Here is a 226,767-nt window from a genome sequence, read left to right as displayed (position 1 = left end):
CACCTGGCGCACCCTCATCCGGGATGCCGGGCTGGAAGTGCAAGCCGCTGTCGAGTTGATGGTGGGGACCGTCGTCAACGCCGGCCGATAGAAAAGCAGAAGGGCCCCGCAGGGCCCTTCGCAAACTCGTTTGTGACGGAAACTTAGTTCTTCGCCTTGTCGACCAGCGCGCCGGCCTTGATCCACGGCATCATGCCGCGAAGCTTCTCGCCGACTTCCTCGATCTGGTGTTCGTCGGCGAGGCGGCGGGTCGCCTTGAAGCGCGAAGCGCCGCCCTTGTATTCCTGCATCCACTCGGAGGTGAACTTGCCCGACTGGATGTCCTTGAGCACGCGCTTCATCTCGGCCTTGGTCTCCGAGGTGATGATGCGCGGACCCGAGACATACTCGCCCCACTCGGCGGTGTTCGAGATCGAGTAGTTCATGTTGGCGATGCCGCCCTGGTAGATCAGGTCGACGATCAGCTTCACTTCGTGCAGGCACTCGAAATAGGCCATTTCCGGAGCGTAGCCGGCTTCCACCAGCGTCTCGAAGCCGGCGCGGATCAGCTCGACGAGGCCGCCGCAGAGCACGACCTGCTCACCGAACAGGTCCGTTTCGCATTCCTCGCGGAAATTGGTCTCGATGATGCCCGAACGGCCGCCGCCGACGCCCGAGGCGTAGGCCAGCGCGATGTCCTGGGCATTGCCCGAGGCGTCCTGGTGCACGGCGATCAGGCACGGCACGCCGCCACCCTTCTGGTATTCGCCACGCACGGTATGGCCCGGACCCTTCGGCGCGATCATGATCACGTCGACGGTCTTCTTGGGCTCGATCAGGTTGAAGTGAACGTTGAGCCCGTGCGCGAAAGCGATTGCAGCGCCATCACGAATGTTAGCCTCGATCTCGTTCTTGTAGATGTCGGCCTGCAGCTCGTCCGGGGTCAGCATCATGATCACGTCGGCCCATGCGGCGGCATCGGCCACCGACATGACCTTGAGGCCCTCGCCTTCGGCCTTCTTGGCCGACGGCGAACCCGGGCGCAGGGCGACGACGATGTTCTGCACGCCCGAGTCACGCAGGTTCAGAGTATGTGCATGGCCCTGCGAACCGTAGCCGACGATCGCGACCTTCTTGGACTTGATGATGTTGAGATCGGCATCCCGATCGTAATAGACGCGCATGGTGGTCTCCCTTTTGTGCGTTTGGCCGCCTGGGCCGATTTCCAATTCGATTTGGCGCTCGACGCGCCGTTACTTGCCCCCGATGCGGCACCCGGTCAGCCCGGCTGCCCCACCCCGTAGATCTTCAAAAACTGTTCCGTCGCACGCGCCGCATCGCGCGACACCTCGGCCTCGCTCGGATTGTACGATTCGCCCAAGAGCAGCCGGATCTGCGCGTCGCGCACCACCAGCCCGAAGAAGCTCCGATAGGCCTCTTCGGAACTGTCGAAGCGCAGCAGCCGCGCTTCCCGCCCGGCTTCCAGCACCGGCTTCAGGCGTTTGCGGATGGCGAGCGGCCCGTTCTCGAGCACGATCTGCCCGAGCCCGTGTTTCTCCGCCCCGGCGTGCCCGATGGCCAGCCGGTTGAGCGTCACCGACACCTGCCCGACGATGGTGCCAAGGAGGTCATGCGCGAACTGCTCGATGCTCTGGCGCAGCGACTCGGTGTCGAGCCGCCAGCGGTCGACATGCGGCGCTTTCACCTTCGCGGCCTGCCATTGCACGGTCGCCGTCAGCAGCCCGTCACGGTCGCCAAACCATTTGTAGAGCGTCTCTTTTGAGCACGAGGCGCGGCGGGCCACCGACGTCATTGTGAGCCTGTCGCCCTGTTCGACGAGCAGGTCCAGCGCCGCCGTCAGCACCTGCTGCTGGCGTGGCGTGAACGTCTCTTCACCATGGCCAACCGTGACGGCCACTTGCATCCCCTGAATGAGTTGGCGAAGCCGTACCGTAACGTACGGTTCGGATCAAGAGGAATGTGTGGCAGCGTCATTGCCCTAGTTTTGCCCCCGGCTGCCGCACGATCGCCGTGCCGATGAACGGCTCCTGAACGTTACTGAACCATTGCCGCATGCGCCCAAAGGCGGGTTGCCGGAACTGTCACGCAATGCTGGTATGGCAGTTCACGAGCATCGGAGGAAGAAGATGAAGACGTCGCTGCCCACCCGCGCCTTTGGCAAGACCGGCATGCAGATCACTCGCCTCGGCGTCGGCGCCTGGGCCATGGGCGGCAACATGTGGGGTCCGCAGGACGACGCCGAGTCCGACGCCGCCATCCGTCATGCCATCGACCTCGGCATCAACTGGATCGACACCGCCGCGGCCTATGGCGTCGGCCACTCCGAGGAGGTTATTGGCCAGACGCTGAAGTCGCTCCCGGCCGACCAACGCCCCTACGTCTTCACCAAGGGTGGCGTGATCCGCGATGCGGACGGTTCGAACCCGCGACGGCTCGCCAACCGCGAAAGCCTCCGCAACGAACTCGAGAACTCGCTTCGCCGCCTGCAGGTCGATACCATTGATCTCTACCAGGTCCATTGGCCGGCGACCGATGCGCCGCTCGAAGACTATTGGGCGACGATGCTGGAGCTGAAATCGGAGGGCAAGGTCAAGCACATCGGGCTCTCCAACCACAATGCCGAGCAGCTCGGCCGCGCCGAAGCCATGGGCCATGTCGAAACCCTGCAGCCGCCTTTCTCGATGATCAAGCGCGAGACGGCCCAGGAGATCCTGCCCTGGTGCGCCGCGCACGGCACCGGCGTCATCTGCTACAGCCCGATGCAGGCCGGCCTTCTCACCGGCAGCTTCACCAGGGAGCGCGCCGCCACACTCGCCGACAACGATTGGCGCAAGACCAACGAGGAATTCATTGGCGACCGTCTCGACCGCAACCTGGCTCTGGCGGCAGCCCTGAAACCGGTCGCCGACAAGCACGGCACTTCGATTTCCACGGTCTCCCTGACCTGGGCGCTCGCTTGGCCTGGCCTTACCGCCACCATCGTCGGCGCCCGCTCTCCGGCGCAGGTGGATGGCTGGATCGACGCCGCGACGATCGAGCTCGATGCCGCCGATCTCGACACCATCGCCAAGGCGATTGCAACCACGGGCGCCGGCCAGGGTCCGACGCGGCCGTAGTCGAGTAGAGCATCCACCCACGATGTCACCCCGGCGAAGGCCGGGGTCCATCATGAGATGCCGCAACCCACTGTGAACGCTGAGATATCTCACGATGGATGCCGGCCTGCACCGGTATACATCGGGTGTTTTGCGAAACTAGTCCCCCCGCCCCTACCCCGCCGTACAATGCCCGCACCTCATCGATGCGAGGCGCTACGCGGCGTCGCGGTGGGGGTTCGGGCTGGCGGGGAGGCGTCCTCGCCAGGGTCTGGTGGAAGCGTACGCTTTGCGCACCATCGGGCCAAAAGACCGTTCGCAATGGGCGGGGCGAGAGTCCCAACCTTTGTACAGTTTGGCGGACGACCGCCACAGGTACGAAGTCCCGCCCATGCCGCATCCTCCGGAAGCGGCGAGCCTGCAGTAAACCCTGATGGCGAAAGCCAGTCGGGTATTCGGCACGTCCGCTATATCGCCCGCGCCGCCCCGTCCGCCGTGCGGAACGCCAGCGCCATGATGGTCAGCACCGGGTTGAAGCCACCATTGGTGGGATGCACCGAGCCATCGCAGACGAACAGAGTGTCGTGACCCCAAACGCGCCCGGTCGTGTCGGTGACCGACCGCGAAGGGTCCGTCCCCATCCGGCACGTCCCGGCTTGATGCTGGCCGCCAGATAGCCCCGGATTGGGCGCTTCGCCCCAGGTCCGCGATGCGCCGGACGCTTGCAGCCAGTCGTGTGCCTTGCCATGCACGTGATGCGCCGTCCGCACCGTCTCTGGATGCACCGCACCGGAGAGCATCGCCACCGGCAGGCCCCATCTGTCGCGAACGCCGGCTGACACCTGTACCCGCGCCTCTGGATTCGGGATCTCATGAATCGGCCCGGCGATGCGGAGCACATGCTCGAAGTGATCGCGCATGAAATCCTTGGCGCCCTGCCCCCAGCGTCGCTGGTCCGGCGGCAACACGTTCTTCCAGAAGATGATCGGCGGCTGCACGAAGTCGTCGGCCAGCATGCCACCGCCAATGACACCCGGATTGCCGTGGCTGTACTGGGTTGTCGCGATACTGACACCCGGCCCGACCGAGCCATGCACCGGCTCGTCGAACATGCCGTAGGCCACGGCATAGACATGCCCCTGCAGGTTCCGGCCGACCTGATCGTGATTGTTCCCGAGCCCATCTGGCTCACGCGAGGACGGCGAGTTCAGCAGCAACCGGGCCGTCTCGATCGCGCCGCCCGCCAGCGCCACAGCCTTGGCTCGCACGGTGTGCCGCCTGCCTTCGCAATCGGTGAACACCACGCCCTCGACCCTGCCGGCCGCGTCGGTCGCGATCCGCTCGACCATCGCCCCCGTGACCATATGGCAGCGCCCCGTGGCGAGTGCCCGCTTGATCATGGTGTTCTGCGTGCCGTTCTTGGCATCGCTCGGGCACGGAAATCCGACGCAGCTGCCGCAGCCGATGCAGGCTTCGCGCCCATCGCGCCGCTGGCTGTTGATCGCGAGGGGCGGGCGCGTTGTGGAAATCCCCAACGCTGCCGCCCCGCGCCTCAGCACCGAAGTCGCCGGCTGCTCGGGCAGCGGCGGCATCGGATAGTCGCGGGCTCGCGACGCTTCATGGCCATGTGCCGCGCCGCTGCCGGAAACCCCGATCTCCCACTCAGCCCGTTCATACCAGGGCGCCAGCTCGTCGTAGCTGATCGGCCAGTCGACCAGCGATGAGCCCTCCGGCACGCCATAGAGGCTGGCCATGCGGAAGTCATCGCGGTGGAACCGCCAGGCCTGCGCACCATAGACCAGCGTGCCGCTTCCCACCGCGGCCGCGAGGTTCTGATAGCCGTTCTGATGCGGTTGCAGCACGTGCCTGGTACCGTCGCGATCGACCACCACGCGCGGATTGCCGTCGAGATCGGGACCCGTGTTGTGGCCGTAGAGCGCCAGCCGGTGATTGCGCAGATGATCGCGGTGGCCGCTATCGACATAGTCGCGCTCGAGCCCGCGCTCCAGCAGCAACACATGCTTGCCGGCCTCGGCCAGCGCCCCCGCAGCGACGCCGCCGCCGGCCCCTGCGCCGACGATGATTACGTCGTAGTCGAGCGAGCCCGAATATCCCGCGGCCGGCTTGCCGTCGCGAGCGTTCGGACCACTTGGTCCCTCCGGCAATCGGGCGTCGTAGCCCACCATCCGCCACGCCGCAGCATCCGTATTCCCGCAATTCCCCGGGTCGGCGTAGACCCCCTCAGCAACTAGCTCAACCAGCCGCTGGAACCAGGGCGAAGTCTCGATCTGGATCAGCAGGGCGTCGCGAACGAGCGCTGATAGGTCACTGAAGTCTGCCGGCAGCGTGGCCAGTCCGGCCTCGGTCGCCATCGCATCAGCCGAATGCTCGGCAAAATGCCGGTCGAGATACGCCATCGCACCGAACGCGATGGCACCACCGTCGCGATCGGCCGGCATGATCCGGTCGACCACCGCTGCGAGCAGCGTCCTGTCCATTTGTCCCTCCTCACCGACCCCTCAGTCAGTGAAACGCACGGCCCCGATGTGGTCGAGATTGCGGTTGCGCTGTGCGTAGTCGATGCCGTAGCCGACGACGAAACGGTCCGGGATTTCGAAGCCGATCCAGCGCGCCTTCACTTCGACTTCGCGCCGCGACGGCTTGTCGAGCAGGGCGCAGACTTCGATCCGCTTGGGGTGGCGCGTGTTGAGGATTTCGAGCACGTGCTTCAGCGTGTAGCCGGTGTCGACGATGTCCTCGACCAGCAGCACGTCGCGCCCCTCGATCTCGCCGCGCAGGTCCTTGAGGATGCGCACTTCGCGGCTCGATTCCGTCGAATTGCCGTAGCTCGACACTTCGAGGAAATCGACTTCCACCGGCAAGTCGAGCTCACGGACGAGATCGGCGATGAAGATGAATGAGCCGCGCAGCAGCCCGACGACCACCAGCTTGTCGGTGCCGGCATAGTGGGTCGAAATCTCCTTGGCGAGTGCCTCGACCCGGGCCGCGATGGCCTTGGCCGAGATCATCTCGTCGATCACGTAGTTGCGCGTCGTCATGCCTACTTCACTGCCCCCAGGGTGAGTCCGCGCACAAAATACTTGCCACCGATCAGATACACCAGCAGCGGTGGAATGATCGCCATCATCACCGTCGCAGCCGAGCCGCCGGCGCGAACGCCCATGATTGCCACGGTGATCGGCTGCTGGTCGCCCGAGGTGAACACCATGCCGTAGAGGTACTCGTTCCAGATCGAGGTGAACTGCCAGATCACCGTCACGGCGAGGATCGGCCCCGACAGCGGCAGGACGATGCGGAGGAAGATGCGCCAGAACCCGGCGCCGTCGACCTGCGCCGCCTTGATGATCTCGTCGGGAAGCGAGGCATAAAAGTTCCGGCAGAACAGAGTGGAGAACGAGATGCCCATCACGGTGTGGATCAGCAGCAGCCCCAGCACATTGTTCTGCAACCCGAGCTGCCCGATGATCCAGGCCCAGGGCAGCAGCGCGATCTGGCTGGGCAGAAAAATGCCAAGGAAGATCATCACGAAGATGAACTCCGAGCCGGGAAACCTCCACTTGCTCAGCACATAGCCGTTCAGCGCCCCAAGGATCGTCGTCATGACGGTGGCCGGCACCGTGATGATCAGCGAGTTGACGAAATTGGCGCCGAGCCCCCGGCACATGCCGCTCACGCAGGCGTCGTTCCAGGCCCTGAGGTAGTTGTTGAACGAAAAGCTCTCCGGAATGGCGATCAGGCCGTTGCGGAACACCTCCTCGCCGTCGCGGAAGGAATTGAAGAACACCAGCAGCGCCGGCACGGCATAGACCAGTGCGAACAGCCCCAGTAGCGCGTAGATCACGATGCGTGACATAGCCCACCGGCGACGGGCACTGGCCCCGTCGCGGTCGGCATAGCCAAGGGTGAGCGTGGTCACGCCATCGTCCTGTCGAGCCAGGCGACCTGCGCCTTCTCCTGCCAGGTACCGCCACCTTCGTGATTGTTGAAGTTGTACTGCTCGATGGTCTTGGGGCCGGCCCAGGCATTGAACGACGCATAGACCGTCGACGGCGGGCAAACGTCGTCCATCAGTGCCACCGAGTAGAGCGTCGCCGCCTTGCAGCGCGCCGCAAAGTGCACGCCATCGAAGTAGTTGATGGTGTTGTAGGCCATCGCCGCCTTTTCGCGATGCACTCCGAGATAGCGCACGATCTCGCCATAGGGGTCACGGGTCGTGAGGCCCACCGCCCGCGGAAAATCCTGGAGGAACGGCACGTCCGGCATCGCCGCCTTCACGCCCGGATGGAGACCTGCCACGGCAATCGCTATGCCGCCGCCCTGGCTGCCGCCGACGACCGCGAGCTTGTTCGGATCGGTCTCAGGCCGGCTCAGCGCCACATCCACCGCGCGCACGCCGTCAGTGTAGACGCGGCGATAGTAATAGTCGTGCGGATCGTTGATGCCGCGCGTCATGAACCCGGGATGCGCCGGGAACGAGCCGGCCGGATCAGGCGTATCACCGCGCGACCAGCTGCTGCCCTGGCCGCGCGTATCCATCACCAGCAGCGCTCGGCCGGTCGCCGGCCACAGCAGGTGCTCGTGCGGCAACGCCCGTCCGCCGCCATAGCCGATGAACTTCACCACCGTGCCACGCGGCGCGACGCCTGCAGGCTTGATGTACCAGCCCTTGATCTTGTCCCCGTTGAACCCGGAGAAGGTAACATCGAACACGTCGAACAGTTTAAGCCCGACATCGACCGGTTCGAACACCGCATCGAGCGGTTTCGCGCGCGAAGTGCTGAGGGTTTCGGCCCAGAAGCTGTCGAAGTCGGCAGGGGCGACGGCGCTCGAACGATAGGTTTCGAGCTGGGACTGCGGCAGGTCGAAAAAGGGCATGGCTCAAGTCTTTGTGGTTGGGGTGGCAATCAATGGCTGGAATGGTAGTCGCTGGAAAGTCCTACGAAGGGCGAGGGCGCGAACTCCCGCGCACCACGAGACGCGGCGTCACGACGAAGTGCTCCCCCTTCTCGCGCCCGTTGATCCGCTCCACCAGCAGCCGCGCCGCCTGCAGCCCGAGCGCCTGCCCGGACTGATCGACGCTGGTGAGCGAGTTCTGCGTAAGGTCGCAATAGGTCGTGTTGTCGTAGCCGACGATGGCGAGGTCGTTCGGTACGGCTAGGCCCACGTCGCGCGCCACGCTGAGGGCATGGAGCGCCACCATGTCCGTCCAGCAGAACAGCGCCTCCGGGGGGTGCCGCGACTGCAGCAGGTGACGCAGGATCGTCTGCGTCTCACGCGCCGTCTGCGGCGTCGGCACCACGTTGATGTGCTGGCCGAGGCCGCTGGCCTGCATGGCCTGCCGGTAGCCCTGCTCGCGGGGCACGGTCACGACGTCATAGTTCGCTGTCGCCATGAGCGACACCATGGTGACGCGGCGATAGCCGGCTTCGACCAGGTGCCGCACCACGAGTTCGGCGCCCGCAACGTCGTCATTGTTGGCGGTATCGAGATAGTCCGCGCTGGGCTGGTGGAGCCCAACCACGGCGGTCGGGATCCGGCGCGCCACGGCCTCCACCGCTTCGCGCTGCATGCGCGGGCCGATCATCAGCAGGCCGTCCATCTGCCGATCCATCATCGCATCGATGAGGGCCTGCTCCATCGGCTCGTCCGACTGGCTCACCCCGAGCAGCGGCTGGTACTGGGTGCGCTCGAGCGCCTGGTTCACCCCGTCGAGGATGTCGGCAAAGAACGGGTTCCTCATGTCGGGCAGCAGCACGCCCAGCGTGTAGGTCTGCCCCCGCATTCCTCGCGCCGCCGCGTGCGGGCGATAGTTTAGCTTCTCCATCGAGGCCTGGACTTTGGCCCGCAGCGCTTCGCTGACGCCATAGGCATCGCGCAGCACTTTCGACACGGCAGCCGTCGACACCCCCGCATCGGCCGCCACCGTGCGGATGGTGACCCGTCCCGTTCCCGATTTCACACCGTCGGCCATCGTCCCCCCAAGCCGTTCACACCGCTTCTAGCAGAGGCTTAGCGCCCTGCACAACTTGAGCGATTTTGGCGGTTTCTGCGGATTGATGCATGCATGTGCAAAAATTTGGTTGATCCTGCGCGGAATCTGCTTGAACACGGCGCGTAGAACGGTTTACGTAGAACGTGACACAGCGGGCGGCGACAACCAGCCGCTACGGGCCGCAACAGGGCCGACGGGAGGATTTGCAGTGAACGAGACCATGCTCATTCGGGCAGGTGAAGCCGTATCCGGCCAGGACGCCTGGATCGCCGAGATGATCCATCCCAGCGTCGATCAGGGCGTCGGCACGCAATCATCCTTCCTGCGCAAGACTTTCAACCTCTCCTCCCGCGGTGGGGCCGGGACGCTGCGGATCAGTGCTCTCGGCCTCTACCGTGCCTTCATCAACGGCCAGCACGTCGGCGACGACGTCCTGACGCCCGGCTGGACCAGCTACTGGGACCGCCTCAGCTACCAGACCTACGATGTCTCCGGATTGCTCAAGGATGGCGAGAACACCGTCGACATCTGGCTGGGCGACGGCTGGTACCGCTCGCGGATGATGTGGCCGCGCAACCAGCTCATCAACACCTGGGGCGACAAGGTAGGCGCCATCGCCGAACTGCGCGGCGCCAATGGCGAGCTGATTGTTGGGACGGACAGCACTTGGCAGAGCGGCCTCGCCCCAATCCTCAAGTCCGGCATCTACTACGGCGAAAACTACGACGCCCGCGCCGAGAACGCGCCGGTGAGCGGTGGAACCAGCGTCCTGTCGAGCTTCGACAAGTCGACATTGCTGCCGGCCGAAACCGCCGGGGTCCATGAACTACCGGCGCTACAGGTGGTCAACTCCTTCACCGACGCCGAAGGCCGCACGATCTATGACTTCGGCCAGAATGCCGGCGGCTACGTCGCCTTCACGGTTCAGGGTGAGGCCGGCGCCAAGATCACCATCGAGCACGCCGAACTGACCAACCACCTCGGCCAGTTCGACCGCGAGAGCATGCGCTCGGCCGAGTCCCGCGTCGAATACGTGCTCAAGGGCGGCGCGCCCGAAAGCTATCGTCCAACCTTCACCTTCTTCGGCTTCCGCTTCGCCCGCGTCGCCATCGAGGGCAAGGCGACGATCACCAAGATCGAGATGGTTCCGATCAGCTCGGCCATCACCCGAACAGCGACCTTCAGTTCCGCCAATGCCCTGGTGAACCGGCTGGTCGAGAACACGGTGTGGTCCCAGCGCTCCAATTTCATCGACGTGCCGACCGACTGCCCGCAGCGCGACGAGCGGCTGGGCTGGACGGGCGACGCGCAGGTCTTCGCGCCCACCGCCTGCTACCTGCACGAGAGCCACGGCATGCTGGTGAAGTACGTTCGCGAGCTCATCGCCGACCAGCGCCCCGATGGCGCCATCCCGCACGTGGTGCCCGATCCGACGCGCAACCACGAAGACGAAGTGCCGGGCTTTTATGGCTCGACCGGCTGGGGCGATGCGATCTGCGTGATCCCGTGGACGCTCTACACCCACTACGGCGACCGCGCGATCCTCGAGGAAGCGCTGCCGGCCATGATCCGGTGGAACGACTTCGTCTGGTCGATCAGCGACGGCCCGATCGTCCGCCCACCCTCGGGCTGGGGCGGACGTGGCTTCACCTTCGGCGACTGGCTGCAGCCGCAGGGCGATTTCGCCAAGCCCTATCCGACCATCGGCGACGACGCCGCGGCGACGATCTACCTCTACATCTCCTCGCACCTTGCCGCCAAAGCCGCCGAAGCCGTCGGCGATCAGGCGCAGGCCAAGCGCCTCAACGAGCGCGCCGAGATCGTCAAGAAGGCCTATCAGCGCGAGTTCATTACGGCGTCCGGCCGCACTGGCTACAACGACCAGACATCCTATGCGCTGGGCTTCCTCTGGGACCTGATCCCGCCCGAACACTACGAAGCCGCCAAGGGCTACTTCAAGGAGACGGTGGCGCGCGCTCATGGCCGCATCGGCACCGGTTTCATCGGCACCCCCGCGCTGCTGCCGGCGCTGGTCAAGATCGGCGAAGCCGACCTCGCCGGCGCGGTCTTCCTCCAGGAAGGGCTGCCCGGCTGGCTGTTCCAGGTGAAGATGGGCGCCACGACGATCTGGGAGCGCTGGAACGCCCTCAACGAGGACGGCGTGGCGTTCGACCCGCAGATGAACTCGTACAACCATTATGCCTACGGCGCCGTATGCCAGTGGCTGCTCGAAGGCGTCGCGGGCTTCCGCCCCGACCCCGCCCTGCCCGGCTTCAAGCACATCTTCTTCGAACCCACGATCGTCCCGGCCCTGTCGCCGGTCTCGGCCGCCCATGACTCGCTGGCCGGCCGCATCGAGGCGAGCTGGACCGTCGACGGCGACAAGGTGACCTACGACATCACCGTGCCGGATGGCGCGAGCGGCACCCTTGTGCTGGCCGCGAACTACACCGACGCAAAGGTCGACGGCATGCCCGTCGCCGAACGCGGCACGGACGGAAAAGCGCGCAGCCTGCTCGCGCCCGGAAAGCACAAGGTGACGTTCCGGATCAGCAAGCCCTGACGGCGGAGGAGCCCGAAGGAAAAGCATCAATTGCCGCCCGGCTGGTCGGGCGGCCCAAGGGAGGACTATCCATGCACAGGCGCACCGCGCTGCGAGCCACGCTCGCCATCCTGCTCACCACTGTGGCGAGCTCCGCGCTCGCCCAGGACAAGGTCAAGCTGACCTTCCTGTTCGACAACGCGCCCTCGACTGTCGCCATGGCGGAAGCCCTGGCTGCCGCCTTCGAGGCCAAGCACCCCAATATCGATGTCGAGACCGAAAGCCGCCCGGGCGGCGGCGAGGGCGACAACATCATCAAGACCCGTCTAGCGACCGGCGAGATGACCGACGTGTTCCTGTACAACTCGGGTTCGCTGTTCCAGGCGATGAACCCGACGCAGAACCTTGTCGACCTGACGGGCGAAGCGTTCCAGGCCAACGTGATCGACAGCTTCAAGACCGTCGTCACCGGTACTGACGGCAAGGTCTACGGCGCGCCGATCGGCACTGCCATGGGCGGCGGCATCCTCTACAACATCCCGATCTACAAGGAACTCGGGCTGACCCCGCCGAAATCCTGGGCCGAGTTCATGGCCAACAACGAAAAGATCAAGGCCGCCGGCAAGACCGCTGTGATCCAGACGTTCGGTGCCACCTGGACCAGCCAGCTCTTCGTGCTCGGTGACTTCTACAACGTGCTCGCCGCCGAGCCGAACTTTGCCGCCGACTATACCGCCGGCAAGGCCAAGTACGCCTCGACGCCCGCTGCCATGAAGGGCTTCGAGCGCCAGGAAGAAGTGTTCAAGGCCGGCTACCTCAATGAGGACTTTGCGGCGGCGACCTTCGAGGACGGCGTGACCAAGGTCGCGACCGGTGAAGGCGCGCATTACCCGATGCTGTCGTTCGCAGTTGCCAACATCAAGGAACTGGCGCCTGAGAACGTCAATGATGTCGGCTTCTTCGCCATCCCTGGCGACGACGCGGCATCGAACGGCCTCACCACCTGGATGCCCGCCGGCCTCTATATCCCCAAGACCACCAAGCACGAGGCCGAAGCGAAGGAATTTGTCGCCTTCGTCGCCAGCATCGAAGGCTGCGACATCCAGACCCAGTCGGCCGGCGCCACCGGTCCGTACCTGGTGAAGGACTGCACGCTGCCGGCCGACGTACCGCCGGTCGTCGCCGACCTGTTGCCGTACTTCCAGGAAGGTGGCCGCTCCGCCCCTGCCCTTGAGTTCCTCTCCCCGATCAAGGGCCCGGCACTCGAGCAGATCACCGTCGAAGTCGGCTCGGGCATCCGCTCGGCCGCCGATGGCGCCGCCCTCTACGACGAGGACGTCAAGAAGCAGGCCCAGCAGCTCGGTCTGCCCGGCTGGTAATCGGCCAGACCACATGCGAAGACTGGCGCCCGGCCCAAGGTCGGGCGCCAAATCCGAAGGAGGGACGGGTATGGCAGTAGCGGTTGCTGAGGGCTCGGTGCCCGTCGACAAGCCGGGGCGCAGGTCGCGCACGGCAGGGCTCTATCCGAGCTGGTTCTACATCCCGGCGGCCGTCATCTTTGCCGTATTGTTCATGCTGCCCACTTTCGCGTCGCTGTTCTTCAGCCTGACGCGCTGGACGCTGCAGAAGGCCGACTTCATCGGGCTGGACAATTTCGTCCAGTTCTTCCGCGAGCCGTTCCTGTTCCAGGGCCTCGTCAACACGCTGATCTACGGCGTGGTCACCTCGAGCCTCAAGGTCGTGCTCGGCCTGCTGCTGGCACTGCTGCTCACCTCCGATATCTTCGGCCGCGGCTACCTGCGCGCCGTGGTTTTCTTCCCGGTCCTAGTATCGACCGTCGGCGTCGGCATCACCTTCACCGCGATGATGCACCCCACCCAGGGCCTCCTCAACGAAAGCCTCGCCGCCATCGGCATCAAGGGTCCAGGCTGGCTGACCGATCCGCGTTTCGCGCTCTACTCGGTGGCGCTGGTCGATGTGTGGAAGGGCGTCGGCCTTGCAACGGTGATCTATATCGCCGGCATCGTCTCGATCCCGACCGAGTATTACGAGGCCGCCCGCATCGACGGCGCCACATCATGGCAGCGCTTCTGGGGCGTCACTCTGCCGCTCGTCCACCCGGCCACTGCGACGGTCATCATCCTCAGCTTCATCGGCGGCCTGCGTTCGTTCGACATGATCTGGTCGATGACCAAGGGCGGTCCCGGCTTCACCTCCGATGTCATCGCCTCGGTGATCTACAAGCAGTACCAGGCGGGCTTCTACGGCCTCTCCACCGCCGGCAACGTCGTGCTGTTCGCCATGGTGGCGCTCATCATCGTGCCGCTCTCGATGTTCCTCAATCGCCAGGAGGTCGACCGGTGAGGCACGCCCAGCGCTATATCTATGGCTCGATCGCCATCGCGGCTTCGGTCGTGGTGTTCCTGATCCCCTTCGCCTTCATCATCCTGACCGCCGTCAAGGACCGGCGTGCGGCCGCAACGCGGTCGTTCGACTGGCCGACCAGCTGGCACTTCTGGGACAACCTCATGGAGGTCCTGAGGACGCAGGACTACATGCTGGTCACTGCTTTCATCAATTCGATCATCCTAACCGTCGCCAGCGTCACCCTGCTGGTGGTGTTCGGCGCCATGGTCGGGTTCGTGGCGCAGCGCCGGCTGTCGCGGTGGACGCCGATCGTCAACTTCCTCGTCCTCGCCGGCCTGATCATCCCCCCCGCGGTCGTGCCCACCATCTGGGTCATGCAGTCGGTCGGCCTGTTCAAGACCATGCACGGCATGATCCTGATCGAGGTCGCCTACGGGTTGAGCTTCACGATCCTCCTCTTCCGCGCCTTCGTCTCTACGATCCCGCGCGAGCTGGACGAGGCCGCCATCATCGACGGTGCCGGGCCGCTCCGCCTGTTCTTCCAGGTCGTGCTGCCGCTGCTTAAGCCCGTAGTGGTGACGGTGATCGTCGTGCAGTCGGTGGCGATCTTCAACGATTTCACCAACCCGCTCTACTACCTGCCCGGCAAGCAGAATGTAACGGTGCAGTTGACCCTGTTCAACTTTCAGGGGCAGTTCAACACCTCGCTGCACCTGCTGTTCATGAACATCCTGCTGATCACCATCCCGCCGCTGCTGGTCTACATGTTCTTCAACCGGCAGATCGTGGCGGGGATGACTGCAGGCGCGGTGAAGGGGTAAGTGCCGCCTTGAAGCTGGGGTTGCCCCACAACATCCGGCTGTCATCCCTGCGTAGGCAGGGATCCAACTCGCAGCTGGCGCCGGCGGTGAAATGGATCCCTGCCTGCGCAGGGATGACACCGAGTGCTTGGCACGATCATGTGCACTCACAAGGTCACCCCGGCGAAAGCCGGGGTCCATCATGAGCTCTCTCTACCCGCTGTGAGAGTGGAAGCATCTCATGATGGATGCCGGCCTTCGCCGGCATGACATCGCGCGGGCTGCACGCTTAGCGCTCCCCCAGCACCTCCAGATAATGCGGGTTGTGCATGAACCCGATCACGTTCCCGAACGGGTCGATCACGCTGCCGCCGACGAAATCGCTGTCCGGCTGGAATTGCCGCACCAGGTGGTGAACCTTGGCGCCGAGTGACACGGCGTGATCCACCATCCCCCGCACGTCGTCGACGTGCCAGTAGACGATCGCTCCTGCCCGCCCATCCGGCGGCACGACTTCGCCGCCGAGATAGCCGGCGAACTTGCCGTCCATCAGCCCCAGTTCATGCTGGTAGTCGCCGATGCGGAACTCGGCATAGCCGGGCCGGTCGAAATACGGCGCGACGCCGAGCAGCCTGGTGAACCAGGCCTTGGCGGCTTCATGATCGTTCGATGTGTAGGCGACGGTGCAAAGGCCACGCGGGTGAGGGTGGGTCATTTCTTGTCTCCTCTTCGTTGATGTGAGGAGCTTACGCGACACCCCGACCGGATTTTGTCAGCATCATCCCAATCGCTGATATCCCCGGGGCGTCGGGCCGGTATATATAGGTACCATACTAGCTATTCCTTCCGCCCGAACCGACGATGTCCACGCCCCTCAGCCCGCACGCCCGTAACGTCGCCCTCGTCGTCGCCGCCGCCCTGTTCATGCAGTTTCTCGATGGCGTGATCATCGTCACGGCCCTCCCGCGCATGGCGCTCGATTTCCACGTCGGCACGCTGGAGATGAGCCTCGGCGTCACGATCTATATGCTGGCGGTTGCCGTCTGCATCCCCGCCGCCGCGTGGCTCTCCGATCGCTTCGGCGCCCGCCGCGTCTTTCTCGTCGCCATTGCCCTCTTCATCCTGACCTCGATCGCCTGCGGCCTCGCGCAGGATCTCGGGCAGTTCGCCATCGCCCGTGCGCTGCAGGGTGCCGGCAGTTCCGTGCTCTTCCCGGTCGGCCGCATCATCGTGCTGCGCACCGCCAAGAAATCCGAGATCGTACCAGCGATCGGCCTCACCATCTGGCCGGCCCTGTTCGCACCGGTGCTCGGCCCGGCACTCGGCGGCTTCATCACCGAGTTCGTCTCCTGGCACTGGAACTTCTGGATCAACATCCCGCTCGGTATCGTCGGCCTGGTGCTCGTCGCCGCGATCGTCCCCAAGGACACCGAGTTCAAGGATCGCCCCTTCGATGCGCCCGGCTTCGTGCTCACGGGCGTCACGCTCGGCTTCCTCCTCTACGGCTTCGACTCGCTGGTCCAGGGCGCGCTGCCCGGCTGGATCGCCATCGCCCTGATCATCGTCGGCTTCATCGTCGGCGCGGGGGCGGTGACCTGGCTACTGCGCGTCGAACATCCACTGATCGACCTGCGCACCCTCCGTATCCGCACCTTCGCGGCCACCGACGCCAAGGCCGGCGCGGTTCTCCGCATCGCCATCAATGCCACGCCTTTCCTGTTGCCGCTGATGTTCCAGGTCGCCTATGGCATGGATGCGCTCAGCGCAGGTGGGCTGGTCGTCATCTACTTCCTTGGCAACCTGCTGATCAAATCGATCACCACGCCGACCCTTCGCCGCTTCGGTTTCCGCAACGTGCTGACCATCAACGGCGTCATCGCCGGCCTCTCGGTCGCCGCCTGTGCTGTCCTCAGCCCGACCCTGCCCTACGCGCTGACCGCCGCGATCCTCTTCATCGCCGGCGCCACCCGCTCGATGCAGTTCACTGCCCTCGCGACCCTTGCTTTCGCGGACGTGGACGCCAACCAGCGCAGTTCGGCGACCACGATTTCCAGCATGTCGCAGCAGCTCTCGATGGTGTTCGGCGTCGCCGTCGCCGCGGGTTGCCTCAACCTCAGCCAGATGTGGCGCGGCGCTCCTGCGCTCGGCGTCGTCGACTTCCAGCTCGCCTACGTGGTGATGGGCGCGATCGTGATCATCTGCTCGCTGCAGCTTCTGACGCTCGAGCGAAACGCCGGCTCCGAAGTCTCCGGCCATCGCCGCCCGCAAGCGGCCTGAGCAAGACAACTCCATCAGCCTTCCGATCGTGATTGAAAAAGCGGCGCGCGATGATTGACCTCGTGCGGTGCTCTGTTAGCAATTGCTCTGGGGATGACGACGCGTCACGTCGCCTCGTCATTGGGGGAGCACATGAATTCTGTATTTCGCGCCGCCGCGACAGCGGCATGCTTGACTGCGCTTGCCGCCTGTAGCGGCGACGCCTGGATCACCGGCGGAGAACTGATCCGCCCCGGCGAGCCGACGGGCACGCTCACAGTCATCAACCAGACCAGCCGGGTGGTCGACGTGATCCTTGTGTCGGAATGCGGTGCCTCGACCTATGGGCTCGACCGCCTGCCCGAAGGCGTCGCGCTCGGCACCGGCGACAGCTACAGCTTCACCGTCTCGGCCGGCTGCTGGGACGTCGATGCTGGCTCGGTCGGTTATGGTGAGGCACGCCAGCGCCTCAACGTCGCCGCTGGCGGCATCACCGAATACACCGTTCACGACTGAGGACGCCCGGTCCTCGCAAGCATGGCCCATCGACGCGGCACAGGAATGTGCCTAGTGCTGCTTGACGACTAACGCTGGAGAGGGTGGGCATGCGGTCGAAATCGGGTTTGGCTGGAGCGCTCGTGCTGATTGCCGGGGTGCCGGCGGCTCTCGGGTCGGCGATCGCCTTCAATGGCGCCGGCGCCAGCGAGATCATCCATGTCGCGCTGGCGGTGAGCTTCCTCCTGTTCGCCGTTGCGGTCTTTGACTTCCAACTGGCCTTATGGCTTCGCTGGATCTTCGTGGTAGGGATCAGTGTGCTGGCGGCGATTTTCCTGGTGCAGGCGGTGGCCGACCTCGCCCGCTCCACTGAAATCAAGGGCATAGCCTACGGCGTGCTGGGGCAAGTGCTGGAGAAGTGGCTTGGCTACCTGTTCATCGCCTGGTGCGCGGTAATCTGTTTCATCCGCAGCGTAGGAATACTGCGGATTGTCGGACTGTTGGCGCTCGCCCTGGTCGTCGGCACCGAGATCTATGGGTTCACCGTTCGGGCCTCAGGCGAAGCGCCGCCGCAGGCGTTGAAATTCCTTTATCTGCCGCTCATTGCCTGGCTTGGGGTGCTATCCCTATCGCGTCCACCGACGGAGTGACGGGCGCATTCGATCTCAATTTCGCTCGCGGCGTAGCACAGCCGTCTACCATCGGTACTTGCCGATGGATGGCGATGGGTGCATGGTTCGGTCTTCCGTTGACCTGCAGCAGACTCCTCATATGTCCCAGCTTTTTTCGCCGTACACATTGCGCGGCCTCACTCTCCGCAATCGCACGGTCGTGGCGCCGATGTGCCAGTACACGGCCCGGCACGGCTACGCCAACGACTGGCACCTGGTGCATCTCGGTCGCTTCGCCATCGGTGGCTTCGGCCTCGTTATCCTCGAGGCCACCGGCGTCAATCCCGAGGGGCGCATCTCCTATGGCGACCTCGGCCTTTGGGAAGACGGCCAGATCGAGCCGCTGAAGCGCATCGTCGATTTCCTCAAAGCCGAAGGTTCCGCCGCTGGCATCCAGCTGGCGCATGCCGGCCGCAAGGCGGCGACGCCGATCGCCTGGCGCCACGGCTTCGATGAGACCGAGGCCGACAAGATCGAGTACGCCTACGAGACCTGGGTGCCGGTCGCGCCGAGCGCCGAGGCGCATTCCTCCAATCCGAACTTCCAGACTCCTCACGCGCTCGACAAGGCCGGCATCGCGGCCCTGATCGCCGACTTCGTCTCCGCCACGCGCCGGGCCGAAACGGCGGGGTTCGACCTGATCGAGATCCACGCCGCGCACGGCTATCTCATCAACCAGTTCCTCTCGCCGCTCGCCAACCACCGCACCGACGAGTACGGCGGCAGCCGCGAGAACCGGATGCGCCTGCTGCTCGAGATCACCGACGCAGTGCGGGCCGCGTGGCCCGAGGACAAGCCGCTCGTCGTCCGCATTTCGGCCACTGACGGCCGTCCCGACGGCTGGTCGATCGAGGATTCCGTCGCGCTCGCCGGCGAGTTGAAGGCACGCGGCGTCGACGTGGTGCATGTGTCGTCCGGCGGCTTCGACGGCGCCAGCATCAAGCCCGGCCCGCTCTATCAGGTCCCGTTCGCGAGGGCGGTGCGCCAAGCCGGCCTTCCGACCATTGCCGTCGGACTCATCGACGCGCCCGAGGATGCCGAGCGGATCATTGCCGACGGCGACGCCGATTTCGTAGCCTTCGCCCGCACGGCGCTCGACGATCCCAACTGGCCCATCCACGCCCTTCATGCGCTCGAGGGCGGCACTTACGACCTTTGGCCGAAGCAGGCGCGCAACCGCATACGCGACAGGGACCGCGCCCTCGGCCGCCACCAGCCGGCCTGAGCACTCATCTTCGGTTCATCTCCCGAACCTATGACTGCCACCGAGGGTTTTCGGCGGCAGTCATCATTGCGCCCGAGACACCGCGCACCCATTTGAGGGTTGAACAGGGAGATCGACACCAATGACCAGCAAAGCCGCTGTCTTTGCCTTGCTAGCCATGTGGGGCGTCGGCTCCACCGCCTGCCTTCCCGCCTTCGCCGAGGACTCCGTCACAGAATCGGCCACCGAGTCGAAGACCAGCAAGCCCGGTCTCGTCGATCGCGTCTGGACCAAAGCCGACGGCGACCTGCCCGGCGTCATGAAGATCTTCCTCTCGGACGGCACGCTCGTCCAGGACTCGTGCTGGGAGACCCACCGCCTGAGCCCTTGGGAGCTGACCTCCGAGACCGCGCTCAAGTGGAACGAGGACGGCATGGACATCGCCGCCGATATCGTCTCGCTGAGCGATGGCGAGTTGGTGCTGAACCTCAAGCTCGGCAGCGACACGGTCGAGGAAAAGTATGTCTCGGCGAGTGTGCCGTACCTCTGCCCGGATATTCCGAAGAGCTGATCCGGCCCGGCTGGACAGAAAAAGAAAGGCGCGGACGTTTCCTTCCGCGCCCAATCCCTGCATGGGATAGCTTTATTCCGCCGGCGCCCCAACCACCGGGGTGACCGTGGTGCGGATCGTGACCTGCGTCAGCAGGAACGCCAGTACGGCACAGATCGCGAAGCCGAGCACCATGGGGACGGCGGTGCCGTCGTGGAAGGCCCCGACGATACCCATCACCACGGCGCCCAGAACCATCTGTAGCGTCCCCATCAGGGCCGAAGCAGTGCCCGCGAACTCGCCGTGCTCTTCCATCGCCAGCACACCGGTGGTCGGCAGAACGAGGCCGAGGAAGCCGAAGGCGACGAACATCAGGCCGCTGAGGATCCACATGCTGTCAATGCCGGCAAGGAAGATGCCAGCCAGCAGCGCCATCGAGATGGCGAACCCGGCGACCGCTACCCGCACCACGCGCTGCAGACCGAAGCGCTTCACCATGAAGCCGGTCGACTGCGACACTGCGAAGAACGAGATCGCGTTGACCGCAAAAGCGAGGCTGTATTCGGTCGGCGTAAGCCCATAATGCTCGATGAAGACGAAGCTCGAGTTGCCGATGAAGGCCATGAAGGCAGACATACCGAAGGCGCCGATAAAGGTCAGGCCCATGAAGCTCCAGTCCGTGAGCAGCGAGCCGTAGCCGCGAATGGCGCCGCCGATGCTCGACTCGGTCCGCATATGCTTCGGCCGCGTCTCCCTGAGCGCCACGATCGCGAGAATGAGCCCTAGCACGCCCACGGTGCCCATCACCCAGAACAGCAGCCGCCAGTCGCCGAAGGCGATAACGACGCTGCCCGCCAGCGGGGCGAGGATCGGCGAGACCGAGAACACCAGCATGATGAGGCTGAACAGCTGCGCCGCTTCCGCCCCGGTGTATTCGTCGCGCACGATGGCGCGCGGCAACGACATGGCCGCACAGCCGCCGATCCCCTGGACGAAGCGGGCGACGATCAGCCACTCGACCGAAGGCGCCACCGCGCAGCCGATCGAACCGGCAATGAACAGCGCAATGCCGAAATACAGCGGCGGCTTTCGCCCCACCATGTCGCTGATCGGACCGTAGATCAGCTGACCGACCGCGAATGCGGCCATGAAGGACATGAGGCTCAGCTGTACCGATGCAGTGCTGGCGCCGAGCTGTCCCCCGATTTCCGGCAAAGCCGGCAGATACATGTCGATGGCGACAGGGCCGATCACCGACAACAGGCCAAGCACGATGGCCATGCGGATGAGTTTTGCGTTCATAGCAGTGATTCCCGAACTGCAAGTATTTAACTGATAGGTAAAACTGACCGGCTTCCGCCTGCGTCAGTCGTCGGTCACAGGCCTGCCGCGCGCGTGTCACCCCCGCGCGTCCTAGAGCCTCCCATGACCGGTTTACCCGGCTTAGCTGCCGATTGTGCGACGCGAGCGTCTACAAATTTGGACACTCATGTCTAACACACTTTTGGACACTCTTGTCCAAATCGTCAAGTCGAATTATGTTGCCTGCCATGGAGATTGTCGCCGACCTCATTCGCAGCCCCGCTATGCAGCGGGGGAACTACAACAAGCGGTGCGCCATCATCGCAGCCGCGACCGCCGTATTCGTGCGGGATGGGTTCATGGGGGCCAGCATCGATGCGATCGCCGAGGAGGCGAGCGTTTCGCGGCAGACGATCTACAACCAGATCGGCGACAAGGAGAAGCTGTTCGCAGAAGTCGTGCGCGGCATCACCGAGGAAGGCAGCGTCCGCATGGTGGCGACGCTGGCGACCTTTCCCGATCATCCGGCAGATATCACCGAGGACCTCGTGGCCTTCGCCATGCGCCTCACCCGCAACTGCCTCTGCGACGGCAATTCGCGCGCCTTGCGCAAGCTGATCGAGAACGAAGGCGGCCGCTATCCCGAACTGTTCGAAACCTGGAAGGATTACGGTCCGGGCAGGAACTGGCCGGCCATCTCCGCGCGCTTCGCGCGGCTTGCGAGGTCCGGCGACATCGAAGCCGACGACCCCGATCTCGCCGCCCGCCAGTTCATGGCGCTGATCGGCGCCGACCTGCCCAACGAGCCCGGCTCGATGGTGGACGACGAGCAGCTCGAACGGGCGGCGCGCAATGGCGTCAAGACATTCCTGCGCGCTTACGGCAAGCGCAGCGCACCGGTGGCTCCCTAGCCGCGCCCGGTCAGACGACGAGGTAGCCCCGATACGCCACCAGGCGGCCGAACAGCGGCAGGCCGATATCTACCTCGAAGCGGTGGCGGCCGCCCTCGTCGATGCGCTCCTCAGCCTTGATCGTCGGCAGCAGGAAGCCCGGCAGCGGTACGCCCCATAGCCGGCCTGATACGCGCACCATGTCCAATCCGTCCCCGCGCGGCACAAGCTGCATCCGGATGGCGACGGCACCGAAGCGTTCCTCGATCAGCCCGTCTGGTGCCGCGCTCATCACCGACCGCATCGGGTGATCGGCAAAGAACCGCGTCCAGTGCTCTCGCCCGTCGCGGCTCTCGATCACCACCCGCAGCGGTTGGCGCCCCTCTGTCGCGGGCACCCCGATCAGCCGCGCCACCAGCCGGCCCACCGCATTGTCCGCCGGTGCAACGACCGCCTCGCCCTCGGCTATGATCGCAGGGCGACCTCGGTGGATCTGTCGGGTCGCCTCGGGCAGGCGATCGAACGCTTCGCCCATGACCCGGCGGTAGAGCGGCTTCTCGCCGCGAAACGCCATCTGCTTGGTCTCGATCGCCAGCCCGTCGAACCACGGCCGGATCTGTTCCAGCGTCAGCAGCCCCGCCGCCGATCGCGCGCCGCCTCGGATGCGATGGTCGATCAACAGTGCCCAGATCGTCGCAGCCGCCGGAACCACGGGAACGTACGGACCGTCGCCATCGGCGGCCTTGAGCGACCAGCGCACCACCCGCGTCTCGCCGCGAGCATCCTGCCCGGACGCCTCGATCAGCATGCCGCCCTCGCTCGTGCCGAAGCGATCCAGCCAGTTGGCGATCATCGTTCCAATACCGGAGAACGACTTGGCCGACTTCATCACCCCCCACTTCACCGGCAGGGCGGCGAGCCCGATCAGCCAGTTGAGGATCGGCAGCTCCATCCCGGCATCGAATCCGGCGCGCACTCGCGGCGCAAATCGCGCCGGGAGCAGGTCGAGGTCCGGCACATCGGCCAGCATGGCGCGCCGCCTCGGCAGCCCCTCGATCGTCACCCAGCGCGGATCGCCCCAGCCGCGGTGGTGCTCCCAGCCGGCCTCGCGAAACACACGCACCCGCTGCCCGACCCAGCTCAGGATCGCCTCGATCACCGAGCGCCCCTTCGGCGTCCGGTTGCCCGGCACGATCGCCACATCGATGCTGTCGACACTGAGCCAGGCGCTGGTCACCCCGTCGAGAACCGCGTGCGACAATGCCGGCGTCGAGCTGGCACCCGAAATGACGCTGATCCCCACCGCTCGCGCCGCACTATCGAACCGGTTGATCGCGGCGACGAACGCTCGGCTGTCGGCGATATCGACATAGTGGCAACGCGCACCGATCGCCGCCTCGATCAACTGGGTTCCGCTGGATTGAAACGGCCCAGAACAATCGACCACGACCTCGCAATCGATCTCCCTGAGCCGTTCGACGCCGATGCTGTCGCGATCGAGATGCACGAACGCGAACTCGGCCTGTTCGTCGATGACGCGCAACTCGCGCTGCAGCGCCGCCGCCCGGCTTTCGTTGCGCCCGCCGAGGCTGATGCGAAAAGCATGCCGTCGCGCCAGCAATCGCGCCAGACGCGAGCCGAACACGCCGCAGCCGCCCACGATCAGCACATGTGGGCGGCTCACGCGGTCACCTCGCGCAACACTGACGTTTCCAGTCCCAACGCCTTCAGCGGACTCAGCAATTGCCCCGAAACCATCGCCGCCAGCAGCCACGGCATCGGCGGCACCCGCGCGAGGCCGGAGACCAGCAAGTCGCGCACCAGCGGCAGCGCGGGGCTGTTCGATTGGTAGAACGGGGTCAGGGTCAACGACAGGAACTGATAGAGCCGCACGTGCCAGCGCCGCAGTTGGGCGTAGAGCTCCAGGGCGTCGGCAAGGCTCTCCGTACGATCGAGCGCGGCAGCGAGGGCCGCGGCATCAAGCAGCGCCATGTTGGCGCCCTGCCCCAGTTGCGGGCTGGTTGCGTGTGCACTGTCGCCGATGAAGGCGATACCATTGCCAACCGGCATGCGCAGGGTGTGGTGGGCATATCGGGCCAGCGTCAGATCGTCGAAGCTGCCGATCGCGTCGAGATGTGGCGCCGTCTCGGGCCAATGACCCCTGACCGTATCCTTCCAGCTCTCGATGCCCTGCTGCCTGAGCTCCCCAAACTGGTCCGGCCTGAGGCTCCAGAAGAACGCCGCAAGGTCCGGTCCGCCCTGGCGCTGCCGGCCGATCGGCAGCACGCCGATCATCACGCTGGCCCTGCGGTAGCGCTGCATTAGCGCGCGCCGGTCGAAGCCCTGATCAACCCACGGCACGGTGCCCCAGATCGCCCCATATGGCAGCTGCCGCACGGATGCGGGATGCGAAGTCGCGACCCGAAGCGGCGACCCGGCGCCAAGTGCGTCGACGACGAGGTCGAACGGCCCCTCGAGGCCCCGCGGCCCGCGCAGCCAGCTTGTCTCCTCACGCTCCATGGTCGCGACGGTAAATCCTGTGCGGATCGGCAGCTTCTCGGCCACTACCGCATCGTGCAGCACATGGAACAGCGCCGCGCGGTGCACCGCCAAGGCATGGCTACCGGCGCCCAGCGGCCGATAGCCGACATCGAGCACAACACGGCCGGAGCGGGCGTCCGTCCCCACCAGCCGGTCGACACGCGCCCCGAGGGCCGAGATGGCGCCGGATAGCCCAAGCGCGCCGAGCGCGGCGAGGCCGGTCGGCTGCAGCATCAGGCCAGATCCGACCGGCTGCGGCACCTCGAAGCGCTCGAACAGGCGCACGCGATGCCCCGCCCGGTGCAGGAACAGGGCTGCGGCAAGCCCGCCCGGACCGGCGCCGGCGATGGCAATGTCGAGTGATTTCGGCAGTCTTTGCGTCCCCGGCATCCCGAGAACGAACTAGATCACCACCTGCGTACCGATTTCAACCACACGACCGGTCGGAATGTGGAAGTACTCGGTGGCATCGGTGGCGTTTCGGGCCAGCGCGATGAAGATGCGATCGACGACTAACGGCATTCCACCCTTCGGCGATGGCTTCAGCGACCGGCGCGACAGGAAGAACGACGTGCTCATGATGTCGAACTTCCAGCCGAGCTTGCGGGCCAGCGCCAGGGCCTTTGGGATGTTCGGCGTTTCCATGTAACCGAAGGTCACGACCACCCGGTAGAACAGGTCGTTATAGGCATCGATAGTCACCTTCTCGTCGTCGGCGACACGAGGCGCCGAAGAGGTGACGACGGTCAGGATCACGTTGTGCTCGTGCAGCACCTTGTAGTGCTTGAGGCTGTGTAGCAGCGCCGTCGGCGCGCCCTCGATATCGGAGGTGAGGAACACCGCGGTGCCCGGCACGATAGCGGGCTTCTTCTTGCTGAGGTTTTCAACGAGGAACTGCAGCGGCACCTCGTCCCGCCGCGTCTTCTCGGCAAGCCGCGTCCGGCCGACGATCCAGATCGCAATGGTCGCCGCGATCGTCAGCGCCACCAGCACCGGCACCCAGCCGCCCTGGAAGAACTTGGCGGCGTTCGACGAGAAGAAGATGAGCTCGATGATCCCGATCGGCACTACCACGAGTGCGATCATCCACGGCTGCCAGCGCCAGATGCGGATCATCACGATCACCAGCAGCGCCACCGTCACCAGCATCTCGCCCGTCACCGCGATGCCATAGGCTGCGCCGAGATGGCTCGAACTGCCGAAGCCGAGCACCAGCAGCACCACCGCGATCATCAGCAGGCCGTTGACCAGCGGCATGTAGATTTGCCCGTGCTGGGTCGCCGAGGTGTGCAGCACCGTCATACGCGGCAGGATGTTGAGCGACACCGCCTGCCGGGTGAGCGAGAACGCACCGGTGATTACCGCCTGGCTGGCGATGACTGTCGCAGCTGTCGCGAGCAGCACCATCGGCACCTGCGACCAGTCGGGCAGCATCTGGTAGAATGGGTTTTCCACCGCCTCGCCGTGTTCGAGCACGTAGGCCGCCTGGCCGAAATAGTTGAGCAGCAGGCACGGGAACACCAGCGCGAACCAGGCAATGATGATCGGCCGCCGGCCGAAATGACCGAGGTCGGCATAAAGCGCCTCGGCGCCGGTCACCGCGAGGAACACCGCGCCGAACGTTGCCGCCGCGATGCCGGTGTGGGTACCGATGAAATTGACGCCGTAGAGTGGATTAAGCGCGGCGAGGACGGCCGGGTCCTCGACAATTCGCATCAGCCCGAAGCCACCCATGGCGAGGAACCAGATCACCGTGATAGGCCCGAACACCGCTGCGACGCCACTAGTGCCAAACCGTTGGACCGCGAACAACCCGATGATCACGACGATGGTCGCCGGGATGATGAACTGGTCGAGATTGGGCGCGACGACGCGCACGCCCTCGATGGCGGAAAGCACCGAGATCGCCGGCGTGATCATGGCGTCGCCGTAGAACAGGGCCGCTCCGACTACACCCAGGGTCAGCACCCACGTCGGCCGGCTCTTGAAGCTCGCCTGCGCCAGCGCCATCAGCGACAGCGTACCGCCCTCGCCCTTGTTGTCGGCCCTCAGCACGATGCCGATGTATTTGCCGGTGACGAGGATGATCAGCGTCCACACGATCAGCGACAGGATGCCGAGTACGGTGGCGCTATCGACGCCCCCGCCGGCGCCGCCCGACACATGCATGGCTTCACGGAACGCGTAGAGCGGGCTGGTGCCGATATCGCCGTACACCACACCGATTGCCCCCATGACAAGGACCGGCAGGCCTCTGTTCAGTTCGTCGTTTTCGGGAAGGACGGCGCCGGCCTGGGCGGAAGTATTATTCACGGGGGCCATAAAGAGCTCCGGTTACGGGCGGGCGCTGTCTACACCTATCAGCGCCCACACTCAACTCGAAGCCCTTTTACCCCTTGCATGCCTGCCCCGGACGAATCGAAAGGGCGGCGCCATGGGAAGCGCCGCCCTGCCGGGGTGCGAAAGGAGGAGAACCCCGGGAACTCTACCGAGTCGCTTACGCGGCCTTGGTCGCGGCGGCGGCCGCATCGGCCTCGCGGGCGGTCTTGGTGGCGTTGGTCCACCAGACCAGGTTGTCGAGCAGCTCCGGCACGAAGAAGTCGAAATTGCCCTTGGTGTCGTCCCAGCTCTTCTGGCCCATCATGATGGGGATGAAGTCCGAGCCGCCGATGTGGACGGCGTGACGGACCGGAACGGCCTGCAGCTCGACCATGATGTTGCGCAGGTGCTCGACCGCACGGGCGCCGCCCACCGAACCGTAACCGACGAAGGCCACGGCCTTCTTGATGAACGGCTTGTAGGCCCAGTCGATGGCGTTCTTCAGCGCGCCGGTGATCGAGCGGTTGTACTCGGCGGTGACGATGATGTAGCCGTCGAACTCATTGAGCTTGGCTTGCCACTTGGCGGCGACCTCGTTCGGGGTCGGCATCCAGAAGTCCGACGCAGCGGCGTCGAACAGCGGGAGCGGATAGTCCTTCAGGTCTACGATCTCGACGTCGACGTCGCCACGGGCGGCTGCGTGATCTGCGATCCACTTGGCCGGCTTGTCGCCGAAACGGGTGGGACGGATCGAGCTGATAATCACGCCAATCTTGGGTTTGGTCATTCTGCTGCACTCCAGTATCAAAATGTGACTAGCTGCAGATAAGTGACCAAGGTGTCCCGCTACAAGCAGGCACCCGGAGGCAACGGGGGCACATCCGGCTACCCCGGTGACAGACCTGTAACCCAGGTTACGTCGGTGTTAGCAAAGCTCGGACCGGCACCTTGAGCTGCTTCCGGGCGATAGCGCCCTCTCGGCCGCTCCGAATTGCACAGAAGCGCCGGATGCAGCGTTCGCTATCAATGAACGGTGATAAGCCCGGCGCGTCAGCGCAGGCCGAACGAATAGGTCCAGGCAAGGGCCTTCAGCCCGGAATCATCGAGTTCGGGGTGCCTGGGCTGCAGTTGCTCGATGGCCCGCTCGGTGAGGCTCTTTCTGGAGCGCTTCTCGAGCCCATCGACGGGCTGCTGAAGCTCCTCGAGGAGAGCCAGGATGCGCTGCTTGAGCTCGGCGCCATCGGCCTCGCCGAAGCGCTGTGTCAGGTGCGGGGTCTTGGCGCGCGGAAAAGGCGACGTGCCGAAGCCCGTGTAAAGCACCAGTGCCTCGTTGATCGGATCGCTCATCGCCTGTTCGTAAGCCAACGCTTTCAAACCCATATGCAACCCGCCCTTTGTCTGGAAGGCCTCACCTTGGTCCATCCACGGTTGAAGCGGAATAATCGCCGTCGACGGTAGTTAAACGGCTTTTGCAGGTGACCCACGCGTTGACCGTTAACGACTTGCGGGAGATGCGGAGGACGGTGGCCACGGCTTCCGCCGCTGCGCGCAGCGCACCCTTCCGACCTGCGCTAGTTCGCTGCGCTCACAAGCTTCGGGTTGCCTCCCCCGTTAAGGGGGAGGTGGGTATCGAGTTTGTGGCACAATGCAACTAGAGCCACCGGCCGGCACCTCCCGCTTGACGGGGGAGGTTGGGAGTGTGTGTGGGGGGGGCACGAAGTTGGCCAGGAGCAAAGAGCTGTGCTCACATGCGCCAACTACCGGCAACCCGCCCCTAGTTGAACCAGAACGCATAGCCCCAGAGCGCATCGCCGAACACGCGATTGGCTTCGGCGAAGGAGTCGGCGCTGGCGATCGGGCCGTCCTTGAGGAACGGCAGCGCGTCGTGACCGGTGATCAGCATGACGAAATCGGTACGCGTGGCGTTCTCGAAATAGGCCTTGAGGTCGAAGCCCTTTTGGAAGCGCCAGTGCGGGATCAGCAGTTCGCCGTCGAGCACCTGCTCGGTGGTGTCGAGCGTGGCGCGCCAGGCGGCGACGGTTTCATCGGTCACCGGCGCATCCTGCATCAGGGGCGTCTGGCGCGGATTGGGCACCAGTTCGCGATTGTCGTCGGTCTCGGCGAGGATCGCCTGCCAGTTGCGGCGGGATAGCGCGAGGATCTCGTGCAGGCGCGCCAGCACGCCTTTGAGCCGCTGCGGCTCGACCACCGGGAAGTTGAGCGTGTGGATCGCCGCCAGTGCGTCGGCGATGGCGTTGTCGGACTCCGGATCGAGCATCAGCGTCGAAGTCGAATGGGTGAAATTCTGCATCGGCAGCCCGGCGCGCGGAAACAGCCGGTGGAACGACGCCTCGACCAGCTCGTGGAAATCGTGGGCCAGCAGGAAATCGGCCTGCGCCGCGACGACCTGGCTGTAGCCGGCGAGCCAGATCGCATCGGCTCGGTCGAAGCCGATGGTCGTATCGGGCGGCGTGGAACCCATCTCGGCGCCGAACATCCCCACCAGCACGCCGCCGACACTCTCGTTGTCGCTGGCCGTTCCGTCGCCGTCCACATCGATGCGGATCTTCAAGATGTCGACGGGGACGACGTAGTCGCCAGACTCGCCGGCCGAGAGCAGCGCCGCTTTGGCAGCATCCATATCGGTGACCAGTGTGCCGAGCAGATCGCGAAGCTTGTCGTAGGTCAGTGGCTCGGGGCTGGGATTGACCGGCACGGGCATCGCCATGGCCGGCCCCATCGGTCCTACATCCGGTGAGGCGAAGCCGTGTCGAAAGAGCCCCTGCGCGAAATGCTCGATGGCGGTCACGAAGCCGATGAGCCCGATGCCGAACCGACCCTCCTGGTCATTGCGTTCGTCGAGGGGGCGCAGTGCCTCCACGCCGGTTTTGAGCGTACCGGCATAGAGGTGCTCGCGGGCGAGATCGCCGCCCTCCCCGGCCAGCGCGGGCATTGTGATAAGTGCGATGACTGCGGCAAGTAGCGGTTTCAACATCGGCACGTTCCTCCAACGACGGCGCTACTTGGCGGCCATCTCAAGCCACTGGTCCTCGTCGACCACCAGGATGCCCAGCGCCTGCGCATCCTTGAGTTTGGAACCGGCGCCTGGCCCCGCGACGAGAATATCGGTGTTCTTGCTCACCGACCCCGCCACCTTGGCGCCGAGCCGCTCGGCCATGGCCTTGGCCTCGCCGCGCGTCAGCTTTTCAAGCGAGCCGGTGAACACCACGGTCTTACCGGCCACCTCGCTGGTGGCCGAAACGGTGACGACATAGTCCTTGGGCTTCACCTGCTCGAGCAGGCTGTCGAGCACGGCGACATTGCGCTCGTTCTCGAAGAAATCGCGCAGCGCTTCCCAGACCGTGTCGCCGAGGCCGTTGACCGACGGGAACACTTCGTGGAGCTCGCCGCCGGCCGCAGCCGCCTCGAGGCCCCTCTCGCGCAGCGCGGCCATGCTGGAAAAGGTCTTGGCCAGCACCGCTCCGGTGGTCTCCCCGATATGGCGGATGCCGAGCGCGAAGATGAACCGGTCGAGCTCGGGCTCGCGCCGGGCGTCGATGGCGGCGAATAGCTTGTCGAGCCCCTCGAAGCTCCGCTCCTCGACCGAGCGTGTCGCCTTGCGCGTCTTGCCCGATGCCGCCTCGCGCTGGCGCGACTGCTCCTCGCGCCGCGCCGCGAAGGCGGCCTGCACCTCGGTGCGGCGGTCGCGTAGCGTGAAGATGTCGGCGGCTGTCTTGACGAGGCCGGAGTTGAACAGCAGCTCGATATTCTCCTGCCCCAACCCTTCGATATCCATCGCGCCGCGCGAGACAAAATGCTTGAGCTGCTCGACCGCCTGCGCGGCGCAAATCAGCTCGCCGGTGCAGCGGCGGCGCGAATCTTCCTTGCCGGTCTTCTCGTTGATCTCGCGCGTCGCCGGCGAGCCGCAGACCGGGCAGACATGCGGAAACTGATAGGGGACGGCGTCGGCCGGGCGTTTTTCCAGCACGACGCGCACGATTTGCGGGATCACGTCCCCGGCCCGCTGGATCACCACCGTATCGCCGATGCGCACGTCGATCGGTTCGTCGCCGCGGATCGGCAGCCCGTTGCTGTCGATGCCGGCGATATAGTCCTCGTTGTGGAGCGTCACGTTCTCCACCACGACGCCGCCGACGCCGACCGGCGCCAGCCGCGCCACCGGTGCCAACGTGCCGGTGCGGCCGACTTGGATGTCGATGGCACGCACCGTAGTGAAGGCCTGTTCGGCCGGGAACTTGTGCGCCACGGCCCAGCGCGGCTCGCCGCTAGAAAAGCCCCAGCGCCGCTGCAATTCGAGATTGTCGAGCTTGTAGACGACGCCGTCGATGTCGTAGCCGAGCGAGGAGCGCAGTTCCTCGATCTTCTTGTATTGCGCGATCAGTTCGTCCGCTGAGCTGGCGCGCACCATCAGCGGGCTGATGGCAAAACCCCACTCGCCGAATTTCTGCACAGCCTCATATTGCGTCGGCGCCGGATCGGCAGTGGTCGCGCCCCAGGCGTAGGCGAAGAACTTGAGGTTCCGGCTGGCGGTGACGGACGGATCCTTCTGGCGCAGCGAACCTGCGGCTGTGTTGCGCGGGTTGACGTATTCCTGCCCGCCGACCGCTGCCGAGCGCGCCTTCAGCGCCTCGAACTCGGCCATGGTCATATAGACCTCGCCGCGAATCTCGATACTCGCCGGCCAGCCGGAGCCCCAGAGCTTGTGCGGGATGTCCGAGATGGTCCTGAGATTGGCGGTGATGTCTTCGCCCACCGTGCCATCGCCGCGCGTCGCGCCCTGTACGAAGACGCCGTTCTCATAGCGCAGCGAGGCCGAGAGGCCATCGATCTTGGGCTCGGCGGTGAAGGCGAGCTTCAGGTCCTTGTCGCGCTCGAAGAAGCGGCGGCCCCGCTCGATGAAATCGGCCACATCCTCGTCGCTATAGGCCTTGGCGAGGCTGAGCATAGGCACCGCATGGCGCACCTTGTTGAAGCCTTCGACGGGCGCACCCGCGACTTTGTCGGAGAGGCTGTCATCGCGCTTCAACGCCGGAAATGCGATCTCGAACGCCTGGTAGCGGCGCTTCATCGCGTCGTATTCGGCGTCGGTGATATCGGGCGCATCCTGCTCGAAATAGGCGCGATCGGCTGCGCTCAGAAGCCCATGCAGCCGGTCGATCTCCGCCCTCGCCTCACGTTCCGAGAAGCTCTCGATCTCCCGTTCGTCGCCGCTCACGATACCTCCGAAATCAGTTTACCCGCCGCTGCACGCGCCTCGTCCGTCACCTTGGCGCCGGCGAGCATGCGGGCAACTTCCTCCTGCCGCGCCTTGCCGTCGAGACGGCGCACATGCGTCCGCACGAACGCACCTTCCTCGATTGCCTGCTTCTCGATCAAGAGGTGGCTTTGCGCTCGTGCCGCAACCTGCGGAGCATGGGTGACGGTGAGCACCTGCACCTTGCCGGCGAGCCGGCCGAGCCGCCGCCCGATCGCATCGGCAACTGCGCCACCGACGCCGGTGTCGATTTCATCGAAGATCAGCACGGGGGCCGAACCACGGTCGGCCAGCACTACCTTCAGCGCCAGCATGAAGCGGCTGAGTTCGCCGCCCGACGCAACCTTGAGGATCGGGCCGGCCTGCGTGCCGGGATTGGTCTGCACATGGAAGGCGATCTGGTCGTAGCCGGAACCGGCGACGCGTGCCTCATCCACCTGGCGATCGACGATGAACTTGGCAGAGCCGAGCTTCAGGTCCGGCAGCTCGGCCCCGACAGCTTTCTCGAGGGCCGTAGCGGCCGCCTCGCGCGCCTTGCTCAGTGCGGCCGCAGCGGCCGAGTAGGCGGCGCGCGCGGCGACTGCGGCACTCTCGAGCGCTTTGAGCGATTCCTCGCCGCTCTGCAGCATCTCGAGGTCCTTCGCGTACCTGGCGAGGATGTCGCCCAGCCCATCGACAGTGGTCTGGTGCTTGCGGGCTGCGGCGCGAAGGGCGAAGAGCCGCTCCTCGACCTTTTCGAGATCGGCCGGGTCGAAGGCCATGTCGCGCTTCAGTCCCTCGAGCGCGTCGGAGGTGGCATCGAGCGACACCAGTGCCGTATCGAGCGCCTCGACGATCGGCTGGAACACGGCAGCGCCGGCATCGGCCTTGCGCATCAACCGCCGCATCAGGCCGGCGAGCACGGGGCCGGGAGCCATCGGACCGTTAAGGATTTCATCGGCATCGCGGACTTCCTCCGCCGCCTTCTCGAGCGTCATCAGGCGCTGCCGGCGCTCGGCCAGCACCTCCTCCTCGCCCGCTTCGAGGTGGAGCTCGCCCAGTTCCTCGACCACATGCCGCGCGTAGTCCTCGCGCGCCTGAGCCTCGGCGATGATCGAGCGCTGCCCGGCCACAGCCGCCTCGGCCTCGACCAGCGCGTCGTGCGTGCTCCACACCGCGCCGGCAAGCGACTCGTGCCCACCGAAAGCATCGAGCGCCGCGCGGTGCGTGGCGGCGTCGACCAGTGCCCGATCATCGTGCTGGCCGTGGATTTCGACGATCAGCCGGCCCACTGCCTGTAACAGGCCCGCCGATACCGGCTGGTCGTTGATGAAGGCGCGCGTCCGGCCGTCGGAAAACTGCACGCGGCGGAGGATGATGTCCTCGTCGTCGGCAATGGCGTTCTCGCGCAGGGCCTCGCGCGCCGGGTGCGTACGCGGCAGCTGCAGCACCGCCACCACCTGCCCGCTTTCGGCGCCCGTGCGCACCAGCGATGCGTCGCCACGGCCGCCCAGCGCCAGCGTGAGCGCGTCGAGCAGGATGGATTTGCCCGCGCCGGTCTCGCCGGTGAGCGCCGTCAGGCCCTCTTCCAGCGTCAGGTCGAGCTGATCGATAAGGACGATGTTGCGGACCGAAAGCGCGTTGAGCATTCGGGATGGCCCCTCTTCTCGACCGGCCGGAAGGGCCGAACAATCTCGCGCGCAGAAAATACCACACAAGAACAAACAGGCAACGGATTTGTTGCCTGCTGTGCTTTAGTAAACAGAGATTCCCGCTTTCGCGGGAATGACATTGCGGCGGAGCGCTTAGCCCTGCTTGAGCTCAGCCAGCTTGCTGCCTTCGTTCAACTGCGGGCTGATGCCCTGCTTGGCGAGCAGGTCAAAGGCCTGCTTGTACCAGCTGGACTGCGGATAGTTGTGCCCCAGCACCGCCGCAGCAGTCTGTGCCTCGGAAATGAGGCCGAGCGCCAGGTTCGCCTCGGCGAGGCGATAGAGCGCCTCTTCGATGTGAGTCGAAGTCTGGAACTGCGTCGCCACCACGGTGAAGCGGTTGATGGCGGCCGGGTAATTGCCGTTGCCGAGATAGTAGCGGCCGACGGACATTTCCTTGCCCGCGAGCTGATCGACCGCGATCACCATCTTGTCCTTGGCGTCCTTGGCGTACTCGCTCTCGGGGTAGTTCGAGACGATGAGGCTATAGGTGTCGATCGCGTCCCGGCTGATCTGCTGGTCGCGCGTGATGTCCTTGATCTGCCCGAAGTAGGCGTTGCCCTTGAGATACATGACGTAGGGCACTTCCTTGGACGACGGGTAAAGCGCCAGGTACCGGTCGGCCGCGAGAATCGCTTCCTCAAACTTGCCGATGCGGTAGTTGGCGTAGGTCTCCATCAGCTTGGCCTTCTCGTTGAATTCCGAGAACGGGTGCTGGCGCTCGAGCTTTTCGAGGGTGGCGACAGCAGTCACGTAGCGCTGCTTGTCCATCTCGCCGAGCGCCTGCTGATACAGGGTGTCGGGCGGGATGATCTCTTCTTCCTTGAGCTTGGGCTGGCCGAACAGGTTACAGCCGGCGAGCATCACAACGACGGCGCCCAGCGCGACGAAGCGCGCCAACCGGACCGAAAAACCTGCATGCTGAGAGATCGTCACGACCTGCCCCATCCCTTATCGCCCAACCAATTACTCGGCTGGCGGCCTACTGACAAAAAAGATCAAAACTGTGGCCGGCTTAGCCGACCGAGCGCAGGTAGGACCTTACGTTGAGCCCCTCGGGCACGTCATCGAGTGCATCGAAGGCCGCCGGCAGCTGGTCGGCGGTGACAATCTCGTAATTCGCCTCGCTGGCGAACAGCCCGTGGAGAACCAAGGCGTTGAGCGCGTGGCCACCCTTGTACGACCGGAATCGGCCATAGATCGGAAGGCCACAGAGGGCCAGGTCGCCGACGGCGTCGAGCAGCTTGTGGCGGACGAACTCGTCCTCGTAGCGCAGGCCGCCCGGATTGAGGATCCGATCCTCGTGGACCGTGATCGAATTCTCCATCGAGGAGCCGAGCGCATAACCGGCCTGGCGCAGAATCTTGGCATCGCGCACGAAACCGAAGGTGCGGGCGCGGGAGACGTCCTCGTAATACTTGCGCGGCGTCCAGTCGAAGATCATCCGCTGACGGCCGATGACGCGGCTGTCGAAATCGATCTCGAGGTCAAGCATGCGGCCGTTATACGGCTCGAGCGCCGCCGAGGCTTCGTTATTGCGCACCAGCACCTGGCGCATGATCTTGATGTACCGGCGCGGCGCCGGCTGCACGACGAGGCCAACAGCCACGATAGCGTCGGAGAACGGCGAAGCGCTGCCATCCAGAATGGGGCATTCGGCGCCGGTCAGTACGAGGTGAGCGTTGTCGACGCCCATGCCGGAAAGCGCTGAAATCACATGCTCGACGGTCGCAACGGAGACGCTGTCGCCCAGGTCGATCGTGGTGCAGAGCGTCGTACGAGTAACGCGCGAGAAATGCACGGGAACCGGGCCAACCCGGCGCCCGTCATCGAGCAGACGGGTGATGGTGTAACCACTGTCGGGCGCAGCAGGCTCGAGGGTCAGGGTAACGGGGGCGCCGGAATGAACTCCGAACCCGCTGAATTCGAGCGCATCGGCCAAAGTCCGCTGCCGCGCCGAAAGTTTCTGCATGCTTTATAGACTCCAGCCCCGTAAGCCGCCCGGTGCAGTCATAGACAATAAAATCCCGGCGCGGAAGCCGCGCCGGGGGTGTGGAAAGTAACGGATCGCCGCGGCTCTTAGCCGTGCTTACGCAGGAATGCGGGGATCTCGATATGCTCTTTCTGGGCCGGCTGCGGCTGGGCCCGACCGTACTGATCGGAGTTGCCACGGGCGCCGTCGGTACCGGCCGAAACCCGCGCATTCCGGGCGCCTCCAGCTTCGATCGCGCTACGGGCAGCAGCGTCATCGGCGCTCGGCTCGACCGCAGGCTCGGCCCGAACAGGCTCATTCGACTTTAGGTTTAGGCCCACATTCGAGGCGAGACGCTTGAACAGCGCACGTGCATTCCGGGGCTCGGCCTCGTGCTTTTCTTGGCCCGTGAGTGACTGCCTTGCAACAGCAGGGAACTCCTCGGTCCGCGGCATGCGGCGCTGGCCATCCGGACGCTCGGCGCTGGAGGGCACATAAGCACTCGGGATCGGCGCATCGATGAGTCGCGGCGGCTCTTCCAGCTGCGTGTGAGTCGCATGCGGAATGTAGGGCTCCACGGTGATGCCGTCGTCTTCCTGGTAGTCGGTGTAAGCCGGCTCCGGATGCGAAATGGCCTCGGCCACCGCTTCCTGCATGTGCGCCTCGAACTCGGGCTCAGACTCTTGCTGGGTAATCTGCGGCTGACGCTCCGGCATCGCCTGGCGCATCACGGCGGCCTGCAGCGGCACGCGCGCCGGATTGGCCTTCATCGGCTCCAGCGCCTGGACCATCGTGGCATCGGTACCGGTCGCGACGACCGAGACACGGATCGTGCCGGTCATGTCCGGATCGAATGTGGCGCCGAGGATGATGTTGGCATCCGAGTCGACTTCCTCGCGGATGCGGCTGGCCGCCTCGTCGACTTCGTAGAGGGTCAGGTCCGGACCGCCGGTGATCGAGATCAGCAGACCGCGGGCACCCTGCATCGACACATCGTCGAGCAGCGGGTTGGCAATGGCAGCCTCGGCGGCGTGACGCGCACGATCCTCGCCGGATGCCTCGCCCGTACCCATCATCGCCTTGCCCATGCCGCGCATCACGGCGCGCACGTCGGCGAAATCGAGGTTGATCAGGCCTTCCTTGACCATCAGGTCGGTGATGCAGGCAACGCCTGAGTAGAGCACCTGGTCGGCCATCTTGAAGGCGTCCGCAAAGGTCGTCTTCTCGTTGGCAACGCGGAACAGGTTCTGGTTCGGGATGACAATCAGCGTATCGACATGCCGATGCAGCTCGTCGATGCCGTCTTCGGCGAGACGCGAGCGGCGGTTGCCTTCGAATTGGAACGGCTTGGTGACGACGCCGACGGTCAGGATGCCCTGCTCGCGGGCCGCGCGTGCCACGACGGGCGCTGCACCGGTACCGGTACCGCCACCCATGCCGGCGGTGATGAACACCATGTGCGCGCCGGAGAGGTGATCGTTGATCTCGTCGTAGCTCTCTTCAGCCGCCGCACGGCCAACTTCCGGGTGCGAACCGGCGCCGAGGCCTTCGGTGACCGAAACACCGAGCTGAATGATCCGCTGCGCGCTCGAGAGCGCCAGGGCCTGCGCGTCGGTATTGGCGCAGACGAAGTCCACCCCGCTGAGACCGGACGCGATCATGTTGTTGACTGCGTTGCCGCCCGCTCCGCCCACACCGAAAACGGTGATGCGCGGCTTCAATTCTTGAATGTCCGGGATGGTGAGGTTGATCGTCATCGATGGCCCCATGAGGTGCGTGTGGGACCAGTATTAGTCGCCAATTCGTTAACCAGACCCTAACAATGCACCCAAATCCGTTAACGTGATGGCAATTTGCAAGCGCTCGTAAAGGCTTGGTTACGTTACGTTAAGCATGAGGATGAGGGCAGTTTTGCGCCGCCCTGCCCGGATGACCTGCGACTCGCACCGACCAAGCAACCAGCCACCGTCATCCCCGGGCTCCCAGCCGGACTCACGCCGAACTCGATGCGAGCCGCACTACGCATGGGTCCCCGGGTCAAGCCCGGGGATGACGGCGAGCAGCGGCTAGTCCGGTAGCGCTGCGCGAGTGAACTTCCGGCTAGAAGCTGGTGCGAAGCCAGTTGCCGACTCGGGCGAAGTAGCCGTCAGTGCCGGTGAGACGGACCGAGCGATGCGGCTCGACATATTCGCCGCCGCAGATCTGCGGATAGATCAGCATGCCGGCGACGGTCGCGAAGGCCGGGCCCTTGGCCATGTCGGGCAAGCCCGAGATACCCATCGGGCGGCCGTTGCGGACGTTGCGGGCGAGCACGCGCCGCGCCACTTCCGGCAGGCCGGTCAGCTCGCTGGCGCCGCCCGTCAGCACGAACCGGCGGCCACAGACATCCATCATGCCGGTGGCCTGCATGCGGTCCTTGATCGCGGTGAGGACTTCCTCGACGCGCGGCCGGATGATGCGGGTGATGTGCGAGCGCGGAATCTGCCCCGGCGCCTCGTCGCGCGTGGCGCCGACCGGGGTGATCGAGATCATCTCGCGCTCATCGGCCTGGCCGGGCAGCACTGAGCCGAACATCGTCTTCAGCCGCTCGGCGTCGGCAATGCCGACCGAAAGCGAACGGGCGATATCGAGCGTCAGGTGGTGTCCGCCGATGGCGATGGCATCGGTATAGACCAGGTGGCCGTCGGCGAAGACGGAAACCGTGGTCGTCGCGCCCCCGAAGTCGATGCAGGCGACACCAAGCGAGCTTTCATCATCGACGAGCGTCGAGAGGCCCGAGGCATACGGCGTCGCCATCAGCGACTCGATCTGCAGGTGGCAGCGGTGCAGCACCAGCTCGATATTGCGCATGGCGAGCGTCTCGGCCGAGACCACCGCCACATCGATGGAAAGCTTCTCGCCCACCATGTTCTTGGGATCCTTGATCCCGCGCTGGCCATCGAGGGCGTAGCCGATCGGCAGCGCATGGATGATCGAGCGCTCCGGGCGCACCGAGCGCTCGTTGACCGCGCGCAGCACGCGCTGGATGTCGGCGCGCTCCACTTCCTGACCGCCGAGGTTCACGCCGGCGGAGAAGGTCTCGGAACCAAGCCGTCCAGCCGTCACGTTGACGATGACGGATTCAACCGTGAGCCCCGCGGCGCGCTCGGCGATGCCGACCACGGTACGGACGGCCTGCTCGGCCTTGTCGAGATCTGTGATGACCCCTGATTTGATGCCCGAGGACGGGCCATAGCCGAAGCCGATGACTTCGACATTGTGGGTGCGGCCTTTGAGCGACTTGCCCTCGGGACGCGGCACGAGGCGGGCGATGACGCAGCAGATCTTGGTCGAGCCGATATCGAGGACAGTCACCAGCGAGGTGCGCCCCGGCTGCACCGGCTTGAGCCGCGCGGTCATGGCATCGGTCATCATGGTCTACTGGTTCCGTGTTACAGGCGCGACAGGGACGGGAGCGCTGGCAGCAGCCGGCGCCGCCGAGCTTTCGGCCTTCTTCTCGGCCGCGGTCTCGTATTCCGACGAGCCCTTGACCTGATGCTTGCTCTTCTTCTTGCCTTCGGCGATCTGGGCCGCAGCGATCTCGCCGGGCTTCAGCGTGACGATACCCTGGACCCGCAGGTCGACCAGCGTCACATCGCGCTCGAGCAGCTGGTAGTCGGCCTGGTACATCTCGAGCCGGTCCAGCGCCTGGGCGACGCCGCTCTCCGGCAACTGCACGCGCAGGCCATTGCGATAGATCAGGTCCCAGCGGCGATCGCCGATCCGGCTCAGCGCCGCGATATCCGTCTTGAGGCCTTCGTGACGATCGAGGATGCGGACCATGACGACGGCATCGTCCGCCGCGCCCTCGCCGATTACCAGCGGAAGGTCGGTGTAGGACGCGATGTCGGTGCCGATCTTCTTGCCGGCGTCGTCGATCAGCCAAGTGGTGTCGCCGACGCGCCAGCGCGCTATCGGCACTTTCTCGACGATCGAGACGATGACCTTGTTCGGGTAGACTTTGCGGACGGTCGCCGACTTCACGGCGCGCAGCCACTCGAGCCGCGCCTGGGCTTTCTGGGCGTCGAAGGTGAGCGTTGAATTGCCGGTGCCGACTGTCAGCAGCGTGATGATGTCGCGATCGGCCGTCAGCGTCTGGCCAGTGATCTCGATGCCGTCGATGCCGAAGCCGACCTCGGCGAACTCGCCCTGCACGAAGCGAAAGGCCGTGACACCGGCCGAGCCGATCAGATCCTTGCCCTGAAAGAGGCCGACGATAACGAGCAGCGCGAGGATCGCACCAGCGATACGGACGATCAGCTGCTTATGCAGGACCCACAGGTGCGTCGCGCGAACGACGGCAGTGCGGCTACCGGGGATGACGACGGGAAACTGGCGAGGATCGACAGGCTGGGCGTTGGCGAAACTCTTGGCCCCTACCTGTTGCAACTCGCATCCTCCACCATCCAGGAAACCAGCTCCTCGAAGCTGTGACCTGCATGGCGGGCCTGCTCGGGAACCAGTGACGTCTCGGTCATGCCCGGCTGGGTGTTGATTTCGAGACAGACGAGTTCACCGTCCGGCCCTGCCTGATCGTTGTAGCGGAAGTCGCTCCGCGTCACGCCCCGGCACCCAAGCGCAGCATGCGCCTTAAGGGCCATCTTCTGCACTTTGTCGTAAATTTTCGGTTGAATTTCAGCAGGTATGACGTGACGTGATCCGCCGATGGCGTATTTCGCCTCGTAATTGTAGAAGGCGAGGTCGGTGACGATCTCGGTCACGCCGAGCGCCACGTCCCCCATCACGGCGCAGGTCAGCTCCCGGCCCGGGATGTAGCGTTCGACCATCACCTCCTCGCCCGAGTTCCAGTCCTCGCGCAGCAGTTCCTGCGGCGGGTGCGACTGGTCGGCCTTGACGATAAAGATGCCGAAGCTCGAGCCATCGGCTATCGGCTTCACCACATAGGGCGGCGGCATGATATGGGCTCGGGCCACTTCGGCGCGGTTGGCAATCGTGTGGTCGGTGACCGGAACGCCGGCCGCCTTGAACATGATCTTGGCCTGGTGCTTGTTCATCGCCAGCGCCGAAGCGAGTACGCCCGAATGGGTGTAGGGGATGCGCAGAAACTCGAGCACGCCCTGGATCGTCCCGTCTTCACCGTAGGGGCCATGCAGCGCGTTGAAGGCGACCTCGGGATTCAGCTCGCGCAGCTTCTCGGCGATGTCGTAGCCGACATCGACCTCGGTCACGTTGTAGCCGGCGTTGCGCAAGGCGCGCGAACACTCGGCGCCGGACTTGAGCGAGACGGGACGCTCATTGGCGACCCCGCCCATGAGTACGGCGACGTGTTTGGTCATCAGACGGCTCCGGTGAACGGCTGGCCGTCCATGAATTCCTTGACCTCGCGGCCGGGAAGGAAGTGGCCCATGCGGCGGACTTCCCATTTGAGCTCGATGCCGTGCTTGTCGCGGACCTTCTGGCGGATGGACTCGCCGACGGTCTCGACCTCGAAGGCGTCGGCATCGCCCATATTGATGAGGAAGTTCGAATGCATCTCGCTCATCTGGGCCCGGCCGAAGGTGAAGCCGCGGCCGCCGGCCTCGTCGATCACCTTCCAGCTCGAATGGCCTTCGGGATTCTTGAAGGTCGAACCGGCGGTCTTGGCGCGGGTCGGCTGCGAACTCTCGCGCCGCTCGGTGACGGTGCGCATCTCGGTGAGGATCTTCTCGGGATCGCCGGCAAAGCCCTGGTACGTGCCGGAGACGAACACGGCGCCGCGCGGGCCGTTCGACTTGCGATAGAGGTAGCCCATCTGCTCGTTGGTGAGCGTGATGATCTCGCCCTGGCGGGTCACGGCGCGCAACTCGACCATGCGGTTGCGCGTCTCGGTGCCGTAGCACCCTGCATTCATGTAGAGCGCCCCGCCGATGCCGCCGGGAATGCCGCGGTAGAACCAAAGCCCATCGATCCCGGCTTCGGCCGTGGCCGTGGCGACCTTCACGTCCGGCACGGCGGCGCCGGCGCGGACGCGGTGGCCGTCGAGAATGGCGATCTCGCCAAAGCCCTTTGCAGGCAGGCGGATCACGACGCCATCGAGGCCGCCATCGCGTATCAGGAGGTTAGAGCCGAGCCCGATCACAGTGACGCGGATATGCGCGGGCAGATACTTGAGGAAGAAGGCAAGGTCATCCTCGTCGACCGGGCGGAAGAACAGCTGGGCCGGTCCGCCTACCCGCAGCGTCGTCATTTCGGCGAGCGGCTGGTTCGGGACGAGCTGGCCGCGCACCTCGGAAATCCACGGCTGCAGCGTCGGGATCAGGTCGGGCCACTGAGGGACATGCGCGTTCATGGCTGGTCGACCTCCTTGCCCAGCAGCGCGCCGAGTTCGCCCGGCAGCGCGGCGGCCCATTGGGTGATGTTACCGGCACCGAGCATGACGACGTAGTCGCCCTCTGCGGCGCGGCTGGCGATCAGCGGCGCCAGCGCTTCCGGCCGGTCAATAACCCGCGCGTCGCGATGACCGCGGGCCCGGATGCGGCTGACCAGCTCCTCATGCGTCACGCCATCGATCGGCGTCTCGCCCGCGGCATAGATCGGGGCGACGATGACCGTGTCGGCATCGTTGAAGCAGGTGGCGAACTCGTTGAAGAGATCGTGCACGCGGGTGTAGCGGTGCGGCTGCACCACGGCGATAACGTCGCGGCGGGTCGACTGCCGGGCCGCCTTGAGCACGGCCGAAATCTCCACCGGATGGTGCCCGTAGTCGTCGATGACGGTGATGCCGGCGACCGACCCCGTCTTGGTAAAGCGCCGCTTGACGCCCGAGAAGCTCTTGAGACCCTTCCGGATCGCTTCGGCCGGCACCTTCAGCTGGTCAGCGACCGCGATGGCCGCCGTGGCGTTGAGCGCATTGTGCTCGCCAGGCATGGGCAGTTCGAGCCCGTCGATGCGCAGGTGCGTCATGCGGATGCGGTCGCGGATCTCGACCGAGAAATGCTGGATGCCGTCGCGGTTCTCCAGATCGACGAGGCGCACATCAGCCTGCGGGTTGCGGCCGTAGGTGATGACGCGACGATCGCGGATCTGGCCGACTAGCGCCTGCACTTCGGGATGATCGAGGCACATGACGGCAAAGCCATAGAACGGCACGTTCTCGACGAAGTTGATGAAGGCCTGCTTCACCTTCTCGAAGTCGCCGTAGTAGTCGAGATGCTCGGGGTCGACATTGGTGACGATGGCGACGTCGGCCGGCAGCTTCACGAAGGTGCCGTCGGACTCATCGGCCTCGACCACCATCCATTCGCCGTCCCCGAGGCGGGCGTTGGTGCCGTAGGCATTGATGATGCCGCCGTTGATGACGGTCGGGTCGTAGTTCGCCGCATCGAGCAGCGTCGCCACCAGCGTCGTGGTCGTCGTCTTGCCGTGCGTGCCACCGATGGCGATGGCGTTCTTGAACCGCATGATCTCGGCGAGCATTTCGGCACGACGCACCACCGGCAGACCGCGCGAACGGGCGGCAGCCAGTTCCGGGTTGCCTTTCTTGATCGCGGACGAGATGACGACGACGGCCGCATCCTTGAGATTGTCGGCCGATTGCCCGATGGCGACCTCGATGCCCATGGCGCGCAGGCGCTGCACATTGGGGTTCTCGGAGCTGTCGGAACCACGGACCTTGTAGCCCTGGTTGTGCAGGATTTCGGCGATGCCGCTCATGCCGATGCCGCCGATGCCGACGAAATGCACCGGGCCGATATTGCGCGGCATCTTCATGAGGCTTTTCCCTTCTGGGCGAGACGTTCCGCAACGTCCGCGAGTTTGACGACAGCGTCCGGCTGTCCGAGTGATTTTGCGGCCGCTGCCGCCTTCTGCAATTCCGCCGGATCACTCAGAAGTGAGGCCAGTCGAGTGCCAAGTGATTGGGGCGTAAGCGTGGCCTGCTCAGCGATCCAGCCGCCACCGGCAGCCTCCATCACCAGCGCATTGTTCTTCTGGTCGGCATCGATCGCACCGGGTAACGGCACAAGGATGGCCGGCCGGCCGATGGCCGTGAGTTCCGCGATGGTAGAAGCGCCCGAGCGCGAGACGATCAGGTTCGAGGCGGCCATGCGCTCTGGCAGGTCGTCGAAGAACGCCGCCAGCTCTACGTTGACCTTGGCCTGCCGGTAGATCTCGGCGACGCGATCGAGGTCCTCGGGCCGGCACTGCTGGGTGATCAGCAGGCGCGAGCGCAGTTCGGCCGGCAGTTCGGCGATGGCCGGTGGCACGAGATCGGCAAAGACCCGTGCGCCCTGGCTGCCGCCGAAGACCAGCATGCGGACGAAACCGCCGTCGAGCGCCGGATACGGCACGCGCGCCACGCCACGGGCCCTATCGCGAATCGGGTTGCCGACGACTTCGTTCTTGCCGGCAAACACCTCGGCCTTGGCGGTCTTGGCAAAGCTCAGCGCGATCACCTCGGCCATCCTGCCGAGCGCCCGGTTGGCCCGCCCCATCACGGCATTCTGCTCATGCAGGATACCGGGGATGCCGCGGAGGTTGGCCGCGACAAAGGGTGGGAACACCGGATAGCCGCCGAAGCCGACGACGGCGTCCGGCTTGATGCTGCCGAGCTTGCCCCAGGCGACGCCGATGCCCAAGACGATCTTGATGCCGGCAAGGACGAACTTGAGCGGGTTGCTCACCGACGGCGTCGCCGACGGCACGATATGGGTCGCGCTGGCCGGGAACTTGTCGCCATAGGCGGCAACGCGGTGGTCCGTCATGAGTTGGATGTCATGGCCCCGCCGCCGCAATTCCTGCGCCAGCGCCATGGCCGGGAAGAGATGGCCTCCCGTGCCGCCTGCCATAAGGACGAATCTGCTCATTCGGCGGGGGATAGCACCCCGCTACGATAGACGGGAAGCCCGGTCGCGAGGCGCTCCTCCGGCTTCTTGCGGGTAAAGGCCAGCATCAACCCCATGGCGAAGGCGATGGCGAACATCGACGTACCACCATAGGAGACGAACGGCAGCGTCATGCCCTTGGGCGGAATGAGGCTCAGGTTCACCGCCAGGTTGATGGCGCATTGCAGTCCGAACTGGATGGCCAGCGTCGAAGCCGCGAGACGAGAAAACAGGCTCGACTGCTGCTGCGCGCCGATCAGCGCCTTGATCACGATGAAGGCGATCAACGCAACGAGGCAGAGGCAGAAGAGGATGCCGAACTCACCCGCCGCAGCCGAAAACACATAGTCGGCATGAGCGTCAGGGATCAGCTTGTTGGCAAGCGATTCACCCGGACCGCGCCCGAACCAGCCGCCCTCGAGCAGCGAGCTCAGCGCCTTGTCGATCTGGTAGGTGTTGCCACCTTCGGGGTTGATAAAGCTGTCGATGCGCTTGGCGAAGTGCGGGAAGAACATGTAGGCGCCGAACAACAGCGCCACCGCGACACCACCCAGCGCGATGATCACCAGCCACGAGATGCCGGAGAGGAATAGCAGCGCGCCCCAGGTGGCCAGCACCAGTGCCGTCTGCCCGATATCAGGCTGCAGCAGCAGGCCGGCGACGATCACTAGCATGATGCCGGTGGCGATGATCCGCGCCGGAATGCCGGGCCGCTTCATGCTCTCGGAGAACAGCCAAGCACCGATGATGGCATAGGCCGGCTTTACGAACTCGGATGGCTGCACCGTGTTGCCGGCAATCGAGATCCAGCGCTTGGCGCCCTTTACCTCGACACCGAACCGCAAGGTCAGCCACAGCATGACAATGGAGACGACAAGCACCGCAAGCGCCGCGATACGGGCGGGACGCTGAGCAAGGAACGAGGTCGCCAACATCACCGGCAAGGCCAGCGCCGCGAACATGGCCTGACGCACGATGAAGTGCCAAGGGCCGAGCCCGAGACGTTCTGCCACCGGGGGGCTCGCCGCGAAACTCAGCAGGATACCGACCAGCAGCAGCAGGATGAGGGCGCCGAGAAGCGACTTGTCGATCGTCCACCACCACTCGGCAATGGGGGTCTTCCGCTCGCGTGAAAACATGCAATCGACGCCGCCCTACTCCGGACAGCCTCCCGTACGCACAACTTGAGCCAAATTGTACGGCGCCGTTGGTTACCAATGTCGGAACGGATTCGCGTTTTGCGAATTTTGGGGGAGCGATTGCCGCCCACTCAACAGCTGTCGTGTATGTGGAACCTACGCGGGTGGCGAACTTACCGCAGCTTCAGCGAGCTCAGGCCGATCAGCGCCAGCACGAAGCTGATGATCCAGAAGCGGATTACGACCTGGCTTTCCGTCCAGCCCAGCATCTCGAAGTGATGGTGGATCGGCGCCATCTTGAACACGCGCTTGCCGGTCAGCTTGAAAGACGCGACCTGCACGATCACCGACACCGCTTCGAGCACGAAGAGGCCGCCCACGATGGCGAGGACGATCTCGTGCTTGGTGGCCACGGCGATAGCGCCGAGAGCGCCGCCCAAGGCCAGCGAGCCGGTATCGCCCATGAAGATCTGAGCCGGCGGCGCGTTGAACCACAGGAAACCCAATCCGGCCCCGATGAGCGCACCGCACACCACCGAAAGCTCGGCCGTGCCGGGCACGTAGTTCAGCAGCAGATACTCGGAGAAGTTCGACGAGCCGACGAGGTATGCAATGAGCCCGAAGCAGGCCGCCGCCACCATCACCGGCACGATGGCAAGGCCGTCGAGCCCGTCGGTCAGGTTCACGGAATTGCCAGCGGCCACGATGACGAAGGCCGCGAAGAAGTAGAAGAAGTACCACAGAGGCAGGCCGGACCCCTTCACGAAGGGGAACATCAACTGCGTCGCAATCGCCGGGTCGGTCACCGAGGCCATGACATAAGCGGCGATCAGTGCGACGACGGCCTCGATCATCAGCCTCTGACGACCCGAAAAGCCCTTGTGGGACATCTTCGTGACCTTGAGGTAGTCGTCGTAAAAGCCGATCGCGCCGAACGAGATGGTCACGAACAGCACGGCCCAGACGTAAAGGTTGCTGAGGTTCGACCAGAGCAGGATCGAGAATACCGCTCCCGAAAGGATCATTAGCCCGCCCATGATGGGCGTGCCCTTCTTGCTCGTCAGGTGACTTTGCGGACCGTCCGTACGGATTGGCGGGCCATCCTTGCCCTGCCGGATCCGCAGGGCGTCAATCATGCCGGGGCCGAACAGGAAGACGAAGAATAGGGCCGTCATCACGGCGCCGGCAGTGCGGAAGGTGATGTAGCGGAACACGTTGAAGGCGGCGAGGCTATCGCCCAACTGCCCGAGGAAATACAGCATGCTACCGGTGTCCCACCCGTCGCCTTAGGCGTTTTCGAAGCGCTCGCGGATCTTCTGCACAAGCTGAGAGAGCCGGACGCCGTTGGACCCTTTGACCATAACTGCGTCGCCATAGGCAAGCGCGGCGAGCACCTGTTCGGTGATCTCGTCAGTCGTGGGCATATGCGTCACAGTCGGCGCATCCCGGTCGCTTTCGGCAAGGCGAGCAAATGCATCGGCGAGCGCGCGCATGGCCGGCCCGACGAGAAAGACCTGCCTGGCGCCGGTCTTGAGCGCCGCGCCGAGCAGCGCCGCGTGCAGTTGTGGCCCCTGCGGCCCCATCTCGAGCATGTCACCGAGCACCAGCACCTTGTTGCCCTCGATAGGCTCTATGCTGGTGAAGACGTCCATTGCCGCATTCATCGAGGCGACATTGGCATTGTAGCTCTCGTCGACGAGCAGCAGCGGGTTCTTCGCCGGCCCGAGCTTCAGCGTCAGCCCCCTGCCCTCCGGCACGCCGAACTTGCTGAGAGCGCCGATAGCTGCGCGGGTTCCTTCACCCGATGCCTGAGCCACCGCAACGGCAGCCACGGCGTTCGCGACCATGTGCCGGCCCGGCACCTGCAGGTGGAAATTGTAGTGCTCGCCCTCGTGCACCACCTCGGCCAGCGTGCCCTTGGGCGAGTTGTCGGCCTTGACGATGTGCCAGTCGGAACTGTCGTCGAAGCCATAGGTCACGACCTTCGACACGCCGGCGGCGCGGGCATGGGCGAAGAGCACATGCAGGTAGTCGTGGTCGGTGTTGAGCACCGCCGTTCCGCCCGGCTCGAGCCCGAGGAAGATCTCGGCCTTGGCGGCGGCGATGTCGGCGACCGAATTGAAGAACTCAAGATGAGCTGCCGCGACTGTGGTGATCACCGCAATATGCGGCCGCACCATCTTCACCAGCGGCTCGATCTCGCCGGCATGGTTCATGCCTATCTCGAATACGCCGAACTGCGCCTCGCGCGGCAGCCGCGCCAGCATCAGCGGCACGCCCCAGTGGTTGTTGAAACTTTTGATCGAGTAGTGCGTCTCGCCGAAGGCCGCGAGCACGGTGCGGATCGCTTCCTTGGTGGTCGTCTTGCCGGCGCTGCCGGTCACGGCGACGATCTGGCCCTTGTTGCGCGCCCGGGCGGCAATGCCCAGCGCTTCGAGCGCCTTGAGCGTATCCGGCACGACGATGACCCGCTCGCCACCCAGCGCCTTGAAATGCGCCTCGGAGACGAGGGCCGCGGCCGCGCCGGCCTCGAGCGCCTTGGCGACGTAGTCGTGCCCGTCGAGCTTGTCGCCCTTGATGGCGACGAACAGCGCCTCGGGGGCGATCTCGCGGGAATCGATGGAAATCGAGGAGATCGGGCCATCCGACACTCCCTCCGGGTGGCCGCCGGTGGCTTTGACGACCTCGGCGACAGTCCAGAGCGGTCGCATGGGCTAGAGTCCTTTCAGCGTCTCCAGCACCACTTCATGGTCGGAGAAGTGGTGCTTGGTGGTGCCGATGATCTGATAGTCCTCGTGCCCCTTGCCCGCAATCAGCAGCACATCGCCCGGCTGCAATTCCTTGATCGCGGTTTCGATGGCGAGCCGGCGGTCGCCGATCTCGCGGGCGCCGGACGTGGCAAGCAGGATTTGCTTCCGGATCGTCGCCGCATCCTCGGTGCGCGGGTTGTCGTCGGTGACGATCACATCGTCGGCCAGGCGGCTTGCCGCGTCGCCCATCATCGGGCGCTTGCCCTGGTCACGATCGCCGCCGGCGCCGAACACCACCTTGAGCTTGCTGGTCGCATAGGGCCGCAGCGCCCCGAGCGCTGTCTCCAGCGCCACCGGCTTATGGGCATAGTCGACGAAGATCGCGGCGCCGTTGTGCTCTGCCACCAGTTCCAGCCGCCCCTTGGCGCCCTTCAAATGCTCCAGGGCCTTCACCGCCTTTTCGGCCGGGGCACCCGTGGCGACAGCCAGTGCCAGCGCGACGGCGGCGTTGCTGACCTGGAACTCACCGGTGAGCGGCAGGAGGAAGCTGACTGGCTCGCCGACAAGGCGGCCCGTGACACGCTGGCCATAGCCCTCATTGCGGATGTCGGTGAGCTCGAGATAGGCGCCCTCCCGGCCGACCGTCAGCGGCGTCGCACCGCGGTCGAGCGCGGCGAAGAGGAACGGCATGTGCTCGGGATCGTCGGAGTTGACCACGGCCGCGCCACCCTCGGCGATCAACTCCTTGAACAGCCGGAGCTTCGCCTCGCGATAGGTCTCCATATCGAGGTGGTAGTCGAGATGGTCGCGGCTCAGATTGCTGAACGCCACGGCGTTGAAGCGGATGCCATCGGCGCGGCGCTGATCGAGCCCCTGGCTCGAAACTTCCATCGCCACGTGGTCGACGCCTGCGGCCCGGAGTTCGCCGAGATCGCGATGCAGCGAAAGAGCGTCGGACGTGGTCAGCTCGCGCTTCTCGATGCCCGCCTTGGTCTCGACGCCGACCGTACCGAGGCTCGCCGCCTCGATGCCGCAAGCGGCCCAGATCTGGCGCACGAACGAAACGATAGATGACTTGCCGTTGGTGCCGGTGACCCCGACCATGACCTTGGGCTGCGGCGCGAACTGGCGCGCGGCGGCCTGCGCGTAGGTGGCTCGGACGTCTTCGACGACCACAACCGGCACGCTCGGCGCAATCTCGGGCGCCCGGTCGCTCACCATGGCCACAGCGCCCAGCCCAATGGCCTGGGCCGCGAAACCGTCGCCGTGCACCCGTGTGCCGGGCAAGGCGAAGAACACGTCGCCCGGCCGGATCGCCCGGCTGTCGGCATTGATCCCCTCGACGGTGAGATCGGGGACGGAGGCTTCTGCCCCCTCTAGAAGGTCTTTGAGCGCAAACGGCACGCTGGTTTCTTCTCTCTTCGCTTCAGCGAAGCTGGGATGGGACAAGGTTCTGATCCAACATGTCGCTGAAGTCGGGCGCGATTCCAAGCATCGGCGCGACGCGCTGCACAATCCGACCCGTAACTTCACCCGCATTCCAGCCGGCCGTGGTGCCGGATTGCGCGTTTTCGGCCTCCGGCTCGTCGACGACAATGACCATCGCATAGCGCGGATTGTCGAGCGGGAAGGCCGAGGCAAAGACGTTGAACACCTTGTCGGACGAGTACACCTTGCCGACCACCTTTTCGGCCGTGCCGGTCTTGCCGCCGACGCGGTAGCCGTCGGCGAGCTTGTTCATCCGGGTACCCGAGCCCTCGAGCGCGTTGAGGCGCATGAGATAGCGAATCTCAGCGCTTGTCTCAGGGGAGATCACCGGCTCGTAGAGCTTCCGAGCCTCTTCCTCGCTGCGCTTATAAATGGTCGGCGGCACCATGTAGCCGTCGTTGACGAAGGCGGCGACGGCGCGCGCCATATGCAGTGGAGATACCGAGAGGCCGTGGCCGAAGCTCGATGTGGCGGCGACGATCTCGGAGAATTTCGCCGGCACCTTGGGCTTGCGCATCTCGGGCAGCTCGAAGGGCACCGGCTGGTCCATCCCGATCTTGGCTATGAACGCGCGGAAGTCGTCCTTGCCCAACGTCTGCATGATCTTGATGGTGCCGATGTTGGACGAGTACTTATACACCTCCGGTACGCTGAGCACGCGGTGCTTGCCGTGGAAATCGTCGATGGTGAAGCGGCCGAAGCGCACGCCGAAGCGCGCGTCGAACTGGTCGGTGATCTTCACCTTGCCGCTGTCCAGCGCGCCGGCCATCGTGATCGTCTTGAAGGTCGAGCCAAGCTCGTAGATGCCCGAGGTGATGCGGTTGAAGCGGTCGTTCTTCACCCCGTTATAGTCCTGGAACAGGGTGGAGGGATTGTTCGGGTCAAAATCGGGCAGCGATGCGAGCGCAACGACTTCGCCAGTCCTCACATCCAGCATCACACCGGCAGCAGCGATCGCCTTGTAGCGGGTGAGCGCGTCGGCCAGCTGCTCGTACATGACATGCTGCACCCGCAGATCGACCGACAGGCTCACCGGCGCAAGGTCGGCGCCGCGCGCGAGACCCACCGACTGCAGCAGCGCAAGGCTGTCGTCGTCCATGTGCTTCTCGATGCCCATGGTGCCCTGGTTGTCGATATTGACGGCACCCAGGATATGCGAGGCTTCCTTGCCCGAGGGGTAGAAGCGCTTGCTCTCGGTGACGAACTCGATGCCCGGGATGCCGAGCTGGAAGATCTTCTCCTCGATGGCCGGCGTCAGCTCGCGCTTCACCCAGACGAAACCCTTGTCGCCCGTCAGGCGCTTGCGCAGCCAGTCCTCGTCGAGGTCGGGCAACACGGTGCGCAGCTTCTGCACCGCTTCCTCGACATCGATGATCCGGCGAGGCTCGGCAAAGAGCGACGGCACGCGGATATCGACCGCCATCTCCAGCCCGTTCCGATCGAGGATCGGCGGGCGGCTGGCGGTGATGACATCGCGCGCGACGCCCTCGATGGTGGAGTCGGTGACGGTCGACCCGAGCTGGATGAGGCGGCCGCCGACAACGGCAAAGACGATGAACAGCGCGGCCACGACGACGCGGATACGCGCCTTGGTCAGGTTGCCGCGCGCCTTGCGCCCGCCGTCGAGCGAGATGGTCTCGGCGCCAACGGAAAGGATCGCCATCTAGTTGGCCTCGATCAGTTGCTCGATCGGGTCGATGCCCGCATCGAGGGAGTTGAGCAGTTCATCGAGGGCAGCCGTATCCGGCGCCGCCGGGCGCATTGGCAGGTTGTCCATCCGCCCGAACTGTTCCTGGCTGGTTGGAACCAGCGCCAGCGCCTCCTGATGGCGCGTCACGATCGGGCCGACATGCGCTGGCTGGTTCAGGTAGGACCAGTCGGCCTTGAGCAAGCTAAGTTCACCGGTCTGCCGGTCGATCTTGCGCTCGATCGACACCTTCTCGGCGGCGATATCCTCGACCGAATACTTGAGCCCGTAGACGCCGACGAGCGCCGCAAGGCACATGCAGAACAGCACGAGATTGATCACCCGGATCATGCCGCACCCCGCGACATGGGGACGCCGAGCCCGGCATAGCTGACCGCGCGAGCTGCGGCAGCGGAGCGAAGTCCGCTCCGGATAGTCGCCGAACGCGACCGGGGATTGCGGCCGATCTCGGCCTCGGACGCCTTGCGGGCCTTGGCCACATGCGACCAGCGCGGCGCATCCTGCACCACCTGCGGCAGGTGGCGCGACTGGGTCGGCGCGCCCTTCTCGGGATCGAAGAAGCGCTTCACGATGCGGTCTTCCAGCGAATGGAACGTCACTACCGCGAGGCGGCCGCCTTCGGTCAGCAGCCGCTCGCTGGCGAACAGACCCTCGACCAGCTGCTCGAACTCACCGTTCACCGCGATCCGCAAAGCCTGAAAGCTGCGCGTCGCCGGGTGTGCATCGCCTGGCTTCCGGCCAATGGATTTCTCGATCAGTCTTGCCAGCTGGGTCGTCGTCGTAATCGGCTGGGTGGTGCGCGCCGCAACGATCGAGTGCGCGATACGCCGCGATTTCCGCTCTTCACCGAAGGCAAACAGCAGGTTGGCGAGATCGGCTTCCTCGAGCTCGTTGACGAGATCGGCCGCGCTCTCACCCTCGGAGGACATGCGCATATCGAGCGGCCCCTCCTGCATGAAGGAGAACCCGCGCTCGGCCTGATCGAGCTGCATGGAGGAGACGCCGATATCCAGAACGACGCCATCGACCGGCTCGCCGGCAAGCTCATCCAGATTGGAAAATGTCCCCTGCACGAACTTGAATTGACTCGGATAATCGGCGGCAAGTTTTTCGGCATGAGGAAGGACCGAAGGGTCGCGATCGAGCCCGATCACGGACGCCCCGGCTTCGAGCAGCGCGCGCGAATAGCCACCGGCGCCGAAGGTACCATCGAGGATGCGCGCACCATCGAGTGGGGCCAGCGCTTCGAGCACCTCCGCCAGCAGGACCGGCACATGCGGCCCTTGGCTGTAGCTGCCCTTCGGCTTGGTCATCTTCCGCCCGAACTCCACTCCGGCATTGCCGGCACGCAACCGCCCCATAATAGGGTATCGGCGCACTCTGACGGGGTCAGATTAAGATTCTGTTGAGCTTAAGCGTCCGCCCTGGCTTCGATATCTATCACCACGCTGCCGACCTTGTGTCCGGTTTCGACGTACGCGTGCGCGACGGCGATCTGCTCAAGCGGGTAGCGACGATCGATCACTGTGCGCAGCTTTCCGGCGTGGAAATACGCGCTGAGCAAGGCCAGGTCCCGGATCTTGTCTGCGGGCGGCCGCAAGCCCGTCGCCGCGAACCGCGCTAGCTTTCCGCGCTTTCGCAACATTCCGAGCAGCAGGCTCGGTGTCGGAACGGTACCCACCATGTAGATGCCCTCCGGCTTGAGCGCGCCTTCGCAGTGCGCGAACGAACTCTTGCCCACCGCATCGAAGATGACGTCATAGGCATCGCTGGCCCTGGTGAAATCCTCGACGCCGTAGTCGATCACCCGGTCGGCGCCGAGAGAGCGCACCAACTCGACGTTCCTGCCGCTGCAGACACCCGTGACCTCGGCGCCCAGCAGCTTTGCCAACTGCACCGCAGCAGTGCCTACGCTGCCCGACGCGCCATTGATCAGCACATGTTGGCCGGCCTTCAGCTCTCCGGTGTCGCGCAGGAACGGCAGCGCGGTGAGGCCGCCATCGGCGAGGCCCGCGGCCTCACCGAAGCTCATGCCGGGTGGCATGATCGCCAGCGCTGCGGTCTCGGGCACGCAAGTCGTCTCGGCGTTGGCGCCGGCGAGCGTGCCGGTCGAGCCATAAACCCGGTCGCCCGGCTTGAAGCGGGTCACGTTCGCGCCGACCGCCACGACGACACCGGCCAGATTGTCCCCGAGGATCGGAGTCTTCGGCTTCAACAGGCCCGAGAACAGCCGCGCGATGAAGGGGCTGCCGGTGCGGAACGCTACGTCCGATGGCGTCGCGACGGTCGCGTGCATCTCGATCAGCACATCGCCCTCGCCCGGAACCGGCTCCGCCAGTTCCCGGAGTTGCATCACTCCGGGCGGCCCGTACCTGTCCTGCACGATTGCCCTCATGGTTCGTCTCCATCGATGAGGTGAGTTCGGCCATCCCGGCAGAGGATCTGCCGAGCAGCCAGGCGTTGGGTCTGAATTTCGTTCGGCGGCTAACTGTCGCCGCCCTCGTACTGGAACACCTGCTCGAGCGGAGCGCCGAACACCCGGGCGATACGGAACGCCACCTCGAGCGACGGCGAGTAGCGCCCCTGCTCGATCGCGACGATGGTCTGGCGGGTGACCCCAACCTTCTCGGCCAGCGCGGCCTGGGTCATTTCGCCAGCCTGGAACCGCAGCGTGCGGATAGTGTTGGCGATCTGGGCCTGTCCCTTGCCCATGGCGTCAGCCGATCCGGTAGTAGACGAGCCGCGAGGCGGCATCGACGACCCCTGCTAGCATCAGCCCGCCGAACAGAACATAGATCGTGACCGCCGGGTCATAGCCCCAGGCCAGCGGGAACAGGCTCACCGCCCCGAGGACGGAAGCGACGACGTACGCGTTGCGCATACCCTTGAGGCCGACCGCCCTGTCCCGTTCATCGGCCCGCTCGTCCTTGAACTCCTCGCGCCGGGCGATAGAGACGAGGATGGTCATGATGATCATCGCGATGATGTTGAACAGTACGACGAACAGAATGGCCCACAGCAATCGGGCCGCGACCTCGGCAACCGAACCGGCCGGGCTGGTCACCGCCTCGAAGATCACCCAGGCGCCGATGACTACGGCGCCCAGAATGTTCACCACAGCTTCCCATTCCTTGTAGGTCATCCCGGCCTCCGGCCTGTTAGCGTTTGAAGTTGATGTAATGCAAACCCGACATCTTGTCAAGTTTTTCATACACAACGTCGCAAATAGCGGACTTCGCATCGGATTGCGCGGTCGGGGGAAGGAAGTGCCAGTTGACCTATAAGCCGGGTTCTGTAGGGCCGGCGCCTCACGGCGCTGACGTGGTGACCATTCATCTTTGACCGGCATTGCTGCCGGCCTTATGCAACCAACCCGGGTGACATGGCCTCGAAATCGGCTGGGTTTCCCCGCGTCACCCCTATTTGGTCTTGCTCCCGGTGGGGTTTGCCGTGCCGTCCCTGTTGCCAGGTCCGCGGTGCGCTCTTACCGCACCCTTTCATCCTTACCGATGCCGAAGCACAGGCGGTTTGCTTTCTGTGGCACTTTCCCTGGGGTCGCCCCCGGCGGCCGTTAGCCGTCACCGTATTTCGATGGAGCCCGGACTTTCCTCTCCCACGGAAACAGGAGCGGCCACCCGGTCAACTGGCGAGGCGCATATGTGGGCCCGGGGCCCGGCCCGTCAAGCCGCGCGCTTCATGATCTGGTTGTAGGCATTGTTGATCGACGCCATGCGGGCCGTCGCCATGTCGATCAATTCCTCGGGTACGCCCTTGGCAATAAGCCGGTCCGGATGGTGCTCGGCAACCAGCAGCCGGTAGACCCGCTTGACCTCGTTGCGGTCGGCGGTGGGCGCAAGACCGAGCACGGCGAACGGGTCGACACCGTGATCGAACAGCACGTGCTGGGCGGTCAGCTGCTCGAAGCGCGCGTCGTCGAAGCCGAAGATGTCGCTGACGTTCTTGAGATAGTCGAGCTCGCTCTCGTGAATCATCCCGTCGGCCGAAGCGATGAAGAACAGGCTGTCGAGCACGTGCTCGAGCGTGTCCGGGCTGTCGGCGAAGAACCGGCGGATCTTCTTGGCATACGCCTCGTAGCCGGCCACATCCTGCTGTGCGAGCCGGAACAGCTTGTCGACCTGCTGCTCGATCCCGGCCGGAATTTCGACAGTGCGCTGGAAGGCACGGAGCTCGGAGGCCGTCACCACGCCATCTGACACCGCCATCTTGGCCGAGAGTGCGATCAGCGCCAGGGTGAAGGCCGCGTCACGGCCGCCGGGCAGCCAGTTGTCCGGATCTAGCACGTTCGCGAGCGAGCCGACGATACCCGTCCGCTCCGACACCGAACCCACCAATGCAGCAAGCCGACCCCAGACCGACATGACCTTCTCCGATCGGGGCGCACAATAGCCACCGAATCCGAAATTGATAGTCTTCAGGCATGCGGCTGTTTGCATCGGTGCCCCCGAAAATTTCGGCCGCCTGGTGGGGCGGCCGATGAAGTCAGAACAGGAAAAAGTCGAGGTTCCGCCTGACTGGCCCTCTCGGCTCTTCGTCGAGGTAGATGATATCCTCGTCGACATTACCCGAAGATTGCGACGCCTCGCTCATTAAGCCCTTGCGCTCGAGATACTCAGCGAGCGAGCCGGAGTCCCACTCTTCGAGCTGATCGCCGGTGACCACATCGCCCTGGTCGCTCATCGGGAACGGGTCCACGGCCGCCTGCTGCGGAGGCTGCTTCACCGTCGGCTCGTCGATGATCAGCGGCTTCTCTTCAGCCGGCAATGAAGCGACCTGCGTCGTCTGCGGGCGCGCGCTGCGCGGCAGCGGCACCGGCGGCGTCTCGGCTGGGGCGGCGGCAACGGCGGTTGGGGCCGTCACGCCGACTGGCGGCTTGGTCGCAGGCGCCTTGGTCGTCGGCGCGGTCGTGGCGACCGGCTGCACTTCGTCGGCATCGGAGATGTAGGACGGCAGTTTCTTGCCCGACTTGAGGAACTTGTCGACTGCGGGGGCTTCCTGGACGCTGGCGGTCTGAATCGGGTCCGTGGCGACCGCCGGCTTCAGCGCCGGGGCCTTGGTTCCCGTCGCCGTGGCAGACGCATCCGCGGTAACGGCGGTCGCAGCGGTGTTGCCGCCGGACTTGCCGAACATCATGTCCGCGGCGGGCACCGCGAGGATAACGACCAGACCGGCCCAAGCCAGTCCGCCCTTCACCTTGCCATCGAGTTTCATAGGCTGCTGTCCTTCAACTTGCCCCGTCGCCCTGCCCCGGACGGAACTCAATTAATAGGGCCATTTTGTGGATGGCCCGGGAATCGATCTCAGCATCGTCCCTATGCTCGACCCTGCCAGAGGTGACCTGAACGGACGCTGAACACGTAGCTTCAGTCGGGCCGGTATCCCAGCAGACGCGCCAGTGCCAGCACCAGGTTGGACCGGTTCAGCGTATAGAAGTGGAACTCGGTAATCCCGTTGTCGACCAGTTCCAACACCTGTTCGGCGGAGACCGCCGATGCAACCAGCGCATGGGTCTCGGGGTCGTCCTCGAGCCCCTCGAACCGGTCGGCCACCCAGCCCGGGATCGAAGCGCCGCAGCGAGCGGCGAAGCCCGAAATCTGCTTGAACGAGTGAATCGGCTGGATGCCGGGGACGATCGGCGCCGTGACGCCGGCAGCGCGGGCGCGGTCGACGAAGCGGAAGTAGTCGTCGTTATCGAAGAACATCTGCGTGATCGCCCGGGTCGCCCCCGCATCGAGCTTGCGCTTCAGGTTGTCGATATCGGCATCCCAGCTGGGGCTCTGCGGGTGCTTTTCCGGATAGGCCGCGACCGAGATGTCGAAATCGCCGATCTTGCGGATGCCGGCGACGAGATCGGCGGCGTTCCTGTAGCCATCGGGATGTGGCGTGAACGGCTTGCCGATGCCCTCGGCCGGATCGCCGCGCAGCGCGACGATGCGCGAGACGCCGGCCTCCTGATAGCCGCGCACCACCGCGTCCACCTCGTCACGGGTCGCCCCGACGCAGGTAAGGTGCGCCGCCGCATCGACGCCGGTCTGCGCCTTCACCTCTTTGACCATGCGCAGCGTGCGCTCACGTGTCGAACCGCCGGCGCCATAGGTCACCGAGACGAAACGCGGGTGCAGCGGGGCGAGCTTATGGATCGAGTCCCAGAACCGCTCTTCCATCACGTCAGTCTTGGGCGGGAAGAACTCGAACGAGACGCGGAAATCGGGCCGGGCGTCCGGGCTGCGGCGGCTCGGGCGATCGGTGTAGTCGGTGCTCATAGGGATGTTTCCGTCTCGTCGATAAGGCGCCAGAGGCAGACCGTGAGGCCCTCGGCGGTATTGGTCGGTGGAAAGCTGCGGAGGTCGGCGACCGCAAGGCCGGCGGCGCGGGCCCAGCCCGCCATTTGCGCCTCGCTGAGGCCGAGGCGGCGGTGGGCATGGTGCGAGCGCAGGAACTCGAGGGTGTGCGGCGCGAAGTCGACGATCAGCATCTCGCCGCCCGGCTTCAGCGCGCGCCGCGCCTGCGCCAGCACGCGGCCGGGGTCATCGAAATAATGCAGCACCTGATGGACGACGATCACATCGGCCCGGCCGGCACTGGCGTCGAGATCGACGATGTCACCCAGCCGCACCTGTGCGTGACCGATGCCGCACTGCGCCAGCTTGGCGCGGGCCACGGCGATCATCTCGCGGCTGGCGTCGATGCCAATACCGCGGCGATAGTGGCCGGCGAGCAGCTCGAGCATGCGTCCGGTACCGGTGCCGAGGTCGATCAGCGTGTCGACCACCCTGCCCCGCATCGCCTCGACGATGGCCGCTTCGACCGCCTCTTCCGGCACGTGCAGCGAGCGCAGCAGGTCCCAGCTGTCGGCGACCTTGGCGAAGTAAGCGGCGGCCTGCTCGGCCTGCTGCAGGCGGACGGATTCGAGCCGCTGCCGGTCGCGCAGGCGATCCGGATCGTCCGCCGACCAACGGCTGATCAGCCAGCGCGCCAGGTCGCCGCCCGCACCATCCGGCGCCAGGCCATAGTAGGCCCAGGCCCCCTCGGCGTTGCGGTTGATCAGCCCGGCATCGGCGAGCAGCTTGAGGTGGCGCGACACACGCGGTTGGCTCTGGCCGAGGATTTCGGTGAGGTCCTTGACCGATTGCTCGCCATCGGCGAGCAATGCCAAGAGCCGCAGCCGGGTCGTTTCCCCCGCCGCGCGCAGCACCCCCACCAAGTCAGCCGTGTCGTTCATCGAGCCTCACGAGATATAAAGATATCTTTATATCCGATGCGGCGGATAGGTCCAGTCCGTTGTGTTGCCAGAACACTTATCTCTTGCACTAAGTATCCTCACACGATACTTAGCCGCATGGCTCAGTATCACTCATCTCTCGATAGCGTCTTCCTCGCGCTTGCCGATCCGACCCGCCGCGCGGTGATCGCCCGGCTTGGCCAGCGACCGGCCAGCATCAGCGAGCTTGCGGGCCCGTTCGATATGGCGCTGCCCTCATTCATGAAGCACATCGCGACGCTCGAGAACGCCGGACTGATCCGGACCAGCAAGCACGGCCGGGTCCGCACCTGCGAGATCGACCGCGACCGGCTGAGCCTGATCGAGGACTGGCTCGACGAACAGCGGCGCCTCTGGGAGGGCCGCACCGACCGCCTCGAGAGTTTTCTTCGAGATACAGACAAGGACCACGCGAAATGACCCGCAACCCAGACCTCGACCTGACCATCGACCGCGTCATCCGCGCCCCGCGCGATCGCGTCTGGAGCGCCTGGACGACGCCGAAGAGCTTCGAGCAATGGTGGGTGCCGCGCCCGGCCCTCTGCCGCGTCGCTCGGATGGACCTCAAGCCCGGCGGCGCGATGGTGACCCGCATCAGCGAGAACGGCGGCGACTTCGCCCCGCATTTCGACGGCTGTTACCTCGCCCTCGATGAGGGCTCGCGGCTGGTCTTGACCAACTCGCTGGTGGCAGGCTGGCGGCCGGCCGAGACTCCGTTCATCACCGCCATCATCACGCTGGCCGACCACCCCGAGGGTACGGCCTACCAGGCCTATGTGATGCACAAGACTCCGGCCGACAGGGCGATGCACGAAGAACTCGGCTTCTACGACGGCTGGGGCACGGTCGCAGGCCAGCTCGCCGAACTTGTGGAGCGCGAAGCTCACTAGCCGATCAAGGCACTGCCGCGCCTTCTTGATTCAATCTGTCAGCGTCAGACGCTGGGCCAGCCCTGGACATTCACGGTCATCCCGGCGAAGCGGGTGAACCGGTTGGCCGGAACCAGCACGCGATAGCCGAGGTGGAACGAGGTCCAGACGAGCGAGCCGAGCATCACGAAGCCCATCAGGCCCAGCAGCCCGAGCTGGTTCCACGGCGCGAGGCTGTGGCTCATCGAGTAGAGGCAGTAGAGCCCGAGCGCACCGCAGCCGGCGCCGGCCACCCAAGAAGTGGCATCGAACACCCGGCCGATCCGGCGGGCAGTTGCCGCAGAGAGGGATGCGCGGACGGCATGCGCGATAAGGAACGGCAGCAGGAACACGATCAGGGCAACAAGCGGAACGAGCGACATTCTGTCCTCCGGATTGAGCGCTTCAGAAAAACGGCGGCCATTCGGGCCGCCGTGAGAGTTGGGTTAGACAGACTTCAGATACTCAGGCGGCGCCGACGACGTCCTCGTTGGGCAGGCGGCGGCGGAAGGCGTGTGTGCGCCAGAGTTCGAAAATGCCCACGGCCTCATCCCGGCTCAGGGCCTCGAAGCGCTTGCGCACGTTCTGCAGGTCCGGCTGGCTCGGGAGGTCGCGCCAGGGCATGGAAGCGATCATCGCCTCGAACAGGTCGGGCTGGATCCCGAGCGCACGGAGCGCCACGGTGATTGCCACATAATCCTGCATGGCGAGCCACTTCACGAAAACTTCGGGGCCGACGCGCAGCAGCATGGTGAGTGCCGCGGCGGTGTGGTGGCCGTAGCCGAAGCGGGCAAAGCGGATCAGCGCCCGCTCGTCGAGCTGCTTGCGATCGGAGAGCGCCTTCACCTGGTTGTAGGCGACTTTCCAGTCCTGGCTCGAAAAGCCGGCCCGGTTGCGCATGCGGTTGTAGACGACCGCCTGCACTTTGCCGACGGTAACCGGATCGACGCGCGGGTCGAGCTGTTCGATCGTCTCGCGCACCTTGTCGCCGACGGCATCGATCCCGGCGCTCATGGCCTTCCAGTCGATGTCGGTACGGCCACGCAGATCTGCCGCGATAGCTGCATCCTGTGCAGCGCGGCCGGCGATACGCTCGAGCGTCTCCTGGCCGAGTTCGGCATTGGTGTTGCGGATCAGGCGAACCACCGAAGCGGTTTCGCCGTGTTCGACGATCGCCTCGCCAACCCGATCGGTCACCTGCTGGCGGCCGGCGATGGCCACGCGGTGTTCCTCGGATTGCTTGGCGATGATCTCGATGAGGTCGTCGTCGCTCAGTACGTTCGAGAATTCGAGCAGCGGCTGGGCTACCTCGATCTCGTCATTGGCGAGCCTGACCACCACGTTGCCGGGCGCCCGGTCGAGCGGCGCAAGGAGCTTGGCCACATGGGCCCGCGCCTCGGCTTCCACCAGTTCGGCCAGCTGGCACAGCACTTCGTCGTACTGCGCGACCTGCTCGTCGTCGCAGCGATCCGAAACGTAGGAGTAGAGCTGGGCCATGTTGCGGAACAGCTGCTCGCGTTCCACGATGTTGGAGTCCCCGTTCAGCACCCTGAACGTCGAGAAGGCCTTCGTCGTGCCCTCTTCCATCTCAGTCATGTCACTTCCCTCCGGCTTCTGCCGACTTGCTGGCAGATTGACCCGGGAGTTCAGTGCGTGCGCTGAAGGCGAGGCGGTGGAATTGATTCAAATTGCAGGTAATCGGAGAGGTTATTGCTAACCACCCTCTCCGTCCTCCCTTCTCCCCTCGTGGGAGAAGGTGGCGCGAAGCGCCGGATAAGCGGGGTGCGCAACCGAAGGTTGCGCGGCCGTAGCGAAGCGACGAGCGGCGGCGTTGGCGGAGAGAACCCCTCATCCGCCCGTCGGGCACCTTCTCCCACAAGGGGAGAAGGCGCAGGTTGAGAGTTCAGCGATCAGGCGAGGTCGAACCGATCCGCGTTCATGACCTTCACCCAAGCCGCAACGAAGTCGTGCGCGAACTTCTCGCTCGCGTCCGACTGGCCGTAGACCTCGGCGAGGGCCCGCAGCACCGAGTGCGACCCGAAGATCAGGTCGACGCGGGAGGCAGTCCAGCGCGGCTCGCCCGTCGTCCGGTCGACACCCTGGTAGACACTGTGGTCCTCGGAGGCCGGGCGCCACTTGGTGCCCATGTCGAGCAGATTGACGAAGAAGTCATTCGTCAGCGTCTCGGGGCGGGTGGTGAAGACGCCATGCTCGGGGTTGCCCGCCTTCAGCACGCGCAGGCCGCCGACCAGCACCGTCAGTTCCGGCGCCGTCAGCTTCAGCAGTTGCGCGCGATCGACGAGGTTCTCCTCGGGCGTCAGGCGCTGGCGGCCGCGCCAGTAGTTGCGGAAGCCGTCAGCCGTCGGCTCCAGCGGCGCGAACGACGCCGCGTCGGTCTGCTCTTCGGTCGCATCGTTGCGGCCCGGCGTGAACGGCACTTCGAGTTGCAGCCCCGCATCGCGCGCCGCCTTCTCGATGCCGACGCTGCCGGCCAGGACTATCAGGTCGGCCAGCGATACCCGCTTATTGCCAGTCTGGGCTCCGTTGAACTCGGCCTGTACGGCCTCGAGCGCGCCGAGCACCTTGGCGAGTTGCTCCGGCTGGTTGACCGCCCAATCCTTTTGCGGCGCAAGCCGGATGCGGGCGCCATTGGCGCCGCCGCGCATGTCCGAACCGCGGAAAGTCGAGGCCGAAGACCAGGCCGTGCTGACCAGCTCGGAAACTGACAGGCCGGTCGCTGCGATCTTGTCCTTGAGCACCGCGATGTCGCTCGCATCCACCACCGGATGATCGAGCGCCGGGATCGGATCCTGCCAGATCAGATCCTCGGCCGGAACTTCCGGGCCAATGTAGCGAACCTTGGGACCCATGTCGCGGTGGGTCAGCTTGAACCAGGCACGGGCAAAGGCGTCGGCGAACTGATCCGGGTTCTCGTAGAAGCGCCGGGCGATCGGCTCGTAGATCGGATCGAAACGCAGGGCGAGGTCGGAGGTCAGCATCGACGGCGCGTGGCGCTTGGAAGCGTCATGCGCATCGGGAACCGAGTTCGCCCCCATGCCGTGCTTGGGCGTCCACTGATGCGCGCCTGCCGGGCTCTTGGTCAGTTCCCACTCGTAGCCGAACAGGTTCCAGAAGAAGTTATTGCTCCACTTGGTGGGCGTCGAGGTCCAGGTGACTTCGAGCCCGCTGCCAATCGCGTCGCCGCCCTTGCCGGTGCCGAACTTGCTGGCCCAGCCGAGACCCTGCTCCTCGATACCGGCCGCTTCCGGCTCCGGGCCGACCAGCGAGGCATCGCCCGCGCCGTGCGTCTTGCCGAAGGTGTGGCCGCCGGCGATCAGCGCCACGGTTTCTTCGTCGTTCATCGCCATGCGAGCGAAGGTGTCGCGAATATCGCGCGCCGAAGCCAGCGGATCGGGATTGCCGGCCGGACCTTCCGGGTTCACGTAGATGAGGCCCATCTGCACGGCGGCCAGCGGGTTCTCGAGGTCGCGCTCGCCGCTATAGCGCTCCTCGGCCAGCCACTCGCCTTCCTTGCCCCAGTAGATATCGAGCTCGGGCTCCCAGGTGTCGGCGCGGCCGCCGGCAAAGCCGAAGGTCTTGAAGCCCATCGACTCCAAAGCGACGTTGCCGGTCAGGATCATCAGGTCGGCCCAGGAAATCCGGCTGCCGTACTTCTGCTTGATCGGCCACAGCAGGCGCCGGGCCTTGTCGAGATTGACGTTGTCGGGCCAGCTGTTGAGCGGCGCGAAGCGCTGCTGCCCCTCGCCGCCACCGCCGCGGCCATCCGCGATACGGTAGGTGCCGGCGCTGTGCCAGGCCATACGGATGAACAGCGGGCCATAATGCCCAAAATCGGCCGGCCACCAGTCCTGCGAGTCGGTCATCAACGCGCGCAGATCCGCCTTCAACCCTTCGTAGTCGAGTTTTTTGAACTCATCGGCATAGTTGAAGATCGGCCCCAGCGGGTTCGACAGCGCGGTGTGCTGGTGCAGCACCGAGAGGTCCAGCTGGTTCGGCCACCAGTCACGATTCGCGCGGCCTGCCTTGCCATGCGGAACCGGGCATTTGTCGGCGCCACCTTCGGTCGCTGCGTCCATAGTCGTTCTCCGTAGTCTGGGATTGATCCTGGGGTTCTGACCCATGCGTTCGCATAAGGCCAATTGATTGCACTACTCGGTGTGATAAGTCAGGATTATGATATCGCTACGACAGATGCAGTACGCCGTCGCGCTGGCGGAAACAGGGCATTTCGGCCGCGCCGCCGAGCGCTGCCACGTCACCCAGCCAGGCCTCAGCCAACAAATCCGGCAGCTCGAGGAGCTGTGCGGGGCGGCCCTGTTCGATCGGCTGGGCAAGTCCGTCCGGCCGACCCCGCTCGGCCGCGAGTTCGTCGACCGGGTGCGGCCCATCCTCGAGCGTACCGATTCGCTGGAACTGTTCCTCGCGGGAACGCGCGGCCACCCTGCCCGGCCGCTGCGGCTGGGCGTAATCCCCACCGTCGCGCCCTACCTGCTGCCGCACGTCTTCCCGGCGCTGCAGCGCGAGCACCCAGCCCTCAGCTTCATCGTCTCCGAAAGCCGCACCGACGCGCTGATCGAAGCGCTTGGCGATGGCGGCCTCGACCTCGCCCTCATCGCCAGCGATCCCAAGCCCGGTGGCCCGCGCCTCACTGGCACTCCGCTGTTCGACGATGCGTTCGTGCTCGCCACCGGCCGCGACGACGAAACGCGCGACCCGGTGCCGCTCAACGGCCTCGATGGCAGCCGCATCCTGCTACTCGATGAAGGTCATTGCTTCCGCGACCAGGCCATCGCGGCGTGCGGCCTCGACCAGGAAGCGGCAGGGCGGACCTTCGCGGCGACCTCGCTGTCGACGATCGTCGAGTTCGTCGCCAACGGCCAGGGCATCACGCTCCTGCCCGAGATCGCGCTACGCAAGGAGGCGACCGAGCGCATCCGCATCCACCAACTGCAGTCGCCCGGCGCCCATCGCCGGCTATCGCTGGTCTGGCGCGAGGCGACGCCCTTCGCCCCCACGTTCAAGGAGATTGCCGAGACGATCAGGCGAGCACGGCCGGCTCAGCCCTCGATCGGATAGGCGAGCTGCCGCCACGTGCGGATCTTCACCTCGTCGCCCGGCCGGATGGCGCCTTCGCGCTCGACCCAGCCGACGAGCCCGCGTTTGTTCATCGCCGCCTTGACGAAGGCGAATTCGACGTCCTTGCGGTCAGGGTGATGCGCGACGATGGAACCGCCCGACTTCCGGCACGGCCCGTTGTCGCCGTCGATGCGGATCGTTGCACCGCTCGGGAACATCAGCATGGTGCGCGGCGGCAGCCGGCTGAAATGCGGGATACCCGAGATCGCAAGATTGCCCCCGATCCACTCGGCGGGCAGTTGAGGCAGGCTCAGCGTGGCAGCGACCTCGGCCAGTTCCTCGACCGACAGGATCGACAGCTGCCGCTCGTTGCGCATTTTCGTGCCGCGCGGATACCATGGCTCCCGCGCTCCGCTCGGCCGCACCAGCCCCTCGTGCCGGTCGCCGACGATACCGGCGTAGGTCAGCTGCAGTTCAGCGCGCGGTGTCGATTCCACCGCATCGCTCTCGACGACAAACACACCCTCGACGCGACCAGTGAGCGTCAGGGCTGGTGTTTCGTCGCTCATGCCTCAACTCTCCTGCGCCGCACTACGGAGTCCGTGGTGTAGACGATCAGCGAGAGCCAGATAAGCGCGAAGCTGGCAAGCCGCACACCATTGAGATGCTCGCCGAACAGCATGATCGCCAGCACGAACTGGATCGATGGCGCGAGGTACTGCAGCATCCCGATAGTCGTCAGCCGCAACCGCTGCACCGCGAACGCGAACAGCAGCAACGGCAGCGCCGTTGCCGGCCCGGTGAGCATCAGCAGGAACAGCGTATAGGGGTCGGCATGCACGCCGAAATTGCCGTCGATGGCAAAGGTGATCAGCAGGTAAGCGAGCGCTACCGGCGACAGAACCAGCGTCTCCACGAACAGGCCGGTTATCGACGACGCCTTGGCCGTCTTCCGGATATAGCCATAAAGCGCGAAGGTCAGCGCCAGGCTGAGCGCGATATAGGGCACGCCGCCAAGTCCGACAGCCTGGATGCCGATGGCGACCACGGCGATCGCCACCGCCACGGTCTGCCAGCGATTGAGCCGCTCGCCGAGGAGCGCCACACCCATCGCCACATTCACCAGCGGGTTTATGAAATAGCCGAAGCTCGCCTCGAGCACCTGGTTGGTCTCGACCGCGTAGACATAGATCAGCCAGTTGCCGGCGAGCACGAACGCCGCCACGGCCATGGACCTCACGGCCTTCCAGTCGCGGAGGATCGCTCGAACCTCTGCCGTGCGCCCGCCAACGATCATGATCACGCCGACAAGCAGCAGCGACCAGAGCGTGCGGTCGGCCACCAGCGTCGTCGCCCCGACATGACGCATCAGGTTGAACAGCAGCGGCAGGAAGCCCCAGAGCAGATAGGCAGCAAGTCCTGCAACGAGGCCGCTGTCGGTCCGGCGCTGCTCGGCAGTGGTGATCGAGGCCAAGGGAAATCTTTCGGGGCCCATGCGGCCCAGGCACCGGCGCTTTTAGCAGCCACGCCGGCCCGCACACAAATGAGAGTTTGTGATCCGTGCCAGTGATCTTCTTGATCGTGATCAAACCAATCGCCACGTCAGGCATTAGCCTTCACGTAACCCAGATGGAGAGTGCCATGAAAGCCAAGGTGACCTGGATCCTGATCGCCGACGGAGCAACAGCCAAGGTTTTCGAGCACTTGGGACCCGGCAAGGGACTGAGGGTCGTCGACGACCTGATGTTCGAGCAGACCCCGCTCAAGGCCAGCGAGATCATGGCTGACCGGCCGGGGCGCAGCTTCTCGTCTGGCAGCGCCAATGGGCGAAGCGCCATGGAATACTCGTCGGACCCGGTGGCGGTGCGCGAGCGCCGCTTCGTCGAGAACGTCGCCGAGGAACTGGACCGCAAGCTGCAGCAGCACGCCTTCACCCGCCTGATCGTCGCCGCCGCGCCGACGGCGCTCGGTGACCTGCGCCCGGCGTTCAGCAAAGGCCTTAAGGACACCATCCTCGCCGAACTGCCCAAGGACCTGACCAACATCCCGACGCCGCAGCTCGAGAGCCACTTCGCCGGGCTGCTGCCGGTCTGACTATTCAGCCGCCGCGGGCACGAGGCTGCCTACCGCCTCTCCCGCGGCGAGCGAGAATCCCTCGTCGAGCCAACCAGTTACGCCGCCGATCATCTCCTTGACCGGCCGCCCGAGCTGCGCGAGCCGCAGCGCACCCTTGTTGGCGCCGTTGCAGTGGGGCCCCGCGCAATAGGTAACGAACAGTGTCCCCTCCGGCCACTCCGCCATTCGCCGCTCGGTGATCTTGCCATGCGGCAGGTTGATCGCGCCCGGCACGTGGCCAGCGGCGTAGAGCGTTGGGCTGCGCACATCGAGCAGCACGAAATCCTGGGCATCGCGGCTCAGGGCATCATGGACGTCCCAGCAGTCGGTTTCGAACGACAGCCGGCGGGCAAAATGCGCCATCGCTTCAGCGGACGGCGCGGCTTCAACCATCGAGACATTGCTGGCCATCTGGCCCTCCATCGGTTCGGATGGCGGGAACTTGCCGGCAAATGGCGGGATGCGGGAGTGGCGGGATTGCCAATATGCGGTAATATCTCGCCATCATGAGCACGCCGAACCGCCACGTCGCCATCCTCGCCTACGATCAGCTCTGCATGTTCGAGTTCGGCATCGCCGTCGAAATCTTCGGCCTGCCGCGTCCGGAATTCGCGGACCTCGACTGGTACAGCTACGAAATCGTCGGCATCGAGCCCGGTCCTTATCGCTCGACCGGCGGTATCACAGTGGAAGCGACCCACGACCTCAGCCGCCTCGAACATGCCGGCCTGATCGTCGTCCCCGGCTGGCGCGGCGCCAAACAGCCGGTGCCCGCACCGCTTGTCGATGCCCTGCGCGCCACCCATGCCCGCGGCGCCCGCATCGCGACGCTTTGCTCCGGCGTGTTCGTCCCGGCTGGCGCAGGCCTGCTCTCAGGCCGTCGCGCCACCACGCACTGGCGCTACGCCGAGACCCTGAGGACGGACTACCCCGATATCACCGTCGAGCCGGACATCCTCTATGTGGAAGACGGGAGCCTCCTGACCGCGGCCGGCTCCGCCGCCGGCATCGATCTCTGCCTCCACATCGTTCGCCAGGATTTCGGCGCCCAGGTCGCCAACACCGTGGCCCGTCGCCTTGTCCTTCCGGCTCACCGCGAGGGCGGGCAGGCCCAATACGTAGCGCGACCAGTGCCGCGCGAGCGTCGCGGCCGCATCGGGCCGCTGCTTGACACGCTGCGCGCCCGGCTCGATGAGGATTGGTCAATCGCCCGCATGGCCGATCTGGCAAGGCTTTCCGAGCGAACCTTGATCCGGCACTTCAACGACGGCACCGGCCTCAGCCCGCTCCACTGGCTGATCGCCGAACGCGTCGAGCGCTGCAAGGAACTGCTCGAGACCACGGAGCTGGACCTCGACGCCATTGCCACGACTACGGGCTTTCGCACCCAGGAAACTCTGCGCCATCACTTCCGGGCGCGCACCGGTGTCAGCCCGACGATATTCCGGCGGTCGTTCGGCAAAGCCGCCTAGACGTCCTGCTCCTCGTCCTCGTCGTCATCATCCGCCTGCCCCGTCACCGCCTCGAGGAACTCCCCGAGGATCGGGTTGAACAGGTCCGGACGTTCGAGATTGGGGAAATGCGCCGTCTCTTCCATCACCACGGCGAAGGAATTCTCGATCTCCTCGCTGAGGTCCTCGTGGATGGCGATGATGTCGGAGCAATCGAGCTCACCCACCACCAGCAGCGTCGGCGCGATGATGGTGTGGACGTTGTCGAATGCCGGCTCCGGCAGATCTTCGTGCTTGAGCGGCGGATGGTTGAGGTGGATCTCGTTCATGGCGAGGAACAGCTCGCGCGCATTTCCGGTGACCCGCCCCGCCTCGCCATAGGGGCCATCGAGCCACTCATGCGCCTGGATGCGATTGGCCGTGCCGATATTGCCGCGCTGCTTGGCGTATTCGAACGCCTCCTCGAGCTGCTCGACTTCCTCGTCGACCTCATAACCCTCGGCGCCGGTCACGGCCGTGCCCATCAGCACCAGCGCAATCGTGCGCTCAGGATGCTCCAGCGCGAAATCGATGGCGAGCCCGCCGCCCATCGACGAGCCGATGAAGATCGCCGCGTGGATGCTCAGCCGGTCGAGCACCGCCTCGAGATCGATCAGGTGATTGAACGGCACGTCCTCGGTCACCGTCTCGCCATAGCCGCGGCGGTCGTAGCTGATGACGTGATAGCCCTCTGAGGCCAGCATCTGCATCTGCTCGCTCCACATCCGGCGGTCGGTCACGCCGGAATGGAGGAACACCACCGGATAGCCGAAGCCATCGGCCTCGCCACGGATCACGGCACCATCGAACGGGATTTCAAAGGGAGAGGACATGGCTCACGCGCTTCGCGAAACGTCAAAGTGCGGCACTTAGCACCACGGCGCGGCGGAGACCAGACCGAGCGCTGCCGCACGCTATCGGGCGTCGTCGCGGGCGGCTAAAGTAACGCATTCAAATGGAGGAAGTAATGCCGTCACTAATGTTGCATCACGTCTCTATCCCGATCACCAATATCGATCGGTCGCTCGCCTTTTACCGCGATATCTTCGAGCTGCAGCCCCTGCCACGACCGAACTTTCCGATCGGTGGCGCATGGCTCGCGTGTGGCGATCGCCAGGTCCACCTCGTCGAGCACGCAGACGCCACGTTCCGGAACGGTGACATCGACAACAACGACATCCACTTCGCCTTCCGCACCGATGACTTCGACGCCGTCGTCGCCAAACTCGAGGCGCACGGCTTCAGCCAAACCGCGCCCAACGACGACCCCCGACGCATCATGATGAAACGCACCGGCGCCGCGGGCTTTGCCCAGCTCTACGTCCTCGATCCCGACCGCAATGTCGTCGAGGTCAACGCCGCCGCTGTCTGACTATCGCGCCGCGATGATGAACAGACGCGGGAAGCGCAGCAGCACGTTGCCGTCAACCGTGCTTGGATAGGCCTCGGCGATCAGCTCGAGATAGCGCGCGAGGAATGCCTCGCGCTCTGCCGCCTCGAGCGGGTCGATGAACGGCCGCAGCCCGGTGCCCTTCACCCACTCGACGATCGCCTCGGGCCCGGCGAGCACGTGATTGTAGACCACGTGCCAGATATCGATGTGGCGGGCCACCGGCCGCAGCGCGTCGTAGTAGATGCGCACCGGCGGCAGCGGCTGCCGCGCCGCATCCCGGAGCCGCTCGGCCCACGGGCCGTCGGCCGCCACCTTGCGCATCAGCACATGCGAGGGCTCGGCCATGTTGTCGGGCATCTGCACCGCCAGCACCCCGCCCTCCGGCAATGCCGCGACGATGCGCGGAAACACCGCAAGATGGTCGGGCACCCATTGGTAGATCGCGTTGGCGAAGACCAGTTGCGTGTCCGCGTCCGGCACCCACGTCCCGGCATCCGCTTCGGCGAAGCTCACGCCCGGCAGGCGCTTCCGCGCCTCGGCCAGCATGTTGGGCGAGTTGTCGAGCCCAATCACCTCGGCCTCCGGATAGCGCTCGACCAGCAGCTCGGTGGAATTGCCCGGGCCGCAGCCCATATCGACCACCCGCCTGGGCGCCGTGAGCGGCACCCGCGCCAACAGGTCGTGCGACGGGCGGGTCCGCTCGTCCTCGAATTTCAGGTAGGTGGACGGGGACCAGTCTGCCATCGCGTGCCTCGGGAATAGTGGTGTCTCTCGATAGCGGAGCCGGCTCCTGGGAGTCTATCGGTCGGTGTGGGTGAAGCTGGCAGTAGTGTTAGGCCGTGCCAGCCTCCTGCCATAACTCCGGAGACTCATCGCGAAAGTCGGGGCATAGCATGGGCAGTTGGGCCTAGCCTGCATGCAAGGGGCAGAACGCCACGTCCTGCCCCTTGCTTACATGCCGCCCAATGCTAGCTACTTGCGGACGCCGCGCGCGGCCCGGTCGATGACGTCGGCGACGACCTTGGGCTGGCTCGCATAGAGCGCGTGGCTCGCGGCGACCTCGGTGATGTCGGCGCCGATCCGCTCGGCCATGTGAAGGACCATCTTCTGGTCGAAGGCCTTGTCCTCAGTGCCGATCACGGCCCAACTGGGCTTGGTCCGCCAGGCCGCGTGGGTGAGCTTCGTCGCGAACGCCGACAGATCGATCGGCACCTGCGAGTCGCGAAGGAACGCGGCATCGGCGTCGCTCAGGTCAGCGGCAAAGCCCGCCTTGAACTGTTCCAGCGACAGGAAGCCGAAGCCGTCGGCCTGCGGGTCGATGACGAACTCGGGCGGCGTGGTGAAGCCGACATAGAGCGACGACGTGTCCTCGCCAGCATCGGGCGCCAGGGCGGCGACATAAACGAGGCTGGTGACCTTGGGATCGACGCCCGCTTCGGTGATCGCCGAGCCACCCCAGGAGTGGCCGACGAGGACGGTTGGGCCAACCTGCCGATCAAGCACGCGCTTGGTGGCGGCGACATCGTCCGCGAGGGAAGTCAACGGGTTCTGCACGATGCTGACGCGATAGCCGCGGGAGGATAGATCGTCATAGACGCCGCGCCAGCCGGAACCATCGACGAAGGCTCCGTGAACGAGCACAATGTTGCGGGCGGGCTGGTTGGTGTTGGTCAGGTCGGTCATTTCGATGGTCCTCCAGTTACGGTTTGCATTTTTATCGCATGAATCGTTATCGCGATAAATGTCTATTTAGGGACGGAGGCGTTGTCTGTCAACACGAAACTTATCGCGATATTTATTTTTGCGATCAGGTTCGTTATATGGGAGTGAACCGAACCAAGGGAGACCGACAATGGCCGATGCCGAGAACCCCGTCCCGCTCGATGATCAGCTATGCTTTGCGGTGTATTCGGCGGGCATGGCGATCCAGCGCCTCTACAAGCCCCTGCTCGACGGGCTCGGGCTGACCTACCCGCAATACCTGGTGCTGAACGCGCTATGGGCCGAGGACGGGCAGACCGTGGGCAGCCTCGCTCGCCGGCTCACGCTCGAATCGAGCACGCTGACACCGCTGCTGAAGCGCCTCGAGGAGGCTCGCCTCGTCAGCCGCACCCGCAATCCCCGCAACGAACGTCAGGTCGTCATCGCGCTGACGGCGAGAGGCCACGAAATCCGCCCCGATACGGGCTGTCTCAACAACGCCTTGCTCGATGCGTCCGACGAGTCGCCGCAGGCGCTAGCTACGCTCAACCGCGACGTGAAGCGCCTACGCGACGCCATCTATGGCCATCTCGGCAGCTGGGACAGCGGCGCCGAGCCGAAAGGCAATGGGCAACAACCATGAACAGCGCGTGAAGGGGGTGCGCGACGAGATAGCAGGTGTGGAAGTCAGCCGGCGTCCGCGGGTCGCTGTGCCGGTGACCGGCGGAAGCATCGACTGTTCACACTCCGAAGCCATGGTGCGTGCCTGCCGCATCAATCGACGCGTGGAAGCTCAAGAGCCAGTGGTCACTTCGGAAGTGATCGCCTACCGCGTCAGCTTCTTATACGTCACCCGGTGATTGTTCACGCTGTCCGCGCCAAGCCGCCGGATCTTGTCCTGCTCGTAGTCCTGGAAATTGCCCTCGAACCACTCGAAGTGCGAATCCCCCTCGTAGGCCAGCATGTGTGTGGCGAGGCGGTCGAGGAACATGCGGTCGTGGCTGATGATCACGGCGCAGCCGGCGAATTCCTCCAGCGCCTCTTCGAGAGCGGCGAGGGTTTCCGTGTCGAGATCGTTGGTCGGCTCGTCGAGGAGCAGGACGTTGGCGCCGGATTTCAGCATCTTGGCGAGGTGCACGCGGTTACGCTGGCCGCCTGAAAGGTTGCCCACCTTCTGCTGCTGGTCGGAGCCCTTGAAGTTGAACGCCGAGGTATAGGCGCGCGAGTTCATTTCGCGCTTGCCCAGCATCAGGATGTCGTTGCCGCCCGAGATTTCCTCCCACACGGTCTTGTTGGCCGCGAGTGTGTCGCGGCTCTGGTCGACATAGCCGAGGTTGACGTTGTCGGCGATGGTGATCTTGCCCGAGTCCGGCTTCTCCTGCCCGGTGATCATCCGGAACAGCGTGGTCTTGCCGACGCCGTTCGGGCCGATGACGCCGACGATGCCGCCCGGCGGCAGCTTCAGCGTGAGGTTGTCGATCAGCACGCGGTCGCCGTAGGACTTGGTGACGCCTTCGAGGTCGATGACGTTCTGGCCCAGCCGCTCGCCCGGCGGGATGATGATCTGCGCGGTGTTGGAGAGCGTACGCGCCTCGTTGACCTTGACCAGTTCGTCATAGGCCCGGATACGCGCCTTGGACTTGGCCATGCGCGCCTGCGGCGACTGCCCCATCCACTCGCGCTCGCGCTCCAGCACTTTGGCGCGCGCGGCATCTTCCGACTGCTCCTGCGCGAAGCGCTTGGCCTTGGCGCCGAGATAGGCCGAGTAATTGCCCTCGTAGGGAATGCCGCGGCCGCGATCGAGCTCGAGGATCCAGCCCGTGACATTGTCGAGGAAGTAGCGGTCGTGGGTGATGATCAGCACCGCGCCCTCGAACTCGCGCAGGTGGTTTTCGAGCCAGGCCGTGGTCTCGGCATCGAGATGGTTGGTCGGCTCGTCGAGGAGGATCAGGTCGGGCTTGCTCAGCAGCAGCGCGCACAGCGCCACGCGGCGCTTCTCGCCGCCGGAGAGCTTGTCGACCGAGGCGTCTCCCGGCGGGCAGCCGAGCGCCTCCATGGCCACCTCGACCTGGCTGTCGAGATCCCAGAGGTTCTGGCTATCGATGATATCCTGCAGCTTGGTCGCCTCGTCGGCGGTCTCGTCGGAATAGTTCATCATCAGCTCGTTGTAGCGATCGATGATGTCCTTCTTCTCCTTGACGCCGGTCATGACGTTGCCCTTGACGTCGAGGGCCTCGTCGAGCTGCGGCTCCTGCGGCAGATAGCCGATCTTGGCGCCTTCGGAAGCCCAGGCCTCGCCGGTGAACTCGGTGTCGATCCCCGCCATGATGCGCAGCAGTGTCGATTTACCCGAGCCGTTCGGACCCAGCACGCCGATTTTGGCATCGGGATAGAAGCTCAGGTGGACGTTATCGAGCACCTTCTTGCCGTTGGAATAAGCCTTCGACATGCCGTGCATGTGATAGATGAATTGGCGCGCCATGAAGCGTACGGTCCTGCTGGGTCTGCTGGAATTGGTGCCCGTATGTAGGGGAAGCGGCGCATTCGGGCAACCCGCCCCTGCCCACCTCCGACCTGGAGGTTTCGACACGAATTCGCCAAACAGTACGGATCGTGTAGAGTATCGATAGACCTGCGACTGATTTGCCTTGCTCAGGGACCAGCCAATGTTGAAGACGCTTGCCGCCGCTGCCTCGATTTCGCTGCTCATGCTGGCGCCTGCCGCAGCAGTGGAGCCGACCTACGACTGGACCGGCGCCTATCTGGGCCTCAGCCTTGGCGGCATCGCCGTAGGAGGCGACGCAACGACGGAACTGCCCGAGGTCCCCGTGGCGGAGTACCCGCTCGACGGCGAACTCACGCCCCAGCTCGGCGTGAGCGCCGGCTATAACTGGATGCTCAACGACTTCCTGCTGCTCGGCGTCGAGGCCGATTCCAGCTTCACCCTGCCGACCAACACCGCCAACTAATCCTGCCCGACTGAGCTTCCACGCCGCGCTGCCGAAAGGTCGCGGTGCACGCCGGACTGCACTCGCTCAACATGGAGCATCCAATGCCGGGCACGCCCGATTTCGCACGTCGTGGCCGCGGCCTGCAGCCGGGCCAGGTGTCGGAACTCACGATCGCCGATCTCGACGGCAAGACCATGGTGATCTTCGTTGCCGACGAGGTCATCGAGGCACCGAATTGGACCCCGGACGGCGAGGCGCTGATCTTCAACGCCGGCGGCGAGCTCTGGCGCATCGCCGCCGATGGCGCCGGTGACCCGACCAGAATCGACTTTGGCCATCTGCGAGACCTCAACAACGACCACGTTCTGTCGCCCGACGGCCGCACGATCTATGTCAGCTCGGATGACGGACACCTCTACGCCCTGCCGGTCGATGGCGGTACGCCGCGCCGCGTCTCGAACACGCATCCCCACCCGCACCACTACTACCTGCACGGCATCTCGCCCGATGGCACGACGCTCAGCTACGTCGCCATCGAGGACAGGGGCGCCGGGCGCCGGATCAACATGTTCACCATCCCCGCCGCAGGTGGCGCGGATACGCGTCTCTCGGACGTCACCTATCCGAACGACGGCCCCGAATACTCGCCCGACGGCGCCTGGATCTATTTCAACTCGGAACGCGCCGCGACGCAGCCCGGGCAGGCCCAGTGCTTCCGCATGCGCCCCGATGGCACCGGCATCGAGCAGCTCACCTCCGACACGCGAGTGAACTGGTTCCCGCACGTGTCGCCGGACGGCGCGTCCGTGGTCTATCTCAGCTTTCCCGAGGGCACGTTGGGCCACCCGCCGGACAAAGATGTGATCCTCCGCTTCATGCGGCCCGACGGAACCGGCCAACGCGACATCGTCCGCTTCTTCGGTGGCCAGGGCACCATCAATGTCAACTCATGGGCCCCAGACAGCCGCCGCTTCGCCTATGTGGCCTACCCGGTCCGTCAGCCCTAGGACCACTGCCCGCCGGCAGTCGGCTGCTGGATGATCACGCCGGTCCAGCCCATGCCATCATATTCTTGGAAGCCGTGCGTCCTGGCATAGGCGACCATGGCGCCACTGGCATCGACATAGCTGCCGCGTGCCCCGTCTGCCGAGAGCGTGAACGGCAGGAACAGCAGCGCCCGGTTGGTCGTTGCGATGACCCGCCCCTTGCCGTCGACGAGCAGCACTGTGGTGCGCGCCCGCTCCGCCGGGCTCAGCGCGATCTCGTCCGAAACGATCGTCGCGCCCTGCTTCTCCCAATCGAAATAGACGCCGAGCGCCCCCAGCACCTTGCCATCGGCAAGCCCGCCGGCCCGCACCGCCGTGCCATAGATCAGCACCTGCCGGCCGGACTGGGAACGACTCTGCCGCACTTCGTCCACGACATACTCGTCGCCGCTCCTCGTCGCCAGCGCATCGCGGAACCAGACTGCCGTCTCGTAGTCGAGCCCCATCACCTTGGAGCGGAAGCCTGGGTTAGCATTGGCCACCGCCCGGCCCGCCTTATCGACCAGCACCAGATCGGAATAAACGGTATAGTAGCGATGGATCACCGCCAGCCGCTCCGAGGCAAAGGCGGCGGCCTCCGGTGACGGCGAGGTCAGCGCCTGCCACAGCGCGGCGTCGGTCGCCCACCAGCGCACGTCGGCCGTGCGCTCGTAGAGGCTGCGCACGATCAGCTGCACCAGCGAGTCGGCGAGATCGATCAGCCGCGCCCCTTCCAGCGTACCGACGAGGCTTCGGCTCTCACCGATCCGGACCTGCACGTCGCGGGTGAAGCTCTCGGCCGTGGCGGCCTGCTGCTCGGCCAGCCGCTGCACCTCGTGCGCCACGACCGAGAAGCTGCGCCCCGCTTCACCGGCTCGCGCCGCTTCGATCACGGCGTTGAGGGCCAGGAGCTTGGTCTGCGTCGCCACCTGCCGGTTCTTGACACCGTACCGCTCGAGGTCGGCATTGATTTGTTCGATTACGGCGCGCACGCCATCCGGCGCGTCCGCGCCCCTTTGAGCCAAAAACACTTTAAGTAAATTCCTGCTGCAGTCCCGGCAGCAGGATAGGCACAAGCCGTTGGTCCAAAAGGTAAATCAATCGCACTAAGTGGATGCGCCCAGTGCATGGCAGCTTTGCTAGTTCGCCACTTCGGCGATGAGCCAGCGCATGACCGGCCAGGTGTTGGCGTAGTGCTCGACGCACCGATCGACGAAGTCCGGCTGCGTCGCAATGTCGACCGGCAGCTCGATCCCCGCTGTCAGGCCCTCGTAGAGCAGATACTCGGCCCGATCGGGGTCGGTCTCATAGCCACGCGGCATGCGCTTGCGCGTCTTCTCGCCGACCCAGTAGTCGCCCTTGGCCTTCATCTCGGCAACGGCGGCGAGCAGCGCCTTTCCAGAGCGCGGATGGATCACCGACTGGCGGAAGCTCTCGAGCATGTCCTTGTCGAACCGGTACATGCCGATGCCCAGCATCACCCGCTGCGGCGTGAGGCTGAACCAGAAGCCCGGCATATCCCAGCTGCGCCGCTCGCCGTGCCAGAACCAGAGGTCAAGATGCTCCTTGTAGGGCCGCTTGTCCTTCGAGAACCGGATGTCGCGATTGATGCGCGACAGCGAACCATTGATCTTGGGCTCGAACTGCACCGTCGGCGAAATCTGCCTTAGCCGCGGGCCGAGTTCGGCGACAAACGCCTTGGCCGGCTCGACGAAGCCGGCCTCATAGAGCGGCCGGTTGGCATCGAACCAGGCCTTCTCGTTATGCGCGGCGATGCCGTTGAGAAACGCGAAGGTCTCCTTGGGAAAGGGGTTCATTCGAATGCTCCCACGCGCGTAATCCGATAGGCCTGCTTCGCCTCTAGGCCATCCAGCCAAGCATCGGACCAGAGCGGATGCCGTGCGAACTCGTCGGGCGTGATCGCGGCGATCTCGAAGCGGTCCCGAACGAAACTCTCCGGGGCAGCCTGGGCGGCAACCGTGTCGAGGAACGCCGCATCGAAGACGATTGCGCCATCGAGATCGACGCTCTTGAGGTCGGCGCCGGTGAAATCCGCCACGCCGACGATAGTACCGCGGAATGTGCTGCCTGCCATCGACGTGCCGCCGAACGTCACCTGATGCACGATACCGCCATCGAAGTTGATGCCGAAGCCCCGGCTGCCGTCGAAGGCGACATGCTTGAGAATGGCGCCCGAAAAGTCGGCTCCCGACAGCTGCGCCCCCTGCTTCAGGCCCTCACCGCCGCTGATCGATGGCAACTCGCCGACGCCGAACCGAGTGTAGTTGATGTTCGCGTTGCGGAACCGCGCATGTTCCAGATGTGCCCCGTCGAACTCGGCTCCGACGAGAAGCTGTCGGTCGAAATTGGAGAACCGCAGCGAGGCGAAACGGAAGCGCAGACTGCTGCCCATACTCGCGGCGCGCACCTCGGCGAAGCTGAAATCGGCGCCGTTCAATTCCGAGAAATCGGTGAGGCCGTTGTAGATCAGCAGAGCCAGAATCTGCCCCCGCTCCGGCGAAAGCGGCCGGTCCGACATGACGCCGCTCTGCGCGCCGGCAAACTGCACATTGCCGCTCACGGCGTCGAGTTGCTGCCGGATCGTCGCCGAGGCCGCAAGGTCGGTGCGGCGCAGCAGGCCCGACGACATCAGCAGTTGCTCATCGAGATCGGTGAGCGGGTTGCGGAGGTACCGATACGGTCGCGCCGCCGTGGTTGCCGCGATGATCCGCGCCCTGAGCCCGGGGCTGAGGCTGGCGATGGACGGCGCCGCACCCGCCTGGAATTGCTGCACTTCCTGGGCCAGCAGCGAGCCAATCTCGAGAATCTCCGGCACGATCGACGTCGATCGTTGCGCTTCGCCCAGTTCGATCTGACTCTGAATGAAGCGGTTCTGCTCCTCGATGCGGCTGTTCTGGTCGCCCATCAGCCCGATCTGGGTTCGCAGCAGCTGGTTCTGCTGGAACAACAGGGCCGAACCGGCCAGCGCCGCAATGGCCGCGATCAGCGCCGTGATGGTGGCCATCAGCCAGCGGCGGGTGGAGACCCACGCGTATCGCGCCAGTACCAGCTCGGCGAGGTCGCGCGCGGCGCCCGTCGCTTCCTGCACCTTCTGCTCGGCTGCAAACTGCGCCACGTCCGCCAGTGGACGCGCGAACCGATCTACCTCGAACTCGGCACGCTTGAAGATTGCCGACCAAATCTGTTTTCGGAACAAAGCGATAAGGGCGGCAATCAGCACCGCAACCAGGAACACTGCGAACAGGATGGCGAAGACCTCGCCCGCGTAACGCACCAGCACGTCGGCGCCGAAGTTGGCCACCGGAATGCCGACGACCACGCCGAGGAAGAAGACGATGATCGAAAGCCCGACCGGACCGATCGCGCCGCCATCCGGCTTGGCCGGCTTGCTGTCCCCCGCTTCAGTCACGCCTGCCCCCGAACGCCCTGCCCTATCTTACCGCCGCGTCACGCCTCGATCCAGATCGGCACCGATTTGAACGCCGGCGTGCGCGAGCGCGGATCGACCGCCGTACCGCACAGCACGTTGGCCTCAGGATAGTAGGCCAGCGCCGACCCTCGCGGCAGGTCGAAGGCCGTCGCCACACCCTCCATCCGCCCGGCATCGGAGGCAATTGTGATGCGCTGCCCGTCACCTACGCCGAACTCCAGCATGTCGGTCCGGTTGAGGAAGATCGCGTCACGCCCGGCTTTCAGCCGGTAGCTGTCCTGTTCCTCGTAGATGATGGTGTTGAACTGCCCCTCGGAGCGAACCGTCGCCAGCGTGAGTTGGCCCGGCTCCTTCGGCAGCGGCGTCACGACGAAACGTGCCTTGCGGTCGGACGTGGAGAAGTCCGGCGTATGCATCACCCGGTTGCGCACGTGGAACTCTCGTTTGGCCACGTCGATGTGCGCCAGTTCCTCGAGCCCGGGCACGACTTTCGCAATGACTTCACGGACTTGGCGGTGTTCCTTGAATCGCTCGAAGGGTACCGGGCTGTCGGGGATAAGTTGCGCCGCGAGGTCGCAGAGGATCACGGTTTCGGGCCGGACGTTGTCGAGCCGCTCGATGCCGCCGTCCGAGAGGCGGACATAGTTGAACATCGACTCCTGTGTCGTCGGTGACCACTCCTCATCGCGCGCCGTGACGGGCAGGATGAGCACCTCGCCGTCGCCTAACCCATTGACATGTCCGCGGTTTAGCGTGGTCGTCAGGAACAGCTTGAAGCCGATGGCCTCCATGGCGCGGGTGGCGAAGGCGGTGTCGGGGGTGGCGCCCCAGAGGTTGCCGCCCATGATCACGGCCGCATCGACCTCGCCGCGGGTTGCGGATTCGAGGCAGGACATCGTGTCCAAGCCTTTGTTTCGGCTCAGCTTTATTCCGAACGCCTGCTCCATCGCCGAGAACACCTGCTCCGACACCACCGGCTTGACGCCGATGGTGCCGATGCCCTGCACGTTCGAGTGACCGCGCAGCGGCAGCAGGCCGGAAAAGCGCTTGCCGATCATACCTCTAAGCAATGCCAGGTTGGCGATGGCCTCGACGTTTTCGACCCCGTGGACATGGTGCGTCATGCCCATGCCCCAGGCAAAGACGACGTTCTGACGATTGGCGTAGCGGGTGGCGACGCGCTCCAAAGCCGAGATGGAAATCGAGGTTCTCGACGCCACTTCCTCCATCGAAAGTGCGTCCAGGTCTGCCTTCAGGTCGTGAAAGTCTGCCACGTGTGCATCGATGAAGGCGCGATCCTCCGCCCCCATGGCGAGAATGGCCTTCATCAGCCCCTTGAACAGCCACAGGTCCGTGCCGATCCGCGGCTGCAGATAGTCGGACGCGATCTCGGTGCCGCCGGTCAGCATCGAGGTCGGCGACTTCGGCACGGCGAACTTCACCAGCCCCGGTTCCTTCGCCGGGTTGATGACGATCACGTCCCCGCCCCGGTCGCGGCAGTGCTTCAGCATGTGGATGAAGCGCGGGTGGTTGGACGACGGGTTTGCGCCAATGACGAAGATCAGGTCGGCGCCGGTCAGGTCCTCGAGCTCCACCGTCGCCGTGCCCTTGCCGATGGTGGTCGCCAGCCCCTCGCTGGTCGCCTGGTGGCAATAGTACGAGCAGTTGTTGACGTTGTTGGTCCCCCAGGTCCGCGCCAGCAGCTGGAACACGAAGCCGGCCTCGTTGGACGAGCGGCCGGAGGAATAGAAGAAGCTGCGATCCGGCTCGGTGGCCTTGAGCCGGGCCGCAGCGTGCGCGATGGCGAAATCCCAGTTCACCGGCTCGAACCGGTCCGCGCCGGCCGCCTTGAACAGCGGCGTATTGAGCCGCCCGAGCTTCTCCATCTCGCGACCGCTCAATTGGCGCAGGTCGCTCAGCGGGTGGAGGAACGCCTCGTTCGGGATGGCCGGCTGGATATCGGTCGATTGCGCTTGCACCGACTTGTTGCAGACCGATGGAAACTCGCCGAGCTCATTGGTCATGCCGCCCCTCTGGCCGCCCATGCCATAGGCGCAGGCCTTGCAGGCATTACGCGCCGTCAGGGCCTTGGCCGCCTTGCCGACGCCCATCCGGCGGATCGTGTCGACCGTGTAGAGCAGCTTCTTGGGCCCGCCGCCAACGATGCGGGGCTTGTCGTCGATAGTCATGGGAACTCCTTACAAGCACGCTAGCATCCGTGCGGCGTCCGTCAAAGCGGCCGCAGCCCATCAGCCCTTGTTCCCCGAGGAAGAGCCCATGACACCTCTCAGCGACGACCAGATCCGCGACCGTGCCCGCGCCCTTTGGGAACAGGCCGGACAGCCCGAGAACCAGGATATGGAATTCTGGCTCCTCGCGGAGCGGCAGCTCGCCGAGGAGACCGCGGGAGGCGCGTTGGAGCCGGACAGCGAAGTGAGCCCGGCTTTCGCGGCCGCGGCCCTCACTGCCATCGAATAGGCTGTCCTTTTTTGTCCGGTCTTTGACTGCGGCATGCCTTTCGGCATAGCGTGCGGCGGCTAAGCTCGCCGCATGTTCAACCGAAAGGCATGCGCCAAATGACCAGTGATCCTACCGAAACCGCCCTTCTCATCATCGACGCCCAGGAATCGTTCCGCCAGCGCCAGAACTGGTTCGAGACCGACTACGCGACCTATCTCGCCAACCAGAAGCGCCTGATCGAGGGCGCCATCGCCGCAGGCCACAAGGTGGTGCGGGTGCTGCACCTTGAGCCCGAGGGCATCTTCTCGAAAGCCTCCGGCTTCGTCCGTCCGCTTGCCGAACTCGCCGATCTCCACGTCGACGCCGAGTTCATCAAGACCCGTCACTCCGCCCTCGTCGGCTCGGGCCTCGATGTCTGGCTGACCGAGAATGGCATTCGCCGGCTGATCGTCTCCGGCATCCGCACCGAGCAGTGCTGCGAAACGACGACGCGCCACGCCTCGGATCTCGGCTGGCGGGTCGACTATGTGACCGAAGCCACCCATACCATGGCCCTCACCGACGCGACCGGGCGCACCTGGTCGGTGGAGGACCTGAAAGCCCGCACCGCTGCCGTGCTCGACGGGCGCTTCGCCCGCGTCTGCACCATCGCCGAGGCGCTGGAACTCGCCCCCAAGGCAGCCGCCGCATGACCCCTGCGCCGCGCCGAATCCCGGTCTATTGCGTGCTGCCGGCGCGGACACTGCTGCTCGACGTCGCGGGGCCGATGGAGGCCCTGCGCGGCGCCAATCTCGTGCAGGCGGAAGTGGCGTTCGATGTCCGCTATGTCGGCCCGTTGCCCGAGCTGACCAGTTCGGTCGGGCTTCGACTGACCGGCATCGAGCCCCTGCCCGATGCGATCGAGCCCGATGCCATGGTCATCATATCCGGCCATTCCGAATACCCGCTTTCGGCCGGCAATCCGATCGAGCCGGAGGAGGCGGGTTCCGACGAGATCGTCACCTGGCTACGCGGGATCGTACGACCGGGCATTCGCCTAGTCTGCATCTGCGCAGGCGCACTGCTCGCCGCGCGTGCGGGCCTCCTCGCCGACAGGGCCTGCACCACGCACTTTTCCGATTGCGCCGACCTCGCAGCGATCGATCCATCGGCGCGGGTGCTCGAGAACCGGCTCTACGTCGAGGACGGCGAGCGCTACACCAGTGCTGGTATCACCGCCGGCATCGACTTGATGCTCCACATCATCGGCCAGCTCACGAGCCCAGCGACGGCCGCCGCAGTGGCGCGCTACCTCGTCGTCTACGTGCGCCGCGCCGGCACTGACCCGCAGCTGTCGCCCTGGCTCGAAGGGCGCAATCACATCCACCCTGCCGTCCACCGCGTGCAGGATGCGATCACGGCCGAGCCGGCGCGCAACTGGTCACTCGAGACGCTGGCATCGATCGCCATCGCCAGCCCGCGCCACCTGTCGCGCCTGTTCAACGACCACACCGGCATGAGCATTCCCGACTACATCAACCGCCTGCGCGTCGCCCTCGCCCGGCAGCTCGTCACCGAGACCCGGCTCGACATGGAACGGGTGGCCGAACGCGCCGGCTTCGCCTCGTCGCGCCAGTTGCGGCGCGCCTGGGGGCGGGTCAGTCCGATCCCGCCAAACGCCACGCGTCAGTCGCACGGAACGCCGAGCGCATAACCGCGTTCTTCCCGCCAGTCGGGAGGACTTCCAGTGCGCGTTGCCTACGCTTATGCTCGCCCTATGAGCGATCCGTTCGACCTCGTAGCAAAGGGCGATCTGGAGGGACTGAGGGCGGCGTTGTCGCACGATCCCGGGCTGGTGGGTACACGCCATCCTTCCGGTGCGTCGCTGGTCGCCTGGGCTGCCTATATGGGCAATGTCGGCGCCATCTCGGCCATCCGCGCCAACCTGCCCCAGCTCGATCCGCACGAGGCGATCATCCTCCGCGACGGCGCGCGCCTCGAAGCCGCCCTTGCCGGCGGCTGGGATGCCAACCAGCGTTCGGAGGACGGCTTCACCCCCCTGTCGCTGGCCGCTTTCTTCGACAATGCCGAAGCCTTCGACCTGCTGCTGCCCCTGACCACTGACGTCAATGCGGCGGCCCGGAACCCGCAAAAAGTCTCGGCCCTGCATGCCGCCTGCGCCAAGCGGAACACCACCATGGTGGAAAAGCTTCTTCTGGCCGGCGCTGACCCTAACCAGGTGCAGGCCGACGGTTTCACCCCGCTCCACGCCGCCGCGCAGCACGGCGACGGCGCCATCGCCGGCCTGCTGCTCCTCGCCGGGGCGCGCGTCGGCGATACCAACACCAAGGGCGAAGACGCCGCCGCACTGGCGCGCAAGGCCGGCCACACCTGGCTCGCCGAAAAGCTCGAGTGGCTCGATCGGTAAGGGGTGATACTCCCCTGTTTACGGGGGAGGACAACCGCCCCACTGTGTCCTGCGCGAAACGGTGGGCAGCCAATCGCCTGTCCGCAATTGAAGCAAGATCGTTCCTTAACTAGGGTCCGACCGTTACGGAGGCCACCTTGGTTAAGTTTTTCTGCGCGGCCGCGCTTGCGCTGCTGTCATTACCGGCGCTCGCGCAGGAATGCCCGGTTACGACCAACACCAACTCGATTCTACGGCAGGCGCCCGGGCCGAATTTCGCCCAGATCGGCGCCGTTCCCGCCGGCACGACCGTGCCCGTCGAGGTCTGCTTCGACCGCGGCGCCTTCTGCGCCGTCACCTCCCCGGCCGGCGCTGGCTTCATTTCGGGCGACCTGCTGGCGCTCCCGTCCGGCGAAACCCTGCGCAACCTCGAACTTGCCCGCTGGACCAAGATCGATGCCGGCGAGGCGGCGGGTCCTTCCGCTTTCGACCGCTGCAACATCGTGGTCTGGGGCGACAGCCTCTCGTCCGGCACCTTCGGTTCCGACCTCGCGCGGCTGCTCGGCCGTCATGTCAGCATGCAGGGCGTAGCCGGCGAAGACGGCAAAGCCATCGCCGCCCGCATGCTCGCTGATATCCGTTACGACGGCCGCATCGCCGTGATCTGGGACCGTCACGCCGACAACGAAAGCCCCGACCAGTATCTGGCCGACCTCGCACCGATGGTTGAAAAGGCCCGGGGCTCCGCTGCAGCCTTCATCGTCATCTCCGACGTCGCCGACCTCGACGGTAGTGCGAGCGTTCCAGCCGAAGCCGACGCCGCGACGACCGCTGCGATCAACGATGCGCTGAAAGCCAGATACCCCGACAACTACCTGGACGTGACCGCTGCGCTTGCCGACCCGGCAACCCGCTCGGATGGACTGGAACTCACCCCCGCCGGCCAGTCGGCGGTTGCCGGCTCCATTGCCGCCTTCATCCAGCAGAAGGGCTGGTGATTTCGGCGCTGAACCAGAACGTTTCACTACTTGGTTGAGCCAGTGAAATGCCTAAGCAGAGCAAAGGGCACATAGCAGGCCTTCCCCACCGGCTGTCATCCCAGCGAAGGCTGGGATCCAACTCGCAGCTGGCACAGGTGGAGAAATGGATCCCTGCGTTCGCAGGGATGACAGCCGGAGATGGTTCAGACAAACCGTGAGATGCCCCTTGGCCGGTCATCACCCCAACGTTACAGGGATTTAACGTGCTTCGGTAAGTACCGATGCTATCGTCGCGCCTGTGTTCGCCCGCCTTTTCCGGCGGGACCTGATTGCGCAGGATATTGACTTGATTAGGCAATTGCTGGTTTCGCTCGTCATCGTGGGAGCGGCCGCGGCCGCCTACGTCCTCTTTGTCCCCGGCGCGCCGGAAACCCTCGCCAAGATCGGCATCATCCTGCCCATGGCCCCGCAGGCCGAAGCGGCTACCGGACCGGGTCCCACGGCCGGCGCGGCCGGTGGCCAGACGGCTCAGGCCGGGCAGCGCCCGGGCGGCGGTGCCGGTGGTCGCGGCGGCAATCGCGCTCTCGTCGTCGTCACGGCGCCGGTGGTGATGGCCACCATCAACGACAAGCTGACCGCCATCGGCGAAGGCGCCGCCACCCGCTCGGTCACCGTCATTTCGCCCGCCAGCGGCACGCTCGCCGAGCTGCTGGTGAAGCCCGGCGACGCCGTTGCGGCGGGCGCCGTGATCGGCCACCTCGATGCCGACGCGGAGAGCATTGCCGCCGAGCGCGCCGCCCTCGCCTTCACCGATGCCGAGACGTCGCTCAACCGCACTAACGAACTGGCCAAGGCCAACAACGCCACCACGGTACAGGTCGCGGCCGCACAGCTCGCCTACAACAATGCCCGGCTCGAGCAGCAGAACGCCGAGTTGGCGCTGCAGAAGCGCACCATCACCACGCCGATTGCCGGCACCGTCGGCCTGTTCCAGGTGACGGCGGGCAACACCGTGACCACGCAGACGGTCGTCACCACTATCGAGGATACATCCGAGATTCGCGTCAGCTTCTGGGTCCCCGAGCGCTACGCCTCGGCGGTCGCTGTGGGCATGCCGCTGACGGCGACGGCCGTGGCGCTGCCGGGCGAGAACATCGCCGGCGAGGTGAGCGCCGTCGACAACCGCATCGATACCGCCAGCCGCACGCTCAAGGTCGAGGCCGAGATTCCTAACGGCGACGGGCGGCTCAAGCCCGGCATGTCGTTCTCGGTCGGCCTTAGTTTCCTCGGTGAGCAGTTCCCGGCCGTCGACCCGCTCGCCATCCAGTGGTCGAGCGCCGGCAGCTATCTGTGGAAATTCGCCGACGGCAAGGTCGAGCGCGTCCCCGTGCAGATCATCCAGCGCAACTCCGATGGCGTGATGGTCAAGGCCGAGCTGCAGCCGGGCGACCAGGTCGTAACCCAGGGCGTGCAGCAGCTCACCGCCGGCGCGACCGTGCGCTTGCTGGATGAGCCAGCAAGCGAAGGCGGCAAGCCGGCGCAGGGGAATCCGTCGTGAGCATCCAGTCCCAGAACGAGCGCGGTGGCGCCATTGCGGGACTGTTTGTGCGGCGGCCGGTCCTCGCCATCGTCGTCAGTTGCCTGATCATCGTCGCGGGCCTCGCCGCCTTCTTCGGCGTCGAAATCCGCGAGTTGCCGAGCGTCGAGCGCCCTACCCTCTCGATCAACACCACCTTCACCGGCGCATCCGCCGAAACCGTCGACCGCGAGATCACCTCGGAAGTCGAGGGCGTCGTCGCCCGCATCCAGGGCGTAGCCTCGATCTCGTCGGACTCGTCCTATGGCCGCAGCCGCGTGTCGATGACCTTCAACGACGGCACCAACCTCGACAACGCCACCTCCGATATCCGCGACGCGCTCGGCCGCATCGCCAACCGCCTGCCCGACAATGCCGACACGCCTGTTATCGTGAAGGCGGACTCGAACGCGCAGGCCATCATCCAGCTCGCCGTCACCTCCGCCACGCTGAGCAAGGACGAGCTCACCGAGCTGGTCGATGGCACCATTTCCGAGCGCCTCGCTGCCGTTCCGGGCGTCGCCGACGTGCAGGTCAACGGCACTCAGAGCAAGAGCTTCGACATCGATGTCGACCAGATCAAGCTCGCGAGCCTCGGGCTGACGGTCGGCGACATCCGCAACGCGCTCTCGACCATGGCCTTCGACAGCCCGGCCGGCTCGCTCAACGGCGCCAACCAGAACATCGCCATCCGCGCCGTTGCCGAGGTGAACACGCCGGAAGAGTTCGAGAACATCGTCATCAAGGACAACACCAGGCTCGGCGACGTGGCGACTGTGGTCTTTTCCGCCGGCGCCGCCAATTCCGGCCTGCGCTCGGACGGCAAGTCTGGCATCGGGCTGGGCATCGTGCGCCAGGCGCAATCGAACTCGGTGCAGATCTCGGAGGGCGTGCACAAGGCGGTGGAGGACCTCCGCGCGCAGCTGCCGCAGGTCGATATCAAGATCTCTTCCGACGAGTCGGTGTTCATCTCCGGCGCCATTCACGAGGTCGAGCGCTCGCTGTTGATCGCCGTGGTTGGCGTCATCGTCATCATCTTCCTGTTCCTGCTTGACTGGCGCGCGACAATCATCCCGGCGCTCACCATGCCGGTCGCCCTGATCGGCACGGTGGCCGGAATCTATGCCTTCGGATTCTCGCTCAACATCCTGACTTTGCTGGCCCTTGTGATCGCCACCGGCCTCGTCGTCGACGACGCGATCGTCGTGCTCGAGAACATCACCCGGCGACGAGGCATGGGCCTCGGGCCACGCGCCGCGGCAGTGCTCGGCACGCAGGAAGTGTTCTTCGCCGTGATCGCCACCACCGTGACGCTGGCCGCGGTGTTCATCCCGATCTCGTTCCTGCCGGGACAGACGGGCCTGCTCTTCCGGGAGTTCGGCTTCACCCTCGCCATCGCCGTCGGCCTGTCGGCCGTGGTGGCGCTGTCGCTCGCCCCCATGCTCGCCTCGCGCATGCTGAAGCCGCATGTCGAACGGCCGCCCAATGTGCTGGAGCGCTTCGGCGGCGTGCTTGCCGGGATCTATCGCCGTACCCTCCACCTCGCGCTCGATAACCCGCTGGTGGTGGTCGTCGCCGCCGTGGTTTTCGCGGCCGCCGCCTGGGGCGTGTTCGGCACGCTGAAGCAGGAGCTGACCCCGCCCGAGGATCGCGCCTCGATCGCCATCAATGTCAGCGCGCCGGCGACCGTCAGCCTCGATTTCACCCGCACGCAGATGCAGAAGATCGAGGACATGCTGCAGCCCTACAAGGCGAGCGGTGAGGCAACGAGCATCTTCTCGATCTCCGGCTTCGGCTCGAGCACAAACTCCGGCTTCATCATCATGACGCTGGCCGATTGGGAGCACCGCGAGCGCAGCCAGCAGCAGATCACGGCCGAAGTCCAGCAGCTCCTGACCCGCGTCCCCGGCGTCCGCGCCAACATCCGTCAGGGCAACAGCCTTGGCGTCCGGGGCGGCGGTTCGGGCCTGCAGTTCGCCCTGCTCGGCGACAACTACCAGACACTCGCCGACGCGGCGCAGAAGATCAAATCCGAGCTGGAGAAGGACGAAAAGTGGGGCCGCGTCTCGGTCAACTATGAGACCACGCAACCGCAGATGACCCTGAGCATCGATCGCGACAAGGCGGCCCAGCTCGGCATCGACATCGATGGCCTCGGCACCACCATGCAGGCGATGATCGACGGCTCCAACGTCGGCACGGTCTTCATCAACGATGCCAGCTACTCCGTCCGCATGGTCTCGACCGCCAACCCGGTGAACGACCCCGGCGACCTCGAATCGATCTTCATCAAGACTGCTGACGGCCGCTACGTGCCGATGTCGACCATCGCGACCATGACCGAGGCGCCGATCGCCCCCTCGCTCGGCCGCGAGGAGCAGCGCCGCGCCGTCACCGTAACGGCAGCCCTGAGTGACGGCTTCGCCCTCGGCGACGCCTATACCGAGGCGCTACCGATCGCCCAGCCTTTCCTGCCCGACAGCGCCTCGATCGTGCCGCTCGCCGAAGCCAAGACGCTCGGCGAGAGCAATAACGGCCTGCTCATCACCTTCGGCTTCGCCCTGATCGTGATCCTGCTGGTGCTCGCGGCACAGTTCGAGAGCGTCTGGAGCGCCATCATCGTCATGGCGACGGTGCCGTTCGGCCTCGCCTGCGCGGTGTTCGCCATGCTGCTCACCGGCGTCTCGATGAACGTCTACAGCCAGATCGGGCTGGTGCTCGTCGTCGGCATCATGGCCAAGAACGGCATCCTCATCGTCGAGTTCGCCAACCAGCTGCGCGACCGCGGCCAGGGCGTGCGGGAGGCCGTGGAGAACTCCGCCAACATCCGCCTGCGCCCCGTGGTGATGACCATGATCGCCACGGTGCTGGGCGGCGTCCCGCTCATCATCGCCGGCGGCGCCGGCTCCGAAGCCCGCGCCGCGCTCGGCTGGATCATGGTCGGCGGCCTCAGCCTCGCCGCCGTCGCCACGCTCTACCTCACGCCGGTGGCGTACATCCTGCTGGGCGGATTCTCGAAGCCCAAGGCGGTCGAGGAAGAGCGGTTGCAGCGGGAACTGGCCGAGGCGGAGCGGGCGGAGGCTGGGGTGATGCCGGCGGAGTGAGGCACGATCGGTCGCTGCTACCTCCGCCCGTGTTTAGGGCGGTGGGTGAGCGTACGGCTTGCGGTAGTCCGCCCTCTGCTGACAAACTGCCAGATATGGAAAAGTTGGAGCAAAGGTCGAGACGCATCTGGTTATTATCAGATCTGCATCAGGAGTTTCTTCGCGACCCAGTGTATGGCTCAGACGCTCTGACCAGATTTGACCCCACGCGTGTGGCGCCCAACGATTTCGACGTGGTCGTGCTAGCAGGCGACATCGATGTTCCGCTGTCGCGATCCATCGATTGGGCTGCCGAGCGCTTCGCCGGTGTTCCGATTGTGTATGTGCCGGGCAACCATGACTTCTACGTCGCGCCAGGCGATTCATCTCTCACTCTCGATGAATTGCAGAGTAACGGCAGAGAGGCCGCCGCTCACATTGCAGAAGCTCGTGGAAGTCGAGGCATGAACGACTACAAGAGCATCAAGCGATGGTCGACCAAGCAGCCGGGAAAGCGCAAAAGCCTCCGCCCGGAGGACACGATCGCTGCCCACTTCGATACCCGCCGTTTCTTGAGTGCAAGGCTCGAAGAGCAGCCAGCACGCACGACGGTGGTGGTTACACACCATGCACCGTTGGCCGAGAGCGTCGATGTAAACAAGCGCCTGTCGTGGTGCTACGCAAGCAGAATGGAGTACCTGTTCGACGGCGACTTCGGTCCGGACTTGTGGCTGCACGGTCATATTCATGACCCGGTGGACTACCAGCGAGGCACGACGCGAATAGTGAGCAACCCGCGTGGATACGCCTTCCCTGAGCGGCAATATCGACGCGAGTTCGATCCGGCACTAGTTCTAGAAGTGACGATCAGGGCCACCGACCAGCCCCACAGATGATCATGGGGCGTGGGATGGATGCTTCCCTCGCAGTCGGTTCCTGCCGCTCGTGTGCCCTCTCACCAGATCGGCATCATTCCCGGGAGCCGAAGTTTAAGATCGAAGTACTTTTAGCGAAGTAGAGCGGCAGCGGTGAACCGTTCATCCAGCATAACGAGGCCATAGCACTGCTCCTGATAGATTGAACTGGTGGCTATGCGCCTCGCCAATTCTGCGCGCGCCGGTTTTCAACTGAGGGGCTGACTATGGCTGACCGTCCTGACTTTCGCGTGCACGAACTCGATCGCCGCCAGTTCATGGCGTCGCTGGCGGCTGCCATTGCCGCGACCTCGTGGTCGACTTCATGGGCACAATCGACGCCGCCTGTGAATCCGGCCGACATCCAGAAGACGCACCAGGCGCTGTTCGACCTGTGGTTTCCACTCTCCGAACTCGGCCTGCCGCCGGTCGCAGAACAGGAGATCGCGACGCTCGCCACCGAGGTCAGCAGCGACACGCTGGCCGAGTTCGAGGCCATGTCCGTCGCCCAACTGCTCACGGGCTTCACCAAGCCGCAGCTGCTGCCCTTCTACGACGGCTTGCGCACCGCCCCCAATGAGGCGGTGCAGGCGTTCATCAAGACATCAGGCGGCTTTGGTGCCATGCCCCCCGCGCTGCGCGCGCCGCTGTTCTCGTTCCTCTTCGAGGGCAGCGCCGGTCCGGTGTCGACCGAAGTCGCCTCGATCCTGCGCGAGGCCTACCTCGCCTCGATCTGGGGCCTGAAACTAGCCCAGCCGCTTGCTAACTTCATCGCGCCACCCGTCTTCGTCAGCAACCCCGATGTCTACAAGGCGCTCAACGCCCCGCCGATCGCGCCCAGCCGCCTGACCTACGATGCGGCGAACAAGACCATCATCCATGCCGATGGGCCGATCGAATATCTCGTCATCGGCAGCGGGCCCGGCGGCGCCACGGTGGCGAGCCAGCTGCAGGCCGCGGGGAAGCGTGTCGTATTGATCGAGAAGGGCCCGTTTGTCGTCTGGGGTTCGATGACGACGCGGAGCTATCCGGCCCTGATGTACAAGAACGATATCGCCGCAACGACCGACAACGCGGTGATCATCCGCAGCGGTGAGACGCTCGGCGGCGGTTCCGCCGTCAATATCGACCTCGCTTTCTCGCCGCTCGAGTCGACGGTGCAAACGCGGATCAACGGCTGGATCGCCGATGGCCTGATGGACGGCACCTACTATTCGACCGAGCACCTTGCCACCGCCTACGAATGGGTGCGCCAAGCCATCGGCACGCGCACGCTGGCCGAGAGCGAGCTCAACAGCGACAACCAGGCGCTGTGGGACGGCGCGGCCGCCTATGGCGCCGATCCATCGCTCTACCACCTCAACCGCTTCCCGGTTGGCGCCTCCCCCTCGCCGGTGAACGACAAGCTCGATGCGGCGCGGCAGTTGCTCTATCCGGCCTTTGCCGACACCAACAACCCGCTGGGCGTCATCCCCGACGCCACCGTCGACGAGATCCTGTTCGACGCCAGCGGCCTCCGCGCCACCGGCGTCAGCCTGCACATGACCGTGCCCTGGACCAAGTTCCGGAACACCGTCACCGATCCCTCCAATCTCGGCATCCCGCCCGGGGTGCCGGTGACGATTGCGGCCGAGAACGTGGTGCTGTCAGCCGGCACGATCGGCACGACGCGGGTGCTGCTCAATACCGCCAAGGCTAACACGAAGGTCGCGAACCCCAGGATCGGCCATGGCCTGATCCTCCATCCCTCGGTGCCCTTGCTCGGCCTGTTCGACCGGGTCATCGACCTGCTCGAGGGGCTCGACAGCGCCACCTATGTCGCGTCGTTCGGCGCCTCGCCCGGTTTCATCTACGAGACCATGTCGGGGCTGCCCTCCTATGGCTCGCTGCTGGTCATGGGCAGCGGCAAGCAGGTCTACGAGGAGATGAGCCGGTTCAACAATTATGTCGGCTTCGGCTGCATGCTGGTCGACACGCCCTCGGACGACAACCGCGTGCTCCTCGACGCCACCGGCGACACCATCCTGCAGTACACCCTCAGCGACAGCGACAAGGCGAGGTTCCGTACAGGCGTCGCCATCGGCGTGCGCATGATGTTCCTCGCCGGCGCGACCAAGGTGATCATCCCCTCCAACGAGAACCTGCTGGGCCAGCCGGATTTCGATCCGATGGTGGGCGTCGCCTTCACCGACATCGCCCAGGCCGACCTGATCGACCAGAACCTCAAGTTCATCCCCAACCGCAACATCCTCACCTCCGCGCACCTGCAGGCGACCAACAAGATGGGACCGAAGGGTGTGGGCGTCGTGTCGCTGAAGCATCGCCTCTGGGCGGCCAATGGCGAGGAGGTGCCCAATGTCTACGTCATGGACAGCAGCATCTTCCCCACCTCGGTGGGCGCCAACCCGATGCAGTCGATCTATACCATCGCCAAGATCTTCTCGGAGCGGCTGATCGCCGGCATTCCGGAATAGATAAGGGGCGCAGGTGAGCCACAAGCCTGCGCCCCTCTCCTTTGTTCCAACCAGGGGCGTGGTCGGAACGGCCTGCGGATAGCGCGCGGGTCGCACCGCGCGCTGCCCGAGTTCAGTAAACGTAGACCGTAAGCTGGCCGCCGCTCTGCTGTGCGGCGAAGATGTTGCCGGCACGGTAGCCACCCAGTTGCGCCGCGAGGCGCGGGTTGCTGGCGATGATCTGCTGCACCGCCCGCACCTTCTCGCTCTTGGCCAGCACCTGCTGGACCTGGCCGCGGCGCTGGGCACAGACCTTCACCGGCACGACCTTGACGGTCCTGGCATTGCGCCAGGCGACGACCATGCTGCGGTTGATCTGGGCCTGGCCGGCCATGGCGATGATCTTCTTGGCGTCTTCGATCGGGCAGACCGCATTGGCTGCGCGCACGAAACCGGCACCACCACCACCACCGTTACCGCCCGGGCCACCGGGACCTCCCGGACCGCCGGGACCACCAGGACCTCCCGGCCCACCAGGACCGCCGGGGCCACCAGGACCACCGGGGCCGTTGCCGCCGTCGCCGCCCAGATCGATGTTGATGTCGCCTAGGTCGAGCAGGCCGCTCAGGTCGATATCACTCAACAGATCGCCCAGGCCGAGCCCGCCCAGATCGACACCGCCGAGCCCGAGGTCACCCACGCCCAGCCCACCAAGATCGGCGAGCTGCAGCGAGGACAGATCGAGGCCGGACAGCGTGTCGCCGAGACCGAGACCCAGACCGGTATCTCCGAGCAGATTGTCGCCAAGCAGGTTGTTGAGATCTACGGCACCAAGCAGGCCATCGGTGCTGAGAATGTTGTCGAGGCTGGTGTCACCCAGCAGGCCTGTGTCGCCCAGCAGATTGTCGCCGAGCAGGTTGCTGACACCGATCCCGCCGAGCAGGCCATCATCGCCGGTGAGGTCGAGGCCGAGGTCGGCGATGAGCCCGTCCTCGCTACCAAGATTGAGACCGAGGTCCGCGATCAGGCCGTCGTCGCTGAGATCGAGACCGAGATCGGCGACAAGACCTTCATCGCCGAGCAGGCCGCCGTCGCCGGTGAGGTCACCCAGACCGAGACCGATGCCGCCAAGCAGGCCGTCATCGCCGGTAAGGTCGCCCAGACCCAGATCGAGGTCGCCGAGCAGGCCGTCGTCGCCGGTAAGGTCGCCCAGACCGAGACCGAGACCGCCGAGCAGGCCGTCATCGCCGGTGAGGTCGCCCAGACCCAGATCGAGGTCGCCGAGCAGGCCATCATCGCCGGTGAGGTCACCCAGACCGAGGTCGAGATCGCCGAGCAGGCCGTCATCGCCCGTGATATTGCCGAGATCGAGATCGCCGACGAGGCCATCGTCACCGATCAGGTCGTCGACCAGCCCGGCATCGCCGGTGAGGCCGAGATCGAGGTCGCCCAGGTCGACGTCACCGAGATCGAGACCGCCGAGCAGTCCGTCACCGTCGCCGCCGCCGAGGACGCCGCCCAGCAGGCCATCGCCATCACCGCCGCCGACAATCCCGCCGAGCAGCCCGTCATCGCCGCCACCGAGGTCGAGACCGACTTCGTTGTCATCCCCACCACCGATATCAAGACCGATGTCATTGCTGCCATCGCCGTCGTCGTCGCCGCCCAGATCAAGGCCGATATCGCCAACGCCGAGATCGGCGTCACCGCCGCCATCGCCGCTGCCCAGATTGATGCCGAGCGAGCTGTCTTCGTCGGTGCCCAGGCCAATATTGACCAACGAGTCGTTGCCGGCATTGCCGTCGCCGACACTGACGATGCCGCCGACATCGACGCCGCCGTCATCGCTACCACCCAGCAGCCCACCCAGAACCTGCGCGTTCGACACCGTGGTCAACGCGCTGGTGGTAAGCAAGAAGCCAGCCAAAATGGCCATTTTCCGGTATTTCATGATTAGTCTCCTCTACAACTCTAAGCATGGAGACTAAGCGCGCCAACCTGACAGGAGGCTTTCAGCTAGACGTCACTTTCGTACGCGCAGATGCGTATTTGTTACAATCAAACTATATTTGGTAGTTGGTTGTTTGGATTTGAAAACAGCGCAAAAAAAGGGCGCGACATGTCGCGCCCTCGAAGTCCTGACTGTCCGGGAGGATCAGTAGACGTAGACCACCAGCTGGCCCTTCTGCCTCTGCACCGCGACGACGTCACCCGCGTCATACTTGGTGCGGCTGAGCGAGGCCATGATCAGCTGATCCTGCATCACCGCGCGCTGCAGGAGGTTGACCTTCTGGCTGCGGGCCAGGATCTGCGCCACCTGCTTCTTGGCCGCGGGGCAGAGCTTGATCGGCATGATCTGCACATTGGCGAAGCGCTGCCAGGCCTTGATCTCGGCCGCCGTGATCTTGCCGTTGGCCGCAACCTGCAGCAGCTGCTTGGTATTGTTGACCGCGCAGGTGATCTGGAACGTCGCGCCGCCGCCGAGGCTGCCGACCAGGATCGGCCCGTTCGGGTTATTCGGGTTGTTCGGATTCTCGGGATTGCTCGGGCCACCGGTGTCCGGATTCACGATGTCGAGGTCGAGATCGACATCGAGGCCGAGACCCAGCAGATCGAGGCTGATCACGCCCGTACTGGAGACGCCCGCCTTGACCAGCGGGTTGCTTCCACCAACAGCGGCACTCAGCACGTTGCCGTCGCCGCCAACATCGAGATTGACCAAGGCATCGTCGCCATCGTCGTTGAGCGATGCGATGCCACCGACATTCGTGCCGGTGCCGCCGGTGCCGGTAGTTCCGGTCACCCCGCCTACCGTGTCGGCTACTGTGTCGACCGTGTCGGTGACAGTATCGGTCACTGTGTTGGTCACGTTGCTCACGGTGTCTTTCAACCCACCGAGCAACCCACCAGCGATCGCCGAGCTAGCTACTCCAAATCCGGCGACGATGAACACCGACGCCAGCAGCACATGCACCTTGCCCTTCATGGACCTTCTCCTCGTGCCTCGACCCCCAAATGCTGGTCGATGTATAGGCATGTATGGGGTCACGTCAGAGTTCGTTTCGCAACATCCATCAATTTGACGTTGGTTGCACGATTCGCACGTCAATTTGAACAATTGCACAAAATACGCAATCACACTTAGCCGCGAATTGTCGTGATCCAGATCAGCAAATGTGCGTAGTTTGCCGACAATTACCTTCAAGCTTGAGTACAATGCGCAATGCCGCGCGCTGGCTCTGGCCCACATACGGACCAACGCTTAGTCGTGGACGCATAGTTTTCCGGACGTTTCTGCTCTGTGACTGGCCAAACCATCGGCAGACCCGCACTTCCGGGTTAATTTCCGTCAGGACAGGTTGACGCCGCGCCGCCCGAAAGGGGCCCGACGGGCTGGTTTTAGGGACCTGACGGGACGCTGACAGCTCACGCGCGGTTATGAACATCGGCGCCGGGCGGCAGGCGGCTGCCGCTCTCGCACCGCCCGAACCAGCCTCAGAACCGGCACTTCAGGCAACGTTGGGATACGCCAAATGCCGGATTTCCGATCTGGTACGAGATAACCCGCTACCAGATACCGAATTCTGCGTAAGAAGCGGTGGGGCGGGACAAAAAGAAGGCGCGAAGCCGAAGCTCCGCGCCCCACCGGCGTCGACGACAAGGGAGCGTCAGCCCTTCCCGCTTCGGCCGATATACCGCGCCGGTCTTGAATGCCGGCGGCTTGGAAAAGTAACGTCAGAGCGGTGGGAAGGTTGCGACAGTTTTATCGCAATGCGGCGGGCGCTTAGCCCTCGAGGGGCTGCAGTACGTGGGTTGCCTTGATGGCAGCCGAGGCCCGGTTTTCTACACCGAGCTTGGTGTAGACCTGCTCTAGATGCTTGTTCACCGTGCGCGGGCTCAGGCCGAGAATATCGCCGATGTCGCGGTTGGATTTGCCGCGCGCGATCCACAGCAGCACTTCGCTCTCGCGCTGGGTCAGGCCGAAATGCTGGCGCAAATGGTTGTCCTGGTTTTCGCCTGAGGAGGCAACGAGGCGGAACAGGTGCTCGTCCTGCCCGACTGCGCCAAGATAGAGCAGTTGCAGGCTGCGGCTGTTGCCCGGCTCGAGCGCGAAGCTCTCGCCCACCCTGCCCTCCGGCGCACTGGTCTCGGTGATCCAGCCCCGGGCGCGTTCGGCGAGGCGGCGGTTGCCAGCCCCGCCCGGCCCGATGCCCTCGATCAGCCGGCTGGCCTGCGGCGTTGTCCACAGCACCTCGCCGGCCGCCGATACCGCCATCAGGTGCCGCCCGGCCGCATCGAGCGCCACCCGGGCGCTCTGCGCCGAGCGGGCATTGGCGAGGTGCACCCGGATACGGGCGCGCAGCTCGTCGATATTGATCGGCTTGGTCAGGTAGTCGACCCCGCCCGACTCGAGGGCGTGGACCACGTGCTCGGTCTCGGTCAGCCCGGTCATGAAGATGATCGGCACATGCGCGACTTCGGGCGTGGTCTTGAGCCGCCGGCAGGTCTCGAACCCGTCGAGGCCGGGCATCACCGCATCCATCAGGATGATGTCGGGCGTGATCTGCCGGGCGATGCCGAGCGCCGCCTCGCCGCTGCGGGCGACGAGCACCGTAACACCCGAGGATTCCATGGCGTCGGTCAGGAACCCCAACGCCTCGGGAGAGTCGTCGACGACCAGTACGATCTCGCGGATGGGTTCCTTGTCAGTCATGCTCGCCCACGCTGTCCAGCACGTCCCTGTAGCCGTCCAGATCGAAAGCCTCAATGCGGGCGCGCAGCAATTCGACCAGCGGCGCGTTGGCTGGCTCCTCCGCCAGTTCCTTCAGCTTGGCGTCGATGCCGCGCACGTGGCCGATGCGCCCCAGATTCATCAGTTCGTCGAGATGGATGCCGCCCGGCGAACGAACGCGCGGCTTCGCCCTCCGCGCAGCATCGGCGGCCTTCCGCCCCGCCTCTTCCCGCTCCCATTCAAGATCGAGATGCGCGGCGATCTTGTCGAGCAGCTGGTTGATGCTGAAGGGCTTGGCGAGGCTGTCATTGTGCCCATGCTCGCCGACCGGCGTGCCGGTACCGGCGCCGTCGCCGATATTGGCCGAGAGCATCAGGATGGGCGCCGCATGGCCCTTGGCCCGCAGCGCATCGACCACTTCCCAGCCGCTCATCCCGGGCATGCGGATATCGACGAAGAACAGGTCCGGCTGGACCGCCTCGGTCAGCGTCAGGCAATCCGGTCCGTCGACGGCGGTGAGCACGGTGAAGTCGAGCGGCGACAGCATCTCGCGCATCATCTCGCGATGCTCGCTGTTGTCGTCGACCACCATGATGGTGCGGCGCGGGCCGACATAGCCGACGATCTTGCGGTCGAGCCCGGCCGCGGCGGCGGCCCGCTCGACCTTGGCCAGCATCAGCCGGGCCTGGAAGGTCGAGCCCTTGCCCGGCTCGCTCTCCACCTTGATCTCGCCACCCAGTGTCTCGGTGAGCAGCTTCGTGATCGTCAGCCCCAGCCCGATCCCCGGCGACAGCCGGTTGCGCTCGGCCTCGCCGCGCACGAACGGCTCGAAGATCCGGCTGAGCTCATCGGCCGGAATGCCATTGCCGCTATCGCCGATCCGGAAGGTCGCGACCTGCGATCGGTAGCCGATGTCGAAGTCGATAAAGCCCCGATCGGTGAACTTGATGGCGTTCGAGAGGAGGTTGACGAGAATCTGCCGCAACCGCTTCTCGTCCGTCCGCACGAATTGCGGCAGGCCGGCGGAGCGCCGGTGCCGGAACTCGAGCCCCTTGGCTTCCGCCTGCAACCGGAACATGTCGACGATCTGGTCAAGGAAATCGTGGATGTTGATCTCGTTGGAATAGACCTGCAGCCGCCCGGCCTCGATGCGCGAGATATCAAGCAGCCCGTCGATCAGGCCCGAAAGATGCTCGGCGCTGCGCCGGATCACCTGGATAGAGGACTTTCGACCGGCCGGCACCGCGTCGTCGCGCTCGAGGATCTGCGCATAGCCAAGCACAGCGTTCAGCGGCGTGCGCAGCTCATGGCTGAGGCCCACGACATAGCGGCTCTTGGCCTGGTTGGCGGCCTCGGCACTTTCTTTGGCCTTCTGCAGCGCCGCATCGGTCCGGCTATGTGCCGCGATTTCCTTGAGCAGCAGCGTATTCTGGCGTGAGCTCTCTTCTTCCGCCACCACCCGGCTGTCCTCGGCAAGAACGAAGAACCAGGTGACGATCCCCGCCACCACCGCGAAGACGAAGAACACCACCGCGATTGTTCCGCCCACCACCTCGGCCGTATCCGGCGCGGCACGCGAGGCGAAATAGTAGATCATCCCCAGCAGCGCGCCGATGGCGACCATCGACAGCCCGGCGGCGATGCCGTAGCGGCCGAGCCGCGTCTGCAGCTTCTCGATCGCCCATTGCGGGAGGATCGTCGCCGCCACCGCATGCGCCTGCGCCTTCATGTGCGCATGCGGCTTGCAGAGATCGTGGCAGCGCGCATCGAGCGAACAGCAGAGCGAGCAGATCGGCGCGGCATAGGCCGGGCACCAGGCCATGTCCTCGGGCTCGAACGGATGCTCGCAGATCGAGCAGGTCACCGACTCGAGCTTCGCCCACTGCTTCCGCGGCTTGCGCGCGAGGTAGTACTTGCCCTTCGTCGCCCAGGCGATCGTCGGTGAGGCGATCAGCGCCACCACCAGCGCAATGTACGGCGCGAGCGATGCCACCATCGGCCCGAACGCACCGAAATGCGCAACTAGCGCCACCGTAGCGGAAATCGCCATCGACCCCAGCCCGACCGGGTTGATGTCGTAAAGATGCGCCCGCTTGAACTCGATGCCCGGCGGCGCCAACCCCAGAGGCTTGTTTATGAACAGGTCCGCCGAGATCGAGCAGAGCCAAGCCATGGCGACGATCGAGAAGATGGTCAGCGTCGCCTCGAGCAGCTTGTAGATGCCCAGTTCCATCAGCAGCAGCGCGATGGCCACGTTGAACAGCAGCCAGACCACGCGCCCGGGATGGCTGTGCGTCAGCCGCGAGAAGAAGTTCGACCACGCCAGCGAGCCGGCATAGGCGTTCATGACGTTGATCTTGAGCTGGCTGACGACGACGAACACCGCCATCAGGATCAGTGCCAGCGTTTCGTTCGGGATGATGTAGCCGAAGGCGATGGCGTACATCTGCCCCGGCTCGGCCGCATGCTGCGGCGACACACCATGCGAAAGCGCCAGCACCGCAAGGAACGAGCCGGCGAGTAGCTTCGGCGCTCCCATCACCACCCAACCGGCCCCGGCGAGGAAGATCGCGAGCTTATGCCGCGTCTTGGTTCCCGGCGTCTCGGCCGGCAGGAAGCGCAGGAAATCGACCTGCTCGCCGATCTGCGTCATCAGCGCCAGGATCACCGCCGAGGCGGCGCCGAACTTCGCCACCTCGAACGGCGCGAACGTGCCCGGCTCGGCCGCTGCCTGCCCCAACCCCGCAAACGCCACCCAGATGTCGATCTTCTGCCAGTCGACCAGAGCGATGGCGATGAACGGCAGGATGTTGAGCACGATCCATACCGGCTGCGTGATCAGCTGGAAGCGGCTGATCAGCTTGACGCCATGCGTCACCAGCGGGATCACCACCACCGCACTGATGATGTAGCCGAGCCAGAGCGGCAGCCCGAACGCCAGCTCCAGCGCACTCGACATGATCGAGGCTTCGATGGCGAAGAGGATGAAGGTGAAGCTGGCGTAGATCAGCGAGGTGATGGTCGAGCCGATATAGCCAAAGCTCGCCCCGCGGGTGAGCAGGTCGACATCCACCCCGTGCCGGCTGGCATAGCGCGCGATCGGCAGGCCGATGGCCAGGATCGCAATCGAGGCGATGACGATCGCCACCATGGCATTGGTCGTGCCGTAGCTGAGGGTGATCGCCCCGCCGATTGCTTCGAGCGCGAGGAACGAGATGGCGCCGATGGCCGTATGCGAGATGCGCGTGGCCGAGAACTGCCGGGCCGATTTGGCCGTGAACCGCAGCGCGTAGTCTTCGAGAGTCTGGTTCGCGACCCATCGATTGTACTCACGCCGGACGGGAATTATCCGCTGTCGCGCCATCGCCCCTGTCTACAATCTCGCCAATTCGGGTATTTGCATAAAAAAGCGCCGCGCCCCTGTGTAACACGGAAACCCAAGCAATCACGTGGTTTCTTGCTGTTTTGGCTGCGACGCATTGGTGCCTTGCAGAGGGCAGTTACGTCAATCGACGTATATGGACCTCCCTTCATCCATCCCAGTGTCCCCTCCCGGAACCAGCGCTCCTCCACCGGCTGGCGCCTAATGGGACATTTGAGGGATCAAACAGATGACAATGAAACTCACGCGCAGGGCGGTGCTCGCCGCAGCGCTGGCTGGCTCGATGGCCGCTTCCTTCGTGCCGGCGATGGCACAGGAAGACACCATCAAGGTCGGCGTCCTGCATTCGCTGTCGGGCACGATGGCGATCTCGGAGACCACTCTGAAGGACACCATGCTCTTCCTCATCGATGAGCAGAACAAAAAGGGCGGCCTGCTGGGCAAGAAGCTCGAGCCGGTCGTCGTCGACCCGGCATCCGACTGGCCGCTGTTCGCGGAAAAGGCCCGCGAACTGATCTCGGTGAACGGCGTTGCCGCCGTCTTCGGCTGCTGGACCTCGGTCTCGCGCAAGTCGGTGCTGCCGGTTTTCAAGGAACTGAACTCGATCCTCTTCTACCCTGTGCAGTACGAGGGCGAAGAGTCCGAGAAGAACGTGATCTACACGGGCGCCGCCCCGAACCAGCAGGCCATTCCCGCCGTCGACTACCTGATGAGCGAGGAAGGCGGTTCGGTGAAGCGCTGGGTCCTCGAGGCCACCGACTACGTCTACCCGCGCACCACCAACAAGATCCTCGAGCAGTACCTCAAGGACAAGGGTGTCGCCGCGGAAGACATCAAGATCAACTACACCCCGTTCGGCTTCGCCGACTGGCAGACCGAAGTCGCCGCCATCAAGGAATTCGGTTCGGCCGGCAAGAAGACCGCCGTGGTCTCGACCATCAACGGCGACGCCAACCCGCCGTTCTACAAGGAACTCGCCAACCAGGGCATCTCGGCCGAAGACATCCCGGTCGTCGCCTTCTCGGTCGGTGAGGAAGAACTGGCCGGCGTCGACACCACCAACCTCGTGGGTCACCTCGCCGCCTGGAACTACTTCCAGTCCGTCGATACGCCCGAGAATGCCGAGTTCATCAAGAACTGGCAGACCTTCATCGGCAATGACAAGCGCGTCACCAACGACCCGATGGAAGCCCACGTGATCGGCTTCAACCTGTGGGTCAAGGCCGTCGAGGCCGCCGGCACCACCGATACCGACGCCGTGCTGAAGGCTCTCGTCGGGCTCGAGGTTCCCAACCTCACTGGCGGTACCGCCAAGCTCCTCCCGAACCACCACATCACCAAGCCGGTGCTCATCGGCGAAATCCAGGCCGACGGCCAGTTCGACGTGGTGTGGCAGACCGAAGGCACCGTCCCGGGCGATGCCTGGTCGGACGCGCTGCCGGAAGACAAGGGCATCGAAGCCGACTGGACCGATCCGGTCGCTGGCTGCGGTCACTTCGACACTGCCACCAACACCTGCACGACGGCTCCGGCTCTCTAAGCCAGGCCACGAACACCAGCGAGGGCGGCCACCGCCCTCGCTTCCTCCATTCGAAGGCGAACACGATGGCCACCCGTCTCTTGCGACTGATTGCTTTCCTCTTCGCTTGCCTTTGCCTCACCGTGCCCGCCGCCCACGCCCAGGCCGATCTCGCTCCTCTCGTCGACGCCCTCGGCCAGGGTGGCTTTCCGCAGCGCGAGGCCGCAGTACAGGCGCTCGTCGCCACCGGCGATGAACGCGTGCCGCCGATCCTCCAGACCCTCGCCGACGGTGACCTCTACACCCGCAAGTCGGACGCCAAGGTCGTGCTGGCCACCAAGGCCGGCGCCGACTTTGCCCTGACCGACCCGGCCAGCGGCACCGACCTCGGCACCGTCGCTAAGGGCGAGGTCGACAAGATCAAGGTCAACAATGGCCTCCGCGGCAAGATCCGCACCGCCATCGGCTCGATGACGCTGCTCAGCCCCGACCGCACCACCCGCCTCGCTGCCGCGCAGAGCGTCCTAAAGAACGCCGATCCCGGCATGCTCGAGCTGCTCGGCACCGCGCTCGGTAACGAGACCGATCCCGACATCAAGGCCGTGATGCTGCAGGCCCACGCCTCGATCGTCCTCAAGACCGACGACGCCAGCCTTGAGGACAAGCGCGCCGCGGTCGACTCGATCGCCGCGCTCAGCTCGCGCAGCGCCCAGACCATCCTGACCCAGTACCTCGCGAGCGCCCCCGAGGAGCTGAAACCCGCCGTCGAAGCAGGCATCGCGACGATCGGCAACACGCTCGCGGCCTGGGATATCGCCCAGAACGTCTGGTACGGCATCTCGCTCGGCTCGGTCCTCCTGCTCGCCGCCATCGGCCTCGCCATCACCTTCGGCGTCATGGGCGTCATCAACATGGCGCATGGCGAGATGGTCATGCTCGGCGCCTACGCCACCTTCATGGTGCAGGAGGTCATCCGCGCGAACTTCCCGGGTCTGATGGAATACTCGGTGGTTATCGCCATTCCGGTCGCCTTCCTCATCTCCGGTGCGATCGGCATCGCCATCGAGCGCGGCATCATCCGCTGGCTCTATGGCCGACCGCTCGAAACGCTGCTCGCCACCTGGGGCCTGTCGCTGATCCTGCAGCAGGCGGTGCGCACCATCTTCGGCGCCAACAACCGGCTGGTTTCGGCGCCGAGCTGGATGTCGGGCGCGTTCGAGCTCGGCGGCCTCACCATCACCTGGGGCCGGCTCTGGATCGTGATCTTCGCCTTCGCGGTCTTCCTCGCGCTGCTCGCCGTGTTGAACCGCACCGCGCTCGGCCTCCAGATGCGCGCCGTGACGCAGAACCGCCGCATGGCCTCGGCCATGGGCATCCGCACCCCCTTCGTCGACGCCATGACCTTCGGGCTGGGCTCTGGCATCGCCGGCATGGCCGGCGTGGCGCTCAGCCAGATCGACAACGTCTCGCCCAACCTCGGCCAGGGCTACATCATCGACAGCTTTATGGTCGTGGTGTTCGGCGGCGTCGGTAACCTCTGGGGCACGCTGGTCGGCGCCATGAGCCTCGGCATCGCCAATAAATTCCTCGAACCCTACACCGGCGCCGTGCTCGGCAAGATCCTGATCCTCGTGCTCATCATCCTCTTCATCCAGAGACGGCCGCGCGGCCTGTTCGCACTCAAAGGCCGGGCGGTGGAACAGTGATCACCCAACTCCTCTTCCGGGCTCTCGACCGCAAGGCCATCTGGCTGGTCGCCGCGCTCGTCGCCTTCGCCATCATCGTGCCGGTGCTGAACCTCGTCGTGCCCGAAGGCAACCCGCTGCACCTGCCGAACTATTTCGTCTCGCTGCTCGGCAAGTACCTGACCTACGCGATGCTGGCGCTCGCCCTCGACCTCGTCTGGGGCTATTGCGGCATCCTCTCGCTCGGCCACGCCGCCTTCTTCGCGCTCGGCGGCTACGCCATGGGCATGTACCTGATGCGCCAGATCGGCAGCCGCGGCGTCTACGGCAACCCAATCCTCCCGGACTTCATGGTTTTTCTCAACTACCAGGACCTGCCGTGGTTCTGGCAGGGCTTCGACCAGTGGTGGTTCGCCTTCCTGATGGTGCTGTTCGTGCCGGGCCTGCTCGCCTTCGTTTTCGGCTATCTCGCCTTCCGCAGCCGCGTCACCGGCGTCTATCTCTCGATCATTACCCAGGCGATGACCTTCGCCCTGCTGCTCGCCTTCTTCCGCAACGATTTCGGCTTCGGCGGCAATAACGGCCTCACCGACTTCAAAGACATCCTTGGCTTCAACATCCAGGCTCCGACCACGCGCGCCGCCCTCTTCGCCGCCTCCGCCATCGCGCTGGCGCTGTCGGTGCTGATCTGCTCGGCCATCGTGAATTCCAAGCTCGGCAAGGTCATGGTCGCCGTCCGCGATGCCGAGAGCCGCACCCGCTTCCTCGGCTGGCGGCCGGAGAACGTGAAGCTCTTCGCCTTCGTGGTGTCGGCCCTCATGGCCGGTGTTGCCGGCGCGCTGTTCGTGCCGCAGGTCGGCATCATCAACCCGGGCGAATTCGCCCCCGAGAATTCGATCGAGGCGGTGATCTGGGTCGCCGTCGGCGGTCGCGGCACCATCATCGGGCCGATCGTCGGCGCCCTGCTCGTCAACGCCGGCAAGACCATCTTCACCGGCGCCCTGCCCGAGTACTGGCTGTTCGCGCTCGGTGCACTGTTCGTGGTGGTGACGCTGTTCCTGCCCAAGGGCATCGTCGGCCTCGTCGGCCAGATCCGCACCGGGACGACCAGGCGCAACTCGACCAAACTCGACCGCGAGAGCGCCGCCGCCGAGGACGGTGAAGACCCGACGACCCTCAAGACCACACCGGAGCCCGCCGAATGATCGAGGATCCCGATGGCACGATGCTCTACCTCAACGGCGTCTCCGTCTCCTTCGACGGCTTCAAGGCACTGAACGCCCTTTCGATCATCGTCCATCCCAACGAGATGCTTGCGATCATCGGCCCGAACGGCGCCGGCAAGACCACCATGATGGACATCATCACGGGCAAGACCCGCCCCGACGACGGCCAGGTCTATTTCAACGGTCGCACCGATCTCACCAAGCTCGACGAGGCGACCATCGCCAATCTCGGCATCGGCCGGAAGTTCCAGAAGCCTACGGTGTTCGAGAGCCACACCGTGTGGGACAACCTCGTCCTGTCGCTCAAGACGCCGCGCGATGTCTTCTCGGCCCTGTTCTACACCCGCTCCGCCGCGGACAATGCCCGCATCGAGGAAATCCTCGACACCGTCCGCCTCACCAAGCGTCAGAACGAACTCGCCGCCGACCTCAGCCACGGCCAGAAGCAGTGGCTCGAAGTCGGCATGCTGCTGGCGCAGGACCCAAAACTGCTGCTCGTCGACGAACCGGTCGCCGGCATGACCGACGCCGAGACGGTCGAGACGGCCAAGCTGCTCAAGGAGATCGCCAAGACCCGTTCAGTGGTGGTGGTCGAGCACGACATGAGCTTCGTCCGCGAACTCGGCACCCGCGTCACCTGCCTCGCCGAAGGCACGGTGCTCGCCGAAGGCACCCTCGACCAGGTCAGCGCCAACCCGGTCGTGATCGAAAGGTACCTGGGACGATGACTTGCTCCGGCGTGTATTGCCAAGACGCTGAAACAATGGAAGTTTCCCCCTCCATTGGGTCAGGGCGCTTGGTCATGCATATTTTGGGGTTACTACTTGCCGTTATTGCTGCGGCTGGGGTCTGGTATTGGCGATTCAAGGCCATGAAAGAGGTCACTGACGACGTATCGAACGTCGTCGGCCACGTTCGCGGCCGCTACCGCATGAGCAAGTTCAAGAAGCAGGCGCAGGGCTCCGTCCTCGCCAGCGTCGAGGACCCGGCGATGGCCGCCGCCATCTTCCTCTTCGCGCTTGCTAACGGGGACGAGGCGTCGCTGCACCTCACCGAAGCCGAGATCCACAGGCAGGTCTCTCGCATCGTGCCGGAAGCCGATCTCGACGAGACCCTCTCCTACGCCCGCTGGGCCGCTCGCGAGGTGGTCGACCCGCGCGACATCGTGCGCCGCTTCAAGCCACTCTGGCGCGAGAAGCTGACGCGCGAGGAGCGCATTCAGCTGGTCGGTATGGCCGAGGCCGTGGCCGCACTGGGCGAGGGCGACGAGCACAACCAGAAGCTGAGTATCACCACTCTACGCATGGCCCTGGGCCCGGATCAGAACCGATGACATCCGCACTCGCCATCAAAGCCATCGACCTCCACTACGGCGCCGCACAGGCGCTGAAGGGGATTTCCATCGAGTGCAAACCGGGGCGGATCACCGCCGTGCTCGGCCGCAACGGCGTCGGCAAGTCGTCGACCATGCGTGCCGTCACCGGCATCAACAACGTCTCGGCCGGCGAGATCGTCTTCGACAACGAAGTGCTAAAGAAGTCGCCGCCCTACAAGCGCGCCCGCATGGGCCTCGGCTACGTGCCGCAGGGCCGCGAAATCTTCCCGCTGCTGACGGTGAAGGAGAACCTCGAGACGGGTTATGCCGGGCTGAAGGGCGCCGACAAGAACATCCCCGGCTACATCTTCGAGCTGTTCCCGATCCTCAAATCCATGCTCGGCCGGCGCGGCGGCGACCTTTCGGGCGGTCAGCAGCAGCAGCTCGCCATCGGCCGCGCACTGGTCACGCGCCCCAAGGTGTTGGTGCTGGACGAACCCACGGAAGGCATCCAGCCCTCGATCATCAAGGACATCGGCCGCGCTCTGCAATTCCTGCGCGACGAGAAGCAGATGACCATCCTCCTCGTCGAACAGTATCTGGACTTCTGCCGGGAAATCGCCGACGACATCTACGTCATGGATCGCGGTGAAATCATGCATTCCGGCCCGGCCTCCGACCTGGACCTGCCTGAGGTACGCCGCCATTTGATGGTGTAGGTTTGACTCCAATCGTGCCGCCCCACCCTCATCCGGGCTTCGCCCACCTTCTCCCATCAAGGGAGAAGGCCCGACTGAGACGATTGTGGAGGACCCTTCTCCCCTTGTGGGAGAAGGTGCCCGCAGGGCGGATGACGGGTGAGCCACACGCGGTTCATTCGCAATGAACGCTATCTCCCTCCCCCGCCACCAGCGCGCCCGCGGCATCGGCCGCATCGGCACGCATGTGCTCGAAGGTCGCACCCGCCTCACCACCCTCTACCAGGAGGGCTGCGCCAAGATCCGGCTGCCCCACACCCACGATCCGAGCCTGCAGGCCGTTCTCATCAACACTGCCGGTGGCCTCACCGGTGGCGATGACGTCGCCTGGGAGGTCAACGCCGCCCCCGGCGCGCGTATGGTTCTCACCACCCAGGCCTGTGAGCGCGTCTACCGCTCGCTCGGCGACGACGCGACGGTCCGCACCCACATCAAAGTCGGCGCCGGCGCCCATCTCGACTGGCTGCCGCAGGAGACAATCCTTTTCCAGGGCGCCCGCCTCGATCGCAGCCTCGAGGTCGATCTGGCACCCGATGCCAGCTTTTTCGCCATCGAGGCGATCCTCCTCGGCCGCGAGGCGATGGGCGAGGACGCCCGCAACTCGCACCTCCGCGATAACTGGCGCATCCGCCGCAATGGCCGGCTGGTCCATGCCGAGGCGGCCCGTCTCTCCGCCGACCCGCTGGAACGCGATGGCATCTCGCTGCTCGCCGGCGCCAGTGCTTTCGCGACGCTGCTCTATGTCGGCACCGATGCCGAACTGAAACTCGAGCGCGTCCGTCCGCTCCTCACCGGCCAATCGGGCGCCAGCGTCATCGGCGAACGTCTCGTCATACGTGCCATGGCGCCATCCGGGCTTGCGCTCCGCCGGATCATCACGCCAATAATCGCGCATCTCTCCGGTGCGGGCACCCTGCCCCGCCTCTGGCATCTCTAGGACGAACCGCATGAACCTCACGCCTCGCGAGAAAGACAAGCTGCTGATCTCCATGGCCGCGATCGTCGCGCGCAAGCGCCTCGAACGCGGTGTGAAGCTCAACCATCCCGAGGCGATCGCGCTCATCACCGATTATGTCGTCGAAGGCGCCCGCGACGGCCGCTCCGTCGCCGACTTGATGGAGGCCGGCGCCCATGTCGTCACCCGGGCCCAGGTCATGGAGGGCATCCCCGAGATGATCCACGACATCCAGGTGGAAGCCACTTTCCCCGACGGCACCAAGCTCGTGACCGTCCACGAACCGATCAGGTGATCCCCATGGCCTTTGTTCCCGGCGAAATCATCACCGTCCCCGGCGAAATCGAGCTCAATGCCGGCGCGCCGCAGATCACCCTCGAAGTGGCCAATACCGGCGACCGGCCGATCCAGGTCGGCTCGCACTACCATTTCTATGAGACCAATAGCGGGCTGAGCTTCGACCGCGAGGCCGCTCGCGGCATGCGGCTCGATATCGCTGCCGGCACCGCGGTGCGCTTCGAGCCGGGCCAGGCGCGCGAGGTGCGGCTCGTACCGCTGTCCGGCAGCCGGACCGTCTACGGCTTCCAGCAGAAGGTCATGGGCAAGCTCTGACCCCGGCGCCAAAGACAATGGAAAGGGCGCGGCACCGAGGTGCCACGCCCTTCTACTTCGTTCACGGGGGATATTAGCCGCGGACGAGAATGGTCACGTCCGTTTCATCGGTCGCACTGATGCCGATCACGTCATCGATCGAAGCACCATAGCTCTCGAGCTGGGCCAGGAACTTGGGGTTGGCCTGCAATGCGGCCTTCAGCGAGTCGAGATCGACCTGTTCGCTGGCGAGACCCGTGCCGGCCAGCACCGCAGCTTCGTCACCCGCCGGTACCGTCTGGAATGACAGCGTGGTCGCCGACGAAAGGGCACTGGTTGCAGAGATCCCGTCGACCGCGAAGGTCATGCTGCCGGCGCTGAGGGTAAGCGCCGTGGCGAGGGCAATTGCCTTGAGATTCATCATCTTACGTCTCCATTCAATGTTGCACTAAACAACGATGGGGAGACGTCTCAGCCGGGCCAAGGTTGCCTCACGCACGGTCACAGTGTTTTGCAGCCTGGTGATGCAACCCTAGAGGTCGTTGGCGTACAGCACCCCGCCGCCGTCCCCCGAAACATGGAGCGAGACGATCTGATCCAATGACACATTGGAGTTGCGGATCGCCCGCATGGCGAACGGGTTGATGACGAGGTTGGACTGCAGGAAGCGGATGTCGCGCTCCTTCAACTCGACTGCGGCGTAGAGCCGAGCCGCGTTCTGTTCGGCGCCGGCCAGCGACGAGAGGCGGACGACGCGCAGCCCTGGGGCACTGTCGGCCCGCTCGGCATCGCGCAGGAACTTCGTCCCGCCGATACCCGAGATGATCTCGTTGATGTCCATGAACTGGGCCAATGCCACCTGCGGAGCAGCCATCAGCAGCACGGCGACGAGCGCGGCGAATCGGATTTTCATCTGAGCCTCCAGAAGTTTGGCGCCAACAGATATCGGCGCTGTGGCGAAATGCGGGTGTTCTAGCCAACAGACGTTTGGCATTCCCCTTAAATTTCGTTTAGGGATGCGCCGGTTTCAATGGGCAGGATAACGATGGCGACCAAGGAAGAGGATTTCAGGGAACGCTTCGTGGCGGTGATGAAGGACTTGCACGAGAACGGCCAGACCGACCAGGAGGCCATGTTCCTGATCGGCAGCCTGGCCTCGACCCTGATGAAGAGGGGCAACTCGCCAAGCTGGCCGACGTTTAAGTCCACGCTTAAGCCCGTCGATTACTCTCTGCTGCTGTCCGATCTCGAAAAGCAGGGCAACAAGTTCCACAAGGACGGCAAGCGCAAGCACGCCTTCGCCGTTCAGGTGCTCGCCATGTCGGTCGTTGCCGACAGCCAGACCCATCGCGACGTCACCGAGGGCAACAAGCTGCTCAACCAGTATATCGCTGGCCTGGTCCGTGCCTTCCGCAAGGCCGAGTCGATGACGCCGAAGCCGAACTAGCCCTTGGGCGGCAGCGAGCGCAGGTACTTGACGATCGCCTGCACGTCGTCGGGCTTCATGTGCGCGTAGTTGCCATAGGGCATGGGCGGATTCATCGCCGAGCCGTCCGGCCGCTTGCCCGTCGTGATGATCGCCGCCACCTGCTCGTCGGTATATTTCGAGAGCCCCATCGGCGTGATGTTGGCCGAAACGGCGACGCCCCACGGCCCCGGGAACTCGACCCCGCCCTGTCCCAGATGCGTGTCGAACATCGGCCCCATCGGCCCGAAGGTCGTGTGGCAGACGATGCAGTGCCCGACCGGACCGGCGAGATACTCCCCGTACTCCACCGTCACCCCTTCCGGCACATCGGCGACTGACGTGATCGGCGGGCCCCAGGCGGGCGGCAGCGGGATCTTGTACTCGGACTTGCCCGGGTCGTTCTGGACCGCCGGCACCGTGCGCAGATACATCACGATCGAGGCGAGATCGGTGTCGGAGAGGCCCTTGTAGACCTCGAACGGCATGGGAATGCCAATCACCGTTCCGTCCGGCCGGATGCCTTCGCGGATGGCCTTCATCAGCTCGGCATCGCTCCAGTCCTTGACGCGTCCGGCGGGCGTGATGTTCGGCGCGATGGCGGTGTATTGCTCGTTCTGCTCGACGAGCCGGCCACCCAGCGCCTGGTCCATCACCGGCCCGGTCGGCCCCAGCGGCGTATGGCAGTTTCCGCAGGCGGCAATCGTATTGACGAGATAGTCGCCCCGTTCCACTGAAGGCGCCGCCTGGGCGGCACCTGCAATACCTGCCCCCGCCACTGCCGCCAGAATAAATGCCTTCAACATACTGTCCCTCCGGGCTGCGTCCATTTGCCCCGCGGCGAGAAGCTACTTGGCTGTGGCGGCATCCCAAATTTGTTTCTGTTGCTCAGGATTTCCATTGCCGATTTTCCCGGCAGACGGCTGGACAGCCTTATGTTTAGGCGGTTGAAGTAGCCTGTTCGCGTCGCCTACGAGGTCCTATCCATGCCCGCTCGCATCTCCCGCTCGACCTATGCCCAGATGTACGGCCCCACCACTGGCGACAAGGTCCGGCTGGCCGATACCGAGCTGTTCATCGAGGTGGAGAAGGACCTCACCACCTACGGCGAGGAAGTGAAATTCGGCGGCGGCAAGGTGATCCGCGACGGGATGGGCCAGAGCCAGGCCACGCGCGCCCAGGGCGCCATGGACACCGTGATTACCAACGCCCTGATCGTCGACCACACTGGCATTTACAAGGCCGATGTCGGCCTGCACGACGGCCGCATTTCGAAGATCGGCAAGGCCGGCAATCCGGACACCCAGCCGGGCGTCGACGTCATCATCGGGCCATCGACCGAAATCATCGCCGGCGAGGGCAAGATCCTCACCGCCGGCGGCATGGATTCGCACATCCATTTCATCGCGCCGCAGCAGATCGAAGAAGCGCTGATGAGCGGCATCACCACCATGGTCGGCGGCGGCACCGGCCCCGCGCATGGCACGCTCGCCACCACCTGCACCGGCGCCTGGCATGCCCAGCGCATGATCGAGAGCTTTGATGCCTTCCCGATGAACCTTGGCATCGCCGGCAAGGGCAACGCCTCGCTCCCCGCCCCGCTCGAGGAAATGATCCTCGCCGGCGTCTCGTCGCTGAAGCTGCACGAAGACTGGGGCACCACCCCCGCTGCCATTGACAACTGCCTCGCCGTCGCCGACGCCTACGACGTGCAGGTGATGATCCACACCGACACGCTGAACGAATCCGGCTTCGTCGAAGACACCGTCCGCGCTTTCAAGGGCCGCACCATCCACGCCTTCCACACCGAGGGCGCCGGCGGCGGCCACGCGCCGGACATCATCAAGATCGCCTCGCTCCCCAACGTCCTGCCGTCCTCGACCAACCCGACCCGCCCCTACACGGTGAACACGCTGGCCGAGCACTTGGATATGCTGATGGTCTGCCATCACCTGTCGCCGTCTATCGCCGAGGACGTGGCGTTTGCCGAGAGCCGCATCCGCAAGGAGACGATCGCCGCCGAGGACATCCTCCACGATATCGGCTGCTTCTCTATGTTCTCCTCCGACAGCCAGGCCATGGGCCGCGTCGGCGAGGTGATCATCCGCACCTGGCAGACGGCCGACAAGATGAAGAAGCAGCGCGGCAAGCTGGCCGAGGAGACCGGCGACAACGACAATTTCCGCGTGAAGCGCTACATCGCCAAATACACGATCAACCCCGCCATCGCGCAGGGCATGAGCCGGCATATCGGCTCGATCGAAGTCGGCAAGCGCGCAGACCTCGTGCTGTGGAGCCCCGCCTTCTTCGGCGTGAAGCCCGAGATGATCCTCCTCGGCGGCTCGATCGCGGCGGCCCCGATGGGCGACCCTAACGCCTCGATCCCCACCCCGCAGCCGATGCACTACCGCCCGATGTTCGCGGGCTACGGCAAGCTCAAGACCAGTTCCACCGTCACCTTCATCAGCCAGGCCGCCTATGACGACGGCCTGCAGCAGAAGCTCGGCGTCGACAAGGGCATGCTGCCGGTCGAAAACACCCGCGGCGGCATCACCAAGGCCTCGATGATCCACAACTCGGCCATGCCGCACCTCGAGGTTGATCCCGAGACCTACGAAGTCCGAGCGGACGGCGAGCTGCTCACCTGCGAACCGGCCACGGTGCTGCCGATGGCACAGCGGTATTTCCTGTTCTAGCCGGCACTTATCCCCGCCTATATGTTCATGCTATGTTCACGTCGTTGAGTCGGGGAGAACAGCATGGCGGTCGATCTCACTGGCAAGGTCTGCCTCGTCACCGGAGCCAGCCGCGGTGTCGGGCGCGGCGTAGCCCTCGGCCTGCTGGAATCCGGCGCGATAGTGCACATCACCGGCCGCACCAGCCGTGACGGCGAGCATCCCGAAGGGCTGGACCGAGCCGGGTCGCTCGCATCGGTTCTGGACGAAGCCGCAAACTACCCTGGCCGCTGCGTGGCGCACCGGGTCGACCACGCCCGTGACGCTGAAACCGAGAGGGCGGTCCGCCAGGTAATCGCGGATGAAGGCCGGCTCGATATCCTCGTGAACTCGGCCTGGCCCGGCTACGAACGGATGGTCGAGGGTGAGCGCTACACCTGGGAAGATCCGATCTGGAAGCAGCCGATGTGGCGCTGGGACGCGATGATCGACGTCGGCGTCCGCTCCTCCTGGTGCGCCATCCGCATCGCCAGTGAACAGATGGCACAGCAGCGCTCCGGGCTCGTCGTCAACATCTCGTTCTGGGCAGCGCAGAAGTTCATGCAGAACGTCGTCTACGGCGTGTCGAAGGCGGCCATGGACAAGATCACGGCCGACGTAGCCCACCAGATGCGCGAGTTCGGCGTAGCGGCGGTGTCGCTCTATCCCGGCCTCGTCCGCACCGAGGAAGTGCTGAAGAACGCCCAGTATTTCGACATGTCGAACTCCGAGAGCCCCCAGTTCCAGGGCCGCGCTGTCGCCAACCTCGCGGCCGACCCCGCGCTCATGGCCAAATCCGGGCGCATCTTCACCAGCGCCGATCTTGCCCTCGAATATGGCTACGCCGATATCGACGGCTACCAGCCCCGCCCCAACACCATCGAGACGGTCTAGACTACCGTCAGTGGAAGGGGACCGATCGGTAACGTTGCCGCAATCGAAGCAATCGACTCCTAAGGGGCCGATCGCGTAACCATATCTGCAGCCGGCCTCTGGCGGCGGAGCGGCCAGTCTCCCGAGGTGCTGGGGTCACACAATTGCAGATCTTTCACCTCGGCTATCCCAAGAGCGGGTCGACCACGATCCAGGACCTGCTGCAGGCTGACCCGTCGCTGAATTTCCTCGGCAAGCCCTACAGCGATCCCGAGGCCGAGTATCACGTCCGCGAACATCTGACGTTCGGCGACCTACGCCAGCTGCCCGCCGCGACGCTCGCCGACATGCGCCGTCTGCTCACGGCGGGCCAACCGACCATCTCCGACGAGATTCTCTCGGGCGTTGGCTTCGCGCACGGCATCGCGGCCAATTCGCTACTGCAGATCGTAGACAATATCGACCTCCTCACTGGCGGCGATTTCGTTGCGCATGTCGTGCTGCGCCAGCCCGACGCATTCATCCGCTCGTACTTCAACCAGCTCGTCCGCATGGGCGCGCGCATGACCTTCGACCAGTTCTGCTCGCTCGTGCTCATGCGCCCCCATCACTGGGTGTTCCGCAGCCTCGACTACGGCTCCATCCTCCGCTCCCGCGCCCATCGCGACGGCAAGCTGAGGCCGGTTCTGTTCGAGACGCTGTTCAAGGATCAGAAGCTAGGCGACTTCATGCGCGATGCATTCGGCATCGCGAAACTGCCCGAAGTGCCGACCAGCCAGCAGTCGAACCAGTCCGAGACCGACAGCGTCGCCGACTATGCCGCGCCGCGACTGCCGCTCAACCCTACGAGCTGGATCGAACTGCAGGTGACCCAGCCTTCGCTGCAGGAGTATCTCTGGCTGGAACGGCTGCCGCCCGATGCGCGCGACCATCACCAGTCGGTCTGGAGCTTCCAGTATCGCGAAGCGACGGCCTTGAACGACGACCATCTCAGGACGCTCGGCGAGGCCCGGGCCCAGATGGGCCGGCGCACCGGCAAGCGCCCCGTGACGCCGATGTTCCGCCGCCTGCTCGACGCCATCGCCGCAACGAACCGCGGCGTCGTCGAGGAATTCCCCGAGCTTGCCTTCGCACGCCACAACTATTTCGGCTGAGCGCCGGCCACATCGAGCCGGCTGAAGCTGCCTGAAGTCTGCCGCAGCGAATCAGCTAGGTTCAGCGTAGTTCCGTGGAGGACCAGACGATGGAAGCGCTTGCCACTGCCGCAATGATGCAGAACGTCGATGTCTCGGCACAGGTCGTCCTGAGCCTCACCGGCGATTTCCAGCGCACGACGCACACCTACCAGTGCGAGGGGCTCGAGCCCTTGGCCGTCGATTTCATCAACGCCGAGCCCAACTTCCTCGCCATCATCCCGATCGGTGGCAAGCAACTGGTGTTCGTCAACATCATCTCCGGCTCGGGCGCCCGCTATGCCGCCGGCCAGTACGAGTTCTGGACCAAGGGCAGTGAGGCCACGCTGACCGACTTGCAGGCCGATCCGCAGACGCCGATCAGCTGCACCGAGGCGACGGAGACGCCCTGAGCCCATGGAACCCGGCGCGGCGCACGATGTGTTCGTCCATGTCCGCATCGTCATGGGCACGGTCATCGGCCTCGGGCTGACGCGCCTGCTGATGGGTGCGGCGGGGCTGATCCAGCACCCACAGCGCGATCGTCTTTCGCTAACCCACCTGCTCTGGGTCGTCTCGATCGCCCTCGAACTGATCCTGTTCTGGTGGTGGGAATACGATCTCGTCGATCTGCCGAGCTGGAACTTCGGCACCTTCGCCTTCCTGATCTTTTACGCCATCACGCTCTTCGCGCTCGCCGCCCTGCTGTTCCCCGACAAGCTCGACGATTACGACGGCTACGAGGATTTCTTCATCAAGCGCCGGCATTGGTTCTTCTCGATCTTCGGTCTGACGTTCCTGCTCGATCTGGCCGATACGATGATCAAGGGCGCGCCCTATTTCGACGCGATGGACGTGACCTACCTCGTGCAGATCCCCTTCGGCCTCGTGCTCTCCGGCATCGCCATCTGGACGCCGAACCGCCGCTTCCACCTGGGCTTCGTGATCTTCCACCTGCTCTACCAGGTCTGGTCGGTCGCGTTCTATTTCAACGTCCGCATGTGAATGCAGCGCGTCCTGTTTGTCTGCAGCCGCAACCGCCGGCGCTCGCCGACGGCAGAGCGTATGTTCGCCGACCACCCCGGCATAGAAACCGCCTCGGCTGGCCTCGCTCCGGACGCCGAGGAGCCGCTCACTTCCGACCACCTCGAAGGCGTCGACCTCACCTTCGTCATGGAACCGGCCCACCGCGCCAAACTCAACCGAGCGTTCGGCCGGTACCTGCGCGGTGCCCGGATCGTTTGCCTCGATATCCCGGACGACTACACCTACATGCAGCCCGAGCTCGTCGAGCTTTTGCGGTCGCGCGTGACGCCGCATTTGCGGTGACTCGGCTTCGCCGCTAAGCTGACCATCGAAGGTTGGGAAGCCTCGAAGACTTGGTAGTGTGTAATGCCGCAGACGTTTCGCGCGGTAGGCTATGTGTCGCCCGGCAAGGCCGGGATTGCCTATGATCTCGCCGTCCTCCTGCATGACGAGCGCCGCGTCCGCCGCCGCAGCATCACGCTGGTGCACGGCGACAGCGTGCTCGTCGACTTCCCGGAACCGGTGACGCTGGAGAACCAGAGCGCCCTGGAGCTCGAGGACGGCCGCTTCGTGGAGATCATTGCCGCCGAGGAGCAGCTCTACGAGGTGCGCGGCACCGACCAGATCCACCTCATGCGACTCTGCTGGCACCTCGGCAACCGGCATCTGAAGACCCAGATCGAGGCGGATCGCGTGCTGATCCTGCGCGACCATGTCATCCGCGACATGCTGCTCGGCCTCGGCGCCAGGGTGACGGCCATCTCGGAGCCCTTCCAGCCCGAGGACGGCGCCTATGCCCATAGCCACGGCGAGCCGGCGCACGCCCTCCTCAACCGATGACGACACCGGCCGCGCTGCAAAAGCTGGTCACCTGGCTCTCGCCCGCCTTCCCGGTCGGCGCCTTCGCCTGGTCGGCCGGACTTGAGACGGCGATTGCAGATCGTCGCGTAACCAGCGCCGAACGCTTGCAAAGCTGGATCGAGGGGGCGCTGGCGCATGGGGGGGTGCACACCGATGCGATAGTGCTGGCGGAGGCTTGGCGGGTGATTCGAGGCGATATCGCGCTTGGGGAGGCAACCCGCACCGCCCTCTCGGACCTCGCCGACCTCTCCCTCGCCCTCACCTCCAGCCGCGAGCGTTGGATGGAAACTACCACCATCGGCGACAACTACGTGCTCGCGGCAAAGCACTGGCCCTCCGACGTCCTGGCCCGCCTGCCCCAGCCCTGCCCCTACCCTGTCGCCGTCGGCGCCATCGCCGCGGCGCACGCTATTGACCTCGAGGACACGCTCCTCGCCTGGCTCACCGCCACCGTGCACGGTCAGGTCTCGGTCGCCGTCCGCCTCGTCCCGCTCGGCCAGTCCGATGGCCTGCGCGTCATGTCTGCCCTCGAACCCCGCGTCGCGGCCCTCGCGAGAACCGCGGCTACCGCGACCCTTGCCGATATCGGCACAATCGCCTACGCCGCCGACATCGCGCAGATGCGCCACGAGACGCTGGAACCGAGGATATTCCGCTCATGAGCATGTTCGTCGCCGCCCTGATCTTCGTCGTGCTGCTGACCGTCTCGATCGCGCATCTGATGTGGGCCGTCGGCAGCCCGTGGCCGATCCGCGATCCGGTCCTCCTGGCCAAGACGGTGATAGGTGTCCCCGGCGTCACGCGCGTGCCGCGCTTCGCCTCGCTGGTCATCTCCATCGCCGTGCTCGCCGCCGGTGTCGCCGCCCTTGCGCTCGCCGACCACACCGGCGGCGGCCTGCTGCTGAGCCTCGTCGGAATCGTGCTCGCCGCGGTGTTCCTCGGCCGCGGTGCCATCGGCTACACTGCCGGCTGGCGCGCCCGCTTCTCCGAGGAGCCCTTCGCGACGCTGGACCGCAAGAACTACTCCCCGCTCTGCATCGCGCTCGGCGTCGGCTTCCTCCTCCTCGTCATCATGAGGTTCATATGAAATCGCACAACGGTCCCCTCCGCGTCGGCATCGGCGGCCCCGTCGGTTCGGGCAAGACCACCCTCTGCGAAATGCTGCTCAAGGCGATGCGCGACCGCTACTCGATGGCGGTGGTCACCAACGACATCTACACCAAAGAAGACGCGCTCATCCTCAACCGGGTGCAGGCCATTTCCGAGGATCGCATCGTCGGCGTCGAGACCGGCGGCTGCCCCCACACCGCGATCCGCGAGGACGCCTCGCTGAACCTCGCGGCCATCGCCGACCTCAACCGCAAGTTCCCCGATCTCGACATCATCCTGATCGAGTCCGGCGGCGACAATCTCGCCGCGACCTTCTCGCCTGACCTCGCCGACATCACGCTCTACGTCATCTCGGTCGCGCAGGGCGAAAAAATCCCGCGCAAGGGCGGCCCGGCCATCACCCGCTCGGACCTCTTGATCATCACCCACACCGACATCGCGCCTCATGTGCACGCGAGCCTCGAGGTGATGGACGCTGATACACAGAAGGTCCGCGAAGGCCGGCCGTATGTCTTCACCGACCTGCTGCGGCGAGAGAATCTCGACGAGATCATCGAGTTCATCGAGCGGATGGGCGGGCTGACGACGGCGCAGGCGGCGGAGTAGCGCAGGAACCGTCAGGGACGGCCCCCTCCCGGCCTCCCCCATAAAGGGGGAGGTGAAGAGTCGAGACTCTCTCTTCGATTGTGCCAAACGCACCAGCAGGGCACCTCCCCCTTTATGGGGGAGGATGGGAGGGGGCCGTCTGCTTCAGTCACCACAGACAGCCCCCCACCTCACATCAGTACAAGAACACCTGCGGGCTGCCGCTCGGATCGGCCACCGCGATCACCCGGTTCACATCCAGGTTGTGCGATTTGAACCACGCCGAAAGCCCCGCGTCCGCTGCGATCGCGGCGCGGAACTTCGTCAGGTCCGCATTGTTTGCCGTCTCGGCGCTGGCGATCTTCCGCTGGTCGGCCGCGTCGTAGAGCGCCTTGGTGTCGAACACCTTGATCGCCGTCGCCTTGTCGAGGAAGCTGAGGTCGGCGCTCGACCACTTGCCGACCATGGCGGTAACGCTGGCGATGGGCAGCGCGTCGGCCTTCATCGCGTTGGTGACGATCGCCGTGTCATTGGTGGCCGCGAAGGCCGGGGCCCCCATTAGGGCAACGAGGACGAGGGCGGCGTAGGCTTTGAGGGAGGCATGCATTTGGTGATCTCCATACGGATCGGGTTGGGCCGCAGGGCTAATCTTGCAGTGTCGCGTAACCGGGAAATCCGGCCACGGGGCAGCGAGCGGTCATCGGCGTGACATCGCGTCGACGGGGCGGATCACGCTCCCTGACCGCGGCGGATGTTCGGAAGAAACGGGGAATGTTTCAGCCGGAAACCCGCCGGATTCCGGGCTTTTTCGAACGGGTCCAATCATGGACGAAGGGTAACTTTGGTAAGCCGCTAGGGAGAGGGCGCACCATGGGTCACACGGATGGATACCTGCTGCTGCGGCGCCCCCTGGCCGACCCGCCGCCGCCCGTCAACCTGCCGGACAGCGTTGTGCTCGCGCCGCTCGAGGCAAGCGACTCCGGCCGCGTCCACACCCTCATCCAGCAATGCTACGCCAATGGCGTCGGCACCGTGCAGGTCGAACTGCTCGACTGGTGGGAGAGCCTTCTCACCGACAGCGAGTTCGACCGCAACCTCACCTTCGTCGCCAAGCACGGCGACGACGTGATCGGCTTCTGCCTGTGCTGGACCTCGAGCTTCATCAAGGACCTCGTCGTCGACCCCCGCTGGCGCAACCGCGGCGTCGGCTCGGCCCTGCTCTCCACGGCAATCGAGGCTTTACGCAAGCGCGGCGCCGAGGAAGTGGCGCTGAAGGTCAACATCTACAACGGCACGGCCCAGCGGCTGTACCGGAGTTTCGGATTCGTGCAGGAGTAGTGCCGACTGAGAGAGACGGCCCCCTCCCGATCTCCCCCACAAAGGGGGAGGTGAAGAGTCGAGGCTGTGGCTTCGATCCTGCCAAGTGAACCGGCAGAGCACCTCCCCTTTATGGGGGAGGATGGGAGAGGGCCGTCTGCTTCGGTAGGGCACGCCCTACTCTCTCGGCGTTTCCTCATCCGGCTTCTCGACCGGCACTTCCTCCGGCATCTCGCCTGGCACCGTTTCCGGCTCCGGCGCCGGCTGTGGCGTCTCCGGCTGCGGGGGGACTTCGGCCGGCACTGGCGGTATCGCCGGCACTTCCTGCGGGATCTGCCCCTTGAGCAGCACGACCACCGAGCGCGGCGGCAGCGTTGCGGCGCGGTCGGCGACCGGAAGCACGGCCTTGTCGTCCGAGAGCAGCCCGACAGTCCAGTAGCCCTCCGGCAGCCTCGCTAGCACCGGATCGATGCGGCGGTTGAACCAGACGATCAATTCCTCCTCCGCTGCATGGAGCCACATGCCGAGCACCGAGGCGCTGGCATCGTTCCAGTCGCCCTCGCTCATTTCGCGGCCATCCGGGTGCAGCCAGACGACGTCGCGGACGCCGTGCCGCGGCTGGCCGCTGAGGAAATGGTCATGCGTCAGCGCCGGATGGAGTTTGCGGAACTCGCTCAGCGCCGAAACATAGTCGACCAGCGCGCCGTCGGCTTTTTCCCAGTCGACCCAGGTGATCTCGTTGTCCTGCGCATAGGCATTGTTGTTGCCTTGCTGGCTGCGCCCGAACTCGTCGCCCTGCTGGATCAGCGGTATCCCGCGGCTGAGGAACAGCGTCGCCAGCAGCGCCCGCACATCACGCTTGCGCGCCGCGTTGATACCGGGATCGTCCGTTGGACCCTCGGCGCCGCAGTTCCACGAATAGTTGTTGTTGTGCCCGTCGCGGTTGCCCTCGCCGTTCGCCTCGTTGTGCTTGTCGAGGTAGGAGACGAGGTCCATCAGCGTGAAGCCGTCGTGCACGGCGAGCATGTTGACGCCTGCGCTCGGCTTGCGCCCGGCAAAATCGAAGATCTCGGCCGAACCGGCGACTTTGCCTGCCAGTGCCCCGATCTTCGCCTGGTCGCCACGCCAGAACGAGCGGACATCATCGCGATAGGTATCGTTCCACTCGCGGAATTCCTTGCCGAACTGGCCGAGCTGGTAGCCGCCCGGACCCGGATCCCATGGTTCGGCCACGAGGATGCACTTGCCGAGCACCGGATCGGATTTGATCAGCTGCAGCATCTGCGCATTGGGGTTGAACCCCGGCTCACGGCCGAGGATGGGGGCGAGGTCGAAGCGGAAACCGGAGACGCCCATTTCCTCGACCCAGTAGCGCAGGCTCTCGATCACCAGCCGCTGCGTCGCCGGATGGTCGCAGCGCAGGGTGTTGCCGGTGCCGGCATCGTTCACCAGCACCTTCTTCCCGCCGGCGTCCACGAACCGGTAGTAGGTCATGGCGTCGAGCCCCATCAGGCTCAGCATCGGCCCGTTGGCATCACCCTCGCCGGTGTGGTTGTAGACCACGTCGAGGATCACCGAGAGGCCTGCCTTGCGGTAGACATCGGTCATGTTGCGCAGTTCCTGCGGCCCGCGCGGCGCCAGCCGGGGATCCGGCGCGAAATAGGTCACCGGGTTGTAGCCCCAGGCATTGGTGAGCCCGAGGGACGGCAGGTGGCCATCGTCGATGAAGGCCGCGATGGGCATAAGTTCGACCGTATCGACGCCCAGATAGCGCAGGTGATCGACCACGCGCTTGGTGGTGAGGCCGGCCAGGGTGCCGCGCAACGGCCCCTGCACCGAGGGATGCCGCATGGTGTAGCCGCGAACGTTGAGCTCGTAGAACAGTCCCGGCGTCCTGCGGCGCGGCGTGGCGTTCTTGTTGTCGGCCGCGAGCACGATCGCCTTGGGGATCAGCGGCGCCGTGTCCACCGCCTCGTCGCGATTGAGGCGCAGCCGCGGCGAGCGCACGAACGGCCGATCCAGCCGGCGCGCATAGGGATCGACGAGAAGCTTGGCCGGATCGAAGAAATAGCCCTGGTCCGGGTCGTAGCGGCCATCGGCCCTGAGGCCGTAGCGGGTCCCTGCCCCGACGTTTCCAACCAGCCCGTGATAGATATGGTCGTCGTAGCCATCCAGCTTGACGCGCGCAACCTCCTTGTCGAGCTCGTCGTAGATCGACACCCAGATGGCCGTCGCCGTCTCGGAATACACGGCGAAGTTGACACCCTCGGCTGTGATGGTCGCGCCAAGCTTGTCCGGGCTTCCGGCGCCCGGGATCAGTTCAGGTTTCACTACGACCAGGCCTTCAAGTGATAACGCTCGGGGCGTCTCGGCCCGTCCGGGCCTTGATACCTGCAATGCTGTCGGCAATGGAAATGAGGGGAGCGAGGGCGGATTGGGTGTCGAGATCGTGCTGTCCATGCGGCGGCTCGTACCTTTCGAGGTAAATCCGCAACGTGGCACCGACCGTGCCGGTTCCACTCAGCCGGAACACGATCCGACTACCATCGGTAAAGCCGATCCGCACACCCTGCTTGGCGCTGGTCGAGCCGTCCACCGGGTCGTGATAGGTGAAGTCGTCGGCATAGGCGACCGGGCGTCCTCCCAGTGACTGTCCGGGGAGCGACGCAAGCTTGGCGCGCAGGTCGTCCATCAGCCCGTTGGCGGCGCCGGCATCGACCTCTTCATAGTCATGCCGAGTATAGTAGTTGCGCCCGTAGGTCGCCCAGTGATCGTTGACGATCATGTCGACGCTCTGGTTCCGCGAGGCGATTACGTTGAGCCACAGGAGCACAGCCCAGAGCCCGTCCTTCTCGCGCACATGGTTCGAGCCGGTACCGGCCGATTCCTCGCCGCAGATGGTGACGCGCCCGGCGTCGAGGAGGTTGCCGAAGAACTTCCAGCCCGTCGGCGTCTCGTGCATTTCGATGCCGAGCTTCTCGGCCACCCGGTCCGCCGCGGCGCTCGTCGGCATCGAGCGCGCGATCCCGGCGATACCGGCCGCATAGCCCGGGGCGTGCGGCGCGTTGGCCGCGAGGATCGCCAGCGAATCCGACGGAGTCACGAACCGCCCGCGCCCGATGATCAGGTTGCGGTCGCCATCGCCATCCGACGCCGCGCCGAAGTCCGGTGCGTTGTCGCTCATCATCAGGTCGTAGAGCGGCTTGGCGTAGACGAGGTTGGGGTCCGGGTGCCCACCACCGAAATCCGGCGAGGGCGTGCCGTTGACGACGGTGCCGGCCGGCGCACCCAGCATCCCCTCGAGGATGCGGTGGGCGTAGGGCCCGGTGATCGCGTGCATGGCGTCGAACTGCATCGTGAAACCACCCGCGAACATGGCGCGGATCTTGTCGAAGTCGAACAGCGTCTCCATCAGGTCGGCATAGTCGGCCACCGGATCGATCACCTCGACCAGCATCCCCGCCGAATGCTGGGTCCCGATCTTCGAGAGGTCCACGTCCGGGGCATCCACAGTGAGGTAGCGGTCGATCACCTTGGATCGCGCGAACACCGCCTCGGTGATCTTCTCCGGCGCCGGCCCGCCATTCGAGACGTTGTACTTGATGCCGAAATCGCCATCCGGCCCGCCCGGATTGTGGCTGGCCGAAAGCACCAGCCCGCCGAACGCCTTGTGGTGGCGGATCACGTGGCTGGCGGCCGGCGTCGACAGGAGCCCGCCCTGCCCGACCAGCACCGAGCCAAAACCATTGCCCGCGGCGATCTTGATGATCTTCTGGATCGCGACATCGTTGAAGTAGCGGCCGTCGCCGCCGATCACCAGCGTTTTGCCCTTGATCCCCTCGAGGCTGTCGAAGATCGACTGCACGAAGTTCTCGACATAGTTCGGCACCATGAACGCCTGGGTGCGCTTGCGCAGCCCGGACGTCCCCGGTTTCTGATCCGCGAACGGCGTCGTCTCAATCGTCAGAATCGTCATCGCGTATGTGCCCCAGAACTTTGCCGTAGAGATCGGCATATTTTTCGGCGCTGAGTTCCCACGAAACGTCGGACTTCATCCCGCGCCGCTGCATTTTGTGCCAAACCTTGGGCCGCGCATAGAGCACGATCGTCCGGCGGATCGCTTCACCCAGCGCCTCCTCGGTGGCCGGCGAAAACACCACGCCCGTGGCAACGCCCGCCTCGATCGCCGCCTCGTTGGCATCGATCACCGTATCGGCGAGCCCGCCGACTCGGCTCACCACCGGCACGCAGCCATAGCGCAGGCCGTATAGCTGTGTCAGCCCGCACGGCTCGAACCGCGACGGGATCAAGATCGCATCCGCTCCACCCTGGATCAGGTGGCTCAGGCCCTCGTCATAACCGATATGCACGCCGATCTTGCCGGGATGCCGAAGCGCCGCGCCGGCGAAGCCGTTCTCAATGGCTGCGTCGCCCGAACCAAGCACGATCAACCGTCCGCCATGCTCGACGAGCCCGTCGATCAGCCCCGGCAGCATGTCGAGACCCTTCTGCCAGGTCAGCCGGCTCACCACCGAAAAGATCGGCCCCGGCCCCGGCTCGAGCCCGAAGCGCTGCTCGAGTTCCGCCTTGTTGGTCGCGCGGTTGAAGATCGTGCTGGCACCGAACTGCTGCGGCAGCACCGGATCGGTCGCCGGATTCCACTCGTTGGCGTCGATGCCGTTGAGGATGCCGCTGACCGTATCGGACCGCCCCTGCAGCAGGCCCTCAAGCCCCATCCCGTAGGCCGCCGTGCGGATTTCGTGCGCGTAGGTCGGGCTGACGGTCGTCACCTCGTCGGCCAGGTACAGTCCGGCCTTGAGGAAGCCGATATTGCCGAAATACTCGATCGAGCCGGTGCGCGATGCCTCGTAGTCGAGCTTCAGCGCGTTGAACACATCCCAGCCGAACACGCCCTGGAATGCGATGTTGTGGACCGTGACGATGGTCTTGGCCGTGCTGCCCGGATTGAACCGTACATAGGCCGGCACCAGCCCCGCCTGCCAGTCGTGGCAGTGGAGGATGTCCGGCAGGTAGCCGTCGATGATCCCCAGTGAAATCTCGTAGGCAGCAAAGCTGAGCGCCGCGAAGCGCTGCGCGTTGTCCGGCCAGTCCTTCCCGTCCGCCCCGACATAGGGGTTCCCCGGCCGGTCGTAGAGGTGGGGCGCGTTGATCGCGATGACGTCGAGCCCCCCGGCCCGGCCCGCGACCAGCCGCGCCTCGCCGCCGAAGAAATCCTCGAACCAGTAGACCTCGCGTCCGCCCTCCAGCGCTGCCAGCACTTTCGGGTAGCCCGGCAGCAGTACCCGCATGCTCACGCCATGCGGCGCCAATGCCGCCGGCAACGCGCCAACGACATCGGCCAGTCCGCCCGTCTTGATCAGCGGATAGGCTTCCGAGGCTACCGAAAGGACTTCGATCACGGCTAGCGGCTCGCCAGGTACTTGTCGATCATCGGCTGGGTCACGAGCGTCACGCCCTCGGCCGTGCGCCTGAACCACTGCGCATCGAACTCGGCATCCTCGCCGACGACCAGCCCCTCGGGGATATCGACACCACGGTCGATCACCACCTTCCGAAGCCGCGCCCCGCGCCCGATCGTGCAGTAAGGCAGCACCACCGCCTCGTGCAGTTCGGAGTATGAATGCACCCGGCTGCCGGTCGAGAGCAGCGTCCGCGTCAGCTGGCCGCCCGAGATGATGCAATCGCCCGAGACAAGGGAGTTCACCGCGGACCCGCGGCGCCCGTCGAAATCGTGCACGAACTTGGCCGGCGGGGTGATCTCGGCGAAAGTCCAGATCGGCCAGTCGCGATCGTAGAGATCGAGCTGCGGCGTCACGTCGGTGAGGTCGATATTCGCCTTCCAGTAGGCATCGACCGTACCGACATCGCGCCAGTACGCCACTTCCTCGTTCGGCGAACGCACGCATGAGCGCGGGAAGCGGTGGGCCCAGGCCGAGCCATTCTTGACGATGTAGGGGATGATGTCCTTGCCGAAATCGCGGCTCGACCCTTCGGTCGCCGCGTCGCGGCGCAGCTGCTCCATCAGGAAGCGCGTCTCGAACACGTAGATACCCATCGAGGCAAGCGCCATGTCCGGATTGTCCGGAATGCCCGGCGGATCCTTGGGCTTCTCGACGAAATCGACGATCCGGTCACGGCCATCGACATGCATCACGCCGAAACCGGTGGCTTCCATGCGCGGCACTTCGAGGCAGCCGATGGTCACGTCGGCGCCCGTATCGACGTGCTGCCGCAGCATGATCTCGTAGTCCATCTTGTAGATGTGGTCGCCCGCCAGCAGCACGATGTAACGCGGGCCGTAATCCTCGATGATGTCCATGTTCTGGTACACGGCATCGGCAGTGCCTTCGTACCACTGCGTCTCGGACACGCGCTGTGATGCCGGCAGGACATCGAAACTCTCGTTTCGCTCGGTGCGGAGGAAGTTCCAGCCGCGCTGCAGGTGCCGGATGAGCGAGTGCGCCTGATACTGCGTCGCCACCGAGATACGGCGGATACCCGAGTTCAGCGCGTTGCTGAGCGCGAAATCGATAATGCGGGATTTACCGCCGAAATAGACCGCCGGCTTCGCGCGCCGGTCGGTCAGTTCGAACAACCGGGTCCCTCGCCCGCCTGCCAATACATAGGCCATCGCCTCGCGCGCCAGCGGCGATGGTGTCCGATAGTCAGCCATGCTTTCCTCCCCACAGGGGGTGATCGTTTGCAGTGTCTCCTGGCTCGATCACCCGACTACAACCCTTGCATGACGCCCCGCTGAAGCGAGGTCGTATTTGGCGACCCGACCGACCTAAGTCGGGTCATACTTAAGATAAAGCGTCGACATCGGCGGCAGGTAAAGGTCCGCGTAGGGCCCCAACCCCTCGACCTCGCTCGGCGTTGCCACGACACGCCCCTGGTTGCCCTTGTTCGTACCGCCATACCAACCCGCATCGGTATTGAGCCGCTCCACCCAGTTGCCGGCAAGCGGCATCGGGATGCGATAACCGTCGCGCGGCACTGGCGTCATGTTGGCGATCACCACCACCGGATGCTCGCCTGGCGCCTTGCGGGCCCACGCGAATACCGAGTTCTGCTGGTCGTTGGCGATCAGCCAGTCGAACCCCTCCGGCTCGTTGTCGCGCGCATGCAGCGCCGGCAGCTCGCGATAGATCGAGTTGAGATCGGTGACCAGCCGCCGAATGCCTTCATGCGAGGGCGCATCGAGCAGGAACCAGTCGAGCCCGCGCGCCTCGTTCCATTCCTCGCGCTGCGCGAACTCCTGACCCATGAACAAGAGCTTCTTGCCCGGCCAGCCCCACATGAAGCCGTAATAGGCACGAAGACCCGCGAACTGCGCCCAGTCGTCGCCGCCCATCTTGGCCAGCAGCGAACCCTTGCCGTGCACGACCTCGTCGTGGCTGAGGGGCAGGATGAAGTTCTCCGCGTAACCGTAGAGCGCCGCGAAGGTCATGTCGTGGTGGTGGTAGCGGCGGTGGATCGGGTTGCGGCTCATGTAGCGCAGGGTGTCGTTCATGAACCCCATGTTCCACTTGAAGCCAAAGCCCAGCCCGCCCTTGTCGACCGGCGCGCTCACCCCGCTCCACGAGGTCGACTCCTCGGCGATCATCATCACGCCCGGATGCAGGCGATAGGCTTCCGCGTTCACCCGCTTGAGGAAATCCACTGCCTCGAGATTGTGGTTGCCGCCAAACTGGTTCGGCACCCACTGCCCGGCGGCGCGCGAATAATCGAGATACAGCATCGAGGCCACCGCATCGACGCGCAGCCCATCGAGATGGAAGGCCTCGAGCCAATAGAGCGCGTTGTTGACGAGGAAGCTCACCACCTCCTTGCGCCCGAAATTGTAGATCGCTGTGTTCCAGTCCGGGTGGTAACCCTTGCGCGGATCGAGATGCTCGTAGAGGGCGGTGCCGTCGAAGCGCGCCAGCCCGTGCTCGTCGGTCGGGAAATGCGCCGGCACCCAATCGAGGATGATCCCCAGCCCCGCCGCATGCGCCGTATCGACAAAGCGCGCAAAACCGGCCGGATCGCCGAACCGCGCCGTCGGAGCGTAAAGACCGGTCGGCTGGTACCCCCAGCTCGGATCGAACGGATGCTCGGTGATCGGCAGCAGCTCGATATGTGTGAACCCGGAGTCGACCGCATACGGAATGAGCTGCTCGGCCAGCTGGTCGTAGCTCATGAACGTGCCGTCAGGGCGCCGCCGCCATGACCCGAGATGCACTTCGTAGATGGAAACCGGTTTGCGCCGCCAATCGGTCTTGGCGCGCTCCTCCATGTACTTCGCGTCGGTCCATTCGAACGGCTTCGGGTCTGCCACTACCGAGGCCGTCTTCGGCCTGAGCTCGGACTGCCGCGCGTAGGGATCGGCCTTCAGCGGCCGGAGCTGCCCGTTGGCGCCGACGATCTCGTATTTGTAGACCTCGCCCGCCCCCACATTGGGCACGAACACTTCCCACACGCCGGTATTGATGCGCACCCGCATCGGATGCCGCCGCCCGTCCCAATCGTTGAACGGCCCGACGACGCTGACGCGCCTGGCGTTCGGCGCCCAGACCGCGAAATGCGTGCCGGGGACACCCTCGAACGTCATCGCGTGTGCGCCGAGCTTGTCGAACAGCCTGAGGTGCGACCCCTCGCCGATATAGTAGTCGTCCATGGGCCCGAGCACCGGCCCGAAGCTATAAGGGTCGAGCACGTCCCATTCACCGCCCTCGTTACGGGCGTGGTAGCTCACCGGCAGGTATCCCTTGACTTTGACCTCGCCCTCGAAGAAGCCGTCGCCGCGCGGCGCGAGCTCACCGAGTATGCGGTTGTCGATCGTGCGGGCCGACACCGTCTCGGCATGCGGGATGAAGGTACGCGCCACCCAGACGTCGCCCACCTGGTGCAAGCCAAGTATGGCGAACGGGTCCGCATGGCGGCCCGCCGCGATCGCCTTGACGTCGCTGTCGGCCGCCTGCCACTTGGTCTTGGTCACCCGTTACCCCCGGCGACCGGAACATTCCAGATGTCCGTCGCATACTCTTTGATCGTACGATCCGACGAAAACCAGCTGACGTGAGCAGTGTTCCGGATAGCCATCGAATACCATTTCCTGGGCTTGATCCAGAGGTCGTCGACGCTCCGCTGGGCCGCCGCATAGGCATCGAAATCGCGCGCCACCATGAACCAGTCGTGGTCGTAAAGCCCACCGATCAGGTCGCGATAGCGGTTCGGATCGTCGGGTGAAAACACCCCTGACGAGATCGCCTCGAGCGCCTCGCGCAGCATGGGCGAAGCATCGATCGCCGCCCGCGGCACTTCCGAACGGATGCGCTTTTCGGCCACCTTGTCGGCGGTGAGCCCGAAGATCACCATGTTCTCCGGCCCGGCATGTTCGAGCATCTCGACATTGGCACCATCGAGCGTGCCGATGGTGACCGCGCCGTTGGCCATGAACTTCATGTTGCCGGTGCCCGACGCCTCCATGCCGGCCGTCGAGATCTGCTCGCTGAGGTCAGCGGCCGGGATGATGGTTTCGGCGAGGGAGACGTTATAGTTGGGCAGGAACACGACTTTCAGCAAACCGCGCACGGCCGGGTCGTTGTTGACCACCTTGGCGACGTCGTTGATTAACTTGATAATCAGCTTTGCGTTCCAATAGCCGGGTGCTGCTTTCCCAGCGAACACCTTAACCCGCGGCACCCAGTCCTTTTCCGGATGCGAGCGGATCATCGAGTATTGCGCCACCGCCTCGATCACGTTGAGCAGCTGCCGCTTGTACTCGTGGATGCGCTTCACCTGCACGTCGAACATGGCGTCAGGCGACACCACGATCCCGAGCCGGTCCTTGATCACCTGCGCCAGCGCCGCCTTGTTGGCCCGCTTCACCGCCTTGAACTGGTCCTGGAAAGTCGGATCGTCGGCATGCTTGTCGAGGTTGATGAGCAGGTCGACGTCGTCGAGGAATTCCGGCCCGATGCGGCCGGCGATCAGCTTGGTCAGCTCCGGATTGCATTCGAGCAGCCAGCGCCGGGGCGTCACGCCGTTGGTCTTGTTGTTGATCCGGCCCGGATAGAGCCGGTTGAGATCGGAGAACAGCGTTTTCTTCAAGAGGTCCGAGTGCAGCGCCGACACGCCGTTGATCGAGTGCGAGCCGACGAAAGCCAGCTGCCCCATCCGCACCCGGCGGCTGCCGTGCTCGTCGATCAGCGACAGGTTCGCCACCTGCGCATCGGTGAAACCGCCCATCGCCCGCGCCTCGCCGAGCACCTCGGCATTGATGGCGTAGATGATCTGCATCTGGCGCGGCAGCATGCGCTCCAGCAGCGCCACCGGCCAGGTCTCGAGCGCCTCGGGCAGCAGCGTGTGGTTGGTGTAACCGAAGGTGGCCTTCGTCACCTTCCAGGCCGAAGCGAACTTCATCCCGTGCAGATCGATCAGGATCCGCATCAGCTCGGCAATCGAGATCGCCGGGTGGGTGTCGTTGAGCTGGATCGCCACCTTGTCGCTGAGCGTGCCGAGGTCGCCATAGGCCTGCATATGCCGCCGCACGATGTCCTGCAGCGAGGCCGAGGAGAAGAAGAACTCCTGCCGCAGCCGCAATTCCTGCCCCGACGGGGTGCTGTCCGCCGGATAGAGCACGCGCGTTACTGCCGCGGCCCGGGCGCTCTCCTCGAGCGCGCCGATATGGTCGCCGGCGTTGAACTTGTCGAGGAGGATCGGATCGATCGGCTGCGCTGACCAGAGCCGCAGCGTATTCACCCGCTTGCCGCGCCAGCCGACGATCGGCGTATCGAACGCCACTGCCAGCAGGTGCTCGGCCGGCCGCCACTCCAGCCGCGTCGAGCCATCCGGCTCCTGCACCGGCTCGACATGCCCGCCGAAGCCGATTTCGTAGCTCGACTCCTGCCGCTCGAATTCCCACGGGTTGCCGTGCGCCAGCCAGTCTTCCGGCAGTTCGACCTGCCAGCCCTCGCTCATTTCCTGCCGGAACAGCCCGTGCACGTAGCGGATGCCGTAGCCATAGGCGGGGATGTTGACCGTCGCCATCGACTCCATGAAGCACGCCGCAAGCCGGCCGAGACCGCCATTGCCGAGCGCCGCGTCGGGCTCGAGGTTGATCATGTCGTCGAGGTTGACGTTGAAGTTCTTCAGCGCCGCGCGCACGGGCTCGATCACGCCGATATTGCTCATCGCATCGCGCAGCAACCGCCCGATCAGGAACTCGAGGCTGAGGTAGTAGACGCGCTTGTTGGAGGTCCGCCATGTCTCGCGGCTCGACTCCATCCACTGGTCGATCACGCGATCGCGGATGGTCAGGATCGTCGCCTTCAGCCAGTCGTGTGGCCTCGCGACGATCGCATCCTTGCCGATCGAGTAGGTGAGTTTTTCGAGGATCTCCGCCTGCAGCGCCTCAACGGTGTGAGCGCGCTTTTCCGGGACAGGGGCATCCAATACGAGGGGCTTTTGCGGCATTGTCGCAATCCAGCATCATGGCGATGAATTCCCCTCGAAGTGCCACCCTTGCATTGAATCAATGCGCTGTGAAGTCCCGTTGAGAACGGTTCTAAGGCACACTGCCTAAAGCTTGGACGAATTTGCTCGTGAAGGGGTCCTGCGGGCACCGGCATCCCTCAACCCCGGGTGTCAGGACGAAGCCGCCTTCGCATCCTCCGGCGCGATGATCGGCGTCGATGGCCCGGCCACCGTGCCGCTCTCGCGCGCCTGATCCTCGGCGTTGGACCGCAGCAGGTCCCTGCCCGCCATCAGCCCGCCGACCATCTGTGCCGCGAACCGCTGGCGATCGCGCTCGCGCACCCCTTCGATGATCTCACCCACTTCAACCATGTCGACATCGAGCTGCCGCAGCGTCTCGGCGCCGAACTCCAGCGCGCTCTCGAACACCTCGCGTAGCTGGTAGTCCACTCCCGCCTTCACCAGCTCCAGCGAATGGCCGCGATCAAAGGCCCGCGCGAACACCTTGGCCAGCGGGAACTCCGATTTGACCAGTTCGACAATGCGTGTCGCCGAGTCCTTCTTGTCGACGCAGACGAGGATCAGGTCGGCAGTCGCCGCCCCGGCGGCATGGAGGATGTCGAGCCGCGTGCCGTCGCCGTAGTAGATCTTGAAGCCGAAAGTCTGCGCCACCTCGATCATCTCGACGTCGTTGTCGATGATCGAGATCGAGTGCTGGCCCTTGGCGATCAGCGGCTGGCTGGCAATCTGTCCGAACCGGCCGAAGCCGATCATCAGCACGTTGCCCGTCAGCCCGTCCGGCTTTTCGACGCCCGCCAGCGATTGCACCGGCTTGGGCACGAATTTCAGCAGCATGGTCGAGAACGGCGTCAGCACCATCGAGATGATCACCGTCGCCGTGAAGATGGCATTGAGCTCACCGGTCAGCAGCCCCCCGGCCGTCGCCGTGGTGAACAGCACGAAGGCGAATTCGCCGCCCTGCGCCATCAGCACGGCGCGCTCGAGCGCCGGCGCATTGCTGCTGCCGAGCACCCGCGCCAGCCCATAGATCGCGCCGCCCTTGAGCAGCATGTAGATCACCACGGCAATGGCGATGAACTGCCAGTTCCGGCCCACCACCGCGAGGTCGAGCGACATGCCGACCGCGAGGAAGAACAGCCCGAGCAGCAGCCCGCGGAACGGCTCGACATCGGCCTCGAGCTGATGCCGGAACGTCGAGGTCGAGAGCAGCACACCGGCCATGAAGGCGCCCATGGCCATCGACAGCCCACCCGCCTCCATGATCAGCGCCGCGCCGAGCACGACGAGCAGCGCCGCTGCTGTCATCACTTCGCGCGCCTTGGATTCGGCGAGAATCTTGAACACCGGATTGAGCACCCAGCGGCCGGCAAAGATCACCGCCACGATCGATGCCGCGGCGACGCCCACGCTGATCCAGCGCTGCGTGGCGCTGGCGTCGGTATCGATGCCCGGCGAGAGGAACGCGACGACCGCCAGCAGCGGCACGATCGCCAGGTCCTCGAGCAGCAGCACGGAGACGATCTTCTGTCCGGCCGGGCTTTGCAGCTCACCGCGCTCGGAGAGGATTTGCATGACGATCGCCGTGGACGTCAGCACGAACCCCATGCCTGCGACGAAGGCCACCACGGGCGCAAGGCCGAGCAGGTAGATGCCGGCCAGCGTCAACAGCGCGCCGCACAGCCCGACCTGCAGGATGCCCAGCCCGAAGATTTCCTTGCGCAGCCCCCAGAGCTTGGCCGGCTCCATTTCTAGCCCGACGATGAACAGGAACAGCACCACGCCCAGCTCGGCCGCATGCAGCACCGCCTCGGGATCGGCGACAAGACCGAGGCCGAAGGGACCGATGGCGAGGCCCGCGGCGAGATAGCCAAGCACCGAGCCCAGCCCCAGCCGGCGGAACAGCGGCACGGCAATGACCCCGGCGCCGAGCAGCGCCACGACCTGCATCAGATCGACCCCGCCATGCGCTACCACGTCAGCCGCATGCGCAGCCACCTCGCCCGCCATCGTTCACCTCATGAATCCGCAAGGGGCTGACCGTGCGGGTTCAACCCCTGCGCGTCAAGGCTGGACGTTAGGCTAGGTCTAGTGGGCCGGGGCGGCCTTGGCGCGCGTAGGCCGCTTGCGTGGCGGGCTGGTGACGGCTGCAGGAGGTTCCGGCGGCGGCGCGACAGGCTCGGCCTCGACCACGTCCCGCCGTGTCTTCTGCGCCACCAGCCGGCGCTCCTTGCGGGGCGCCAGCTCGCGCACCGGCAGGATGTGGGTGATCACCGACAATACGATCAGCAGCGACGGCACCGCGATGAGGCCACCGATCGGCCCCCAGGCCCAGAGCCAGAAGGTCAGCGACAGGAAGATCAGGAACGGGTTCACGGTCATCGTCGCGCCGAGCAGGTTCGGTGTCACGAAATTGCCCTCGACGAAATTGACCGCCCAGTAGAGCCCGACCGGCAGCATCGCCGCGCCCAGCCCCCCGCCCGTCCCGAGACCGGCAAGGAACAGGATCAGCGCCATGAACGCCTGCCCGACGAACGGCACGTAGTTCAGCACCGCCGCCAGCGCCCCCCAGAGGATCGGCGACGGCATGCCGATGGCCCACATCAGCAGCGTCACGACGATCCCGACGCCTACGTTCACCATGCTGATGGTCAGCAGGTATTTCGACACCTTCTGCTCCACGTCGCGGAACACATGCGCCGTGCGCCAGCGCATCCGCCGGCTGAAGCACAGCGAGAGCGTGGCGATCCGGATGTTCTCGCGTGTCGCGAGAAAGAAGTAGAGCGAGACGAGGAACACCAGCACCTGGGCCAGCAAGGCCGGCGCCATCAGGGCGATGCCGGTGACCGTGCTGCCATCCTGGACACTCACTTCCATCGTGGCATCGCCGCCAAACACGCTCTTCACCTGCTCCTGCAGCGCGCCGATCGTCGCGAGCGGCTCCTGCCAGTTCCGCATTTCGGTCTGCAGCCGGGCCCAGATCACCGGGATGCGCTCGGCCCATTCGCTGAGCGGTCCGTAGAACAGCGCGCCGCCGGCGATGATCACCGTGAGGAACAGCAGCACCACCAGCCCGGCCGACACCCCTTCCGGGATGCCGCGATTTTCCATCATGTCCGCTACCGGCCCGAACACGAGCCCGATGAGGATCGCGAGGAACACCGGCGCGAGGATCACCTGCGCCTCGCGGATCGCGATGAAGGCAACGACGACGCCGATCAGGATGATCGCCATCTGCGTCGCGTTGTTCATCACGCGCTCGAAATTGGTTCGCGCAATATCGTTGATCAGCGCCTTGCGGCGCGCGGCTGCGGTCAGTCTGGCCACGGTTGTGATCCCCTCGAAGATCAGCACAAACGCGGCCGGCCTGCCGGTTGTTCCCTGGCCGCCACACCGAGTCGACGCCCGGCGCCCTCGCCCCTATCATGCGCCGGAATCAATCTCTGAGGGGCTCGCGCTAAAGCCATGGCACGCAAGATCATTATCGACACCGATCCGGGTCAGGACGACGCCGTCGCCATCCTCCTCGCGCTCTCCTCGCCCGAAGATTTCGATGTGCTCGGTATCGTCGCCGTCGCCGGCAACGTGACCTTGGCGCAGAACGCCCGCAACGCGCTGAAGGTCGTCGAGCTCTCCGGCCGCAAGGATATCGCCGTTTATGCCGGCTGCGAGCGCCCGATGCGCCGCACCCTCGTTACCGCCGAGTACGTCCACGGCGAAACCGGCCTCGACGGCCCCGACCTGCCCGCCCCCAAGCTCAAGCTCGAGGAGCAGCACGGCGTCGATTTCATCATCGACACCCTGCTCGCGCATGAGGAAAAGACCGTCACCCTCGCCTGCCTCGGCCCGCTCACCAACATCGCCATGGCCATGGTCAAGGAGCCGCGCATCACCCCTCGCATCGAGGAGATCGTGCTGATGGGCGGCGGCTATTTCGAGATGGGCAACATCACGCCCGCCGCCGAATTCAACATCTATGTCGATCCCGACGCCGCCGACGTCGTCTTCCGCTCGGGCGTGCCGATCGTGCAGCTCCCGCTCGATGTCTCGCACATGATCCTCTCCACCCCCGAGCGCCTCGACCGTATCAAGGCCATCGGCAACAGGGCCGGCACCGCCGTCTACGAAATGCTGAGCTTTTCCGAGCGCTTCGATCTCCAGAAATACGGCAGCGACGGCGCCCCGCTGCACGATCCCTGCGTCATGGCCTACATGCTGCAGCCCGACCTGTTCCAGGGCCGCCTGATCAACGTCATGATCGAGACCGCGAGCGAGCTGACGGTCGGCATGACTGTCGCCGACTACTGGGGCGTCACCAACCGGCCCAGGAACGTCAAATTCCTCCGTTCCGGCAATGCCGACGGCTTCTACGCCCTGCTCACCGAGCGGCTCGCCCGCCTGCCCTAGCGGTGGCCAAGCGGAAGCCAGTACCCGTCCATCCGCGCAGGCGCCCGCTCAAGGAAAGGCTTTGCCGGCTGGTCGTCCGCCTCTTCCTCTGGCTCTATCTGATCGCCCTGGTCATCTCGGCGGCCGGCATGGTCGATCCCTTCGGCGTGCTGCCCCGCCCCCTGGCCGGCGTGCTGCTCGTTATCCTCGGCCTGCCCTGGAGCATCGCCTCTGCCGCCGCCTGGTTTCCCGACGAATGGCAGCCCGTCCTGGCGGCCCTCGCGCCGACCGTCAACTGGCTGATCCTCGGCTTCCTTTGCGCCTGGCAGCGCCTGAAGCCGACCCTGCCCCACGACGAGACCTAGGCAAGCCGCGTCAGATACGGCACCGGACGCGCGCCCTTCAGCTTCTGCGCCAGCCGCGCAACATAGAGTTTGGGCGCATGGTTCTTGACGCTGAGGCCATGCTTTTCGCGCCATACCTCGCCAATCGAGATTTCGCTGGCGTCCCGGCGGATGAGGTACGGCATCGACGCCGCGCCAGATAGGTGGCCATTCACCACTAGACCTTGCCGAGGATGTCCAACTCCTCGAGTGCCTGATGTATCCCCATGTGCGCCGTATCGTTACGCTGAACCATGAGCGCAATCGGCGCCTCAGATGCCTTATCGGGGTGTCCCGCATTGAAAGGAGGAGACGGGTCGTATTCGATCCCCAGTTGGATCGCTTGCGCTACCTCCGGTCCCGCGATTTCGGCGACGATGCGGAAAGCGAAGTCGATCCCCGAAGTGACGCCGCCCGAAGTGAAGACGTTGCCGTCGCGTACGACCCGAGCCTTTTCGTGCCTAGCGCCGATCAGGGGCAGCAGGTCGATATAGGCCCAATGCGTCGCGGCCCGCCGCCCTTTCATCAGCCCGGCTGCGCCTAGAAGAAAGGCGCCCATGCAGACAGAGGTGACGTACAGTGCCTGGGTGCCCTGACGGCGAATGAAGTCGACCGTTTCGGCATCGACGAGGGCGTCCACAACGCCTGCGCCGCCTGGCACACAAATCAGCTGAAGCGGGGGACAGGTCTCGAAAGTACACGTGGGCATGATGGCGAGGCCCCGGTCACTCATAACAGGCAGCATTGTCTTCGCTACAACGTGGGTTCTGGCTTGAGGAAACTTGCTGGGAGCGGAGACTGACGGAGGCGTTCCAAGCCGGCTCAAAACTTCAAACGGACCGGTGAAGTCGAGTTGTGTAATTCCGGGGAAGATCACGAAGCCGACGTTGAAGTCAGACATGCCATTTCTCCCAAAAGTCCCCGAAGGGCTTGTGCCTTGAGATCATCGCGCTTGGTGAAGTTATCTTCAATGGGCCAGAAGTGGCCCCACACCCCCCACGCGGGGGCCTTGCACCCAAGGAAGCCACCCATCTTCCCCCACATCCTGAATCTCACTAAAAGCTCCCGCAATAGGAGCTCGCCATGGATCTCGTCACGCTTGCCGCCTTCACCATCGCCTATGCCATTGCCGTAATCGTTCCCGGCCCGGGTGTTGCGGCGGTCGTGGCGCGCGCCCTCGGCGGCGGCTTCCGTGCCGCCTTCCCGATGGTGCTCGGCATCCTCGCCGGCGATCTGGTCTACCTGGTCTTTGCGCTCTTCGGCCTTGCCGCCATCGCCACCTGGTTCGGCCCGGTTTTCGTCGTGGTGAAATGGGCCGGCGCGCTCTACCTGCTCTATGTCGCCTGGCAGTTCTGGAGCGCCAAACCCGGCTCCGAACAGGTCGGCGCGAAGAGCGACGGCAACAGCTGGAAGACCTTCCTCTCCGGCTTCGCCCTCACCATGGGCAACCCCAAGACGATCGTCTTCTACCTTGCCCTGCTCCCGACGGTGATCCCGCTCGACCGCCCCATCACCGCGCTCGGCTTCATCGAGCTCACTTCCATCGTGGTGGTCGTGCTGCTGATCATCGGCTGCGCCTATGCCGGCCTCGCCGCCGCGGCCCGAGACTTCTTCCAGTCGACCCGCGCCATCCGCGCCCTCAACCGCACCGCCGGCGTCATCATGGCCACCGCCGCGGCTCTCGTGGTCGTGCGCGAGTAGGCAAGACCTGCCTGCATTGACAGCGCCGCCCAGCGGGCAGACTCTCACTCCTGCGGCGAGGGATTCGGCGCTGCGCCGGGCCCACCGCTTATGTTGCGAGGGGCATCATAATGGACCTGACTTCAATCCTGATCGTATTGCTGGTTGGCGCTGTCGCCGGCTGGCTTGCCGGCGTCATCATGAAGGGCTCCGGCTTCGGCATCGTCGGTGACATCGTCATCGGCCTCGTCGGCGGCCTCATCGGCGGGTGGCTCCTGCCCATGGTCGGCGTCAACTTCGGCGGCATCGTCGGCTCGATCATCATGTCCGTGATCGGCGCCGTCATCCTGATCTTCGTCATCAAGCTCGTCAGGCGCGCCACCTGAGCCAAACGGGCTCCGCGCAAGCGGAGCCCTCCCACTATGACTTCGCTTTGGCGGAGGTTGCCGTCGATGCGGCCTTTTTTGTCTTGCCGCCGCTTGGCTGGTCCGCTTTCGCATTCCCGCCGGTCGGCTTGATACGCACCGCGAAGTGACCGGCCCCGTCTGTGTCCTTCAGCTCGACGCTGGGCAATTTCCGCAGAAGGTCGCTCAGCTTCTTGAAGCCGAAGTTGCGCGCATCGAAGTCGCTGGCCAGCTTCTGCAGGTGCGTTCCCAGCGCGCCCAGATTCACCCAGCCACCCTCACCCTCCACCTCGGCGATCGCCCGCGTGATAAGGTTTCGTGCCTTGTCGACCGATTGGAATTGCCGAACTGTCTCGGCCACCTCGGCTGTCTTGGCGATCCCGGGCGCGTCTGCCTTTTCGACCGGCAGCTTGATCAGGTTCTCGGTATAGATGAAGCGGTGGCAGGCCTGCCTGAAGCTTTCCGGCGTCTTCTGCTCGCCGAACCCGTACACATCCACGCCCTCTTCGCGGATGCGTGAGGCGAGCCTCGTGAAGTCGCTATCTGAGGAAACGAGGCAGAAGCCGGAGAACCGGCCGCTGTGCAGCAGGTCCATTGCGTCGATGACCAGCGTAATATCCGACGCGTTCTTGCCGGTTGTGTAGGCGAACTGCTGTTGCGGAATGATCGCGTACTTCGTCAGCACCGCAGCCCAGCTCTTCGAGCGATCATTCGAGAAATCGCCGTAGATGCGCCGAACGCTCGCTTCGCCGAGCTTGGCGATTTCCTCGAACAGTTCCGCGACAATCTTGGCCGACGCATTGTCCGCGTCGATCAGCACTGCCAGCCGTTTCGTCCCCTCACCGTTCGCCACGTTCGCCTCCTCGGCTACCGCACCACGGCTCCCGCCGCCGCCAGCCCCCACCCGAGCAACTCCTTCGCCCGCTCTGGCGTCACGCCCTCGACATAGCACCTGAGTTCCGGCGCATTGCCCGAGGCGCGGTAGTGTACCGTATCGCCCGACTTCAGCCCGAAGCGCAGGCCGTCGATCGCCGACAGGCTCTCGACCTCGCCTACCGGCGCGAAGAAGCGCGCTGCGTAGCCTTCCGTTTCGGCTAGATCCTTGAGGAACGCGCTGCTCCGCTCGCTCGCCACATGCGCCAGCCGGTCCGCCATCGCTGCGCGTACCGGCAGGGTCTTCACCAGCCCGGCGAGGCTCGCGCCAAGCTTGGCGGCCGTCGCCAGCACCGCGAGGATCGGCAGCACCGCGTCGCGTGTCGGTAGCGCCGTCAGCACCTTGCCGTTGATGCTGACATCGTTCCCGAGCAGCAATCCGCCATTGGCCTCGAACCCGACCACCGCGCCGGGCGAGCCGGCGGCCGCCGCCTCCATCCCCGCGATGACGAAGGGCGAGCCCACCCTGGTACGGTCGACGCGGCCGAACCAGCCCACGCCCTCGATCGCCGAGTTCGACGTCACCGGCGTCACCACCCGGTCGGCCCCGAGAAACCGTGCCGCCAGCATGCCGAGCACGTCGCCACGCACGAACTCGCCCGTCCCATCGATCAACAGCGGGCGGTCGCCATCGCCATCGGTCGAAACGATCGCATCGAGCTTGTGCTGGTCGATCCAGCCGAACCGCGGCTCGAACAGCGCGTCCGAAAACGCCTCCGTATCCACCGCGACGAAGGTCTCGGATCGGTCGAGGCGGATGACCTCTGCCCCCGCCCGGGTCAGGAACGACACCAGCAGGTCGCGCGCCACCGAGGAATGCTCGAACACCCCGATGCGCCAGCCGCTGAGTGCCTTGGTGTCCAGCAGCTCGCGATAGCGCTGGCGGTAGCGATCGCCGGCTAGCGCGCTCTCGTCCACCGCCCTGCCTTCACCCTGCGGCACGGCATCTGTCAGCGCGGCCGAAATCCCGGCCTCGTCGGATTTGGTGATCTCGCCCGCAGCGACGTAGAATTTCAGCCCGTTCCGGTCCGCCGGGATATGGCTGCCGGTGACCATGATGGCCGGCGCCCCGTTCGCCATCGCGTGAAGCGCCAGCGCCGGCGTCGGCAGCACGCCGCAATCGACCGGCTCAAGACCGGCCGCGCGGATCGCCACTGCGCAATCGTCGCTGATCGCCGGGCTCGAAGCGCGTAGGTCGCGGCCGAGATACACCCGCCCACCCGGAACCGTGCCAAGATGGGCGAGGAACGCCGCCGTATACCGGCGCGCCGCGCCTCCTGTCAGCTCGGTGGCGAGCCCGCGCAACCCGCTGGTGCCAAACTTGAGCGAATCCGACATGCCGCATGCTCCCGGAAGGTGATAGCCGAAGCATTCTCATGGCCTTGGCACGCCGCGCAAGCCGTTCAGGCGGCGTTAATGTTTCGTTCATCTTACCGCGGCAGTTTGGTCAGCATGATTGTCGAAAAGCGCTCACTGAACTGGCTGCCGCGCGCCTCGATCTCCGACGAGATGGACGCCGCCCGCGAGAAGCGCCGCGCCTATCTCCAGGCCGACCTCGCCAGCGCCGCGAACTACAACTCCGCGCTGATCTCGACCAACACCTCGACCACGGACTCGGTGAATCTCACGATGAGCATCGCGGTGTCGCGCCTTCGGAACGGCACCACCAAGAAGGTCTAGCGGCTTGCGTCCATTGGGCAAATTCCTCAATCTGCTCCGATGTCGCTCGCTGAGTTCTTCGCCCGAAACGTAACGGAAGTCGCCCGCCACCTGCTTGGCGCCGAGCTTCTCGTCGATGGCGTCGGCGGCCTGATCACCGAGACCGAAGCCTACCACCCGACCGAGCCGGCCTCGCACGCCCACCGCGGCCCAACCCCGCGCAACGCCTCGATGTTCCTCGGGCCCGGCCACGTCTACGTCTACCGCTCCTACGGCATCCACTGGTGCCTGAACTTCGTCTGTGCCGACGGCGCAGCCATCCTCATCCGCGCCCTCGAGCCACGCACCGGCATCGAAAAAATGATTGAACGGCGGGGACTTACCTCCCCGCGTGAGCTCTGCTCCGGTCCCGGGAAACTGGCCGAGGCCCTCGCCATCACCAACGCACACGACGGCCTGAGACTCGACGCCCCGCCTTTCACCTTCCGCCAGCCGGGCACTCCGGCGCCGGTCGTGACCGGGCCCCGTATCGGCATCACCAAGGCCGCCGACCTCCCGTGGCGCTTCGGCCTCGCCGGCTCCGCCTATCTCAGCAAGGCGTTCCGGCCGGGCTGACGGCTACGGGCGCCCCTCGGCCGGCTCATCCGCCTCGGCGCTGACCACAACCGCCGCAGGCGGCTCGGCCCGCGACAACGCCAGCGGTGGAAAACAGACATGGGCCGGCATCGACCCGAAGAACTGGTTCATCACACCATCGATGCTGGTCGTCCTGATGCGTCCCCTCAAGCAAGGCACGTTAAGTACCCGTGTCGCCAGCGGAAAACACTGCTCGATGAGACGCTGCGCACCGGCCGGGGTGACCATATAGGCAAAGCCGCCGAAGGCGTTGAACAGCCGCAGCGGCACCACCGGCGTCACAGCAGTGGCGAAGTTTTCGAGATCCTCGTCACGGGCAGTCTCGCGGGTGAATCGACCGCGATAGCGGCAATCGGGCGTGATCTGGAAGTCGATGCCGGACTGCGTGTTAACTCCAAGCTGCAGGTACTCCCACCCATCGGGGACCACGTCGAGCAGCCCGAGCACCCGCGGCACGAAATCGCGGCGCAGCACCGCGCTGTCCTGGAAGATGCAGGTCGTGCGCTGCGTTTCAACCGCCTGGTGCCAGCAGAGCCAGTGCGACAGCGCGTTCGCCACGCCCTCCGGCGTCCACTCCTCGATGTCCGGGTCGATGAGATCGATCTGGACCAGTTCCCTGAGGTCAACCTCCCGTCCCTCGGTCGCCGCCACCACCTCGACCGGCAGGCCAAGATGTCCGTTGGTGCTGTTGAACTGCGCCAGCCGCTCGGGCGTACTCTCGGCGCTCAGCACCAGCCAGTCGATGTCCTCGACTGTGGTCGGGCGAATGTCCTGCATGTTCATGTCATCTACCTGCAAACGCCCTAGGGCATCGATGTTGCCGCGACCGCGCACGGGATTTCAATGGGTTATGCATTTACCGTCGACACCGTCTTGTCGTTGCGCGCCATGGCGATCGGCGGAACCGATATGAACGCGGCCATTTCGCCGTAGTAGCTGTTCATGAGCGCATCCGCCGTCTTGGCCCGCAGCATGATGTTGAGCTGCCGGATGTAGCGGAATGTCCACGACAGCGGAAAGCAGTAGTCGAGCAGTTTCTGCGCGCCCCTGGGGCTGACGACATAGGCGCAGGCGCCGAAGCTCGTGGTCAGCCGGACCGGTGTGACCGGGGCTTCGGAGTTCACGAACCGCTCGCACTCGGCCGCGGTCGGGTACCACCGGTCGAAATCCCCGTACACGAGGCATCCGGGAACCAGCTCTGCCTCCAGCACCGAGTCCGTGTTGAGCCCGAATTGCATCAGGTCCCAATACGATGGCAGGCTGCCCACCATCTCATGGGCCAGCCGTGCGAAATCGTTCCGCAGGAGCACGTCATCCTCGAATATTCCAACCGGCTGGCCGGTCTCGACCGCCCGCAACCAGCATTGCCGATGCGATAGCGCGGCGCCCAGGGCACCCGCCACCCACTGGAGGTCGGGCGCTATCAGCCCGGTGCGTATAAGTTCTTCGCGATCGAGTTTCTGTCCATCGACGGCCTCCATCGCCTCGACGGAGAGCCCCTGATGCGCGTTGTTCTCGATGAACTGTTCGAGCCGCTCCGGTGTTCGCTTGAGGGTAATCACCACCCAGTCAATATCGGCCCTCGAAGCCACGATCTTCCCCGTACGGCAGCCCAATACTGTCATGCTAGTTGAGCGCGTTATCCGCCGCAATGCCGCGGCTCCGACACGACCGATCAGCGCACACCCACGGTCGACTGGTCCTTGTCGTTGATCGGCACGGCAATCGGCGGAACGCTGACATAGGCGGCCATGGTCCGATACTGCTCATTCATCAGCGCGTCCTTGCTAGCCGGCAGGAGCATCGCTTTCAGTGTCGGAATCGGAATCGCTCGCCTCGACATCGGAAAGCAGCCGTCGATCAGCTTCCTGGCGCCGCTCGGCGACACGACGTAGCAGCAGTTGCCGAATGAGTTGTGCATCTTGACGGGAACAGCGGGGTCGGTGCTCACGACGAAGCGCTCGCAATCCTCGAACGTCGGGAACCACACGCTGAACCCACCCCGCACGTTGCAGCCCGGATGGATTTCGAGGTCGAACACCGAATCCGTGTTGAAGCCCAGGTGGATGATGTCCCAATCGGGTGGCAGCGCCCCCATCACCTGCTCCGAACTCCTAAGGAAGTCGTGCCGGAGGAAGACATCATCCTCGAGGATGCCAACGGCCCGGCCGGTTTCAACCGCCCGCTCCCAGCACAACAGGTGCGACAGCGCCGCGCCAATGGCACCCGGCTTCCAGTCGAGCCCCTCCACCATCAGCCCCTGGTCGACCAGCCTCTGTGGATCGACCGTCATGCCGTCAACCGCCGCGAGGACCTCGTAACGCAGGCCGACCTGGGCATTGATCAGCTGAAAAAGCTCCAGCCGCTCCGGCGTCCGCTTGAGGCTGATGACTACCCAATCGATGTCCGGAGTGGCCGCCATGATTTCCTCTGTCGCGTCGCCCGGCCACCAATAGAGGGCTATGAACGTCCGGGCAACCAACGCCGTCCGGTGACTGGTTGTCGCGGCGGGTTTCACTTCGGCGCGGCTTTCGATAGGTTGCGCTCCCAACCAATAAGGAGACGCCCGTGCAGGTCGAAGTGCTGATCAAGGAATTGCTGGCAACCGGCAGCATGAACGAGGACACCACCGGCGACCTGAACCGCTGGCTCGAAGAGTCGGCGGCGGGCACGTTGCACGCCGACGACGCGGAATACATTGCCGCGCTGCACGCCAAGGTCACCGGCGCGCCCCTGCCCGAGCCGGTCGAAACCGTTGCGGAGCCCGCACGCCTCGATGGCCTCAGCATCGAAGACTGGCGCGACCGCGCGCTGCGCGCCGAAGCCGAGCTCGCCGCGCTCAAGGACAGCGTCGCCTCGACAAGCGCTTGATCTCTCACCATTATTTTACCGCGGCCTGAGTAGCGGCCGCCACAATTGTGCGTTCAAGGTGTCTGCCCCACGGGAGATATCCATGCGTCTGTTCGTCACGATTCTACTTGCGCTGGCCACTTTCGTTGCGCCAGCGCTGGCTCAACCTGTGCAACTCGCCACGAGGCTCGTCAGCAGCGAACTCGACATGCCGCTCTTCGTGGCGGCGCCGTCGGGAGACCCTCGCCTGTTCGTGGTCGAGCAGACCGGAAAGATCCGGATTCTCGCTGACGGCCGGTTCCTAGACGCGCCCTTTCTCGACCTGAGCGCCAGCGTCAGCGGCGGCAGCGAGCAGGGCCTGCTGGGCCTCGCCTTCCATCCCGGCTATGCCGAGAACGGCCGTTTCTTCGTCAACTACACCGACGCGAACGGCGATACCCAGATCGTCTCGTACTCGGTCTCGACCGACGCCAACGTCGCCGATCCGGCCTCCGCTTCGGTGCTGCTCAGCATCGACCAGCCCTATGCCAACCACAACGGCGGCTGGCTCGGCTTCGGTCCGGACGGGCTGCTCTACATCGGCATGGGCGATGGCGGCAGTGGCGGCGATCCCCAGCGGCGGGCCCAGAACCCCGACGAGCTGCTCGGCAAGATCCTGCGCATCGATGTCGACGGCGCCGCCCCCTACGCCATCCCGCCCGGCAATCCGTTCGCCAACGGCGGCGGCCGCCCGGAGATTTTCGCCCTCGGCGCCCGCAATCCCTGGCGCGTCGCCTTCGACGGCAACGACATCTACATCGCCGATGTCGGCCAGAACGCTATCGAGGAAATCGACGTCATCACCACCACCGACGCCGGGGCCAACCTCGGCTGGTCGATCATGGAAGGCGACCGCTGCTTTCGCGAGAACACCTGCAGCACCGATGGCCTGGTCCTGCCGATCCACCAGTACACCCATGACGCGGGCGGCTGCTCGATCACCGGCGGCTACGTCTACCGCGGCAAGGCCCTGCCCGAGCTATCCGGCCACTACTTCTTCGCCGATCTCTGCGAAGGCAAGCTGCGCTCGCTCCGCTACGGCGACGGCAAAGCCAGCGATGGGAGGGACTGGACCGATCAGCTCGATGCGATCGGCGCCATCACGTCCTTCGGCCTCGACAGAGCCGGCGAGCTCTACATCACCACGCTCGAAGGCAATCTCTTTCAGCTGGTCCGCGCTGACTAGCGCTGATTATGACGAGAGGTGGTGGGCCCACCAGGACTCGAACCTGGAACCAGACCGTTATGAGCGGTCGGCTCTAACCATTGAGCTATGGGCCCCTGCCCGACAGACGGACGCTGCCTCTTAGCAAGAGGGGCCGCGGATGCAAACACCCTAGAGCGCTCTGCTCCGGCGTTTCGGCTGTTCGTCCTTCCAGAGCAGCCGCCGATAGAGCGTCGAGCGGTCGATCCCCAGCGCCCGCGCCGCGGCGGACAGGTTGCCGCGGTGACGCTCGACCGCGCCCCGCATCGCCGCGTCGGTAAGCAGCCCGAGACCGCCTTCCAGGGACATCGACGGAGAGCCAGGCGCACGTACCGCCTGTGGCAACGCCGCTAAGGCGATCTCCTCGTTCGGATCATGCAGGGCGGCCAGGGCCTGCAACGTGCCGGCGAGTTCGCGGAAATTGCCGGGCCAGGCGTATTGCTCCAAGTGCTCGAGGACCAGGTCGGGCAGACTCCGGTGGTTGGGCGCCAGCCGCGACCAGAAGCTCTCGACCAGCGCTGCCCGGGCGGGCAGTTCCGCCACCCGGGGCAGCCTGATCACATACTGTGCAATCCGGAAATAGAGGTCCGCCCGGAAGGTACCGACGCTGACCATCGCCTGCAGGTCGCGATTGGTGGCGCAGATCGGCACGAAGTCCGCCTTCTGCGGCGCGCCACCGCCCAGCGGCGCCACGGCCTTGTCCTGCAGCACCCGCAGCAGGCGGGATTGCAGCGCCAGCGGCATGTCGCCGATCTCATCGAGAAAGAGGATGCCGCCCTCGGCCTGCTGCACCAGCCCCTTGGAGCCGGATTTGCTGGCGCCGGTGAAGGCACCGGGCTCGTAACCGAAGAGCTCAGCCTCGATCAGGCTCTCGGGCAGCGCGGCACAGTTGATGGCGATGAACGGCTTGCCGGCGCGAATGGTCAGGCCATGGAGGTGCCTGGCGAACACCTCCTTGCCCGCCCCCGTTTCGCCAGCGATGAGCAGCGGAATCTCGGCATTGACGAGCCGGATGGCCTTCGCCAGGTCGGCACGTGTCGCGTCACTGAAGAACGGTGCGCCCGGCTTCGGTTTTGCCGCTCGCGGCAGGCCCTGGGCAAAACGCGCCGGACTCGCGGCCGGTTGGCTGACCGAGGCGAAATAGCGTTCGCCGTTCCGCGTACGCAACTCGCTACGCCCCGCCGAGAGGCCCGCACTCTCGAAAATCTGATCCTGCGTCATCTGGCGCAGGGCTTTTCGATCGAGGCCGACGAGATGCAAGGCGCGCCGGTTGCCGGCGATCAGCTTGCCGCCGTCGAACACCAGGATGCCCTCGCGCGCCGTCCCCAGGAGATCGGCGCTGCGGTGGAAGCGTACGACCGTCATCTCGGCGAAGCCTCGTGCGAAGAAGCGATGCTCGATCTGTTCGACCGCCAGCCGGACCAGACCCATGGCGTGTGTGTGCTGGCTGGAAGCATGCCCCGACATGTCCAGCACGCCGGCCAGCTTGCCGTAGGGATCGACGATCGGAACGGCCGCGCAGTGCAGGATGCCGTGCGGCTCGAAGAAGTGCTCGGCCCCGTGCACCTCGATGGCGCGGCCCTCCGCCAGCGCCGTGCCGATCGCATTGGTGCCGGTGCTGTTCTCTGACCAGGCGACGCCGGGGCGCAGGGCAACGGCCGCCGCCCGGCCAGCGAATTCGGGGCTGCCCGCAGTGTCGAGCACGAGGCCCTTCGCATCGGTCAGGATCACGACGCTGTCGGTCAGCTTGGCCTCGGCGCGAAGCGACACCAGTTCGGAGCGAGACAGCAGCCGCAGGGTATCGTTCTGGTCGTGCAGGGCCCGCAGCTCGGCCGCGCTCATCGCTTCGGCGTGAATCGTGCCCCCGGCATGCAGTCCCTGTTCGGCGCAACGCAGCCAGGAGCGCAGGATCGGTGCTGCGATCAGCCCTTCCGGAACTTCGCCGCTGGAGAAGAATTTTTCGCGTGCCGCGGCCAAGGCCGTATCTGGCGCAATGTTCATCCTCCCACCCTCCCAGTTGTGGCAGTTTGCAACATATGTTGCGTCCGCCAACGGTCCTGATCGTGGCAAAGTGTTGCACCGGGATGTCTGATCCGTCCAGCTTTCTGTACAACACGAATTCTTCGCGATTACGATCAACGACTTAAGGCCGCTGGCACGGCCGTTGCAACGCGAAGGGCATCCAAAATGGGAGGATGCCATGAACAAACCGGAATTCGTCGGCCAGCGGACCAGGTCCCCGTACAAGGTCAAATACGGCAACTATATCGGCGGCAGGTGGGTCGATGCCGTAGACGGCGAAACCTTCGAGAACACATCGCCGGTAACCGGCCAGGTCATCTGCGAGGTCGCCAGATCCAAGGCCGCCGATGTCGAAAAGGCACTCGACGCGGCGCACAAGGCTGCCCCCGCCTGGGGCCGCACCTCGGTCGCCGAGCGTGCCGTCATGCTCAACAAGATCGCCGATCGCATGGAGCAGCATCTCGACGAGATCGCGCTCGCCGAGACCTGGGACAATGGTAAGCCGATCCGCGAGACGACCGCCGCGGACATCCCGCTGGCGATCGATCACTTCCGCTATTTCGCCGGCGCCATTCGGGCGCAGGAAGGCGGCATTTCCGAACTCGACCAAGACACGGTCGCCTACCACTTCCATGAGCCGCTGGGCGTCGTCGGCCAGATTATCCCGTGGAACTTCCCGATCCTCATGGCCGTGTGGAAGCTCGCCCCGGCGCTGGCCGCCGGCAACGCCGTGGTCCTCAAGCCCGCCGAGCAGACGCCAGCCTCGATCCTCTACCTGATGGAGCTGATCGAGGACATCCTGCCGCCCGGCGTCATTAACATCGTCAACGGCTTCGGCCTCGAAGCTGGCAAGCCGTTGGCCAGTTCCAACCGCATCGCCAAGATCGCCTTCACGGGCGAAACGACGACGGGCCGGCTGATCATGCAGTATGCAAGCCAGAACCTCATCCCGGTAACGCTGGAGCTGGGCGGCAAGTCACCCAACATCTTCTTCAAGGACGTGCTGGCTGAGGATGACGACTTCTTCGACAAGGCGCTCGAAGGCTTCGCGATGTTCGCGCTCAACCAGGGCGAAGTCTGCACCTGCCCAAGCCGTGCCCTGATTCAGGAGAGCGTCTATGACCGCTTCATGGAGCGGGCGATCGAGCGGGTCGAAGCCATCAAGCAGGGTTCGCCCTTCGAGATGTCGACCATGATCGGCGCGCAGGCTTCATCCGAGCAGCTCGAGAAAATCCTGAGCTACCTCGATATCGGCCGGCAAGAAGGCGCCAAGGTGCTGACCGGCGGCGAGCGCAACAACCTCGAGGGCGAGCTGGCCGGCGGCTACTACGTTAAGCCGACCGTCTTCGCCGGCCACAACAAGATGCGTATCTTCCAGGAGGAGATCTTCGGCCCGGTCGTCTCGGTCACCACCTTCAAGGATGAAGAGGAAGCGCTCGCCATCGCCAACGACACGCTCTACGGCCTCGGTGCCGGCGTGTGGACGCGCGACGCGAACCGCGCCTACCGCTTCGGCCGCGGCATCCAGGCGGGCCGCGTCTGGACCAACTGCTACCACGCCTATCCGGCACATGCCGCCTTCGGTGGCTACAAGCAGTCCGGCATCGGCCGCGAGAACCATCGCATGATGCTCGATCATTACCAGCAGACCAAGAACATGCTGGTTTCGTACTCCCCCAAGAAGCTGGGCTTCTTCTGAAGCAAGCCCGGCTTGTCGACGTCGGGCGAGGACAGGTCCGCCCCTGCCCTCGCCCACCTGCTCATCCCGGCGGTCGCCCGCCGTCCGTCTACGGCGTCCACAAGCGTTGGGCGTTCCATCGGGATGAGAGTGTCGGGAGGAACCCATGACCAAATATGTCGCCCGCGTCGTCGCAACGCCAACCGCCCTCGAACTGATCGCCCAGATCGAAGGCCGGCACGGCAAGGTCATGTTCCACCAGTCTGGTGGCTGCTGCGACGGATCGTCCCCGATGTGCTACCCGCTCGGTGAGTTCATCGTCGGTGACCTCGACGTGCGGATGGGCGAGATCGGCGGAGCGCCGTTCTACATGTCGCCCCGCCAGTTCGAATACTGGCAGCACACCCAGCTGATCATCGACGCCATCCCCGGCCGCGGCGGCATGTTCAGCCTCGACAACGGTACGGAGCGACGATTCCTCACGAGGTCCCGGCTCTTCACCGATGATGAGCACGAGCGGCGCGAACCAATAGCTCAGAGCCGAGCGATCTAGCTCGCCGACAACGGCAGCGTGATGCGGAAGCAGGCACCGCGGGCCCGGCTCGGCACCAGCTCCAGCCGGCCGTTCATCCGGCTGATGATCTGCCGCGAGATTGCCAGCCCCAGCCCTGCCCCAGGCGCGGCAGTTACGCCCTGTGAGCCGCGGGCGAATTTCTCGAAGATCAGCGTCCGCTCGTCGCTGGCGATGCCCGAGCCATTGTCGATCACGTCGACGACGTAGCTGCCGCGCGAAATGCGCGAGCTGATCTCGACCACCGGATCGTCGGCGTCGTTGTACTTCACCGCGTTCGACACGAGGTTGATCAGCACCTGGCTCAGCCGGTCAGCATCGGCGTCGACGCGGACATGGTGCGCCTGCCGGCCGACGACGATGCGCATGTTGCGCTGTCGCGCCAGCGCCATACAAACCTCCACGGCGCGATCCAGCACCGCTTGCGCGTCGGTCGGCACGTTCCGCCAGCTGCGCGCCCCCTGCTCCAGCGCGTTGAGGTCGAGGATCTGGTCGAGGAGCTTGGTCAGCCGGACACTCTCCTTGTGGATCGTCGCGACGAACTTTTGCCGCTCCTCCTCCTCGAGGCGCGGCTCGCCGAGCAGTATTTCCGAGAATGAGCGGATCGAGGTCATTGGCGTGCGCACCTCGTGGCTGACCTGAGACAGGAACTCGTCCTTCTGGCTGTCGAGTTCGCGCAGCTGCCGGTTGGCTTCCTCGAGCTTCCGCGCTGTGTCCCGCAGCTCCGCCGACGTCCGCTCCAGCTCCTGCGAGTATTCGATCGTCTGCTGCGTCTCGTCGGCCATCTGGAGCACTTCCTCCAGCGACACGCCGCCGCCCGATACCACATTGCTGAGCATCACATGCGCCGAGGCCGCGCCGATCGCACCGGCCAGCTCCCGCTCCAACCGGTCGATGAACTGCGGCGTCGGCTCAGTCGTCGCCGTGCCTGCCTCCGCCCCCGCGCTGTCGAACAGCGCACTGGCGCGCTCGATGCCCAGCACGCGCTGCGCCACGAAGCGCAGATCGTCCGCCGTCGCCGAGCCGCGCACCAGCGCCGGCCCACCGCTGGCCTGCCGCCGGAACAGATCGACGAACAGCGCCGCCTGCACGCGCTCGAGCGCCGACTGGTTGGTGAACAGCGACACCACTACCAGCGTCGTGCTGTTGAGGAACAGGCTCCAGAACACGGCATTGACCAGCGGATCGATGCCCTCGAGCCCGAACAGCGCCTCGGGCCGCAGCCAGCGCATGCCCCACGGCCCCTCGGCCATGAGCTGCGCCACGACCGGCGAGGCGGACTCGAACGACGGCATGAAGCTCGACCAGGCCCAGACCACGAACCCCACCGCCACCGAGGCCGTCGCCGCCTTCAGCGATGCATCCTTCCAGAATAGCGCCGCGATGATCGCCGGCAGGAACTGCGCGACGCCGCAGAACGAGATCAGCCCGATCGGCGCCAGGGCATCGCTGCCGCGGGTCAGGTAGAAATAGAAGAAGCCGAGCGACAGGATCAGCGCGATCGAGAACCGGCGCGAGTTGAGCAGCAGCCGGCTGACGCCGCGCCCGTCGCCCACGCCTCGGCCCTGCGTGAACCGTAGCACCAGCGGCATAACGACGTGGTTCGACACCATGATCGACAGCGCGATCGACTCGACGATGATCATCGAAGTCGCCGACGAGAAGCCGCCGATGAAAGCGAACAGCGCCAATCCATCCTGCCCCGCCGCCAGCGGCAGCGTCAGCACGAACATGTCGGGGTTCGCCCCGGCGGGCATGATGGTCAGCCCGTAGAGCGCGATCGGCAGCGTGAACACACTCATCAGCAGCAGGTAGGCCGGGAAGGCCCATGCGGCCGTGCGCAGGTGGTTCTCGTCCGAGTTCTCGACCACCGTGATCTGGAACTGCCGCGGCAGGCAGATGATCGCGGCGATCGACAGCACGTTCATCGCGATCCAGCGGTCGTCGAACGTGCCGGTCGAGTAGATGTCGAGGCCCGCACTCTCGGCCCGCGAGAAGATCGCCTCGAACCCGCCGCCCACGAACACCACGAACAACCCCACGGCGAGGAGCGCCGCAAGCTTCACCACCGCCTCGAAGGCGATGGCCGCAACGACGCCGTGATGCTGCTCCTTCGCATCGACATTGCGCGTCCCGAACAGCACGGTGAACAGCGCCATACCTGCCGCCACGCCAAACGCCAGCCCCACCTCGTCGATACCGCTGAGGCTTCCCTGCCCGGCGCCACGTGCCCCCGTGATCGCCTGGATCGACGACGTCACCGCCTTGAGCTGCAGCGCGATATAGGGCGCGATGCCAACCACAGCGATAACCGTCACCAGCACCGCCAGCCGGCTCGATTTGCCGAAACGGGATGAGAGCAAATCCGCGATCGAGGTGATGCGCTGCTTGTGGCTGATCCGCACCAGCCGCCGCAGCACGAACCACCAGCCGACGAACACCAGCGTCGGCCCGAGATAGATGGCGAGATACTCGAGTCCGTTGCGCGCCGCCGAACCCACCGCGCCGTAGAACGTCCAGCTGGTGCAGTAGACCGAGATCGCCAGCGTGTAGACGAAGGGCGAGCGCAGGAACGACGAGCGCGACCGCCGCGCCTGCCGGTCGGAAACATAGGCAATGAGAAACAGCAGCCCGACATAGGCGACGCCGGTTGCGGTGACGAGATCGGCGCTGAGCATCAGCTCTCGTCCTCTCCCTCGTGCGGCAGGCGTCGCGCGAGCCACCACGCGCCGAACACCAGCAGCACCCAGCAGACGAAGAGGTAGATCACTTCGGCTGGCACGCCGAGCACGCGGCGCTGGACCTGGAACACCGATGCCAGCGGCGGCATGAACAGCAGGGCGCCCACGAGCGTCAGGAACAGCGCAGCGCTGACGAGCTTGCGGCGCTCCATCGCGACTTACCCCGCGGCCTCGGCGAGGAGGCGCTGTACAGCGCCGACGACATCGGCATTGGCATAGGGCTTGGTGACAAAGCTGGAAGCCCCCAGCTCTTCGGCGATCTGCCGATCCTGCGCCTGCCCCTTGGCGGTGAGGATCAGCACCGGCAGGTCATGGGTCAGGCGATCGGCCCTGATCTGCTTCAGCACCTCGAACCCCGAGCGCTTGGGCAGCATCACGTCGAGCACCACCAGCCGCGGCCGCTCGCGCCGGATCGCGGCCAAGGCGGCGTCGCCGTCGGTAACGGACTCTATCGATAAGCCGGCGCGCCGCAGGATGAAGTCGAGCGATTCAAGAATGCTCGGTTCATCCTCGGCAATGAGTACATCGACCGCCAAATTCCCCCTCCCGTCCCGACCTCCCAATCGGAACCTCGGGACAGTAACGCACACTCAACCGGCTTCGCCAATATCGAAACCGCGCGGGATCAATGGCGCCCGCACCGCCCCGGGCTGCCCGCCGGGCATCAGCGCCTCCTCCTGCCGGTCGGCGCAATCGCGCCGCGGACAGAGCCGGCAGGCCGGACCTACCGGCACATCGGCACCGGCATCGGCGAGATCGAGCCCGGCCGCATAGACGGTGCGATCGGCATGCAGCACGTCGCAAGCGAGCATCACGGACGTATGGATCGCCCCGCGATCAGCGAAGCTCGCCACCCTGCGTGCCTGCGCCCGCGCGACGAACAGGTAGCGCGATCCATCGGCAAACTGCGCGATCTGTCGCACCATCGTCTCGGGCGTGCGAAATGCGCCGTACAGCGCCCAGAGCGGACAGGCGTGCCCGGCCCCGGGCAGCGGCAGGCCGGGCAGTGGGAAGTGCTTGGTCAAGCGCCCCGCCGGATCGGACCGCAGGAACCCGAACGGCACGCCGGTCGCGCCAGGTTTCCGCAGCGTCACCAGCCGATGCGCCACCTGCTCGAAGCTCGCCGTGTAGATCTGGCGCAGGGCCTCGATGTCGTAGCGCGTGGTCTCGGCATCGTGGAGGAAGGCCTCATAGGGAAACACGATCGCCCCCGCGAGGTACGAACCGAGCGCGCGATACCCCAGCCGCCGCGCCGTATCTGACGCGAGCTCTGGCGCCATCACCTCGCGTTCGATGGCGACCGGCGCAGCCAGTTCGGCGTAGAGCCGCGTCAGCTGAAACTGCCGCGTCGCCGCAATCGCGCTCGTCTGGAACCACATGATCCTCGTTTCGACGTTGAAGTGGTACTGCCCGGGAAACCCGAGCGCATCGAGTTCCCGCGCGCCGCTCCGGACGACGCGAACGCCGAACCGATCATCGAGCAGTTTTGCCAGCGTCGCCTCGCCGAACGGCCCGGCCCGCTCGATCTCCGCCCGCAGATCGCCCGCCACCGCCTCGAGCGCTGGGAAATAGTTGTCCCGCTCGAAGATGAGATCGTCGAGTTCCCGCATCGGCGACAGCGAACGCCGTCCCTTCGCCTCCTGCTCGAACTGGCCGATGAGGCTTCGCGCCACATCGGTCAGCCCGCGCGTCTCCCGCGTGATCGAAGCAAGGAAGCGCCGGCGCTCGGTCTCGTCGAGATCGTCCGTATCCTCGAGAATTTCGGCGCTCGAGCGCACCGCGGTAATCCCCGACAACACCCGATGCAGCAGCTCCGCCAAGAGCGGATCGGACCGCAGCCGGTTGGCGAAATCGTCGGCATTGGCCTGCGCGCCCTGATAGGCCCGATGAAGCCGCGCGATGGCGACCGCGGCCGCCGGTTGCTGGGCGACGAGATCACGGGCGTCGAGCGTCTCGAGTTCGCCGGATCGTAGAATCGGGTCCGAAAGGGCCTCGTCGAGCTCGGCGATGAGTCGGTGCTCCGCGTCGCCGGAGAGATCGCCGATATCGACCTGCAACTCATGCGCCAGCCGCAGCAGCAGCGCCCCGCCGACCTGCCGCCGGTTACGCTCGATCAGGTTCAGATAGCTGGCCGAAATCCCCGCCTGCCGCGCCAGCGCCGCCTGCGAAATGCCCAGCGCCCGCCGTCGCGAGCTGATGCGTAGACCAATCGGTGACCGCAAGTTTCCCTCCCCCGCTGTCAATGAATTTACAGCATAAGGCAGCGATGAGATCAACGATTTACAGAATTACTCAACGATATCAGTGACCTATTGCAGTCATTATCTCGCTGCCGCATCGTACCGCCCTCGCGGTGAGGTGTTCGGCAATGTACCGGTCCCCCGCGCTTGAGGAGGACGAAATGACCAATTTGAAGGGCTTCAGCCGCCGTGGTGTGCTGAAGGGCGGGCTTGCCGGCATCCTCGCGACCGGCGTTTCACCACTGATCTTTTCCAAGGGCGCCTACGCGCAGGAATTCTGCAACGCACCCACCGGTGACACCGTCACCATCGGCTTCAACATGCCGCTGACCGGCGCGTACGCCGATGAAGGTGCCGACGAGCAGAAGGCCTACGAGCTGGCCGTCGAACACCTGAACGGCGGCGGCGATGGCGGCCTCATCCCCCACTTCTCGTCCAAGACGCTGAAGGGCAACGGCATCCTCGGCAAGAAGGTGGTGGGCGTCACCGGCGACGACCAGACCAAGGCCGATGCCGCCCGCGACTCGGCCCGCCGCATGATCGAGCGCGATGGCGCGGTGATGATCACCGGTGGATCTTCATCCGCCGTGGCCATCGCCGTGCAGGGCCTCTGCCAGGAAAAGGGCGTCATCTTCATGGCTGCCCTCACCCATTCCAACGACACGACCGGCAAGGACAAGAAGAAGTACGGCTTCCGCCACTTCTTCAACGCCTACCAGTCGGGCATCGGCCTCGCGCCGGTCCTCGGCGAAGCTTATGGCAAGGAGCGCATCGCCTATCACCTGACGGCCGACTACACCTGGGGCTGGACCCAGGAAGAATCGATCAAGAACGCCACCGAGGCGCTCGGCTGGAAGACGCTGACCCCGGTGCGTACCCCGGTCGGTGCCGGCGACTTCAGCCAGTACCTGACGCCGGTGCTCAATTCCGGCGCCGACGTGCTGATCCTCAACCACTACGGCTTCGACATGGTGAACTCGCTCACCCAGGCCGTGCAGTTCGGCATGCGCGACAAGCAGGCCAACGGCAAGCAGTTCGAGATCGTCGTGCCGCTGGTCTCCGACCTGATGGCCAAGGGCGCCGGTGAAGCCATGAAGGGCATTTATGGCACCTCCAACTGGGACTGGCAGCTGCCGGACGAAGCCTCCAAGGCCTTCACGAAGTCGTTCGGCGCCAAGTTCGGCCAGCCGCCGAGCCAGGCCGCCCACACCTCCTACGTGCAGGCCCTGCTCTACGCCGATGCGGTGGAACGCGCCGGCACCTTCTATCCGCCCGAGGTGATCAAGGCGCTCGAAGGCTTTGAGTTCGACGGCATGGGCAACGGCCCGACCACCTATCGCGCCGAGGACCACCAGTGCTTCAAGGATGTCTACGTGGTGAAGGGCAAGGACGCTCCCGCCAATCCGTTCGACCTCCTCGAAGTCGTCGCCACCGCCTCCAAGGAGAGTGTGACATACGATCCCGCCATCTTCGGCGGGGAGCTCGGCCCGGATACAGCGATCGCCTGCTGATCCGTCTTAGTCGGGTCCCTTCTCCCCTTGTGGGAGAAGGTGGCTCGGCGAAGCCGAGACGGATGAGGGGTGAGCCCCACGCACCGAGTTCCGGGCTCACCGCTCATCCGCCCTTCGGGCACCTTCTCCCACAGGGGAGAAGGTGTTCACCGCACCCATAGTGCGTCGGAGAACCCCATGGACGCCATTCTCGCGCAACTCCTCAACGGCCTCGACAAGGGCGGCGCCTACGCGCTCATCGCGCTGGGGCTCACGCTCGTCTTCGGCACGCTGGGTGTCGTCAACTTCGCGCATGGCGCGCTGTTCATGCTCGGCGCCTTCTGCGCCGTCACCTTCCGCTACCTGATTACGCTGGAAACCGTGACGGTCGACCCCACCCAGACCACCGCCTGGGGCACCGCCCTCGAAGTTCGCACGCCGCTGGCCCAGACATGGTTCGGCGACTGGGGCGCCGTCCTCATCGACTGGTCCGTCCCCCTATCGCTGCTCTTGGCCATTCCGGTGATGCTGGTGATCGGCATCGTCATGGAACGCGGCCTCATCAAGCACTTCTACAAACGTCCGCACGCTGAGCAGATCCTTGTGACATTCGGTCTCGCCATCGTGCTGCAGGAGATCGTCAAAGCCATCTTCGGACCCAACCCGATCAGCCAAGCCATGCCCTCGTCGCTGCGTGGCGCTGCCGATGTCGGCGCCCTGATCGGCCTCGCCCCCGGCGCAGTGACCTACCCGGTCTGGCGGCTGGTCTATTTCCTGTTCTCGGCCGGCGTCATCGCCGCCGTCTTCGCCTTCCTGCGCTTCACTACCTTCGGCATGGTGGTCCGCGCCGGCATGGCCGACCGCGAGACGGTGGGCCTGCTCGGCATCAACATCGACCGCCGCTTCACCATCATGTTCGGCCTCGCCGCCGTCGTCGCCGGCACCGCGGGGGTGATGTACACGCCGCTGCTGCCGCCCAACTACCATCAGGGCATGGATTTCCTCGTCCTGAGCTTCGTCGTGGTCGTCGTCGGCGGCATGGGCTCGCTGCCCGGTGCCGTAGCCGCTGGGTTCCTCCTCGGCATCCTCCAAAGCTTTGCCTCGATGAACGAGATCAAATCGCTCATCCCCGGCATCGACCAGATCATCATCTACCTGACCGCGGTGGTGATCCTCCTGGTCCGCCCGCGTGGCCTCCTCGGCCGGCGCGGCGTGATGGAGAGCTGACCATGGCCCTGTTCCAGCTTTCCCGCCGCGATGCCATCATCTTCGCCCTCTTCGCGCTGGTGGTCGTCACCATGCCGGTCTGGACCGCCCCGATCGGCGCCAACTATCCCGGCCTCCTGCAGAAATTCGCGATCTACGCGATCTTCGCCATCGGCTTCAACATCCTGTTCGGCCTTACCGGCTACCTGAGTTTCGGCCACGCGGCCTTCCTCGGCGTCGGCTCCTACACCGCCGTCTGGTCGTTCAAGCTGCTGACCATGGACGTGCTGCCGGCCATAGTCTTCGCCATCATCGTCTCCGGCCTCTTCGCCCTCGCCATCGGCTACCTGAGCCTCAGGCGCTCCGGCATCTACTTCTCCATCCTCACCCTCGCCTTCGCGCAGATGAGCTACAACCTCGCCTATTCGGTACTGACCCCGATCACCAACGGCGAGACCTCGCTCCAGCTCACCTTGCAGGACCCGCGCGTCATCGACCTCGCACTCGCCCCGCGCGGCGCCGGCCTGCCGACGGCGAGCCTTTTCGGCATGCCCTTCACCGGGCTTGCCGGCTTCTACTTCTGCGCCGTCGTGCTGATCCTCGCCTTCTTCTTCGCTCAGAAGGTTTCCGCCTCGCCCTTCGGCATGATGCTGCGGGGCATCAAGTCCAACCAGACGCGGATGAGCTACACCGGCTTCCACACTCGGCCCTACGCGCTCACCGCTTTTGTCATCTCCGGCATGTATGCCGGCCTCGCCGGCGCCCTGCTTGCGGTCACCGATCCCCTCGCCGGTGCCGAGCGCATGCAGTGGACCGCCTCGGGCGAGGTGGTGCTGATGACCATCCTCGGCGGCGTCGGCACGCTGGTCGGCCCGGTGATCGGCGCTTGGCTGATCAAGTATTTCGAGAACATCTTCTCCTCGTTCAACGAGGGCATCCTCAGCCGCTTCTTCGACTTCATCCCCGCCCCGGCGCACGACGCAGTCATCGCCATCGCCAGCAAGTTCGTCGGCGAAGGCTGGCAGTTGACGCTGGGACTGCTCTTCGTCCTCGTCGTGGTCTTCCTACCCGGCGGCATCATGGAAGGCGTCCGCCGCATCGCAGCGCTGTTCAGCCGACGCAACACGCCCACCACACCCGGCGCCGTGCGCGCCCAGCCGGCGGAGTAGCCCCATGGCCATCGCGCAGCGCAACGTCGTCCTCCACGTCGACGATGTCAGCAAGAACTTCGGCGGCCTACAGGCCCTCTCCGACATCGACTTCAGCGTCGAGGAAGGCACCACCCACGCCATCATCGGTCCCAACGGCGCCGGCAAATCGACACTGCTGAACGTTATCGTCGGCCGCCTGGCGCCCACCCGTGGCGCCGTCGTGTTCGACGGCAACGTGCTCACGGGAAAGCGCCCCCACGAGATCAACCAGATGGGGGTCGCGCGCGTGTTCCAGACGCCAGAGATCTTCCCCGAACTCTCGGTGCTGCAGAACGTCATGACGCCAGCCTTCGCCAAGCGCGACGGGGCCTTCCGGATCAACATCCTCCGCTCGGTGGACAACGAGGCCGGCATTCGCGACGAGGCCGAGGCCATCCTCGAGGATGTCGGCCTCTCCGGCCGCCGCCACTCTCACGCGGGCGCTCTGAGCCGCGGGGACAAGCGGCGCATGGAGCTCGCCATGTGCCTCATACAGCACCCGCGCCTGCTGCTGCTCGACGAGCCGACCGCGGGCATGAGCCGGCACGACACTAATACCACCATCGACCTCCTCAAGAAGATCAAGGCGCGCGGCATGACCAAGGTGATCATTGAACACGACATGCATGTCGTGTTCTCCTTGGCCGACCGGATCTCCGTCCTTTCGGGCGGCAGGATCATCGCGGAGGGACTTCCCGATGAGGTACGCGGCAGCGCCAAGGTACAGGAAGCCTATCTCGGTGGCGCCCACCGCCTGGAGGCCCACTGATGAGCGCGATCAGCATGGACACTGACCTCACCGCCGTGGCCCAGCCCGCCGCCACCGCCATCCCGCGCGAAACCCCGTTCTTCGCCGTCAGGGACGTCCACGCCTATTATGGCGAGAGCTACATCGTGCAGGGCGTCTCGCTCGACGTGCAGCACGGTGAAATCCTTGCCCTGCTCGGCCGTAACGGCGCCGGCAAGACCTCGACGCTGCGCACCATCGCCCGCGTCGACAACCCCTCCCTGAAAGCCGGCGAAATCTGGCTCGACGGCAGGCCCCTCCACCAGATGAAGGCCTTTGAAGCCTCGCGCGCCGGCATCCAGCTCGTCCCCGAGGACCGCCGCATCATCGCCGGCCTGACCGTCGAAGAGAACCTCACCCTCGCCCAGGTCGCCCCCGGCCGCGGCTGGGACCTCGACCGCATCTACGGCCACTTCCCTCGCCTCGCGGAACGCCGGCGGCAGGAGGGCGTCACGCTGTCGGGCGGCGAACAGCAAATGCTGGCCATCGCCCGCGCCCTCACCCGCGACATCAAGCTGCTGCTGCTCGACGAACCCTACGAGGGCCTCGCCCCGGTGATCGTCAACGAGATCGAGAAGATCCTCAACGAGATCAAGGCACTCGGCATCACCACCATCATCGTCGAGCAGAACGCCATCGCCGCCCTGCGGCTGGCCGATCGCGCCGTTATCCTCGATACGGGCGAAGTCGCTTTTGCCGGCTCGGCGAAAGCCGTGCTCGAGAACGAGGACCTGCGTCGCGAATACCTGGCGGTCTAGCCGAGCCGGACCGGACGCAACTTTTTCGTTGCGCCGATGTCGATTGCAATTGGTCCCGCTCGTTGTGTCCATGAACGGTGCCCACATCGGGTACCGACGAGACAAGGGACACCACCATGCGCAAGCTTACAGCAGGCTTCTTCCACTCCGTCGACGGCGTCATCGAGTCGCCGAATCTCTGGCAGTTCGACGCGTTCGACGACGAATTGGGCGCATTGCTCGGCGAAATCATGCCCAGGATCGACACAGTGCTGATGGGCCGTATCGGCTGGCAGGAATGGGCCGGCTACTGGCCGACCGCCAGCGCCGACGCGGACTTCGGCGCCTTCATCAACAACATGCCGAAGTACGTAGCCTCGCGCACGCTGAAGCAGGACGACCTCGCGATCTGGCAGAACTCCACCCTCATCGAGGGCGACGTGGTCGACTTCGTCCGCGACCTCAAAAATCAGCCCGGCGGTGAGATCGCCGTGATGGCCGGCGTGTCGCTGGCGCGAAAACTGTTCTTCGCCGGGCTGCTCGAGGAACTCACCCTCATTACCCATCCGGTCGTCGCCGGCGCCGGCAAGCGCATGTTCGAACCGACCGACCCGGTCACGCGACTCGAGCTCAAGAAGAGCTACTCGACCAGCAAGGGAAACGTGATCTCGGTCTACGGCCTCAAGCCCGAATAAGCAGAAGGCCCGCGCATCGCCGGATGCGCGGGCCTTCAAAAGTCGTTGCTCGAGTAGGAGCTTAGAAGCTGAACTTCAGGCCGGCGAGCACGGTGCTCACCGGGATGCTCAGGCCGTAGTCACCCGAACCCTCGAAGTTGCTCTTGTCAAACGTGTCCTGGAACCGGTACTCGGCCACGGCCGAGATGTTGTCCGTCAGCTTGGCGCCAACGCCCGCGATGACCTGGTAGCCAAAGCTGCCGTAGTCGGCCGAGTTACCGGACCAGGCATCAGTGCCCCACACATAGCCCAGACCCACTGCACCGTAGATGCTGAATGTGTCGTTCAGCTCGACGGTGTACTTCGCGTTCGCCATCAGGCTAAGCGTCGAGTACGTTTCGTCGCCGTAGGAGTATTCGCGCGTGCTGTAGAGCACGTCGGCTTCGACGGACAGACCGTCCAGCACAACGACACCGGCCGTCGCTGCAAAGCTGTAGCCGAACTCGGTGTCGGCATCGCCGTCATCCGAGCCGTTTTCGTAGTAGTTGACCGGCAGATCCTGGACAACACCGCCCAGCAGCTGGAAATAGATGCCGCTGTTGACGAAGCTGGTGTCGGCGACAACCGGAGCTTCTTCGACGATCAGGTCGGCGGCCTGAACACCAACAGCACTAGCCAGCACAACGGCGGCGCCGAGCAAAAGAGAACGCATGTATATATTCCTGAGTGATATGCCCCGCGGCGCTGGTGCCACAGCCATCGTTAAAATACTGTAGCGGACGCGCAACAGGCAGCGAATTGCGCAGTCAAATCAACGTTTAGAAACAAATGGGCCCGGACGCCAACGGCATCCGGGCCCAGGAATATGGTGTCTGGCTGGCTTAGCCGGCGGCAGTGTAGGCCGTCTTCACCTGCGTGAAGAACTCGGCGGCGTACTTGCCCTGCTCCTTCGGGCCGTAGCTCGAGCCCTTGCGGCCACCGAACGGCACATGGAAGTCGACCCCGGCAGTCGGCACGTTCACCATCACCATGCCGGCCTCGGCGTTGCGCTTGAAGTGCGTGGCGTATTTTAGCGAGGTGGTGACGATGCCGGCCGAGAGACCGAAATCGGTGTCGTTGGCGGTGGCCAGCGCCTCCTCGTAATCCTTCACGCGGATCACCGCGGCCACCGGCCCGAAGATCTCTTCGCGCGAGATGCGCATCTGGTTGGTCGCTTCGGTGAACAGTGCCGGTTGCAGGAAGTAGCCCGGGTTGTCGCCCTTCACCAGACCACCGCCGACGGCAAGCTTGGCGCCCTCGCCCTTGCCGATCTCGATGTAATCGGTGTCCTGCTTGAGCTGGCCGGGATCGACCACGGGGCCGATCTGCGTGTCCTTGGCCAGCGCGTCGCCGACCTTGAGGTTACGAATCCGCTCGGTCAGCGCCGCGACGAACTTGTCGTGGATGCCTTCCGTCACGATCAGGCGCGACGACGCCGTGCAGCGCTGGCCGGTCGAGTAGAACGCGCTCTGCGCCGTCGTTTCGACCGCGACCGCGAGGTCGGCGTCATCAAGCACGATGGTCGGATTCTTGCCGCCCATCTCGAGCTGGAACTTGCGCATCACCTTGACGCTGGCTTCCGCCACGCGGCGCCCGGTGTTGACCGAGCCCGTGAAGGTCTGCGCCACGATATCCTTGCTATCGAGCATGGTCTGACCGACGACCGAACCCTTGCCCATTACCAGATTGAGCACGCCCTTGGGCAGCCCGTTGCGGTTGAGCATCTCGACGATGGCCCACGAGCAACCCGGCACCAGGTCGGCCGGCTTGAACACGACCGTGTTGCCGTAGGCGAGCGCCGGGGCGATCTTCCAGGCCGGGATGGCGATCGGGAAATTCCACGGCGTGATGATGCCGACAACGCCCATCGGCTCGCGCGTCATCTCGACGCCGACACCCGGACGCACCGACGGCACGCTCTCGCCCGTGAGGCGCAGCACTTCGCCGGCGAAGAACTCGAAAATCTGGCCGGCGCGGGTCACCTCGCCGATGCCCTCGGCCAGCGTCTTCCCCTCTTCGCGGCTGAGCAGCGCGCCCAGCTCGTCCTTGCGCGCGAAGATCTCATGCGCCGTCTTCGACAGCACGCCCCAGCGCTCCATGATGCCCGAGCGCGACCAGGCGGGGAACGCCGCCTTGGCCGCCGCGATGGCGTTGAGCGTGTCTTCCACCGTCGCCCGGGCATAGACGCCGACGACTTCGTTGGTGTTGGAGGGGTTGATGTTGTCCACCCCGTCGCCGCCGACCCATTCGCCGTTGATGAGGTTCTGGTGCAGTTCGGTCATCGGGTGCTTCCTTCGTTTGGTAGCGTGTATATGCACGGGGCGCGGGTCCTTCTCAAGACCGCCTCACCAAAAGTATGACTATTGTTTCGCCTACAGCAGACCGGCCTTCGCCAGGTCCCGCAGCAGGTGGCTCGCGCCATATGTCCAGGGCGCCGCTTCGGTCGACAGGCGCACCGTATTGCTCAGCGTGCCGAGCGACGGCGTCGAGATCGAGACCACGTCGCCGACCTTGTGCGTAAAGCCCTTGCCGGCGCCGCCGCGATCCTTCACCGGCGCGAACATCGTGCCGGTATAGAGCACGAAACCGTCCGGATACTGGTGATGCCGTCCGATCGACGCCGCCACCAGCGACTCTGGCGAACGGGAGATCTGGCTCAGGTTCGAGACTCCGGTAAGCTCGAACCCATCTTCGCCGCTGACGCTCAGCGCGATGTCGGCCGCTTTTACCGTCTCGATGGTGAACTTGCCGTCGAACAGCCGGATGAATGGCCCGAGCGATGCCGAGGCGTTGTTGTCCTTGGCCTTGCCAAGGAGCAGCGCCGACCGTCCTTCGACATCGCGCAGGTTCACGTCATTGCCCAGCGTCGCGCCGATGATCGTCCCCTTGGAGGTGACGACGACGACGAGTTCGGGTTCCGGATTGTTCCACTCCGATATCGGCAGGATGCCGACGTCGGCGCCATAACCGACGGAGGCCATGGGCTGGCACTTCGTGAAAATCTCGGCATCCGGACCGATGCCCACCTCGAGATACTGGCTCCAAACGCCACGCGCGATCAGGGTCTTCTTGACCTCCATCGCCGCGGGCGAGCCCGGCTCGAGCTGACTGAGATCCGTGCCCACCAGCCCCAGGATGTCCCCGCGCAGCGCGTCGGCCTTGGCCTTGTCGCCGCGCGCCTGCTCTTCGATCACCCGCTCGAGCAGCGACACGACGAAGGTCACGCCGGCCGCTTTCACCGCCTGTAGGTCGATCGGCGACAGCAGCGACGGCTCGTTGAGATTGGTCTTGCCCGACCACGAATTGGCCAGTAGCAGATGCAGGCTGCCGATCACCGGCCCCATGCTCGATTTGACGTAACCCGCGGGATCATCGAGTTCGGCGATGTCGCGCGAGGTGGGCGCTTCCTTCGACGTGATGTCGATGACATCGCCATCGCGCACCGTCACCACGCGTGGATGATCGAAACCGGGCACGCGGGCACGCCCCAGCAAGACGCCTTCGGTCGGAACGATCGGATTGGCCACGGCATCCCCCTCGGTTAGCGGCCGCTACCTAACCCGCCGCTCCAAACCCTGTCCAGCCGCGGTCGAGGTACGTGCCTCCAACTTTCGTTCGATTTCACCCCAAGGAAGATTCACTGGCGGGCGTCCAAGGTCATGAAGCGGCGTTCAAACACTGTTCAGCTACGCCGCACTAACACCCGATCGGCTGGGCATGTTCGCCCGGTCATAGGCCACACAGGAGAGACGCATGCGTCCGTTTACCGCCGCTTTCATCCCCCTCATGCTCGCGACCGCGCTCAGCGCCGCCCCGGTGCTTGCCCAGGAGACCTCGATGAACGGCACTGTCTCCATCAGCGGCATGGGCGAGGTCACCGGCGCCCCCGACACCGCCTTCATCAATTCCGGCGTGACGACCCAGGGCGCCACGGCCAAGGAGGCGCTCGACGCCAACACCAAGGCGATGAACGACCTGCTCGAAACTCTGAAGGCCGCCGGCATCGAAGCCCGCGATATCCAGACCTCCGGTTTCTCAGTCAACCCGAACTACGTCTATTCCGACGCGCGCGACGCCAATGGCTACCAGCTGCCGCCCAAGATCAACGGCTACCAGGTGTTCAACACCGTCAACGTCCGCGTCCGCGATCTGACCATTCTCGGCAGCGTGCTCGACAAGTCGGTGAGCGTCGGCGCCAACACCGTCAACGGCATCAGCTTCACCCTCGCCGATCCAAGCAAGCTCTATGACGAAGCCCGCAAGCTCGCTTTCGCAGATGCCAAGGAGAAGGCCGAACTCTATGCGGGCCTCGCCGACGCGGAGCTTGGCAGCATCCGCAACATCACCGAGGCCCAGGGCTTCGTGCAGCCGCCCCAGCCCTACATGATGAAGGCCGTCGCCGACTCCGCCGGCGCTGCCGTCCCGATCGCCACGGGCGAACTCAGCTACCAGATCAACGTCCAGGTCACCTGGGACCTCGACGACTGATTATGCGTGAGAGGGCGGACTTCGGTCCGCCCTACCCTACGAACACCTTCCACAGCATGTTCAGCCCGACGAAGGTCAGGAACGCCGCGAACGTCAGCTTCAGCGTGCGCTGCTGCAGCCGGTGCGCCAGCGCTGCGCCTAACGGCGCACAGAGCGCTGCGGCCACGCCGATCAGCACCAGCGCCGGGATGTTGATATAGCCAAGGCTCAGCGGCGGGCGTCCCTCGATGCTCCAGCCGGAGATGATGAAGCCCAGCGTGCCGGAGAACGCGATGAACACGCCGATCGCCGCACCCGTGCCCACTGCCTTGTGCATGGTCGCGCCGAAAGCATGCAGCGTCGGCACGCTCAGCGAGCCACCGCCGACGCCCATCAGCGCCGAGATATAGCCTACCACCGCCGCCGAAATCCGGTGCGTCAGCGCCGAACCGCCGAGATGCCCCATCAGACGCTCCTGGAACGGAAGCAGGATGTTGGCGGCGATGAACAGCGCCATCACCCCGAACACCACGCGCAGCACGTTGCCGCTGTAGAGCCCGGCCATCAGCCCGCCGATCAGCGTCGACGCCACGATGATCGGAGCCCAGAGCTTGAGCACTTCGCGATCCACCGCTCCCCGCTTGTCATGTGCCCGCGCGCTGGCGATGCCGGTGGGAATGATGATCGCCAGCGACGTGCCGACGGCAACATGCTGCACCACATCGCTGTCATAGCCCATCAGCGCCAGCGCCGCGGCGAGCGCTGGCACGATGATCGCACCGCCGCCGATGCCGAGTAGCCCCGCGGCGATACCCGATATGACGCCGGTGGCAGCAAGGCCGAGGACGAATGGCCAATATGTGGTGATCAGATCCAGCATGATGCCGGAGCAATGCCACGTCCGGCGGCCCGGCCCAAGCCGGAAGCGCGCCGTTTCGTCCACTATTCCCCCAGTCCTCGCACCACAATCGTCCGCGGGAACGCCGGCTCTGGCAGGCCAAACTGCGCCCGGTGTCGCACTGGTGCCACGATTGGCCGGTCCTGTCTCGCCGTCGGGAACCCGGATTCGCCTGAGGCGTTGGGCACTCGACGGGGGTATGTCACCAAACTGCAGAAGGTCTATCGGCCGTTCAGGTCCGGTTCAGCAGGACAGCGTCACTTCTCAAACAACTGACTCCAAAAAAAGGACAAAACCCATGCGCATTCGAAACTGGCTCCTCACGGGCACCAGTCTCGCCGTCCTCGCATTGGTACCAAGCGCCGCGTTTGCCCAGCAGGCCGAATACCAGGCCCTGCAGGATGCACAGGCCTCGGGCGACGCAGACGCCATTGCCAATGCCGAGCAGGCCTTTACCGAGGTCTGCATCGTGAACGGCTATTCCAGCGTCGAGGAATGCATTGCCGCGATCACCGCTGGGACCCAGCCGCCTGCCGCCGAAGAAGCTCCACCGGCTGAAGAGCCGGCCCCTGCTGCCGAAGAGCCCCCGCCGGTCGAGGAGCCGGTCCCGGCCCCGGAAGAGGCTGCGCCTCCTGCTGAGGAGCCGGCACCGGTTGAAGCGCCCGCTCCCGTGGAAGAGCCGGCCCCGGCCGAGGAACCGGCTCCCGCCGAGCAGGCCGCTCCCGTTGAAGAGCAGCCTCCGGCCGCCGAAGAGCCCACCGGACCTTCGGCCGAAGAGTTGCAGGCTCAGTTCGTCGCCGAGCTTCAGGCCGCGGTGAACGAGTACCAGGCCGCGCTGAACCTCGCTGCGACCGATTACGATGCCGCCAAGGCCCAGGCCGACGCAGCCGCTGCGAAGATTGAGCAGCTCTGCACCGCCAACGGCTATCCCGACATCAAGTCCTGCATTGGCCAGGACCTCCCGCCGCTGCCGCCCCCGCCGGCTCCCGCGGCTGAAGAGCCGGCCGCTCCGGCCGAACAGCCCGCCGCCGAGGAACGGGCTGCCCCGGCTGAGCAGCCCGCCGCTGAGCAGCCTGCGGAACAGCCGGCAGAGCAGCCCGCTGAACAGCCTGCGACCGAACAACCTGCTGCAGAGCAGCCCGCCGAAGCCGGTCCGACCGATGTGCCGGCCGACGCGGCTGCTACCAATCCGCAGCAGGCTGCGCTCGATCAGCTCGCGACCGCCGCCGAACTCTACAATGTCGGTGTCGGCCAGCTGCAGAACGGCGATCCGGCCGGCCAGTCGACCATCGACGCAGCCAACAACCAGTTCGCCCAGCTCTGTGCCGCTCTTGGCGTGAACGACGTTGCCGAGTGCCTCGCGCAGAACGGCATCACGCTCCCGCCGGTGCCGGAACTCGCAGCGCCCGCCGAACCCGCGCCGCCGCCGATCGCGGACCTGCCGGGTGCCAACGAGGACGTGACGCCAACGGCAGTTGAAGTGCTGCCCGAAAGTGTCGCGCCGGAAGCTGCCGCGTTCGTTCTCGACAGCCAGAAGGACGTCTCGACCGACGAAGCCGCCGGCCAGGCCCCGCCTGCCGAGGCACCGCCGCCGGCCGAGCCGGCTGGCCCGCCGCCGACCGACGACAAGGCCGCTCAGGCCGATATCGTAGCGATCGCCGCGCCAGAGCCTATCGCCAAAGTAACGGGCGAGCAGATCCAGGCCGACGCTCTTCCGCCGATGGAGGTGCCGCAGAACGTCACCATCATCAACAATGTGACGAACGTGACCAACGTGACCAACACCACTGTCAACAATACGACGGTGAACAACACGACCAACAACACCACCATCAACAACGGTGGCGGTGGTCAGGGTGGTGGCGGCCAGGGCGGTGGTGGTCCGAAGCCCCCTCCGGGCGGCAACAACTACACCAACTCCGGCTTCATCTTCCAGATTGGCGTCAATCTGGTGATCTCGAACCCGGGCCAGGACTTCGACCGCATCCGCGACAGCGATGAGGACGAGGTTTACTACGAGCGCCTGTCGAACGGCCGCGTGAAGGAGACCATTGAGCGTCCGAACGGCGTGCAGATCGTCACCATCCGCGATCGCTGGGGCAACGTGCTGCGCCGCTCGCGCATCATGCCTGACGGCCGCGAGTACATCCTCGCCTCCTATGATGAGGACAACTATGACGACGAGGACTACTTCAACAACTGGCGCGACCCGGGTGACGACCTCCCGCCGTTGCGCCTGACCATCCCGATCCGCGACTACGTGCTCGACGCCGACTATGCCGACGAGGACGACGTCGAGAGCTTCTTCGACGAGCCCCCGGTGGAGCGCGTCAAGCAGATCTACACGATCGAGGACGTGAAGCGTTCGGCCCGCCTGCGTGACTCGGTCCGCCGCGTCGAAGTGGGTAGCCTGACCTTCGACTCGGGTGCCGCGACCATCTCGCGCAACCAGGTCGGCGCCCTCAGCAAGGTGGCCAACGCCATGCTGAAGCTGCTCGACAAGAACCCGGGCGAGGTCTTCCTCATCGAAGGTCACACCGACGCTGTCGGCGGCGATCAGGCCAACCTGGTGCTGTCGGACGCGCGCGCCGCGACCGTCGCCCGCATCCTCACCGACTTCTATGACGTCCCGCCCGAGAACCTGGTCACCCAGGGCTATGGCGAGCGCTACCTGAAGGTGAAGACCGATGGTTCCGAGCCGCTGAACCGCCGTGTAGTGCTGAAGCGCATCACGCCGCTGGTGACCCTCGCGAACAACTAAGCTCGCGTCGCATCTACATTGAGAGGGCCGGGATCACCCCTGGCCCTCTCTCCTTTTCTCCGCCCCTGCGGCACACCATCCACTTGCCTCGACGCTTGTTTCGGCTATGCCTTGGCGGCCGACAATTGACCGGAGCCAGCATGCCCAAGCGTCTCGAACTCATCATCGAAGCCGTGATCCTCGCTTCGCGCTGGCTGCTGGTCCTGTTCTATCTGGGCCTCGCTCTCGCCCTCGCCGTCTATGCCGCGACGTTCGGCGTCAAGCTCTGGGATTTCATCAGCCACGTCTTCGACATCGAGGAGGCAGACGCCATCCTCAAGATGCTGGGCCTCATCGACGCCGCCCTGGTCGCGAGCCTCGTCGTGATGGTCATCATTTCAGGCTACGAGAACTACGTCTCGCGCTTCGACGACGAGGGTTCCGTGCACTGGCTGGGTGAGATCGACGCGGGCTCGCTCAAGATCAAGGTGGCTTCGACCATCGTCGCCATTTCCTCGATCCACCTGCTGCAGGTCTTCCTCAATGTCGGCACACAGACCGGCGAGCACCTGATGTGGTACACGCTGATCCACCTCGCCTTCGTCGTGTCGGCCCTGTTCCTCGCCTATATCGACCGGGTCTCGGCCCAGACCAAGACCATCGGCAAGGCCGCGAAGGGCGACAAATCAGCAAAATCGTCCGAAAAATCACCGGCCGGCGACACTGTCTCTTCATCCCCCGCGGGGTGAAACTGTCAACAGTTCCAGACATTTGCTGGTATAGACTGAATCAAATTCGCAAATGATCAGGCTTGCGGGAACGTTCGCCGCAGCTCTCGCGTTCTTACGGCTATACGGTACTCAAACAAAGGAGCTTGATCATGGCTGTCCCCGAACGCGATACCGTCTATACGACCGACGACGGCGCTAACCGCACCACGACGACCTATACTCGGGAGTCGAGTGCAACCGGCTGGTTCGTCGGCATCATCGTGGCTTTGGCCCTGCTGGCCATCGGCTACCTCGTCTTCTCGGCGAACTCGGGCCCGTCGACGACTTCGACGACCGTGAATAATACGCCGGCCATCGAGGCGCCCGCTACGACGACTGAGCCTGCCCCGATGACTGAGGCTCCGGCTACCGGTACCGAGACCACCCCGATGGCTCCGGCCACCGACGCGGCTCCGGTTGAGGCCGCCCCCGCCGCTCCGGCTGACGCTGCTCCGGCGACTGAGGCTCCGGCCGTCCCGGCTCAGTAAACCAATTCGGTCTCCGGGTTGAACTAAGTTCACCCTTGGGTCGAAACAATAGCGGACCGCACACGTCCACGCTTCGGTCCTCCCTCCGAAGCAACCTTAGCCCCGGCGCAAAGCCGGGGCTTTTCATTGCGCCAGCGGCGGCGGCTGAATGAAGTTCGTTTCCTTCGGTGATGACAGGACGATCAAGGTCTCCGTCCGCTGCACGCCCGGCACTTCCTTGACCACATTGGCGAAGAACCCCTCGAGGTCGCGGGTGGTCCTGAGCCGCACCTTCATCAGGTAGTTCCACGAACCGGTCACGTGATGTGCCTCGAGCACCTGCGGCTCCCTCGCGATGGCGGAGAGGAACAGCTTCTCGGTCGCCGGGTCGCTCCAGCCCACGAACACGAAAGCCAGGAGGTCGAGGCCCACCTTCTCGGGATCGACCTTGGCGTGGAATCCCGTGACGACCCCCAGCTTCACCAGCCGCTTGATCCGGTCGTTCAGCGTCGAAGGCGCCACGCCCAGGGACTTGCCGAGTTCAGCGACCGGCACGCGGTCATCCTCCTGCAGGAGCTTCAATAGCTGGTGATCGATCTCGTCCAGTCCGCTCGCCATTGGCCCTTCCCAAATCTCGCCGTGCCAACCTATCCGCCGGACGCGGAAAGGCAACCATTGGGCCTGCGCGCACTTGTCATCCTTGCGAGAGAACCGCGCGCTACCTAACTGCGCTAACGACACCAAAAAAGGGAGCGAACCATGTTCAACATCGACGGCATCATCAAGGCTCTGCAGACCGATCCCAATGCCCAGCGCACCGCCATGACCGGTGCCGCCGGCCTCGCCGCAGGCATGCTGCTCTCGGGCGGCGGGTTGGGTAAGATGGTCGGCAACGTCGCCAAGGTCGGCGCCGTAGCCGCCGTGGGCGGCCTCGCCTACTCCGCCTGGCAGACCTACCAGAAGAACCAGCAGGCCGCCGGCGCCCCCTCCGACGGTGCACCTGCCCCGACCCAGGATGCATTCGTGCCGCCGCCGCAGGCGGCCTATCAGCAGGAAGAACTGGGCAAGACCCTCGTCCGCGCCATGATCGCCGCCGCCAAGGCCGACGGCCAGATCGATGCCGAGGAAAAGGAGCGCATCTTCAAGAGGCTCGAGTCGATGCCGCTCTCCTCCGAGGAAAAGGCTTTCGTCTTCGACGAACTCGGCAGCCCGCTCGATATCGACGCCGTCGTCGCGCGCGCCGACACGCCCGAACATGCCTCCGAAATCTACGCCGCCTCGCTCGTCGCCATGAAGCCCGATACGGCCGCGGAACGCGGCTATCTCGACGCGCTGGCCTTCAAGCTGAAGCTTCCGCAGGGGCTGGTCGACGAAATCCACCGCCAAGCCGACGTGACGCCCCCCGCCGTGCCCGCCACCCCTCCGAACGCTGCGGCCAGCTACGTTCCCAACAGCAACGTCTAGAGCGCTTTCAGGAACGTTGCAGACTTTTCTGGTTCGAAAGCGCGACAATACCTCCTGGTTACAGGGCTGTGCGTTCTTGCTTCGGCCGGAATGCACAGCCATTTAGAGCGCACCAAACGAGGTGCGCACATGGAAATCGGTCTCTACTCCTTCGCCGAGAACACGCCTGACCCGCTGAACGGCGGCAAGCTGCAGTCGCCGGCCGAGCGGCTGAGGGACCTGCTCGAGGAGATCAAGCTCGCCGATGAGGTCGGGCTCGATTTCTACGGCCTCGGCGAACATCACCGCCCCGACTTCGTCGCCTCGGCGCCGGTGACCATCCTCGCCGCGGCAGCCGCGATCACCAAGCGCATCCGGCTCTCCACCGCGGTGACCGTGCTCAGCTCGGACGATCCCATCCGCGTCTACCAGCAGTTCTCGACCCTAGACCTGCTCTCGAACGGCCGCGCCGAGATCATGGCCGGCCGCGGCTCGTTCATCGAGAGCTTCCCGCTCTTTGGCTACGAGCTCGACGACTACGACACCCTGTTCGAGGAAAAGCTCGCTGAACTCCTCAAGATCCGCGAAGGCGGCAAGGTCGAGTGGCCCGGCTCCGAGCACACGAGGCCGATCCCCGGCATCTCCATCTATCCCAAACCCATCCAGGACCCGCTGCCGCTCTGGATCGCCGTCGGCGGCACCCCGAACTCGGTTGCCCGGGCAGCCTATTTCGGCCTGCCCCTGATGATCGCCATCATCGGCGGTAATCCCGAGGCCTTCCAGCAGTTCACCCAGCTCTACCGGCTCACGGCGGAGAAGGTCGGGCATGATCTCAAGAAAATGCCGATCGGCATTTCGTCGCACGGCTTCATCGCCGAGAACTCGCAGGACGCCCTCGATATCGCCTTCCCGGCCCACCACGAAGCCATGAGCCGCATCGGGCGCGAGCGCGGCTGGCCGCCCACCACCCGCGCCCAGTTCGAAGCCGGCGCCAGCCCATCCGGCGCATATTTCATGGGGTCCCCGCAGCAGGTCATCGACAAGATCCTGATGCAGCACGAATGGTTCCAGCACGACCGCTTCGGCCTGCAGTTGAGCGTCGGCACGCTCCCACACGACAAAGTCATGAAGGCGATCGAGCTGTTCGGAACTGTGGTGAAGCCGGCAGTGAACAAGGCGCTGGGCGCTTAACGCGGTTCACCGACTGACAGAGACGACCCCCCTCCCGGCCTCCCCCATAGAGGGGGAGGTGAAGAGTCGGGCGTCTGTCTTCGATTGTGCCTTAAGCACCGGCAGGGCACCTCCCCCTTTATGGGGGAGGATGGGAGGGGGCCGTCTGCCTCAGCAACGCACCACCCCTGGGAGTCGACGGGAGTTACTTCCCGCTGCGCTTCAGCGTCTTGATCGGCAACGGCGGCAGGCCGGACTTCTCAGCGATGGCGCGGTCCTGCTCCATGATCGCACCGCGCGCCGCCTCGTCGCCATCGAGACCGCCGAGGAGGCTGGCATCGACCTTGCGGTTTGAGCGCTGGCTGCCGTCCTCGTAGACGACGTCGAAGAACACGAACTCGGTTCTGGCGGTGGGTTTCTTGGCCATTGTCTTCTCCATTCGTCCAGAGGACGACGGTCCGACGGAACGCCGGACGGATGTTGCTGGTTGCTGTTGGGCGATCCGCTAGCGGAAGATCGCGTCGCCCTGCTCGTCGATGATCTGCCGGCCCTTGGCCAGCGAGAAGGTCACCACGTCTTCCTTGGACGAGAAGCGGTCGGCGCGCACAAACTGGTAGGTCTTCAGCTCTTCACCGATGGTCTTCTCGATCGTGCCGGCGAGCTGGTATTCGCTGCCCACCGTCATAGTGATCGCCTTGATCGTGTAGCCCTTGTAGCTCTCTTCGCCGACCACGGCCGGTTCGATCGACTTCGGTGCGCTGCCGCCGCCGAACAGGTTCTTCCAGAACGACATCTCGATCTCCTGCGCAGCCGCCGCCGCGATTTTGAATGCTGTGCCTCTTCAATCGCATCACGGGCTTGCGGGCAATCGGAATGTTTGTCGATTGCCCGCCGCAAATCAGGCGGCTTTGAGCAACCCGAGCTTCCTCATCGTCTCTTCCTCGTCTTCATGGCTGATGAAGAGAATGATCCGCGGCGTCTTGTCGGTCAGTTGCACAAGGTAGCTGACGTCGAACTCCACCGGCTTTTTGAGCGTCTTGAAGGTCACGCCCCAATGGATGGTGACGATGACGTAGTCGTCGCCGAACCAGGTCTCCTTCATCGACAGCGCCTTAGCCGATTGCTGCCCGACGCTGCGGTAGAACTCGGCCGCCTTGCCGGCATTGGCGAGGAACTCGGCCCGCTTCTGCGAGATGATCCCCTTCGGTCCAGCAGCGATGAATTCGTCCGAATAGAGTTCGGCGGTCTTCTGCAATTCCAGCGCGCTGAACGCCTTGCCGTAGTCGGCAAAGAGCTTCTCGATCCGCTTGTCCATTGTCTGTCTCCTCGGAAGGGTCTGCGAGACAAACGACCGCGGCTGCTGGCAGTTCCGACGCGGGTCAGGTCGCGATGTTGTTGACCGGGAGCAACGGCGGCGGCAACGACGTCTCACCCAGCGCCGACCTGAGTTCGATCTCGATGTCCCGGCAGATCTGCGAGATCGGCACGTCGTTGGCGTTGCCCTCGAACGGATTGGCGGAACTCTCGCCCACGAGGTCCAGCGACATGTATACCCAGCCGAGCAGCGCGCTGAACGGGACCGTCAGCCAGATGCCGACAACTCCGAGTACGCCGCCGAGCTTTCCCATCTCGGCAAATACCGGCACCACGCCGAACGGCAACAGCGTGCAGAACACCCACACGAAGATCGCACTGGCGATCGCATACTGGCGCGGATACGGGTTGTTCTTGATGCGGTCGCAGCGCGCCTGCTGATCATGGAAGTCGCGCACCAGCTTGAACAGCTCGGAATAAACCTGCGTCGGCACTGTGCCGGCCTTGAGCAGAGCATTGACCTGAGTGGTCTGCTCGGCCAGCAGCGCAACCGTCGGCTGCGCCGCCGCCAATACTGGCTCCGCATCCGCTCCAAGCAACGCGCGCAGCTCGATGGGCAGCGAACCGTCGTCTTCCTGGATGTGGTAGCGCCGGCGAAATTCCTTGTTGGCCCGCCGCGCCATCGATTCCCACGGCATCGGCCGTCGCAGCGAGAAGCGCAGGGCCGTCAGCCAGGCCAGGTGGCGATAGATCATCGCCCGCGCATTCGTCTCGTCGAGGAAATCGATGCTGAGGCTCGCCCACACCCGGCTGCCGGCCGTGATCTGCGAGAAGGCCTGCAGCGCCTCGCTGTTGCGGGTGAGCACCTGCGAATTCTTGAAGCCGGCGACCAGCGACACCGTCGTGCCCAGCACCAGCACCACCGACCAAGGCACCGAGAACCCGGCGATGCCCGGCAGGCTGTACGCGCCGACCGCCACGAGGCTAACCAGCACCATGTAGATCACGCTGCGGCGCGACCACACTGCGTATTCTACCAGCCGATAGGACCGCCCCACATACATCCCGAGTGACTCACCGCTCCGCCCCGACGACCGTTAGGCCATAGTTCGCCGCTTTTCCGATGGCAACCCTGCCTAGGAGCCCGACTTCAGCAACCGCAGCGACGGATCGCGGACATAGCGCAGGTACGACCGCACTTTGCGAAACCCGCCCTGTTCGGCGAACATCTCCTCGGCCTCCGCGTCCGATAGGAACGGCAGCACTACCGTATCTTGCCCCGGCTGCCAGTTCGCCGGCGTCGCCACCCGATACTTTGCCGAGAGCTGCAGGGCATCGACGACCCGCAGGATCTCATCGAAATTGCGCCCGACATAGGCTGGATACGACAGCACCAACTCCACGCGCTTGGTGGGCGAGATGATGAACACGCTGCGCACCGCCACCGTCGCCCCGGTGCGCCCGAACGTCGTGGAGTCCAGCATGCCGAACAGCATCGACACCTTGCGGTCCTTGTCGGCGATGATCGGGAAATTCACCTCGGTCTGCTGCGTCTCGTTGATATCGGCGATCCAGCGCCCGTGCTCGGCCGTGCCGTCGACACTGAGCCCGATCACCTTCACACCCCGCTTCATCCACTCGGGGCCCAGCTTCGCCGTGGCACCGAGTTCGGTGGTGCAGACCGGCGTGAAATCCGACGGGTGCGAGAACAGCACGCACCAGGACTCGCCGATGAACTCGTGAAAGCGGATCGGCCCCTGGCTGGTCTCGGCGGCAAAGTCCGGAACCTGGTCGCCGATCCGGATGAATCCCTGCTTGTTCAGCTGGTCCCGCGTCCGGGTGAACACCGCATCCGGGCTGTCATAGGCATACTCGAACTGCTGGCCCGTCGCCTGCTCCTTGCTCGGCATGATGCTCTGGTACGCGTGTCCCAGCACTTCTACCGCATGCCGCTTGATCGATCCGGCGAAGGCCAGCGTACCATCGGGCTGCCGCACCAGCGGCAGGTCGAAGCGGAATGAGTTGTCGGCAAGGAACGCCGCTTCGGCTTCGGTGTTCTCACGCCCGAGCAGCTTGTTGCGATGCGGGAAGCGTCCGAAGCGCTGGATGACGGCCACGTGGCGGTGGAAGATTTCGTGGAAGACATTGAGCGGATCCTCAGGCGAAAGCTGCTCCATCGCCTGCGACCACTCTTCCATGCACAGTTGCTGGTCCTCGAGCGACTCCGAGTGGGTCAGGACGAGGCAAAGGAACACCCGCTCGATCGGCCGCAGCTTCTGCGCCACCCCGACCCGCAGCCCACGCTTCACCAGTGACTGGCAGCGATGGTCCGCCGCGTACATCTGCGGCGTGTCGCGATACATGTTGCGCGTGAACTGATCGAGCATGATCACCAGCGCCACGAGCAGCCGCGGATACTCGACATTCAGCGCCCAGAGGTCGTAGTGCCCGCGCGAGGCCAGCGCGACATCCGCCCCGAACCGGTCCCAGATCTCCTTGTCCGTCGCCTCGGCCTTGCCGAACCAGAGGTCGAGACACTCCTCCATCGTCGGCCGCAGCATGTACTCGAGCACATCCTCTGCCTTGGCGATCTCAGTCTCCGCCACCTGCAGCCGGTCCGCCTTGAGCAGCATGCCGAGCTCGCGCTGCAGCGCCTGCATCTCCTCGCCCGACACGGCGTCACGCTCGCCCAGCCCGGCGAGAATGACCTGCAGGCACTGCTCCACCCGATAGCGGATGCCCGGGTTCATGCTGGCAACCTGGTCGCTGGTCTGCCGTTGACGGCGCACGAGCGTCTTCATCAGTGCCATCGCGCTATCGAGATCGGTCTGCGCCGAGGTCATAAACTCGTCGTAGCTGGTGACCCGGCACTCGGTGTCCGCCAGCGCCTTGACCGTGGCCGACCGCGGTCCCGGCTCGATCAGACTCATCTCGCCGAACACCTCGCCCGGCCCCAATGTCCCCACGACCTTCGCCCCGACCCCCTGCCCGATCGCGACTTCCACCCGCCCCGACGAGATCAGAAACGCTGTCTCCCCTTCCTCGCCCTGCGCAAGGATGGTGTCACCGGCACGATAATTGACCGTCTGCATGGAGGACACTTTCTCGGATTGGCTCGGCAATGGCGCAAAGCAAAGGGCCGGGCGATTATCTCGCCCGGCCCTTTGATACTACTTGCCGCCAATCAGTTGTCGAGGAAGCTCCTCAGCTTCCGCGACCGGCTCGGGTGCTTGAGCTTGCGCAGGGCCTTGGCTTCGATCTGGCGGATACGCTCGCGGGTCACGCTGAACTGCTGGCCCACTTCTTCGAGCGTGTGGTCGGTGTTCATGCCGATGCCGAAGCGCATGCGGAGCACGCGTTCCTCGCGCGGCGTCAGCGACGCCAGCACGCGGGTCGTGGTTTCGCGCAGGTTCGACTGGATCGCAGCGTCGATCGGCTGGATCGCGTTCACGTCCGGGATGAAATCGCCGAGGTTCGAATCTTCCTCATCGCCGATCGGCGTCTCGAGGCTGATCGGCTCCTTGGCGATCTTCAGGACCTTACGGACCTTGTCGAGCGGCATCTGCAGCTTTTCGGAGAGCTCCTCCGGCGTCGGCTCGCGGCCGATCTCGTGCAGCATCTGGCGGCTCGTGCGGACGATCTTGTTGATCGTCTCGATCATGTGCACCGGAATACGGATGGTGCGGGCCTGGTCGGCGATCGAACGGGTGATCGCCTGCCGGATCCACCACGTGGCGTAGGTCGAGAACTTGTAGCCGCGGCGGTACTCGAACTTGTCCACGGCCTTCATCAGGCCAATGTTGCCTTCCTGAATGAGATCAAGGAACTGCAGGCCGCGGTTCGTGTACTTCTTGGCGATCGAGATCACGAGGCGGAGGTTGGCTTCCACCATCTCCTTCTTCGCGATCGCGGCCTCGCGCTCGCCCTTCTGCACCTTGTGCACAATGCGGCGATACTCGGCGATATCGAGGCCCGTCTCGGTGGCCAGCGTGGTGATCTCACCGCGAATTTCGTTGATGGTATCGACTTCGCGCTTGGCGAACTCGGTCCAGCCCTTGCCGCCGAGGGTCGAAATCGTGCCGACCCAGTCCTGGTCCAGCTCGCTGCCGTAATGCGCCTTGAGAAAATCCTCGCGCTTCACGCCATAGCTCTCTGCGAGCCGCAGCAGGCGCCCCTCGAAGCGCACGAGGCGCTTGTTGATGTCGTAGAGCTGCTCGACGAGGCTCTCGATACGGCCCTGGTTGAGGCTCAGCGACTTCACGTCGGTGATGACTTCCGAGCGCAGGCCTTCGAGCTTTTTGAGGTCGGACGCGGTCGCCGGAGCGGCACCCGCAAGGCGATCCTCGGCGTGCTGGTCCTGTAGCTTGCGCATCTTGCCGTAAGCCTCGGCGATGCGGTCGAACGTCGCTACCACCTGCGGCTTCAGCTCGGCTTCCATCGCAGAGAGCGACAGCGAATTCTCGAAATCGTCGTCCTCTTCCTCGACCGGGTCCTGCGGTGCCTCGGGCTCCTCTGGGACATAGTCGTCCTCGTCGTCACCGGTGCGGGCGCGAGGGGCCGGCTTGGGCTTCACGGCGGCCCTGGGGTCCTCGCGCTTCTCGGCGGGACGCTCGATTTCAGCCGGCATCACCGGCGCTTCGCGCTTGGCGTCGGGGCCGGCATAGGTGGCCTCGAGGTCGATAATGTCGCGGAGCAGGATTTCGGCATTGGCCAGCTGGTCGCGCCAGATGATGATGGCCTGGAAGGTCAGCGGGCTCTCGCAGAGGCCCTCGATCATCGTCTCGCGACCGGCCTCGATGCGCTTCGCGATGGCGATTTCGCCCTCGCGGCTCAGCAGTTCCACCGAGCCCATTTCGCGCAGGTACATGCGCACCGGGTCATCGGTACGGTCGCTGCCTTCGCGGGTGTTGGACTTGGACGCAACCGCGGTGCCGGTGCGCTCGGCAATCTCGGTCGACTCTTCTTCCGCCGTATCGGGCTCGGCCTCTTCGACCTCGTCCTCGTCGACGACGTTGATGCCCATGTCGGAGAACATCGCCATGATGTCCTCGATCTGCTCGGAGGTCACTTCCTCCGACGGCAGCACGGCATTGAGTTCTTCGTAGGTGACGTAACCGCGCTTCTTGGCGGTCTTGATCAGCTTCTTTACCGCGGCATCGGATAAGTCGAGTAGCGGGCTATCGGGGGTCTCAGGCGTACCGGTTTCCGGCTTCTCAACGTCTTTTGGCTTGGTCTGTGTCGCTGCCTTGGTGGCCATCTAGCTTGCTGCTCCGGGGGCCCGTGTCGGATTGGGCGCCGATAAACTCGTTAAGTGGTCACGGCTTGAAACATCGTAAAGGGAACGGGTGGCGCGACGGTTTCCGATATGCCGTCACTTGTTCGTCATCGGGGTGATTCGCTCATATGCGAAACCGCGCGTACCCGCCGCCTCGTCAAAAGCTGCGTGTCGCGCGTCCTGATAACGAACCAAACCCTTCGATCAATGCCTCTGTGCCATCGACGGTGGTGATCTGGTTCTGGATGTCTCGCAGCCGCTCAAATGTTTCTTCGCTCGGGTCTTCGCCCAGCGCCAATTCGGCTGCCTTCAGGGCCTTATTTAGCTCAACGGATTTCGAATGCAAGGCCAGCGCATGCTTTAGTCCGATCTCGGCATCCGGATCGGCGATCTCCGCCCCGATCTGCCAAACCCCCTGCCGGGCCAGCAGATCCCGCATTTTCTCGATCGCTTCGCCGAACCCGCGGGCCCCCAGCGCACTACTCAAGGCCTCGGCAGAAATCTCGTGATCGCGCGTCACGAGGTCCAGCAGCGTGCCAAGCAGGCTCCGCGAGGTCGGCGAGGAGAACTCGACCGACGCAAGTGATTCGAGCCGGCTGTCAGCCAGCGCCGGATGGTTCACCAGCGTCATCAGGATCGCAGCCTCGCGCGGCGTAGCATCGATCCCCCTGCCCGGCTTCAGGAGCCGCGAGTTCCGCAACGTGTCCGACACGACGACGCGCGGGCTGCCCTTGCTGCCAAGCTGAGGGTTCGGCTTCCGGCCATATTGTCCGACGCCACGACCGCCGCGCTGGTTGTCCCGGTTTTCCCAGCGCTGCTGCCGCACCGGCGCAAAGAACGCCTGCAGCTTCTCGTCGAAGGCCTGCATGTAGTGTCGCTTCACCGACTGGTCGCCGATCGCCGCCGCCCGCGCCCGCAACCGCGCCTCAAGCGCGGCCCGCGCCTCCGGCGTTTCAGGCACGATGCCGCCCGTCTCGATGCTCCAGATCACATCCGACAGCGAGCGCGACCGGTCGATCACGTCGGCGAACGCCCCCCGGCCCTGCGCCTTGATTAGATCGTCCGGGTCCTGGCCCTCGGGCAGCGTCGCGATCTTCACCGTTCGGCCTGCCTGCAGGTGCGGCAGCACGATTTCCGTCGCCCGCGCCGCCGCGCGCTGGCCGGCCGAGTCGCCGTCAAAGCACAGTACCGGCGCCTCGCTCATCCGCCACAATAGCTGCAGGTGTTCCTCGGTCAGCGCCGTCCCCATCGGCGCCACCGTGCCCTCGAACCCCGCCATGACCGCTGCGATCACGTCGAGATAGCCCTCGACCACGATCACCTGCTTGCCGCCCCGCGCCGCCTCGCGCGCCGTCTGGCCATTGTAGAGGTTGAGCCGCTTCTTGAAGAGCTCCGTCTCGGGCGAGTTCAGGTACTTGGCCGGCACATCCGCCGACATCGCGCGCCCGCCGAACGCAATGACCTTGCCGCGAAAGTCGGTGATAGGGAACATCACCCGGTTGCGGAACCGGTCGTAGGGCAGCGGCGATTCCTCGCGCACCACCACCAGCCCGGTGTCCACCATCTCCTGGGCACTGACCCCGTTGACGGCGAGGTGCTCCTTCAATCCGTTGGAACTGTCCGGCGCATAACCGATGCGGAACCGCGTCTGCGCCGCGGCGCTCACCCCGCGTTCGTGGAGGTACCCGCGCGCCCGCGCTCCAATATTGTGGCCCAGCGCCGCCTCGAAATACTGCGTCGCCAGTTCCATCACGTCGTAAAGCGATCGCCGCGCTTCCTGCCGCTTTTCCTCGCGCTCGTCGCGCGCTGGCATCGGCACGCCCGCCATCCCGGCGAGCTTCTCCACAGCCTCGGGAAAGCTCATCCCGGCCTTATCGGTGAGGAACCGGAAATGATCCCCGGACACGCCGCAGCCGAAGCAGTGGTAGATCCCGCGCCGGTCGTCGGCGTGAAAGCTCGGGCTCTTTTCGCCATGGAACGGGCAGCACGCCCACATATCGCCGCGCTGCGGCTGGCTCTTGCGCTTGTCCCAGATGACGTGCTCGCCCACCACCTGCGAAATCGGCAGGCGCTGCCGGATTTCATCGAGGAAACTGTCGGAGAAGCGCATGGGACATACCTAGGTGGCTGCACCGGTAAAGTCACGATCCGGCCGGCTTATCCCCGCTGATTCCGAGCGTGATAGATTAGCGCCACGTTCTCGATGCGAGGTGCCGACGGGGCATCGCGGGGATGGTAGGGGGCCAGGTGCAAGCCGTTGCATCTGGGGTGACTGCGGTTCCTGCATCGCTTCGCGGTGCCGTGCGCCATAAGTCCCTTCGCAATGGGCGGGGCGATAGTCCCACCGACTACTTTGGCCGGTAGACCGGCACAATAGGGACGAAGTCCCGCCCATGCCGCACTCGATGCGGCAAGTCTTGCCAGAGCCCGATGGCGCCCAGCCAGTCGGGTACCTTCTCGTGCCCGCAACCCTTCCGCCTCGCCGCCGTTGCATCTTGGACCTACGGATCGCGGCGATGGATGAAGCGGTACGCACTCGAGCCCAGAGCCTTGACGGCCCCGCACGCTGGTACGCCATCGTGCTGGCGACGCTTCGCTCGTTCTTCTTCGAGCGCGACAACGCCCCGCGCTGCGCCGCCGTCGCTTTCTTCGGCTTCCTGTCGTTCTTCCCGGCCATCGCGACCATCGCGCTCATCTACGGCATCGTCGCCAATCGCCAGATGGTGGCCGACACTATCGAGAGCGTCGGCGACATCGTCCCGCAGATGGCGCAGGGCATCATCGCCGAGCAGTTGACCATGCTCGCCACGCAGCCGCCATTCACCCTCGGCCTGGGGCTCCTGGTCACCGTGCCCTTCGCGCTGTGGAGCGGGTCGCGCGGGGTCGATTCCCTGCTCTACGCCATGTCCCGAATTCGCAACGAAGAGCCGAGGCGCGGCTTCCTGAAATCGCTGCTCTATGCCATCGGCCTCAGTATCGGCGGCGCCATCTTCGTGGTCCTCGCCCTGCTGGCGGTGGCCGGTCTGCCCGCCCTGATCCCATGGCCCTCGGGCGAGGAAGTCCTGGTCCTGGCACTGCGGTGGCCGGTGCTGCTCGCCCTCACCATTCTCGTCCTCGCGGCTCTCTACCGCTGGGGTCCGGATCGCCACCCACGGAAATTCCGCCATATCTGGCCCGGCGCCACCCTCGCATCGCTGCTTTGGCTGCTGGCTGGCGCGATCTTCTCGATCTATGTCGAGAACTGGGGCAACTACGAAACGACCTTCGGCTCGGTCTCCGCCGCGGTCGTGCTGCTGCTCTGGCTCTACAACTCGGCGCAAATCCTCGTTCTCGGTGCTGCCTTCAACACCGAGATCGAGCGCGTCGACACGGTAGTAGCGGTCTAGGCGACCACTCCCACGCCCCGCAGCTGCCAGGCGATATAGAGCTGGAACAGCCCGTACAGCACCATCAGCACGCCGACGATGCTCACCAGCACCAGTGCCGCGGTCAGCGGCATGAACAGCAGCAGCAGCCCGAACACCAGGTAGGCACAGGCGCTCAGGACCTCGGGCCAGAACGTGCCCTTCCGCAGCACCTCGCGGCTGACCACGGTCACGTAGAGCGCCATGGCGCCCACGAGCAGGGACATGATCGCGACAAGGATAACGAGCGTCGAGAGCCCGATCGCTCCGACGATTGCGGGAAACAGCAGCACGATGATGCCGAAGATGATCGCCAGCACGTGCCGCGTGATCGCCACACCGATCCGCGGGCTCGTGCGTCCGCCGAACAGCAGGGCCCATATCCCGAGTGCGCCGTCCACTATGATGATCAGTCCACCCAGCCAGACCAGCGTCGCAAGCGCCGCCGCCGGCCAGAACAGGGCGAAGATACCGCCTGCCAGCATCAGCACGCCGCGAATGCCGGCGAAGATGCTCGGCCATGCCACAGTCGATTCACCAGCCATTTTCAACCTCCAGGAGGAAGTCGGTCTCAGGCGGCCTTGGCTCCGCCTTCACCGGCCGACATGTACATCCGCCATGCGAGCCCGAAGAGCCCGATCGCGAAGAAGATCGCCAGCACGCCCCCCAGCACCACGAACACCCAAGCCGCAGTCACCGGGAAGAACAGCAGTGCAATGCCGAAAATCACATAGGCGGCGCCGGACAGCAGCACCGGCCAAATCCGCGCATACTGCTCGCGCTCGCGGATGATGACCCAGATCTCCATCACGCCCACGAAGATCGACTGGAACGCCACGAGGTAGATGAGGAACGTCGCGGTCAGCAGCGTTGCGATCAGCGGCGAGATCAGGATCAGGACGCCGGTAATGATGGCGAGGATGTTCCGCACCACGTCGAACCAGAAATTACCGGTCTTCGCCCCGCCGAAGGTCAGGCTCCACAGCCCGAGGACGCCGTCGACCAGCAGTAGCGCGCCGCCGAACAGCACCAGCACCACCAGTGCCTGCCCCGGAAAGATCACCGCGTAGATGCCGGCGAGCAGCATCAGCAGCCCCCTCAGCCCTGTGATCCAGGCCCACCGCTTCCGTGTATCGCTGGAAATCGCCATCGGTCCGCCTCCAATGCATTGCCTTGCTTGAGATTATCCGATTTTCCGCGCCGGCCAAGCGCTGACGCTCGACTTGTACAGTTCTGCACCGAAGCTTGCTTCGCGGTGACGTAAGTGGTCTTTCCGGCCCTATTGACTTGAGGATTCCGATGCCGTTCGCAATTTATGCCTTGGCGATTGCCGCCTTTGCCATCGGCTCGGCCGAGTTCGTCATCTCGGGTCTCCTCCCGCTACTCGCAGGCGACCTGTCCGTCTCCATTCCCGTCGCCGGTCTCCTCGTCACCGCCTACGCCGCCGGCGTCGCCATCGGCGGCCCGCTGCTGACCATCCTCACCTCGCGCTATTCGCAGCGCACCGTCCTGATCGGCGTCATGGCGCTGTTCACCGTCGCGCAGGTCCTCTGCGCCATTGCCCCGGACTACGGCCTGCTGCTGGTGGCGCGCCTGCTCTCCTCGATCGCGCATGGGGCCTTCTTCGGCGCCGGCAACATCGTCGTCGCCAACCTCGTGCCGCCGGAACGGCGCGGCCGCGCCTTCTCGTTGTTCATCTCCGGCATCACCATCGCTAACCTGCTCGGCCTGCCCGGCGGCAGCGCCATCGGCCTCAATTTCGGCTGGCGCACCACCTTCCTGACCGTGGCGCTGCTCGGTGCTATCGCCACCGTGGTGTTGATCCTGCGTATCCCCAATACCCGTGCCCCCGGCGAACGCAGCGCCACCCTCCTGGCCCAGGCCCGCGAGCTCCGCCACCAGAAGGTCTGGCTCAGCTATCTCACCATCACCTTCGTCATGGTCGGCACCCTCGCCTTCGGCACCTACCAGGTGCCGATTATGGAAGAGGTCACCGGCATCGCCCCGGGCATCGTGCCGATCTACCTGCTGATCGGCGGCCTCGGTTCCGTCCTCGGTATCTATCTCGGCGGCCGCGGCACCGACTGGAAGCCGATGCCGACGCTGATCACCGTGCTGCTGCTGCAGGCGCTGTTCTTCTTCACCATGCTGTTCGCCATGCATGACCAGGTGTGGATGACGGTGAACCTCCTCATCACGTCGATCCTAGGCTTCGCCTTCTCCACCCCGCTGCAGGCCCGCGTCATCACCGCCGCCCAGGCCGCCCCGAACCTCGCTTCCTCGCTGATCTCCACCGCCTTCAACATCGGCATCGCCGCCGGCGCAGCGACCGGCGCCGCCCTGATCGCCGCTGGTGTCAGCTATGCCGACATCCCGATCGTGGGCGTGATCTCGAGCCTCCTCGCCGCCGGCACGGCGACCATTTCCTGGCTGTTGGAGCGAAGCGAACAGGCCTCGGCGACGACACAGGCATAGCCCGCCGATTCCTTAACCATCGGCGCCACCAATTCCCCCCCACTGGTATGCTTTCGGTATGATGGATCCACGAATCCATCCCCGGACAGACCCCACCCGTGCTCGACCAGACTTCCCTGCTCATCGCCATCGGTTTTTCGGCGACAGCCCTGATGTTGACGCTCGTCATCACCTGGCTGGGCAGCACGCGGGATCGCTACCTGCTGAGCTGGGGGCTTGGGCTGGGCTTCGTCGCTCCCTCGTCGCTGCTCTACGGCTGGTTCGAGACCTACGACCTGTTGGTGCAGTTCTCCGCCTTCACGCTTCTGCTGGCCGGATTTGCCTTCATCTATGTCGGGTGCGCCCAGTTCTCCTCCGGCCGCACCCCCTGGCGCGTGGCGCTGGCCGGCTGGGCTGTAACCACTCTCACGATGGGTAGCCTGTTCGCCGTCGGGCTGTCCGGAGTAGCGACCATCGTCCTGAACATCGGCGCTGCCGTCTTCTTCATGGCCGCCGGCCGCGAACACTGGATCGCCCGTGCGAGCACGCCGCTGGCGATGCTGGCCAAGTCCGCGCTCTATGGCACGACCTCGGTGACATTTACCCTCTGCGCGCTCGTCCTCGCTATGAACGGCCAGTGGGTCCTGACGGCGCGCCCTCAGAACTGGGCCGAGGACCTCAACTCCATCGCCCTGCTCGCGGCGCTCGCCGCCGCCGGCGCCGTGACCATGGCGCTGCACCAGTTCCGGATCACCGAGACCCATCGCCGCCTGGCGCTCACCGACTCGCTGACCGGCCTGCTCAATCGCCGCGCCCTTTTCAACCTGGCCGGCACAGCTCCCCTGGCGCCGGCCACCGGCGTCATCATGCTCGATCTCGACGACTTCAAGGCCATCAACGACCGCTTCGGCCACGCGGTCGGCGACGAGGTGCTGATCCGCTTCGCCGCCATCCTGTCGCGCGCCCTCGGGCCCGACGACTTCGCCGCCCGCATCGGCGGCGAGGAGTTCTGCCTGCTGCTCAGGAACACCGACAGCATCCTGGCGCACGCCATCGCCGACGGCATCCGCCGCGAGCTCGAAGCCACCGACTCCCTGCCCGACGGCTACGGTCCGCCGACCGTCAGCGCCGGCCTCGCACTGACCTCGGGCCAGGCCAGAACCTTCGACGAACTCCTGCGTGCCGCCGACGAATTGCTCTACCGAGCCAAGGACGCCGGCCGCAACCGCGTCCTCGGCCCCGAGCCGCGGTTGGTTGCATAGCCCGTAACAGCCTGACTGAGACATTCAGAGCGCATTCAGCCGCCGGGGAGCATCCCGCCGGCCAACAACGTTTCTGGATGGCCAGCATGGCACTCTTCATTCTCTTCCTTGGCTCGTTCTGCCTTGGCACGGCCGAGTTCATGGCGACCGGTCTTCTCCCGCAGGTCGCGGCCGACCTCGGCATTTCGATCCCCGCCGCCGGCACCATCGTCACGGCCTACGCCCTCGGCGTCGCCTTCGGTGGACCAGTCCTCGCCGTCCTCTTGGGCGGCCTGCCCCGCAAGACCGTGCTGATCGGGCTGATCGCCCTGTTCGCCGCAGCCCAGGTCCTCGCTGCCTTCGCACCGAGCTTCGAACTGTTGCTCGCAGCGCGGGTGCTCGGCGCCGCCTGCCAGGGCGCGTTCCTGGGCATCGCCGGCCTCGTCGCCGTGTCGGTTGCCGGTCCCGGCCGCTCGGGCTTCGCGCTCTCGCTGCTCGTCGCCGGCTTCACGGTCGCGAACATCCTCGGTCTGCCCGGCGGCACCATCATCGGCTCGGCCTTCGGCTGGCGCCTGAGCTTCCTCGCCCTCGGCGCCATTGCCGTCATCGTCGCACTGCTGGTCCTGCTGCTCGTGCCCGCCATCCGCAGCGAGACCGGCCAACAGGCGCCGCTCGCCCGCCAGTTCCGGGCTCTTGCTCATCGCGACGTGATCCTGAGCTACGCCGTCATGGCCCTCGCCAGCATCGGCTTCTTCTCGATCTTCACCTTCATCACGCCCCTGCTGACGACGGTGACGAAGCTCGATGCCACGACCGTGCCAGCCTTGCTGCTCGCCTTCGGCATCGGCTCCACGGCGGGTGCGCTGACCGGCGGCAGGCTCGCCGACTGGCGCCCGACACCCTCGGTGATCGTCATTCTGCTGGGCGAGATCGCGGTGTTCGCGACCATCCTCGTGGCGTCTGACCGGCCCGTGCCCATGATGATCGCGGTGATCGTGCTCGGCTTCTGTGCCTTCGCCTATGCGCCGTCGCTCTTTGTCCGGCTGTTTACGGCCGCCAAGGACGCACCCGATCTTGCTTCGACGCTGATCTCGACCGCGTTCAACATCGGCATCGCGACCGGCTCGACGCTAGGCGCCGTCGCTCTCGCCAACGGCGCCAGCTATCCGTCCCTTGCCTGGATCGGCATCGCCGCCGCCGGCACCGCAATCGTGGCGGTGCTGGCCATGGCGATCAGCCGGGAGGACGAGCCGGAACTGCTCGCCCAGCCGGCCGAATGAAGATCAGGCGCCGAGCGCGGTTCTGATCTTGGCCGAGGCCTTGCCGAAGTCGATGCGGCCCGGGAAGTCGGCCTTGAGCGAGGCGACCACCTTGCCCATGTCCTTGCCGTCCTTGGCCCCGACCTTGGCAATCGCATCGATGATGGCGGCTTCGATCTCGGCCTCGCTCAGCCCCTGGGGCAGGAACTCGTTGAGAATCGCGATCTCCTCGCGCTCGACCACCGCAAGATCCTCGCGCCCGGCCTTCTCGTAGATACCAAGCGATTCCTCGCGCTGCTTCACCATCTTCTGTAAGAGCGCGAGCACGTCCTGGTCGCTCAGGGGCTCCTTGCCCTGCCCGCGCGCATCGATGTCCTTGTCCTTGATCGCGGCATTAATGGCCCTGAGCGTCGCCGTGCGCCGCTTGTCGCCCGCCTTGAGCGCGGTCTTGTAACCTTCGGTGATCGCTTCACGCATTTGCCAGTCTCCGGCCCTGCTTGGTTTGTCTTTGCCGCACCCCATATAGCGCAATAAAGCCGGTGCGCCACTTGCGCTCCGCTCGGGCCCCTTCTAAGGAGAGCCCTCAACCGACACCGACCAGAACCTTTGGAGCCCCGCCATGACCGGCTGGCAGCAAAAGCCCGCGACCGCCCTCCTGCTGCTCGACGACGGGACCCGCCTCGAAGGCCACGGCATCGGCGCGGTCGGCCACGCGGCCGGTGAGGTCTGCTTCAACACGGCGATGACCGGCTACCAGGAGATCCTCACCGATCCCTCCTACGCCGGCCAGATCGTCACCTTCACCTTCCCCCATATCGGCAATGTCGGCACCAATGACGAGGATATCGAGACGGTCAACATGGCCGCGCTCTCCGGCGTCCGCGGCTGCGTCCTCCGCGCCGACATCACCAACCCGTCCAACTACCGCGCCGCCGAAAAGCTCGACGTCTGGCTGAAGAAGCGCAACATCATCGGCATCGCCGGCATCGATACCCGCGCGCTCACTGCCCGCATCCGCGAGAAGGGCATGCCAAACGGCATCATCGGCCACTCGCCAGATGGCTATTTCCACGAGCCCTCGATGCTCGCCGAGCTCAAGGCCTTCCCAGGCCTCGAGGGCCTCGACCTCGCCAAGGAAGTCACTACTGCCCAGACCTACAAGTGGGACCAGACCTCCTGGAGCCGCACCGAGGGATACGGCAAAGTGGAGAACCCCGAGTTCCACGTCGTCGCCATCGACTACGGCGCCAAGCGCAACATCCTGCGCCAACTCGCCGACCAGGGTGCGAAGGTGACTGTCGTTCCCGCCACTGCCACCGCCAAGGACGTGCTGTCGCACAACCCCGACGCGATCTTCCTCTCGAACGGCCCCGGCGACCCGGCCGCGACCGGCAAGTACGCCGTCCCGACCATCAAGGCGCTGATGGACACCGGCAAGCCGATGTTCGGCATCTGCCTCGGCCACCAGCTCCTCGGCCTCGCCGTCGGCGGCAAGACCCAGAAGATGCATCAGGGCCATCACGGCGCCAACCATCCGGTCAAGGACCTCACCACCGGCAAGGTCGAGATCACCTCGATGAACCACGGCTTCGCCGTCGACACCGAGAGCCTGCCCGCGACGGTCAAGCAGACCCACATCTCGCTCTTTGACGGCTCCAATGCCGGCCTCGAAGTCGAAGGCAAGCCGATCTTTTCGGTGCAATACCACCCCGAAGCCAGCCCCGGCCCCCACGACAGCCACTACCTGTTCACCCGGTTCCTGAACCTCGTGCGCGCCCAGAAGGGCGTCGCCTTGCAGCCCGAGCAGGTCAAGGCCGGCGAGTAATCGGCGTCCCGGCCTACCCCGGGGTAGGTACATCTCCGAGTGTCGCGCTCCCGGTCAGTAGTTCTCCGGGGGCCACACGCAATATACCAACTGTTAACAATCCATCCATGCGCGGGCTCTGGTGCCGCGAGGCGCGTGGAGTGATTGATGGCCCGCAAGAACGAGCTCAGTTCAAAGGACCCGACCGCGGACCTCGCCGAAAATGCTGCGAGGCGGGCCACCGCAAGGGCGGAATACATGGCCGTTCTCGACCAGCGCGGCAACGCACTGCTCTCGGTCAACGAGAAGGGCGGCCCGCGCTCCCGGCCCTACCTGACGCTCGACGCCAGGCTAAGTAACGATGAAGCAGAGTACGAGCGGATCAAGACCGCGCTTCGCCGCCCTATCGCGATGATACAGGTGCGCCCGCTGCTGCTGGTTATCACCGGCATCGTGCTGGCGTTGCTCGAGGCGCCGGCCAACAAGTTTCTGTTCGACGTGGCACTCCAGAGCAGCGGCTTCGTCTCCTACGCGGCCTCTGCCGGCACCACGGCTTTCCTGCTGATCCTCGCGCATTTTGCGGGGTCGAGCCTGCGGCAAAGCTGGTCCGAGATGCGTCGCAAAGTTCTTCTTTGGAATGTCGCCACCTTCTTGCTCTGCACGATCGTGGCGCTGGCGATCGTCGCAGTGCTGACCGTAGCGCGGGCGACATTTGCCAACGAATCCGGCTCCATCGGCGACCTCCTCGGCAACGTGCGCGGCCATATCGAGAACCTGGGTCCGCTGGGCGCCCTGGTCAGTGCCCTCTCCGACCCGTCGGCGCTGGTTCTCGCCTGCATCAACATCGGCGGCATCGTCACCACCTTCATGCTCGCCTTCTTCTCCCACGATCCCGACCGCGACTTCGATCACGTGCACCGCGCCGTGGCAGCGGGCGAGAAGAAGCTTGCGATGATCCATGCTGCCTATCTCAGGGAGCGCAGCAAGATCATTGCCGATCATTCGCCGCACCTGATCGGCTACTCGGCGAACTACAACTCCGCAAACTCTCGAGTCATCGAGCTGAAAACCCTGCTTGGCCGGCCACTCGATGATGACGATCGCTTCGTTCTCACCGATCTCGACCAGTTGGCCGAAGATGCGGATGCCGCCGACGACATCGCCAGCCGAGGGGTCCGGCCTGACGCCGATTCAACAGTCCACGACATGCGTGACTACCGGCGGCCAGCCGCGAACGAAGCCTCTTGATGCCCGGGCGTCTTGGCTGTCTCTCGGTAGCGATGTTCTTGATCTGCGCAGTGCTGGCGACCGGGCCGACCAAGGCCTCGGAAAACGAAAAGTACTGCCTCGAGCATGGCGACAACATCGTCGTCTATATCGATCGTACCACGGCCTACGACGAGATCGACAAGCAGGCCCTGATCGATGGCGTCAGCCGTGTGTTCGAGTCCCTCGCCGGCGGCGAACGGTTTGTCATGCGGACCATCACCGATGCCTCCGTGCGCAGCGCTACCCTGGTCCGTAGCTGCGTTCCGATATGCACGAGCAACGGCTTCCTCGAGGATCTCTTCAGCCCCACCTGCACCGAAGGGGTCATGCTCAACGACCGCAAGCATCTGCGAAGCGAGATCGTTGCCCAGATGCAGGAATTGCTGGAGAACTTCGTCGAGCAGCCCTACTCAGATATCGTCGGAACAATCGCCCAAACGGCTCCGTCCGAGATGCGGCCCTCAGGGGCCAACCGCTTCTATCTTTTCACCGACCTGATCGAGAACTCCCCTAACATCCCGGGCAAGGACTTCTTCTCGATCAAGAACAGCAAGCTCATCACCAAGGTTACCGAACAGCGGCTGCTGCCGTCCCTGACGGGTGCCGACGTCAGGGTCTTCGGCGTTGGCCGGAGCGGCAAGCCCGATCGGCCTCCGCTCGATCCCCAGCTCCTCAAGAAGCTGACGGAGTTCTGGGAAGCGTATTTCGACGCAGCCGGCGCCCACCTGATCATTCAGCAGTCGCTCGGCGCGATCAACTGAACCAGTGAAAAGGGCCGCCCCATCGGGACGGCCCCTCCTCTAGCCATGGCTGGCCGAATTACTGCGCGGCCGGCAGGGTTGCCGCCCAGGCATCGAATTCCGCCTGGTCGAGCTGGCCGTCCTTGCTTGTGTCCGCCGCGTCGAAGGCCTCCTGGGTCAGGTCAGGCCACACCACTTGCGCCTCAGCAAGGCTGACCCCCGCGCTCGTGTCGGTATCGACCGAGGCGAAGGTGACGGCTGCGGCCTGGGCGAATGCCGCCGTGGAGAGGCCGATGGCTGCAACGGTGATGAGAAGCTTCTTCATGGAGTTTAGTCCTTCCATGTGAGGGTGTGCGACATCGGTGGCCCGATGACGGTGGCGGCTTCAATGCCGTTCACGAGGACCAGACTAGGGAAGAATGTGCCCGCAAACCGACCGGAAGACGGCCCGCACGCGCCCATTTCCTGATCATTTCTTGGGCGTTGAGAACAAGGATTGAACAGGGAACCGACCCGCCCGCAGCGGCGTTCAGCCTCGTTTTGACTAGCGCCAGTGCCGAATGAGCGGACCGTCCGCACCGCCGACCGGATCGGTCTTGGGCACTGGTACGCGCGCAATATTGTGGTCAGCATGCGGGCGCTCGCCGGGCTGCCCGCGCAGCAGGTCCCAGTCCTGCCCGAGCGGGTAGCAGCCGACGACCAGGAAATCGCTGCTCGAATCGAGCCGCCGATGCGCCACCCCGGCAGGAATGATGATCACATCGCCCGGCTCGACATCGAATTCGCGCCCCTCCGGGCCACCCAGCATCAGCCGGGCCGAGCCGAGCACGACACCCAGCGTCTCATGCGCTGTCGAGTGATAGTGGTGGTAGGTGAAGATCGATGCCCGCCAGGCCGGCGGCCAGCCATTGGCAGCAAACAGCGCCTCCATCTGCTCCGGGCTGGCTGCGCCGCGGGGCAATGCTTCTTCGTAGAACAGCAGCGGCAGGCTGCTATTGGGAAACGTCCCGTCGTCGTAAAACCGCTCCGCCCGCAGGCGATCGATGTTTGCGACCATCTTCCTCCTCCGACCAGTTGCCCGGAGAAGTGGCCCGGCGCACTAAGCTAGAGCGTGCACTGCCCAACGTCTCCGGAGTCCATTCCTTTCTTCAGCGACGCCATGCGCTGCGCCGAGGTACCATGGGTGAAATTACGCTCCGACACCTGCCCGCGCGTGAGGGTATCGTCGCCGATGGCGTTCGCCGCGTTGATCGCCTCTTCGACATCGCCCTGCTCGAGATAGTTCTGCTGCTTGACATAGTTCGCCCACACGCCGGCGTAGCAGTCAGCCTGCAGCTCGACGCGCACGGAATAGGCGTTCTGCTCCTCCTGGCTCATCGTGGCGCGGGCCCGGTTGAACTCCGGCAGCACGCCGGTCTGGTCCTGCACGGCGTGGCCGATCTCATGCGCGATCACATAGGCCTGGGCAAAGTCGCCCGGCGCGCCGAACTGCCGGCGCAGCTGATCGTAGAAGCTGAGGTCGATGTAGACCTTCTTGTCGTTCGGGCAATAGAACGGCCCCGAGGCCGATTGCGCCACGCCGCAGGCCGACTGCGTCGCGTCGGTGAACAGCACCACCTTCGGCGGCACGTAGGACAGGTTGTTCTGCTGGAACACCTCGGTCCAGAGGGTCTCCGTATCCTTGACCACCACGCCGACGAAATCCGCGAGCTCGTCCTGGCCGGCGCTCGACGGCGGCGGTGCGTATTGCTGGCTGGATGTCGTAGTCGTGCTGCCGCCACCCGTCAGCATATCCAGCGGGTTCATTCCCAGCAGCAGCATGATACCTACGACGACGACGATCCCGACCAGCCCGAGCCCGCCGCCAGCACGCCCCGTGGGGATGCGCATGCCGCCACCTGGCATGCCGAAGCCGCCGCGAGACCCACCAAGGCCACCGCCGCCCTGGCTGCGCCGGTCTTCGACATTCGAGCTACGCTCGCGCCCCTGCCACTTCATCTCAATGCTCTCCGACTGACGCTGACTTTCTTCTTATCATAAGGCGCGGCGTGGCAAACCGGTTCCTCTTTGCCGGCCTCTATTCGCTCGTTGACCAATTGGTCAAAACATCATCAGATGCCGCAACCCGTCATTGCACCGTCACGCTGGCGGGAGATCAGAAGGCCGCATCACATGCGGCAGACGGCAGTTGCGGCCGTCCCCAGGAGCGAGGTCAGGAAAAGTTGCAGACTTTTCCGGTTCGACCGCGCGGCAAATGAAACCCGGGAGCGGGGCGCTTCTTGCCGCGCCTCCCGCTTCCGCAGCAGAAAGCTCAGGGAGACTTCCAGTCATGAATTATCACAACGGCATTTCCCGCCGCGCCTTCCTTGCCGGTTCGGCGACGCTTGGCGCCGCCGTGGTCCTCCACCCGTTTGCCGTCCAGGCGGCCGCCGGTCAGGCCCATCTGCGCATCATGGAAACCACCGACCTGCACGTCGCGGTGTTCCCCTATGACTACTACGCCGATGCCCCCAACGACACGCTCGGCCTCGCCCGTACCGCCGCGATCATCGATTCGATCCGCGCCGAAGCCGGCAACTCGATCCTCGTCGACAACGGCGACGTCATCCAGGGCAACCCGATGGGCGATTACATCGCCTACGAAAAGGGCCTCACCAACGAGCCGCATCCGATCATCGCCGCCATGAACACGCTCGGCTACGAAGCCGGCACGCTCGGCAACCACGAGTTCAACTACGGCCTCGAGTTCCTCGATGCGGCCATCGCCGCTGCCAACTTCCCGATCGTCTCGGCCAACCTCGTCAAGGGCGAACTCGGCGCCGATCCGCTCAGCGACGCGAGCTACATCGCGCCCTACAAGATCGTCGAGAAAGAGATCACCGACGGCGCCGGCACCAAGAGCATCGTCAAGCTCGGCTTCATCGGCTTCCTGCCGCCCCAGATCATGACCTGGGACTCGAGCCACCTTGCCGGCAAGGTCAACACCCGCGACATCGTCGAGACAGCCAAGGCCTATGTGCCGAAAATCCGTGCGGAAGGCGCTGACCTCGTCATCGCTCTCTCCCATTCCGGCATCGCGGCCGACATCGGCATCGGCGAGAACGCCTCGCTGCAGCTCGCCGCAATCGACGGCATCGACGTCGTCTTCACCGGCCACCAGCACCTGGTTTTCCCGAACTCCAAGGACTTCGAGGGCGTCGAAGGTGCCGACCTCGAAAAGGGCACGCTCTCCGGCAAGCCCGCCGTCATGGCCGGCTTCTGGGGCTCGCATATGGGCCTCATCGACCTGCTGCTGGAAAAGTCCGACGACGGCAAGTGGTCGATCGTCTCCCACACTTCCGAGGCCCGCCCGATCTCGGAGCGCGTCGATGGCAAGGTGAAGCCGCTGGTTGAAAGCGTCGCCACCGTTCTCGCCGCCGCGCAGGACGATCACGACGAGACCCTCGCCTATGTCCGCCGCGCCGTGGGCGAGACCGCTGCCCCGCTCCACTCTTACTTCGCGCTCGTCGCCGACGATCCCAGCGTGCAGATCGTGAACATCGCCCAAAAGTGGTACATCGAGCAGATGCAGAAGGGCACCGCGTGGGACGGGCTGCCGATCCTCTCTGCTGCTGCCCCGTTCAAGGCCGGTGGCCGCGGCGGCCCGGACTACTACACCGACGTCCCTGTCGGCCCGGTCGCCATCAAAAACGTCGCCGATCTCTACCTATACCCCAACACCATCCAGGCCGTGGTCATCACCGGCCAGGACGTCCAGAACTGGCTCGATCGCTCGGCCGGCATCTTCAATCAGGTCGCCGCCGGCGCCGCTGACGCCCCGCTGATCAACCTCGATTTCCCGTCCTACAACTTCGACGTGATCGACGGCGTGACCTACAAGATCGACCTGACCAAGCCGTCGAAATACGGCCCCAAGGGCGAGGACCTCGGCATCACCGAGAGCCGCATCATCGACCTCCAGTTCGACGGCAAGCCGATCGACCCGGCGCAGAAGTTCGTCGTCGCCTCCAACAACTACCGGGCCGGCGGCGGTGGCAGCTTCCCCGGCCTCGGCCCCGACAAGATCGTCTTCAAGGGTCCCGACACCAACCGCGACATAATCGTGCGCTACATCGTCGAGCAGAAGACCATCCAGCCGGCCGCCGACAGCAACTGGTCGCTCGCCCCGATCGGCGCCACGGTAATCTTCGAGACCGGCCCGAAGGCTGCCGATCACCTCGCCGACGTCACCGCGGTCAAGATCGAGTCCACCGGCCACACCAACGAAGACGGCTTCGGCCAGTACCGTATCACTCTCTGAACCCCTGGAGCGGCAGCCCCGCGGCTGCCGCTCTTGACTTAATCCGTTGAGCGGATTTGGCTTCCGCCCCTTGGCCATACGTTTCTGTGCAGGGATTCGATGGGAGCCACCCCACAAATGGAAGTCCTCCTCAAGGAGGCCGATATCACGCTGAACGGGTCCCGCTCCTGGGACCCGCAGATTCACTCCGAAGAATTCTGGACTCGCCTCTACGGCCAAGCAACCCTTGGTCTGGGCGAGGCCTACATGGACGGCCTCTGGGACGTCGAGGACATGGCCGAGTTCTTCAACAAGGTGCTGTCCTCCCGCGTACCGGAAGGCCTCAGGCTGACGCCCAACCTGATCTGGCAGATCGTGCAGGCGCGCTTCCTCAACATGCAATCCATCCCGCGCTCACGGCGCGTCGCTGGCATGCATTACAGCGAGACCGAAGCCTACAAGGCCTCCCTCGACAAGCGGATGACGGGCTCATGCGGCTACTGGCCCGAAGGCGTCACCAATCTCGATGATGCCCAGGAAGCCAAGCTCGACCTGGTCTGCCGGAAGATCGGCGTACAGCCGGGCCAGCTCGTCTGGGACATCGGCTGCGGCTGGGGCGCCTTCATGGGCTTTGCCGCCGAGAAATACGGCGCCCACTGCGTCGGCGTTACCGTCTCGCCCGACCAGGCCGCCTATGGCCGCGAACGCTACCAGAACCTTCCGGTCGAGTTCCGCGTGCAGGACTATCGCCAGTTCGACGGCAAGGCCGACCATGTCGTCTCGATGGGCATGTTCGAGCATGTCGGCCACAAGAACTACCGCGCCTATTTCGAGAAGGCCCGGCAGGTCATCAAGGACGACGGCCTGTTCATGATGCACACGATCGGCAGCCAGTGGTCTACCGAGACCATCGAGGCCTGGCTGGAGAAATACATCTTCCCCGGCGGCGTCATCCCCTCGATCGCCCAGATCGGCAAGGCCATCGACGGCCTGTTCACCGTGATCGACCTGCACAACATCGGCCCGCACTACGACAAGACGCTCTGCGCCTGGTACGAGAATTTCGAGCGCAACTGGAAGAAGGACCGCACGCCCGAGGAAGAGCGCTTCTTCCGGCTGTGGAAATACTACCTCCTCTGCTGCGCCGGCGGCTTCCGCTCAAAAGTCCTTCAAGTCTGGCAGTTCGTGCTGTCCACGCGCGGCGTACCGGATGGGTATGTGACTCAGCGCTAGCGGCGGGACGAGCCGACACCTTGGGTGCGGGGGAGCCTCCGTCGAGCACTGAGCATTCTCGCGATGCGGCCTTGCAGCGCCACGATACCATCGGGCCATGAACGCCCGATTCTCATTGCTCGTCCTCTTCGCGTTGCTCGTCGGCGGCGCCGTCTATCTCTGGCTGCAGCCCTCAGAGCAGGTGCCCAACCCACCCTCGGTCGAGACCACCACGACGGCACCGCCTCCCGGCCCTATTTCAACGGCTTCCGAGCAGTTCCTCATCCTCGCCGCGAGCTGGGAACCGGCCTTCTGCGAAGGCGCACGCAACAAGCCGGAATGCGCCAGCATGGGCAAGACGCGCTTCGATGCCAGCCACTTCTCCCTCCACGGCCTCTGGCCTCGCGACGAGTACTGCAGCGTCCCCAGCACAATCGAAGAGCTCGACCGCAACAGTCGCTGGCAGCAACTGCCGCCGGCCAGCCTGCCCACCGAGCTGCAGAAGACCCTGAACCAGGTCATGCCCGGCACCCGATCGCAGCTCGAGCGCCACGAATGGATCAAGCACGGCACCTGCTACGGTACCGACGAGGCTTCGTACTGGGCCGCCGCCACCGCCCTCCTCGCCCAGCTCAACACCTCCCGGGTCCGCGACCTCTTCGCCGACAGCATCGGCAAGCCCCTGACCCAGGCAGAAATCCGCACCGCCTTCGACGATTCCTTCGGCTCCGGCGCCGGCCAGCGCGTCCGTATCGCCTGCGAGGACGACGGCGACCGCCGCATCATCTCGGAGATCACCGTCGGGCTCTATGGCGCCGTGGACGACAAGACCCGCATGTCCGACCTGATCCGCGCCGCCCGCCCGACCGATGGCGGCTGCGATGGCGGCATCGTCGATCCCGTTGGCCTGCAATAAGGAACTTGTTTACCGGCCGCGTTCAGCCGGCCTCAATCGCTGCCCGCTAGGCTCCCGCCACAATCCGCGGGGCCCGCTATGACCAATTCCCAGTTCGCACTCGACATTTCCGGCCTCCGGAAGAGCTTCGACCGCCCGGTCGTTGTCGATCTCGAGCTCAAAGTGCGCGCCGGCGAGTTCTACGCCCTGCTCGGCCCCAACGGCGCCGGCAAGACCACCATTCTCCGCATGGTCGCGGGCCTTCTCAAGCAGGATGCCGGCTCGATCTCGGTCCTCGGTATCGACACCGCCAAGGACCCGGTCGCCGCCAAGCAGATCGTCGCCTGGGTGTCCGACGAGCCCATGGTCTACGACCGCCTGACCCCGCTCGAATATCTCGAATTCGTCGCCGGCCTCTGGCGCATCGATGCCCGCGAAGCCGAGCGCCACTCCAACGAGCTGATCGACTGGCTCGGCCTCCGCCCGCACGCCAACGAGCGTTGCGGCGGCTTTTCGAAGGGCATGCTGCAGAAGGTCGCGCTCGCCGGCGCCCTCGTCCACGATCCGCGCCTCATCATCCTCGACGAGCCGCTCACCGGCCTCGACGCCGGCTCGGCCCGGCAGGTGAAGGACGTGCTGAAGCAGAAGGTCGCCTCCGGCGTCACTGTGATCATGACCACCCACATCCTCGAAGTCGCCGAGCGCATGGCCGAGCGGATCGGCGTCATCAACCACGGCCGCCTCGTCGCCGAAGGCACGCTTGCCGAACTCCGCACTCGCATCGGCCGCGAGACGACGCTGGAGGAAATCTTCCTCGATCTCGTCGCGCAGAAGGAAGCCGATCTCGCCACCGAGGCCGCCGCCTGATGAGCGCGCTGCCCGCCACCCTGCCCTGGTTCGCCGCCCACGAGTTCCGCCTCGCCTGGCGCGACTGGCTCGCCATGATGACCGCCGGCAGACGCGTCCGCGGCATCGTCCTCTTCGCCACCCTCGCGCTGTTCTACGTCGGCCTCCACCTCCTCACGAATGCGCTGATGGCGCCGTGGATCATCGCCGGCATCGCCCCCGACAAGTCCACGCTCGTCACCGTCACCGGCACCGGCTTCCTGTTCTGGACCGTGATGCTGAGCCAGGCCCTCGAGTCGATCACCCGCGCCTATTACTCACGCTCCGATCTCGACCTGATCCTCTCGTCCCCCGCCTCCTCGGCCAGCGTCTTCGCCGTCCGCACCAGCGCCACCGCTTTCGGCACGGTGCTCCTCGCCTGCCTGCTCGCGAGCCCGATCATCAATACGCTCGTCGCCCATGAAGGCCTGAAATGGCTCGCCGCCTACGGTGTCCTCGCCGGCCTCGGCGCACTCGCCGCCGCCCTCTCGGTGCTGGTCACTATCGGCCTCTTCCGGACCATCGGACCCGCGCGCACCCGCCTCGCCGCGCAGATCATCGCCGGCATTGTCGGCGCCGGCTTCGTCATCGGCATCCAGGCCGTCGCCATCCTCAGCTTCGGCAACATGGACCGCTACGCGGTGATGCAGTCGCCCGAGTTCGTCGCCGCTGCCCCGGCCGTTGACAGTCTCGTCTGGCTCCCCGCCAGCGCCGCCATGGGCGATCTCGGCGACATGCTGCTGGTGCTCTTGATCGGCTTCGGCGCCCTGGCGCTGGTCATCCGCTTCACCTCACGAGGCTTCGCTCAGCACGCCATCGCGGCTGCCGGTGTCTCCGCCACTCGTGTCCAGCAGACCGCCTCGACCCGCCCATTCCGCAGCGCCAGCCAGCGCCACGCCCTGCGCGTCAAGGAATGGAAGCTGCTTCGCCGCGACCCCTGGCTGCTGAGCCAGACGCTGATGCAGATCCTGTATCTGTTCCCCCCAGCGCTGTTCCTCTGGATCTCCTACGGCCAGAACGCCGGCACCTACGTCGTGGTGATCCCGGTGATCGTCATGGCCGCTGGCCAGCTTGCGGGCGGCCTCAGCTGGCTCGCCATCTCCGGCGAAGACGCGCACGATCTCGTCGTGACCGCGCCGATCCATCCGCGCGCCGTGCTCATCGCCAAGATCGAGGCGGTGACGATTTCGGTCGCCGTCATCTTCGCGCCGATCCTCCTCTGCGTCGCAATCGCTTCGCTTAGCCTCGCCTGGATCACCGCCGCCTTCGTCGCCATCTCCGCCGGCTCGGCCACCGCCATCCAGCTCTGGTTCCGCGTCCCCATGCGCCGCGCCATGTTCCGTCGCCGCCAGGTCGCCTCACGTATCGCGACGATCAGTGAAGCCCTGAGCTCGATCATGTGGGCCGGTGCAGCAGTGCTCGTCGCCGGCAACCAGTGGATCGCGATCCTGCCGGCCATTCTTGCGATCGTCGTGCTGGCAGTTGCCTACGCCATGAGTCCCAAGGGCAAGCGGGTCTAGTGCTCGCTGCCCGCCGGGGCGATCCACGCAACGACAAGCGCCAGCATGGAAACAAGCGCCCCCACTGGCCCAAGCCAGACGAGGCCGAGGTTCTCGAGCACCAGCCCGCCGACCACGGCAGATAGCGCGCCCCCAAGGTTCATCGCTGTAAGGTTCAGCGCTGCCGAGAGCTGAACCGACTTCGCCGAGAGCGCCGCGAGTCGATGCAACTGCGGCGGCATGAACCCCCAGGCAACCGCGCCATACACCGCCATGAGCACGAGGTAGGCCGGAGCCACCAAGGCTTCAGGCAACAGTGGCAACAGTGGTAGCGCGACCAGCAGCGCGATCATGATGCCTCCCAGAACGAGGCCCGTCTGCTTGCCGCCGTACCGATCGGCTAGCCTGCCGCCAATGTGGTTGCCAAAGATGGAGCCGCAGCCGAATGCCAGGAGAACAACAGGCATCCACGATTTGTCGAGGCCAAGGAGATTCGTCGTCACCGGCGCAAGGAAGTTGAAGAAAGTGAAGCTTCCCATCACTGCCAGGCCCGCCGCCAGCAGCACCAGCGGCACGCCAGGCACTTTCAGCACGCTCAGCCGCTCCCGCAGCGTCCGCGTGTCGCCATGGATATCGTCCGGCAGCCGCATCCACATCGTCGCCGCCGCGACAATCGCGATCATGCCCAGCCCGACATAGGCGACACGCCAGCCGAACGTATTGGCCACAAGTGCCGCCAGCGGTGCGCCGAGCGCCACAGCTATCGAGCCACCCATCACCACCGTGGAAATCGCGCTGCCGCGCTTACCCGGCGCCGCCAGCGCCACCGCCGTCGATTGCGCCGTGGAGGTGAACATCCCGGCGCCGACGGCGAGAAACGTCCGCGCCCCGAGCAACAGCAGATAGCCCGGCAGCAGCCCGAACAGCAGCGCCATCGCCCCGAACAGGAACTCCGCGCCGGCGACGACCGTCCGACGATCCACACGCCCGAATAGCGTCGCAAAGATCGGCGTGCCGATCCCATAAGCCAGCGAGTAGACGAAGATCAGCCAGCCCGCATCGGCAACGCTGATCCCGACTTCGGCCGCCACATCCGGCATGACGACGACAACGAGAGAACTCTCGACGCTACCGGCAAATGCCCCTAGCGCCAGCCACAGCAGTCTCGCGTCCATCGAAGTTCCCTCTCCCCCCGTACTAGGGAGAGGGTTCGGTCAGCCGGTCAAGCTCGCCTTTCAGCCAAGCCGCGGCCGCAACACGGGCCTGGGCCGCGTGGCGAAGAACACCGCCAGCGCCAGCAGCGGGAACACCGCCGCGATCAGCCCGAGCTCGTCGATCCCGACATGTTCGATGATCTGGCCGCCCACCACCGCCCCGAGCGCCGTGCCGAGATAGAGGAACGAGGCGTTGAGCGACAGCGCCAACGGCGCGGCATTCGGGGCCAGCGCCACGATCCGGCTCACCTGCGCCGGCGGGAAAATCCAGCCGGTAATGCCCCAGACGAACATGAAGGCGAAATACACCGGCCCAACCAGCGCCTGCGGCACCACTGCCGGAATCGCCGACAGCAGCGCGAGGAATACTGCGTTGGTTATCATCGCCAGTACCACCGTCCGGTTGGCGCCGAAGCGATCGGCCAATTGCCCGCCGATCGTGTTGCCGATTGCCGCACCAATGCCGTAGGCCAGCATCACGAAAGGCAACAGCCCGGCCGCCAGCCCCATCGATTGCGTCAGCGGTCCGAGATAGATGAAAGCAGCGAACGGTCCGGCCATGTAGAGCAGGATCGTCAGGAGGGCGGGCACGATGCCGGGGACGCTCAGCACCGCCAGCCGCTCGCCGAGGCTCCGCCGATCCCCCTTGATCCCTGACGGCAGCATGATCCAGATCGCCAGCGCGGTAACAAGGCCGACGGCAGCGATGGCGAAATACGTCCCGCGCCAGCCGGCAAACCCGCTGATGAAGGCCCCGATCGGCGCTCCGAACGCGACCGCCATGGTCGTACCGGCAACCACGATCGACACCGCCCGCGCACGCCGCTCGGCCGGCGCCAAGGTCACTGCCGCCGCCTGGGCGCTCGCTGCATAGAGCCCGGCACACGCCGCGATCACCAGCCGCGACAGCAGCAGCATCCAGTAGCCCTGCGACACCGCCGCGAGGAACGCGCCAACCGCGAACACCACAGCGGTCGCCGCCAGCAGCGCGCGCCGGTCGAACCGGCCGGTCGTCGCCGACAGCACCGGTGCACCCACCGCATAGGCCAGTGCATACGCAAACACGAGATACCCCGCGGTCGCGATCGGCACGCCAATATCGGCAGCGATCGCCGGCAGCAGCGTAGCGATGACGAAGCCCTCGACGCCGATGGCAAAGGTGCCAAGGGCGAGCCAAACCAACCGCAAATCCATCGCGGCGTCTCCTTAGTTCAATGGTTGTTGAACAAATGAACCTCGGGATGGGCCGCGTCAACCCCTTGTTCAACGTTCATTGAACTTGTGACCGAAATCGCTTAAATGTTGGGCATGCAAACCCAGTCTCCACTCCCCCATCCGGATGCGGACCAGATCACCCTGCCAGGAGTCCTCGCCGCCTTGGGCGACGATACGCGTCTGGCAATCGTCGCCTATCTGTCCCGCAGTGCGCCGCTGGGTATGACCTGTGGCCAGTTCAGCGATCTCGCGAGCAAAACCGCAATCAGCTACCACGTCTCCAAGCTCCGCGAAGCCGGCGTCGTCAATGTGGTGCCGGAAGGCACGCGCCGGCGCGTCACCCTGCGCCGTGCCGATCTCGACGCTCGCTTCCCCGGCTTCCTCGACTCGATCATTTCCAGTACCCGACATCTTCACATCGAAGGTCTCGAGGAACTGCTGGCTTGACCCGTCTTACCTATCGCGACGCCACCGCCGCCGACCTGGGTTTCATCGTCAGCTTGATCGTCGAAGACAGTGTCGTCCCGACCAATGATGAGCCCGACCGCCCCGATCACCCGCGCTATCTGGCCGCCCTCGAGGCCATCGAGCGCGATCCCAATCAGCGGATCGTGATTGCCGACTACGAGGGGCAGCCAGTCGGCACGGTGCAGCTCACCTTCATCCCCGGCATCAATCGCCTCGGCGAATGGCGTTGCCTCGTCGAGGCGGTGCACATCGTCCCCACGCACCGCAATCTCGGTCTTGGCGGCGAAATGATCGGCTGGGCCATCGAGCAGGCGAAGGCCCGCGGCTGCGGCCTCGTCCAGCTCACATCGAACAAGAAGCGAGTGGACGCCCACCGCTTCTACGAGCGGCTGGGCTTCAAGAAGAGCCACGAAGGCTTCAAGCTGTCTTTGAGCTAGCTCGCGGGACGGAGCACCACGGCCAGCGCGTCCGGGCGGGTACCCGCATCCGGCAGATCATGCGGGCCGAAGCCCTCGGCCGAGTTGACGTTGAGCATCACGCCGGTAGCCCGGAACCCGAGCACCTCCTCGAAGCCGCCGTTCTCGCCGCGAACCATCAGCGGCGCCGAGGGATCGAAGGTCTGGAGCATGGCGATCACTTCGCCGACGGTCAGCCCGCCGAGTTGCGGCGACTTCGGAGTGGCTTTCTTCTCGAGCAGGTCAAGCACAGTAGTCATCCAGGTGAAGTTCCCGGGAACAAGCATGTGACCGCTTTGGCCGGTGGCGCACCCCGCAAATGTGGGGGGCAGTCCTTCACCAGACGCAATACGGCTAGAGCGCTTTCAGGAAAAGTTGCAGACTTTTCCGGTTCGAAAGCGCGACAACTCAAAGACTTGAAGCATTTCGCCGTTTCGTCGAAAACGGTGAAGTGCTCTAGGAATACTGCAGCCGCGCGACCAGATGGCCGAGTTCGGACTGCTTCTTAATCCCGAGCTTGTCGTAGACGGTTTTCAGCGTCGAACGGGCCGTATGCTCGGAAATGCCGAGTTCCGCCGCCGCCGCCTTGGGTGGCATGCCCGTCCCCACCAGTGCGGCAAGCTTGGCCTCCGCCCCGGTCAGACCGAATAGTTGCAGCAGTTGTGCCGCGTCCCGCCGTTCGGTGCCGTGCAGGTCAGCGAGCAGCACCAGTGCCGCCTCCTTGCCGTGCTCACCATGCTCGAGCGGCGTCACGTGGGCGATCACGAAGCCACCAGCCGGACTCTGCATCAGCACCGGATTCGAGATCTTGGCGCCTGTCCGGGCCACGCTCGAGCGCAGCGCGCTGGCGAGCGCCTGCCGCTCCGCCGGCACGTTGCTGAGCAGTCTTTCGCCACCGATCGCGCCAGTCAGCCCCAGCAGGGCCCGCGCCCTTGCGTTGGCCTCGACCAGCGTCCCATCTTCCCGCACGACGGCGGCCGCACGCCCGGTATCGTCGATCAACCCGAGAAAAACCGAGGCGGCATCGGCCGAGGCCCGTGGCCCCACCACACGTGGCTCGCTCCAGATGGAATTCGCCCGCGTGGCATGGAGGCCGAACACATAGTCCTTCGGGCGCAGCGCCCGCATGTAGTCCGGCGCGTCATCCGTGATTTCCAGAGAGATCACCTCGGCTTCGATCAGATCGGCGATCGTCGAGTCCGCATACTTGACCAGCCCGGAACCGGTATGGCCGAGAAAATTGTCGACGCCTGGCAGATCGTACCTGACCTCCCCACCAGGGCGAACCGTGGCACGCAGCCAGTCGACGCCGCCGACACTCGCCACCCCGTGCAGCAGGCCCCCCTTGGTCCAGGTGCGCGCCGTGCCCTCCACTACGGCATCACAGTAGCGCTCGCGCATCACCTCGGCGCCCGGCATGTCCATGACGTTGCCCATCACAAACATGCCCTCGCCGATATCCGAACCCGGCATGCCCTCCACCGATACGCCGACGATGCCCCGCTGGTACGGCGCAATACCGCGACCGCTCGGTGCGGTGTAGATGCCGAGGATGCCGATGCTGCTCGGTGTCAGGACCAACCCTTCCGGGAGGAACGGCCTTGCCGCATCAAAGTCGATATGAAAGCCGGTCCAGATGACGTCGACGGCGATCTTGTGGAACGGCGGCTCGAGCGCGGCCGGGGCGCGCTCAGCGAGGGGCAGATTGGCCCCATGGAAAGCGCCCTTGACCCTATCCCCCAGCATCGGCGGCCCCAGCCGTATACCGCATCAGCATTTCAATAGGTTCGCACGCCATGTAATCGATCTCAACGAGCATAGGAACCGGTGGTCCAAGTATCAACCGATGTAACGTATTGGCCCCTACGGCTCGATGGCGCCCAGCCGCACCAGCACCTCGCCGGGAATGCCGTAAAGCCGGATGGCCTCACGATGATCCCGCATGCCGCAGGCCTCGCGCTGGACGAAATATTTCCACACCGCCCGCGCCGCCCCTTTGACCAGGATCAAGCGCTCGTCGGCCGATCCGCCATGTGCATTGAGAGCCGCCATCGCAGCCTCGACCTGCCGGCCGTAGTGGCCGAGCGAGGAGGCCTTCTCGCCCATGACCTCGGTTTCGATCGAGCCAAACCCGCTGGTCAAGCGTTGGCGAAGTTCGGCAATGTCGAGCGCGGTCAATGGCATGGCGACGAAGCTAGGCATCCTTTTGGGGCCTCGCAACCCCACCGGTTCTCAACTCGCTGCGAACCAGCTAGAAGCGCGGCCATGCCACACGCCCTCTCGCGCTCCGCCGCCACGCTCACCGGATTCGGCGCCGTACTGCTCTGGTCGCTGCTGGCGTTCCTGACGGCGGCCAGCGGTACGATGCCGGCCTTCCAGCTCACGGCCATTACCTTCGCCATCGGCGGCCTGTCGCTGCTCGCCATCCGTCCCGGTGCGATCAAGGCGATGCGGCAGCCCCTGCCCGTCTGGCTGCTCGGCGTCGGCGGCCTGTTCAGCTACCACTTCGCGTATTTCTTCGCGCTACGGAACGCGCCACCGGTCGAGGCCGGCCTCATCAACTATCTCTGGCCGGTGCTTATCGTCGTATTTTCCGCCCTGTTGCCGGGTGAAAAGCTGCGCTGGCAGCATCTGGCCGGCTGCGCTTTGGCTCTCGCCGGCGCGGTCCTCGTCGTCACGCGCGGCCAGGGGTTCAGCTTCGACCCGCAATACGCCATCGGCTACGGCGCGGCTCTCTTCGCCGCCCTCGCCTGGTCGAGCTATTCCGTGCTCTCACGCCGCTTCGCCCACATCCCCAGCGACGCCGTCGCCGGCTTCTGCCTCGCCACGGCAGCGCTCGCCGCCATCTGCCACCTGCTACTCGAAACCACGGTCTGGCCGGATAATCCGTGGCAATGGGCCGCCGTGATCGGCCTCGGCCTCGGCCCGGTGGGACTCGCCTTCTACGTCTGGGACATCGGCGTCAAGCACGGCGACATCCAGGTGCTCGGCGCCGCCTCCTACGCCACCCCGCTGCTCTCGACCATGATCCTCATCGCCGGCGGCTACGCTCAGTACAGCCACCTGCTGCTGGTCGCATGCCTCCTCATCACCGCCGGCGCCGTCCTCGCCGCCAAGGACATGTTGCTCCGCACCTCGCGCCGGGCCTGAGGGCCACTGTCACTCTGCCGGCGGAAGCACCGTCACATCCTTGATGCCGATCGCCGCCAACTGCGGCAGGATCGAGTCCGGGTCGCCGGCAATCACCACCACCGCGCGGTCGAGCGACGCCAGCGCCTCCGCCGATGCCTGCACCGCCGGCAGCTTGAGCGCCACAATCTCGTCGAGCTTGCCGTTCAGTTCCTCGGCCGTCATCCCCATGCTCGCCGCGCTCATAACCAGCCCGAACAATCCGCCCGAGGTCTCGACCGAACCGGCGGTTGCCGATGCAGTGGCCATTACCGTGCGCGTCAGCTCCGCCTCCGCCACCGGCGTCGTTGCGAGGCTGCCGAAACCGGCGATGATATCGGCGAGCGCCGGCCCCACCTTGTCGGCCTGCACGGCTGACGAAACCATCAGCATGCCGCCGGTCGGAACATTCGACCACAACGACGCCTCGACCCCGTACGAATAACCATGGGTCTCGCGCAGCACCCGGTTGAGCCGGCTGGTGAAATCACCACCCAGCAGCCGTGCCACTGCGATGGCCTCGATCATCCCCGGGTCGTTGAGCGCCGGTGCCGGCCGCGCCAGGTAAACGATCGCCTGGCTGCCGCCGACGCTTGGCGTCACATAGACCTTCAGCCCCTCTGCGAACACTGCCGGCGGATGCGGCACCGGCGTCACGCCGGCGCTGTCATTGCTCCAGCCGCCGAATGCCCGCTCCAGCTCCGGCTTGATCGCGTCCGGCCCGATCGCGCCGACGCTGTAGATCGTCATCGTCTTGGGCGTGAACAGCCTCAGATGCATCGCCTTGGCTTCGTCGATCCCAAGCGCCTGGACAATGGCCGACGTCGTCTCCAGCGCCGCCCGGCCCTCGGGGATCGGAAACGCCAGTTCCTCCAGCGCGTAGTAGCCGAGGCTCTGAGGATCCATCTTCCGATAGGCCAGCCCCTGCTGCACCTCGGCCCGCAGCGCGTCCCACTCCGCCGGTTCGAACCGCGGCCGCAGCACCGCGTCGGCCAGCAGATCGACACCGGCCGCAAGACCCTCGGGAGGCACGCCGAGTGCCACCGCCGTCTGCTCCATACCGGCCTCCCCCCAGACGTTGGCGCCGATGTCCTTGGTGGCCTTGCTGAACGCCTCGAAACCGCGCTCGCCGGCGCCCCGCGACATCATCATCGTCGTGAGTTCGATCAGCCCTTCCTTGCCCGGCTCGTCGCTGCCGGCCCCGCCGCTGACCGAAGCCGCGACGTAGATCCGCGGCGAGCCGGGCGACTGGTAGTGCACCAGCCGGATGCCGTTCGACAGTGTCGCCGTCTCGATGTCAGGCAGTTCCGCCCGTCCCGGCTCCCCGGCCGCCAGCACCGGCACGTCCACCACCGGCCGCGGCGCCGCAACAATCGGCGCCGCGGTGCCCGAACTGGCCTTCAGCACCGCCGGATAGTCACTCTGGCCGCCCGGCTGCACGGTCAACACGCTCAGCGCTTCCGGTGCCAGCAGCTCGCGCGCCGCCGCCTCCACATCCGCCACCGACAGCGCCATCAGCCTCGGATCATCGCCCAGGCCTGGCGAGTTCTCGCCATAAAGGTCGAAGCGCGTCGCCAGCGACCGGGCCCGATCCAGCATCGCCTCAGCGCTCAACTGCCGGCTCAGTCGCAACGACCGCCGCGCGCGCTCCACATCCCCGGCATCGAGTGCCGATGCCACAAACCCGGCCACCGACTTGCGCAGCCCCGCCTCCAGCGTTTCCGGCGCCACCCCGGGAGCTGCCGTCGCCGAGATCAGAAAGCGGCCGCCGAGTCGCCCCGAGTCCCAGCTGGCGACCGCATTGATGGCAAGGCCGGTATTCACTAGTTCGCGCCGCAGCACGCCGTATTCGTAGTTGCCTAGCAGGTCGCTCACCACCGTCAGGGCGACGCTGGCCGGGCTGTCGGCCGGCGGCCCCGCCGCAGCCAGCACCACCACTGGCGACGGAAGCCGGTCGGTGAAATCGAGCCGCAGCGCCACCGGCTTCGGCACCACCGCCTCCGGCACCGCCACATCGGCGCCGCGCGGCACCCGCCCGAACGTGTCGGCGATGAGGGCCTTCACCGCCTCGACGTCGAAGTCTCCGGCCAGCGACAGCACCGCATTGTTGGGCACATAGTAGGCATCGAAGAAGGCCTTCACATCTTCGAGCTTGGCCGCATCGAGATCGGCGATCGAGCCTATGACCGATTCCGCATATGGATGCGGTGCTGGGAACAGGGCCGCCCGCAGCGCCTCGACACCCGGCGCCCCGGCGCTGTCGAGCACACTCTGCCGCATCTCGTTCTTCACCACGTCGCGCTGCAGGTCGAGCTCGCGCTGGTCGACCTCACCGCCGAGATTGGCCATCCGGTCCGCCTCGACCGATAGCAGCGCCGGCAGCGTCGAGGCCAATGCGTCCTCGACGTAGATCGTCCGGTCTTCCTCGGTGAAAGCGTTGTTCTGGACGCCGAGCGCCGAATAGGTGTCGTCGATCCGCGGATACTTTGCCGTGCCGCTGAACATCAGGTGCTCGAACAGGTGCGCGAAGCCCGACCGGCCCGCCGGCTCGTTCATGCCGCCCACCCGGTAGATCAGCGCCAGGCCGACCTTGGGCACCTTGTTGTCCGGCGCCAGCAGCACCTCCAGCCCATTGTCGAGTTGATACTGCACCACCCGCGGCAGGTCGTCGCCAACAGCCGCCACCACACCGCCGAGCACAAAGCTCGCAGCCACGAGAACCGAACCAGCAAAGCGCATGCAATAAGCCCTGGCGATAAAACTGGCCATTCATGCCATTGCTGGCCGGCGCCGTCCAACCCACATTGCAGCGAGGGATGCAGCGCTCCGGGACCTGCACTATACTGGCGGCATCATGGCCAATGACACCGACATCAAGCCGCGCGCCAAGACCGTGCCCAAAGTGGCACGCCCGCCGCTGCACAAGGTCATCCTCGTCAACGACGACTTCACCCCGCGCGATTTCGTCGTGCGGGTGCTGAAAGCCGAGTTCCGCATCCCCGAGGACCAGGCGCACCGCATCATGATCACCGCCCACACCAAGGGCAGTTGCGTCGTCGCCGTGTTCACGAGGGAAATCGCCGAGACCAAAGCCAAGCGCGCCGTCGACATGGCCCGCGGCGAGGGCTTTCCGCTGCTCTTCACCACCGAACCCGAAGAATAGCCGGCGCGGGCCAGCAAAAAGGGGCCCGGCGCTTGGCCGGACCCCGTCAATCTGTGCCGCTCGACCTAGTTGTTGAACGTCGTATAGCCGAGCTTCATCGTCGTCCCAACGAAGCCGTTGACGCGGAACTGCGAGATCCGGCCCTGGTTCGTCTTCGCGCAGACATAGGTGCCCGGGGGCATGTCCTCGAGCGCCACGCGATCGGCCGAGAAGTCTGCCCCGACACAGCCCTCGTAGCCACGGTTCGAGCCGTCGCCCAGTGCCAGTCGCGCACTGCCCTGCGGTGTCAGGTACTTCTCATCGTTGGTCACGGCCTCATACCAGATATCGGTTCCCGAACCGCCGACGTTGCCGTTGTCGAGATTGGCACTCCACGTCTGCGGCAGGTCGATCGGCCCGGTCGAGAACGTGCCCGGATTGACGATTGGCGGCGGGGGCGGAGGCAGCGGCATCGGGTCCGCGCCGACATAGACGGTCAGCGACGACGCCTTGTTGTTGATCTGCGGCACCAGCGGCGCCGTATCGGTGCTTACCGTGCGGCAATAGCCGGTCAAGTTCGGCTCATCGCAGAGCCGTGCCTTCGCCCCGCCGAACAGCTCGACCGACGAGATCTTGTTGTTGAACGTGGCGTTGAGCGCGTTGCGGATGCCGATGCCGACGCACAGCTCCTCGCCGTCGAAATTGGTGCCCGTGTAGAAGCAGGCGCGCGGCTCGTCTTCCGGATCAGGTTCCGGCGCCGGTCCCGGTCCGGGCGGCGGGAACACCGGTCCATCGCCGCAATTGACCGCAAGGCTCGGACCGTCAGGCCCGACATTGAAGCCGAAGCTGCAGTCCGGATTGTCGCCCGAACCCTCCTCAACCTCCTCGTCCGGCTCGTCTTCTTCCACCGGCACGAGGAAAGCCGCACTCACCCAGCCATCCGGCCCGGAGTGCTCGATGAAACAGAAGTTGGACGGCGCGCATTCCTTGACCGTGACGACTTCCCCGGCCGTCAGCTGATCGACGACACCGAACGTCTTTGCCGGTCCCGTGCGCACGTTGACGGCCGACTTGGCAGCCGCCTCGACCGCCATGGCGCCGCCGGTACAGGCCAGCAACGCCGCGAGTGCCGCGGCTGGTACCGATAGCCTTGCAATGGACATTTCCCTCACCCTCTCCTCTGCAGGAGGTGCATCCCGCCCGCATACCGGAGGGAGCCAAGCACATCGGGCCTGAACAGGCCCTGAATACTGTTGTGAAGAAAGTTGTCCGGCGAACAACTCCCGGAACCGCCACCGTCGCGCTATCGTTCTGATCGAACAAGCCCGATTCCGGAGAGTCCGATGCCCCGCCTCAAGCTCCTCGTTAGCCTCGCGCTCGCCGCTGCCCTCGCGCTCCCCGCGACCTCGGCCCTGGCCGGCGAAGCCGAAACGACCCTGCTCGCCAAATATGCCGGCGAGTGGCGCGGCACCGGCAAAGTCTCCGGCCCTGATCCCGGCACCGTCGTCTGCCGCATCACCTTTAAGCCCGTATCGGGCAAGCTCAGCTACACCGGCCGCTGCACCTATAGCGGTCAGGGCACCGCCAGCTTCCGCGGCACCATGCTCTACAACGACGCGAAGAAGCGCTTCGAAGCCTCGTCCTCGGCTCAGGGCGTCTCCACCACCACCGTCGGCAAGCGCCAAGGCGGTGGCATCGTCTTCGCCGCCAACGGCATGGACACCCGCTACGGCACCGCCTCGTCGGTGATGACCCTCGCCGGCAGCGCCATCAAGATGAGCTTCAAGCTGGTCGACAAGGACGGCGAAACCACCGCCTCGAGCATCAGCTTCAAGAAAAGCTAGGCTTCCGCCTTGGCATAGCGCAGCTTCGCCCGCTCCTTCGCCCGCGCGATGAACACCTCGCGGTCGCGCTTCGGCGCGTCCGTCTCGAGTTCCTTCAGCAGACGCCTCACCACCTTCTCGATGTCGTCGACCGCCGCGGAAAACGCGGCCTCATTGGCCTTGGAGGGATGCGTGTAGCCCGAGATCTTCCGCACGAACTGCAGCGCCGCGTCATGCATCTCGTTTCTGGATGCCGGCGGCTCGAAGTTGAACAGCGGCTTGATGTTGCGGCACATGGCAGGCCTCGTCGTTGGAGTGCGGTTTCCTCCAACATCGGCTCCAGCCCAACCCCGATCAAGTCACAACCGCCGCATTTGACCACCTGAACGCTCCGCCTAGGTCGGCCTAGGCGCTACAATCCCCCCAGAATCACCCGAACAGGCCGAGCCGTGGAAACCGCCCTATACGAGCCAGTGAAACGCTTCCTCGAGGGCGCAGGTTACATCGTGAAGGGCGAAGTCGGTGGCTGTGATCTCGTCGGCATTACCGAGGGCGAACCACCGCTCGTGGTTGTCTGCGAACTGAAGCAGAACTTCAATCTCGAGCTGATCCTGCAGGCCGTAGATCGGCAGGCCCAGAGCGATGAAGTCTGGATTGCCGCTCGCGTCTCGCTCCGCGGCAAGGGCCGCGAGAGTGATCGCCGCTTCCGCGACCTCTGCCGCCGCCTCGGCTTCGGCATGCTCGGCGTCGGGGTGGCCGACACCGTCGAGATCATCGTCAGCCCGGTGTCCCCGCTACCCAGGAAGAACACCCGCAAGCGCATCCGTCTGGTCGAGGAACACCGCCGCCGCAGGGGCGACCCGACCGCCGGCGGCAGCACCCGCAAGCCGATCATGACCGCCTACCGGCAGCAGGCGCTTGCCTGCGCCGCGGCGCTGCAAGCCGGCCCGCTTCGCCCGCGCGACCTCAAGGCCACGACCCCGATCGCGGCGAAAATCCTGCTGCACAATGTCTATGGCTGGTTCGACCGCGTCGATCGCGGCGTCTATGCCCTGACCAGTGCCGGCAAGGAAGCGCTGGAGCGCTGGCCGGCCGGCACCTAACGGGTCGCGGCTACTGCCGGCCCGTCTGGGTCGGCGGGTTGAGGTCGAGGAACGGCACCGTGCCATTCGGCGGCATCGTGTTGGGCAGCGAGCCATCCCACTTCTCCGCCTGGATCAACGCGACGACGCCCGGGTTGTCCCGCAGCGCCTTGCCGCGGTTGGCGATCACCGCAGCCTCGGCATCGCCCTTTACCTGGATGGCGTGCGCCTCGGCGTCGGCGGCCAGCTTCACCGCCGTCGCCGCCGCCGTAGCCTGTGCGATCTGCGCGTCGGCCTGGGCCTGAGCCTGTGTCACCGTGATCTCGGCCTGCACCTTCTGCTGCGCCAGCTCCTGCTGCCGCTTCTGCACCTCGACGGTCGCGAGCTGCTTTTCCTCGATCGAGTTCTCGTAGGCCGCCGAGAACTTGATGTCCTCGACCTGCACACTCTCGATCACCAGCGGTTCGCCGATGCCGGCCTGCAGCGCCGCCAGAGCATCGGAATTGAGCTTGGCCCGCTGCTGGATCGCGCCCAGCGCGTCATACTGGCCGAACACGTTCTTGAAGATCGCCGGCACGCGCGGTTCCACCAGCCGGGCGATCATGTTCTCCACCGAGCCGTACTCGGCATAGAGCCCGCCGCCCGAACCCGGGATGATGTGATAGCTCACCGACAGCCGGATCTGTGCCGGCTGCTGGTCGCGCGAATACGATTCCATATTGTCGAAGGTCTCGGTGTGCGATTGCAGCGAGATTTCCTTCACGTCCTCGATCACCGGAATCTTGAAGTGGAGCCCAGGTCCGACCGTGCCCACCACCGCGCCGGTGCGCAGCACCACGCCCTCTTCGCCCTGGTCGATCTGGTACCAAGCCCCGAAAAACAGGATCGCCGCCACTGCTACGACGACCACGGCAATCGCCAGTCCACGAATGTTCTGCATGTTCACCCCCACTTGCGCCGCCGACCCTGGCGGCAAGATCCAATTTCACGCCCACTAGATGGCCCTCGCTGAATGCGGCCTGAACCGGCGTCGGACGGATAATTCGGCATTTGCCGGTCTTGTAGCCGTTCATCGCCGGGGCCATCTTGCGGCACCCCCGCGACAACTTCGCGTCGGAACCTCTGCCCTCGGGGGTTCCCTTCCCCCAAAGCTTCGGTTACAGGACGCGCTTAGCCCATAGAATCCGACGCCACCGGCCCGCATCCGCGGGTCTTTCCGCGCGCGCCCACAAGCCGAAGCCCGAAAAGTCGAGAGACGTTCGGACAAGCCGAAGCGAATAGAAAAGACGAGCCCAGATGCCAAAACGCACCGATATCAAGTCGATCCTCATCATCGGTGCGGGTCCGATCATCATCGGCCAGGCCTGTGAGTTCGATTACTCCGGCACCCAGGCGTGCAAGGCGCTGAAGGACGAGGGCTACCGGATCATTCTGGTCAACTCGAACCCGGCGACGATCATGACCGATCCCGATCTCGCCCATGCGACCTATATCGAGCCGATCACCCCCGACGTCGTCGCCAAGATCATCGAGAAGGAGCGCCCCGACGCCCTGCTCCCCACGATGGGCGGCCAGACTGCGCTCAACTGCGCGCTCAGCCTCAAGAAGATGGGGATCCTCGACAAGTTCAATGTCGAAATGATCGGCGCCGACGCCGAGGCCATCGACAAGGCCGAGGATCGCGAGCTCTTCCGCGACGCGATGAAGAAGATCGGCCTCGAGACCCCGCGCTCGATGCTTGCCCACAATACCATCGAGGCGCTGCAGGCGCTTGAGGTGATCGGCCTCCCCTGCATCATCCGTCCAAGCTTCACCCTCGGCGGCACCGGCGGCGGCATCGCCTACAACAAGGAAGAATACCTCGCCATCGTCGAGACCGGCGTCGACGCCTCCCCCACCGATGAAGTGCTCATCGAGGAGAGCGTGCTCGGCTGGAAAGAGTACGAAATGGAGGTCGTTCGCGACAAGAACGACAACTGCATCATCGTCTGCTCGATCGAGAACGTCGATCCGATGGGCGTCCACACCGGCGATTCGATCACCGTCGCCCCGGCGCTGACGCTGACCGACAAAGAATACCAGATCATGCGCGACGCCTCGATCGCCGTGCTGCGCGAGATCGGCGTCGAGACCGGCGGCTCGAACGTCCAGTTCGCCATCAACCCCGCCGATGGCCGCATGATCGTCATCGAGATGAACCCGCGCGTCTCGCGCTCGTCCGCCCTTGCCTCCAAGGCCACCGGCTTCCCGATCGCCAAGGTCGCCGCCCGCCTCGCCGTCGGCTACACGCTCGACGAGCTCGAGAACGACATCACCGGCGGCGCCACCCCGGCTTCGTTCGAGCCGACCATCGACTACGTCGTCACCAAGATCCCGCGCTTCGCCTTCGAGAAGTTCCCGGGCGCCGACAACAGGCTCACCACCTCGATGAAGTCGGTCGGCGAGGCCATGGCCATCGGCCGTACCTTCCAGGAATCGCTGCAGAAGGCGCTGCGCTCGCTCGAAACCGGCCTGACCGGCCTCAACGAGATCGGCATCCCCGGCTACGAAGCCGGCGCGCAGGAAGACGACAACGAGAACGCCATCTTCGCCGCCATCTCGACCGCCACGCCGCAGCGCCTGTTGCACGTGGCCGAAGCCATGCGGCTCGGCCTGTCCCTCGAAGACATCCACGATGCGAGTAAGATCGACCCGTGGTTCCTCGAAGAGATCAAGGGCATCGTCGATACCGAAAAGAAGGTCCGCGACTTCGGCCTGCCGGAGGATGCGAAGACCCTGCGCGGCCTCAAGGCCATGGGCTTTTCCGATCGCCGCCTCGCCGACCTCTCCGGCAAGCAGGCCAAGGACGTGCGCGCGCTGCGCAAGTCGCTCGGCGTCCGCCCAGTCTACAAGCGCATCGACACCTCGGCGGCTGAGTTCGCCTCGCCGACCGCCTACATGTACTCCACCTATGAATCGACCTTTGCCGGCGCCGTCGAGGACGAGGCCTACCCGTCCGACCGCAAGAAGGTCGTGATCCTCGGCGGCGGCCCAAACCGCATCGGCCAAGGCATCGAGTTCGACTACTGCTGCTGCCATGCCGCTTTCGCGCTCGCCGACGCGGGCTACGAAACCATCATGATCAACTGCAACCCCGAGACCGTCTCCACCGACTACGACACCTCCGACCGCCTCTACTTCGAGCCGCTCACCGAGGAAGACGTCATCGAGATCCTCGAGACCGAAAAGCAGAACGGCACCCTGCACGGCGTCATCGTCCAGTTCGGCGGCCAGACCCCGCTGAACCTCGCCGATGCCGTCGAGCGCGCCGGCGTGCCGATCCTCGGCACCCAGCCCGGCTCCATCGACCTCGCGGAAGACCGCGACCTGTTTTCGAAGCTCATTTCCCGGCTCGAGCTGGCCCAGCCCAAGAACGGCATCGCCTATTCGCTCGAGCAGGCCCGCATCGTCGCCGAGCGCCTCGGCTACCCGCTGGTGATCCGCCCGAGCTACGTGCTCGGCGGCCGCGCCATGGCCATCGTCCACTCGCCATCCGAGTTCGAGCGCTACGTTCAGGACACGCTCACCGGCCTCGTGCCGCCCGATATCCTGATCCGCTACCCCAACGACAAGACAGGCCAGATCAACTCAGTCCTCTCCGACAACCCGCTGCTGTTCGACGGCTACCTCAGCCGCGCCATCGAAATCGACGTCGATTGCCTGAGTGACGGCAAGGACGTCTTCGTCTGCGGCATCATGGAGCACATCGAAGAGGCCGGCATCCATTCGGGTGATAGTGCCTGTTCGCTGCCGCCCGTTCATCTCAGCGACGACGTCATCGCCGAGTTGAAGCGCCAGACCACCGAACTCGCGTTGGCCCTCAAGGTTGGCGGCCTGATGAACGTCCAGTACGCGCTCAAGGACGGCACCATCTACATCCTCGAAGTGAACCCCCGCGCCTCGCGTACGGTCCCCTTCGTCGCCAAAGTCATCGGCCAGCCGATCGCCAAGATCGCCTCGCGCATCATGGCCGGCGAGAGCCTCGCGAGCTTCAACCTCGTTGAGAAGAAACTCGGCCACATCGCTGTCAAGGAAGCCGTTTTCCCGTTCAACCGCTTCCCCGGCGTCGACACCGTGCTCGGCCCCGAGATGAAGTCGACCGGCGAAGTCATGGGCCTCGATACCGACTACGCCATGGCCTTCGCCAAGTCCCAGCTCGGCGCCGGCTCCAAGATGCCGAAGGAAGGCACGGTGTTTATCTCGGTCCGCGACGACGACAAGCCCCTGATCCTGGGCTTCTCGCGCCACCTCGAGCATGCCGGCTTCAAGATCGTCGCCACCTCCGGCACCCACAAATACCTGACCGAGAACGGCATCGCCGCCACCAAGGTCAACAAGGTGCTCGAAGGCCGTCCGCACATCGTCGATTCGATGAAGAACGGCGGCATCCAGTTGGTGATCAACACCACCGATGGCGCCAAATCGATCTCCGACAGCCGCGACATCCGCCGCACCGCACTGATGGGCAAGATCCCCTACTACACCACCATCCCCGGCGCCGTCGCCGCGGTGGAAGGCATTCTCGCCTACCGCGAAGGGAATTTGCAGGTGAGGCCGTTGCAGAGCTACTTCGCGGCTTGATTGACCGGCTAGCTCGCGCGAACTACTCGCGCGAGCTGCGGACTGCGCAGTAACCTTAAGACCGAATTTGTCGCGGCATCGACCGGCGCCATCGTATCACTCGCCCATACTTTCATATCGTGCGAGTTGTTTTGCGATGCTTAGAATCGTCCTCTCGTTGCTGTTTTTGGCTATTGCAACGCCAGCCCTGGCCCAGACCTCCGCTGAACTCTGCGATCAATATGCCGGCCACCCCTGGGAGCCCGGTCACCAGGGCCGTGGTGTGGAATGGAGCCAAGTCCTGCCGGGCCCAGCGATCCGCGCCTGTCGCGAGGCATTGGCCGAAGCGCCGGATGCACCGGAGATCCTCTACCGCCTCGGCCGCACGCTCATGCAGATCAAGTCATACGAGCAGGGGCTGGCCTTGATGCTGCAATCCGCCCAGGCCGGCTATCCTCCAGCCGAGACGGCGTATGGCACGGCGTACATGCAGGCCGACGGCGTCGCCAACAACTATCGCGTGGCTCTCGAATGGCTGACCAAGGCGTCTGCGCATGGCCACGTCATCGGCACCAACAATCTCGCCATGCTCTACGATACAGGACGGGGTGTTGCGCCGGACCCGCTCGCTGCCCGCACCCTCTTCACCAGAGCGGCGGAGGCCGGCTATCCGCTTGCCATGTACAATCTGGCCCTTGGCCATGAGTATCCCAAGATCGGAGAACCCAACTACGCCGCATCCTTCGACTGGCACAGCAAGGCTGTTGCGGCTGGCCACATTCCCGCAATTCGTGGTGTCGCCCGTGCCTACGACAACGGTCGCGGCGTTCCCAAGGATACGACCGAGGCTCTGGTGTGGTGGCTCAAGGGCGCAGAGGCTGGCGATCCAGTGGCGCAGTCGCAGGCAGGCATCGCCTACAATGCCGGCCGCGGTACCAAAGAAGACCTCGTGGCAGCCGAAAAGTGGCTGCGTGCTGCGGCCGAGCAGAACTATTCCCGAGGTTACTTTTACCTTGGCCAGTTCCTCATGCAGACCAAGAAAGGCGAGGAGTTCTACGAAGGCATGCGCTGGCTCGAACGTGCCGGCGCCTATGGAGAGCTGGAAGCCAACATCGAATTGGCCCGATACTACGCCCTGACAGGCGACCTCGTACCCGCACGCAAGTACGCCCAGGTGGTCCTGAACTTTGGCGACAACGATCTGAAGCGGCAGGCGCAGGAGTTGCTGATGCTCATAGAGAGCCTGGAACTCCAGACGGACATCCGTCGCTTTGACGGCCAACCGTTCAAGAGTTCCGACGAGGGCTAGTCGCGATCGACGGACGGCGAGCCCAGCGATAGCCGCTCGACCCGCGCCGCCAAAAGGCGAATACTCCACCGAATCTCGCCGCTTGCAGGGAGGGCAGTCGTATGAAGATCGCTCTCCTCACCGCCGTCGCGATGGTGGCCTTCGCGGCCAACTCAGTCCTGACCCGGCTGGCCTTCGCCACGGCGGGCGCCGAGCCACTGAGCTACACCGCCATCCGGCTGGCCTCCGGCGCGGTGGTGCTCTTCCTCCTCCTCTCGCTGCGTCAGGGCCAACCGATGCGTACCGTCGGAGGGAGCTGGCGCGCCGCCGCAGCCCTGTTCGGCTACGCCATCGCCTTCTCCGTCGCTTACATCCTGCTCGGCGCGGGTACGGGTGCCCTCATTCTGTTTGCCAGCGTGCAGATCGGCATTCTCGGCTGGGCCATCCTGAAGGGCGATCGGCCCGGGCCGCTCGAATGGCTCGGCCTCGGCACCGCGCTCGCGGCCTTCGCCTGGCTCGTCTCGCCGGGCCTTGTTGCCCCGCATCCTCTCGGCACGATCCTGATGATCTTCGCGGGTCTCTGCTGGGCCGCCTACACGCTGCTCGGCCGCGGCTCGAAGTCCCCGCTTGTCGACACCGCCGGCAACTTCGTCCGCACCATCCCGGCCGCCGCTCTCCTGCTGCTCGCCGCCACCTTCGGCCAACCGATCGAGTTTGGCGCGGCCGTGTATGCCGTTACCTCCGGCGCCGTCGCATCGGGCCTCGGCTATGCCATCTGGTACGCCGCCCTCCCCGGACTTCCGCGTACCACCGCCGCCATCGTCCAGCTGACGGTGCCGGCGATCGCCGCCCTCGGTGGCGTCCTGTTCATCGGTGAAGCCCTGACAACTCGCCTGATTGTCGCTTCGCTCGGCATCCTCGGCGGCGTTGCACTGGCGCTGATCGGTGCCGACCGTCGTCGGCGGGCCTCGACGCGCTAAGAGTTCCGGAGCAAGCTTCGACAATGCCCCAGCCCCATACCTCGATCGATGCCTACATCGCCACCTTCCCCGCCGACGTGCAGGAGAAACTGCAGGCGCTGCGCAGTGCTGTCCGGTCGGCTGCGCCCGACACGACGGAGTCGATCAGCTACGGCATCCCCACCTACAAGCTGAAAAAGGCGGTCGTCATCTACTTCGCCGGCTGGAAACAGCACCTGGCGGTCTACCCTGCCCTTGCCGGCGATGAGGCGCTGCAGCGCGAGCTGGCGCCCTACCGCGAGTCCAAGGGCTCGCTGCATTTCCCGCTCGATCAGCCGCTGCCGCTCGATCTCATCCAGCGCGCCGTCAAAGCACGGCTGGATGAAATCAACGCCGCCGCACGCTGACCGACATTCGAGCACGCGCAACGTCCGGGTTGACCCCACGGCCACGATGACTATCGTGCCGGCATCATGATGATGATCCGCCACTTCGCATCCGTGTTCCTGCTCGCCTGAGCGAGCCGCAAGGCAACACGCCCAGCCTCCGCGACCAGTCCGGAGGCGCTTCGCCCCCCATGCGGGCTACTGCGATTTGGATTTCATAATGCCCAACCCCCTTCCCGCGCTCTCCGCAGCGCAGATCGAGCAATTCGTCGCCGACGGCTTCGTCAGGATCGATACGGCCTTCCCGGCTGATATCGCTGCCGAGTGCCGCCGTATCCTCTGGGCCGATACCGGCTGTGACCCGGACGATCCGTCGACCTGGACCCGCCCGGTCATCCGCCTCGGCAACTACGCCCAGCCGCCTTTCGTCGAGGCCGCAAACACGCCGGTCCTCCACTCCGCCTTCGACCAGCTAGTCGGAGCCGGCCGCTGGACTCCGCAAGGCAGCCTCGGCACTTTCCCGATCCGCTTCCCCTCGCCGGACGATCCGGGCGACGCCGGCTGGCACATCGACGTCAGCTTCGGCTGGGAGGAGAACCCGTCCGACTTCCTCAGCTGGCGCGCCAACGTGTCATCGAAGGGCCGGGCCCTGCTGATGCTGTTCGTCTTCTCTGAGGTCGGCGAAGACGATGCCCCCACCCGCATCAGGGTTGGCTCGCATCGCGATATCGCAAGGCAGCTCGCGCCCGCCGGCGAGGCCGGCCTGTCGTTACGCGAACTGGCCGCCGACAACTTTGCCACCTCGGCGCACCGGAAGCAGGTCCTCGCCGCCGGCATGCCGGGGACGGTCTACCTCTGCCATCCGTTCCTGGTTCATGCCGCCCAGCCGCACCACGGCACCCGGCCGCGCTTCATGGCGCAGCCGCCGCTGCAGCCCCGGGAGCCGATCACGCTCGACCGTGCCGATGGCAGCTATTCGCCGGTCGAACGCGCCATTCGGCTGGCCCTGGCCTGATCCGATCTCGTGAGGGGCAGCCCTGCCCCTCACCCTCGCTCAGCATGCCTCGACGACGACAAGCGCGCCGTCGACCGGTGTACCGCGATCGGTCCGCAGCACCGTAGCCTCGACCGTCACCGGCACCAGCCCAAGCTCCTCGCAGAGCCCAACGACGTGGCGGATGCCGTGCTTGAAGCGCAGCGACCGGTCCAGCCGCACCGCTTCATCGCCCTCATGCACCTCGAGCGAAAACACCGCGGTCCCGCTGTCCGCCAGCGCCCGCCGCACCGCCGCCAGCGGCGCGTCGAGCGCGCCGACATAGTTGAACACGTCGCCCGCAACGATCAGGTCGGCCTGCTCCGCGAGCCCATCGAGATAGGCGACGAGCTCGCCCCGCTCGAGCCGGTCATAGATCTGCTTCCGCCCGGCTTGCGCGACCATCTTCGCCGACAGGTCGACGCCTTCGAGCCATTCGACCAGCGGCCGCAACTGCACCCCGACGAGACCAGTCCCGCAACCGAGGTCGATCGCCCGCCCGCAGCGCGTCATCCCTCGCCGCCGCAGTTGTTCGGCGACAAGCTCCTTCATCAGCTCCGGCACCCGGTAGCCGAGCTTGTCCACCAGCGACTGCTCGAAGCGTGGCGCGTAGTCGTCGAACAGCGCCTCCACATAGGCCTGTTCGGCGCCGACACCATCGATGGCCCCATGTGCCGAAAGCTTCAGCCGCGCCCCGAACACTCCGGCAACGTCGAGCCGCAGCAACTCGAGCCAGGCCTTCACCGCACCCGCCACGTCGCCCGCCGCCTCGCGATAGCCGCCGAGCAAACTCCAGCCGGCCACCCATTGCGGCACCAGCTCGAGCGCCTGCTCCATCACTTCGGCGGCTTCGGAAAAGGCGCGCTCAGCCGCCAGCGCCGCGGCATGGCCGGCGCGACGGTCGGCAACCATGTCGCCCGACGAATACTGTATTTGCTGCAAGGAAATCGGCACCCGGATGGGACGGCCGCTTATCTATCCTGCGCCGATTTCGCTGGGAAGCGGGTGGAAGACGGATTTTTCCACTTTGCCGTCACAATGGAGCAGCATAAGTTGGAGATAAGCCGGTCGCTGCCGATCGGCTGTCTGAGGGGCCCCCCGCCCCGGACTCTTATGCCTCGATGCACCCACTCCCCGGTGTGTCAGGAAGACGTTGACGACAAAACGCCCAACTCGACGTGCCACCCGCGCGCCGGGGAATAGTCGTTTAATTGCCCATATTGATAGGGCATTCGTTTCCGGCTACAAGTTAACGGTCGAATATTGCGGCCGACACTTCGTGCCTGGCGTCTTACGCGCCTGCTGAGGTTCATTCCAAGAATTCGATTGGCAAAGGTTCCTATTGGGGTGGGAACCGCCACGGCAGTCTGCGAAAGGGACTTTATATGGCTACCGGCACTGTTAAATGGTTCAACGGCCAGAAGGGCTACGGCTTCATCCAGCCGGATGAAGGCGGGGCCGACGTGTTCGTGCATATTTCCGCCGTTCAGCGCTCGGGGCTTTCGGGCCTCGATGAGGGCCAGAAGGTCACGTACGAGATCGTCAAGGACAAGCGCACCGGCAAGAATGCCGCGGACAACCTCCAGCCGTCTTGATCGGAATAGGTTTCGAGGGAAACCGACACGGCGCAGCCTCAGCGGGCTGCGCCTTTCTCATTCCGGGCGCCGCGAGCTATTGACGCCGCGCCCATCCGCAACGATATGCACCGCTCGCGCAGTGCGACCGCGCGGCGCTTGACCGAAGCGCACGCTGCAGGCAATTTAGTCCCGCGCTCCCCCTCAAGTCAGTTCTGCCGGTAAGCCGAACGACTTTGGCAGGGGGAGTGTTTCTTTTGAGTTGGAGACGGCAATGGACAAGATTCCGATGACACCGCAGGGGCACAAGACCCTGTCTGAGGAATATCGTCGCCGCACCGCTGAGGAACGGCCCCGGATCATCGCCGACATTTCGGAAGCGCGCGCCCACGGCGACCTTTCGGAAAACGCCGAGTATCACGCCGCCAAGGAGCAGCAGAGCCTCAACGAGGGCCGCATCAAGGAACTCGAGTCGCTGCTCGCGCTCGCCGACATCATCGATGTCACCAAGCTCTCGGGCTCGACCATCAAGTTCGGCGCCACGGTGAAACTCGTCGACGAAAACACCGAGGCCGAGAAGTCGTACCAGATCGTCGGCGATGCCGAGGCCGACCTGACCAAGGGCCGCATCTCGATCTCTTCGCCCATCGCGCGCGCCATGATCGGCAAGGAGAAGGGCGATTCGGTCGAAGTTGCCGCTCCCGGCGGCGCCAAGACGTACGAAATCCTCGAAGTTAAGTTCGTCTGACCCCCCAGCGGGCGGGTGGCCCGCGCGAAACTGTGGACTTTTCCGCCACGCCGTGCGCTCCATCGCTCGCCGACGATGGGTCCGGCCTTGAAAGGCGTGCGCCGAACCCCCTATTTTGGGTGCAGCGTGGCCTGTCACGCGTCGAGGTCAGGACTCCATCAGTCCAAGCGTAATGGAGCGTAAGGTGCACGCCAAAGTCGTCATCATCGGATCGGGCCCTGCCGGGTACACCGCCGCCATTTATGCGGCGCGTGCCATGCTCGAGCCCGTCATGATCGCCGGCCTCCAGCCGGGCGGCCAGCTCACTATCACCACCGATGTCGAGAACTACCCCGGCTTCGCCGACGTCATCCAGGGCCCATGGCTCATGGAGCAGATGAAGGCGCAGGCCGAGCATGTCGGCACGAAGATGATCAACGACATCATCGTCGAGGTCGATTTCGACAAGCGGCCCTTCGTCCTCATCGGCGATAGCGGCACGCGCTACACCGCGGACTCGGTCATTATCGCCACCGGCGCGCAGGCGCGCTGGCTCGGCCTGGAATCTGAGGAGAAGTTCCAGGGCTTCGGCGTCTCCGCCTGCGCCACCTGCGATGGCTTCTTCTATCGTGGCAAGGAAGTGGTCGTGGTCGGCGGTGGTAACACCGCCGTCGAGGAAGCGCTGTTCCTCACCAATTTCGCGAGCAAGGTCACCGTCGTCCATCGTCGCGGCGAGTTCCGCGCCGAGCGCATCCTGCAGCAGCGCCTGTTCAAGAACCCCAAGATCGAAGTGATCTGGAACGCCGAGGTCGAAGAGGTCTACGGCGAGAACATGCCCCGCTCGGTCAAGGGCGTGAAGATCCGCGACACCCGCACCGGCAAGGTCACAGAGAAGGATGTCGACGGCGTCTTCATCGCCATCGGCCACCAGCCATCGACGTCTATCTTCGCCGGCAAGCTCGACATGAAGCCGGGTGGCTACCTCCAGGTGAAGCCCGGCACCACGTCGACCAACATCCCGGGCGTCTTCGCCGCCGGCGACGTCACCGATGATGTCTACCGCCAGGCGGTTACGGCCGCCGGCATGGGTTGCATGGCTGCCCTCGATGCCGAAGAATATCTTGCCTCGATGGAACTCGCGGAGGCGGCGGAATAGATGCTGGATTGGGACAAGCTCCGCATCTTCCACACCGCCGCTGAATCAGGGTCCTTTACCCATGCCGCCGAACGGCTGAACATGAGCCAGTCTGCCGTATCGCGGCAGATTTCGGCGCTCGAGGAAGATCTCGCCCTCAAGCTGTTCATCCGCCACGCCCGCGGCCTCGTCCTGACTGAAGTCGGCGAGCAGCTCTTCCGCACTGCGCACCGCATGCATTGGGAGTTGCAGCAGGTCGAGACCCAGATGTCCGAGAGCCAGGAGGTCCCGACCGGCCCCCTGCTCGTCACCACCACGGTGGGTATCGGCTCGACCTGGCTATCGTCCCGCATCCACGAGTTCCTGATCCTTTATCCGGAAATCCAGATCGAGATTAAGCTCAACGACGCCGAGCTCGATCTCGCCATGCGCGAAGCCGACGTCGCCATCCGCCTGCACCGGCCGAACCAGTCGGAAATGATCCAGCGCAAGCTGTTCACGGTGCACAATCACTTCTACGCCTCGCGCGGCTACGTCGCGGAGTTCGGCGAGCCCAAGGCCGTCGAAGAGCTGGACGCCCACCGGGTGATTTCGTTCGGCGAACCGGTGCCGTCCTACCTGGGCGACATCAACTATCTCGAGCGGCTCGGCCGCCCGGATTCCTCGCCCCGCCGCGCCGCCATGAAGGTCAACGCCATCTACGGCATGATGCAGGCCGCCCGCGCCGGCATCGGCATCGCTATGCTGCCCGACTATGTCACCGAGAACGAGGACAGCCTGATCCGCGTCCTCGCCGGCATCGAACTGCCGGCCTACGAGGCCTATTTCGTCTATCCGCCGGCCCTCAAGAATTCGAAACGCGTCGGCGTGTTCCGCGATTTCCTCGTCGGCAAAGCCCGCGAATGGTCATTCTAGAGCGAGTGGCGGCGCTCGCGCTGCTGCCTCTCGTGCTGTCGTCTGCCCCCGCCTTCGCCGATTCCATGACCTCCACGCAGTTGGGCGTGGTCTTCTGCATCGGCCGCCTGTCGGGCGACATGGCCCCGGTCCTCGCCGTGCTGACGCCGAAAACGCGGACCCTGGTCGAAAAGACCGGCATCGACAGAGTCCGCTGGCAGGGCAAGCCCGATTACGCCAACATCTGCGAGCCCGTCGGCGCCTCCGGCACCTACGAGGCGCCACAAGTGATCCTCTCCTACCGGTATCGCGAAGAAGGCAAGTCCGGCTTCTCCGACCGCCTGGTGATGCGCTTCGTCGACGGTCTGCTGCGCCTCGACGACATCCTGTTCTCCGACGGCGAGTCGATGCGCGACAGCCTGGCCGGCGACTGATTACCTGCGTCGCATCAGCCTGAACACAATCTTCGTCCGAACCTCAAAACCGAGGCGCTGATACAGCGCCACCGCCGCGACGTTCTCGGTCTTCACATGCAGGAACGGCACCCGCCCGTCCGCCGCAATCTGCGCCGCCACAAACGACACCAGCTTCGCCGCCA

At 65.1% G+C, this 226,767-nt stretch carries 213 protein-coding genes, 1 tRNA gene, 1 other RNA gene and 1 pseudogene (2 of these 216 cut by a window edge); 102 read left to right on the top strand and 114 right to left on the bottom strand.

Annotated features, from left to right (window positions below; translation table 11 throughout):
* A protein-coding gene (locus ACOYW5_RS01375; protein ID WP_423067482.1) for a TetR/AcrR family transcriptional regulator crosses the window boundary here: on the top strand, positions 1-91 show its final stretch. The gene continues 485 nt to the left of window position 1, outside the view; 91 of the gene's 576 nt are visible here — the last part of the coding sequence; its start codon lies off the left edge, out of view; the stop codon is at positions 89-91.
* Between the two features lie 52 nt (positions 92-143).
* On the opposite strand, the gene ilvC is transcribed toward ACOYW5_RS01375, so the two are convergent.
* Both ilvC and ACOYW5_RS01365 read right to left on the bottom strand, forming a co-directional pair.
* Positions 144-1,163, bottom strand: coding sequence for a ketol-acid reductoisomerase (gene ilvC / locus ACOYW5_RS01370; RefSeq protein WP_423067481.1), 1,020 nt, complete (start codon positions 1,161-1,163; stop codon positions 144-146).
* A 95-nt stretch (positions 1,164-1,258) separates the two neighbouring features.
* Positions 1,259-1,903 (bottom strand): TetR/AcrR family transcriptional regulator C-terminal domain-containing protein, encoded by a 645-nt coding sequence (locus ACOYW5_RS01365; protein WP_423067480.1) that lies wholly within the window; start codon positions 1,901-1,903, stop codon positions 1,259-1,261.
* Positions 1,904-2,126: 223 nt separating this feature from the next.
* Between ACOYW5_RS01365 and ACOYW5_RS01360 the strand changes: the two genes are divergently transcribed.
* Positions 2,127-3,116, top strand: coding sequence for an aldo/keto reductase (locus tag ACOYW5_RS01360; RefSeq protein WP_423067479.1), 990 nt, complete (start codon positions 2,127-2,129; stop codon positions 3,114-3,116).
* A gap of 446 nt (positions 3,117-3,562) precedes the next feature.
* Here the strand turns inward: ACOYW5_RS01360 and ACOYW5_RS01355 are convergent, their stop codons facing one another.
* The 5 genes from ACOYW5_RS01355 to ACOYW5_RS01335 all read right to left on the bottom strand — a co-directional run bounded on the left by ACOYW5_RS01355 (position 3,563) and on the right by ACOYW5_RS01335 (position 9,087).
* The gene (locus ACOYW5_RS01355; protein ID WP_423067478.1) at positions 3,563-5,593 is read right to left on the bottom strand and encodes a GMC family oxidoreductase; all 2,031 of its coding nucleotides are present in this window, start codon (positions 5,591-5,593) and stop codon (positions 3,563-3,565) included.
* Between the two features lie 21 nt (positions 5,594-5,614).
* Entirely contained in the window at positions 5,615-6,154 is a 540-nt protein-coding gene (gene hpt, locus ACOYW5_RS01350; RefSeq protein ID WP_423067477.1) for a hypoxanthine phosphoribosyltransferase, read from the bottom strand.
* Positions 6,155-6,156: 2 nt separating this feature from the next.
* A complete protein-coding gene (locus ACOYW5_RS01345; RefSeq protein ID WP_423067476.1) occupies positions 6,157-7,032 on the bottom strand; it encodes a carbohydrate ABC transporter permease in 876 nt (291 codons plus the stop codon).
* Positions 7,029-7,991, bottom strand: a complete 963-nt coding sequence (locus ACOYW5_RS01340) for an acetylxylan esterase (RefSeq protein WP_423067475.1) — start codon at positions 7,989-7,991, stop codon at positions 7,029-7,031. Before ACOYW5_RS01340 ends, ACOYW5_RS01345 begins: the two co-directional genes overlap by 4 nt.
* A gap of 61 nt (positions 7,992-8,052) precedes the next feature.
* Complete coding sequence (locus ACOYW5_RS01335) at positions 8,053-9,087, bottom strand: LacI family DNA-binding transcriptional regulator (protein ID WP_423067474.1); 1,035 nt, start codon at positions 9,085-9,087, stop codon at positions 8,053-8,055.
* A 241-nt stretch (positions 9,088-9,328) separates the two neighbouring features.
* Between ACOYW5_RS01335 and ACOYW5_RS01330 the strand changes: the two genes are divergently transcribed.
* The 4 genes from ACOYW5_RS01330 (at position 9,329) to ACOYW5_RS01315 (ending at position 14,838) form a co-directional block, all read left to right on the top strand.
* Positions 9,329-11,671 carry a family 78 glycoside hydrolase catalytic domain gene (locus ACOYW5_RS01330; protein ID WP_423069381.1) on the top strand — a complete coding sequence of 781 codons (2,343 nt, stop codon included), beginning with the start codon at positions 9,329-9,331 and terminating at the stop codon, positions 11,669-11,671.
* A gap of 71 nt (positions 11,672-11,742) precedes the next feature.
* Positions 11,743-13,029, top strand: a complete 1,287-nt coding sequence (locus ACOYW5_RS01325) for an ABC transporter substrate-binding protein (RefSeq protein ID WP_423067473.1) — start codon at positions 11,743-11,745, stop codon at positions 13,027-13,029.
* Positions 13,030-13,099: 70 nt separating this feature from the next.
* Positions 13,100-14,014: a carbohydrate ABC transporter permease gene (locus ACOYW5_RS01320; RefSeq protein WP_423067472.1), complete on the top strand. Its 915-nt coding sequence runs from the start codon at positions 13,100-13,102 to the stop codon at positions 14,012-14,014.
* The gene (locus tag ACOYW5_RS01315) at positions 14,011-14,838 is read left to right on the top strand and encodes a carbohydrate ABC transporter permease (protein WP_423067471.1); all 828 of its coding nucleotides are present in this window, start codon (positions 14,011-14,013) and stop codon (positions 14,836-14,838) included. The genes ACOYW5_RS01320 and ACOYW5_RS01315 overlap by 4 nt, the downstream gene beginning before the upstream one ends.
* Before the next feature lie 268 nt (positions 14,839-15,106).
* On the opposite strand, the gene ACOYW5_RS01310 is transcribed toward ACOYW5_RS01315, so the two are convergent.
* Positions 15,107-15,532, bottom strand: coding sequence for a VOC family protein (locus tag ACOYW5_RS01310; protein WP_423067470.1), 426 nt, complete (start codon positions 15,530-15,532; stop codon positions 15,107-15,109).
* A 146-nt stretch (positions 15,533-15,678) separates the two neighbouring features.
* On the opposite strand from ACOYW5_RS01310, the gene ACOYW5_RS01305 reads away from it, so the two are divergent.
* From ACOYW5_RS01305 to ACOYW5_RS01285, 5 genes are all read left to right on the top strand, one after another.
* Positions 15,679-17,094: an MFS transporter gene (locus ACOYW5_RS01305; protein WP_423067469.1), complete on the top strand. Its 1,416-nt coding sequence runs from the start codon at positions 15,679-15,681 to the stop codon at positions 17,092-17,094.
* Between the two features lie 132 nt (positions 17,095-17,226).
* Positions 17,227-17,589 carry a hypothetical protein gene (locus tag ACOYW5_RS01300; protein ID WP_423067468.1) on the top strand — a complete coding sequence of 121 codons (363 nt, stop codon included), beginning with the start codon at positions 17,227-17,229 and terminating at the stop codon, positions 17,587-17,589.
* An 89-nt stretch (positions 17,590-17,678) separates the two neighbouring features.
* Complete coding sequence (locus ACOYW5_RS01295; protein WP_423067467.1) at positions 17,679-18,218, top strand: hypothetical protein; 540 nt, start codon at positions 17,679-17,681, stop codon at positions 18,216-18,218.
* A 121-nt stretch (positions 18,219-18,339) separates the two neighbouring features.
* Positions 18,340-19,464 (top strand): NADH:flavin oxidoreductase/NADH oxidase, encoded by a 1,125-nt coding sequence (locus ACOYW5_RS01290; protein ID WP_423067466.1) that lies wholly within the window; start codon positions 18,340-18,342, stop codon positions 19,462-19,464.
* Positions 19,465-19,585: 121 nt separating this feature from the next.
* A complete protein-coding gene (locus tag ACOYW5_RS01285; RefSeq protein ID WP_423067465.1) occupies positions 19,586-20,014 on the top strand; it encodes a hypothetical protein in 429 nt (142 codons plus the stop codon).
* A 72-nt stretch (positions 20,015-20,086) separates the two neighbouring features.
* Here the strand turns inward: ACOYW5_RS01285 and ACOYW5_RS01280 are convergent, their stop codons facing one another.
* A complete protein-coding gene (locus ACOYW5_RS01280; RefSeq protein WP_423067464.1) occupies positions 20,087-21,295 on the bottom strand; it encodes a multidrug effflux MFS transporter in 1,209 nt (402 codons plus the stop codon).
* A 248-nt stretch (positions 21,296-21,543) separates the two neighbouring features.
* On the opposite strand from ACOYW5_RS01280, the gene ACOYW5_RS01275 reads away from it, so the two are divergent.
* A complete protein-coding gene (locus ACOYW5_RS01275) occupies positions 21,544-22,206 on the top strand; it encodes a TetR/AcrR family transcriptional regulator (RefSeq protein WP_423067463.1) in 663 nt (220 codons plus the stop codon).
* A gap of 10 nt (positions 22,207-22,216) precedes the next feature.
* On the opposite strand, the gene ACOYW5_RS01270 is transcribed toward ACOYW5_RS01275, so the two are convergent.
* The 32 genes from ACOYW5_RS01270 to ACOYW5_RS01115 form a co-directional block, all read right to left on the bottom strand.
* Positions 22,217-23,869 carry a DUF4166 domain-containing protein gene (locus ACOYW5_RS01270; protein ID WP_423067462.1) on the bottom strand — a complete coding sequence of 551 codons (1,653 nt, stop codon included), beginning with the start codon at positions 23,867-23,869 and terminating at the stop codon, positions 22,217-22,219.
* Entirely contained in the window at positions 23,866-25,116 is a 1,251-nt protein-coding gene (locus tag ACOYW5_RS01265; protein WP_423067461.1) for an FAD-dependent oxidoreductase, read from the bottom strand. The genes ACOYW5_RS01270 and ACOYW5_RS01265 overlap by 4 nt, the downstream gene beginning before the upstream one ends.
* 12 nt (positions 25,117-25,128) lie before the next feature.
* On the bottom strand, positions 25,129-27,048 hold the full coding sequence (locus tag ACOYW5_RS01260; RefSeq protein ID WP_423067460.1) for a potassium transporter Kup: 1,920 nt from the start codon (positions 27,046-27,048) through the stop codon (positions 25,129-25,131).
* 175 nt (positions 27,049-27,223) lie between these two features.
* Entirely contained in the window at positions 27,224-27,832 is a 609-nt protein-coding gene (locus ACOYW5_RS01255) for an NADPH-dependent FMN reductase (protein WP_423067459.1), read from the bottom strand.
* 263 nt (positions 27,833-28,095) lie between these two features.
* Positions 28,096-28,392, bottom strand: coding sequence for a hypothetical protein (locus ACOYW5_RS01250; protein WP_423067458.1), 297 nt, complete (start codon positions 28,390-28,392; stop codon positions 28,096-28,098).
* A gap of 427 nt (positions 28,393-28,819) precedes the next feature.
* A complete protein-coding gene (locus tag ACOYW5_RS01245) occupies positions 28,820-29,998 on the bottom strand; it encodes a hypothetical protein (protein ID WP_423067457.1) in 1,179 nt (392 codons plus the stop codon).
* Between the two features lie 66 nt (positions 29,999-30,064).
* Positions 30,065-32,281 (bottom strand): NAD-dependent DNA ligase LigA, encoded by a 2,217-nt coding sequence (gene ligA, locus ACOYW5_RS01240; protein ID WP_423067456.1) that lies wholly within the window; start codon positions 32,279-32,281, stop codon positions 30,065-30,067.
* Entirely contained in the window at positions 32,278-33,948 is a 1,671-nt protein-coding gene (recN, locus tag ACOYW5_RS01235) for a DNA repair protein RecN (RefSeq protein ID WP_423067455.1), read from the bottom strand. The genes ligA and recN overlap by 4 nt, the downstream gene beginning before the upstream one ends.
* Positions 33,949-34,104: 156 nt before the next feature.
* Positions 34,105-34,944: an outer membrane protein assembly factor BamD gene (locus ACOYW5_RS01230; RefSeq protein ID WP_423067454.1), complete on the bottom strand. Its 840-nt coding sequence runs from the start codon at positions 34,942-34,944 to the stop codon at positions 34,105-34,107.
* 79 nt (positions 34,945-35,023) lie between these two features.
* On the bottom strand, positions 35,024-35,980 hold the full coding sequence (gene lpxC / locus ACOYW5_RS01225) for a UDP-3-O-acyl-N-acetylglucosamine deacetylase (RefSeq protein ID WP_423067453.1): 957 nt from the start codon (positions 35,978-35,980) through the stop codon (positions 35,024-35,026).
* A gap of 107 nt (positions 35,981-36,087) precedes the next feature.
* Positions 36,088-37,737: a cell division protein FtsZ gene (gene ftsZ, locus ACOYW5_RS01220; protein ID WP_423067452.1), complete on the bottom strand. Its 1,650-nt coding sequence runs from the start codon at positions 37,735-37,737 to the stop codon at positions 36,088-36,090.
* A gap of 343 nt (positions 37,738-38,080) precedes the next feature.
* Positions 38,081-39,394, bottom strand: a complete 1,314-nt coding sequence (gene ftsA, locus ACOYW5_RS01215; RefSeq protein WP_423067451.1) for a cell division protein FtsA — start codon at positions 39,392-39,394, stop codon at positions 38,081-38,083.
* Positions 39,395-39,397: 3 nt separating this feature from the next.
* Positions 39,398-40,408: a cell division protein FtsQ/DivIB gene (locus ACOYW5_RS01210; RefSeq protein WP_423067450.1), complete on the bottom strand. Its 1,011-nt coding sequence runs from the start codon at positions 40,406-40,408 to the stop codon at positions 39,398-39,400.
* On the bottom strand, positions 40,396-41,316 hold the full coding sequence (locus tag ACOYW5_RS01205; protein ID WP_423067449.1) for a D-alanine--D-alanine ligase: 921 nt from the start codon (positions 41,314-41,316) through the stop codon (positions 40,396-40,398). Before ACOYW5_RS01205 ends, ACOYW5_RS01210 begins: the two co-directional genes overlap by 13 nt.
* The gene (gene murB, locus ACOYW5_RS01200; protein WP_423067448.1) at positions 41,316-42,308 is read right to left on the bottom strand and encodes a UDP-N-acetylmuramate dehydrogenase; all 993 of its coding nucleotides are present in this window, start codon (positions 42,306-42,308) and stop codon (positions 41,316-41,318) included. Before murB ends, ACOYW5_RS01205 begins: the two co-directional genes overlap by 1 nt.
* Positions 42,305-43,729 (bottom strand): UDP-N-acetylmuramate--L-alanine ligase, encoded by a 1,425-nt coding sequence (gene murC, locus ACOYW5_RS01195; protein ID WP_423067447.1) that lies wholly within the window; start codon positions 43,727-43,729, stop codon positions 42,305-42,307. The genes murB and murC overlap by 4 nt, the downstream gene beginning before the upstream one ends.
* Positions 43,726-44,823 carry an undecaprenyldiphospho-muramoylpentapeptide beta-N-acetylglucosaminyltransferase gene (gene murG, locus ACOYW5_RS01190; protein WP_423067446.1) on the bottom strand — a complete coding sequence of 366 codons (1,098 nt, stop codon included), beginning with the start codon at positions 44,821-44,823 and terminating at the stop codon, positions 43,726-43,728. The genes murC and murG overlap by 4 nt, the downstream gene beginning before the upstream one ends.
* Positions 44,820-45,980 (bottom strand): FtsW/RodA/SpoVE family cell cycle protein, encoded by a 1,161-nt coding sequence (locus ACOYW5_RS01185; RefSeq protein ID WP_423067445.1) that lies wholly within the window; start codon positions 45,978-45,980, stop codon positions 44,820-44,822. Before ACOYW5_RS01185 ends, murG begins: the two co-directional genes overlap by 4 nt.
* Positions 45,981-46,153: 173 nt before the next feature.
* Positions 46,154-47,242, bottom strand: coding sequence for a phospho-N-acetylmuramoyl-pentapeptide-transferase (gene mraY / locus ACOYW5_RS01180; protein WP_423067444.1), 1,089 nt, complete (start codon positions 47,240-47,242; stop codon positions 46,154-46,156).
* A 24-nt stretch (positions 47,243-47,266) separates the two neighbouring features.
* A complete protein-coding gene (locus ACOYW5_RS01175) occupies positions 47,267-48,691 on the bottom strand; it encodes a UDP-N-acetylmuramoyl-tripeptide--D-alanyl-D-alanine ligase (protein WP_423067443.1) in 1,425 nt (474 codons plus the stop codon).
* Positions 48,692-48,694: 3 nt separating this feature from the next.
* A complete protein-coding gene (locus ACOYW5_RS01170) occupies positions 48,695-50,134 on the bottom strand; it encodes a UDP-N-acetylmuramoyl-L-alanyl-D-glutamate--2,6-diaminopimelate ligase (RefSeq protein ID WP_423067442.1) in 1,440 nt (479 codons plus the stop codon).
* Between the two features lie 22 nt (positions 50,135-50,156).
* Positions 50,157-51,881, bottom strand: a complete 1,725-nt coding sequence (locus tag ACOYW5_RS01165; protein ID WP_423067441.1) for a peptidoglycan D,D-transpeptidase FtsI family protein — start codon at positions 51,879-51,881, stop codon at positions 50,157-50,159.
* Positions 51,882-52,256 carry a cell division protein FtsL gene (gene ftsL / locus ACOYW5_RS01160; protein WP_423067440.1) on the bottom strand — a complete coding sequence of 125 codons (375 nt, stop codon included), beginning with the start codon at positions 52,254-52,256 and terminating at the stop codon, positions 51,882-51,884.
* Entirely contained in the window at positions 52,253-53,239 is a 987-nt protein-coding gene (rsmH, locus tag ACOYW5_RS01155; RefSeq protein ID WP_423067439.1) for a 16S rRNA (cytosine(1402)-N(4))-methyltransferase RsmH, read from the bottom strand. The genes ftsL and rsmH overlap by 4 nt, the downstream gene beginning before the upstream one ends.
* A gap of 98 nt (positions 53,240-53,337) precedes the next feature.
* Positions 53,338-54,321, bottom strand: a complete 984-nt coding sequence (locus tag ACOYW5_RS01150) for an NAD(P)-dependent alcohol dehydrogenase (RefSeq protein WP_423067438.1) — start codon at positions 54,319-54,321, stop codon at positions 53,338-53,340.
* Positions 54,322-54,410: 89 nt separating this feature from the next.
* A complete protein-coding gene (locus ACOYW5_RS01145; protein ID WP_423067437.1) occupies positions 54,411-54,638 on the bottom strand; it encodes a helix-turn-helix transcriptional regulator in 228 nt (75 codons plus the stop codon).
* A gap of 4 nt (positions 54,639-54,642) precedes the next feature.
* Entirely contained in the window at positions 54,643-55,068 is a 426-nt protein-coding gene (locus ACOYW5_RS01140) for a hypothetical protein (protein WP_423067436.1), read from the bottom strand.
* A gap of 123 nt (positions 55,069-55,191) precedes the next feature.
* Positions 55,192-55,573, bottom strand: an RNA gene (gene rnpB / locus ACOYW5_RS01135) — RNase P RNA component class A.
* Positions 55,574-55,606: 33 nt separating this feature from the next.
* Positions 55,607-56,305 carry a TerB family tellurite resistance protein gene (locus tag ACOYW5_RS01130; RefSeq protein WP_423067435.1) on the bottom strand — a complete coding sequence of 233 codons (699 nt, stop codon included), beginning with the start codon at positions 56,303-56,305 and terminating at the stop codon, positions 55,607-55,609.
* 121 nt (positions 56,306-56,426) lie between these two features.
* Positions 56,427-57,155, bottom strand: a complete 729-nt coding sequence (locus ACOYW5_RS01125) for a hypothetical protein (protein WP_423067434.1) — start codon at positions 57,153-57,155, stop codon at positions 56,427-56,429.
* A 152-nt stretch (positions 57,156-57,307) separates the two neighbouring features.
* A complete protein-coding gene (metF, locus tag ACOYW5_RS01120; protein WP_423067433.1) occupies positions 57,308-58,207 on the bottom strand; it encodes a methylenetetrahydrofolate reductase [NAD(P)H] in 900 nt (299 codons plus the stop codon).
* Complete coding sequence (locus tag ACOYW5_RS01115) at positions 58,204-59,166, bottom strand: ArsR/SmtB family transcription factor (RefSeq protein WP_423067432.1); 963 nt, start codon at positions 59,164-59,166, stop codon at positions 58,204-58,206. The genes metF and ACOYW5_RS01115 overlap by 4 nt, the downstream gene beginning before the upstream one ends.
* 117 nt (positions 59,167-59,283) lie before the next feature.
* Between ACOYW5_RS01115 and ACOYW5_RS01110 the strand changes: the two genes are divergently transcribed.
* Both ACOYW5_RS01110 and ACOYW5_RS01105 read left to right on the top strand, forming a co-directional pair.
* Positions 59,284-59,625, top strand: coding sequence for an ArsR/SmtB family transcription factor (locus ACOYW5_RS01110; protein ID WP_423067431.1), 342 nt, complete (start codon positions 59,284-59,286; stop codon positions 59,623-59,625).
* Positions 59,622-60,095 (top strand): SRPBCC family protein, encoded by a 474-nt coding sequence (locus tag ACOYW5_RS01105; RefSeq protein ID WP_423067430.1) that lies wholly within the window; start codon positions 59,622-59,624, stop codon positions 60,093-60,095. The genes ACOYW5_RS01110 and ACOYW5_RS01105 overlap by 4 nt, the downstream gene beginning before the upstream one ends.
* Before the next feature lie 44 nt (positions 60,096-60,139).
* Here the strand turns inward: ACOYW5_RS01105 and ACOYW5_RS01100 are convergent, their stop codons facing one another.
* The 3 genes from ACOYW5_RS01100 to katG all read right to left on the bottom strand — a co-directional run bounded on the left by ACOYW5_RS01100 (position 60,140) and on the right by katG (position 64,210).
* Positions 60,140-60,496 (bottom strand): hypothetical protein, encoded by a 357-nt coding sequence (locus ACOYW5_RS01100; protein ID WP_423067429.1) that lies wholly within the window; start codon positions 60,494-60,496, stop codon positions 60,140-60,142.
* 82 nt (positions 60,497-60,578) lie between these two features.
* Positions 60,579-61,709 carry a DUF2336 domain-containing protein gene (locus tag ACOYW5_RS01095; RefSeq protein WP_423067428.1) on the bottom strand — a complete coding sequence of 377 codons (1,131 nt, stop codon included), beginning with the start codon at positions 61,707-61,709 and terminating at the stop codon, positions 60,579-60,581.
* Between the two features lie 314 nt (positions 61,710-62,023).
* On the bottom strand, positions 62,024-64,210 hold the full coding sequence (gene katG / locus ACOYW5_RS01090) for a catalase/peroxidase HPI (RefSeq protein WP_423067427.1): 2,187 nt from the start codon (positions 64,208-64,210) through the stop codon (positions 62,024-62,026).
* A gap of 115 nt (positions 64,211-64,325) precedes the next feature.
* Here katG and ACOYW5_RS01085 point away from each other — a divergent pair, with 115 nt between their 5' ends.
* Positions 64,326-65,210 carry a hydrogen peroxide-inducible genes activator gene (locus ACOYW5_RS01085; protein ID WP_423067426.1) on the top strand — a complete coding sequence of 295 codons (885 nt, stop codon included), beginning with the start codon at positions 64,326-64,328 and terminating at the stop codon, positions 65,208-65,210.
* On the opposite strand, the gene ACOYW5_RS01080 is transcribed toward ACOYW5_RS01085, so the two are convergent.
* Together ACOYW5_RS01080 and rarD are read right to left on the bottom strand one after the other, a co-directional pair.
* Positions 65,192-65,779: an MOSC domain-containing protein gene (locus ACOYW5_RS01080; RefSeq protein WP_423067425.1), complete on the bottom strand. Its 588-nt coding sequence runs from the start codon at positions 65,777-65,779 to the stop codon at positions 65,192-65,194. The two genes, ACOYW5_RS01085 and ACOYW5_RS01080, sit on opposite strands and share 19 nt — an antisense overlap.
* Complete coding sequence (rarD, locus tag ACOYW5_RS01075) at positions 65,776-66,684, bottom strand: EamA family transporter RarD (protein WP_423067424.1); 909 nt, start codon at positions 66,682-66,684, stop codon at positions 65,776-65,778. Before rarD ends, ACOYW5_RS01080 begins: the two co-directional genes overlap by 4 nt.
* Positions 66,685-66,851: 167 nt before the next feature.
* On the opposite strand from rarD, the gene ACOYW5_RS01070 reads away from it, so the two are divergent.
* On the top strand, positions 66,852-67,304 hold the full coding sequence (locus ACOYW5_RS01070) for a host attachment protein (protein WP_423067423.1): 453 nt from the start codon (positions 66,852-66,854) through the stop codon (positions 67,302-67,304).
* Here the strand turns inward: ACOYW5_RS01070 and ACOYW5_RS01065 are convergent, their stop codons facing one another.
* The gene (locus ACOYW5_RS01065; RefSeq protein ID WP_423067422.1) at positions 67,305-67,736 is read right to left on the bottom strand and encodes a rhodanese-like domain-containing protein; all 432 of its coding nucleotides are present in this window, start codon (positions 67,734-67,736) and stop codon (positions 67,305-67,307) included.
* A 95-nt stretch (positions 67,737-67,831) separates the two neighbouring features.
* Between ACOYW5_RS01065 and ftrA the strand changes: the two genes are divergently transcribed.
* Positions 67,832-68,797 (top strand): transcriptional regulator FtrA, encoded by a 966-nt coding sequence (gene ftrA, locus ACOYW5_RS01060; protein WP_423067421.1) that lies wholly within the window; start codon positions 67,832-67,834, stop codon positions 68,795-68,797.
* Here ftrA and ACOYW5_RS01055 read toward each other — a convergent pair.
* Positions 68,794-69,648 carry an alpha/beta fold hydrolase gene (locus ACOYW5_RS01055; RefSeq protein WP_423067420.1) on the bottom strand — a complete coding sequence of 285 codons (855 nt, stop codon included), beginning with the start codon at positions 69,646-69,648 and terminating at the stop codon, positions 68,794-68,796. The two genes, ftrA and ACOYW5_RS01055, sit on opposite strands and share 4 nt — an antisense overlap.
* Positions 69,649-69,782: 134 nt before the next feature.
* Between ACOYW5_RS01055 and ACOYW5_RS01050 the strand changes: the two genes are divergently transcribed.
* Positions 69,783-70,187: a VOC family protein gene (locus ACOYW5_RS01050; RefSeq protein ID WP_423067419.1), complete on the top strand. Its 405-nt coding sequence runs from the start codon at positions 69,783-69,785 to the stop codon at positions 70,185-70,187.
* Here the strand turns inward: ACOYW5_RS01050 and tam are convergent, their stop codons facing one another.
* Together tam and ACOYW5_RS01040 are read right to left on the bottom strand one after the other, a co-directional pair.
* Positions 70,188-70,952, bottom strand: coding sequence for a trans-aconitate 2-methyltransferase (gene tam / locus ACOYW5_RS01045; protein WP_423067418.1), 765 nt, complete (start codon positions 70,950-70,952; stop codon positions 70,188-70,190).
* Between the two features lie 228 nt (positions 70,953-71,180).
* Positions 71,181-71,891, bottom strand: a complete 711-nt coding sequence (locus ACOYW5_RS01040) for an alpha/beta fold hydrolase (RefSeq protein ID WP_423067417.1) — start codon at positions 71,889-71,891, stop codon at positions 71,181-71,183.
* A 169-nt stretch (positions 71,892-72,060) separates the two neighbouring features.
* Between ACOYW5_RS01040 and ACOYW5_RS01035 the strand changes: the two genes are divergently transcribed.
* Positions 72,061-72,552: a MarR family winged helix-turn-helix transcriptional regulator gene (locus tag ACOYW5_RS01035; RefSeq protein WP_423067416.1), complete on the top strand. Its 492-nt coding sequence runs from the start codon at positions 72,061-72,063 to the stop codon at positions 72,550-72,552.
* On the top strand, positions 72,536-72,769 hold the full coding sequence (locus ACOYW5_RS01030) for a hypothetical protein (protein ID WP_423067415.1): 234 nt from the start codon (positions 72,536-72,538) through the stop codon (positions 72,767-72,769). The genes ACOYW5_RS01035 and ACOYW5_RS01030 overlap by 17 nt, the downstream gene beginning before the upstream one ends.
* Here ACOYW5_RS01030 and ettA read toward each other — a convergent pair.
* Positions 72,736-74,391 (bottom strand): energy-dependent translational throttle protein EttA, encoded by a 1,656-nt coding sequence (ettA, locus tag ACOYW5_RS01025; protein WP_423067414.1) that lies wholly within the window; start codon positions 74,389-74,391, stop codon positions 72,736-72,738. The genes ACOYW5_RS01030 and ettA overlap by 34 nt on opposite strands.
* Before the next feature lie 184 nt (positions 74,392-74,575).
* Here ettA and ACOYW5_RS01020 point away from each other — a divergent pair, with 184 nt between their 5' ends.
* Complete coding sequence (locus tag ACOYW5_RS01020) at positions 74,576-74,878, top strand: hypothetical protein (RefSeq protein WP_423067413.1); 303 nt, start codon at positions 74,576-74,578, stop codon at positions 74,876-74,878.
* Positions 74,879-74,961: 83 nt separating this feature from the next.
* Positions 74,962-75,867, top strand: coding sequence for a TolB family protein (locus ACOYW5_RS01015; RefSeq protein ID WP_423067412.1), 906 nt, complete (start codon positions 74,962-74,964; stop codon positions 75,865-75,867).
* Here the strand turns inward: ACOYW5_RS01015 and ACOYW5_RS01010 are convergent.
* The 4 genes from ACOYW5_RS01010 to ACOYW5_RS00995 all read right to left on the bottom strand — a co-directional run bounded on the left by ACOYW5_RS01010 (position 75,864) and on the right by ACOYW5_RS00995 (position 81,525).
* Positions 75,864-76,877 (bottom strand): methyl-accepting chemotaxis protein, encoded by a 1,014-nt coding sequence (locus ACOYW5_RS01010; protein ID WP_423067411.1) that lies wholly within the window; start codon positions 76,875-76,877, stop codon positions 75,864-75,866. The two genes, ACOYW5_RS01015 and ACOYW5_RS01010, sit on opposite strands and share 4 nt — an antisense overlap.
* A gap of 147 nt (positions 76,878-77,024) precedes the next feature.
* Positions 77,025-77,702: a DUF2461 domain-containing protein gene (locus ACOYW5_RS01005; protein ID WP_423067410.1), complete on the bottom strand. Its 678-nt coding sequence runs from the start codon at positions 77,700-77,702 to the stop codon at positions 77,025-77,027.
* Positions 77,699-79,315, bottom strand: a complete 1,617-nt coding sequence (locus ACOYW5_RS01000; RefSeq protein ID WP_423067409.1) for a pentapeptide repeat-containing protein — start codon at positions 79,313-79,315, stop codon at positions 77,699-77,701. Before ACOYW5_RS01000 ends, ACOYW5_RS01005 begins: the two co-directional genes overlap by 4 nt.
* Positions 79,316-79,353: 38 nt before the next feature.
* Positions 79,354-81,525, bottom strand: coding sequence for an FdhF/YdeP family oxidoreductase (locus ACOYW5_RS00995; RefSeq protein ID WP_423067408.1), 2,172 nt, complete (start codon positions 81,523-81,525; stop codon positions 79,354-79,356).
* A gap of 88 nt (positions 81,526-81,613) precedes the next feature.
* Here ACOYW5_RS00995 and ACOYW5_RS00990 point away from each other — a divergent pair, with 88 nt between their 5' ends.
* From ACOYW5_RS00990 to ACOYW5_RS00950, 9 genes are all read left to right on the top strand, one after another.
* Positions 81,614-81,814, top strand: a complete 201-nt coding sequence (locus ACOYW5_RS00990) for a DUF2934 domain-containing protein (protein ID WP_423067407.1) — start codon at positions 81,614-81,616, stop codon at positions 81,812-81,814.
* A gap of 98 nt (positions 81,815-81,912) precedes the next feature.
* Positions 81,913-82,488, top strand: coding sequence for a cysteine hydrolase family protein (locus ACOYW5_RS00985; protein ID WP_423067406.1), 576 nt, complete (start codon positions 81,913-81,915; stop codon positions 82,486-82,488).
* Positions 82,485-83,489 carry a GlxA family transcriptional regulator gene (locus tag ACOYW5_RS00980; protein ID WP_423067405.1) on the top strand — a complete coding sequence of 335 codons (1,005 nt, stop codon included), beginning with the start codon at positions 82,485-82,487 and terminating at the stop codon, positions 83,487-83,489. The genes ACOYW5_RS00985 and ACOYW5_RS00980 overlap by 4 nt, the downstream gene beginning before the upstream one ends.
* Positions 83,490-83,552: 63 nt before the next feature.
* Entirely contained in the window at positions 83,553-84,203 is a 651-nt protein-coding gene (locus ACOYW5_RS00975) for an ankyrin repeat domain-containing protein (RefSeq protein ID WP_423067404.1), read from the top strand.
* Positions 84,204-84,340: 137 nt separating this feature from the next.
* A complete protein-coding gene (locus tag ACOYW5_RS00970; protein ID WP_423067403.1) occupies positions 84,341-85,180 on the top strand; it encodes a hypothetical protein in 840 nt (279 codons plus the stop codon).
* A 328-nt stretch (positions 85,181-85,508) separates the two neighbouring features.
* A complete protein-coding gene (locus tag ACOYW5_RS00965) occupies positions 85,509-86,720 on the top strand; it encodes an efflux RND transporter periplasmic adaptor subunit (protein ID WP_423067402.1) in 1,212 nt (403 codons plus the stop codon).
* On the top strand, positions 86,717-89,842 hold the full coding sequence (locus tag ACOYW5_RS00960; RefSeq protein WP_423067401.1) for an efflux RND transporter permease subunit: 3,126 nt from the start codon (positions 86,717-86,719) through the stop codon (positions 89,840-89,842). Before ACOYW5_RS00965 ends, ACOYW5_RS00960 begins: the two co-directional genes overlap by 4 nt.
* A gap of 95 nt (positions 89,843-89,937) precedes the next feature.
* A complete protein-coding gene (locus tag ACOYW5_RS00955) occupies positions 89,938-90,717 on the top strand; it encodes a metallophosphoesterase (RefSeq protein WP_423067400.1) in 780 nt (259 codons plus the stop codon).
* A 245-nt stretch (positions 90,718-90,962) separates the two neighbouring features.
* The gene (locus ACOYW5_RS00950) at positions 90,963-93,209 is read left to right on the top strand and encodes a GMC family oxidoreductase N-terminal domain-containing protein (protein WP_423067399.1); all 2,247 of its coding nucleotides are present in this window, start codon (positions 90,963-90,965) and stop codon (positions 93,207-93,209) included.
* Positions 93,210-93,321: 112 nt separating this feature from the next.
* Here the strand turns inward: ACOYW5_RS00950 and ACOYW5_RS00945 are convergent, their stop codons facing one another.
* The 4 genes from ACOYW5_RS00945 to ACOYW5_RS00930 form a co-directional block, all read right to left on the bottom strand.
* Positions 93,322-95,139 carry a hypothetical protein gene (locus ACOYW5_RS00945; RefSeq protein ID WP_423067398.1) on the bottom strand — a complete coding sequence of 606 codons (1,818 nt, stop codon included), beginning with the start codon at positions 95,137-95,139 and terminating at the stop codon, positions 93,322-93,324.
* 204 nt (positions 95,140-95,343) lie between these two features.
* Positions 95,344-96,174 carry a hypothetical protein gene (locus ACOYW5_RS00940; RefSeq protein WP_423067397.1) on the bottom strand — a complete coding sequence of 277 codons (831 nt, stop codon included), beginning with the start codon at positions 96,172-96,174 and terminating at the stop codon, positions 95,344-95,346.
* Between the two features lie 798 nt (positions 96,175-96,972).
* The gene (locus ACOYW5_RS00935; RefSeq protein ID WP_423067396.1) at positions 96,973-97,902 is read right to left on the bottom strand and encodes a response regulator; all 930 of its coding nucleotides are present in this window, start codon (positions 97,900-97,902) and stop codon (positions 96,973-96,975) included.
* The gene (locus ACOYW5_RS00930; protein ID WP_423067395.1) at positions 97,895-101,284 is read right to left on the bottom strand and encodes an ATP-binding protein; all 3,390 of its coding nucleotides are present in this window, start codon (positions 101,282-101,284) and stop codon (positions 97,895-97,897) included. Before ACOYW5_RS00930 ends, ACOYW5_RS00935 begins: the two co-directional genes overlap by 8 nt.
* Positions 101,285-101,531: 247 nt before the next feature.
* Between ACOYW5_RS00930 and urtA the strand changes: the two genes are divergently transcribed.
* The 9 genes from urtA to ACOYW5_RS00885 all read left to right on the top strand — a co-directional run bounded on the left by urtA (position 101,532) and on the right by ACOYW5_RS00885 (position 109,372).
* Entirely contained in the window at positions 101,532-102,842 is a 1,311-nt protein-coding gene (gene urtA / locus ACOYW5_RS00925) for an urea ABC transporter substrate-binding protein (RefSeq protein ID WP_423067394.1), read from the top strand.
* Positions 102,843-102,907: 65 nt separating this feature from the next.
* Positions 102,908-104,527, top strand: a complete 1,620-nt coding sequence (gene urtB / locus ACOYW5_RS00920; protein ID WP_423067393.1) for an urea ABC transporter permease subunit UrtB — start codon at positions 102,908-102,910, stop codon at positions 104,525-104,527.
* Positions 104,524-105,711: an urea ABC transporter permease subunit UrtC gene (gene urtC / locus ACOYW5_RS00915; RefSeq protein ID WP_423067392.1), complete on the top strand. Its 1,188-nt coding sequence runs from the start codon at positions 104,524-104,526 to the stop codon at positions 105,709-105,711. Before urtB ends, urtC begins: the two co-directional genes overlap by 4 nt.
* Complete coding sequence (urtD, locus tag ACOYW5_RS00910) at positions 105,708-106,460, top strand: urea ABC transporter ATP-binding protein UrtD (protein WP_423067391.1); 753 nt, start codon at positions 105,708-105,710, stop codon at positions 106,458-106,460. The genes urtC and urtD overlap by 4 nt, the downstream gene beginning before the upstream one ends.
* A gap of 143 nt (positions 106,461-106,603) precedes the next feature.
* Entirely contained in the window at positions 106,604-107,065 is a 462-nt protein-coding gene (locus tag ACOYW5_RS00905) for a hypothetical protein (protein WP_423067390.1), read from the top strand.
* Positions 107,062-107,766 carry an urea ABC transporter ATP-binding subunit UrtE gene (gene urtE, locus ACOYW5_RS00900; RefSeq protein ID WP_423067389.1) on the top strand — a complete coding sequence of 235 codons (705 nt, stop codon included), beginning with the start codon at positions 107,062-107,064 and terminating at the stop codon, positions 107,764-107,766. The genes ACOYW5_RS00905 and urtE overlap by 4 nt, the downstream gene beginning before the upstream one ends.
* 163 nt (positions 107,767-107,929) lie before the next feature.
* Positions 107,930-108,742, top strand: coding sequence for an urease accessory protein UreD (locus ACOYW5_RS00895; RefSeq protein ID WP_423067388.1), 813 nt, complete (start codon positions 107,930-107,932; stop codon positions 108,740-108,742).
* Positions 108,743-108,752: 10 nt separating this feature from the next.
* Entirely contained in the window at positions 108,753-109,055 is a 303-nt protein-coding gene (locus tag ACOYW5_RS00890; RefSeq protein ID WP_423067387.1) for an urease subunit gamma, read from the top strand.
* A gap of 5 nt (positions 109,056-109,060) precedes the next feature.
* Positions 109,061-109,372: an urease subunit beta gene (locus tag ACOYW5_RS00885; protein WP_423067386.1), complete on the top strand. Its 312-nt coding sequence runs from the start codon at positions 109,061-109,063 to the stop codon at positions 109,370-109,372.
* 73 nt (positions 109,373-109,445) lie between these two features.
* Here ACOYW5_RS00885 and ACOYW5_RS00880 read toward each other — a convergent pair whose 3' ends face one another.
* Entirely contained in the window at positions 109,446-109,775 is a 330-nt protein-coding gene (locus ACOYW5_RS00880; RefSeq protein ID WP_423067385.1) for a hypothetical protein, read from the bottom strand.
* A 108-nt stretch (positions 109,776-109,883) separates the two neighbouring features.
* The gene (locus ACOYW5_RS00875) at positions 109,884-110,264 is read right to left on the bottom strand and encodes a hypothetical protein (protein ID WP_423067384.1); all 381 of its coding nucleotides are present in this window, start codon (positions 110,262-110,264) and stop codon (positions 109,884-109,886) included.
* A 132-nt stretch (positions 110,265-110,396) separates the two neighbouring features.
* On the opposite strand from ACOYW5_RS00875, the gene ACOYW5_RS00870 reads away from it, so the two are divergent.
* Entirely contained in the window at positions 110,397-110,798 is a 402-nt protein-coding gene (locus ACOYW5_RS00870; protein ID WP_423067383.1) for a hypothetical protein, read from the top strand.
* Here ACOYW5_RS00870 and ACOYW5_RS00865 read toward each other — a convergent pair.
* Entirely contained in the window at positions 110,795-111,622 is an 828-nt protein-coding gene (locus tag ACOYW5_RS00865) for a cytochrome c4 (RefSeq protein ID WP_423067382.1), read from the bottom strand. The genes ACOYW5_RS00870 and ACOYW5_RS00865 overlap by 4 nt on opposite strands.
* 180 nt (positions 111,623-111,802) lie before the next feature.
* Here ACOYW5_RS00865 and ureC point away from each other — a divergent pair, with 180 nt between their 5' ends.
* From ureC to ureG, 10 genes are all read left to right on the top strand, one after another.
* Positions 111,803-113,512, top strand: coding sequence for an urease subunit alpha (gene ureC, locus ACOYW5_RS00860; protein ID WP_423067381.1), 1,710 nt, complete (start codon positions 111,803-111,805; stop codon positions 113,510-113,512).
* A 63-nt stretch (positions 113,513-113,575) separates the two neighbouring features.
* On the top strand, positions 113,576-114,424 hold the full coding sequence (locus ACOYW5_RS00855; RefSeq protein ID WP_423067380.1) for an SDR family NAD(P)-dependent oxidoreductase: 849 nt from the start codon (positions 113,576-113,578) through the stop codon (positions 114,422-114,424).
* A gap of 143 nt (positions 114,425-114,567) precedes the next feature.
* The gene (locus ACOYW5_RS00850) at positions 114,568-115,557 is read left to right on the top strand and encodes a hypothetical protein (protein ID WP_423067379.1); all 990 of its coding nucleotides are present in this window, start codon (positions 114,568-114,570) and stop codon (positions 115,555-115,557) included.
* Positions 115,558-115,646: 89 nt separating this feature from the next.
* Positions 115,647-115,988: an MliC family protein gene (locus ACOYW5_RS00845; protein ID WP_423067378.1), complete on the top strand. Its 342-nt coding sequence runs from the start codon at positions 115,647-115,649 to the stop codon at positions 115,986-115,988.
* A gap of 4 nt (positions 115,989-115,992) precedes the next feature.
* The gene (locus ACOYW5_RS00840) at positions 115,993-116,580 is read left to right on the top strand and encodes a hypothetical protein (protein WP_423067377.1); all 588 of its coding nucleotides are present in this window, start codon (positions 115,993-115,995) and stop codon (positions 116,578-116,580) included.
* Entirely contained in the window at positions 116,581-116,904 is a 324-nt protein-coding gene (locus ACOYW5_RS00835) for a low molecular weight protein tyrosine phosphatase family protein (protein ID WP_423067376.1), read from the top strand.
* A gap of 63 nt (positions 116,905-116,967) precedes the next feature.
* On the top strand, positions 116,968-117,441 hold the full coding sequence (locus tag ACOYW5_RS00830; protein ID WP_423067375.1) for an urease accessory protein UreE: 474 nt from the start codon (positions 116,968-116,970) through the stop codon (positions 117,439-117,441).
* Positions 117,438-118,124 carry an urease accessory protein UreF gene (locus tag ACOYW5_RS00825; protein WP_423067374.1) on the top strand — a complete coding sequence of 229 codons (687 nt, stop codon included), beginning with the start codon at positions 117,438-117,440 and terminating at the stop codon, positions 118,122-118,124. Before ACOYW5_RS00830 ends, ACOYW5_RS00825 begins: the two co-directional genes overlap by 4 nt.
* Entirely contained in the window at positions 118,121-118,549 is a 429-nt protein-coding gene (locus ACOYW5_RS00820) for a DUF3995 domain-containing protein (RefSeq protein ID WP_423067373.1), read from the top strand. Before ACOYW5_RS00825 ends, ACOYW5_RS00820 begins: the two co-directional genes overlap by 4 nt.
* Positions 118,546-119,178, top strand: coding sequence for an urease accessory protein UreG (ureG, locus tag ACOYW5_RS00815; RefSeq protein WP_423067372.1), 633 nt, complete (start codon positions 118,546-118,548; stop codon positions 119,176-119,178). The genes ACOYW5_RS00820 and ureG overlap by 4 nt, the downstream gene beginning before the upstream one ends.
* 175 nt (positions 119,179-119,353) lie before the next feature.
* On the opposite strand, the gene ACOYW5_RS00810 is transcribed toward ureG, so the two are convergent.
* Complete coding sequence (locus ACOYW5_RS00810; RefSeq protein WP_423067371.1) at positions 119,354-119,764, bottom strand: hypothetical protein; 411 nt, start codon at positions 119,762-119,764, stop codon at positions 119,354-119,356.
* Positions 119,765-120,027: 263 nt separating this feature from the next.
* Between ACOYW5_RS00810 and ACOYW5_RS00805 the strand changes: the two genes are divergently transcribed.
* A complete protein-coding gene (locus ACOYW5_RS00805) occupies positions 120,028-120,495 on the top strand; it encodes a GNAT family N-acetyltransferase (RefSeq protein WP_423067370.1) in 468 nt (155 codons plus the stop codon).
* Between the two features lie 156 nt (positions 120,496-120,651).
* Here the strand turns inward: ACOYW5_RS00805 and glgX are convergent, their stop codons facing one another.
* From glgX to ACOYW5_RS00765, 8 genes are all read right to left on the bottom strand, one after another.
* Entirely contained in the window at positions 120,652-122,805 is a 2,154-nt protein-coding gene (gene glgX, locus ACOYW5_RS00800) for a glycogen debranching protein GlgX (RefSeq protein ID WP_423067369.1), read from the bottom strand.
* Positions 122,806-122,818: 13 nt separating this feature from the next.
* Entirely contained in the window at positions 122,819-124,450 is a 1,632-nt protein-coding gene (locus ACOYW5_RS00795) for an alpha-D-glucose phosphate-specific phosphoglucomutase (RefSeq protein WP_423067368.1), read from the bottom strand.
* The gene (gene glgA, locus ACOYW5_RS00790; RefSeq protein WP_423069540.1) at positions 124,431-125,891 is read right to left on the bottom strand and encodes a glycogen synthase GlgA; all 1,461 of its coding nucleotides are present in this window, start codon (positions 125,889-125,891) and stop codon (positions 124,431-124,433) included. Before glgA ends, ACOYW5_RS00795 begins: the two co-directional genes overlap by 20 nt.
* A 5-nt stretch (positions 125,892-125,896) precedes the next feature.
* Complete coding sequence (gene glgC / locus ACOYW5_RS00785) at positions 125,897-127,168, bottom strand: glucose-1-phosphate adenylyltransferase (protein WP_423067367.1); 1,272 nt, start codon at positions 127,166-127,168, stop codon at positions 125,897-125,899.
* Positions 127,169-127,282: 114 nt separating this feature from the next.
* Positions 127,283-129,475 (bottom strand): 1,4-alpha-glucan branching protein GlgB, encoded by a 2,193-nt coding sequence (glgB, locus tag ACOYW5_RS00780; RefSeq protein WP_423067366.1) that lies wholly within the window; start codon positions 129,473-129,475, stop codon positions 127,283-127,285.
* Entirely contained in the window at positions 129,472-131,955 is a 2,484-nt protein-coding gene (locus ACOYW5_RS00775; protein WP_423067365.1) for a glycogen/starch/alpha-glucan phosphorylase, read from the bottom strand. The genes glgB and ACOYW5_RS00775 overlap by 4 nt, the downstream gene beginning before the upstream one ends.
* A gap of 171 nt (positions 131,956-132,126) precedes the next feature.
* Positions 132,127-133,983 carry a monovalent cation:proton antiporter-2 (CPA2) family protein gene (locus ACOYW5_RS00770; protein WP_423067364.1) on the bottom strand — a complete coding sequence of 619 codons (1,857 nt, stop codon included), beginning with the start codon at positions 133,981-133,983 and terminating at the stop codon, positions 132,127-132,129.
* 78 nt (positions 133,984-134,061) lie between these two features.
* Complete coding sequence (locus ACOYW5_RS00765) at positions 134,062-135,300, bottom strand: AI-2E family transporter (protein WP_423067363.1); 1,239 nt, start codon at positions 135,298-135,300, stop codon at positions 134,062-134,064.
* Between the two features lie 138 nt (positions 135,301-135,438).
* On the opposite strand from ACOYW5_RS00765, the gene ACOYW5_RS00760 reads away from it, so the two are divergent.
* Both ACOYW5_RS00760 and ACOYW5_RS00755 read left to right on the top strand, forming a co-directional pair.
* Positions 135,439-136,380, top strand: coding sequence for a nucleoside hydrolase (locus ACOYW5_RS00760; protein ID WP_423067362.1), 942 nt, complete (start codon positions 135,439-135,441; stop codon positions 136,378-136,380).
* Between the two features lie 2 nt (positions 136,381-136,382).
* On the top strand, positions 136,383-136,724 hold the full coding sequence (locus ACOYW5_RS00755; protein WP_423067361.1) for a hypothetical protein: 342 nt from the start codon (positions 136,383-136,385) through the stop codon (positions 136,722-136,724).
* On the opposite strand, the gene ACOYW5_RS00750 is transcribed toward ACOYW5_RS00755, so the two are convergent.
* Together ACOYW5_RS00750 and ACOYW5_RS00745 are read right to left on the bottom strand one after the other, a co-directional pair.
* Positions 136,721-136,888 carry a hypothetical protein gene (locus tag ACOYW5_RS00750; protein WP_423067360.1) on the bottom strand — a complete coding sequence of 56 codons (168 nt, stop codon included), beginning with the start codon at positions 136,886-136,888 and terminating at the stop codon, positions 136,721-136,723. The genes ACOYW5_RS00755 and ACOYW5_RS00750 overlap by 4 nt on opposite strands.
* Positions 136,889-136,920: 32 nt before the next feature.
* Positions 136,921-137,643, bottom strand: coding sequence for a DJ-1/PfpI family protein (locus tag ACOYW5_RS00745; protein ID WP_423067359.1), 723 nt, complete (start codon positions 137,641-137,643; stop codon positions 136,921-136,923).
* A gap of 182 nt (positions 137,644-137,825) precedes the next feature.
* On the opposite strand from ACOYW5_RS00745, the gene ACOYW5_RS00740 reads away from it, so the two are divergent.
* Positions 137,826-138,443 (top strand): LysE family translocator, encoded by a 618-nt coding sequence (locus ACOYW5_RS00740; protein ID WP_423067358.1) that lies wholly within the window; start codon positions 137,826-137,828, stop codon positions 138,441-138,443.
* A 110-nt stretch (positions 138,444-138,553) separates the two neighbouring features.
* On the top strand, positions 138,554-138,808 hold the full coding sequence (locus ACOYW5_RS00735) for a GlsB/YeaQ/YmgE family stress response membrane protein (protein ID WP_423067357.1): 255 nt from the start codon (positions 138,554-138,556) through the stop codon (positions 138,806-138,808).
* Positions 138,809-138,842: 34 nt separating this feature from the next.
* Here the strand turns inward: ACOYW5_RS00735 and ACOYW5_RS00730 are convergent, their stop codons facing one another.
* Together ACOYW5_RS00730 and ACOYW5_RS00725 are read right to left on the bottom strand one after the other, a co-directional pair.
* Positions 138,843-139,679, bottom strand: a complete 837-nt coding sequence (locus tag ACOYW5_RS00730) for an NYN domain-containing protein (protein WP_423067356.1) — start codon at positions 139,677-139,679, stop codon at positions 138,843-138,845.
* A gap of 14 nt (positions 139,680-139,693) precedes the next feature.
* Complete coding sequence (locus tag ACOYW5_RS00725; protein WP_423067355.1) at positions 139,694-141,097, bottom strand: phosphomannomutase; 1,404 nt, start codon at positions 141,095-141,097, stop codon at positions 139,694-139,696.
* Positions 141,098-141,211: 114 nt separating this feature from the next.
* Between ACOYW5_RS00725 and ACOYW5_RS00720 the strand changes: the two genes are divergently transcribed.
* Together ACOYW5_RS00720 and ACOYW5_RS00715 are read left to right on the top strand one after the other, a co-directional pair.
* Positions 141,212-141,439, top strand: coding sequence for a hypothetical protein (locus tag ACOYW5_RS00720; RefSeq protein ID WP_423067354.1), 228 nt, complete (start codon positions 141,212-141,214; stop codon positions 141,437-141,439).
* 39 nt (positions 141,440-141,478) lie between these two features.
* Positions 141,479-142,033, top strand: a complete 555-nt coding sequence (locus ACOYW5_RS00715) for a DNA-3-methyladenine glycosylase (RefSeq protein WP_423067353.1) — start codon at positions 141,479-141,481, stop codon at positions 142,031-142,033.
* 3 nt (positions 142,034-142,036) lie between these two features.
* On the opposite strand, the gene ACOYW5_RS00710 is transcribed toward ACOYW5_RS00715, so the two are convergent.
* From ACOYW5_RS00710 to ACOYW5_RS00700, 3 genes are all read right to left on the bottom strand, one after another.
* Complete coding sequence (locus ACOYW5_RS00710; RefSeq protein ID WP_423067352.1) at positions 142,037-142,888, bottom strand: glycosyltransferase family 25 protein; 852 nt, start codon at positions 142,886-142,888, stop codon at positions 142,037-142,039.
* 14 nt (positions 142,889-142,902) lie between these two features.
* Positions 142,903-143,646: a glycosyltransferase family 25 protein gene (locus tag ACOYW5_RS00705; RefSeq protein ID WP_423067351.1), complete on the bottom strand. Its 744-nt coding sequence runs from the start codon at positions 143,644-143,646 to the stop codon at positions 142,903-142,905.
* 83 nt (positions 143,647-143,729) lie between these two features.
* Positions 143,730-144,476 (bottom strand): glycosyltransferase family 25 protein, encoded by a 747-nt coding sequence (locus ACOYW5_RS00700; RefSeq protein ID WP_423067350.1) that lies wholly within the window; start codon positions 144,474-144,476, stop codon positions 143,730-143,732.
* Positions 144,477-144,622: 146 nt separating this feature from the next.
* Between ACOYW5_RS00700 and ACOYW5_RS00695 the strand changes: the two genes are divergently transcribed.
* A complete protein-coding gene (locus tag ACOYW5_RS00695) occupies positions 144,623-144,925 on the top strand; it encodes a hypothetical protein (protein ID WP_423067349.1) in 303 nt (100 codons plus the stop codon).
* Positions 144,926-145,007: 82 nt separating this feature from the next.
* Complete coding sequence (locus ACOYW5_RS00690) at positions 145,008-146,129, top strand: PQQ-dependent sugar dehydrogenase (RefSeq protein WP_423067348.1); 1,122 nt, start codon at positions 145,008-145,010, stop codon at positions 146,127-146,129.
* A 19-nt stretch (positions 146,130-146,148) separates the two neighbouring features.
* Here the strand turns inward: ACOYW5_RS00690 and ACOYW5_RS00685 are convergent.
* Both ACOYW5_RS00685 and ACOYW5_RS00680 read right to left on the bottom strand, forming a co-directional pair.
* Positions 146,149-146,224: transfer RNA gene (locus ACOYW5_RS00685), tRNA-Ile, on the bottom strand.
* 55 nt (positions 146,225-146,279) lie between these two features.
* Positions 146,280-148,148: a sigma-54-dependent Fis family transcriptional regulator gene (locus ACOYW5_RS00680; protein ID WP_423067347.1), complete on the bottom strand. Its 1,869-nt coding sequence runs from the start codon at positions 148,146-148,148 to the stop codon at positions 146,280-146,282.
* Between the two features lie 199 nt (positions 148,149-148,347).
* On the opposite strand from ACOYW5_RS00680, the gene adh reads away from it, so the two are divergent.
* Positions 148,348-149,868 carry an aldehyde dehydrogenase gene (adh, locus tag ACOYW5_RS00675; protein ID WP_423067346.1) on the top strand — a complete coding sequence of 507 codons (1,521 nt, stop codon included), beginning with the start codon at positions 148,348-148,350 and terminating at the stop codon, positions 149,866-149,868.
* Positions 149,869-150,013: 145 nt separating this feature from the next.
* A complete protein-coding gene (locus ACOYW5_RS00670) occupies positions 150,014-150,400 on the top strand; it encodes a DUF779 domain-containing protein (protein WP_423067345.1) in 387 nt (128 codons plus the stop codon).
* On the opposite strand, the gene ACOYW5_RS00665 is transcribed toward ACOYW5_RS00670, so the two are convergent.
* The 4 genes from ACOYW5_RS00665 to ACOYW5_RS00650 are packed head-to-tail and all read right to left on the bottom strand — an operon-like array spanning position 150,397 to position 155,381.
* Positions 150,397-153,096 (bottom strand): ATP-binding protein, encoded by a 2,700-nt coding sequence (locus ACOYW5_RS00665; protein WP_423067344.1) that lies wholly within the window; start codon positions 153,094-153,096, stop codon positions 150,397-150,399. The genes ACOYW5_RS00670 and ACOYW5_RS00665 overlap by 4 nt on opposite strands.
* Positions 153,096-153,311: a hypothetical protein gene (locus ACOYW5_RS00660; protein ID WP_423067343.1), complete on the bottom strand. Its 216-nt coding sequence runs from the start codon at positions 153,309-153,311 to the stop codon at positions 153,096-153,098. Before ACOYW5_RS00660 ends, ACOYW5_RS00665 begins: the two co-directional genes overlap by 1 nt.
* 6 nt (positions 153,312-153,317) lie before the next feature.
* The gene (locus ACOYW5_RS00655; protein WP_423067342.1) at positions 153,318-153,695 is read right to left on the bottom strand and encodes a response regulator; all 378 of its coding nucleotides are present in this window, start codon (positions 153,693-153,695) and stop codon (positions 153,318-153,320) included.
* Between the two features lie 54 nt (positions 153,696-153,749).
* Entirely contained in the window at positions 153,750-155,381 is a 1,632-nt protein-coding gene (locus ACOYW5_RS00650) for a helix-turn-helix domain-containing protein (RefSeq protein WP_423067341.1), read from the bottom strand.
* A gap of 179 nt (positions 155,382-155,560) precedes the next feature.
* Between ACOYW5_RS00650 and ACOYW5_RS00645 the strand changes: the two genes are divergently transcribed.
* The 6 genes from ACOYW5_RS00645 (at position 155,561) to ACOYW5_RS00620 (ending at position 161,504) form a co-directional block, all read left to right on the top strand.
* Positions 155,561-156,910 (top strand): substrate-binding protein, encoded by a 1,350-nt coding sequence (locus ACOYW5_RS00645; RefSeq protein ID WP_423067340.1) that lies wholly within the window; start codon positions 155,561-155,563, stop codon positions 156,908-156,910.
* A 177-nt stretch (positions 156,911-157,087) separates the two neighbouring features.
* Positions 157,088-158,116, top strand: a complete 1,029-nt coding sequence (locus ACOYW5_RS00640) for a branched-chain amino acid ABC transporter permease (RefSeq protein ID WP_423067339.1) — start codon at positions 157,088-157,090, stop codon at positions 158,114-158,116.
* Between the two features lie 2 nt (positions 158,117-158,118).
* Positions 158,119-159,264: a branched-chain amino acid ABC transporter permease gene (locus ACOYW5_RS00635; RefSeq protein ID WP_423067338.1), complete on the top strand. Its 1,146-nt coding sequence runs from the start codon at positions 158,119-158,121 to the stop codon at positions 159,262-159,264.
* A gap of 4 nt (positions 159,265-159,268) precedes the next feature.
* The gene (locus ACOYW5_RS00630) at positions 159,269-160,054 is read left to right on the top strand and encodes an ABC transporter ATP-binding protein (RefSeq protein WP_423067337.1); all 786 of its coding nucleotides are present in this window, start codon (positions 159,269-159,271) and stop codon (positions 160,052-160,054) included.
* A complete protein-coding gene (locus ACOYW5_RS00625; protein WP_423067336.1) occupies positions 160,054-160,830 on the top strand; it encodes an ABC transporter ATP-binding protein in 777 nt (258 codons plus the stop codon). Before ACOYW5_RS00630 ends, ACOYW5_RS00625 begins: the two co-directional genes overlap by 1 nt.
* Positions 160,831-160,946: 116 nt before the next feature.
* Positions 160,947-161,504, top strand: coding sequence for a dihydrofolate reductase family protein (locus ACOYW5_RS00620; protein WP_423067335.1), 558 nt, complete (start codon positions 160,947-160,949; stop codon positions 161,502-161,504).
* Positions 161,505-161,565: 61 nt separating this feature from the next.
* Here the strand turns inward: ACOYW5_RS00620 and ACOYW5_RS00615 are convergent, their stop codons facing one another.
* The 3 genes from ACOYW5_RS00615 to ACOYW5_RS00605 form a co-directional block, all read right to left on the bottom strand.
* Positions 161,566-162,195: an outer membrane protein gene (locus ACOYW5_RS00615; RefSeq protein WP_423067334.1), complete on the bottom strand. Its 630-nt coding sequence runs from the start codon at positions 162,193-162,195 to the stop codon at positions 161,566-161,568.
* A gap of 169 nt (positions 162,196-162,364) precedes the next feature.
* Positions 162,365-163,804: an aldehyde dehydrogenase family protein gene (locus ACOYW5_RS00610; protein WP_423067333.1), complete on the bottom strand. Its 1,440-nt coding sequence runs from the start codon at positions 163,802-163,804 to the stop codon at positions 162,365-162,367.
* A gap of 90 nt (positions 163,805-163,894) precedes the next feature.
* Positions 163,895-165,049: a fumarylacetoacetate hydrolase family protein gene (locus ACOYW5_RS00605; RefSeq protein WP_423067332.1), complete on the bottom strand. Its 1,155-nt coding sequence runs from the start codon at positions 165,047-165,049 to the stop codon at positions 163,895-163,897.
* 226 nt (positions 165,050-165,275) lie between these two features.
* On the opposite strand from ACOYW5_RS00605, the gene ACOYW5_RS00600 reads away from it, so the two are divergent.
* Complete coding sequence (locus tag ACOYW5_RS00600) at positions 165,276-166,010, top strand: SIMPL domain-containing protein (protein ID WP_423067331.1); 735 nt, start codon at positions 165,276-165,278, stop codon at positions 166,008-166,010.
* A gap of 31 nt (positions 166,011-166,041) precedes the next feature.
* Here the strand turns inward: ACOYW5_RS00600 and ACOYW5_RS00595 are convergent, their stop codons facing one another.
* Complete coding sequence (locus ACOYW5_RS00595) at positions 166,042-166,869, bottom strand: sulfite exporter TauE/SafE family protein (RefSeq protein ID WP_423067330.1); 828 nt, start codon at positions 166,867-166,869, stop codon at positions 166,042-166,044.
* Between the two features lie 316 nt (positions 166,870-167,185).
* Here ACOYW5_RS00595 and ACOYW5_RS00590 point away from each other — a divergent pair, with 316 nt between their 5' ends.
* From ACOYW5_RS00590 to ACOYW5_RS00580, 3 genes are all read left to right on the top strand, one after another.
* Positions 167,186-169,648, top strand: coding sequence for an OmpA family protein (locus ACOYW5_RS00590; protein WP_423067329.1), 2,463 nt, complete (start codon positions 167,186-167,188; stop codon positions 169,646-169,648).
* Positions 169,649-169,788: 140 nt separating this feature from the next.
* Entirely contained in the window at positions 169,789-170,376 is a 588-nt protein-coding gene (locus tag ACOYW5_RS00585; protein ID WP_423067328.1) for a TIGR00645 family protein, read from the top strand.
* Between the two features lie 131 nt (positions 170,377-170,507).
* The gene (locus tag ACOYW5_RS00580; RefSeq protein ID WP_423067327.1) at positions 170,508-170,885 is read left to right on the top strand and encodes a hypothetical protein; all 378 of its coding nucleotides are present in this window, start codon (positions 170,508-170,510) and stop codon (positions 170,883-170,885) included.
* A gap of 123 nt (positions 170,886-171,008) precedes the next feature.
* Here ACOYW5_RS00580 and ACOYW5_RS00575 read toward each other — a convergent pair whose 3' ends face one another.
* The gene (locus ACOYW5_RS00575) at positions 171,009-171,482 is read right to left on the bottom strand and encodes an Lrp/AsnC family transcriptional regulator (protein ID WP_423067326.1); all 474 of its coding nucleotides are present in this window, start codon (positions 171,480-171,482) and stop codon (positions 171,009-171,011) included.
* Positions 171,483-171,623: 141 nt separating this feature from the next.
* On the opposite strand from ACOYW5_RS00575, the gene ACOYW5_RS00570 reads away from it, so the two are divergent.
* Positions 171,624-172,328, top strand: a complete 705-nt coding sequence (locus ACOYW5_RS00570) for a tellurite resistance TerB family protein (protein WP_423067325.1) — start codon at positions 171,624-171,626, stop codon at positions 172,326-172,328.
* A gap of 129 nt (positions 172,329-172,457) precedes the next feature.
* The gene (locus tag ACOYW5_RS00565; protein WP_423067324.1) at positions 172,458-173,498 is read left to right on the top strand and encodes an LLM class flavin-dependent oxidoreductase; all 1,041 of its coding nucleotides are present in this window, start codon (positions 172,458-172,460) and stop codon (positions 173,496-173,498) included.
* A 184-nt stretch (positions 173,499-173,682) separates the two neighbouring features.
* Here the strand turns inward: ACOYW5_RS00565 and ACOYW5_RS00560 are convergent, their stop codons facing one another.
* From ACOYW5_RS00560 to dnaG, 8 genes and pseudogenes are all read right to left on the bottom strand, one after another.
* On the bottom strand, positions 173,683-173,904 hold the full coding sequence (locus tag ACOYW5_RS00560) for a hypothetical protein (protein ID WP_423067323.1): 222 nt from the start codon (positions 173,902-173,904) through the stop codon (positions 173,683-173,685).
* Positions 173,905-173,982: 78 nt separating this feature from the next.
* Complete coding sequence (locus ACOYW5_RS00555) at positions 173,983-174,270, bottom strand: HlyU family transcriptional regulator (RefSeq protein ID WP_423067322.1); 288 nt, start codon at positions 174,268-174,270, stop codon at positions 173,983-173,985.
* A gap of 105 nt (positions 174,271-174,375) precedes the next feature.
* Entirely contained in the window at positions 174,376-174,792 is a 417-nt protein-coding gene (locus ACOYW5_RS00550; RefSeq protein WP_423067321.1) for a hypothetical protein, read from the bottom strand.
* A 64-nt stretch (positions 174,793-174,856) separates the two neighbouring features.
* Complete coding sequence (locus ACOYW5_RS00545; RefSeq protein WP_423067320.1) at positions 174,857-175,816, bottom strand: bestrophin family protein; 960 nt, start codon at positions 175,814-175,816, stop codon at positions 174,857-174,859.
* A gap of 111 nt (positions 175,817-175,927) precedes the next feature.
* Positions 175,928-176,596 (bottom strand): peroxiredoxin, encoded by a 669-nt coding sequence (locus ACOYW5_RS00540; RefSeq protein WP_423069539.1) that lies wholly within the window; start codon positions 176,594-176,596, stop codon positions 175,928-175,930.
* A gap of 231 nt (positions 176,597-176,827) precedes the next feature.
* A pseudogene (locus ACOYW5_RS00535) lies at positions 176,828-177,883 on the bottom strand (DUF924 family protein); the annotation flags it as partial.
* Positions 177,884-177,975: 92 nt separating this feature from the next.
* Positions 177,976-180,048 carry an RNA polymerase sigma factor RpoD gene (gene rpoD / locus ACOYW5_RS00530; RefSeq protein ID WP_423067319.1) on the bottom strand — a complete coding sequence of 691 codons (2,073 nt, stop codon included), beginning with the start codon at positions 180,046-180,048 and terminating at the stop codon, positions 177,976-177,978.
* Positions 180,049-180,223: 175 nt separating this feature from the next.
* On the bottom strand, positions 180,224-182,176 hold the full coding sequence (dnaG, locus tag ACOYW5_RS00525; RefSeq protein ID WP_423067318.1) for a DNA primase: 1,953 nt from the start codon (positions 182,174-182,176) through the stop codon (positions 180,224-180,226).
* Positions 182,177-182,582: 406 nt separating this feature from the next.
* Between dnaG and ACOYW5_RS00520 the strand changes: the two genes are divergently transcribed.
* Positions 182,583-183,452, top strand: a complete 870-nt coding sequence (locus tag ACOYW5_RS00520; protein ID WP_423067317.1) for a YihY/virulence factor BrkB family protein — start codon at positions 182,583-182,585, stop codon at positions 183,450-183,452.
* Here the strand turns inward: ACOYW5_RS00520 and ACOYW5_RS00515 are convergent.
* Both ACOYW5_RS00515 and ACOYW5_RS00510 read right to left on the bottom strand, forming a co-directional pair.
* Positions 183,449-184,015, bottom strand: coding sequence for an HdeD family acid-resistance protein (locus tag ACOYW5_RS00515; RefSeq protein ID WP_423067316.1), 567 nt, complete (start codon positions 184,013-184,015; stop codon positions 183,449-183,451). The two genes, ACOYW5_RS00520 and ACOYW5_RS00515, sit on opposite strands and share 4 nt — an antisense overlap.
* A 26-nt stretch (positions 184,016-184,041) precedes the next feature.
* Entirely contained in the window at positions 184,042-184,620 is a 579-nt protein-coding gene (locus ACOYW5_RS00510; protein WP_423067315.1) for an HdeD family acid-resistance protein, read from the bottom strand.
* 149 nt (positions 184,621-184,769) lie between these two features.
* Between ACOYW5_RS00510 and ACOYW5_RS00505 the strand changes: the two genes are divergently transcribed.
* The 3 genes from ACOYW5_RS00505 to ACOYW5_RS00495 all read left to right on the top strand — a co-directional run bounded on the left by ACOYW5_RS00505 (position 184,770) and on the right by ACOYW5_RS00495 (position 188,445).
* Positions 184,770-185,945 carry an MFS transporter gene (locus tag ACOYW5_RS00505; RefSeq protein ID WP_423067314.1) on the top strand — a complete coding sequence of 392 codons (1,176 nt, stop codon included), beginning with the start codon at positions 184,770-184,772 and terminating at the stop codon, positions 185,943-185,945.
* 98 nt (positions 185,946-186,043) lie between these two features.
* Positions 186,044-187,186 (top strand): diguanylate cyclase, encoded by a 1,143-nt coding sequence (locus ACOYW5_RS00500; protein WP_423067313.1) that lies wholly within the window; start codon positions 186,044-186,046, stop codon positions 187,184-187,186.
* A gap of 86 nt (positions 187,187-187,272) precedes the next feature.
* Complete coding sequence (locus tag ACOYW5_RS00495; RefSeq protein WP_423067312.1) at positions 187,273-188,445, top strand: MFS transporter; 1,173 nt, start codon at positions 187,273-187,275, stop codon at positions 188,443-188,445.
* Positions 188,446-188,448: 3 nt separating this feature from the next.
* Here ACOYW5_RS00495 and ACOYW5_RS00490 read toward each other — a convergent pair whose 3' ends face one another.
* The gene (locus tag ACOYW5_RS00490; RefSeq protein ID WP_423067311.1) at positions 188,449-188,901 is read right to left on the bottom strand and encodes a GatB/YqeY domain-containing protein; all 453 of its coding nucleotides are present in this window, start codon (positions 188,899-188,901) and stop codon (positions 188,449-188,451) included.
* Between the two features lie 142 nt (positions 188,902-189,043).
* Here ACOYW5_RS00490 and carA point away from each other — a divergent pair, with 142 nt between their 5' ends.
* From carA to ACOYW5_RS00475, 3 genes are all read left to right on the top strand, one after another.
* Positions 189,044-190,249 (top strand): glutamine-hydrolyzing carbamoyl-phosphate synthase small subunit, encoded by a 1,206-nt coding sequence (carA, locus tag ACOYW5_RS00485; RefSeq protein ID WP_423067310.1) that lies wholly within the window; start codon positions 189,044-189,046, stop codon positions 190,247-190,249.
* 147 nt (positions 190,250-190,396) lie between these two features.
* Positions 190,397-191,476, top strand: coding sequence for a hypothetical protein (locus tag ACOYW5_RS00480; protein WP_423067309.1), 1,080 nt, complete (start codon positions 190,397-190,399; stop codon positions 191,474-191,476).
* Positions 191,476-192,258, top strand: a complete 783-nt coding sequence (locus tag ACOYW5_RS00475) for a hypothetical protein (RefSeq protein ID WP_423067308.1) — start codon at positions 191,476-191,478, stop codon at positions 192,256-192,258. The genes ACOYW5_RS00480 and ACOYW5_RS00475 overlap by 1 nt, the downstream gene beginning before the upstream one ends.
* A gap of 58 nt (positions 192,259-192,316) precedes the next feature.
* Here the strand turns inward: ACOYW5_RS00475 and ACOYW5_RS00470 are convergent, their stop codons facing one another.
* From ACOYW5_RS00470 to ypfJ, 3 genes are all read right to left on the bottom strand, one after another.
* The gene (locus ACOYW5_RS00470; RefSeq protein WP_423067307.1) at positions 192,317-192,562 is read right to left on the bottom strand and encodes a hypothetical protein; all 246 of its coding nucleotides are present in this window, start codon (positions 192,560-192,562) and stop codon (positions 192,317-192,319) included.
* Between the two features lie 219 nt (positions 192,563-192,781).
* Positions 192,782-193,294 carry a cupin domain-containing protein gene (locus ACOYW5_RS00465; protein ID WP_423067306.1) on the bottom strand — a complete coding sequence of 171 codons (513 nt, stop codon included), beginning with the start codon at positions 193,292-193,294 and terminating at the stop codon, positions 192,782-192,784.
* A 47-nt stretch (positions 193,295-193,341) separates the two neighbouring features.
* The gene (ypfJ, locus tag ACOYW5_RS00460) at positions 193,342-194,235 is read right to left on the bottom strand and encodes a KPN_02809 family neutral zinc metallopeptidase (protein WP_423067305.1); all 894 of its coding nucleotides are present in this window, start codon (positions 194,233-194,235) and stop codon (positions 193,342-193,344) included.
* Between the two features lie 331 nt (positions 194,236-194,566).
* On the opposite strand from ypfJ, the gene ACOYW5_RS00455 reads away from it, so the two are divergent.
* From ACOYW5_RS00455 to ACOYW5_RS00435, 5 genes are all read left to right on the top strand, one after another.
* Entirely contained in the window at positions 194,567-196,537 is a 1,971-nt protein-coding gene (locus tag ACOYW5_RS00455; RefSeq protein ID WP_423067304.1) for a bifunctional 2',3'-cyclic-nucleotide 2'-phosphodiesterase/3'-nucleotidase, read from the top strand.
* A gap of 117 nt (positions 196,538-196,654) precedes the next feature.
* Positions 196,655-197,749: a cyclopropane fatty acyl phospholipid synthase gene (gene cfa / locus ACOYW5_RS00450; protein WP_423067303.1), complete on the top strand. Its 1,095-nt coding sequence runs from the start codon at positions 196,655-196,657 to the stop codon at positions 197,747-197,749.
* 97 nt (positions 197,750-197,846) lie between these two features.
* The gene (locus ACOYW5_RS00445; protein WP_423067302.1) at positions 197,847-198,644 is read left to right on the top strand and encodes a ribonuclease T2 family protein; all 798 of its coding nucleotides are present in this window, start codon (positions 197,847-197,849) and stop codon (positions 198,642-198,644) included.
* Between the two features lie 78 nt (positions 198,645-198,722).
* Complete coding sequence (locus tag ACOYW5_RS00440) at positions 198,723-199,490, top strand: ABC transporter ATP-binding protein (protein WP_423067301.1); 768 nt, start codon at positions 198,723-198,725, stop codon at positions 199,488-199,490.
* Entirely contained in the window at positions 199,490-201,028 is a 1,539-nt protein-coding gene (locus ACOYW5_RS00435; protein WP_423067300.1) for a permease, read from the top strand. Before ACOYW5_RS00440 ends, ACOYW5_RS00435 begins: the two co-directional genes overlap by 1 nt.
* Here ACOYW5_RS00435 and ACOYW5_RS00430 read toward each other — a convergent pair.
* Complete coding sequence (locus ACOYW5_RS00430; protein ID WP_423067299.1) at positions 201,025-202,182, bottom strand: MFS transporter; 1,158 nt, start codon at positions 202,180-202,182, stop codon at positions 201,025-201,027. The genes ACOYW5_RS00435 and ACOYW5_RS00430 overlap by 4 nt on opposite strands.
* 60 nt (positions 202,183-202,242) lie before the next feature.
* Complete coding sequence (locus tag ACOYW5_RS00425) at positions 202,243-203,415, bottom strand: MFS transporter (protein ID WP_423067298.1); 1,173 nt, start codon at positions 203,413-203,415, stop codon at positions 202,243-202,245.
* Positions 203,416-203,529: 114 nt separating this feature from the next.
* Here ACOYW5_RS00425 and ACOYW5_RS00420 point away from each other — a divergent pair, with 114 nt between their 5' ends.
* Together ACOYW5_RS00420 and ACOYW5_RS00415 are read left to right on the top strand one after the other, a co-directional pair.
* Positions 203,530-203,883 (top strand): ArsR/SmtB family transcription factor, encoded by a 354-nt coding sequence (locus tag ACOYW5_RS00420; RefSeq protein ID WP_423067297.1) that lies wholly within the window; start codon positions 203,530-203,532, stop codon positions 203,881-203,883.
* The gene (locus ACOYW5_RS00415; protein WP_423067296.1) at positions 203,880-204,341 is read left to right on the top strand and encodes a GNAT family N-acetyltransferase; all 462 of its coding nucleotides are present in this window, start codon (positions 203,880-203,882) and stop codon (positions 204,339-204,341) included. The genes ACOYW5_RS00420 and ACOYW5_RS00415 overlap by 4 nt, the downstream gene beginning before the upstream one ends.
* Here ACOYW5_RS00415 and ACOYW5_RS00410 read toward each other — a convergent pair.
* The 3 genes from ACOYW5_RS00410 to ACOYW5_RS00400 form a co-directional block, all read right to left on the bottom strand.
* Positions 204,338-204,619 carry a hypothetical protein gene (locus ACOYW5_RS00410; RefSeq protein WP_423067295.1) on the bottom strand — a complete coding sequence of 94 codons (282 nt, stop codon included), beginning with the start codon at positions 204,617-204,619 and terminating at the stop codon, positions 204,338-204,340. The genes ACOYW5_RS00415 and ACOYW5_RS00410 overlap by 4 nt on opposite strands.
* A gap of 196 nt (positions 204,620-204,815) precedes the next feature.
* On the bottom strand, positions 204,816-206,105 hold the full coding sequence (locus tag ACOYW5_RS00405) for a helix-turn-helix transcriptional regulator (protein ID WP_423067294.1): 1,290 nt from the start codon (positions 206,103-206,105) through the stop codon (positions 204,816-204,818).
* Between the two features lie 117 nt (positions 206,106-206,222).
* Positions 206,223-206,561 carry a DUF6665 family protein gene (locus ACOYW5_RS00400; protein ID WP_423067293.1) on the bottom strand — a complete coding sequence of 113 codons (339 nt, stop codon included), beginning with the start codon at positions 206,559-206,561 and terminating at the stop codon, positions 206,223-206,225.
* Positions 206,562-206,624: 63 nt separating this feature from the next.
* Here ACOYW5_RS00400 and ACOYW5_RS00395 point away from each other — a divergent pair, with 63 nt between their 5' ends.
* The gene (locus ACOYW5_RS00395; RefSeq protein ID WP_423067292.1) at positions 206,625-207,509 is read left to right on the top strand and encodes a DMT family transporter; all 885 of its coding nucleotides are present in this window, start codon (positions 206,625-206,627) and stop codon (positions 207,507-207,509) included.
* A gap of 9 nt (positions 207,510-207,518) precedes the next feature.
* On the opposite strand, the gene ACOYW5_RS00390 is transcribed toward ACOYW5_RS00395, so the two are convergent.
* Complete coding sequence (locus ACOYW5_RS00390) at positions 207,519-210,296, bottom strand: M16 family metallopeptidase (RefSeq protein ID WP_423067291.1); 2,778 nt, start codon at positions 210,294-210,296, stop codon at positions 207,519-207,521.
* Positions 210,297-210,381: 85 nt separating this feature from the next.
* Here ACOYW5_RS00390 and clpS point away from each other — a divergent pair, with 85 nt between their 5' ends.
* Entirely contained in the window at positions 210,382-210,690 is a 309-nt protein-coding gene (clpS, locus tag ACOYW5_RS00385) for an ATP-dependent Clp protease adapter ClpS (protein WP_423067290.1), read from the top strand.
* Between the two features lie 65 nt (positions 210,691-210,755).
* On the opposite strand, the gene ACOYW5_RS00380 is transcribed toward clpS, so the two are convergent.
* Positions 210,756-211,832, bottom strand: a complete 1,077-nt coding sequence (locus ACOYW5_RS00380) for an SH3 domain-containing protein (protein ID WP_423067289.1) — start codon at positions 211,830-211,832, stop codon at positions 210,756-210,758.
* 180 nt (positions 211,833-212,012) lie between these two features.
* Here ACOYW5_RS00380 and ACOYW5_RS00375 point away from each other — a divergent pair, with 180 nt between their 5' ends.
* The gene (locus ACOYW5_RS00375; RefSeq protein ID WP_423067288.1) at positions 212,013-212,513 is read left to right on the top strand and encodes a hypothetical protein; all 501 of its coding nucleotides are present in this window, start codon (positions 212,013-212,015) and stop codon (positions 212,511-212,513) included.
* On the opposite strand, the gene ACOYW5_RS00370 is transcribed toward ACOYW5_RS00375, so the two are convergent.
* On the bottom strand, positions 212,510-212,788 hold the full coding sequence (locus ACOYW5_RS00370) for a DUF2277 domain-containing protein (protein WP_423067287.1): 279 nt from the start codon (positions 212,786-212,788) through the stop codon (positions 212,510-212,512). The genes ACOYW5_RS00375 and ACOYW5_RS00370 overlap by 4 nt on opposite strands.
* A gap of 153 nt (positions 212,789-212,941) precedes the next feature.
* Between ACOYW5_RS00370 and ACOYW5_RS00365 the strand changes: the two genes are divergently transcribed.
* Complete coding sequence (locus ACOYW5_RS00365) at positions 212,942-213,595, top strand: DUF2161 domain-containing phosphodiesterase (protein WP_423067286.1); 654 nt, start codon at positions 212,942-212,944, stop codon at positions 213,593-213,595.
* A gap of 10 nt (positions 213,596-213,605) precedes the next feature.
* On the opposite strand, the gene ACOYW5_RS00360 is transcribed toward ACOYW5_RS00365, so the two are convergent.
* Complete coding sequence (locus ACOYW5_RS00360) at positions 213,606-214,514, bottom strand: prohibitin family protein (RefSeq protein ID WP_423067285.1); 909 nt, start codon at positions 214,512-214,514, stop codon at positions 213,606-213,608.
* A gap of 356 nt (positions 214,515-214,870) precedes the next feature.
* Between ACOYW5_RS00360 and carB the strand changes: the two genes are divergently transcribed.
* The 5 genes from carB (at position 214,871) to ACOYW5_RS00335 (ending at position 221,821) form a co-directional block, all read left to right on the top strand.
* Positions 214,871-218,194 carry a carbamoyl-phosphate synthase large subunit gene (gene carB / locus ACOYW5_RS00355; RefSeq protein WP_423067284.1) on the top strand — a complete coding sequence of 1,108 codons (3,324 nt, stop codon included), beginning with the start codon at positions 214,871-214,873 and terminating at the stop codon, positions 218,192-218,194.
* Between the two features lie 136 nt (positions 218,195-218,330).
* Positions 218,331-219,482: a hypothetical protein gene (locus tag ACOYW5_RS00350; RefSeq protein WP_423067283.1), complete on the top strand. Its 1,152-nt coding sequence runs from the start codon at positions 218,331-218,333 to the stop codon at positions 219,480-219,482.
* 101 nt (positions 219,483-219,583) lie between these two features.
* Positions 219,584-220,441 (top strand): DMT family transporter, encoded by an 858-nt coding sequence (locus ACOYW5_RS00345; RefSeq protein ID WP_423067282.1) that lies wholly within the window; start codon positions 219,584-219,586, stop codon positions 220,439-220,441.
* 23 nt (positions 220,442-220,464) lie between these two features.
* Positions 220,465-220,827 carry an iron chaperone gene (locus tag ACOYW5_RS00340; RefSeq protein ID WP_423067281.1) on the top strand — a complete coding sequence of 121 codons (363 nt, stop codon included), beginning with the start codon at positions 220,465-220,467 and terminating at the stop codon, positions 220,825-220,827.
* Positions 220,828-221,026: 199 nt separating this feature from the next.
* A complete protein-coding gene (locus ACOYW5_RS00335; RefSeq protein ID WP_423067280.1) occupies positions 221,027-221,821 on the top strand; it encodes a phytanoyl-CoA dioxygenase in 795 nt (264 codons plus the stop codon).
* A gap of 39 nt (positions 221,822-221,860) precedes the next feature.
* On the opposite strand, the gene ACOYW5_RS00330 is transcribed toward ACOYW5_RS00335, so the two are convergent.
* Entirely contained in the window at positions 221,861-222,781 is a 921-nt protein-coding gene (locus tag ACOYW5_RS00330) for a methyltransferase (RefSeq protein ID WP_423067279.1), read from the bottom strand.
* A 443-nt stretch (positions 222,782-223,224) separates the two neighbouring features.
* Between ACOYW5_RS00330 and ACOYW5_RS00325 the strand changes: the two genes are divergently transcribed.
* From ACOYW5_RS00325 to ACOYW5_RS00305, 5 genes are all read left to right on the top strand, one after another.
* A complete protein-coding gene (locus tag ACOYW5_RS00325; RefSeq protein WP_299644008.1) occupies positions 223,225-223,434 on the top strand; it encodes a cold-shock protein in 210 nt (69 codons plus the stop codon).
* 253 nt (positions 223,435-223,687) lie between these two features.
* Positions 223,688-224,161 (top strand): transcription elongation factor GreA, encoded by a 474-nt coding sequence (greA, locus tag ACOYW5_RS00320; protein WP_423067278.1) that lies wholly within the window; start codon positions 223,688-223,690, stop codon positions 224,159-224,161.
* 172 nt (positions 224,162-224,333) lie between these two features.
* On the top strand, positions 224,334-225,296 hold the full coding sequence (gene trxB, locus ACOYW5_RS00315; RefSeq protein WP_423067277.1) for a thioredoxin-disulfide reductase: 963 nt from the start codon (positions 224,334-224,336) through the stop codon (positions 225,294-225,296).
* Positions 225,297-226,190 carry a LysR family transcriptional regulator gene (locus tag ACOYW5_RS00310; RefSeq protein ID WP_423067276.1) on the top strand — a complete coding sequence of 298 codons (894 nt, stop codon included), beginning with the start codon at positions 225,297-225,299 and terminating at the stop codon, positions 226,188-226,190. It abuts the gene before it with no gap.
* A complete protein-coding gene (locus ACOYW5_RS00305; protein WP_423067275.1) occupies positions 226,178-226,603 on the top strand; it encodes a hypothetical protein in 426 nt (141 codons plus the stop codon). The genes ACOYW5_RS00310 and ACOYW5_RS00305 overlap by 13 nt, the downstream gene beginning before the upstream one ends.
* On the opposite strand, the gene ACOYW5_RS00300 is transcribed toward ACOYW5_RS00305, so the two are convergent.
* Positions 226,604-226,767 carry the end of a GNAT family N-acetyltransferase gene (locus ACOYW5_RS00300; RefSeq protein ID WP_423067274.1) on the bottom strand. 520 nt of this gene lie beyond the right edge of the window, so the window shows 164 of its 684 coding nt (coding positions 521-684); the start codon falls outside the window, past its right edge; the stop codon is at positions 226,604-226,606.

Source organism: Devosia sp. CN2-171, from assembly GCF_049354815.1.
Classification (GTDB): domain Bacteria; phylum Pseudomonadota; class Alphaproteobacteria; order Rhizobiales; family Devosiaceae; genus Devosia_A.
Note: the sequence above shows the minus strand (reverse complement) of the source record. Positions and strands in the feature narration are given on the sequence as shown.

Bases quoted from the DNA above. Each gene is read 5' to 3' on its own strand.
- ilvC (WP_423067481.1), bottom strand. From the start codon at position 1,163: ATGCGCGTCTATTACGATCGGGATGCCGATCTCAACATCATCAAGTCC.
- ACOYW5_RS01365 (WP_423067480.1), bottom strand. From the start codon at position 1,903: ATGCAAGTGGCCGTCACGGTTGGCCATGGTGAAGAGACGTTCACGCCA.
- ACOYW5_RS01360 (WP_423067479.1), top strand. From the start codon at position 2,127: ATGAAGACGTCGCTGCCCACCCGCGCCTTTGGCAAGACCGGCATGCAG.
- ACOYW5_RS01355 (WP_423067478.1), bottom strand. From the start codon at position 5,593: ATGGACAGGACGCTGCTCGCAGCGGTGGTCGACCGGATCATGCCGGCC.
- hpt (WP_423067477.1), bottom strand. From the start codon at position 6,154: ATGACGACGCGCAACTACGTGATCGACGAGATGATCTCGGCCAAGGCC.
- ACOYW5_RS01340 (WP_423067475.1), bottom strand. From the start codon at position 7,991: ATGCCCTTTTTCGACCTGCCGCAGTCCCAGCTCGAAACCTATCGTTCG.
- ACOYW5_RS01335 (WP_423067474.1), bottom strand. From the start codon at position 9,087: ATGGCCGACGGTGTGAAATCGGGAACGGGACGGGTCACCATCCGCACG.
- ACOYW5_RS01330 (WP_423069381.1), top strand. From the start codon at position 9,329: ATGCTCATTCGGGCAGGTGAAGCCGTATCCGGCCAGGACGCCTGGATC.
- ACOYW5_RS01325 (WP_423067473.1), top strand. From the start codon at position 11,743: ATGCACAGGCGCACCGCGCTGCGAGCCACGCTCGCCATCCTGCTCACC.
- ACOYW5_RS01320 (WP_423067472.1), top strand. From the start codon at position 13,100: ATGGCAGTAGCGGTTGCTGAGGGCTCGGTGCCCGTCGACAAGCCGGGG.
- ACOYW5_RS01310 (WP_423067470.1), bottom strand. From the start codon at position 15,532: ATGACCCACCCTCACCCGCGTGGCCTTTGCACCGTCGCCTACACATCG.
- ACOYW5_RS01305 (WP_423067469.1), top strand. From the start codon at position 15,679: ATGTCCACGCCCCTCAGCCCGCACGCCCGTAACGTCGCCCTCGTCGTC.
- ACOYW5_RS01300 (WP_423067468.1), top strand. From the start codon at position 17,227: ATGAATTCTGTATTTCGCGCCGCCGCGACAGCGGCATGCTTGACTGCG.
- ACOYW5_RS01295 (WP_423067467.1), top strand. From the start codon at position 17,679: ATGCGGTCGAAATCGGGTTTGGCTGGAGCGCTCGTGCTGATTGCCGGG.
- ACOYW5_RS01290 (WP_423067466.1), top strand. From the start codon at position 18,340: ATGTCCCAGCTTTTTTCGCCGTACACATTGCGCGGCCTCACTCTCCGC.
- ACOYW5_RS01285 (WP_423067465.1), top strand. From the start codon at position 19,586: ATGACCAGCAAAGCCGCTGTCTTTGCCTTGCTAGCCATGTGGGGCGTC.
- ACOYW5_RS01280 (WP_423067464.1), bottom strand. From the start codon at position 21,295: ATGAACGCAAAACTCATCCGCATGGCCATCGTGCTTGGCCTGTTGTCG.
- ACOYW5_RS01275 (WP_423067463.1), top strand. From the start codon at position 21,544: ATGGAGATTGTCGCCGACCTCATTCGCAGCCCCGCTATGCAGCGGGGG.
- ACOYW5_RS01265 (WP_423067461.1), bottom strand. From the start codon at position 25,116: ATGCCGGGGACGCAAAGACTGCCGAAATCACTCGACATTGCCATCGCC.
- ACOYW5_RS01260 (WP_423067460.1), bottom strand. From the start codon at position 27,048: ATGGCCCCCGTGAATAATACTTCCGCCCAGGCCGGCGCCGTCCTTCCC.
- ACOYW5_RS01255 (WP_423067459.1), bottom strand. From the start codon at position 27,832: ATGACCAAACCCAAGATTGGCGTGATTATCAGCTCGATCCGTCCCACC.
- ACOYW5_RS01250 (WP_423067458.1), bottom strand. From the start codon at position 28,392: ATGAGCGATCCGATCAACGAGGCACTGGTGCTTTACACGGGCTTCGGC.
- ACOYW5_RS01245 (WP_423067457.1), bottom strand. From the start codon at position 29,998: ATGCCCGCGCTGGCCGGGGAGGGCGGCGATCTCGCCCGCGAGCACCTC.
- recN (WP_423067455.1), bottom strand. From the start codon at position 33,948: ATGCTCAACGCGCTTTCGGTCCGCAACATCGTCCTTATCGATCAGCTC.
- lpxC (WP_423067453.1), bottom strand. From the start codon at position 35,980: ATGCAGAAACTTTCGGCGCGGCAGCGGACTTTGGCCGATGCGCTCGAA.
- ftsZ (WP_423067452.1), bottom strand. From the start codon at position 37,737: ATGACGATCAACCTCACCATCCCGGACATTCAAGAATTGAAGCCGCGC.
- ftsA (WP_423067451.1), bottom strand. From the start codon at position 39,394: ATGATGACCGATGCCATGACCGCGCGGCTCAAGCCGGTGCAGCCGGGG.
- ACOYW5_RS01205 (WP_423067449.1), bottom strand. From the start codon at position 41,316: ATGACCAAACACGTCGCCGTACTCATGGGCGGGGTCGCCAATGAGCGT.
- murB (WP_423067448.1), bottom strand. From the start codon at position 42,308: ATGAACGCGCATGTCCCTCAGTGGCCCGACCTGATCCCGACGCTGCAG.
- murC (WP_423067447.1), bottom strand. From the start codon at position 43,729: ATGAAGATGCCGCGCAATATCGGCCCGGTGCATTTCGTCGGCATCGGC.
- murG (WP_423067446.1), bottom strand. From the start codon at position 44,823: ATGAGCAGATTCGTCCTTATGGCAGGCGGCACGGGAGGCCATCTCTTC.
- ACOYW5_RS01185 (WP_423067445.1), bottom strand. From the start codon at position 45,980: ATGTTTTCACGCGAGCGGAAGACCCCCATTGCCGAGTGGTGGTGGACG.
- mraY (WP_423067444.1), bottom strand. From the start codon at position 47,242: ATGCTGTATTTCCTCGGGCAGTTGGGCGATAGCCTCGCCGCCTTCAAC.
- ACOYW5_RS01175 (WP_423067443.1), bottom strand. From the start codon at position 48,691: ATGCGACCGCTCTGGACTGTCGCCGAGGTCGTCAAAGCCACCGGCGGC.
- ACOYW5_RS01165 (WP_423067441.1), bottom strand. From the start codon at position 51,881: ATGGCGATCCTTTCCGTTGGCGCCGAGACCATCTCGCTCGACGGCGGG.
- ftsL (WP_423067440.1), bottom strand. From the start codon at position 52,256: ATGATCCGGGTGATCAATCTCGTGCTGTTCTGCATGTGCCTTGCGGCG.
- rsmH (WP_423067439.1), bottom strand. From the start codon at position 53,239: ATGACCAAGCCGAAGGGCAGCTACAGCCAAGGGCCGCATGTGCCGGTC.
- ACOYW5_RS01150 (WP_423067438.1), bottom strand. From the start codon at position 54,321: ATGAGGGCAATCGTGCAGGACAGGTACGGGCCGCCCGGAGTGATGCAA.
- ACOYW5_RS01145 (WP_423067437.1), bottom strand. From the start codon at position 54,638: ATGGGCAAGGGACAGGCCCAGATCGCCAACACTATCCGCACGCTGCGG.
- ACOYW5_RS01140 (WP_423067436.1), bottom strand. From the start codon at position 55,068: ATGACCTACAAGGAATGGGAAGCTGTGGTGAACATTCTGGGCGCCGTA.
- ACOYW5_RS01130 (WP_423067435.1), bottom strand. From the start codon at position 56,305: ATGTCGGTCTGGGGTCGGCTTGCTGCATTGGTGGGTTCGGTGTCGGAG.
- ACOYW5_RS01125 (WP_423067434.1), bottom strand. From the start codon at position 57,155: ATGAAACTCGATGGCAAGGTGAAGGGCGGACTGGCTTGGGCCGGTCTG.
- metF (WP_423067433.1), bottom strand. From the start codon at position 58,207: ATGAGCACCGACTACACCGATCGCCCGAGCCGCCGCAGCCCGGACGCC.
- ACOYW5_RS01115 (WP_423067432.1), bottom strand. From the start codon at position 59,166: ATGAACGACACGGCTGACTTGGTGGGGGTGCTGCGCGCGGCGGGGGAA.
- ACOYW5_RS01110 (WP_423067431.1), top strand. From the start codon at position 59,284: ATGGCTCAGTATCACTCATCTCTCGATAGCGTCTTCCTCGCGCTTGCC.
- ACOYW5_RS01105 (WP_423067430.1), top strand. From the start codon at position 59,622: ATGACCCGCAACCCAGACCTCGACCTGACCATCGACCGCGTCATCCGC.
- ACOYW5_RS01100 (WP_423067429.1), bottom strand. From the start codon at position 60,496: ATGTCGCTCGTTCCGCTTGTTGCCCTGATCGTGTTCCTGCTGCCGTTC.
- ACOYW5_RS01095 (WP_423067428.1), bottom strand. From the start codon at position 61,709: ATGACTGAGATGGAAGAGGGCACGACGAAGGCCTTCTCGACGTTCAGG.
- katG (WP_423067427.1), bottom strand. From the start codon at position 64,210: ATGGACGCAGCGACCGAAGGTGGCGCCGACAAATGCCCGGTTCCGCAT.
- ACOYW5_RS01085 (WP_423067426.1), top strand. From the start codon at position 64,326: ATGCAGTACGCCGTCGCGCTGGCGGAAACAGGGCATTTCGGCCGCGCC.
- ACOYW5_RS01080 (WP_423067425.1), bottom strand. From the start codon at position 65,779: ATGAGCGACGAAACACCAGCCCTGACGCTCACTGGTCGCGTCGAGGGT.
- ACOYW5_RS01070 (WP_423067423.1), top strand. From the start codon at position 66,852: ATGAAAGCCAAGGTGACCTGGATCCTGATCGCCGACGGAGCAACAGCC.
- ACOYW5_RS01065 (WP_423067422.1), bottom strand. From the start codon at position 67,736: ATGGCCAGCAATGTCTCGATGGTTGAAGCCGCGCCGTCCGCTGAAGCG.
- ftrA (WP_423067421.1), top strand. From the start codon at position 67,832: ATGAGCACGCCGAACCGCCACGTCGCCATCCTCGCCTACGATCAGCTC.
- ACOYW5_RS01055 (WP_423067420.1), bottom strand. From the start codon at position 69,648: ATGTCCTCTCCCTTTGAAATCCCGTTCGATGGTGCCGTGATCCGTGGC.
- ACOYW5_RS01050 (WP_423067419.1), top strand. From the start codon at position 69,783: ATGCCGTCACTAATGTTGCATCACGTCTCTATCCCGATCACCAATATC.
- tam (WP_423067418.1), bottom strand. From the start codon at position 70,952: ATGGCAGACTGGTCCCCGTCCACCTACCTGAAATTCGAGGACGAGCGG.
- ACOYW5_RS01040 (WP_423067417.1), bottom strand. From the start codon at position 71,891: ATGACCGACCTGACCAACACCAACCAGCCCGCCCGCAACATTGTGCTC.
- ACOYW5_RS01035 (WP_423067416.1), top strand. From the start codon at position 72,061: ATGGCCGATGCCGAGAACCCCGTCCCGCTCGATGATCAGCTATGCTTT.
- ACOYW5_RS01030 (WP_423067415.1), top strand. From the start codon at position 72,536: ATGGGCAACAACCATGAACAGCGCGTGAAGGGGGTGCGCGACGAGATA.
- ettA (WP_423067414.1), bottom strand. From the start codon at position 74,391: ATGGCGCGCCAATTCATCTATCACATGCACGGCATGTCGAAGGCTTAT.
- ACOYW5_RS01020 (WP_423067413.1), top strand. From the start codon at position 74,576: ATGTTGAAGACGCTTGCCGCCGCTGCCTCGATTTCGCTGCTCATGCTG.
- ACOYW5_RS01015 (WP_423067412.1), top strand. From the start codon at position 74,962: ATGCCGGGCACGCCCGATTTCGCACGTCGTGGCCGCGGCCTGCAGCCG.
- ACOYW5_RS01005 (WP_423067410.1), bottom strand. From the start codon at position 77,702: ATGAACCCCTTTCCCAAGGAGACCTTCGCGTTTCTCAACGGCATCGCC.
- ACOYW5_RS00995 (WP_423067408.1), bottom strand. From the start codon at position 81,525: ATGACTATCGACGACAAGCCCCGCATCGTTGGCGGCGGGCCCAAGAAG.
- ACOYW5_RS00990 (WP_423067407.1), top strand. From the start codon at position 81,614: ATGACACCTCTCAGCGACGACCAGATCCGCGACCGTGCCCGCGCCCTT.
- ACOYW5_RS00985 (WP_423067406.1), top strand. From the start codon at position 81,913: ATGACCAGTGATCCTACCGAAACCGCCCTTCTCATCATCGACGCCCAG.
- ACOYW5_RS00980 (WP_423067405.1), top strand. From the start codon at position 82,485: ATGACCCCTGCGCCGCGCCGAATCCCGGTCTATTGCGTGCTGCCGGCG.
- ACOYW5_RS00975 (WP_423067404.1), top strand. From the start codon at position 83,553: ATGAGCGATCCGTTCGACCTCGTAGCAAAGGGCGATCTGGAGGGACTG.
- ACOYW5_RS00955 (WP_423067400.1), top strand. From the start codon at position 89,938: ATGGAAAAGTTGGAGCAAAGGTCGAGACGCATCTGGTTATTATCAGAT.
- ACOYW5_RS00950 (WP_423067399.1), top strand. From the start codon at position 90,963: ATGGCTGACCGTCCTGACTTTCGCGTGCACGAACTCGATCGCCGCCAG.
- ACOYW5_RS00945 (WP_423067398.1), bottom strand. From the start codon at position 95,139: ATGAAATACCGGAAAATGGCCATTTTGGCTGGCTTCTTGCTTACCACC.
- ACOYW5_RS00940 (WP_423067397.1), bottom strand. From the start codon at position 96,174: ATGAAGGGCAAGGTGCATGTGCTGCTGGCGTCGGTGTTCATCGTCGCC.
- ACOYW5_RS00935 (WP_423067396.1), bottom strand. From the start codon at position 97,902: ATGACTGACAAGGAACCCATCCGCGAGATCGTACTGGTCGTCGACGAC.
- ACOYW5_RS00930 (WP_423067395.1), bottom strand. From the start codon at position 101,284: ATGGCGCGACAGCGGATAATTCCCGTCCGGCGTGAGTACAATCGATGG.
- urtA (WP_423067394.1), top strand. From the start codon at position 101,532: ATGACAATGAAACTCACGCGCAGGGCGGTGCTCGCCGCAGCGCTGGCT.
- urtB (WP_423067393.1), top strand. From the start codon at position 102,908: ATGGCCACCCGTCTCTTGCGACTGATTGCTTTCCTCTTCGCTTGCCTT.
- urtD (WP_423067391.1), top strand. From the start codon at position 105,708: ATGATCGAGGATCCCGATGGCACGATGCTCTACCTCAACGGCGTCTCC.
- ACOYW5_RS00905 (WP_423067390.1), top strand. From the start codon at position 106,604: ATGAAAGAGGTCACTGACGACGTATCGAACGTCGTCGGCCACGTTCGC.
- urtE (WP_423067389.1), top strand. From the start codon at position 107,062: ATGACATCCGCACTCGCCATCAAAGCCATCGACCTCCACTACGGCGCC.
- ACOYW5_RS00895 (WP_423067388.1), top strand. From the start codon at position 107,930: ATGAACGCTATCTCCCTCCCCCGCCACCAGCGCGCCCGCGGCATCGGC.
- ACOYW5_RS00890 (WP_423067387.1), top strand. From the start codon at position 108,753: ATGAACCTCACGCCTCGCGAGAAAGACAAGCTGCTGATCTCCATGGCC.
- ACOYW5_RS00885 (WP_423067386.1), top strand. From the start codon at position 109,061: ATGGCCTTTGTTCCCGGCGAAATCATCACCGTCCCCGGCGAAATCGAG.
- ACOYW5_RS00880 (WP_423067385.1), bottom strand. From the start codon at position 109,775: ATGATGAATCTCAAGGCAATTGCCCTCGCCACGGCGCTTACCCTCAGC.
- ACOYW5_RS00875 (WP_423067384.1), bottom strand. From the start codon at position 110,264: ATGAAAATCCGATTCGCCGCGCTCGTCGCCGTGCTGCTGATGGCTGCT.
- ACOYW5_RS00870 (WP_423067383.1), top strand. From the start codon at position 110,397: ATGGCGACCAAGGAAGAGGATTTCAGGGAACGCTTCGTGGCGGTGATG.
- ACOYW5_RS00865 (WP_423067382.1), bottom strand. From the start codon at position 111,622: ATGTTGAAGGCATTTATTCTGGCGGCAGTGGCGGGGGCAGGTATTGCA.
- ureC (WP_423067381.1), top strand. From the start codon at position 111,803: ATGCCCGCTCGCATCTCCCGCTCGACCTATGCCCAGATGTACGGCCCC.
- ACOYW5_RS00855 (WP_423067380.1), top strand. From the start codon at position 113,576: ATGGCGGTCGATCTCACTGGCAAGGTCTGCCTCGTCACCGGAGCCAGC.
- ACOYW5_RS00845 (WP_423067378.1), top strand. From the start codon at position 115,647: ATGGAAGCGCTTGCCACTGCCGCAATGATGCAGAACGTCGATGTCTCG.
- ACOYW5_RS00840 (WP_423067377.1), top strand. From the start codon at position 115,993: ATGGAACCCGGCGCGGCGCACGATGTGTTCGTCCATGTCCGCATCGTC.
- ACOYW5_RS00835 (WP_423067376.1), top strand. From the start codon at position 116,581: ATGCAGCGCGTCCTGTTTGTCTGCAGCCGCAACCGCCGGCGCTCGCCG.
- ACOYW5_RS00830 (WP_423067375.1), top strand. From the start codon at position 116,968: ATGCCGCAGACGTTTCGCGCGGTAGGCTATGTGTCGCCCGGCAAGGCC.
- ACOYW5_RS00825 (WP_423067374.1), top strand. From the start codon at position 117,438: ATGACGACACCGGCCGCGCTGCAAAAGCTGGTCACCTGGCTCTCGCCC.
- ACOYW5_RS00820 (WP_423067373.1), top strand. From the start codon at position 118,121: ATGAGCATGTTCGTCGCCGCCCTGATCTTCGTCGTGCTGCTGACCGTC.
- ureG (WP_423067372.1), top strand. From the start codon at position 118,546: ATGAAATCGCACAACGGTCCCCTCCGCGTCGGCATCGGCGGCCCCGTC.
- ACOYW5_RS00810 (WP_423067371.1), bottom strand. From the start codon at position 119,764: ATGCATGCCTCCCTCAAAGCCTACGCCGCCCTCGTCCTCGTTGCCCTA.
- ACOYW5_RS00805 (WP_423067370.1), top strand. From the start codon at position 120,028: ATGGGTCACACGGATGGATACCTGCTGCTGCGGCGCCCCCTGGCCGAC.
- ACOYW5_RS00795 (WP_423067368.1), bottom strand. From the start codon at position 124,450: ATGACGATTCTGACGATTGAGACGACGCCGTTCGCGGATCAGAAACCG.
- glgC (WP_423067367.1), bottom strand. From the start codon at position 127,168: ATGGCTGACTATCGGACACCATCGCCGCTGGCGCGCGAGGCGATGGCC.
- ACOYW5_RS00775 (WP_423067365.1), bottom strand. From the start codon at position 131,955: ATGCCGCAAAAGCCCCTCGTATTGGATGCCCCTGTCCCGGAAAAGCGC.
- ACOYW5_RS00770 (WP_423067364.1), bottom strand. From the start codon at position 133,983: ATGGCGGGCGAGGTGGCTGCGCATGCGGCTGACGTGGTAGCGCATGGC.
- ACOYW5_RS00760 (WP_423067362.1), top strand. From the start codon at position 135,439: ATGGCACGCAAGATCATTATCGACACCGATCCGGGTCAGGACGACGCC.
- ACOYW5_RS00750 (WP_423067360.1), bottom strand. From the start codon at position 136,888: ATGCCGTACCTCATCCGCCGGGACGCCAGCGAAATCTCGATTGGCGAG.
- ACOYW5_RS00745 (WP_423067359.1), bottom strand. From the start codon at position 137,643: ATGTCTGACTTCAACGTCGGCTTCGTGATCTTCCCCGGAATTACACAA.
- ACOYW5_RS00740 (WP_423067358.1), top strand. From the start codon at position 137,826: ATGGATCTCGTCACGCTTGCCGCCTTCACCATCGCCTATGCCATTGCC.
- ACOYW5_RS00735 (WP_423067357.1), top strand. From the start codon at position 138,554: ATGGACCTGACTTCAATCCTGATCGTATTGCTGGTTGGCGCTGTCGCC.
- ACOYW5_RS00725 (WP_423067355.1), bottom strand. From the start codon at position 141,097: ATGTCGGATTCGCTCAAGTTTGGCACCAGCGGGTTGCGCGGGCTCGCC.
- ACOYW5_RS00720 (WP_423067354.1), top strand. From the start codon at position 141,212: ATGATTGTCGAAAAGCGCTCACTGAACTGGCTGCCGCGCGCCTCGATC.
- ACOYW5_RS00715 (WP_423067353.1), top strand. From the start codon at position 141,479: ATGTCGCTCGCTGAGTTCTTCGCCCGAAACGTAACGGAAGTCGCCCGC.
- ACOYW5_RS00700 (WP_423067350.1), bottom strand. From the start codon at position 144,476: ATGGCGGCCACTCCGGACATCGATTGGGTAGTCATCAGCCTCAAGCGG.
- ACOYW5_RS00690 (WP_423067348.1), top strand. From the start codon at position 145,008: ATGCGTCTGTTCGTCACGATTCTACTTGCGCTGGCCACTTTCGTTGCG.
- ACOYW5_RS00680 (WP_423067347.1), bottom strand. From the start codon at position 148,148: ATGAACATTGCGCCAGATACGGCCTTGGCCGCGGCACGCGAAAAATTC.
- adh (WP_423067346.1), top strand. From the start codon at position 148,348: ATGAACAAACCGGAATTCGTCGGCCAGCGGACCAGGTCCCCGTACAAG.
- ACOYW5_RS00670 (WP_423067345.1), top strand. From the start codon at position 150,014: ATGACCAAATATGTCGCCCGCGTCGTCGCAACGCCAACCGCCCTCGAA.
- ACOYW5_RS00665 (WP_423067344.1), bottom strand. From the start codon at position 153,096: ATGCTCAGCGCCGATCTCGTCACCGCAACCGGCGTCGCCTATGTCGGG.
- ACOYW5_RS00660 (WP_423067343.1), bottom strand. From the start codon at position 153,311: ATGGAGCGCCGCAAGCTCGTCAGCGCTGCGCTGTTCCTGACGCTCGTG.
- ACOYW5_RS00645 (WP_423067340.1), top strand. From the start codon at position 155,561: ATGACCAATTTGAAGGGCTTCAGCCGCCGTGGTGTGCTGAAGGGCGGG.
- ACOYW5_RS00640 (WP_423067339.1), top strand. From the start codon at position 157,088: ATGGACGCCATTCTCGCGCAACTCCTCAACGGCCTCGACAAGGGCGGC.
- ACOYW5_RS00635 (WP_423067338.1), top strand. From the start codon at position 158,119: ATGGCCCTGTTCCAGCTTTCCCGCCGCGATGCCATCATCTTCGCCCTC.
- ACOYW5_RS00630 (WP_423067337.1), top strand. From the start codon at position 159,269: ATGGCCATCGCGCAGCGCAACGTCGTCCTCCACGTCGACGATGTCAGC.
- ACOYW5_RS00625 (WP_423067336.1), top strand. From the start codon at position 160,054: ATGAGCGCGATCAGCATGGACACTGACCTCACCGCCGTGGCCCAGCCC.
- ACOYW5_RS00620 (WP_423067335.1), top strand. From the start codon at position 160,947: ATGCGCAAGCTTACAGCAGGCTTCTTCCACTCCGTCGACGGCGTCATC.
- ACOYW5_RS00615 (WP_423067334.1), bottom strand. From the start codon at position 162,195: ATGCGTTCTCTTTTGCTCGGCGCCGCCGTTGTGCTGGCTAGTGCTGTT.
- ACOYW5_RS00610 (WP_423067333.1), bottom strand. From the start codon at position 163,804: ATGACCGAACTGCACCAGAACCTCATCAACGGCGAATGGGTCGGCGGC.
- ACOYW5_RS00600 (WP_423067331.1), top strand. From the start codon at position 165,276: ATGCGTCCGTTTACCGCCGCTTTCATCCCCCTCATGCTCGCGACCGCG.
- ACOYW5_RS00595 (WP_423067330.1), bottom strand. From the start codon at position 166,869: ATGCTGGATCTGATCACCACATATTGGCCATTCGTCCTCGGCCTTGCT.
- ACOYW5_RS00590 (WP_423067329.1), top strand. From the start codon at position 167,186: ATGCGCATTCGAAACTGGCTCCTCACGGGCACCAGTCTCGCCGTCCTC.
- ACOYW5_RS00585 (WP_423067328.1), top strand. From the start codon at position 169,789: ATGCCCAAGCGTCTCGAACTCATCATCGAAGCCGTGATCCTCGCTTCG.
- ACOYW5_RS00580 (WP_423067327.1), top strand. From the start codon at position 170,508: ATGGCTGTCCCCGAACGCGATACCGTCTATACGACCGACGACGGCGCT.
- ACOYW5_RS00575 (WP_423067326.1), bottom strand. From the start codon at position 171,482: ATGGCGAGCGGACTGGACGAGATCGATCACCAGCTATTGAAGCTCCTG.
- ACOYW5_RS00570 (WP_423067325.1), top strand. From the start codon at position 171,624: ATGTTCAACATCGACGGCATCATCAAGGCTCTGCAGACCGATCCCAAT.
- ACOYW5_RS00565 (WP_423067324.1), top strand. From the start codon at position 172,458: ATGGAAATCGGTCTCTACTCCTTCGCCGAGAACACGCCTGACCCGCTG.
- ACOYW5_RS00560 (WP_423067323.1), bottom strand. From the start codon at position 173,904: ATGGCCAAGAAACCCACCGCCAGAACCGAGTTCGTGTTCTTCGACGTC.
- ACOYW5_RS00555 (WP_423067322.1), bottom strand. From the start codon at position 174,270: ATGTCGTTCTGGAAGAACCTGTTCGGCGGCGGCAGCGCACCGAAGTCG.
- ACOYW5_RS00550 (WP_423067321.1), bottom strand. From the start codon at position 174,792: ATGGACAAGCGGATCGAGAAGCTCTTTGCCGACTACGGCAAGGCGTTC.
- rpoD (WP_423067319.1), bottom strand. From the start codon at position 180,048: ATGGCCACCAAGGCAGCGACACAGACCAAGCCAAAAGACGTTGAGAAG.
- dnaG (WP_423067318.1), bottom strand. From the start codon at position 182,176: ATGCGCTTCTCCGACAGTTTCCTCGATGAAATCCGGCAGCGCCTGCCG.
- ACOYW5_RS00520 (WP_423067317.1), top strand. From the start codon at position 182,583: ATGGATGAAGCGGTACGCACTCGAGCCCAGAGCCTTGACGGCCCCGCA.
- ACOYW5_RS00515 (WP_423067316.1), bottom strand. From the start codon at position 184,015: ATGGCTGGTGAATCGACTGTGGCATGGCCGAGCATCTTCGCCGGCATT.
- ACOYW5_RS00510 (WP_423067315.1), bottom strand. From the start codon at position 184,620: ATGGCGATTTCCAGCGATACACGGAAGCGGTGGGCCTGGATCACAGGG.
- ACOYW5_RS00505 (WP_423067314.1), top strand. From the start codon at position 184,770: ATGCCGTTCGCAATTTATGCCTTGGCGATTGCCGCCTTTGCCATCGGC.
- ACOYW5_RS00495 (WP_423067312.1), top strand. From the start codon at position 187,273: ATGGCACTCTTCATTCTCTTCCTTGGCTCGTTCTGCCTTGGCACGGCC.
- ACOYW5_RS00490 (WP_423067311.1), bottom strand. From the start codon at position 188,901: ATGCGTGAAGCGATCACCGAAGGTTACAAGACCGCGCTCAAGGCGGGC.
- carA (WP_423067310.1), top strand. From the start codon at position 189,044: ATGACCGGCTGGCAGCAAAAGCCCGCGACCGCCCTCCTGCTGCTCGAC.
- ACOYW5_RS00480 (WP_423067309.1), top strand. From the start codon at position 190,397: ATGGCCCGCAAGAACGAGCTCAGTTCAAAGGACCCGACCGCGGACCTC.
- ACOYW5_RS00475 (WP_423067308.1), top strand. From the start codon at position 191,476: ATGCCCGGGCGTCTTGGCTGTCTCTCGGTAGCGATGTTCTTGATCTGC.
- ACOYW5_RS00470 (WP_423067307.1), bottom strand. From the start codon at position 192,562: ATGAAGAAGCTTCTCATCACCGTTGCAGCCATCGGCCTCTCCACGGCG.
- ACOYW5_RS00465 (WP_423067306.1), bottom strand. From the start codon at position 193,294: ATGGTCGCAAACATCGATCGCCTGCGGGCGGAGCGGTTTTACGACGAC.
- ypfJ (WP_423067305.1), bottom strand. From the start codon at position 194,235: ATGAAGTGGCAGGGGCGCGAGCGTAGCTCGAATGTCGAAGACCGGCGC.
- ACOYW5_RS00455 (WP_423067304.1), top strand. From the start codon at position 194,567: ATGAATTATCACAACGGCATTTCCCGCCGCGCCTTCCTTGCCGGTTCG.
- cfa (WP_423067303.1), top strand. From the start codon at position 196,655: ATGGAAGTCCTCCTCAAGGAGGCCGATATCACGCTGAACGGGTCCCGC.
- ACOYW5_RS00445 (WP_423067302.1), top strand. From the start codon at position 197,847: ATGAACGCCCGATTCTCATTGCTCGTCCTCTTCGCGTTGCTCGTCGGC.
- ACOYW5_RS00440 (WP_423067301.1), top strand. From the start codon at position 198,723: ATGACCAATTCCCAGTTCGCACTCGACATTTCCGGCCTCCGGAAGAGC.
- ACOYW5_RS00435 (WP_423067300.1), top strand. From the start codon at position 199,490: ATGAGCGCGCTGCCCGCCACCCTGCCCTGGTTCGCCGCCCACGAGTTC.
- ACOYW5_RS00430 (WP_423067299.1), bottom strand. From the start codon at position 202,182: ATGGACGCGAGACTGCTGTGGCTGGCGCTAGGGGCATTTGCCGGTAGC.
- ACOYW5_RS00425 (WP_423067298.1), bottom strand. From the start codon at position 203,415: ATGGATTTGCGGTTGGTTTGGCTCGCCCTTGGCACCTTTGCCATCGGC.
- ACOYW5_RS00420 (WP_423067297.1), top strand. From the start codon at position 203,530: ATGCAAACCCAGTCTCCACTCCCCCATCCGGATGCGGACCAGATCACC.
- ACOYW5_RS00410 (WP_423067295.1), bottom strand. From the start codon at position 204,619: ATGACTACTGTGCTTGACCTGCTCGAGAAGAAAGCCACTCCGAAGTCG.
- ACOYW5_RS00405 (WP_423067294.1), bottom strand. From the start codon at position 206,105: ATGCTGGGGGATAGGGTCAAGGGCGCTTTCCATGGGGCCAATCTGCCC.
- ACOYW5_RS00400 (WP_423067293.1), bottom strand. From the start codon at position 206,561: ATGCCTAGCTTCGTCGCCATGCCATTGACCGCGCTCGACATTGCCGAA.
- ACOYW5_RS00395 (WP_423067292.1), top strand. From the start codon at position 206,625: ATGCCACACGCCCTCTCGCGCTCCGCCGCCACGCTCACCGGATTCGGC.
- ACOYW5_RS00390 (WP_423067291.1), bottom strand. From the start codon at position 210,296: ATGGCCAGTTTTATCGCCAGGGCTTATTGCATGCGCTTTGCTGGTTCG.
- clpS (WP_423067290.1), top strand. From the start codon at position 210,382: ATGGCCAATGACACCGACATCAAGCCGCGCGCCAAGACCGTGCCCAAA.
- ACOYW5_RS00380 (WP_423067289.1), bottom strand. From the start codon at position 211,832: ATGTCCATTGCAAGGCTATCGGTACCAGCCGCGGCACTCGCGGCGTTG.
- ACOYW5_RS00375 (WP_423067288.1), top strand. From the start codon at position 212,013: ATGCCCCGCCTCAAGCTCCTCGTTAGCCTCGCGCTCGCCGCTGCCCTC.
- ACOYW5_RS00370 (WP_423067287.1), bottom strand. From the start codon at position 212,788: ATGTGCCGCAACATCAAGCCGCTGTTCAACTTCGAGCCGCCGGCATCC.
- ACOYW5_RS00360 (WP_423067285.1), bottom strand. From the start codon at position 214,514: ATGCAGAACATTCGTGGACTGGCGATTGCCGTGGTCGTCGTAGCAGTG.
- carB (WP_423067284.1), top strand. From the start codon at position 214,871: ATGCCAAAACGCACCGATATCAAGTCGATCCTCATCATCGGTGCGGGT.
- ACOYW5_RS00350 (WP_423067283.1), top strand. From the start codon at position 218,331: ATGCTTAGAATCGTCCTCTCGTTGCTGTTTTTGGCTATTGCAACGCCA.
- ACOYW5_RS00345 (WP_423067282.1), top strand. From the start codon at position 219,584: ATGAAGATCGCTCTCCTCACCGCCGTCGCGATGGTGGCCTTCGCGGCC.
- ACOYW5_RS00340 (WP_423067281.1), top strand. From the start codon at position 220,465: ATGCCCCAGCCCCATACCTCGATCGATGCCTACATCGCCACCTTCCCC.
- ACOYW5_RS00335 (WP_423067280.1), top strand. From the start codon at position 221,027: ATGCCCAACCCCCTTCCCGCGCTCTCCGCAGCGCAGATCGAGCAATTC.
- ACOYW5_RS00325 (WP_299644008.1), top strand. From the start codon at position 223,225: ATGGCTACCGGCACTGTTAAATGGTTCAACGGCCAGAAGGGCTACGGC.
- greA (WP_423067278.1), top strand. From the start codon at position 223,688: ATGGACAAGATTCCGATGACACCGCAGGGGCACAAGACCCTGTCTGAG.
- trxB (WP_423067277.1), top strand. From the start codon at position 224,334: ATGGAGCGTAAGGTGCACGCCAAAGTCGTCATCATCGGATCGGGCCCT.
- ACOYW5_RS00310 (WP_423067276.1), top strand. From the start codon at position 225,297: ATGCTGGATTGGGACAAGCTCCGCATCTTCCACACCGCCGCTGAATCA.
- ACOYW5_RS00305 (WP_423067275.1), top strand. From the start codon at position 226,178: ATGGTCATTCTAGAGCGAGTGGCGGCGCTCGCGCTGCTGCCTCTCGTG.